Genomic DNA, 228,905 nt, shown 5'->3' with positions numbered 1-228,905 from the left:
GCCTGACCTGGCCGACGCTGGTGTTCGACAAGGAAATCACGCTGTTCCTGGGCAAGCTCGAAGTCCGCATCGCACATCTCGGCTCGGGCCACACCAAGGGCGACACCGTGGTCTGGCTGCCGTCGCAGAAGGTGCTGTTCTCCGGAGACCTGGTCGAATACGAGGCCGCCTGCTATTGCGGCGACGCGCAGCTGGCCGAATGGCCCGCGACGCTGGGCGCGCTGCAGGCGCTCGGTGCCGAAAAGCTCGTCCCCGGCCGCGGCCCGGCGCTGACCACGCCGCAGCAGGTACGCGAGGGCATCGCCTACACCAAGGACTTCGTCACCACGCTGTACCGCGCCGGCCAGGAAGCGGTGGCGCAGAACATGGACCTGAAGGCCGCGATGGCGCATACGCGCAAGAGCATGGACCCGAAGTTCGGCCATGTCTTCATCTACGAGCACTGCCTGCCGTTCGACGTGACGCGTGCCTATGACGAGGCGTCCGGCATCACGCATCCGCGCATCTGGACCGCCCAGCGCGACAAGGAAATGTGGGCCGCGCTGCAGGACTGAGGGAGCAGGATCGGCATCCGAGATGGTGGAAGGAGACAACACGATGACGGTCGACTATCAACGATTGACCTTCGAATACCGGCCGTGCGCCGAGCAGGCTGTTGCCGGCGCGGTGCATCCCGTCGTGGTGGTGGGCGCCGGACCGGTGGGCCTGGCCACCGCGATCGATCTGGCGCAGCATGGCATCCGCGTGGTGCTGCTCGATGACGATTGCACGCTGTCGACCGGCTCGCGCGCGATCTGCTTCGCCAAGCGCACGCTGGAAATCTTCGACCGGTTGGGCTGCGGCGACCGCATGGCCGACAAGGGCGTGCGCTGGAATCTCGGCAAGGTCTTCCTGCGCGACCAGATGGTCTATGCGTTCGACCTGCTGCCGGAGACCGGACATCGGCGGCCCGCCTTCATCAACCTGCAGCAGTACTACGTCGAAGCCTTCCTGCTCGAGCGCGCGCTCGAACTGCCTAACATCGAAATCCGCTGGAAGAACAAGGTAGTGGGCATCGAGCGTCGCGATGACGCGGGCGCGGACGGCACCGTCACGCTGGCGGTGGAAACGCCCGATGGTCCGTATGCGGTGACGGCGCGCTATGTCGTTGCCGCCGACGGCGCGCGCAGCCCGATGCGCAACCTGCTCGGCCTCGACAGCAAGGGCCGCACCTTCAAGGACCGCTTCCTGATCGCGGATATCCGCATGGAAGCCGGCTTTCCGAGCGAGCGCTGGTTCTGGTTCGACCCGCCCTTCCATCCCAATCAATCGGTGCTGCTGCATCGGCAGCCCGACAACGTCTGGCGCATCGATTTCCAGCTGGGCTGGGACGCCGATCCCGTGCTGGAGAAATCGCCGGGGCGCGTGATCCCCCGCGTGCAGGCGCTGCTCGGCCCGGATGCAAAGTTCGAACTCGAATGGGTCAGCGTCTATACGTTTTCGTGCCTGCGCATGGACAGCTTCCGGCATGGCAACGTGCTGTTCGCCGGCGATTCCGCGCACGGCGTGTCGCCGTTCGGCGCACGCGGCGCCAATAGCGGCGTGCAGGACGCCGACAACCTGGCGTGGAAGCTCGCCCATGTCTTGCGCGGCGAGGCGCCGGAGGCGCTGCTCGACACCTACGCCAGCGAACGGGAATACGCGGCGGACGAGAACATCCGCAATTCGACGCGCTCCACCGACTTCATCACCCCGAAGAGCCAGGTAAGCCGTGTGTTTCGCGACGCCGTGCTGACGCTGGCGGCCAGGCATCCGTTTGCGCGGACGCTGGTCAATAGCGGGCGCTTGTCGGTGCCCAGCGTGTTGGCCTCGTCTCCGTTGAATACGCCCGATATCGATGCCTTCGCGGGCGCGATGGTGCCTGGCGCGCCGTGCGCCGATGCGCCGGTGCTTGTCGATGGTGCGCCGGAATGGCTGCTGTCACGGCTCGATGGTGGATTCTGTTTGCTGGTCTACGGCAATCCGCAAACACTCGATGCGGAGACCTCAAAGCAGATCGCCACATTGCGCGCGCTGGCAGGTTCGCCACGTCTGCTGTTCGCGTCGCCCGCTAGGGGCGCCACTGGCCCGACAGCGGACACGACTGTGTTGATCGATGCCGAGGGCGTGGTCGCCAAACGCTACGACGCTGAGCCGGGCACCGCGTATTTGATTCGTCCCGACCAACATGTGTGCGCGCGCTGGCGTGCCGTCGATGCGGACCGCGTGATGGAGGCCATGGCGAGGGCTCAGGGTAAACAGCTGACGCCTCGTGCCAAGACGGCTTGCACTGCATCGGCACAAACCGAAGCTGTAGCGGCCTGATCAGCCTGAAGCGGTAGAGACGCCCCTCGGTTCTCTCCCCTCTCCCGCGAGCGGGAGAGGGGCGGGGAGAGGGCAACCCACGCCCGCCAAATCAGCAAAGCCCGCCTAACGCGCAACAACAAAATCCCGGAGACCCCATGCCCCTGACCACCGAACCCAACCTGGCCCAGCCCGACGATTTCTACGAAGCGCTGATCGACATGCACCGCGATCTGGATGACGCCCAAAGTCAGGCCGCCAACGCCCGCCTGATCCTGCTGCTCGCCAACCATATCGGCGACCACGAGACGCTGCTGTCGGCATTGCGATTGGCACGCGAGGCGGAAACCGCCTCTGCCTGAATGGGCAGGTGCGAGCCGCACCCCGCGCCATTTGACCGACACACGACGAAGACCACTCCGGGCCCACGGTGCACAAGACACCCGGCCCGTTAAGGGCGGCGCGATCCGCCCGTCTTTTTCCTCCTTCCTGCTTTACGGAGACAAAGCATGTCCCAACTTCACGCGGGCACCGCGACGCCGCCGCTCGCCCTCGCACACGAAGAAGACGCGCTGCATCAGAAGATCTGGATGCGGATCGTCCCCTTCCTGTTCGTCTGCTACGTCATCTCCTTCCTCGACCGCATCAATATCGGCTTCGCGCAATTGCAGATGAAGCACGACCTCGGCTTCAGCGATGCGATGTACGGCCTTGGTGCCGCGGTGTTCTACGTCGGCTATGTGCTGTGCGAAGTGCCAAGCAATATGCTGCTCGCCCGCTTCGGCGCGCGGCGTACGTTCACGCGCATCATGCTGCTGTGGGGCGCCGTCTCGGTGGGAATGGCCTTCGTCTCCACGCCGGCGCAGTTCTATACGCTGCGTTTCCTGCTTGGCGTGTTCGAAGCCGGCTTCTTCCCCGGCATCGTGCTGTATATGACCTACTGGTTCCCGGCCCGCCGCCGCGCTGCGGTGATGGCGATCTTCTTCGCCGGCGTCGCCGTCGCCGGCGTGCTCGGCGGCCTGGTCTCGGGCTGGATCATGCGGGATATGGCCGGCGTGATGGGCCTGTTCGGCTGGCAATGGATGTTCGCGATCGAAGGTGCGCCCGCCGTGCTGCTCGGGCTGATTGCCGCCTGGTATCTGGTCGACAGCCCCGCCGATGCCAAATGGCTGACCGCTGGTGAAAAGGCGCTGCTGGCACGGCAACTCGAAGGCGAACAAGGCAGCCACGCCGCGCATACGCTCGGCGCCCTGCGCGAGGCGCTGCACAATCCGAAGCTGTACGTCTTCGCGTTCATCTATTTCGCGCTGACGTGCGGCTCGCTGACGCTCAATTTCTGGATGCCGCTGATGATTCGGGATTTCGGCATTACGGATGTCGTGTCGATCAGCTTGTATAGCGTGATTCCCAATGCGGTCGGCGCCGTCGGCCTGATCCTCATTGCGCGGAATTCGGACCGCACTGGCGAGCGCCATCGCCATTTCCTGCTGTGCTGCTGCGGCGGCGCATTGGCCCTTGCGCTGCTGACGCTGCGGCTGCCGCATTTCGGCGCGATGCTGGCGATCCTGTCCGTGGCAGCGGTGTTGATCTTCGCCGCGCTGCCGATCTTCTGGTCGTTGCCGCGCAGCTATTTGCCCGGGCATACCGCCGCAACCGGACTCGCGTTCATCAGCAGCGTTGGCATTACCAGCGGCATCGTCAGCCCCTGGGTCATTGGGCAAGTCAAGGTGCAGACCGGCAGCATGGACAACGCGCTCTTTCTGCTGGCTGGGCTGCTGGTTGCCGCAGGCGTCGTCATGTGGAAATCCGTGCCGAAACACGCCTCACAGTAATGGACCCCTCCGGTGAAATACCCACACCGCCTCCGTCTTTGGTATGGTTTCGCCATCAGCGATGACTAATGCGTCCGTTCCTGATGACCGGTCAGGGGACGCCGGAGGCAAGCACATGTACGTGATCATGGGCGGTACCGGACATGTTGGATCGGCGACGGCGGAAACGCTGCTCGCCCGCGGCCAGGCGGTCACCATCGTGACCCGCTCGGCGGCCCGCGCAGACAAATGGCGCGACAAGGGCGCCGATATCGTCGAAGCCGATGTGGAAGACGTGGCGTCATTGCGCGCCGCGTTTCGACGCGGACGCCGGGCGTTCTTGCTCAACCCGCCCGCCGACACGAGCAAGGACACCGATGCGATCGAGCGGCACACGGTCGCCAACATCCTTGCCGCGCTCCAGGACTCGGGCCTTGAAAAAGTCGTCGCTGAATCCACCGGCGGCGCCCAGCCCGGCGAGCGCATCGGCGACCTGAGCGTCCTGTGGGAACTTGAGGAAGGCCTGCGCCGTCAGTCGATCCCCGCGGCGATCAATCGCGCCGCTTACTACATGAGCAATTGGGATTGGCTGCTCGATACGGTGCGCAGCACGGGCAAGCTGCCGACGATGTTCCCCGCCGATCTACCGATACCCATGGCCGCGCCACGCGATCTCGGAGAGGCGGCAGCGGCCCGCCTGATGTCCCCGCTCGACGATGTTGGCGTCCGTTACGTCGAAGGGCCGCGTCGGTATTCTTCCAAGGACGTTGCGACCGCCTTCTCACAGGCGCTTGGCCGGCCCGTCGCACTTGAAGTCGTGCCGCGGGACAAGTGGAAGGAGACGTTCCTGGGATTGGGGTTCTCGGATGCCGCGGCCGATTCCTATGCCCGGATGACGGCGGTCAGTGTCGACAGTGGATTCGATTTGCCGGAGGAACCGCTGAAGGGTGGGACGGCGCTGGAAGAATATATCGGCAATCTTGTGGCCGGTGCCAATAGGCAGGGCGACGGCCCTGGCTAGGGTCACCTGGCTCCGTCTTTCTTCCTGCCTTTGTCGTAATGCCACTTGATGGCGAAGAACATGCCCGTGCCGAGCACGAGAACCTTGAACACGATAAAGACTACAGGGAACCAATCGACCATTTTGAGTACTTCCAAGCTTTGACTTGACGCTGGTTCGATCATAACACCCCGGAACAAGGGGACGGTCTCACGATCAGGAGCCGACCAGCCTCGAGATGTACGCGAAGAGACGCGAGCTTGCGCTGCCTATGCTCGAGATCGAAAACAAGCGTCCCGCGCGGCTCAGCTTGGCTGTTGGTCCGAGCCTTCCGCCATGGCGGCCGCGTCGCTCCGCGCACGACAGTGCTGCAGCAAAGATAACTACGGAATCGGCCACTCAAAAGCCATCACGGCCAAACAGGTCCCCCATCCAGCCCCGCCGTTTCCGGCAGACCGCAAATCAGGTTCGCATTCTGCACCGCCTGACCCGCCGCTCCCTTGCCGAGATTGTCGACGACGCCCATCGCGATCACCAGGTTGCGCTCCGGATCGGCCGCATAACTGACGAACGCGAGATTCGAGCCGGTAGCCCATTTGGTCTGCGGCGGCTTGTCGCTGACGCGGACGAACGCGCGTCCGGTGTAGAAGCGCCGGGCCGCATCCAGGCACTGGTCCGTGGTAGCGCGGCCGCGGCAGTAGATGGTGACGAGCACACCGCGAGTCATCGGCACCAGGTGGGGCGTGAACACCAGCCCTGCCGCACTGCCACCACTCAGACGCTCGATCGTCTTGGCGATCTCGGGCATGTGGACGTGCTTGAGCAAGCCGTAGGGCACGACGTTTTCGTTGCTCTCGGCGTAGCCGAACTTGCTGTCCGCCCCGCCCCGGCCGGCGCCGGAGATGCCGGTCTTGGCGTCAATCACAATGTTGCCGGCCTCGATCAGCCCGTTGGCCAACAGCGGCGCCAGCGCGGTCAGCGTCGCCGCGGGGAAGCAGCCGGGGTTGGCAACGCGGGTCTGACCCTCGATCTGAGCCGGCCAGACGTCGGCGAGACCGTACGCCCAACCGTCGACGTAGCGGTGATCGCCGCCGATGTCGACAATCTTCACGTCCTTGGGAACGCGCGCCAGCGCGTCGGCCGACGACCCGGTGGGCAGCGACGCGAAGAGGACGTCGAGCTTCGGCAGGGTCGCAGGGTCCCACTTCTCGATCACCAACTCGGCAAGCTTGGCCGGCACACCGCGAAAGCGATCCACCAATCGGCTGCCGGCGCTGCCCTCGCCTGCGGCGTAGACAAGCTCAAAAGACGGGTGGCTCGCGATCAGGCGCATCGCCTCGCCGCCGCCAAAACCGCTGATTCCGACAATGCCGACGCGAATGCTCATGGTGGTGTCCTGCTGCTGGAGTGAGAGAACAAGTTGGGTTTTATCCCGGCCGCGTAAAGTCTAACCGACTCTCTCGGAATAACGTCCTCTCGGCAGTAATGAACGACCGATCCTGCGCTCTATCCTTCTACTGGCTTCTGGCGAACAGTAGATGGCGTCAAGCGCGGGAGATCGCCGATAAAAATTTACGAGCCGACCTTCAGCCGCCCACCACGTCCCAGTCCGCCCTTGACCTCCTGCGCCTTGTAGTTGCGCAGCGAGATCACCATGTTGTTGTAGGCGTCCATGAATGCGGCGACAGTGGCCTTGCCTTCAGGCGTGCGTGAGAAACCGCCGAGGCCGCCGGCCGTATTGCCGCCAAAGGCGCCAAGGGCCGCACCGAAGTTGGTGGCCGTGGAATTGCCTTCCGAGATGGAGACCTGCACGCCCGAGCGGATGTCGAACATGGTCAGCGTCACGACCGATGCCTTGCTTTGCATCGCACCGCCGACCAGTGCGCCGACGCTGCCAAAGAGGCCGCCCACACCAGCAGCCAGCTGGCCCGTGGAGTCGTTGTCGATGATGATGGCCGGCTCCATGTAGTAGTCGGCCGCTACGCGCTGTCCCTTCTGCTGGCGCGAGCCCGCGCGGAATTCACCGGAATTGCGCTGCTTGTCGGTGATATTCGACAGCTTGCTTTCGGTGCGATTGTTGCCGATCGACGTGATCACGAAGCAGTTCGACTGCTGCACGGCCAAGCGGATCAGCGGTTCGATGGTCGTGACCTTGGTCGCTGCGCCAAAGCCCGCAAACCACTCCTTGCCGCGGCCATCATCCACTGCCAGCGTGCCGAGCGGCGCGTCGCAGCGCTCCAGCGAAGCATTGGCGTTGACGCTGGTGGCACCACCCGCGGCGCCGGTGGCCGCGGTAGGCGCGGTGCCGGTGCTGATCAGACCGCCGCCAGCGGTGGCGCAGCCAGCGAGAACCACGGACGCAGCCAGTGCGGCCACGCGCAAAGAAATATTCTTGGGCATGATAGGGCGTTCCTGTCGAGGAAATTGACGAAAAAAATCCGGGTGGGAAGACTTAGCGGTGATACCAGCCCGAAGGGCCCCAAACCCAGTAATACGGATAGCTGCTGTACCAGGCAAACCACGACGTGCGATAGGCCTCGCGGACCCGGTAAGCGCTCTGTTCGTCTTTCTTGGCAGCCTGAGCCTGCGGAATCAAATCCTTGGCCTCCTTGCTGCCCTTGGCTGCGGCTCGCATCAGCCAAGCCTCGGCTTCGGCAGGGTCCGAACCCATTTCCTCAAAGCCCATCAGATAAATTCGGCCAAGCGCCAGTTGCGCTTGCGTATGACCGTTGTCGCCAGCCTTGCGCAGCCATTCCAGCGCTTGATAGCTGTTGCGCTCGACGCCGTCGCCACGCAGCAGACGCAAGCCGAGATCGTAGGCGGCGTCCGGATTCTTCTCGGCCACCTTGGCCAATGCCTGCATACGCGGATCCGCTTCGTTGGAGGCGAGCTGCGCCGTCGCTACGCGTCGATCCTGTTCGCTACAGGCGTTCCCGTCGCACAGGCGCACCGTGGACGAACGCGGCGCCAACTGGTCTTCAGGCGTTTGCGCGCATCCGGCAAAGCCGACCGTGGTGGCCAACAGCAATGGAACAAGAAGACGCATAGATGACCCCCCGAGGTCTGTTTTTATTCGTTTTGTATTTATTGCCTTGTGAGAAGGCGTATGGATTGTATTTTCCGCGGGGGGAGTATTTGCACCCAACCACCGTAGGTGTACGGTTTCCGTTGTATCTGGAAAACGGATCGGGTAACGGTCGGGCGATTGCTTCTGGAAGAGCAATTGGAACACGCGATCGAGGCGCGTGACCGACCGCCAAAACAGACGACTTTACTGGCTGCAGGTGCCCGGCTTTGCCATTTCGAGTTTGGCGACGTCGGCCTTGCCTTGCTCCTCGGGGATCAATTCGAGATCGGCCCCGCCAACGAAAGCGCCGAGCTTGATGAACTGGCGGACAAAGTAGTTCTTGCCGGCTTCCATGGCCACTTCCAGGGCGTTAGGCGAGAACTCCGATTCCGTCTCGATCTTGTGCTTCTTGCCGCCTTCGACCTGCGTGTAGAAGAACACGTCCGAGGCGCTCTCTCCCAGGCACTTGCCGTCCACCCAGATATCCTTCTTCAGCGCCTTCCCGACAAAGCTATTGCGGTAGACATAGAGACCGGAATTTCCTGCGCTCGGGGCGCTGAACTGTTTGGCTTGGTCGGACTGCTCCTTGCTGGCCATGTCGACGGACGCGCAACCGGTCAATACCAAGGTAGAGACGGCAAGGATAGTAATAATGCTGTGGTTGATCTTCATTTTATGAATCGTGGAAACAGAAATGGCAGAAGGCTAAGACGCAATAAACGCGAGAAATACGTTCTCGGTGATCGCGATGCTCCGCACTCTGCTACCACTTTCATCGGCCAGCGATCCATGCTTCTCCGGCTCGCATGCGCCGACCGATACCGACGTGATGGCGTCGCACGCGCAACCGGAACGCTTCCGGCTATCGACCACAGAGGCTCATCACTGTACCCCCCTGTCGTTGGGTACTCAGGCATGCCAATGCGAAACAGCGCAGAAGATTACGACCAACAACCGTATGGAGAGCATGCCTTTGCACGCCGCAGGCGAGAAGGGATGAAGACGGTCTCTCCCTGTCCATGTAAAGAGGTAGCGCATCATTCCTGCATCGCTCCTCAGCGGCTATTTCGGGTCGTTAGCAGGAACCGCTGCAGTCGCAAGCGGACGTGCACTTGGGTCGGAAGCCGCCATCCATGCAACCTCGGCGACTGACAGTCGCGGGTAGTAAACTCTCATGCGCCAAGGCGAAGGGAGGAGAAACTCTGCTACACGTTCATAGTGGTCTGGTATTCATATTTCGCGCCGAGAACCGCGGCAATCTCCCTAAGCGTGGCAGTAATGTTATCGGCGCGGGACGCTGGATGGTCAGACAAAATAAGGAAGCCACCCACGCCCCTGGATCGGTAACTCGTTTCAGACGGCCGGTTCCTGGCGGAAGCCTTGAACTGCAGCGTGACCGCGTAGTAGCCGTCGCCCTTGGCCGGAAGGACGTCGGTGAAGCGTATTGTGGAAATCGACCAGCAGCTGAAACGAAAGCTCTCGCCGCCGAACCGGAAGCCTGCCCATGCATAGTCCCGCGAGCGGAACACCACGAGCGCATCGTTCTGGTGGCTCGTCGCATCATGCCCGGCGGCGAGTTCCATGCTGGAAACCATCGCGGCATCAGAGCCATCACGGCCGGCCTCGACTTCAAGGTATTCGCTGATCGTTGCCCTCAGGTCTTCATAAAGCCGGCGGGTCGCATCATGCCGGCCTTCCGCCCCATCCATCAGCAGGAGCCGCTTGAAGCGCGCCTTCTCGCCGACTTGGAGTGGCACTGGGGTCCGTTGGCGTGGTGTCCCCTCAGTTGTAGCCGTGGCAACCACGCCGCTCATGCGGCCCGAAAGCCAGAACAGGAATACCGACTGAGCGACAAGCACCGCGATAAGCGTAGCCAGTCCGGCGAAGAAGCCGTGGCCAGATCCGACTTTCGACGCTGCGAGCGTGGCTGGGAGCAGATAGAGAAGCCAGAACATCCTTCGATCTTTTGTTTCTGCGGATTGTGGCGATTATGCCGTGCTTCCCTGCGCCGAAACGGAGATGCCGTCCCTACCCCCAAGCGCTCAATCGGCTCGCGTTCCAGATCGATCAAAACGAAGGGATCCGAAACGACGATCATCATCGAAAATCAGGTGACCTGCCGCGCCGGCCGGACTTCGGCCCCGGTATCAGCCCCAAAACAAAAAAAGCCCCGGAGACTTCCGCCTCCGAGGCTTTCCAACAGCAACAATTAAAAGCAGTTCAGCTCAGTCCCAAGGGCTCGAGGCCAAGAACACACAACAACCTCAAACCCCAGCGACCAGATCAAACCCCCGCTATCAAACCGTCACCGTATCCGCCACCCCCTTGAAATCCTCGATCTGGTCGAAGTTCATGTAGCGGTAGATCTTGTCGCCATTGGCGTTCAGCACGCCCATGTCGGCCATGTATTCCTCCTTGTTCGGAATACGGCCGAGGCGCGAGCAGATCGCGGCCAGTTCCGCCGAGCCCAGATACACGTTGGTGTTCTTGCCCAGGCGGTTCGGGAAGTTGCGGGTCGAGGTCGACATCACGGTCGCGCCTTCGCGGACCTGGGCCTGGTTGCCCATGCACAGCGAGCAGCCCGGCATTTCGGTACGCGCGCCGGCAGTACCGAACACACCGTAGTGGCCTTCCTCGGTCAGCTGCTTCTGGTCCATCTTGGTCGGCGGGGCGACCCACAGCTTGACCGGGATGTCGCGCTTGCCTTCCAGCAGCTTCGACGCGGCACGGAAGTGGCCGATGTTGGTCATGCAGCTGCCGATGAACACTTCGTCGATCTTGGCGCCGGCGACATCCGACAGCGTCTTCACGTCGTCCGGGTCGTTCGGGCAGGCGACGATAGGCTCGTGCACGTCGGCCAGATCGATTTCGATCACGGCGGCGTACTCGGCGTCGGCGTCCGGCTCGAGCAGCTTCGGATCGGCCAGCCATGCTTCCATCGCCTTGATACGGCGCGACAGGCTGCGGGCATCCTGGTAGCCCTCGGCGATCATCCACTTCAGCAGCGTGATGTTGCTGTTGATGTATTCGATGATCGGTTCCTTGTTCAGGCGCACCGTGCAGCCGGCGGCCGAGCGCTCGGCCGAGGCGTCGGACAGTTCGAACGCTTGCTCGACCTTCAGGTCGGGCAGGCCTTCGATTTCCAGGATGCGGCCGGAGAAGATGTTCTTCTTGCCTTGCTTGGCGACGGTCAGCAGGCCCTGCTTGATCGCGTACAGCGGAATCGCGTTGACCAGGTCACGCAGCGTGACGCCCGGCTGCATCTTGCCCTTGAAGCGGACCAGCACCGATTCCGGCATGTCCAGCGGCATCACGCCGGTGGCCGCGGCAAAGGCCACCAGGCCCGAGCCGGCCGGGAAGCTGATGCCGATCGGGAAGCGGGTGTGCGAGTCGCCGCCGGTGCCGACCGTGTCCGGCAGCAGCATGCGGTTCAGCCACGAGTGGATGACGCCGTCGCCCGGGCGCAGCGAGATGCCGCCGCGGGTGCTGATGAATTGCGGCAGCGTGTGGTGCGTCTTGACGTCGACCGGCTTCGGATAGGCGGCGGTGTGGCAGAACGACTGCATCACCAGGTCGGCCGAGAAGCCGAGGCAGGCCAGGTCCTTCAGCTCGTCGCGGGTCATCGGGCCGGTGGTGTCCTGCGAGCCGACCGAGGTCATCTTCGGTTCGCAGTAGGTGCCCGGGCGGATGCCCTTGCCTTCCGGCAGGCCGCAGGCGCGGCCGACCATCTTCTGCGCCAGCGTGAAGCCCTTGCCGGTGTCGGCCGGGTTCTGCGGCAGGCGGAACAGCGTCGACGGGGCCAGGCCCAGCGCTTCGCGCGCCTTGGCGGTCAGGCCGCGGCCGATGATCAGCGGAATGCGGCCGCCGGCGCGCACTTCGTCGAACAGCACGTCGGACTTGACCTGGAATTCAGCGATGACTTCGCCATTCTTCAGCGCCTTGCCTTCATACGGGCGCAGCTCGATCACGTCGCCCATTTCCATCTTCGACACGTCGAGCTCGATCGGCAGCGCGCCGGCGTCTTCCATCGTGTTGTAGAAGATCGGGGCAATCTTGCCGCCCAGGCACACGCCGCCGAAGCGCTTGTTCGGCACGAACGGGATATCTTCGCCGGTGAACCACAGCACCGAGTTGGTGGCGGACTTGCGGCTCGAGCCGGTACCGACCACGTCGCCGACGTAGGCGACCAGGTGGCCCTTTTCCTTCAGCGTTTCGATGAACTTGACCGGACCGCGCTTGCCGTCTTCCTCGGGCTGGAACGCGGCGCCTTCGCGCTTGTTCTTCAGCATCGCGAGGGCGTGCAGCGGGATGTCGGGGCGGGTGGTGGCGTCCGGCGCCGGCGACAGGTCGTCGGTGTTGGTTTCGCCTGGAACCTTGAACACGGTCACGGTCAGGCTTTGCGGGACTTCCGGACGGCTGGTGAACCATTCGGCGTCGGCCCAGCTTTGCAGCACCGCGCGCGCGTTGGCGTTGCCCTTGTCGGCCTTTTCCTTGACGTCATGGAAGGCGTCGAACATCAGCAGCGTCTTCTTCAGCGCGTCGGCGGCGACGGTGCCGACTTCGGCGTCGTCCAGCAGTTCGATCAGCGGCGAGATGTTGTAGCCGCCGAGCATCGTGCCGAGCAGTTCGGTGGCGCGGGCACGGTTGATCAGCGGGCAGGCTTCCTTGCCGAGGGCGACGGCCGCCAGGTACGAGGCCTTGACCTTGGCCGCATCGTCGACGCCGGCCGGCACGCGGTAGGTGATCAGCTCCAGCAGCGTCTGTTCTTCACCCGCGGGCGGGTTCTTCAGCAGTTCGATCAGTTCGGCGGTCTGCTGCGCGGACAGCGGCAGCGGAGGGATGCCAAGCGCGGCGCGTTCGGCGACATGGGCGCGATAGTTTTCGAGCATGGGAACCTGCGGGGTGATAGAGGAATGAGGATTAAACAACACCGTTGTGGCTGCGATTGTACGCTCAACGTCGGTCCTCGGTCAAACGTCTTATATCTTATATAAGACTTAGGACTGACCGCCGTGCCACGGTGCGCCGCCGTTACCGGGTGTAACCGCCGTAAGTCGTTGGCAACAAAGGGAAACGGCGCGCCCCGGCGGCCTCGCCGCGCGGTACAACGGAGGCTGCCGAATCATGGGGAGAACGGTGTGAATGCAGGAATTTTTGCCCTGCGCCGAGGGCTGGCCGTGATGGCGATCTGCGGCGTAACGATGGTGGTCGGCCAGGTCCAGGCGCAGCCGGTCGAATCCGGTCCGATGACGGTGGCCGGCACGCTGGTGGTCAACGGACCTGTAACGGTGCAGGGGCCGGTCGAGGTCGACGGCCGCGTGCGGGTACGCGGGCCGGTGACCGGGCAGTGGTTCGAGACGGACGACGGTCCGTCGATGCGCGGGGCGCCCCAGCGTACCTTCAACGGTCCGCTGACCGTGCATGGGCCGTTGCGCGTGCAGGGTGACCTGATCGTCAATGGGCCACTGGAAGCCGCCGGGCCGATCCGTGCCGCTCGGATCCGTGCCGACGGGCCGGAGCGGCAGCGGCAATACGGCGAGGACCGCCGCGGTTATCCGCCGCCGTACCAGCAGGGCTATCCGGACCAGCCCTACGACGGGCGGGGCTATGACGGGTACGGCTACGGGCGCTGAAAACGCCTGAGCACCCATCACGTCGTTCCCGCGGAGGCGGGAATCCAGCATCTTTGAGAGCCGCTGGGTCCCCGCCTTCGCGGGGACGACGAAGTGAATCAGTACGCGCCGAAGCGCCCGGGCGCCGCCCTACTCCGGCAACACCTCGAACGCCAGCACCTGGGTGATCTGCGTCGCGTTGAAGTTGTTGTCGGACACCAGCACCAGGCTGTCGCGGCCGTTGGGCAGCTTCGGGCCCCAGGCCATGCCCTCGATGTTGTCGACCGTCTTCAGTCCCAGCGTGTTCAGGTTCTGCACCAACCGTTTCTGCACCGGCACATAGCTGGCGCCTGCCAGCCGGTCCAGGCCGCGCACGTCGGTCGCGCCGCGGATATCGATCTGGTACAGCCGTACATAGGTGGTGAAGTTGCCGTCGGCGCCCTGCACGCCGGCGCGCTCGAGCGTCAGCAGCCGGTTGTCGTCGATCGCCAGGATCTCGGTCACGCCGTTGTCGGCGCTGCGTCCGGGGGCCGGGGCCGCCGGAATGGCGTCGAGCGGATAGACATACTGCGCCAGCACATTGCCGTTGCGGTCGTAGCGCAGCAGCCGGGACACCGAGCCGGACGACGGCGTCGGCAGGGCACCGTCCTGGTACAGCGGGCCTTCCATGCTGACCCACAGCGACTTGCCGTCGGCGGACAGCGACAGGCCTTCGAACGTCGCGTTATTGCGCGAGCCGGTTTCCTGCGTGGGCGACATCCGGAACGCCGCCGGCAGCGGCAGGGTGCCGGTCAGCAGACCGTCGAGGTTGGCCCGGGCCACGAATGGGTCGAGGCCGAGCGCGCGGTCTCCCTCGCTGGTCCACCACAGGCTGCGGGTCGACGGATCGAAGCGGATCGCCTCGGGATCGGGCACGACGCCGCCGGCGGTGCGATTGGGAAAGGCGCTGCCATCGGCCTGGCGCAGCGTGACGACGCCGGCGATTTGCACCGGCTGCAGGCGGGCCAGGTCATAGCTGAGCCGCGCGGTATAGAAGCGCGCCGCCTGCTTGTCCGAGCGGTCGTCCGAGACCAGATACCAGAGCTGGGACGCGGGATCGTAGTCGATGCCCGACAGGCCGCCGACCGTGGTGCCGCCGACCTGCAGGTCGTTGGCAAGCGTCTGCTCGCCGATCAGGCGGACCGATCCGACCGAGCGCCGCGGGCTGTCGTCATTGTCGTCGTCGCCTCCGCAGGCGGCGAGCAGCGCGGTCGACATCACCAGCGCGGCCAGGCCCAACAGGCGGAATCCGGTACGGGCAGCGGGCACGGCGGAGGAACGGAAGGCGGAAGGGACAGCGGAACGACGCATGCGCAGGCTCTCCAGGGAAGGAAATCCCGCGAGTCTGGCGCCTCGCAATGACCCGCCGATGACAAGCCGGCCGCCGCCCGCTCAAGTTCCGCCGCCCGCCAACGTTAACCCGTGAGATGACCGTCCGCTGCCGCCGACGGTCGCTCCCGCTCGACTCAAACGGCCAAGCTGAGCGGGTTTCCCCCTTTTTTTCGGCCCATTGCCCGCCACCGATTCACCCAGAATGGCGGGGCATTCCGATACAGGCATCTCATGGCGAAAACGCTCACGACTCCCCAGGCACCCAGCTCCAGCAAGCGCGGGGTGCTGATTCTCGCCGGTGTCGCGGTCGCGGCCGTGCTGGGCGCGGGAAGTTTCTTCCTCGGCAGCCTGCTGAACAACCGCGCACCCGCCGCGCCGGCCGCCCCCGTGGTTCCGGCGCCGATCTTCGTCGCGCTCGACGCCTTCACCGTCAATCTGAAGGGCGAGGACGGCGACCGCTTCCTGCACACCGGCCTGTCGGTCAAGGTGGCCGACACGCAGACGCAGGCTCGCATTGCCGAATACCTGCCGGAGGCGCGCAGCCGCATTCTGCTGCTGCTGTCGGCCAAGCAGCCGCCGGAGCTGTCGACCGTCGAGGGCAAGCAGAAGCTAGCCGAAGAAATCAAGCAGGCGCTGGCAAAGCCGTTCGCACCGGCGCTGCCGAGCCAACAGATCGTGGATGTCCTGTTCACTTCCTTCGTGGTGCAGTAAGCCCGTGCCCTGCCCCGCTTGCCAACCCGATATGAAGCCGACCACCCGACTCTCGCCCGCCGATGCGCACCTCGCGCGCGCCCAGGCCGGCGTGCGCGCGGCGCTTCTCTAATCCAGTCGTTCATTGGGGCAGGACACTAAATGGCTTACGACAAGTTCCTCTCGCAGGATGAAGTAGACGAGCTGCTCAAGGGCGTATCCGGCGAAGCCGAAACGCCCGAGGCCGCCGCGCCGGTCTCCGAAGATGGCGTGCGGCCCTACAACCTGGCGACCCAGGAGCGCATCGTCCGCGGCCGGCTGCATACGCTGGAGATCATCAACGAGCGTTTTGCGCGCCAGCTGCGCACCGCGCTGTTCAACTTCATCCGCCGCGGCGCGGATATCTCGGTCGGTTCGATCCGCATCGAGAAGTACGGCGAGTTCGTCCGCAACCTGCCGGTGCCGACCAACCTGAACCTGGTCCACATGAAGCCGCTGCGGGGCACCGCGCTGTTCGTGTTCGACCCGAATCTGGTGTTCCTGGTCGTCGACAACCTGTTCGGCGGCGACGGACGCTTCCATACCCGCGTCGAAGGCCGCGACTTCACGCAGACCGAGCAACGCATCATCCGCCGCATGCTGGATCTGGCGCTGGCCAGCTATGGCCACGCCTGGCAGGCGGTCCATCCGATCGAGTTCGAATACGTCCGCTCGGAGATGCACACCAAATTCGCCAACATCGCGATCCCCAACGAGGTCGTGGTGACCACCGCCTTCCATATCGAACTGGGCGCGGTCGGCGGGCAGATGCACGTCTGCTTCCCGTACTCGATGATCGAGCCGGTGCGCGATCTGCTGATGAATCCGCTGCAGGATGAAGTCGAGGTCGACAAGCGCTGGCTGCAGCAGCTGTCGCAACAGCTGCGCGCCGCCGAGGTGGAACTGGTGGCCGAATTCGCGCATCTGCGCAGCACCGTGGCAGAAGTGCTGGCGCTGCGCGCCGGCGACGTGCTGCCGATCGAGCTGCCCGAGAACGTGATCGGCAAGGTCGACGGCGTGCCGGTCATGCAGTGCAGCTACGGCACGATGAACGGCCAGTACGCGCTGCGAGTGCAGCGCATGTTCAATCATCAAGACAGCGATTCCAACAAGGAAACCGACCATGACTGACGGCAAAGAGGACAAGCCGGCCGATCCGATGGACGACTGGGCGAGCGCCCTGGCCGAGCAAACCAGCGCGACCGCTGCGCCTGAGCCCGCCGCCACGGTGGCGACGGCCACGCCCGCGGCCGCGACGGTCTTCCAGCCGCTGGAGCGCGAAGCGTCGAGCGGCTTCCACAACGATATCGAGATGATTCTCGATATCCCGGTGCAATTGACGGTCGAACTGGGCCGCACCAAGGTACCGATCAAGAGCCTGCTGCAACTGGCGCAAGGTTCGGTGGTCGAGCTCGACGGCCTGGCCGGCGAGCCGATGGACGTGCTGGTCAACGGCTATCTGATCGCGCAGGGCGAGGTGGTGGTGGTCAACGACAAGTTCGGCATCCGCCTGACCGACATCATCACGCCGTCCGAACGCATCCGGAAGCTGAACAAATGAAACCCGCTCGGGGCCGCGCCTTGCGGCCCGCGCCGGGCACGCGCTCGTATGCGGCCCGCTCGATCTGCGCCGCCGCGGCCGGACTGCCGGGTCTCGCGCACGCGGCCGATGCCGTGACCGGCGCGACCGGCGCCGGCGCGCTGGCCCAGGCCGGTCTCGGCCTGTTCGCGATCATCGCGCTGATCCTTGGCCTTGCCTGGCTGGCGCGCCGCGCCGGCCTGGTGCGGCATGTACAAGGCGGCGTGATGAAAGTCGTCGGGAGCACCAGCCTGGGCGCACGCCAGCGCCTGTTGCTGGTCGAGGTCGGCGATACCTGGCTGGTGCTCGGGGTCAGCGCCGGCGAAATCCGCACGCTGCATACGCTGCCGGCCGGCTCCGCCGCGCCCGGCGAGGCAATCGCCGGCATGGGTGGCATGAGCAGCAAGGGCTCGACGCCCATGTCGCCCCAGGCCCCGTTCGGCGACAAGGCCACCTTCGCGCAGAAGCTGCTGCGCTCGATGCAACAGAACCTGCAACAGACCCTGAAGTCATGAACACCATGTACGCCGCCAGCCGGCGTCTGTCCGGAGCGCCGCTGTCGCTGGCGCTCGGCCTGCTGCTGGCCGCCGCCCTCGCATTCGGCACCGATTCCGCGGCCGCGCAGGCCCTGCCGGGCATCGTCAGCCGCCCTGGGCCGGGCGGCAGCCAGACCTGGTCCCTGTCGGTCCAGACGCTGGTCCTGCTGACCTCGCTGTCCTTCCTGCCGGCCGCGCTGCTGATGATGACGGGCTTCACCCGCGTGGTGATCGTGCTCGGCCTGCTGCGCACCGCGCTCGGCACGGCCACCTCGCCGCCGAACCAGGTGCTGATCGGCCTGTCGCTGTTCCTGACGTTCTTCGTGATGTCGCCGGTGCTCGACCGCGTCTACACCGAGGCCTACAAGCCGTTGTCGGAAAACCGCATCAGCCTGGAGCAGGCGGCCGAGCGCGCCGCCGCGCCGATGAAGGCATTCATGCTGAAGCAGACCCGCGAGAAGGACCTGGCGCTGTTCGCGCAAATGGCCAAGACGCCGGAGATGCAGGGCCCCGAGGACGTGCCGCTGCGCGTGCTGGTGCCGGCCTTCGTCACCAGCGAGCTGAAGACCGCGTTCCAGATCGGCTTCACGATCTTCATTCCGTTCCTGATCATCGACCTGGTGGTGGCCAGCGTGCTGATGGCGATGGGCATGATGATGGTGCCGCCCGCGACGATCTCGCTGCCATTCAAGCTGATGCTGTTCGTGCTGGTCGATGGCTGGCAGCTGCTGCTGGGCTCGCTGGCGCAGAGCTTCCTGACCTGATGTTCCCCTGATGTTCCCCTGATGTTCCCCTGATGTTCCTCGCCGACCCTGCAAGCGCATCGGAGACCAAATGACGCCGGAAACCGTAATGACCATCGCCACCCAGGCGATGAAGATGACGCTGCTGCTGGCTGGTCCGCTGCTGCTGGTCGCGCTGGTCGCCGGCCTGGCGATCAGCCTGTTCCAGGCCGCCACGCAGATCAACGAGATGACGCTGTCGTTCATTCCGAAGCTGCTGGCGCTGTTCATCACGCTGGTGCTGGTGGGCCCGTGGATGATCAACACCTTCGTCGACTACATGCGCGAGGTGTTCGAGGGCATTCCTGGGCTGGTGCGCTGAGGCGCCTGCCCAGTGCATTCGCTGCATTCGCATGACGACGACTAGGACGACGGCGGAGACGACGCGATGGTTTCGGTGACGACGGCCCAGCTCTACGAATGGATCGCCGCCTTCCTGTGGCCGCTGTTCCGGCTGCTGGCGTTGATTGCCACCGCGCCGCTGTTCGGCGAGGGCACCATTCCGCGGCAGGCCAAGATTGGCCTGGCCGCACTGATCGCGATCGCGGTCTCGCCGACCATCGAGAACCTGCCGGTGGTGCCGGTCTATTCCTTCGACGGCTTCCTGCTGATCCTCAACGAGATCGGCGTCGGCATCGCGCTCGGCTTCACGATGCGGCTGGTGTTCGCCGCGGTCGAATACGCCGGCGAAATCATCGGGCTGCAGATGGGCCTGTCGTTCGCCTCGTTCTTCGATCCAAGCGCCGGCGGCCAGACCATGGTGCTCGGGCGCTTTCTCGGCATCGTCGCCATGCTGCTGTTCCTGGCGATGGACGGCCACCTGCTGATGCTGGCCACGCTGGTCGACAGCTTCTCGGCGCTGCCGATCGGCGGCACGCCGCTGTCGGCCGATGGCTGGGCGGCCGTCGCGCGTGCGGGCGGCACGGTATTCTCGTCGGGCCTGCTGCTGGCGCTGCCGCTGGTGGCCGCGCTGCTGACGCTGAACCTGCTGCTGGGCATCCTGAACCGTGCCTCGCCGCAGCTGTCGATCTTCGCGGTCGGCTTCCCGGTCACGCTGGCCGGCGGCCTGCTGTTGCTGATGCTGGTGATGCCGCAGATGAACGTCTACATGTCGCATCTGATCGAGACGGGGCTGTCGTCGCTCGAGAGCGTGCTCGGCCAGCTGGCGCGCTGATCGGGGACACCGCCACGGCGCCGGTTGCGGCGCCGGTTGCGGCGCCGGGGGCGTCGACTTGCGCCGCCATGTCTGCATTGTCTTGCCCCAAACGCTGCATGCGCGCGTGATGCCAGCGCGCGCGATATACCACAACGCGGCGATTTGCGGGCGCGCGGCGCTGCGCCGATAATGTCGCCGCCCGGCGCCGGCCAGCATCGGGCCGGGCCGTCGGTCCGCTCGCCGCGGCGTCCTCGATGCGCGATCGCACCGGCCGGCCAGCCGCCACCCTCGCCTTCCCCGCCGTACCGTCGATGCATTCAGAGCAAGGTCTTCCCTATCCGCAACGCCAGTGGGCGATCCTGACCGTATTCTGCGGGCTGATCATGGCCGTGCTCGACGGCTCGATCGCCAATATCGCGCTGCCCTCGATTTCCCGCCAGCTCGGCACCGATCCCGGCCACACCATCTGGGTCGTCAACGCCTATCAGCTGACCGTCACCGTCTGCCTGCTGCCGTTGTCCTCGCTTGGCGACATCCTCGGCTACAAGCGTGTCTACCGGATCGGCCTGGCCACCTTCCTGGCCGGCTCGCTGCTGTGCGCGCTGTCGGTCAATCTGCCGATGCTGGTGGCCGCGCGCGTGCTGCAGGGCATCGGCGGCGCGGGCATCATGAGCGTCAACACGGCGCTGGTGCGCTACATCTATCCGCCCACCAAGCTCGGCCGCGGCATCGGCCTCAATGCGCTGGTCGTCGGCATCACGACCGGCATCGCGCCATCGGTGGGCGCGCTGATCCTGTCGTTCGCCAGTTGGCAATGGCTGTTCGCGATCAACGTGCCGGTGGCGATCATCGCGCTGAGCCTGAGCCGCTGGGCGCTGCCCGTCACGCCGCCGCAACCGCGCGCGTTCGACTATCCGAGCGCGCTGCTGTCGGCGGTGGTGATCGGCCTGTTCGTGCTCGGCGTCGATGGCCTCGGCCATGACAGCCTGCGCCAGACCGCGGTCGGCGGGCTGATCGCGGCGCTGCTGCTCGGCTGGTGGCTGGCGCGGATGGAACGCGGCAAGGCGGCGCCGCTGGTGCCGGTGGACCTGTTCGCGAGCCGCGCCTTCTCGCTGGCGGTCGGCACGTCGTTCTGCTCGTTCATGACGCAGATGCTGGCCTTCGTCGCGCTGCCCTTCTATCTCGAATACCAGCTCGGGCGTTCGCTGCAGGAGACCGGGCTGCTGATCACGCCGTGGCCGCTGATGGTGGCCGTGATGGCACCGCTGTCTGGCCGGCTGTCGGATCGTTTCCCCGCCAGCGTGCTCGCCGGCCTGGGGCTCGCGCTGCTGTGCACCGGACTGGTCCTGCTGGCGATGCTCGATCGCGGCAGCAGCAGCATCGACGTGCTGTGGCGCATGGCGATGTGCGGGCTGGGCTTCGGGCTGTTCCAGTCGCCGAACAACCGCGCGATGATCGGCGCCACGCCACCGCATCGCAGCGGCGGCGCCAGCGGCGCGCAGGCGACCACGCGGCTGCTGGGGCAGACCACGGGCACGGCGGTGGTGGCCCTGCTGTTTGCGCTGGTGGGAACGTCGGCATCGCGCACGGCGCTGGGCGTGGCAGCCTGCGTCGCGGCGGTCGGTGCGGCAGTCAGCCTGGCGCGGCTGCGCGGTGAGCCGGATCGGCTGGCGGAACGGGCTACGACGCCGCTGGAGGAGTAGCGGAGGCACTCACCTCACCCTGCATACTCCCTCTCCCGCGTGCTGGAGAGGGGAGAAAAAACACCGCGATGAGATTGGTTCGAGCGGTCTGATGCTCCTTCTCGCGCCCGTGCCCCGTTCCTTACTGCGGCGTCGTCCCCGAATCCTTGACCACCTTCGCCCACTTCGCGATCTCGGCCTTCTGGAACGAGGCCAGCGCTTCAGGCGTGCCGAGGACCGGGTCCAGGCCCAGCGTCTTCAGCTTGGCCTGCACGTCGGGCAACGTGAAGATCCGGTTCAGCTCGGTGTTGAGCTTGGCCACGACATCCTTCGGCGTGGTGGCCGGCACGAAGATCGCGAACCACGAGTCGGCCTGGAAGCCGTTCAGACCCTGCTCGGCCAGCGTCGGAATATCCGGCGCCGAGGCCGAGCGCTTCAGGCTGGTCACGCCCAGCGCGCGCAGCTTGCCCTCCTTGATCACCGGCAGCGCCGACGGCAGGTTGTCGAACATCATCGTGATATGGCCGCCCAGCAGGTCGGGAATCGCCATCGCCCGGCCCTTGTACGGCACATGCGTGATCTTGACCCCGGCCACCGTATTGAACAGCTCGCCGGCCACGTGCGGCGAGGTGCCGATGCCCGGCGTGCCGAACGTCAGCGCGCCCGGCTTCGTCTTGGCCAGCGCGATCAGTTCCGCGGTGGTCTTGGCCGGCACGCCCGGATGGACCACCAGCACATTGGGCGTCGTCGCCAGCAGGATCACCGGCGCGAAGTCCTTGACCATGTCGTACGGCAGCTTGCTGTAGACCGCCCCGTTGATCGAGTGGGTGCCGACCGTGCCGAGCGCGAGCGTGTAGCCGTCGCCCGGCGCGCGCGCCACCGCTTCGGCGCCAATATTGCCGCCCGCGCCGGGCTTGTTGTCGACCACCACCGGCTGGCCCCACGACGGCGAAATCTTCTCGGAGACGATGCGGGCCAGCGTGTCGGGCGCCCCACCGGTCGGGAAGCCCACCACGATACGGATCGGCCGGGCCGGGAAGGTTTCGGCCTGCGCCGCCGGCGCGGCGAACGCGGTGGCAAGCACCGGGGCGAGCGCGGACAGCGCGCCGGTGAATCGGGTAATCCGCATGGTCTTTTTCTCCTGTGTGTTGGACGCTTGTTCGGTCTCTATCGGTCAATCAGCATCGATTATCGGCGCGTACGGGAAGATCATGGCTTGCCGATGGCGCCGAATTCGCTGAACACCTTCTCCTGCAGCCGCCGCATGCCCTTGAGCCAGCGATCGTAGTCCTGGCCCTTGCGGCGGTAGTACTCGAGCACTTCGGGATGCGGCAGGATCAGGAAGCGTTCGTCGCGGATCCCTTCCAGCGTCACGGCTGCGACATGTTCGGCGGTGACCGAGCCTTCCTGCAGAAAGCCCTTGCGCTCGCCGTTCTCGCCGAACAGCATCTTCGTCTGCACGCCCTGAGGGCAGATGCAGCTGACCTTGATGCCGCGGTCGCCGTAGGTGATTTCCAGCCATTCCGCAAAGCCGATCGCCGCGTGCTTGGTCACCGCATACGGCGCCGAGCCGATCTGCGACAGCAGGCCCGCCGCCGACACCGTATTGACGAAATAGCCGTCGCCGCGCTCGAGCATCTGCGGAAGCACCGCATTGGCGGCGTGGATGTGGGCCATCACGTTGATCTCCCAGATGCGCTGCCATTCGTCGGCGGTGGCATCGAGGCCCTTGCGCAGGATGATGCCGGCGTTCGAGCAGAACACGTCGACCTGGCCGAAGCGGCGCGTGGCCTCATCGGCCAGCGCCTGCACCGCGGCCGCGTCGGCGACGTCGGTGCGGCAGCCGAAGGTCTGGCACGACGGCGCGAGTTCAGCCGCCTCCGCGGCGACCTGCTGCGCGCCGCGCTCGTCCAGATCGGCAACCGCGATGCCGCGCGCGCCGGCCTTGGCAAACGCCAGTACCAACGCACGGCCGATGCCGGTGGCGCCGCCCGTGACGACGACGGTCTTGTTGCTGATCTCCATGCCTGTCTCCTTGTCTTGATGATTGTGGTGGTCGAGATGTCGTGGGTATTGGTGATGGTCCCGATGGCCAGGTCCGCTCAACCGTGGACGCGCCACAGCCGTCCCTGCAGCGCCTCGGCAAGCTGGCGCACGCGCGGCCCGAGATTGGCTTCGAGAATCTCTGGCGTCAGCCGCGAGGCCGCGCCGCCGATATTGATCGACAGCACCTCGGTGCCGCCCTCCAGCACGACCGGCGCGGCAGCGCCGCTGACGGTGCGGTCCCATTCGGCATGCGCGACACAGAAGCCGCGCCGCCCGTAGTCGCGCAATGCGCGTTCGAGCTTGCTGCGGACCGTCGGCCAGCGGGTCTGATAGTGGCGCTCCAGATCGGCGATCACGCTCGCGCGCCGCGCCGCTGGCAAACCCGCGAGCCACGCGCGGCCGATCGCCGAGGTCGCGATCGGCAGCCGGGAACCCGGCGTCAGCCGCATCACCAGCGCGCCGCGCGGTTGGCACACTTCGAGATAGACCATCTCATGGCGATCGGGCGTGGCCAGGGCAACGGTGCAGCCGGTGGCGAAGGCGAGCGATTGCATCAACGGCTGTGCAACTTCGCGAATGCCCGAGGTCGCCAGGTAGCGATGGCCCAGCACCATCGCGCCCTGCCCCAGCCGGTATTTCTCCAGCGACTCGACGTAGACCAGATAGCCGAGCCGCGTCAGCGTATAGGTCAGCCGCGATACCGTCGGCCGCGGAATGCCGGTGCGCCGCGACAGCTCGGCATTGCCGAGGTAGTCGTCGTGCGGGCCGAACGCGCGCAGCAGATCGAGGCCGCGCGCGAGCGCCGTGACGAAGCTGCGATCCTCTACCTCCGCGGGATTTCCCGGACCCAGGTCGTCGACATCGCGCAATGCCCTTGCCGGCACCGGCGAGGGCGGCTCGGCGCTAACGGGAATCACGGTGGCGGTACGCTTCATGATCGGTCCAGGCGGAGAGTCAGGCGGCGGCGACTGCGGCATCGGCGCAGCGGAGATAACTGCGGCGGCGGCGAAAAAAACAGGGAAAACCCGTGCGAAATTCGATCCGGCGGCGGCAGTAAAAACCGCGGCGGCACCGGGCCGGAAAGCCCTATTTCGCTGTGCGAAAGACTATTCCGTATTCCTTGACTGTGCCTCAAGCCCTATGCAACAGTCAACGAAAACGAACGATCGTGCGGAGACGCCGCGACAGACAAGCGGCGGCCAATTACGACACGAATAACCGGTATGAAAGCTGGGCATTTTGCGGCCCGGATCGACCGTTTCAGGAGACCGCCATGCAACCCTTTTCGACGCGCGCCACGCCGCGCAGTTGACCCCCACATTGGTTGAACGACAGTCCGCGTTCCTCGCGGTGCTGTCCTGCCACGCGCGCCGGTCACCGGAGCGCGTCCCCGTTTGCGATTTCGATCTGCATGAGGTGAGTCGGTGTCAATGTTCTTCCAACAGTTTCTGAACGGGCTGACGCTCGGCGGGGTCTACAGCCTCGTCGCGCTGGGCCTGACGCTGGTCTACGGCATCCTGCACGTACCCAACTTCGCCCACGGCGCCTTCTACATGGCGGGCGCCTACGTCTCGTACTACATGATGACGTCGCTGGGCGTGAACTACTGGCTGGCGATGGTCGCCGCGGCGCTGGCCGTGGCCGTGCTGTCGATGCTGGCCGAGCGGCTGGTCTTCCATCCGCTGCGCAACGCGCCGGAGCTGCACGACATGATCGCGGCGATCGGCATCCTGCTGTTTCTCGAAGCCGGCGCGCAGGCGCTGTGGGGCGCCGACTTCCATCGGATGCCGACGCCGTACGGCCAGCTGGTCGAAGTGTTCGGCCTGACCGCGCCGCTGCAGCGGCTCTTGATCATCGCCGCCGCCTTCACGCTGATGGTGGTGCTGCATCTGTTCCTCACCCGCACGGTGACCGGCTCGACCATCGTCGCGATGGCGCAGAACCGCGAGGGCGCGGCGCTGGTCGGCATCGACGCGACACGCGTCACGCTGCTGGTATTCGCGATCTCCGGCGCGCTGGCCGCGATCGCGGCGACGCTGTATGCGCCGATCAACCTGGTCTATCCGGCGATGGGGCACCTGGTCATCACCAAGGCCTTCGTCATCATCATCCTCGGCGGCATGGGCAGCATCCCCGGCGCGATCCTGGGCGGCCTGATCATCGGCATGGCCGAGAGCTTCGGCGGCTTCTACGTGTCGACCGACTACAAGGACATCATCGCCTTCGTGCTGCTGGTGATCATCCTGTCGATCCGGCCGCAGGGCCTGTTCGCCGGCAAGGCCGCCTGACGGTCCCGCCCCATCCATGCGCACAAGACAGGTACAAGGTAGGAGACATCTCGACATGAACGCATTGCAAGGCAAGACCGGCTGGGCGTTGCTGCTGGCGCTGGCCATCGCGTTTCCGCTGCTGACGACCAACAGCTATTACCTGACGGTGATGACGCTGGCCTTCATCTACGCGATCGCGACGCTGGGCCTGAACCTGATCACCGGCTACACCGGCCAGCTCAATCTCGCGCACGGCGGCTTCATGGCCATCGGCGCCTATACGCTGGGCATCCTGACCGTCGATCACCAGATGCCGTTCTGGGCCGCCTTCGTGCTGTCCGGCGTGGTCTGCATGATTGTCGGCTATGTGGTCGGCGTGGTATCGCTGCGGCTCAAGGGCCATTACTTCTCGATCTTCACGCTTTGCATCGGCTACATCATCTATCTGCTGATCGAGAAGTGGGAAAGCCTGACGCACGGCACGGTGGGCCTGATCGGCATCCCGGTGCCGGCGGCGATCGGTCCGGTCACGTTCGACAGCGTGCAGGCGCAGTACTACCTGGTGCTGTTCTTCCTGGTGATCGGCACCTTCCTGATGCACCGGATCGTCAGCTCGCTGCTGGGCCGCAGCTTCATGGCCGTACGCAACAGCGACGCGCTGGCCGAGGCGCTGGGCATCGACCTGATGCGCACCAAGGTGCTGTCGTTCGTGCTGTCGGTCGCCTATGCGGGCTTCGCCGGCGCGCTGTATGCGGGCCACGTGCGCTTCCTCGGCCCGGACATCGCGCGCACCGACCTGACCTTCGACATGGTGATGGCGATGCTGGTCGGCGGCATCGGCACGCTGCTCGGACCGCTGCTCGGTGCGCTGCTGGTGCCCTGGGTCACGCAGACGCTGCAGTTCCTGCAGGACTACCGGATGCTGGTGTTCGGCCCGGTGCTGATCCTGCTGATCATCTTCCTGCCCGACGGCATCGTCGGGTCCTACCTGAAGCGCCAGGCGCGCCGTGCCGCCGCCGCGCGCCGCGGCCAGCGCCAGCCGGCACGCCGCGCCGATGGTGGCCATGCCGCCGCCGGCGCGGCCGACGGCAAGGCCGCTGCCCCCGCCCCCGCTTCCGCCGGAGCCGACCATGCTTGAGATCCGCAACCTGACCAAGAAATTCGGCGGGCTGACCGCGGTCAACGATGTCTCGGTGACCTTCGAGGCCGGCCATATCAACGCCATCATCGGCCCCAACGGCGCCGGCAAGACGACCTTCTTCAACCTGGTCGCCGGCACCCATGCGCCGACCTCGGGCGAGGTGCTGTTCAAGGGCAGCAACGTGGCGGGCATGCGGGCCGACCGCATCGCGCGGATGGGCATCGCGCGGACCTTCCAGGCCACCGCGCTGTTCGATCGCGCCACCGTGCTCGACAACCTGATCGTCGGCCATCGGCTGCGCACCCATGCGGGCCTGCGCGACGTGCTGTTCAACACGAAGCGGCTGCGCGAGGAAGAACGGCTGTGCCGCGACAAGGCCGAGGAGGCGCTGGACTTCGTCGGGCTGTCGCATCTCGCGCATGAGGTGGCGTCGGACATCACGCAGGAGGAGCGCAAGCGCGTCGCCTTTGCGCTGGCGCTGGCCACCGGGCCCGAGCTGCTGCTGCTCGACGAGCCGGCCGGCGGCGTCAATCCCGAGGAGACCGTTGGCCTGGCCGAGCTGATCCGCAAGATGGTCCGGCACGGCAAGACGGTCTGCCTGATCGAACACAAGATGGACATGATCATGCGGCTCGCCGACAAGATCATGGTGCTGAACTACGGCGAGAAGATCGCCGAGGGCACGCCGGCGGAAATCCAGCGCAATCCGCAGGTCATCGAAGCCTATCTGGGAGCCGACCATGTTGCAGCTTGAACGCGTATCGCTTTCCTACGGCAGCTTCCGCGCGCTCGACAACATCACGCTGCACGCCAAGGCGGGCGAACTGGTGGTGCTGCTCGGCGCGAACGGCGCCGGCAAGAGCTCGATCTTCCTGGCGATGAGCGGCATCCACCGGACCAGCGGCGGCAGCATGCGCTTCGACGGCCGCGAGCTGTCCGGCATGAAGCCGTCGCAGATCGTGCAGGCCGGGTTGGTGCACTGCCCCGAGGGCCGCAAGCTGTTCCCGGCGATGAGCGTGCAGAAGAACCTGACGCTGGGCGCCTATGTGCATCGCCGCGACAGCGCCGGCATCAAGCGCTCGCTCGACGAGGTCTACGAGCTGTTCCCGATCCTGCAGCAGAAGAAGGACGATCCGGCCGGCTCGCTGTCAGGCGGCCAGCAGCAGATGGTCGCACTCGGCCGCGCGCTGATGGGCCGGCCGCGCGCGCTGCTGCTCGACGAGCCGTCGCTGGGGCTGGCGCCGCTGGTGGTCAAGCAGATGTTCGAGGTGATCCAGCGGATCAACCGCGCGGGCACCACCGTGCTGCTGGCCGAACAGAACGCCTATGCGGCGTTGGGCATCGCCCATCGCGGCTACGTGATCGAGGGCGGACGCATCGTGATGGAGGGCGATCGCGATTCGCTGCTCAATGACGAGGGTGTGCGGCGGGCTTATATCGGCGGGTAATGGCTTGCTGAAAGACGCTGGGTCCCCGCCTGCGCGGGGACGACGGACCTCCTGGTGTCGTCCCCGCGAAAGCGGGGACCCAGCGGCTTCGTCCTGCGATCGCAATTGACCCAAGCGGAAATTTGCATTCAACCAAGACCATCCGGGCCACGACCCGATGGCACTTTCATCGTTTAAGGAGACGGAACATGCAGAACGCCACCAAACCCCGCCGCAAGCTGTTGCCGCTGGCCGCCACCGCGCTGGCCGCATTGCTGGCCTCCGGCGCGGCCTTCGCGCAGGAAGTGGTCAAGCTCGGCTACACCGGCCCGCTGTCCGGCGGCGCCGCGCTGTACGGCAAGAACGTGCTGTCGGGCATCCAGATGGCGGTCGACGAGCTCAATGCCAGCGGCGTCGAGGTCGGCGGCAAGAAGGTCAAGTTCGAAGTGGTCGCGCTCGATGACAAGTACGCGCCGGCCGAATCGGCGATCAACGCGCGCCGGCTGGTGCAGCAGCACAAGACGCCGGCCGTGTTCGTGCCGCACTCGGGCGGCATCTTCGCGCTGCAGGCCTTCAACGAACAAGAGAAGTTCATGGTGATGGCGTACTCGAGCGTGCCGCGCATCACCGACGCCGGCAACAAGCTGACGATCCGCATCCCGCCGGCGTACACCGGCTATATCGAACCGTTCGTCAAGGCGCAGATGAAGCGCTTCGGCAAGAACGTCGCGCTGGTGCCGGCCGATCACGACTACGCCAAGGCGTGGGTGCAGGCCTTCGTGCCGGCCTGGGAGAAGGCGGGCGGCAAGGTCGTCGGCAACAACCCGATGTCCTATACCAAGGCGACCGACTTCTATAGCGGCGTCTCGCGCGTGATCGCCGACAAGCCGGACGTGCTGTTCGTCGGCGGTCCGTCGGAGCCGACCGCGCTGGTCGTCAAGCAGGCGCGTGAGCTCGGCTTCAAGGGCGGCTTCATCGTGATGGACCAGGCCAAGCTCGACGAGATGGCGCGCGTGACCAACGGCCTGGGCATGCTCGAAGGCGCCATCGGCGTGCTGCCGCTGAACAGCGACAGCCGCCCGGCCACGCAGGCCTTCAACAACAAGTACAAGAAGCTGCACGACGGCAAGGATGCGACCACCGAGATGTCGCTGAACTACACGATGGTCCATACGCTGGCCAACGCGATGAAGCTGGCCGGCACCACGACCGACGCCACGGCGATCCGCGCCAAGATGCCCGACGCGATGAAGACGCTGCCGAAGGAGCTGAACCCGAACGAGATCGATGGCATCGACGCCAAGGGCGGCTCGATGGCCGATACCGTGGTCGGCTGGGTCCAGGGCGGCAAGATCAGCCAGGTGCGGCTGTCGGAGCTGGCGAAGTAAGAGAATCGGAAGTGCGGTAGTGCTGGTCGCCCCCGCGAAAGCGGGGGCCCAGTGTCTTCAATCCGCCAGGGCAGTCACTGGGTTCCCGCGTGCGCGGGAACGACAGGAAGAACCGATCGGCGCTGTTTTCTTCAGTCCTTGGCCAGTCGCTGCTGTTCGTACAAGCGATCGGTCAATTGGTCCGCCGGCATCGGCTTGCCATACAGATAACCCTGGACCTCGTGGCAGCCGTTCGCCAGCAGGAAATCGCGCTGCTCCACTGTCTCGACGCCTTCGGCGATCACGCCGATGCGCAGGCTCGCACCGACGTTGATCACCGAGCGAACGATGGCCGCGTCGACCGGGTCCTGCGTCACGTTGCGGATGAACGACTGGTCGATCTTGATGCGGTCGACCGGAAAGGTCTTCAGGAAGCTCAGCGACGCATAGCCGGTGCCAAAGTCGTCGCAGGTCAGCGTCACGCCGTCGCGGCGCAGCGTCTGCAGCTGGCCGGAGACCTCGTCGCCCTGTTGCAGCGCAATCGTCTCGGTGATTTCCAGTTCCAGCCGGTTGGGCTCCAGCGCGAGTTCTCGCAGCACGTGCCGGACCTCGGTCAGCAGGCGGCTTTCGGCCAGTTGCGCGGCGAACAGATTGATCGCCACGCGCGGCGCCTGCTCGAACTGCAGCGACCAGGCCCGCGCCTGCGCGCACGCCGTCTGCAGCAGCCACATGCCCACGTCGACCGCGACGCTGCTCGCGGCCAGCGCATCGATAAAGGCGGCGGGAGCGAGCAGGCCCTGGGTCGGATGGCGCCAGCGCATCAGCGCCTCGGCGCCGACGATGCGGCCATCGCGCAGATCGACCTGCGGCTGGTACAGCAGCTCGAATTGCCGCTGCGCATAGGCTTCGCGCAGGGCCTGCACCAGCGACAGCCGGCTGGTCACGTCGGCGCGCATCTGCGCCTTGAAGAAACGGATCGTGCGGCCGCCGTCGCGCTTGGCGCGTGCCAGCGCGAGGCTGGCCGACGCCAGCGCATCCGAGGCATTGTCCCCGCCGGCCGGCATCACGCAGGCGCCCAGGCTCGCCAGCACATAGTGGCGGTGGCCATTGCAGTCATACGGCTCGGACAGCAGCGACAGGATCGCCGCGCTGACGTGGCGCACCAGCGTGGGGTCGTAGATCGAGGGAAGCAGCACCGCGAACTCGTCGCCGCCGGTGCGGCCGATCACGGCATCGCGCGGCGAGGCGTCGCGCAAGCGGCGGGCCATCTGCTGGAGGATCCGGTCACCCTCGCGATGGCCATGCATGTCATTGAAGGCGCGGAAGTCGTCGATGCCGATCAGCACCAGCGCGCAGCGCGGCACGGCCTCGGTCTGCAGGCGCGCCTCGAGCTTGCTCAAGAAGAATGGGCGGCTTGCTACCCCGGTCAACGGATCGGTGTCCGCCGCCGGAACCGCGCCAGCCGCCATCGCCTCCGACCTGGCCACTATCCCCGCCCCGTTTGTGATTGTCGACATCGTGCTCGGTCAGCTATCCCGGCAAGTGTGACGAAAAATTGGAAAAAAGCAAGCGGGGTGAAGGATGAGGGGCCTCGCCAGTTAAAACAATGGCAAACGATGGTAGACAACCAGCGCTTTACGAGTGAATCGCTTCCGCTATGCGGAACAACACGGGCCATCCGTTGCTACGTCCAGGGTGGCGGGTGTGACGCAACAGGCTGTCGGATTTCTCCGACACCTATATCGGAGAGCGCAGCGTTTCGGCTCATCGGCCCCCCCACTATCGTTCCATCACGGCACGCGGCCGGACCCGGACCACCACCAGGATTGCTGCGATCCGTTGGCACCCGATGCCAACGGATTCGCCAGCCCTTGGCCATCAGGTGGCACTGCGCGGTTGGCCCCGTAACTTCTTCGATTTCATTTCACCTGCAAGGGGAAATCCATGAAGCTGTTCTCGAAATCCGGGATTGCACTGGGACTGATGGTGGCGGCCAGCGCCATGCTGGCGGCATGCGGCGGCGGCGATGATGGCATCGACGACCGTCTCGGCCTGAACGAACCACAGACGCGCGTAATCCACGCCGTGCCTCCGATCCCGACCCAACTCAATCTCGACGTCTATCAGAACGGCGCCCGGACGTCCCTGCAGAACATTCCGTACAAGTTCGTCGCCCGCTATTCGGACGTCGATGATGGCAACCACCTGTTCACGTTCAACGCCGCCGGCACGCAGACCGAAGTGGGCCGCGCCCAGGTCGACGCGGCCACGGGCCACAAGTACACGATCGTGGCGCTGCCGGGCGACGACCGCGCCGATACGCTGGTAATCGACGATCCGTACGAGAAGGGCCTGCTGTCGAACAAGGCCCGGGTGCGCGCGGTCAACGCGGCGTTCAATGCGCAGAATGTCGATATCTACGTGACCGCCCCGTCGGTGGATCTGAATACGGTCAACCCGACGTTTGCCAACGTGGCCTACAAGTCGGCGGTGCCGGCCTCGGGCCAGGACTCGAACGAGTTCGACGGCGGCAACAACTACCAGATCCGCATTACCACCGCGGGTACCAAGCAGGTGATCTTCAGCTCGGGCGCGATCACGATCGACAACAACGCCGACTGGCTGATCATGCCGATCCCGGTCGATGGCATCGCGTCGGCCGTGCCGAACAACATCAAGGTGCTGGTGGCCAAGGCCAACGACGACTCGCAGACGGCGATCGAGCTGGTCAGCCAGTAAGTCAGGCGATCCAACGGTAGCTCGACCCGACTGTGTTCTCCCTCTCCCCCTCAGGGGGAGAGGGCCGGGGAGAGGGGGTGGTCTTGAAGCGCGGTCGCACATCGACCGCCCCGCCCTCTCCCCCGCCCCTCTCCCGCAAGCGGGAGAGGGGTGAAGAAAACCGGTAGCCCCAAACGACAATCGGCGGCGGCCTCAACGGTCGCCGCCGATTTCGTTTTGCAGCACATCGAGATGGGACAGGTAGGCGTCCAGCTCTTCGCGGCCGCTGTCGGTGATCGAGTAGACCCGGCCGTTGCCTTCGACCAGTTCCGCGGTGATCGCCCGTGCGATCAGCAGGCTGCGCAGGATCGGGCGCAGCGAGCGGATGTTCTTCTCGATGCCATGTTCGCGCAGCCGCTCGACGAGAGCGAGCACCGTGGCCGGACTGGACTGCACGAACTTCAGGATATAGAGCCGGGAAACGAGACTATCGATGGTTGGTCTTTTCATGCAACGATAGACATGCGCAAACGACCGGACCGGTCGGCGCCCGGAATGGCTCCGCGGCACCGGCCGGCCCGGTTTTTCTCTACTCCTCCTGGAAGGCGATTTCGCGCTTGGCCTTGATCGAGGGCAGCGCCACCACCGCCACCAGCGCCGCGGCGGCAATCAGCAGGCCCATCGACAGCGGACGGGTGAAGAACACCGAGAACTCGCCACGCGACAGCAGCAGCGTGCGGCGGAAGTTCTCTTCCATCATCGGTCCGAGCACGAAGCCGAGCAGCAGCGGCGCCGGTTCGCACTTGAGCTTCAGGAACAGATAGCCCACCACGCCGAAGCCCGCGGCCATGAAGACGTCGAAGGTCTGGTTGTTGACCGAGTAGACGCCGATACCGCAGAACACCAGGATCGCCGGGTACAGGAAGCGATACGGCACCGTCAGCAGCTTGACCCAGATGCCGATCAGCGGCAGGTTCAGGATGATCAGCATCAGGTTGCCGATCCACATCGAGGCGATCAGGCCCCAGAACAGCTGCGGGTTGCTGGTCATCACCTGCGGACCCGGCTGGATATTGTGGATCGTCATCGCGCCGACCATCAGCGCCATCACCGCGTTGGGCGGAATGCCCAGCGTCAGCAGCGGGATGAACGAGGTCTGTGCCGCCGCGTTGTTGGCCGACTCCGGACCTGCCACGCCTTCGATCGCGCCCTTGCCGAATTCGTGCGAGTACTTCGACGACTTCTTCTCCAGCGTGTACGCCGCGAACGAAGCCAGCGAGGCGCCACCGCCCGGCAGGATGCCCAGCGCCGAACCCAGCGCGGTACCGCGCAGCACCGCCGGGATCATCCGCTTGAAGTCGGCCTTGGTCGGGAACAGGTTGGTCACCCGATCGGTGAAGGTCTCGCGGTTTTCCTTCTGCTCCAGGTTGGCGATGATCTCGGCGAAGCCGAACATGCCCATGGCCAGTGCGACGAAGTCAATGCCGTCGGTCAGCTCCGGGATGTCGAACGAGAAGCGTGCCGCGCCGGAGTTGACGTCGGTACCGACCAGACCCAGCAGCAGGCCCAGCACGATCATCGAGATCGCCTTGACCAGCGAGCCCGAAGCCAGCACCACGGCGCCGATCAGGCCCAGCACCATCAGCGAGAAGTATTCGGCGGGGCCGAACTTGAACGCGAGCTCCGACAGCGGGCCGGCAAAGGCCGCCAGGATCAGCGTGGCCACGCAGCCGGCGAAGAACGAGCCGAGGCCGGCGGTGGCCAGCGCCACGCCCGCACGTCCGCGCCGCGCCATCTGATAGCCGTCGATCGTGGTCACCACCGACGACGATTCGCCCGGCAGGTTGACCAGGATCGCGGTGGTCGAGCCGCCGTACTGCGCGCCGTAGTAGATGCCGGCCAGCATGATCAGCGCGGCCACCGGCGGCAGCGTGTAGGTGATCGGCAGCAGCATCGCGATCGTCGCGAGCGGGCCGAGGCCCGGCAGCACGCCGATCAGCGTGCCGAGCAGGCAGCCGAGAAACGCGTAGGCCAGGTTCTGGAACGACAGCGCGGTCGAGAAGCCGAGCGTCAAATGTTCAAGCAATTCCATCTGCGCGCTCCTTAGCCCGTGATGAACGCCGGCCACACCGGCATCTGCAGGTTGATGCCGTAGACAAAGGCGCCCATGCTGATCAGTACCAGCACCACGCTGTTGAGCAGCGCGCCCTTCCAGCTGAATTCATGGCTGGCCATCGACGACACGACCACCAGCACGAACACCGACAGCACCATGCCGAGCGGCTTGAGCAACAGGCCGAACAGCACCACCGAACCCAGGATCCAAAGCAGGATCTTGATGTCCCAGCGCTCCATCCGGTCTTCCTCGCCCTTGCTCGACAGCGAGCTCAGCAGCACCAGCGCGCCGAGTCCGGCCAGCACCAGGCCGAGCAGGAAGGGGAAATATCCGGGACCCATCTTCGCGGCCGTCCCCATCGAATAGCCGCGAGCGACAAAGGAAAAGCCCAGGCCGACCAGCACGAACATCAGGCCGGAGGCGAAGTCCTTTTGGCTGCGTATGCGCAACATGATTCTCCTCGTTAAATGCAAAGCCGCACGGCACAAGCCCTGTGCCGAAAGCGGATGCAACGTTAGAGAAGCGTGCTTTCAGCGCCCTTTCAGTTGTCTGGTTTCAGGGTTAACCACGGCAACAAATCCACGCTTGCATCATGACGTGATGCTTTTTGAAAGGGACGTGAAAGCGAGATGTAGGCTCGTTGAAAGGAACGGCCATCGAACGCATCCGCCGCGCCAGCCACGCCGCCAGGCCCGACGCGGTAAGCTAACGGGTTCGGAGCTGTGGGCGCCCGCACGGCCAACCCCGGTTCCAGCCAGCGGACCCAGGACTCACGACACAGGACACAGGAGAAGCCATGTACCAGGACCTCGCCCTTTATATCGATGGGGAGTTCGTCAAAGGCGGCGGCCGCCGCGAGCAGGACGTGATCAATCCCGCCACGCAGGAAGTGCTGGGCAAACTGCCGCACGCCAGCACCGCGGATCTGGACCGCGCCCTGGCCGCCGCGCAGCGGGCCTTCGACAGCTGGAAGAAGACCTCGCCGCTGGAGCGCGCGAAGATCCTGCGCCGCGTCGGTGAGTTGACCCGCGAGCGCGCGAAGGAAATCGGCCGCAATATCACGCTGGACCAGGGCAAGCCGCTGGCCGAGGCGGTCGCCGAGGTGATGATCTGCGCCGAGCATGCCGACTGGCATGCCGAGGAGTGTCGCCGCATCTATGGCCGCGTGATTCCGCCGCGCAATCCGAACGTGCGGCAGATCGTCGTGCGCGAGCCGATCGGCGTCTGCGCCGCCTTCACGCCGTGGAACTTCCCCTTCAACCAGGCGATCCGCAAGATCGTGTCGGCGCTCGGCGCGGGCTGCACGCTGATCCTGAAGGGTCCGGAGGATTCGCCCAGCGCCGTGGTCGCGCTGGCCCAGCTGTTCCACGACGCCGGCCTGCCGCCGGGCGTGCTGAACATCGTCTGGGGCGTGCCGAGCGAGGTCTCGACCTATCTGATCGAATCGCCGATCGTGCGCAAGATCTCGTTCACCGGCTCGGTGCCGGTCGGCAAGCAGCTGGCCGCGCTGGCCGGCGCACACATGAAGCGCGTGACGATGGAGCTCGGCGGCCATTCGCCGGTGCTGGTGTTCGACGACGCCGATATCGAACCGGCCGCCGAGATGCTGGCCCGCTTCAAGATCCGCAATGCCGGCCAGGTCTGCGTGTCGCCGACCCGCTTCTACGTCCAGGAAAAGGCCTACGACCGCTTCCTGGCCCGCTTCACCGAGGTGATGGGTTCGATCAAGGTCGGCGACGGCCTGGAGGACGGCACGCAGATGGGTCCGCTCGCGCACGAGCGCCGCATCGCGTCGATGGAGCAGTTCCTCGACGATGCCAGCCATCGCGGCGGCAAGGTCGTCGCCGGCGGCGCGCGCATCGGCAGCAAGGGCTATTTCTTCGCGCCGACCGTGGTCACCGACCTTCCCGACGACGCCAGGCTGATGGTCGACGAGCCGTTCGGCCCGGTGGCGCCGGTGACGCGCTTCAAGGACGCCGAGGAAGCGCTGCGGCGCGCCAACAGCCTGCCGTACGGCCTGGCCTCGTATGTATTTACCAACTCGCTGAAGACCGCGACGCTGGTGTCGAACGGGCTCGAGGCCGGCATGGTCAATATCAACCATTTCGGCATGGCACTGGCCGAGACGCCGTTCGGCGGCATCAAGGACTCCGGCATCGGCAGCGAAGGCGGCATGGAGACCTTCGACGGCTACCTGGTGACCAAGTTCATCACCCAGGTGTGATAAACACCAGTCGTCCCCGCGCAGGCGGGGACCCAGCGGCTTTTGAAGACGCTGGGTTCCCACCTACGGGAACGACCGGCTGGCGGCAATTGACATCGCCGCGACCCCGGACGCGCAATTCTTACAAGCCTCCTCTCCCCCAGCGTCGACACTGACGCTCGCTACGCCCGCCAGGCGCATCGCGCCGCACGCTTCCCCATTGGGCACCGAATTTGCTCGAAGCCGGGAACCCGGTATTGCCGCCGCATGGCGCGGCAAACCCCGTCGAAGCGGATTCGCCCCATGTCCCTGACGCATTCGGAACCGGCCAGGACCCTGGCCCCATCCTCACCGCCGGCCGCAAACGCTCCCTCGGCCCCCGCCTCGGCACCGCCGCCCCGGACCATCGAACTGCGCGTCAACGGCGTGCTGCATGTGCTGACGGTCGAACCCCGTACCTCGCTGCTCGACGCGCTGCGGGAGCAGTTGGGTCTGACCGGCACCAAGAAGGGCTGCGACCGTGGCCAGTGCGGGGCGTGCACGGTGCTGGTCGATGGCCGCCGCATCAATGCCTGCCTGACGCTGGCCGTGATGCAGGTAGACCGCGACATCACCACGATAGAAGGGCTCGCCGATGGCGACCGCCTGCATCCGATGCAGGCCGCCTTCGTCGCGCATGACGCGCTGCAATGCGGCTACTGCACGCCGGGCCAGATCTGCTCGGCGGTGGCGATGCTGGCCGAGGCGCGCGACGGCCGGGCCAGCGCGGTAACGCCGCCGGGGCAATCGGCGCACGGGGCGCACTCGGCGGCGGCGCTGACCGACGACGAGATCCGCGAGCGGATGAGCGGCAACCTGTGCCGCTGCGGGGCCTATCCCAATATCGTTGCAGCGATCCGGTCGGTCGCGGCGCACGACGGCCGCGGCGACACGCAGCGCGCCGGCGATGGGCATATCGATTCCCGCTGAGCCCGGGACCGCCGCCATGCATTCATTCGACTACGACCGCGCCGACAGCCTCGACACGGCGCTGCAGCTGGGCAAGCAGCCCGGCGCGCGCTTCGTCGCGGGCGGCACCAATCTGCTCGATCTGATCAAGGCCGGCGTCGAACGGCCACAGCGGCTGGTCGATGTCGGCCGGCTGCCGCTGGCAAGCATCGATGCAACGCCGGATGGCGGCATCCGCATTGGCGCGATGGTCGGCAATGCCGATGCCGCCGATCATCCGCTGGTGCGCGCGCACTATCCGCTGCTGCAGGCCGCCCTGCTGGCCGGCGCCTCGCCGCAGCTGCGCAATATGGCGACGATCGGCGGCAATCTGATGCAGCGCACGCGCTGCCATTACTTCTACGACATCGGCTTCGACGCCTGCAACAAGCGCGACCCCGGCTCGGGCTGCGCCGCGCGCGACGGCGTGCAGCGCCAGCATGCGATCCTCGGTGCCAGCGAGCATTGCATCGCCACGCATCCGTCGGACATGTGCGTGGCCTTGCTGGCACTGGACGCAACGGTGGTCGTGCGCAGCGCTGACGGCGAGCGCCGCATGCCGCTGCAGGACTTTCACCGGCTGCCCGGCGACACGCCCGAGCGCGATACCAACCTCGAACCCGGCGAGCTGATCGTTGCGGTGGAATTGCCGCCATCGCGCTGGGGCGGCCATTGCCACTACCTGAAGGTGCGCGACCGCGCCAGCTATGCATTCGCGCTGGTCTCGGTCGCCGCCGCGCTGCAACTGGATGGCGGCATCGTGCGCGCGGCGCGCATCGTGCTGGGTGGGGTCGCGCACAAGCCGTGGCGCGCGCAGGCGGCCGAGCAAGCGCTGCTCGATCGCCCGCTCGACGAAGCCGCGCTGCGCCGGACCGCCGCGCTGGCCGTGCAAGGCGCGCGGCCCTACCCGGGCAATGCGTTCAAGGTCGAACTGGCCCAGCGCGCGGTAATCCGTGCGCTGTCGATCGCGGGAGACATCCGATGAACTCGCACGACGACCATCTCGACCGTGTCGACCATCTCCACCGTATCGACGGCGTGCTGAAGGTCACCGGCCGCGCGCACTACACCGCCGACCACCGGTTGCCGAACGTACTGCAGGCCATCATCGTCACCAGCACCATCGCCGCCGGCGAGGTGGCATCGATCGACACCGGCACGGCCGAGCGGATGCCCGGCGTGCGCCTGGTGATGACGCCGTTCAACGCGCCGCGGCTGCCTAAGAACGGCAAGGCGGCCGCGGGCCAGATGCCTGCCGGCCGCGTGCTGAACCTGCTGCAGGACACCAGCGTGCACTACAACAACCAGCCGATCGCGCTGGTGGTGGCCGATACGCTGGACCAGGCCCGCGAGGCGGCGCGCCATCTGCGCATCGCGTATCGCCGGCAGCCGGCGACGCTGGACTTCGCCAAGGCCAAGGCGCGGGCCTACGAACCGCGCAAGGTCAAGAACGAGTCGGCGGACACCGCGCGCGGCGATCTCGATGCGGCGATGCGCGAGGCCACGACCACGATTGACGCGACCTACACCACGCCGATGCAGCACCACAACGCGATGGAGCCGCACGCCACCATCGCCGCGTGGGACGGCGACACGCTGACGCTGTACGACGCGACGCAGTACGTGGCCGGCGTGCGCAAGGCCGTGGCCAAGACCTTCGGCATCCCTGCCGACAAGGTCCGCGTGATCTGCCCCTTCGTCGGCGGCGGCTTCGGCGGCAAGGGCTCGGTCTGGTCGCATGTGGTGCTGGCCGCGATGGCGGCGCGCGCGGTGGGCCGTCCCGTCAAGCTGGCGGTCGAGCGCCCGCAGCTGTTTGGCCTCGCCGGCGAGCGGCCGCCGACCGAACAGCGCGTACTGGCCGCCGCGCGCGAGGACGGCACACTGACCGGCCTGCGCCACGACGTGGTGACGGCGACCTCGTATCTGGAAGACTGGGTCGAGCCCGCCGCGATGATGACGCGGCTGCTCTATGGCTGCCCGACCGTCCATACCAGCCATCGCCTCGTCAAGCTGCATATCGGCACGCCGACCTTCATGCGCGCGCCCGGCGATGCCAGCGGCAGCTTCGCGCTCGAATCGGCGCTGGACGAGCTGGCCCATGCCCTGAAGGTGGATCCGGTCGAGCTGCGGCTGCGCAACGATACCGATACCGACCTGAGCCAGAACCTGCCATTCTCCAGCCGGCGGATGAGCGAGTGCTTTCGTCTCGGCGCGGAAGAATTTGGCTGGTGGCAGCGCAACCCGACCCCGCGCAGCATGCGCGCCGATGGCAAGCTGGCCGGCATGGGCGTGGCCACCGCGACCTATCCGGCGATGCGGCAGGCGGCCACCGCCACCGCCATCATCGAGCCGGACGGCAGCGCCTGCATCCGCTGCGCGACGCACGACCTGGGCACCGGCACCTATACCGTGATGACGCAGGTCGCGGCCGAAGCGCTGGGAATGCCGCCTGCGCAGATCCGCTTCGAGCTTGGCGACACCGCCTTCCCCGACGCGCCGATCGCCGGCGGCTCGCAGACGGTGGCCAGCGTGGCGCCGGCCGTGCAGGCGGCAGCCAGCGCGGCACGGCAGGTGCTGATCGACCGCGCCGTGGCCGACCGTGCCTCGCCGCTGTTCGGCGCGCCGCCCGAGGATGTCACGGTAGCCGACGGCTGGCTGGCCCGGGCATCCGATCCCGCCTGCCGCGAATCCATCGCGGCGGCGATGGCGCGCAATGGCGGTCAACGGATCGAGGCCACGCGCACGGCCGAGCCGGGCGACGAGACGCAGCGCCATTCGATGCATTCGTTCGGCGCGATCTTCGCGGAGGTCCATGTCGACCCCGATCTCGGGGAAGTGCGCGTGCACCGGATGCTCGGCACATTCGGCGTCGGCCGTTTGCTGAACCGCAAGACCGGCCACAGCCAGTTGATGGGCGGCATGGTGTGGGGCATCGGCCTGGCGCTGCACGAGGCCTCGTTGCTCGATCCGCGCAGCGGACGCATCGCCAACGGCAATCTGGCCGAGTACCACGTGCCGGTGAACGCCGATGTCGGGCAGATCGGCGTCATGGTCGTCGACGAGTTCGACCCGCAAATCAATGCGCTCGGGGCCAAGGGCATCGGCGAGATCGGTATCGTCGGCGCCGGCGCGGCGATCGCCAATGCGGTGTTCCATGCGACCGGCAAGCGGATACGGCACCTGCCGATCACGCCGGACAAGCTGCTGTAAGCGGCAGGCCTTCCACCGTGCTTATTTACAAGCCATCCCGGCAAAGATTGCACCCTCGCGGCCCGCGGCGCGTGACGCGGCCGCGGCGGCCGCGCGTGGCGGCAACAGCCGGCAACAGGCGGCGGTACGGTTTTTGCGGCCTTTGCCCGGTACGTCCATGATCGATGGAGACCGAAATGAACGGCAACCGAGACAACGGCAATACCCGTCGGATGGCGCCCAGGGAAACCGGCGAGGACCGCCGGGGACGCGGCACCGTGACCGGCGGCATGGAGTGGTTCCCCGAGGATCCGCGCACCGGCGAGGTCGCGGAAACCTGGCGCCATCGCGGCTATGGCGGCTCGCGCGGCATGCGTGACGCCTACCACTATCGGCGCGGCGACACCGGCGCGATGGGCTCCGGCGGCGGCAGCGTCGGCTTCAACGAATTCGGCGAGCGTGGCACCAGCAGCGGCGCGGGCATGGGCGGCAGTACGGGCACGCGGCGCCCGCGCACCTTGCCCAAGGGCTATCGGCGCACCGACGAGCGCATCTGCGACGAGGTCTGCGAACGGCTTGCCGAAGCGCGCGAACTGGACGTGTCCGAGGTCACCGTGGAGGTCGGCTCGGGCATCGTCACGCTGAGCGGCACCGTATCGGACCGGCGCGCCAAGTACCGCGTCGAGGATATCGCCGAGGAAGTGATGGGCGTCGACGAGGTCAGGAACAACATTCGCGTGCCGCGCTGACGGCATGACCTTCGCCAGCGCTCGCCGGGGCAGCGGGACGGCCCGCGTCAGCGCGCGGCCGTCCCCGCTTCGGCGGCGCGGATCCTGCCCGCCTGTTCGCGCAGCGCCTGCATGAAGGCGTGCAGCACCTCGTCGTCGCCGCCCTTGCGCCATACCGCCCCGACCGGGCCGAACGATTCCCGGTCCCCGAGCGGCAGGATATGCAGCAGCCCCAGCGAGGCCAGATGCTCGGCCATCGCCGCGGAGCAGACGCCGACATAGTCCGTCTCGCGCAGCACCGCCTGCATGGTGACGATCGAACCGGTCTCGACCGCCGGCCGCAGGCCGGCGGCGCCGTGCTCGAGCAGCACGGTATCGAGCCGCGTGCGCATCAGCGTCTCGCGCTGCGGCATCGCCCAAGGATACGAAAACAGCTGATCCCAGCGCAGGCGTCCGGCGTGCGCCAGCGGATGATGCGGACCGACCACCACCGCCATCGCGTCCTCGAACAGCACCTCGTGCGCCAGATGCGGACCGTAGGCGCGCGCATCGATGGAGCCGACCACCAGATCGAACTCGCGCTTCTCCAGGCGATCGAGCAGCGTGTTGAACGCGCCTTCGGTGACCTGGATCGACACATTGGGCTGCGTCCGCTGAAACGCGACGATGGCCCACGGAATCAGGTGCGCGACGCCGGCCAGCACGCTGCCCACATGCAGGCGCGCGACCGCGCCCTTGGCGATCGCGCCCAGTTCGTCGTGGGCGCGCGATACCTCGCCGAGCACGCGCACGGCGAGACGGCGCACGGCCTCGCCGGCCGGCGTCAGTTGCAGGCGGCGGCCGCGGATCGCCAGCCTGACGCCGGCCAGATCCTCCATTTCGCTGAGCCAGTGCGACACCGCGGACTGCGTCATATGCAGCCGCGTCGCGGCGGCCGACAGCGTGCCCGCCTCGTGAAGAATCAGGAAGGACTCGAGGTGCCGCACCCGCAGTCGGCGCGCCCAGGCGATGCTGTGATCGGATGGATCCATGAGCGAATACTAATAGATGGTTCGAAACAATTCACTAGGTGTGATTGCCGATCGGCCCAATAATTTCCCGGCATCCAGGCGCCAGACCTGGACTTCGACGGACCTGGATACTGCCACCATCTATGAGAAAAACTGCCTTCTTCCACTTCGCTGTTCCCCTGGCGCTCGCCTTCGGCGTAGCCGCACCGAGCTACGGTTGCGGTGAGCCTGGCGCGTCGTCGCGCCCGATCCGGCTGGTCGTTTCGCAGCAGGCCGGTGGCAGCACGGATACCCTGGCCCGCATGTGGGCCGAGCGCGTCGGCAAGACGCTGCAGACGCCGATCGTGGTCGAGAACCGCGCCGGCGCGGGCGGCATCATCGCCGCCAAGTACGTGCTGAGCCAGCCAGCCGACGGCTGCACGCTGTTCCTGGCGGGCGTGTCGCAGATGGTGCTGAACAAGTTCGTCTATGCGCCGCTGGCCTACAAGCCCGAATCCGATTTCGCGCCGGTGTCGATGCTGGCCACCGTGCCGTTCGTGCTGGTCGCCAATCCGCAATCGGGCCTGCGCAACTATCGCGAGCTGGTCGATGCCGCCAAGGCCAAGCCCGGCAGCATCAGCTTCGCCTCGTCGGGCAACGGCAACTCAACCCATCTGGTGGTCGAGCTGATGCAGAAGCAGCAGGGCATCAAGCTGCTGCACGTGCCGTATCGCGGCGAGCCGGATGGCGTGGTGTCGACTGTGTCCGGCGCGACGCAGGTGATGGCACCGGTGCTGAGCACCGCGCTGCCGCAGATCAAGGCCGGCAAGCTGACGCCGCTGATGCTGTTCGCGTCCAAACGCGTGCCCGAGCTGCCGGATGTGCCGACCGCCGCCGAGCTGGGCCTGAAGGGCTTCGAGAACATCGGCTGGAGCGGCATCGCGGCGAAGGCTGGCACGCCGGCCAACGTCATCGCGCGGCTGCACGCCGCGACGCAAACCTTCCTGGCCGAGCCGGCCGTGGTCGACAAGCTCAAGTCGATGCAGGTGCTGCCGATGCCGGGCCCGTCGGACCAGCTGATGGAACTGACCGTGCGCGACACCGCCAAGTGGCAGGGCGCGATCGGCGACCTGGACCTGAGCGCGAAGTAAGCCTCGCCCCTCCCGTCATCCACGCAATCCCGCGCCGGGATGCGCCATCGGCATCGCCGCCGGCGCATCCCGGCGCAAACCTATCGAGACAAGCAATGACCCGTAGTGGAATGGTGTCCTGCCCGCAGCCGGAGGCGGCCGAGTCCGGCATCGAGATCCTGCGCGCGGGCGGCAATGCGGCCGACGCCGCGGTCGCCTGCGCCCTGGCGCAAACCGTCGTCGATCCGCTGATGTGCGGCATCGCGGGTTTCGGCACCGCTGCCGTCTATATGCCCTGCAGCGGCGCGCACGAGTACATCGACTTTCATGCGACCGCGCCGGCGGCGGCGCGCCCCGACATGTGGGCCGATCTGCTGGAAGGCGAAGCGCGCGACGGCTTCGGCTTCTTCATCAAGGACCGGCTGAACGACATCGGCTATCAGTCGATCGCGACGCCGGGCACGCTGCGCGGCCTCGAGGCGCTGCATCGCAGCCACGGCAGGCTGCCGTGGAAAGAGGTGGTGCAGCCGGCGATCCAGTGGGCGCGCGACGGCTACTTCGTCCGCCCCGGCATGTACGCGTTCTGGATCGACGAGGCGACGCTGGGCCGCGCCAGCAACCGCGAGCGCCTGGCCTTCAGCGAGAGCGGCCGCCAACTGTATTGCCGGCCCGACGGATCGCCGCATACCATCGGCACCCCGCTGAAGAACCGCGACTACGCCGATACGCTGGAGCGGATCGCGTCCGGCGGCGTCGATGCGTTCTATCTGGGCGAGATCGCCGAGCAGATCGTCGCCGACATGCGCGAACACGGCGCGCTGCTGTCCCGCGAGGACCTGGCCGGCTACCAGGCCGTACGTACCGCGCCGCTGGTCGGCGGCTACCGCGGCCGCCGCGTCACCACCAATCGGCCGCCGGGCGGCGGCGCGATGCTGCTGCAGATGCTCGCCATCCTCGAGCAGTTCGATCTGCGCGCACTGCGGCACAACAGCCCCGACTACATCCGCGTGGTCTGCGAGGCGATGAAGCAGGCGACCATCGACAAGGACCGCTTCATCGGCGATCCGGCCTTTGTCGACGTGCCGCTGGACCGGCTGCTGTCGCCCGACTACGCCCGCGAGGTCGCTCAGCGCATCCGCGATGGCCAGCGCGCCGAAGTGCCGCGCGTCAATCCGGGCCATGCGGTGCCGCGCGACACCACGCATCTGTCGGTCGTCGACGGCGAGGGCAATTGCGTGTCTCTGACACACTCGCTGGCGATGCCATCGGGGGTCATCACGCCGGGCCTGGGCTTCATGTACAACGGCTGCATGGGTGTATTCGACCCGCGCCCGGGACGCGCGGGCAGCATCGCGCCCGGCAAGCGCCGCTTCACCTCGTCGTGCCCGACCATCGTCTTCAAGGACGACAAGCCCGAGATCGTGCTCGGCGCGCCGGGCGGCACGCAGATCGCGATGGGCGTGCTGCAGAGCATCGTCAATGTGGTCGACTTCGACATGCCGATGCAGGCCGCCGTGTCCGCGCCGCGCTTCTCCTCGACCAGCAATGCGATCGACGTCTGCAACCGCATCCCGCGCTACGTCACCCGCGAACTGGAGCAGGACGGCTACCAAGTGATCCGCAACCCGTACAACTACACGATCGGCTGGGTGCATGCGGTGCGGATCGTCGACGGGCGGCTGGAAGGCGGCGCCGATCCCGGCCGCGACGGCGTCGCGCTGGAGATCGAGGTGCCGGCAGCATGACCTTCCGATCCGCGTGATCGCTGGGGGGCCCGGTCCGCCTCGATGCCGGCCCTCCCTCGTTCTGATTTGGTATCGTTCGCCGTGGTGTCGCCGCGAACGCGACGCCTTCGACAACAAGGGGACGAGATGGCCAATGCCGTGCCGGGAAGCGCCGGCTACGAAGAGGAGGCGGGCGAGCTGGCGCAGCGGTACGAGCGCCTGCAATTCGAACAGGTCCATCACGACGTGCTGCATCTGCTGCCGGCAGTGCCAGCCAACGTCGTCGATATCGGCGCGGGATCGGGGCGCGATGCCGCCGCGCTGGCACGGCGGGGCTATCGCGTGGTCGCGGTCGAGCCCACCGACGCGCTGCGCAAGGAGGGCGAGCGCCTGCACGCCGGGCTGCCGATCCGCTGGGTCGACGACTCGCTGCCGGCGCTGCGGATCCTGCGCGCCGAGGGCGGCCGCCATGACCTGATTCTGCTCAGCGCGGTATGGATGCATCTGGACCAGGCGGAACGGGCCGAAGGCATGGCCGCATTGGCCGCGCTGCTTGCGCCAGGCGGCATCGCGATCCTGTCGTTGCGGCACGGGCCGGTGCCGGCGGGGCGCCGCATGTTCGAGGTGTCCGCCGATGAAACCATTGCGCTGGGACGTGAGCATGGATTGGTCCAATGCCACTGCGCCCGGCGCGACGACGCGCAAGGGCGCGCCGACGTGCACTGGAGCGTGGTCGGGCTGCAGCGCCCGCGCGCCGCCCCGCCCCGCTGACGCCGACCTCGTCCTCTAGCCGGCGGTCTGGCGAACCGATGCCTGCTTCACCGGATAGCGCGCCACCAGCGCATAGCTGGCCCAGCTGAGCACCGTCATCGTCAACGCGACGGCGCCAAGCTGGCCGGTGGGCAGGAACGGCGCCGTTGCCTGCGTCGCGACGGCACCGGCTGCCAGCAGCGCCAGCACCATCACGGCGGAGGCACGGCTGAGCTGCGCCTGCGGGACGGCCAGCGCCTCGCTGAATGCGGTCGGGCCACGCACCCCAAGCACGGCGCAGAAGGCGGCCCAGAAGCCCAGCACCCACGGGAACGACAGGCTTGCGCTCCACCATGCGATACACAGCGCGGTGCAAAGCAGCCCGTGCAGCAGCGCGCCCAGCTGGATCGCATGGCGCGGGCCCAGCCGGCTGCTGATCCGGCCGGCCTGGCTGGCCGCGACGATGAACCCTGCCACGCCGCAGACCTGAGCCAGCGCAAAGCCGCTCTGGCCGGTGCCGGCGATCGCCGGAAGGACTTGCGGCGCGCTGGCGACGAAGGCGATCAACGCGCCGAACGACAGCGAATGGGCCAGCGCCAGTCCGACGAAATGCCAATTGCGCAGCAGCGCACGATAGCCGACTCGCCCCGCCTCATCCTCCGTTCCCGGCAGCGCCCCGGGCGTAGCCCGCAGTGCGAACGGAGCGGTCACCAGCGCGACGAGCCCGATGATGGCGAAGGTCGTGCGCCAATCCGCGATCAGCAGCAGCGCGGTGCCGAGGACCGGCCCGGCAGCGGGCACGATCGCCTCGATCATCGCGATCGCGGCGATGCCCCGCACGCCGTCCTGTTCAGGCAGCGTCGCGCGAACGACGGTCGGCACGACCACCGTCGCGGCCCCCGCGGCGATGCCCTGGACCAGGCGCAAGCCGAGCAGCATCGTCAGATCGGGCGCCAGCGCACAACCGAAGCTGGTCAGGATCAGGACCAGCAGTCCCGTTTGCACGCAGCGCCGCGGGCCGATCCGGTGCAGCATCTCGCCCCAGACCAATTGCGAGGCGGCCAGGCCCAGCAGGAAGATCGCGATGGTCAACTGCCCTTGCGCCACCGTGATGCCGAGGTCGCGCTGCATCGTCGGCACGGCGGGCAGGTACAGGTCCATCGTCAGCATGCTGGCCGCCGTGATGGTGGCCAGCGGAAGGACGGTACGCATCGATGGCTTCGACAAAGGGGACTCCTTGCAGTGGGCGCGGACGCGTCAGCTCCGTCGCCGCATCACCAGATACAACCCGGCGGCGGCGATCGCCATGCCGGGCCATGCCGCCAGCGGGATGGTCTCGCCCAGCACCGCCCAGGCGATCAGCGCGGTGGTGGGCGGCACCAGGAAGAACAGCGCCGAGACGCGCGAAGCCTCGCCGTGGCGGACCATCGCCAGCAGCAGCGTCATCGCGACGATCGAGTTGGCGACGACCAGATAGGTCAGCGATCCGAACAGCGCCGGCGTCCATTGCACCCGCATCGGTTCGAGCCACCACGCCAGCGGCGCGGTCACCGCCAGCCCGACGCCGTATTGCACCAGATTGGCCGTCAGCGGATGGGTGTCCCGGCCGAAGCGCTTCTCCCACAGCGTGCCGGCGGTCATCACCAGCAAGGCCAGCACGGCGAACAGCAGCGCCAGCCGCGACGACAGGTCGATCGACGAGGTCGCCAGAATCACCATCGCGGCGCCGCTCGCGCCCAGCAGCAGGCCGATCCACCGCACACGCCCGACCCGTTCGCCGGCGATCGCCGGGGCAAGCAGCCCGACGAGAATGGGTTGCTGCGAGGTGATCAGCGCCACCGCGCCCGAAGACAGGCCGTACTTAAGGCTCAGATAGGTGAACGAGAAATAGCCGGCCTGCAGCAGCAGGCCGACCATCGCCAGATGGCCCCATGCCGCCCACGTGGCCGGCAGGGCGGGCCGCACCCACAGCCACGGCAGCACCAGCAGCGCGACCACGCAGGCGTAGCGCAAGGCGAGGAAGGTTAGCGGATCGGCGTAGGCCAGGCCGAGCTTGAGGAAGACGAAGCCGCTCGACCACAGCAGCAGGAACAGCGCAGGCGCGGCCTTCAGCCATGCGGGGACGGCGCTTGCGGAGCGGGTCGGCGGGATCATGGAGGGACGGGATGTCGGTCGAGGGCGGGCCGGTGTCGGTCTGCCGCCGACTACCGTTTCGGTCCAGCGGGAATACTATACGAACTCGCTCCCCGGCTCCCGCCCCTGCGGCTCACCGACCAATAACAATGAAGCCCGACGCCAGACTCGTGACCGGCCCGATCGGCCGCACCCTGCTGCTGTTCTCGCTGCCGGTGCTCGGCAGCAACATCCTGCAATCGCTGAACGCCTCGATCAATTCGATCTGGGTCGGCCACTATCTCGGCGAGGCGGCGCTGACGGCGACGTCGAACGCCAACATCGTGCTGTTCTTCCTGCTCGGCGTGGTGTTCGGCATCAGCATGGCCAACACCATCATGATCGGACAGGCGGTCGGCGCGCGCGACCTCGACGAGGCCCGGCGCGTGGTCGGCACCAGCACCACGTTCTTCGTGCTGCTGTCGGTCATCGCCGCGGCGCTGGGCTATCTGTTCACGCCGGACATCCTCGGCGCGATGGGCACGCCTGCCGATGCGCGGCCGCTGGCGATCCGCTATCTGCGAATCATCTTCCTGGCGCTGCCCTTCATGTACTTCTACAACTTCGTGATGATGACGCTGCGCGGGGCCGGCGACTCGCGCACGCCGTTCTATTTCATGCTGTTGTCGGTGGTGCTCGACGTCGCGCTGAACCCGCTGCTGATCTTCGGCCTTGGACCGATTCCGCGCATGGACATCGCCGGCTCCGCGCTGGCGACGCTGATCGCGCAGCTGGTCAGCCTGGCGGCAATGATGTGGCTGCTCTATCGCCGCAAGCATTTCCTGACGCTGCATCGGGGCCAGTTGCGCTATCTACGCCCCGACCTCGGCATCCTGCGCGCGCTGGTGGCCAAGGGACTGCCGATGGGCCTGCAGATGGTCGTGATCTCGTCGTCCGCGCTCGTGATGATGGCGCTGGTCAACCAGTACGGCTCGCAGACCGCGGCCGCGTACGGCGTCGCCTCGCAGCTATGGACCTACGTGCAGATGCCTGCGCTAGCCGTGGGCGCCAGCGTCTCGTCGATGGTCGCGCAGAACGTCGGCGCCGGCCGCTGGGACCGCGTCTCCCGCATCACGGGCATGGGACTGGCGTTCAATCTGACGATGACGGGGGCGCTGGTGGGGCTGGTCTATCTGTTCAACCGGCATTCGCTGGGCCTGTTCCTGCCGGACGACGGCGGCGCGATCGAGATTGCCCAGCACATCAATGCGATCGTGCTGTGGTCGTTCATCCTGTTCGGCTTCACCATCGTGCTGTTCGGCACGGTCCGCGCAACCGGCGCGGTGATGGCGCCGCTGGCGGTGCTGTTCGTGTCGATGTGGGTGGTGCGCCTGCCGTTCGCCTGGTGGCTCGGCCGCACGATGGGCGCTGACGCGGTGTGGTGGAGCTTTCCGCTTGGCTCGGTGGTGTCGATCGCGCTGGCGGCCGCGTACTACCACTTCGGAAACTGGCGCGCCAGCCAGATACTGCCAGCCGCGCCACCCGCCTGTGAAGTGGTCGGCCAGGCGCCGGATACCAGCATGGGGACGCCGGCGGAGGATGCGTTGAAGCCGGCGGGGGAGACGGAAACGGTGTGAGCGTCCGGCGCGATTGTGTCGTGCGACGCCCGCGCACGGTCAAGCCATCACACGAGTCACTGCTCGCGCGAGCTCCCGGAATGCCGCTCATTTCCGTCCATGGCGGACGTAAGACGAAATCGAGCCGGGTCTGTTCCAGCATGTGACCGATCATGGCGCCGACTTGAACGGCGCGGTTGTCGCCCGGACATTTGGACGAATCAGAACACTTTTGAGCCCCTCGAATACGCGGGCAACGTTACGCTAAGCGCCCACTCTTCTCCCAACAGAAGGGACAAGGTATGCGTCGGCCATGACTGGACGCGTGCCGCGAGTCCGCCAACGGCAGAGCCGCGAAAGGAGCGCCACAGTGAGCGACTCATCCTACACCGATGGATCAAGTCTGCAGATTCACATCGACCGCAAAGCGAAGTTATCCCTGTCTGAACAAATCCGTTTGAATATTGTCAGGGCGATAGATTCGGGCTTGTTGTTGCCTGGCACCCGCTTGCCATCATGGCGCTGCCTGGCTACACAGCTTGGAGTCGCGCGCGGTACAGTGCGGGCCGCGTATGAACAGTTGGCCGACTCCCAATTGATCGAAGCATCCGGAGCAAGGGGCACCCGCGTGGCACGGCGGCCGCGCGCGGTCATGGCTCGAGGGGACGTGCCGGAGCCGGAAGGTTTCATGAAGATCATTGAGGAGATGAACGTTGGGCCGGCGATCTTCCAACTCGGCGTTCCAGTGTTCGATGGTCCACCGGAGAAGCTTTTCGCGAGGGCACGGTCTTGCAATTTATTGAAGACGGGACCGTTCCTGTCGCTGACTTATCCCGATCCCAGAGGCGAGTTGAGGCTGCGCCAGGAAATCGCACGCTATCTCTCCATCTCCAGACACTTCCACTGCCTCCCGGAACAAGTGTTTATCACGTCGGGATACAGCTCCGGCCTCGGGCTTGCATTGCGAGTATTGGGCCTGGAAGGCAAAAAGGTCTGGATGGAGGACCCGGGTTTCCTGCTTACACGGAAAGGCCTGGAGTTTGCTTGTTTGCATGTCGTGCCAGTCCCGGTAGATGCGGAGGGCATCGACGTGGACCACGGAATCCAGCAGGCCGAGGACGCTGCGTTGGCCGTGGTAACGCCCGGTCAACAAGCCCCCCTGGGTTCGACTCTGTCCTTGAGGCGACGGCTCCAGCTGCTTGAATGGGCCGTCTCACGCCGCGCATGGATCATCGAAGACGACTACCTCGGCGAGCTTCAACTTGAGGGTCGGGCAGCACCCGCCCTGGCGTCGCTGGACGCGGGCAATCGGGTTATCCACATCGGTACGTTCAGCAAGACGATCAACCCGGGCCTTCGACTTGGATTCGTGGTGGCGCCGCCCGAACTGGTTGTCTCGTTCTCCGAGGTAGCGGCGACGCTTTCTCCCGCCCCTTCTCCACTGGTTCAACTGGCCACCGCACAGTTCATCCGTGACGGTCAATACATGCGACGCCTACGTCGGCTCAAGCGTCTTTATTCCGCCCAGCGCGACGCGCTATGCGAGCAATTGCGGACGCGCGATGCCGAGTGGATCAAGGCCGGTCTGGCCATCCTTCTCAGGCTTCCCGACGGTGCGTCCGACATCCAGATCGCTCGGGAGGCGATGACCATTGGCATGGCGCCATCGCCGTTGTCCAGATGGTTCGCGACTCCCGCCCGGGCATTTCCGGGACTGTTGCTCGGGGTCGCCACGGCGCCGGAGCCATACGTGGCGGCGTCGTGCCGTCGATTGTTCGACATCATCGACCGGCATCGCACGGCGTAACGGGCGGCTCATCTTCGCGTTCCTGTCTCGATAGACGATCGCCACTGGCCGCAGTGCGCCGGCCCGACATCACGGCCCCATCGACATTCATCCGACCACGGAAGGTCGGAGGTACTCGCTCGCCGCCAACAGCCATGTGCCGTGTCCGGATGGCACGAGCCGCCATCACGCGGTCCGCAGTCTTGGTGCACACAACAATGAGCAATCTTGGCCCTTCAATTTGTGCCGACAGCGGTACAGAATTTTGAATCCGAATCGCGCAAGGGAGGCAAATGAACCTGACACGTCGAATGACTGCAGCTCTGCATGGAGCGGAAGCACTCTTTTTGTAGCCGATCTATCCCCTCACCCACAGGAAAGACGAGGAGCCACAGAACTACCATGACCAATGCCGTCATCGAATGCATTCTGAGCCGCAGCGCGGCCAAGTATTACGACCCTGCCGCAATCCTGAGCGACGACCAGATCCGGGAACTGGTGCGAATCGGCACGAGCGCGCCGACGTCCTTCCACTTGCAGAACTGGCGCTTCATCGCGGTACGAACCCGGGACGCGAAGGCACGGCTGCTGCCCCTCGCGTGGAATCAGCCCGCGATCACCGAAGCATCGGTGACCTTCATCGTCTGCGGCCAGTTGGCCGATTCCAGCGTCATTCCCGACCGCCTCGCCCCGCTGGTCGAAGCGGGCGTCATGCCGGCCACGATGGTGGCCGAATGGGAAATCCCCGCACGCAACTTGTATCAGGACTTCCCGCAGCGCCAGCGCGACGAGGCGGTACGCACGGGCACCTTCGGCGCCGCGGCGATGATCTATGCAGCCTGCTCGATGGGCCTGGGTTCGACGCCGATGATCGGCTTCGATGCCGAAGCCGTCCACCGGGAGTTCGGGCTCGCCGGGAACGAAGTGCCAGTCATGCTGTTGTCGGTAGGGCTGGAGCGCCCGGGGAACTGGCCGCAGAAGCCGCGTCGTCCAGTGACCGAGGTGCTCGATCTCGTATAGGCGGCCAGCAAGACCGCAAAGCCAAGGAAAACCAGGATGGCTTGCGGCATGCAGGCTGTATCCGGCGAGCGTCGCCCTCGGTCGGCGTCACCATCGACATGGTCCAGATGTTCGAACCGTCCAATTTGCGCAAGGATCCTTTGCTGGCTGTGCTCGAGATCGGTGTGGCCCATTTCACCTCTGGGACATACGGAGCGGAGGGGGAATTGACTTTGTCGCTTGCGACATTGCCGGTTTGCATTACGGCCTGACCGGCGTCGGAGTATTGGCCATCCCTGGCTTTGGCCGCCATTTATCAGAAGCTCGGCGTTGCGTAGCCGTACACAGCCTTGCGCCGATGGCCGGTGGGCTTCCGCAATCGGCCATTCAGGGCGACTCTTGTTGATCCTTTTGAGCATCTTATTGAGGATTTGTAGTCTCGAAATCGGTATGCGGCGGGCCTAGAGTGAAGGCTCCTAACCACCTGATGAACCAGCCGCACATGAGACGCCTTGATGTCCCGGGATCGAGTCCGACAACGGCTCTGCTCTGCTGATAAAGGCGCGCAGGCAAGGAAGATTGGACCTCGCCCTACGCAGCACACATACGCTGCACCGAGCCGCCTGTCTCTTCGCCCCGACCTCCATCGACCGTACCAACGTCGGCTTCTCGTTCGAAGCGTTAGCCCCTGCCCAACAACCTTGTCGGTACATCCATAGGAACACTCATGACCAACGGAACTACCATGACCAATGCCGTCATCGAATGCATTCTGAGCCGCAGCGCGGCCAAGTATTACGACCCTGCCGCAATCCTGAGCGACGACCAGATCCGGGAACTGGTGCGAATCGGCACGAGCGCGCCGACGTCCTTCCACTTGCAGAACTGGCGCTTCATCGCGGTACGAACCCGGGAAGCGAAGGCACGGCTGCTGCCCATCGCGTGGAATCAGCCCGCGATCACCGAAGCATCGGTGACCTTCATCGTCTGCGGCCAGTTGGCCGATTCCAGCGTCATTCCCGATCGCCTCGCCCCGCTGGTCGAAGCGGGCGTCATGCCGGCCACGATGGTGGCCGAATGGGAAATCCCCGCACGCAACTTGTATCGGGACTTCCCGCAGCGCCAGCGCGACGAGGCGGTACGCACGGGCACCTTCGGCGCCGCGGCGATGATCTATGCAGCCCGCTCGATGGGCCTGGGTTCGACGCCGATGATCGGCTTCGATGCGGAAGCCGTCCACCGCGAGTTCGGACTCGCCGAAAACGAGGTGCCGGTCATGCTGTTGTCGGTGGGGCTGGAGCGTTCCGGAAACTGGGCGCAGAAGCCGCGTCGCGCGGTGAACGAAGTACTCGATCTCGTATAAGACGGCCTCCGCGCCGTTGGCCGCATTGACCGACGCGCCCTCAATTGGCAGGTAACCGTGAGGCGCCAGCGATTGAATGCTTGACAAGCTTCGACCCGAACCGTGGGCACGAAGTGAACCGCGGGATAGTTCCAGATGGACTTTCCCAAACTAGTGAAGCCATTAACTGATGGAGATGACGATGGCAAGAAGTGAAGCGCTGAAGCCGGAACACGTGCCGGCCGATTCGAAACCTACCCTCGATGCATTCACCCGGAATATCGGGTTCACTCCCAACATGATGGCAACGTTCGCGCAGAGCCCGATCGCGTTCAACGCGTGGGCTGGCCTGCTTGGCTCGTTGAGCAAGGCGCTCGACGTCAAGACGCGTGACAGCATCGGCCTGGCCGTGTCCGAGGTCAATGGTTGCAACTATTGCCTGACGGTTCACAGCTTTACCGCCGAGCATATGGCCAAGTTGCCAGCCGATGACATCATTCTCGCCAGGAAGGGCCGGGCTACCGACCCCAGGCGCGACGCTGCCGTCCAGTTTGCGCGCAAAGTCATTGAGTCCCGCGGCAACGTCTCCGATGCCGATCTGAAGATCGTCCGCGACGCAGGGTACACCGATGCCAACATCATGGAGATCGTCGCGCTCGTGGCCATGTACTCGCTGACAAATTTCTTCAATAACGTGTTCGATCCCGAGAAGGACTTTCCCCCCGTCGCCCCTGCCGGCACGATCTGAACGGTCCCCGCTCGCATCGACGGTCTACGGGCCTGCCGGACCGCGCCATCGATGCGAGCCAACGGTGCGGAGCATATCTGCATCCCGGCGAAGGTCGTGAACCCGCGACCGTGCTGATCCGGCGCAGGCCAGGGCGGCGAACATTGGGATGGTCCCTTGCCCCGAAGGTAAAAAAATGAGTCTCAATCATCCAATTTTTGCACGCTGGCCGGCGCGATACCCTGACCGGCTCCAGCTCTTTTCCCTGCCGACGCCAAATGGAGTGAAGGTCGGCATCATGCTGGAGGAAACCGGTCTTCCCTACGAGCCGCACCGAATCGACATCCTGGCGAACGAAAACCACGACGCTGCCTTTCTCGCGCTCAATCCCAATGGAAAAATTCCCGCCATCTACGATCCTGCCGGGCCGACAGGCAAGCCCTTGGCATTGTTCGAATCGGGCGCGATCCTGCTCTACCTGGCCGACAAGACAGGCGGATTCATCTCAGCTGATCCTGATACGCGATATGAAACGATTCAGTGGGTCATGTGGCAAATGGGCGGGATCGGTCCGATGTTCGGACAGGTTGGCTTCTTCAACAAGTTCGCCGGCAAAGACTACGAAGACAAGCGGCCGCGCGACCGCTACGCAGCGGAATCGGCTCGGCTGCTTGGCGTCCTCGATGCACGGCTCGCAGGGCGCAAATGGGTGATGGGCGCCGATTACAGCATCGCCGATATCTCGCTGCTCGGCTGGGTCCGGAACCTGATCGGCTTTTACGAAGCACGCGAGCTGGTCGGTTTTGACCGCTTTCGGTACGTGCAGGCGTGGCTCGACCGTGGCCTGGCGCGGCCGGCCGTGCAGCGCGGGCTGGAAGTGACGGCGACCTGAACGGTCAGGAGCGGTTTATGGAGCCGGTCAAGGTCGAGGCCACTCAATGCAGTGATGAACCTCGGCAATGGAGCGAGTCGTCTTGCCGGTCGATGGGACCCCACGTCTGGAATCGCATCGCTACCAGCATGTCGACTTTGATTGCGATGGGATGCCGATGAATCACGGTGCTGCACGTCAACGTAGCGATCCAACGGTAGTGCGGATATCGGCCCCTCAACTCGAGGGGATCATATCCGCCCTCAATGTGGAGTTCGTGCGATTGACCGAATGCCTGGTAAGTCCCGGTTGGCGCCTGAACCTGGGTGGCACCTCGGCGCCGGGCCTGCACTACACGCTATCGGGCCATGGCCGCATGGTCCTGGAAGGACATCCCCCCATCGAGCTCCTGCCTCACACTCTCGTCGTTACGCCACCGAATCAGTACTTCCGCGTCGAAGTACCCGCGAGGTCGTCTGGTAGCGGGATTGCCAACGAAGTGGAAGGGCGCTGGAAGTCATTCCCCCCAGGTGCGATACGAAGGTTGGTGGCAGGCGAAGACACGCCTCAACTGATGATGATCTGCGGTTACTTCGAGGCGTCCTACGGCACGTCTGTGAACTTGTTCTCCTCGCTGTGCAGCCCTATCGTTGAGCAATTCGATAGCGAACAGCACATCGATCGCACACTACAGTTGGTTCTGCGGGAGCTAATAAGCCAGGAAATTGGCATGGGCGCGATGACGGCGACACTGCTCAAGACTGTCCTGATTGCATTGCTGCGACGGTCATTGACCTCGACCAGCCTATGGGTCGAGCGATTTTCTCTATTGAAGGACGCCAACATCGCGAGAGCCTTCGCCCATATGGCGGCCCGCCCCGAAGCACGGCATTCAGTCGACAGTCTGGCTCAAATTGCGTGTCTGAGCAGATCTTCCTTCATGGCGCGATTCACCGAAGTCGTCGGGCTGTCGCCCATGGCGGTCCTGCGGAGATTGCGTATGCGCCAGGCTGCCTCCCTGCTGACCGCAGGCGAATCTTCGGTGGACTACATCGCGCGTTCAGTTGGATATGCCAGCCGAAGCAGCTTTCTGAAGGCGTTCCAGGATGCTTATGGCGTCCTTCCCTCCGTTTATCGCGCCCTGCAGCGGACCAGAGTTCCATACCAGTCGGAAAACTGAGCGCATCAAGCGAGCACACCCCATCGGCACCTATGGTGCCAACTCGAACGGCGTGGGCGTGACGGTCGAACATCTGGACAAATCGAAACCATTGGGAGACGGCACGGCACGCGCACAAGGCGCGTTTGCCGAGCCCCACATCTTCTACATCCGGTGCTGTCGATCGCCGCACGAGGCCCCTTTCGCGCAGGCGACTTCGTTATCGGCGACCCCGCGGCTTCCAGCATGCAGAGAAGCACTGCATGACTGGCCGGCAGCCGTGAAGTCGAGTTGACATGTCACGGCCTGCTTCCCTATCAGGGCATGTTCGGATGAACCCTTGGCACGCCATCGAATATTCTTGGTGCACAAGGAAACGGAATTCTTGGTACTTCCTTTCAGAATATCGTTAGTACAGAATTTCGGAATTGATCTGAAAAAATATCGGTCCATGGTCATTCGCCGAGTCATTCGCCGAGTCATTTGCGGCAACGCGCCAGGAGCCGCCTCGGAGAGTCATCCCGCGAGCAGGACACGGGCAAAACACGACCGAAAAGACCTGCCATGTCCCAAGTCGATTGGCTGAGCCATCTTTTGCAGATGGTCACCATCAGCGGCCAACTGGAGGTCCGCTGTACCTACGGTGCGCCGTGGCGTGCGACGTGGCCCCAGTCCGCCGCGCACGAGATTCCCTATCACGTCGTGCTCACGGGGCGAGCCATTATGGAAGACCCGGAGACACGGACCGCCACGGAGCTCAAGAGCGGAGACATCGTGCTCCTGCCTCATGGCGCGGCGCACATCCTGCACGATGGCAGCGGGCATCAGCCCGCGCGCGTCTACACTCGCCAAAGTGCCGCAGGATGGATGGTCAACGAGAATGATGGCGACGGTGACGCTTTGGACATGTTATGTGGACGGTTTTTCATCGGGCCACCGCATGATCGATTGATTCGGGGTTACCTTCCGACGACGCTGGTGGTGAGGCCCCTGGACGGCCGCAGTGAAGTGCGAAACGGGCCTGCTTCGGATCACCTGGCCAGTCTCGTCGCGCTGATGCGCAAGGAGTCAGCGTGCGACAAGCCGGGCGGATACGCCATTCTTAACGCGCTCACCTCGGCACTGTTCACGCTCGCGTTACGTGCGGCAAGCGAATCGGAACAAGCCCCCGCAGGCTTGTTGGCATTGACGGGCCATCCGCGGCTGGCACCAGCGATTTCGGCCATGCTCGCCGAGCCGGCGCGAGCTTGGAACCTGCCTGATCTCGCTGGACTGTGCAGCATGTCGCGGGCCACCTTCATGCGGCACTTTCAGGAGAAGCTGGGGCGCTCGGCCATCGAGATGCTGACCGATATCCGGATGAGCCTGGCGGCCAACGCGCTGAAGAAGCCGATGGCGACCACTGAGGCAGTGGCCGAAGCGGTCGGGTACCGCTCCGTGGCGGCATTTCGGCGTGCGTTCACTGAAAAAATGGGAATGACGCCGGGCCAATGGCGCCGCCATGCACAGGGGGCTCACTAGCGTTCGCGTGCCGATGTGCCGCCCAAACGAGACCTCACCCGCCTCCCGCAGCGTACTCGCGCAGGTGCCCGGATGCCCGAATCCCGACTTCGATTGCGACACGGGGAGATGCGCCGCGCCGTAACGCGGCGCAGCGCCCTCTCGTTTTGATTCCCATGGGCATTTTATTGCGCAAAGATAGTCTCGCGATCCGGATCACATGGGCTTAAGGTAGCAATGACTAACGACTCGATCAACTCGGAAGGGAGCACCAACATGTCTACTCGGGCAAATCAGTCATGCCTGCAAATTGCGGAAAAGGGCGTTGGACCGTTGTCTCCTCTCGCCATGCTCCGGTGGTCGCTTGTCATCATCTTTCTTTGGTTCGGTGGCATGAAATTCACCGCTTACGAGGCGCACGGGATTGCTCCGTTTGTGGCCAATAGCGCGATCATGAGCTGGTTGCACGCGTTCTTCGGGGTCCAAGGAGCGAGCTACGTCATAGGCGTACTTGAACTATCGACAGCGGCCGCTCTGATCCTGGGAGCATTCCAGCCCATTTTCTCCGCCTTGGGGGCCGCGATGTCGGCCGCCACCTATCTGATTACGCTGACCTTCCTTCTCAGCACGCCAGGCGTGGCGGAAGCGACGGCCGGCGGATTTCCCGCCATCTCCGCCATGCCCGGCCAATTCCTTCTCAAGGATCTCGTCCTTCTGGCTGCATCGCTTTCCCTCCTGCTGGCATCGGTCCAACGCCTACGGCCATGATCAGAAGGCCCGAGTGACAAGAGGCCGGCAACCCGGCGCCGGAACGCAACGCGATCAACCTAGACCTCGTCGCGCAACTCCTGCTACGGGATCGATATCGATTAAGCCGGCGTGGCCGTCGACATGAGCCGATCGCGACGGAAGCACTCCAGCGAGGCCAGCATCGGCCATGGCGTGAAAATGTGCGATTCGGCATTCCCGATGCTCAGCGGCGCGGCAGCGGGGGCCGCTTCATACTGACAAGGTCCGTCAGATCCTGCCGATCGTCCGTGGACAAGATTGCGATAGTCAGCCACTTTCCGTCGGGGTATGTCCGGGCTTCATCGTAGAGCCTGACCAATTGAGGGCGCCAGAAATATCGCCGTTCCTCGAACTTCTCTCGCTCCGCTCGTCCCAGCACCACCTGGACGGAAAGCAGTCGATATCCGGGCAACAACGTGCAGAACGCCTTCGTTTTCTTGTAGCGGAGGACCCAACCTCGCTTTTTGCCACCATAGAGCCACTCCGGTACAAACACACCGGGGTACGATGTCTCGATCCAGCCCCGCAGCGACGCCCAATGCTCGAACGCCTCCTGCCCGATCCAGTTCCGAACTGTATCTTCATCGGGCGGTACCGATTTGTCGCTGATCCTGTCGCCAATCGTGGGGGATTGCTTCATTTCGTTTCCGTCTTGACTGTAATGGCGGTCTCGAAGGCCCATCCATCTCCGGCATTAGCGGATTTGCCTTGTCCTGGGGGGCAGTGAACGCGATTTCCATGATTCCCGGGTCGCACGTATAAGCGCTGCTCACGAAGCAGCCCGACTGCTGTGCAATGCCGGTGGCAGCGGGTGCCGCGACTCTCCGAAGGTGTGCGCCTTGACGCTGTCGGGATTGATTGACAGCGTGGTCCAATGCCTTAGTTGCTCAACCGGGTCGGGACTTTCAATGACCTCGTAGCCAGCGCTCGTCAGTCTGAACTCCGCAGGAGAGGTGCATTCGGCAACGAGGCCCATATCTTTCAACAAGGCCAGGTGAAGTCTGACTTCGGGCCACCCATGGCCCAGTGCTTTGCCTATCCCGTTCTCGATATCCTTGCAGCACTGGGTTGGCTGCTCATGATCCTGCATGAAGGACAGTATCGATTTGAGAATCTCGATGTTCCTGCGCATGTCGACCTCCAGTGTGGACATCAGGGACCCAGGAAAGGTATGTCTCGCGTATCGCGCCCCAAAACGCTGCGAAAGATGTAGCGTTTGCCGAGAACAGAGCCGGGCTGGCGACGGTATCGTCAGATGGCTCCTTTGATTCCAACGCTTGTGCGATAGGCTTCCGTCTCAGTTCGCCCCGAGTGGTGTGATAGCCTCGGCGTGAACAACGGGCTGGGGTGCGTCCCAGCCGCCGCCCATCGCGCGGAATGCGCGAACCGCGGCCCTCGCCGCATCTGCTTTCGAGGCATCAAGAGCATCCCGGGAAACAAGCAGTTGGCGATCGGCATCCAACACGTCCGTGAGCGCGATGGCCCCCGCACGATAGGCCTTCTCGGAAAGGTCTCTCGCTCGGGTCAGCGCAAAAACCTCTTGCTTCAATTCATCCGTCCGCAACTCGGTCTGGACGAGAGTCATGAATGCATCCTCCACGTCCTGAACTGCCTTCAGCGTCGATTCCCGATATTCCGCAAGGGCTTCAGCGTAGGCGCCCTCGGCCCGTTTGACCTCGGCATCCACCTTGCCAAAGTCGAATAGACGCCACGAGAACCCGGCGGTCCCGACTGATTGAACACTTGCCGATTTGAACAATTTCCTGGCCGACGTGCTATCGAAACCAAAGACCCCGGATAAGGATATTTTTGGGTAGTAGTCTGAAATTGCGACACCGATATTCTCGTTCGATGCGGCCAGGCGGCGTTCCGCCGCGATAATGTCCGGGCGTCGACGCAACACATCGATTGGCTGGTCTCCGGCACCGATCGCCGGAACTTCGGGTATGGCGCCGGCCCCATTGCTTGCCAGTTCCGCCGCGTAAGTACCGGGCTGAACACCCATCAACACGTCAAGACGGTTCAGCTGTGCCTCGAGGGCAATTCGAAGGACGGGAACCACTGCGCGCGCCTGTCGAAGGAGCGCTTCGGCTTGCGCGACTTCACGGCTGTCGGCCGCGCCTGCCTTCAATCGCGCTTGTACCAACTCGAGCAGATGGACGTCGGTCCTGATCTGGTCTTGCGTTACGGCCAGCCGGGCCTGCAGTCCCCTGATCTGCAGGTAGGCGTCTGCGGCATCCGCGGCCACGGTGATGCGTGTCCCCATGTGGTCGGCCTCGGCCGCCCGCTCTTCCGCGCGGGCCGCAGATCGAGCGCGAATCAGTCCGCCAGCCAAGTCGATCTCCCAACTAGCGCTCGCGCCAATCTTGTACGATTCCTGCGAGCGGCTGTAATCGAGAAACGTGCTGGCAATCGCGCCCAAGGCGCTGTTGACGCTCTGGTGCTGTCTGGCCGCTGAACCGGCGGCATCCACTGTCGGCATGAGCCGGGCACCCGCGGCCTGCGCGGCCGCCCGAGCCTGGGCCACCCGTGCGAGCGCCGCCCGCAGCCCCAGGTTCTGATCCAATGCACGCTGGACGATCTGCTCCAGCATGGGATCATTAAAGCCGCTCCACCACCGATCAAGCCTGGGTGCCGGCAGGCTGGTCTGCCGGCCGGCCAGCACGTCGGTGTTGTGAAGGCGCGCCATATCGAGCCCGGGCGCCGTGTAATCGGGGCCGACGGCACATCCCAGCAGCATGGCGCTCAAAAGGCTGCCGAACAGGTACGTTACCGGGAAACCACGAGATGGGACCATCTTCATCGTGCGTTTCCCTGGCTGAGTTGCCAACCCGGAGCATCGCGGTCCTTCACACCCAACTTGCGAACGAAGGTATAGAACGCCGGTGTGAAAACCAGACCGAAGACCGTCACACCTAGCATTCCGAAGAACACGGTAGTTCCGAGCGATTGGCGCATTTCCGAGCCCGCCCCAGTCGCTACGACCAACGGCGCAACGCCTGCGATGAAGGCGAGCGAGGTCATCAAGATGGGGCGTAGACGCACACGGGCCGAATGAACCGCAGCGTCTTCCGGGCCCACCCCATCTTCCTCCTGACGCTGCTTCGCGAACTCGACGATCAGAATCGCATTCTTGGCCGCCAACCCCACGAGCACGACAAATCCGATCTGCGCAAGGATATCGATCGGCATGCCGCGCAGATTCAGCCCCAAGGCCGCTGCCAGCAGGCACATCGGAACGATCAGCACAATGGCCAGTGGCGTCTTCCAGCTTTCATACTGGGCCGCGAGCACCAGGAATACGAACAGGGCGGACGCCAGGAAAACGACGAGGGGAGACGTGGCCTGCGTTTTCTCCTGATGAGCCAGATCTGTCCATTCATAGGAGATCCCGTTGGGGAGCACTTCGCCGGCCAATTCCTCCATCCGCTCCAAGGCGTCGCCGGAAGAGCTGCCAGGGGCCGCGGTACCCATGATCTCGGCGGCGGGATACAGGTTGTACCGAGGTAGACGGTACGGTCCGGTCGTACTTTTGAAACTCGCAACCGTGCCGATCGGCACCATTTCACCCGCCGCATTCCGTATTTTCAAGCGACCGATGTCTTCAGGCGTCTTTCGAAAGGCTTCGTCACCCTGCACCCGTACCTGGTAAGTGCGGCCCAGGAAGTTGAAGTCGTTTACATACTGCGAGCCAAGATAAAGCTCCATTGTGGAAAAAATATCTGTGGGGGTGATACCCACCTTTTCCGCCTTGAGTCGATCTATGTCGGCATAGACGGAGGGTGCCGCAGCATTGTAGAGCGTGAATACGCCGCCGAACGTCTTGTCCTGGTTTGCGGCCTTGACCAGATCGTTGGCGGCCTTTGCAAGTGCATGCGGACCCAGACCGGCGCGGTCCTGCAGCATCAGTTTGAATCCACCGGCCGCACCGAGTCCCTGGACGGGCGGAGGTTGAACGACGATGACGACGGCATCCTTGATGTGTGCCAATCGCTGCCGGAGCGTCACGAGCATCGTGGCGGCGTTCACACCCGGGACATGCTTGCCATACAGGGAAGGCAGACCGAGAAACACCGTAGCGACGTTCGGCGCATAGGTTTCCGTTGTCACATCGAATCCGGTTACCGGCGATGTATGCCCGATCCCTTTGATCCCCGGCGTTTCAAGGATGATGTTGTTGACCTCGTGGAGCACCTTGTCGGTGCGTTCGAGGCTGGAGCCCGGTGGCAGGAACAGGATGACGGCCTGGTAACCAATATCCTGGTCCGGAATGAAGCCGCTCGGCATCCGCGCCATTTGCACACCGGTGGCAATGATCAAGCCCGCGTAAACCACGAGCACGACCGTCGTCTTCCGAACAAAACGTCCCGTGATTTTTCCGTATCGCGCGGAAAGGGAGTCGAACAGTTTGTTGAATCTCCCGAAGGTGGTGTCATGGAAACGGCGATGGATTGTCTTGCGACCCGCCCCGGCGACACCTGCATGCGGCTTCAGGAGGACTGCGCAGAGAGCGGGACTCAACGTCAACGAAACGAAACAGGAAATGACGGTCGAGGCGGCGATCGTGATTGCAAACTGCTTGAAGAACAACCCCGTAATCCCGGACATCAGCGCCGCCGGGCCGAACACGGCGCAAAGCGTCAGAGCGATCGCCAGGAGGGCCGTCGACACTTCGTTCATCGTCTGATGAGCGGCCTCTCTGGCAGACATGCCGAGCGCCATATTCCGTTCGACACTCTCGACAACTACGATGGCGTCGTCGACAACAATCCCCACTGCGAGGACAAGGCCGAACAAGGACAGATTGTTGACCGATGCGCCGAAGATGGACAGCACCGTGAATGTTCCCAGCAACGAGATTGGAATGGCGACCACGGGAATGATGGTTGCGCGCCAATTTTGCAGAAACAGGTAGACCACGACGACAACAAGCAGAATCGCATCAAAAATCGTCTTGATGACCTCCTCGATGGACTGGCTGACGAACGTCGTCGGATCATAGATCTTCTGATAGTCCAGACCAGCCGGGAAATCCTTCTTCAGCTCCGCCATCTTGTTCCAGATGGCATTCTCGACGTCGACTACGTTGGAGCCGGGCGTGGCAATCACGACCCATTGACTGGAGACCGACCGGTCCACGTAGGCTTTGGAGCCGTAATCCACAGAGCCCAGCTCCACACGACCGACGTCGCGAATCCGGGTGACACGCCCCTGGGCGTCCGACTTCACGATGACGTCCCCAAATTGCTCCGGCTTGGTCAGACGACCAAGCGCTGCTACATTGATCTGGTAGGCTCCCTGGCTCGACACCGGGGGCTGATTCAGCACGCCGGAAGCGACCTGAGCATTCTGCGCCCGCAAGACGGCGAGAATTTCGCTGGCGTTGATATTGTGGGCGGCCGCACGGTCGGGATCGATCCAGATCCGCATGGCGTACTGCCGCTCTCCAAGTGGCCGCAGTTCGGATACGCCAGGCAAGCGCGCGAGTTCATCTCTTACGCCGAGCATGTAGTTGGACATGTACTCCGCGCTCCTGGAGCCGTCCGGAGAGTAGACGTGCACGGCCAGGAGCAGCGCCGGGATCGTCTTCTTGACCTGCACGCCCTGGAGCCGCACCGCTTCCGGCAGGCGGGACAACGTGTCCTCGACCCGGCTCCGGGTCAACAATAGAGCCGTATCGGGATCGGTGCCAACCTTGAAGATGACGTTGATCGTCAACCGACCGTCACTGGTCGACTGGCTGCTCACGTAGTCCATGTTCTCGACGCCATTGACAGCTTGCTCTATGGGCGTCGCCACGGTACGGGCGATCGTGTCGGACGAAGCGCCAGGATATGAAGTCGAAATCTGGATGGTCGTCGGAACGATGTCAGGATACTGCGCAACGGGTAAGGAGACCATCGTTGCCAATCCGATCAGGACGACAAAAATATTCAGCACCGCAGCGAAGCGCGGATGCTCGATGAAAAAATGGGGCAACCTCATTTCGAGGCCCCCAGCGCAACGTGCTCAGCCTCGGAGGAATACTGGATCGTCCCCGCCTGGGCCCTCACTTTCGCGCCAGCGTGGACCGTTGGGATACCGTTGATGATGACCTGGTCGTGCAGCGACAGTCCAGCACGAATCACGCGTAGCCCACCGCGCAGATCCCCGATCTCTACCTTTCTCGGGGAGACAAGATTGTCGTTTCCGACTACATAGACGATATGGTCGCTCAAGTCCGCAAGGACGGCGGCATCGGGAACGAGAAGCGCCGACTCCGGGTTCGAGACCACGAGGCGAATGCGTGCAAATCCGCCCGGCGTCAGCGACAGATCGCCATTCGGGACGATCGCTCGTGCATGGATGGTGCCACTAGACCGATCGAGCGAATGATCAAGGAATTCAAGAGTGGCCTGGCGCGAGAACGTATCGTCGCCTGTCGGCGCGAGGATGACTTGATTGGACAGTGGTCCTGTCCGGCCGAGGTGTTCGTGCTGGAACGCCGCGTAGTCGTTCTCGCTCATGTCGAAATCGATATAGATCGGATCAAGAGACACGATCGTCGCCAACAGGGTGCTGGGACCGCTTCCTGCGCGGCTGCCGGAAATCAGATTCCCGATCGACACGAGATGTGTGCCCATGCGGCCCGTGAATGGTGCTCTGACCTTCGTGCGATCAAGGTCAAACTTCGCATCGCGGACCTGAGCGACGGCGTGGTCTACGGCGGCCTGGGCGACGCGATGTTCCGCGACTTTTTCATCGACGTTCTGAACGGAGCCGGCTTCGGCTCGCTGCAGTTCCTGAGCGCGCGATAATTCCCTTGTCGCCAGCGCCAGGCGAGCCTTGGCGGACGTCAGCTCAGCCTGCGCCAGGCTCAACTTGATCTTGTACGGCTCGGGATCCACTTCGAAAAGCACATCGCCCTTCTCGACGATGGCACCATCTCTGAAATGGATCCGGGTGAGTTCACCACCCACTTGGGCCCGAAGTTCAACGCGGTTGACTGCCGAGAATTGGCCCAGGAAACCGAGCGTGCGTTCGATGTCGCGTGCAATCGGCGGACTGACAGTCACGGAAGGTGGCGGCCGCACGGCGGCGCGCGGGGCGCCGCCCGCACGCATGTAGTAATAGGTCGCGCCGATGGCGAGAATTACCACCAGGGCAATCGTCTTGCGAGTCCGAAGAAAGGCACGAACTTTCTCCGACGGCCGAGCAACCCTCACCTCTATCTTATCGAAGTCGACATGCTCGTTCATGGCAATCCTTCCACGGCGACGAATTACTTGCTTGGCAAAGTGATGATCGTTTTTTTGAATGCTGGCTTCACATAATCGGCCGCCTCATCGCGAAGGGAGGAGCAGTGATGAAATATCGCAACTTTCACCAAACCTTCCATCAAATTGGAACGCCTTTTTCGCGGTATTTTTTTAATTGTTTTCTCAGTGAATTCTGGACCACTGATGTCAGGAATAGAAGGACCAAGATTCCTTAACTTCGTGTGTACCAAGAATATGAATGCCAGAGCGCTGAGCGCCGAGGAAGAGCCGGGAGACTACTGTGCGTTCGCCGCTGCGGGTTCCCGGCCGCGGAATGCTCTACTGCGTCATGCACACACCATGGACTGGTGGCGCACGCGTGCGGGCCGGCGGCCTCTATCCGATCAACTGAACTACCTCAGCCTGGATTGCGGACTCGAAGTCCAAGGGGAATCGCGCGTAACGCGGCCGGAAGAATGGCGGGCGACCATGTCCGGGGCTTGCTGATCAGGACTTTCGCCGACATCTTCGAGCAGTCTTCTCGCACTCTGGTGCGTGTCGGCACAGGGTGGCATTCGTCGCGTTCACCGCTGATCATCGGGCACATTCGCGCATGACGCGATATGCCAGGCATGAAGCGGAATAGTCGACGTTCCTTGCCAATATTCTGGCCTTGGCCACTCCTTGAATGGCGCTATCGTCCTGGACTATCGGAAGAACTCGCCCCGCATCACGAACGTGTAGTCGGCCTCGACCGCCATCAGCCACACCAGCACCAGCAGGCACAGTGGCGGCAGCAGGATCGCGTAGACCAGTGCCAGCCGCTCCCATGCCATATGCATGAACACGGCGACGATCAGGCCGGCCTTGGCGACCATGAAGATCAGGATCAGCGTCCAGCGCAGCGCGCCCTGCACGTGGAAGTAGTCGACCGCGTACGACATCGCGGACAGCACGAACAGCAGTCCCCAGATCTTCAGGTAGAGGCCGATCGGATGGGCCTGGCCGGTGGCGCCGTGCCCCTGGTCGGCCGCGGGCGCGCCGCCGTGCGGCGGCATCGGGGAATCGTGCAGCATGGGCTCGGACATGGCGGACCTCACCACAGGTAGAAGAAAGCGAAGATGAACACCCAGACCAGGTCGACGAAGTGCCAGTACAGGCCGGCGATTTCGACGATCTGGTAGTTGCCGGTGCGCTCGTAGCGCCCACGCAGCACGCGCGTGGCGACGACCAGCAGGTAGATGACGCCGCACGACACGTGCAGGCCGTGGAAGCCGGTGATCATGAAGAACGACGAACCGAACTGCGCCGCGCCCATCGGGTTGCCCCACGGACGCACGCCCTCCTCGATCAGCTTGGTCCATTCGAACGCCTGCATGCCGACGAAGGTGGCGCCCAGCGCGGCGGTGCCGAACATCAGCATCGCGCAGCGTGCCCGGTCGCGCCGGTAGGCGAAGTTGACGGCCATCGCCATGGTGCCGCTGCTGGTGATCAGCACGAAGGTCATGATCGCGATCAGGATCAGCGGAATCGATTCGCCGCCGATCGTCAGCGCGAAGACCTCGCTGGGATTGGGCCACGGCACCGTGGTCGTCATCCGCACCGTCATGTAGCTGATCAGGAAGCAGCTGAAGACGAAGGTGTCGGACAACAGGAAGATCCACATCATGGCCTTGCCCCACGACACCTGGAAGGCGTGCCGGTCCGACCCCCAGTCGGCCAGCATGCCGCGCCAGCCGCCGTGCGCGGAGGCCGCGGTATGCGAGGCGGTGTGCGCCACGGAATCGGTGACGCGATCGCCGGGATGCAGTTGGGTCGCCATATCGCCTCCTTCGATTGCCTGGCCGCTTGTTGCGCTTACTTGCTGCGCGTACTCGTTACCCGCGCTTGTTACGCAATCAGGCGGTGCCGCAGATGTAGCGCACGATTTCCGGGGTCAGCCAGCCGAGCGCGGCCAGCAGCACCAGCCATACCGCCAGCATGAAGTGCCAGTAGCGCGCCAGCAGCCGCACGCGCAGCGCCGCCCCGGCTCGCGCACCCGCGCGAATGCCCTGCCAGGCGGCAGTCCACGCCACCAGGCCGCCGACCATATGCAGGCCATGCATCCCGGTCAGCATGTAGAAGAAGCTGCCGGCCGGATTGTTGGCCGGCAGGATCTCGGCGGCGCCCAGCGCCTGCCATGCCCACAACTGGCTGGCGACGAAGCCGAGCGCGCCGATGCCGCCCAGCATCAGTGCGCGCCGCGCGTTCGGCTGCTCGCCGGCCCGCGCCGCACGGGCGGCCCGCCACATCGCCACGCTGCCGAAGACCAGCAGCGCCGTCGACAGCCACACCTGCCACGGTAACGCGATCCGATGCCAGTCCGCCGAGTCCATGCGCAGGCCGAACGCGACGACGAACAGCGAGAACAGCGAGGTGATCACGCCCATGAAGACCCACAGCGCGACACTGGCGGGCGTCGCGCCGGACGCGTGCTGACGCATTGCGTCGCCGCCGCGCGGGGCCGGGCCGTCGTCGCCGCGCGAGACTCGGTACAGTGCTCCGGCATTCATGCGACGGCTCCCTGGCTGGCGTGCGGTTCGGGTTCGGCGCCGCCGGCCTCCGGCGGCGCGTTCTGCGCGATGAAGTCCTCGCGCGCGCCGGGCACGCTATAGGCATAGGCCCAGCGATACACCACCGGCAGATGCGGGCCCCAGTTGCCGTGTTCCGGCGGCGTCTGCGGCGTCTGCCATTCGAGCGAGGCGGCGCGCCACGGATTGGCGCCGGCCGGCTCGCCGCGGCGCGCGCTCCAGATCAGGTTCCAGACAAACAGCAACTGCGCCGCGGCCACCACGAAAGCCGCCACCGAGATATAGGCGTTCAGCACATGCGCCGACTCGGGGATGAACGCGTAGTTCTCGAAGGCGTAATAGCGGCGGGGCATGCCGAGGATGCCGAGGTAATGCATCGGGAAGAAGATCGCGTAGGTACCGACGAAGGTGACCCAGAAATGCACGCGGCCCAGCGTGTCGTTCAGCATTCGCCCGGTGACTTTCGGATACCAGTGGTAGATGCCGCCGAACACGACGAGGATCGGCGACACGCCCATCACCATGTGGAAGTGCGCGACCACGAAATAGGTATTCGACAGCGGGATATCGACGCTGACGTTGCCGAGGAACAGTCCGGTCAGCCCGCCGATCAGGAAGGTGCTGATGAAGCCGATCGCGAACAGCATGGGCACCGAGAAGTGGATGTCGCCGCGCCACAACGTCAGCACCCAGTTGTAGACCTTGATCGCGGTCGGAATCGCGATGATCAGCGTGGTGGTTGCAAAGAAGAAGCCGAAGTACGGGTTCATGCCGCTGACGAACATATGGTGGGCCCACACCACCACCGACAGCACGCCGATCGCCAGGATCGCCCACACCATCGTGCGATAGCCGAAGATGCTCTTGCGCGCATGCACGCTGATCAGGTCCGACACGATGCCGAACGCCGGCAGCGCGACGATATAGACCTCGGGATGACCGAAGAACCAGAACAGGTGCTGGAACAGCAGCGGACTGCCGCCCTTGTAGTCCAGCTGCTGGCCCATCGACACCATCGACGGCATGAAGAAGCTGGTGCCGATGGTCTTGTCAAGCAGCATCATCACGCCGGAGACGAACAGCGCGGGGAACGCCAGCAGCGCGAGGATCGTGGCCATGAAGATGCCCCAGACGGCCAGCGGCATCCGCATCAGCGTCATGCCCTCGGTGCGCGCCTGCAGCACCGTGGTCACGTAGTTCAGGCCACCCATCGTCGCAGCGACGATGAAGATCAGCAGCGACACCAGCATCAGGATGATGCCCCAGTCGTAGCCGGGCGTGCCGGGCAGGATCGCCTGCGGCGGATACAGCGTCCAGCCAGCGCCGGTCGGCCCGCCCGGCACGAAGAAGCTGGCCAGCAGCACGATCACCGACAGCAGGTAGACCCAGAAGCTCAGCATGTTCAGGAACGGGAACACCATGTCGCGCGCGCCGACCATCAGCGGGATCAGGTAGTTGCCGAAGCCGCCGAGAAACAGCGCGGTCAGCAGATAGATCACCATGATCATGCCGTGCATGGTCACGTACTGGTAGTACGCGTTCGCGTCGATGAAATCGAAGCGGCCGGGAAAGCCCAGCTGCATCCGCATCAGGTTCGACAGCACGACGCCGACCAGCCCCACGACGATGGCGACGATCGTGTACTGCACCGCAATCACCTTGTGGTCCTGGCTCCAGACATAACGCGTCCAGAAGCTGGTGGGCCCGTGGTGGACGGCATCGTCGGCGTAGGCCATGGTGATCTCTCCTGCGGTCGGTGACCTGTCGTGGCGGGCCGCGTCCGGCTGCGGACGCGGCGCTGCCCCTTGTACTCGTTGCGCTGCGGTTGCGTGCGGTTGCGTGCGGTTGTGCCGTCCTTGCCTATTTGCCCGCCGCCTCGCGCGGCGCGCCCGCGGTGGACCGGATATAGGCGATCAGCGCGTTGACCTCGTCCTCGGTGAGCGGCATCTTCGGCATGATCGGCGCGAAGCCCTTGACCACGCGCTGCTGCGGCTCGCGAATCTCGGTACGCAGATAGTCGTCGTCGACCTTGGCGCTACTGCCGTCGGTGAAGGTCGTCGTATGCCCGTACAGGCCTTTCCAGGTCGGCCCGACGCTCGGCGAGCCATCGGTGCTGTGGCACGCGACGCAGCCCTTGCTCTGCGCCAGCGTCCTGCCCTGTTCGGCGAGATCGGCGGCAGCGGGCCCGGGCCCACGTGTGCCGATCGGCTGCGCCGGCACCGTCGCCGCGGCGGCCGGCTGGCCGGCGCGCATCGCGACGAAGGTCTGCTGCTTCTGCAGCCAGGCGGTGAAGGCCGCCGGCTCGTCGACGACCACCTTGCCGCGCATGTTGTGATGGCCGACGCCGCACAGCTGCGCGCACAGCACGTCGAAGGTGCCGGCGCGCGTCGGGGTGAACCAGAACGAGGTCACCATGCCGGGCACCATGTTCATGCGGGCGCGGAACTCCGGCACATAGAAATCGTGCAGCACGTCCTTGGAGCGCGCCAGGATCTTGACGGGCCGCCCCAGCGGCAGATGCAGTTCGGGGCCGGCGACGATGATGTCGTCCTGCCCGTTCGGATCGTCGGGGTTCAGCCCCAGCGGATTGCCCGGTCCGACAAAGCGCGGATCGGTGGTGCCGAACTGCCCGCCCGCGCCGGGGAAGCGGAAGCCCCATGACCATTGCTGCCCGACCACCTCGACCAGCATCGCATCGCGCGGCGGGCGCACATAGTCCGCATAGACGAACAGGCCCGGCGCCAGCAGCGCCATGATGCCCAGCGTGGTGCCGCCGATCAGCCAGAGTTCGAGCTTGTGATTGACCGGCTGGTAGGCGGCGCGGCTGCCGTCGCGATGGCGATAACGCCAGACCATGTAGCCGACGAACAGGTTGATGCCGATGAAGAAGGCGCCGGTGATGACGATCGTGATGGTCAGCGTGTCGTCCATCTGCTTCCAGTTGGACGCGAGCGGCGTCGCCCACCACGGGCTCAGGAAGTGGAAGAGCACCGAAGCGACAACCATGACCACGAGTGCGATGGCGAGCGCCATATCGACCCCTCCTTCTGTGCCGCCGGCACGAGGGCTGCCCAAGTCACGCAGGTAGGATAAGACTAGTGCATCCGATCAGCCCGATTCAAGGCGAGGCGGCGCGCGGGCCGTGCCGCATCGCACAAGCCATGCGCCCTCGATGCATGGGCGACGCACCGGCGCCGGCGTGCCCATGAAAAACGGCGGCCGGAGGCGAACCACCGACCGCCGCGCATTGGCTGTCGCGGCTCAGTGCGTGACGTCCTTGCTTTCCAGCTTCCAGTACGCCGCTGCGGCGCACATGCCGAACACGATGTTGCCAAACAGCGTGTGCCAGCCGCGCGCATCCGCAAACCACGGGAAGAAGCGCGTCATGCCATAGAAGTTGATCAGGTAGATCACCAGGCCGAACACCGCGCCGACCAGCAACGCCATGCCGAGGCTGGAATCGAGCTGGAACGGTGCCATGATCGCCGCCAGGATCATGCCGAGCACGGCGCCCAGCACGAAGTGGATCACCAGTGCGGCCGTGACCGTCGCCAGGCTGAACATGCCGCTCTGCAGCACGTCGGGCCCCATGACGATGGCGGCGATCATCCGCGTGGTGGGCCACGGGTTGGTGTCCGCGATCATCGTCGACCAGAACAGCTCGAGCACCAGCAGCAACGCGCCGGCAGCCAGGCCGGACACCGCGGCCGCGCTCCAGTCAGGCACGCGGCGCACATAGTGGTGCGAATGCATGTGAAGTTCCATTGCCACCTCCGTACGCTGTGACGAGACCGGGTCTCGTTCATTTGCACAGCATAGGACACGCGGCGGCGATCGGCGCGGCGGTACGCATGCCTCGGGTCAACCCCGAGCGGCAAAGCCCTTGGATAGTGCGCCCCGCTGCCTATACTGCAGGCATAACAGCATTCCCCACAGAGAGAGAGGAAAGGAGACCGCCATGCCGACCCTGGACATGCACGACCTCGTGTTCCTGATTCCGATGGCGCTGGTTGGGATTATCGTGATGGGCATGGTGCCCGTTGCAGCGCTGCCACTGCAGATCAGTTGCCGCACGCTCGGCGCAATCGCCGGCGCGCTGCTGGGCCTGGCCGTTCTCGAGGCGATCCCGCTGCTGATCTGAAGGGATCAGCTGGCCACGGGCTCCGAGCCGCTTCCCAGCCGGCTCGGCACTTGCCGGTGCGATCTGCATCGCGACCGGCGGGGAGGCTGACATGTCGCTGTTCTGGATCGCCGCCCTGCTAGCTGCGGCGCTCATGCTGACGGTCGGACGCGCGCTGTGGCGCAGCATGCGGCCCGCGCGGATGCGCTGGCGCCATTGCCGGAGGCGGCGGCGCGCCATGCCGATGCCGCGCAACCGGCCGCACGCCGGCTCGCATGGGGTCCAGCAAAACCGCCTGCACCACGGCTAGCAAGGTTTCCCGCGGCGCATCACTCCAAACGCGAAGGCAACGCTCGCGTCGCGCGCCGACGCCGTGCGTCAGATCTCGATCATCGCGAAGTCGGCTTTCGCCACATCGCATTCCGGGCAGCGCCAATCCTCGGGAATCTCTTCCCAGCGCGTGCCGGGCGCGATGCCGTCGTCCGGCCAGCCCTGCTCCTCGTCATAGACCCAACCGCAAATCAGGCACACCCAGGTCTTGTAAGCGACGGCTTCCTGCTGCAAAACACACTCCTTTATTCAATCCGGAGCGAATCATACGCGTTTTTGCTGCGGCGCCACGATGATGCTCCCGCGCGCCGCGCGGTCGAATGCCGCTGCGCTTCACTTGGCGCACAGGGGCGTTGCGCTGGCATGCAGGTTGCAGCGGATCGGCGATCCCGCTTCCGATCCGAGCACCGCCGATGCCCGCCATTCCACGCGACGCGCCCGGGGACCATAGCCTGGCCATGCTGGCCGACCCCTATCGCTTCATCGCCAAACGCTGCCGCGCGCTGCAATCCGACGTCTTCGAAACCCGCGTGCTGCTGCGCCGCACGCTGTGCATGACCGGGCCCGAGGCGGCCGCACTGTTCTACGATCCGCAGCGGTTCCAGCGTGGCGGGGCGGCGCCCGAGCCGGTGCGCGCGACGCTGTTCGGCAAGGGCGGCGTGCAGACGCTCGACGGCGACGCGCACCGGATGCGCAAGGCGTTGTTCATGCATGCGACCGCGCCCGAGCGCATTGCCTCGTTGTGCGACGCGGTCGCGCAGCAATGGCTGCTGTCCGCGCGGTCGTGGTCCGATGGCCAGCCAGTGGCGCTGTACGACGCGCTGCATCCGCTGCTGACCCGGGCTGTCTGCAGTTGGGCCAGCGTGCCGTTGCGCGAGCATGAGGTCGAGCCGCGCTGCCGGCAGCTGACCGCGCTGTTCGACCAGGCCGCCGCGCCGGGCCTTGGCCATTTCCGCTCGCGGCGCGCGCGCGACCGGATCGAGGCTTGGCTGTCGCGGCTGATCGACCAGGCACGGGCCGGTCAGTTCGAGATTCTCGAGCACACGCCGATGCATACGGTGGCGTGGCACCACGATGCGGATGGCCAGCTGCTGCCGCCGCGCATCGCCGCCGTGGAACTGGCGAACCTGCTGCGGCCCACCGTGGCCGTCTCGGTCTTCATCGTGTTCGTCGCGCACGCGCTGCACCTGTATCCGGCATGCCGCGAGCGCCTGCAGCAGGGCGATCCGGCCTATCTCGATGCCTTCGTGCAGGAGGTGCGCCGCTGGTATCCGTTCTTTCCGGCGGTGGTGGCGCGGGTGCGGGACGACTTCGAATGGAAGGGCTATCGCTTTGCGCGCGGCCGGCGCGCAATGCTGGACCTGTATGGCACCAACCGCGATCCCCGGAGCTGGGACGACCCGGAGACGTTCGCGCCGGAGCGCTTCCTGGCCCGCGCGCCGACGCCGTTCGACTTCATCCCGCAGGGCGGCGCGCAGGCCGCCGATCATCATCGCTGTCCCGGCGAGGGCATCACCGTCGCGCTGATGAAGCAGGCGGTCCTGTTCCTGCTGCGCGGGCTGCGCTATACGGTGCCGGAGCAGGACCTGACGCTGGACTTCGGCCGGCTGCCGGCGCTGCCGCGCGATCGCATGGTGATTCGCGACGTGCGGCTGGTGCACCGGCGCGCCGGCGCCACTACTGCCGGATCGTGAAGTCCACGCGATTCGGCGAGCCCTTGTCCTTGATGCCGTCGGTATCGAGCTTCGGCGCGGTCAGGAACAGGCGCGCTTCGGGCACCTTGCCCTCGCGCTCGAGCGCCTGCTTGACCGTCAGCGCACGCCGCTCGGCCAGCTGCCGCAGGCCCGAGTCGGTGACCGGCGCGTTCTGCAGCAGCAGCGCTTCCATCTCCGCGGTTGGCAGCGACTTGGCCATGCCGATCAGGTTGCGCGGCTTCTTGATCGACGAGCGGCGGTAGACCGCTTCCAGGTACTTCGGGTACTCCTGCGGGCCGACGGTGACCTTGGCGCCCTGCTCGCCGTCCTCGTCGTCGGCCGCGCGCTGCTCGCGCGCCGATTGCCGCAGTTCGCGCACCTTCTGCTCGGCCACCTGCTCGTCGAGCCAGGCGCGGCGCGCGCCGGCAGCGTCGGTGGCCGGATCGATGCGGCCGGTGATCTCCAGCCGCAGGCCCGGCCGATCGTTCAGCGCCTTGCCCAGCGTCTCGACCTTCCTGCGCCCGGCGTCGGTCAGATTCGCCGAACCGGGGGCGAACTCGACATAGCCGAGTTCGTCGCCGCCGCCGAAGGCCGAGGCGATCAGCGAGAACGGCGAGGTGATGGCCTTGGTCAGCAGGTTGACGATCACGCGCATGATCACGCCGCCGATGCTGAACTCGGGGTCCGACAACGAACCCGATACCGGCAGGTTGACGTCGATCACGCCATTGCGGTCCTTCAGCAGCGAGACCGCCAGCAGCACCGGCAGCTTGGTCGCGGTCGGGCTGTCGACCTTGTCGCCGAACGTCAGCTGGTCCAGGAACAGATGGTTGCTGGCGTTCAGTTGGCCGTTCTCGATCTTGTAGGCGACGTCGACCGTCATCTTGCCCTTGGTGATCGGATAGCCGGCGTACTTGGTGGCGTACGGCGTCAGGCGCGTCAGCTCGACGCCGGCAGCCTTCGCGGCGATATCGAGGTAGAGCTGCTCGCCGAGCGGGTTCAGCTTGCCGCCGATCGTCACGGGCGCATCGTCGTCGAGCCGGCCTTCGAGCACCAGATCGGCCGGTGCCGGATCGCCGGTCGACACCTTCGAGATCGAGCCGTGCATGCCGGTCAGGTTGGCGGTGTAGTTCGGCTTGACGAAGAAGTCCGAGAAGTTGATGTTGCCCTTGTCGATCTTGACGCCGCCGATGCGGATCTGCGGACCGGCCGCGGTGCCCTTGGTCGAAGGCGCGGCCGGCGCGGCGGCGCTGGCAGCAACAGTGGCCGAGGCGGACTGGGCCTGCGGCGCGCTGGCCGGTGCCGGTGCGGTGCTGGCCTGCGTCAGGCTGGTGGTCGGCGCCGGCTGGCCCTGCTGGGCGCCGCCGGAGACCACGTCCTGCAGATTCAGCCGGCCGTTCGCGTTCAGGATCACGCGCGCATAGAAGTCGTTCAGCGCGATCTGGCCCAGCGCCAGCCGCAACGGGCCCTTGCTGTCGTCCATGCGGAAGTCGATGCCACTGAGTCCCAGCGAGCGCCAGCGGATGAAGTCCTCGCCGTTGACGCGGTCGACCGTACGCACATTGCTCAGCTGCGCGGTGCCGGCGAAGGTGGCGGCCACCGGCTTGCCGCTCGGCACGGCCACCGCGAGATTGCCGTTGACGGTGGCGTTGCCGGCGCGCAGCGCCGCGTTGAAACGATCGGCGAGATAAGGCTGGAACGGCGCCAGGTCCAGCTGCTTCGCATCGACGCGCATCTGCAGCGCCGGCAGCGTGGGCTGCACGGTGCCGTCCAGCGACAGCACGCCGCGGCGGCCCGACTCGACCTTGGCCTTCAGCGCGATCGGCGTGGCAGGCAGTGGCCAGCGAACGGCGCCGGTCTTGACGTCGATACCGCGCAACTGATGAACCACCGGGCGATTGCCGTTGGCCGCGGCCGGCTGGTAGTCGGTCAGGCGCAGCTTGCCGCCGTCGATCGCGACGCTGCCGACTTCGACCTGCCACGGTTTGGCGGGAGCCGCGGGGGTACTCGTCTTCTGCGCAGGCTGCGCGCGCTTCGCGCTGGCGGCGCGCGACTGCGCCGCCCAGATGCGCGAGGCCTCGACCAGCTCGCCGCGATGGTCGCGCACCGCGACAAATTGCGGGCTGCTCAGGCCGATCTGCGCGACCTGCAGGGACTGCGCGGCCAGGTCGAAACGCAGGCCGTCCAGCGTCAGCTTGTCGGCGCTGACCAGCGGCAGCTTGTCGCCGACCAGATCGCCGCGCTGGCGGGCACGCTGCTCGCGCCGCTTTGCCGCGGCATCGTCGGACGGCGCAGCGGCAACGCGCGGCGCGGCGGCCGGATCGCGCAGCGCCACATGGACGTTGCTCATCGCGACGCGCGAATTGTCCAGCGACAGCGCGAAGGCCGGCGCGGCCCACGACATCCGGTAGTTCAGCTCGGCATCGAGCGCCGACTGGCCCAACTGGATGCGCAATTCGCCCGGGAACCAGGCGGCGAAGGTCTGCGGCTGCAATCCATTGGCGCGCAGCGTGCCGGCCAGCGTGGCGTCCCGCAGCGACAGCGCGCCCTGGTGCGCGATGGTCTGGCCGTCGGCCACCACCAGCGTGGCGTCGAGCCTGGCCGGCTTGTCGCTGTCGCCGGACAGCCCATCGATCTGCACGTCGATCGGCCCGAGCGCCAGCGTGCCCGGGCCGGAGAACGCCGCCTCGTCGCGCAGCGCGACGCGGGCCTGCTTCAGCGCGACGCGATCGATGGTGTAGCGCCAGGGCTTGGCGTCGGCGGCGGGCTGGGCCGCCTGTGCTGCAACCGGCGCCGAGGCGGCCGGTGCGGAGGCGGAAGCCAGCGGAGCGGATGCGGTCGCGGGGGCCGATGCGGTCGCGGCTGCCGATGCGGTCGCGGCTGCCGATGCGGTCGCGGCTGCCGATGCGGTCGCGGCTGCCGATGCGGTCGCGGCTGCCGATGCGGTCGCGTTTGCCGATGCGGTCGCGGGGGCCGATGCCGGAGCGGCCGCGGCGGGCGCGGCGGGCTTCGCCGCTGCCGGGGTCGCCGGCGTTGCCCGCGGCAGGAACGCCGTCGCCAGGTCGAGCGTGCCATCGGCGCGCCGCAGCGCGCGCAGGTCCAGCCCGTCCAGCGTCACGCCGCGCAGATGGATCAGGTTGTCGGCCGGCGCCAGCCGCGCGATATCGACCGTCAGATTGCCGGCCTGCAGCAGCGGCGTGCCGTCGCGCTTGCGCACATCGGCCTCGCGCAGCGAGGCGGTGCCGGAGACTTCGATCTGCTGCTGGTCCTGCTGCTGGCGAAAGCCCACCACCAGCCGCGTATCGAGCTTGCCCGCCTTGACCTCGGCGTCGGTCAACCGCGGCGCGAACGGCATGAAGCGGACCAGATCGAGGCCATTCAGATCGAGGTTCAGCTTCGCTTCGCGCGCATCGGCGAACGGCAGCATGGTGCCGCTGACCGCCAGCGGCGAGCCGTTGATATGGGCGCTGATGGTCGGCTGCGTGACGATATTGACGTCGTGCGGCAGGTTCGACAGGAAGGGCAGCGTGACCGTCAGATGGTCGACGCGCTGGGTCTCGCCCAGCATCTTGTCGTCGAAGCGCAGCGAACTCTCGGTCAGCGCGATGTTGTTGATCGAAAAGCGGGCCGGTTCGCCATCGTCCGGACTCTTGGGCCTGGCTTCCAGCCGGTCGCGGATATCGTCGAAGCTGAGCCGGCCGTCCGCTTCACGGACGACATGGACGGCGAGCCGGTCGATATGGACCGCGTCGACCACCGGAGCCAGGCGCCACAGCGACGCGATCGACGCGTCGATGTCGGCCGACCCCAGCGTCAGCATCGGCGTGGTGCCGTCCGGCTCGAAGATCGTGACATCGCCGACCGTCGCGGCCAGCGAGAACGGCCGCACCTGTGCCGTGCCGATCGTCACCTTGCGTCCCAGCGCCTCGCTGGCCTGGCTCGCGGCCAGCGACCGAATCAGCGGCGGTCCGCCGAAGTAGCCGGCCAGACCGAAAATCGCCACTGCCGCCGCAATGCCGGCCGCCACGCGCAGGCCCGTACGCCGGCGCGGCGTCGCGGTGGCGGCCTGCATCGAAATCTTGAATGCCATGTCGTCCCGAAGAAATTGACCCCCACAACCGCACGCGCCGGGCGGTTTCGCCATGCCGTCGTCGCGGCCTCGCGCCCTCCCGATACACGTCCTTGGCTCCAGTTGTGCTCTGGATCCCACTTTTTTGGGCATTATGGTAATGCTTCATGACAGTGCGCGGGGGATTATTGCGACCGGCCGCCGGCGGCGGGGCATCCGATCTGGTATCGTTTCGCCTTTGCGAAGCGTCCCGTCGCATGCCAAAGGCCCACCCGCCTCTGGCCCTGCCTCTCTCCCGCGCTGTACCCGCCGGCCGTACCCTCACACTTACCCGTGTTAGTGCGCTTCGCATGCGATCTCTTCCCATGCGAGTCTCTTCAATGTCCACCACCAGCAGTACTGTTGGCGCCGGCGGCGCGTCGCTCGAACGCGCCGCGCGCCCGCTGACCGGCCAGGATTACAAGACCCTGTCCCTCGCCGCCCTCGGCGGCGCCCTCGAGTTCTACGACTTCATCATCTTCGTCTTCTTCGCCACCGTGATCGGGCAGCTGTTCTTCCCGCCGTCGATCCCGGACTGGCTGCGGCAGCTGCAGACCTTCGGCATCTTCGCGGCCGGCTACCTGGCGCGTCCGCTGGGCGGCATCATCATGGCCCACTTCGGCGACCTGCTCGGGCGCAAGAAGATGTTCACGCTGTCGATCCTGCTGATGTCGGTGCCCACGCTGCTGATGGGCCTGCTGCCGACCTATCACGCGATCGGCCTGCTGGCGCCGGTCGCGCTGCTGCTGCTGCGGGTGCTGCAGGGCGCGGCGGTCGGCGGCGAGGTGCCGGGCGCCTGGGTCTTCGTCTCGGAACATGTGCCGACCCGCCACGTCGGCTATGCCTGCGGCACGCTGACGGCGGGCCTGACCGCCGGCATCCTGCTCGGCTCGCTGGTGGCGACCGGCATCAACACGATCTTCACGCCGGAGCAGCTGACCGACTGGGGCTGGCGCGTGCCGTTCCTGCTCGGCGGCGTGTTCGGCATCGCCTCGATGTATCTGCGCCGCTGGCTGCATGAAACGCCGGTGTTCGCCGAGCTGCAGCGCAAGAAGGCGCTGGCCGCGGAAATGCCGCTGAAGGCCGTGGTGCGCGACCATCGCGGCGCGGTCGCGGTGTCGATGCTGCTGACGTGGATGCTGTCGGCCGGCATCGTCGTCGTGATCCTGATGACGCCGACCTTCCTGCAGAAGCTCTATGGCTTCGACGCGCGCACGGCGCTGGTCGCCAACAGCGTGGCCACGCTGTGCCTGTCGATCGGCTGCGTGGTGGCCGGGGCGCTGGCCGACCGCATCGGCGCGCGCCGCACGCTGTTCTTCGGCGGCCTGTTCCTGGCGGTCAGCAGCTATCTGTTCTACACGGTGATCCACCAGCGCCCCGACCTGCTGCTGCCGCTCTATGCGCTGGCCGGCTTCGCGGTGGGCACGATCGGCGCGGTGCCGTTCGTGCTGGTCAACGCCTTCCCGGCGCATGTCCGCTTCTCGGGGCTGTCGTTCTCGTACAACCTGTCGTACGCGATCTTCGGCGGGCTGACGCCGATGGCGGTGACGCTGATGCTGAAGAACGATCCGCTGGCGCCCGCGCACTATGTCGTCGCGCTGTGCGCGCTGGGCATGGTGACCGCGCTGTTCGCGCGCAAGTCCGCCAGGCTGTAAGCGAAGCGGCCAGTCGCCGCGAGCGGGCCGGCCCTTAGCGGCGATGCTCGCGGAAGAACTCCCACATCAGCATGCTGGCGGCCGGCCCGGTATCGCTGTGGTAGCGATAGGCCGGATCGCCGCCGCTCCACGCATGGCCGAGCCCGGCCACCTCACATAGCTGCACCAGCTCCCGGCGCGCATGGCCGAAGCGGGACTCGAGGTAGTGGCCGACGGGAACGTCGGCGGCATCGGCTTCGCCCGCCGACGCGTCGGCCGCTGGCAGAGGCGCGCCGTTGCGGCGCTCGCCGTCGATGCGATCCGGCAAGCGGTTGTAGGCCAGGAATTGCCGCGCCAGCAAGCGCGCATTGACGGGGTGCACCACCTGGTCGTCCATGCCATGCAGGATCAGCGCCGGCATCGGCTTGCCGGCCAGCGCGACGCCCGCCGCATCGAGCAGGGTCGCCGGCTCGGCCCGCGAGCCGTGCTGCATCGCCCGCAAACCCGAGCGCGCCGAATCGGCGGCACCGACCACCACGCCGGAATGCAGCCCAACCGCGGCGACCTTGTCCGGATAGCGCAGGGCCACCACGGCGGCCATCGCGGCTCCGGCGGACAGGCCGGCCAGGTAGACCCGCTGCGGACAGACATCGCGCCGCAACGCCAGCGCGTCGATCAGCGCCGCGATCGCCTGCGCTTCGCGCGCGCCCTCGCTGGCGGCAAGGTCGAACCATTGCCAGCACCGCTGCAATTGCCGGCGCAGCGGCTGTTCGGCATAGGCAACGAGGAAACCCTCGCGCTCGGCCAGCGCATTCATGCGCGTGCCGGCGGCGAAGTCCTCGGCGGTCTGCCGGCACCCATGCAACATCACGACCAGCGGCAGCGGTCCGGCGTGCCGGCGCGACGGCTCGTAAAGCCAGTAGTTCAGCTGCGAAATGAGTTCGCCCGGCATGGCCGGCAATTTCAGGCGCCGCTGCGACCACTGGCCCGGCAGCGGACCGGCGGGCAGCGCCAGCGGCGGCGCCACGCGCAGGCGCGCGGCCGGTGCCGCGGTGCCCCGTCCATGCAGCCGGTCGAACCAGCTGCCAAGGTGACGGGCCGACTGGCGGGGCAGCGTGCCCATCTGCCGCCACGGACGCTGCCAATTACCCATCAAGCTTCTTGCCATGCGCGTGTACGGAGCGCGCGAACGCTCCGGTTCATTTTTGCTGCGTTGCAGCATAGCACATGGTGTTGAACGCAATTCGCTTACCAATGTAGGACAGTGACTGACAGCACACCGGCAATCGGCTCGCTATGGTTTCGCCATGGCGAACGGGCAGCCCGCCCCGCAGCCGCCATTCGAGGCGACTCGATACCGGTATCTTCATGCGGAACTCGCTCTTGATTTCGTTGCCCCACCCGTGGCGCGCCGCCGCGCTGATCGCCTGCGCATCGTGGCCCGCCGTGGCCCAGCATGGCAACGCCGCAGCCTCGACCACCTCCGCGCCGAGCATGTCGGCCCTGGCCCGGCTGCTGGTCGGCGTGGCCGACGGCCGGCCCACCGGCATGAACGGCGTCACCCGGCTGACCGGTTCGGGCAGCAGTACCGACGTGGCGCTGGGCACCGCCTGCCGCGAGCTGACCCGCTTCGGCCCGATCCCGCTCGATAACGCCACGCGCCTGGAGGGCTGCCGCGGCGAAACCGGCAAGCGCGTCGTCTTCCATCTGAACCTGGTTCGCTTCGACGCGTCCCGCGAGGGTACCGCCGCCTTCATGGCCAGCGCGACGCCCGCTCTGGTCCGCGGCATCTGCCGCAATCCCGATGTCCCGGTGCTGGGGCGCCTGGGCATCGCGCTGGTGTTTCGCTACACCGGCATCGGTGACCGTCCGGTCGGCGAAATCGCCATCGCGCCGGGCCGCTGCGACCAGGAATGATCGCGGCATCGGACTGCGGGCAACGCGTCCGATAGAACACCGTCCGCGTCGAACTGCGATAGTCGCAGCATGGCGCATTGGCTAGATTCCTCCGCTTCACCGTGTCCGTCCGGAGGTCGCCTCGATGCCATCCCCCTTTGACAATCGCACGCCGTGCAGGGCGGCGACGCTGCGCCGGCCTGCCGATGCAGCGCTCTGAGCGCCGGCTGTACGGGCTGATGTCGTGCGGCTGCCTGCTGTGGGCGGCGCTGGTGGCAGCGGAGCTCGGCCGCACGCAGACGCCGCGCGACGATACCGGAGCCGTGCGCGAGCGGCTCGCCGGCACGCTGACCGGCGCCGAACGACGCTGGCTCGCCGCCCATCCGGTGGTGCGCTACAGCGCGTCGCCGATCGGTGGGCCGATGGCCTTCGTCGGCGCCGGCGGACACGCGGCCGGCATCGCGGTGCAGGCCCTGGAGCAGGTCGGCCGTATCACCGGCCTGCGTTTCGAGCCGGTCTGGCAGCAGGACCCGGCAGCCCGCGAAGCGGCGCTGCGCGACGGCACGGTGCTGCTGGTGCCCGCGGTGGCGGCCGACTCGTCCGCACCGCCGTCCGCGGCGCCGTCCGTACCGCAATCGGCGCCGCCCGAAGCCGCCGCGATGCGCGAATCGGGACGCCGGCCGCACCGGCTGCAGCCATCGCTGCCCTACCTGATCACGCCTTGGGTCATCACCACGCACGCCACCAACGTCGCGATCCGCGACGCCACCGCCCTGGCCGGCATGCGCATCGCGGTGCGTCGCAGCAACCCCGGCCTGACGGCGCGCCTTGCGCAGGTGCCCAACGCCACCATCATCCACACCACTTCCACGAGCGAGGCCTACCGCATGGTCGCGCACGGCCAGGCCGACGCCGCGGTCGATACCCTGACCTGCGCGCACTACATGGTCCGATACGCGTTCGCGCCGCGGCTGCGCGTGGCCGCGCCTTTGGGCCCGCAGCCGGCGGCGATCGGCTTCGGCGTCTCGCCCGCCGCGCCGCAACTGCGCATGATCCTGAACAAGGCGCTGGCCGCCATCCCGCCCGCGCACTGGGACACGCTGCAGGCCGGCTGGGCGTCGGCATCGATGCCGGCCGCGGTGCCGGCGCCCGTGTCGGCGCGGCAACGGCATCGCCCATGGCTGCTGACCGGCTCGCTCGGCACCCTGCTGTGGATGACCGCAATGGGGGCATGCGCGGTCGCCCTGCATCGCCACGGCCGGCGTATCACCCGTGCCGCCACCACGCTGCACCGGAGCCTTGGCGGCGGGCGACCGGCCGGCCGCCGCGCGCCGTTGCCGGATGTGGCCGCATCGTCCGGCGCATGGTCGGGCACGGACCGCCTGGGCTTCCTGGCAACGATCTGCCACGAGATCCGTACGCCGATGCACGCGGTGATCGGCATCCTCGACCTGCTGAGGCACAAGGCCGCGATCCATGGCGAGGCCCGCCATTACATCGACACCGCGCACGACTGCGCCAAGTCGCTGGTCGCGCTGGTCGGCGATCTGCTCGACATGGCCAGGCTGGAGGCGGGCCGGATGGAAATCCGGCCGGAGCCGGTGCAGCTCGATACGCTGCTGCAGCAATGGGTCCATGCGTTCCGTCCGCTGGCGTCATCGCGCGGCCTGCGCATCCGGCTGCAACTGGACGCGCTGCGGGCCCGGCGCCATCGCGCCGATCCGCAGCGGCTGCGGCAGGTCGTCGGCAATCTGCTCAGCAATGCGATCAAGTTCGGCGGTCATCGCGACATCACGGTGAAGCTCGAAAGCGCGGGCGAGCACGTCGATCGGGAAACCGTGCGGATCGTGGTGCGCGACCGTGGCCCGGGCATCGCCGCGGAGCAGATGCCGCGGCTGTTCGAACCGTTCTACCGGGCTGCGGAGGCAGGCGGGCCCGGTGGCACCGGCCTGGGCCTGTCGATCTCGCGGCAGCTCGCCCGGCAGATGGGGGGCGAGCTCGAGCTGATCAGCCGGCCGGGCCACGGCACCACCGCGCTGCTGACGCTGACGCTGGCCGCGGAGTCGTGCGGCGGACGCGCGCTGCACGGCCACGGCCGCCTGACCCCTTGCGGCCAGCCCGCCATCGCGCCGCTGCGCAAGGACTATTGCGCGCTGATCGTCGATGACCATCCTGCCGGCAGGATGCTGCTGGCCCGCCAGTTGCGGCATCTGGGCGTGGAAGCGGTCGGTACCGGCAACGCGCACGAGGCGCTGGTACGGTTCGCAGCGCCGGACGCCGCGTTCGACCTGGTGATCCTCGACTGCAATATGCCGGGCATGGACGGCTTCACGCTGGCGCGCAGGCTGCGCGCACAGGAGCGGGCGCTGGCGCGACGGCGCGTGCCCGTGTTCGGCTACAGCGCCGACGCGCGGCCGCATAACCGTCAGCAGGCACTGGCGGCCGGCATGGACGATTGCCTGTTCAAGCCGATCGATCTCGACACGCTCGATCGCGCCTTGCAACAGTGGCTCGCCGATCCGCCGAATGGGCGTCGTGCGGCGACGGCGTTCGCCGCGACGCCTCTCGCATCGGCCTCCGATACCGCCTCCGATGCCGCCTCCGATGCCGCGATAAGGGCGGCCTTGCTGGCCGGCAACACCGCGGACCTGGCCGCGCTCCGCGTGGCGGTCGCGCGTGCCGACTGGCAGGCGGCCCACGCGGTCGCACACCGTATCAAGGGCGCCGCCCGGCTGGTATCGGCCGATGGCGTCGCGCAAGCCTGCGAGGCCTTGGAGGCGGCCTGCCGCGACGGCGATGCGGCCGGCGTCGCGGCCGCGATGACGCGCCTGGTGCCGGCGCTGGCGCGGTGGGCCAGGACGCTGTCGAGTTGAGGCGAGCGCGCCGCCGCGCCCGGCTACGCCAGCGATTGCGCTCGAGGTTGGCGTTTTGAGATTGGTCTTATCCTTTCGCGCTCCCTTCCCCGCTAATCTGGCGGGGCATTGCAGCGCTTCCGGCCATTTCCCGTTTTTGGTCTGGAGGCAGGCATGCGCGCTGTCGCTGTATCGGGCCGAGGCGTCGTCCTGTCCGCACCTGCAATGTGCCACCGGGCTCCCGATACCGATCCGACGCGCCTTGCGCCGCGCGGCATTTGCCGCGCGGCGCTTCTTTTCCGACGGACCGCACGCCCCGAGGCACCCGCCGCGCTGCGCGATGCTGCTCGGCAAGCGGCGCAGGAGCAATGGCATGGCACTGAACATCGTCGTCGCGGACGACCATCCCGCGATCTCCCTGGCGATCCGTAGCGTTCTGCAGGGGCACGCCGGCTGGCAAGTCTGTGCTGACGTGACGACGCCCGAGGCGTTGTTTCGCGCCATTGCGGCGTGTACGCCCGACGTCGTGGTCACCGACTACCATATGCCCGGCGGCGAGGCCAAGGATGGATTGCGGATGCTCGGCCAGATGCGGCGGCAGCATCCGCAGATGCGCGTGGTGGTGTTGACGATGATGACCAATCCGCTGATCCTGCGCGCGATCGCGGAGGTGCCGGTGCAGGGCATCCTGCTGAAGGATTCGCCGCTCGACGAGCTGGTCCATACGCTGGTCCAGGTCGAGCGCGGCCGGACCTATATCGGCAGATCGGCGGCGCGGATCCTGGCGGAATCGAGCGCGCGCTATCCCTGCCCGGAGGAGCGGGCGGGCATCGGCAGCTTGTCGGTGCGGGAGACGGAGGTGCTGCGGCTCTATCTGAGCGGCAAGTCGGTGACGCAGATCGCCACCGCGCTGAGCCGCAGCGTCAAGACGATCAGCCGGCAGAAGAACTGCGCAATGCAGAAGCTGGGGGCGAGCAACGACAGGGAACTGTTCGACTTCGCCGCCCGCCAGGATTTGATGCTGCCGCAGCCGTCGGCGGGTTAGCCGACGGCGTACGGCCGGGATGCGCGCTTATTCGGCGGAGCGCGGCGCCGCGATGACCGGCGACACGGCGGCCTCGCCGCCATCCTGATCGTCGCCCGGGCGGCGCTGCTTGGCGCCGGCCGCACGCTGCTCCCAGAAGACCGCGTTATCGATGCCCAGCGGTCCGGGCACGAAGTTCGGGTCGATGCCCTGGCGCTTTTGCGCCTCGTAGTCGCGCAATGCCTTCAGCGCGGGCTTTTGCAGGATCACGATCGCCACGATGTTGAGCCACGCCATCAGGCCCACGCCGATGTCACCCAGCGCCCAGGCCAGCGTCGCGGTGCGCACGCAGCCGTACAGCGTGGCGGCCAGGATCGCGATCTTCAGCAGGAACACCATCCACGGGCGGTGAATCTTCCGGTTGATGTACGCGACATTGGTTTCGGCGATGTAGTAGTAGGCGACGATCGTCGTGAACGCGAAGAAGAACAGCGCGATCGCGACGAAGGCGGCGCCGAAGCCTGGCAGCACGCTTTCGACCGCATGCTGGGTGAAGCCCGGGCCCGCTTCCACGCCTGCCAGGCCCGTGTGCAACGCTTCCTTGGCGGGACCGACCACGTTGTAGGCGCCGGTGATCAGGATCATGAAGGCCGTCGCCGAGCAGACGAACAGCGTGTCGACATAGATCGAGAACGCCTGAACCAGACCCTGCTTGGCCGGATGCGAAACTTCGGCCGCGGCCGAAGGGTGAGGACCGGTACCCTGACCGGCTTCGTTCGAGTAGACGCCGCGCTTGACGCCCCACTGGATCGCCAGGCCAAGCACTGCGCCGAAGGCCGACTCCAGGCCGAAGGCGCTACGCAGGATCAGGCTCATGACGTCGGGCAGCTTGCCGATATTGAGCGCAATGATCACGCAGGCGACGAGGATGTAGCCCAGCGCCATGAACGGCACCACGATCTCGGCGAACTTGGCGATCCGCTTGACGCCGCCGAGGATGATCAGCCCCAGCAGGATCACCAGCACCGCGCCGGTCACTGCCGGTTCGACGCCGAACGAATTGGCCATGCCGGCCGCGATGCTGTTCGACTGCACGCCGGGCATCAGCACGCCGCAGGCCAGGATCGTCGCCAGCGCGAAGATCCACGCGTACCACTTGGTGCCCAGCCCCTTCTCGATGTAGTACGCCGGACCGCCGCGGTACTGGCCGTCGACCTCTTCCTTGTAGATCTGCGCCAGCGTCGATTCCACGAACGCCGTGCTGGCGCCGAGGAAGGCCATCACCCACATCCAGAACACCGCGCCCGGACCGCCGAAGGTAATGGCGGTCGCCACGCCGGCGATATTGCCGGTGCCGACCCGGCCCGACAACGACATCGCGAGCGCCTGGAAGGAGCTGACGCCCTGCGCCGACGACTTGCCGTCCAGCATCAGCCGGATCATGCCGAAGAAGTGGCGCACCTGGGCGAACCGGGTGCGAATCGAGAAATACAGGCCGACGCCCAGGCACAGGTAGATCAGTGCCGAGCTCCAGATGATGCCGTTGATGGCATCGACGATTTCGTTCATGGCGAATCTCCGAGTCGGGTTCGGGCGAGATGGTGCCCGTCATGTCGGCGGTCGAGTCGCCCCGGGGTCGAGGCAAGACCGCTCCCCTGGAAAAAGGCGTAACCATACCGCAACAGCACGTTTTCCCACCTAGGGACAACCCGAATTCGTCGTCCGAAACGGGGGCTGGCGCGTTGTGGGATGCAGGATCGTGCACCACGAGCGGGCATGATCGGCGGGGCCGCAAGCGCCTGAAATTGTGTCGACGGGAAACAAAAGTCGGCACTGGCAGGCGGTTTTTACGTCACCGAACCACAAGTTACAGAACTGTTTCATGTTGTCGCCGCCGAGGCCGGCCGCAGGCCCGATCGTGCGTCGTAACCTGAACGCTCCCTACCGCTCCGATGGATGCAGAGGAATCTCATGTCTGAACGATTGATCATGCTGGACGTGCCCGGGGTGCTGTTCTCCGAGCGCTCCGCCGCGCGGCTGGGCGGCAAACCGGAGACCGGCGCGGTGCGCGAGCTGCGCCTGTTCGATCCCGTCGCACTGGGCTTCGTACGGCGGCTGTTCGGGCTGGCTGGCGCTCGCGTGGTGCTGCCGCATGCCTGGGGCGTCGGCGCGCGCTCGACCCTGGTACAGCAGCTGGACCTGCAGGTGCATGCGTTCGCGCCGGCCGCCCCTGGCGGCTTCGGCGCCGAGGTAGCCGCCTATCTGGCGTGGGCCCAGCCGACCCCGCAAAACTTCGTGGTGCTGACCGCCGATTCGGCCTCCGTCGATCCGTCGCTGCAGTCGCGGCTGATTGCGCTCGATCCGGCCAACGGCCTGACGCTGGATGACTTCAAGCAGGCGCTGGACCTGCTGGGCGTTGCCTGCCCCAACGGCATGTACCCGCCGACGCAGCCCGACCCGCGCCTGCAGGCTCGCCTGCAGCAGCTGCGGCGCGCCGCGCGCCATGGCGCCCTGCCCGGGCTGGCGCCGTCGCCCGTGGCCGAGCCCGCGCACGCCTGACCCGCGCCTCCCGCCCGACGTCCGCCTGTGTCGGGATCGGCCCGCATAGGCAAGTCCGCCCCCGCGTCTGCATAATGCGGCGCATGAACCAAGGGGGCGGAGATGACAGCAGCCGCGCTGGCTGACCGACGCGGCATTCACTGGCGACGCGGCTGGCCGCGATATCTGCCGGCAGTCCTGGCCGCGGGCTGGACGCTCGGCTCGTACGCCCAGCCTGCCGGCACGCCGGACGCCACGGCCCCGTCCGCCGCTGCTGTCGCCCCGGCCGCGCAGGCCGGCACCGCTCCGCCCGTGTGCCAGGCGCCCTGGTTTCGCAGCGGTGCCCGCGCCCAGTTGGAGGCCGATGGCCAGATGCCGATGTCGATCACGATGACGGTGCGCCATCCCGGGCCAGTGCCGGGTGGCTGCGCGGCCTGGCTCGACATCCATTCCAAGTCCGCGCTGGCGGCGATGATGGGCCCGCCGGTGGTGATGGACCAGATGCACCGGCTGACGCTGCTCGGCGATGCCGGCGCCGCCAATGGCCGGATCAGCAGCCAGCACGCCACCATCAACGCCCAGGCCCGCTATGCCCGGCTGTTCGGCGAGGCGTCGTTCGAAGGCACCGGCCTGTTGTCCTATGCCGGCCACGACATCCGCGAAGGCGTCACGCTGCCCGGCGAATCGCTGCACTCGAGCGCCAGCCTGCAGATCAACAGCCTGCATTCGGGCGAGGCGGTGACGACGATCCGGGTACCGCGCGCATCGATCCACATCGGCGAGCGGCGGGTCGGCCGCCGCCAGCACATCGACACGCCGCTCGGCCGGCGCGAATGCCTGCCGATCCGCTACGACAAGCAGGCCTCGCTGGGCGAGGTGCATATCGGCGACGACATCGAGCGGCCCGAGCCCTACAGCATGACCGTGACCGACTGGTACTGCCCCAGCGAAGCCTTCGTGCTGCGTACCGAGATCCGCCAGGGCGACCAGCAGCAGGTCATCGAAACCACGGCGATCGGCATGCCGGACAGCGGGCGCTAGCGCGCGCCGCGCCGCGCCCGCCCCGCTACAGCCTTGCCGCCGCGCGGCTCAGGCCGCCTGCAGGTCCTCCAGCGGTCCGAAGAACTCGAAGCGCAGCCGCTCGGGCGCGATGCCCAGCGCCCGTCCGTCGGCATGGACCGCGCGCATGAAGGCCTTCGGCCCCAGCAGATAGAAGTCGACGTCGCGATCGGCGGGCAGCCGGCTCGCCAGCAGCTCGCGCGTGACGAAGCCGACCGCGTGCGGATTGTCCCCGTCCCGTGGCGTGTCGTAGACGTAGCAAACGCTCACATTGTCGTAATTGGCGGCGATTGCATCGACGCGCTCGCGGAACGCATGGACGCCGCCGTGCCGCGCGGCATGGATGAACTGGATCGGGCGGCCGGCGGGCGCGGCGGCTTCGAGCATGCTGATCGCAGGCGTGATGCCGACCCCGCCGGTCACCAGCACCAGCGGCCGCTCGTCGGCCGCCGGCTCCAGCACGAAGTCGCCGCATGGCTGCAGCGCCTGCAGCACATCGCCGACCGCGGCATGGTCGTGCAGCCAGTTCGACGCGCGACCGCCAGGCTCGCGCTTGACGCTGATCCGGTACCACGGCTTGCCCGGCGCATCGGACAGCGAGTAGTGGCGGCGGGTCGGCGCCCCATCGATGGTCAGCAGCAGCGTCAGGTACTGTCCGGGCCGGAAGGCGGGCAGTACGCCGCCGTCGGCCGGCTCCAAATAGAACGAGGTAATGATTTCGCTCTCCTGCACCTTGCGCGCAATGCGCAGGCCGCGCGTGCCACGCCAGCCCCCCGGCTGGGCCGCGTTGTCGCGGTAGACCGCCTCCTCGGCATCGATCAGGATCTTCGCCAGCACGCCATAGGCCTCGCCCCAGGCGCCGATGATCTCCTCGGTCGCCGCTTCGCCCAGCACATCGCGGATCGCCTGCAGCAGGCAGCCGCCGACGATCGGATAGTGCTCGGGCTGGACGCCCAGCGCGGCGTGCTTCTGCACGATGCGCGGCAGCGCGCCGGCCAGCGCCTCGAGCTCATCGACATGGCTGGCGAAGGCGAGCACCGCGCCGGCCAGCGCCCGGGCCTGCGTGCCGTGGACCTGGTGGGCCTCGTTGAAGAAAGCCTTCAGCTCCGGATGCTGGGTCAGCAACAGCCGATAGAAATGTTGGGTGATCGCTTCGCCGTGCTGCTTCAGCACGGGCACCGTGGCCTTGACCAGCGCGATGGTATTCGGGGACAGCATGAGAACGCTCCTGTGGTTGGACGTCGATGGGTGCCATACCATATCAAGCGGCGTGCCAGCGACGATGGCCGGCGCAAGCCCTTGATTTCTATGGCACCATGGCGGGCGGTTGTCCAAACGACCACACTAACCGCGAGGTCACAAAGACCACAACGTTGTCCACATGACCACAAACTCCGATTTCCCCACGCTCGCCGACGACGGCCGCTTTCGTCAGTTGCTGGCCGCCGTCCGGGGCATCGTCCATTGCGATGCCGCGGCGCTGCTGCGGTTGCAAGGCGAGGTGCTGGTTCCGGTCGCGGTGCACGGCCTGAGCGACGATGCGCTGGGGCGCCGCTTCCCGGTGTCGGCCCACCCGCGGCTGGCGCAGCTGCTCGACAGCGAGGACGGCGTGCGTTTCGCCGCCGACTGCGGCCTGCCGGACCCGTACGACGGCCTGATCGAGGGCCAGCCCGACATCCTGCCGATCCACGACTGCATGGGTGCGCCGCTGCATTGCGGCGGCCGGCTGTGGGGCCTGGTAACGCTGGACGCGCTGCAGCCCGGGGCATTCGCCGACATCTCGGCGGCCCAGATGCAGGCCGTGGTGACGATGCTCGAATCGGGCATCGAGGCCGACGAGACGATCCGGACGCTGGCCGAACGGGCCGCGCGCGAGCGCGAGATGAGCCGGGCGCTGCAGGCGCACGGCCAGCCGCGCGAGCTGCTCGGCAAGAGCGCGGCAATGAAGCGGCTGAAGCAGGAAATCGACACCGTGGCCGGCTCGGATCTGAGCGTGCTGATCCTGGGCGAGACCGGCGTCGGCAAGGAGCTGGTCGCGCAGCGGCTGCACGACCGTTCCGCCCGCCGCGAGCGGCCGCTGGTGCAGATCAACTGCGCGGCGTTGCCCGAGACCCTGGCCGACAGCGAGCTGTTCGGCCACAAGCGCGGCGCCTTCACCGGCGCGGTGCAGGACCGTGTCGGCAAATTCGAGCTGGCCGACGGCGGCACGCTGTTTCTGGACGAGGTTGGCGAGCTGCCGTTGCCGGTGCAGGCCAAGCTGCTGCGCGTGCTGCAGAGCGGGGAAGTGCAGCGGCCCGGCAGCGACCGGCTGCTGCGCGTCGATGTCCGCGTGCTCGCGGCGACCAACCGCGACCTCGGCAAGGCGGTGGCCGAGGGGCGCTTTCGCGCCGACCTGTACCACCGGTTGTCGGTCTATCCGTTGCGCGTGCCGCCGCTGCGCGAGCGCGGCCGCGACGTGCTCGCGCTGGCCGGCGGCTTTCTCGAGGAAAACCAGCACCGTCTCGGTGCACGCAACCTGCGGCTGGCGCCGGATGCGGCGCTGGCGCTGATGGCGTATTCGTGGCCGGGCAATGTCCGCGAACTCGAACATCTGATCAGCCGGGCGGCCCTGCGCGCGCTGGCCGAATCGCGCCGCGGCGCGCGCTGGATCGCGATCGAAGCGCGCCACCTGGGGCTCGACGGCGGCACCAGCCGGCTCGCGCATGGCACAGAGGAGGCCGGCCACCACGGCGGTCCAGCGGTGCAGCGGGACGACCGCCACGCCCCCCGCTCCGGGACATCGATGCCGGCGGGCGGCACGCTGCGCGAAGCCACCGACGACTTCCAGCGCCGCTGGATCGAAGCCGCGCTGGCCCGGCACGGCGGCGCCTATGCGGCCGCCGCGCGCGAGGCCGGCATGGACCGCAGCAACTTCCATCGGCTGGCGCGCCGGCTCGGCATCGCACCGGAGATGCCAAGGGCCGGGGCGGGCCACGGCGCGGCGCCGCGTTAGCGCATCCCGGCCTGCCGCCCCCTGCGCTTCACCACAAGCGACGGCCAAGGCATACTTGGCCCTGCGAGCCGATCGCCTGCCTGCATTCGCCGATCTCGACGGCCCGGCCAGAAAATTTTCTGTCGGCTGTCCCTGTGCAAACGCCGACTAGCGCCAATACTAGAGATCGGAGGCGCGCGGCCCGTAGTGCGCAATGACGCTTCGATCGACCACCCATAGCACCGGAAGCGAACCGTGTCGCGTCGTGTCTGGCCTATCGTTGTCCTGCTGGTCCTGGTTGGCGGCGCCTGCTATTTCGCCGCCCATCTGATCGCTGACGAGGTTCGCACCTCGCGGTGGCAGGCGCGCTATTTCCACGATTGGGGCCAGCGCCTGACCTACACGATCGCGCCGGGCGCCAGCGACCGCATCCGCTTTCCCGACGCCGGGCCCTACGACATGCGGCTCGGTTACGCCCGGATTCCGCACTACACCGAGATGCTCGAAGCGCGGGGCTTCGTGCGCGAGCATCAGGCGCGGATGTCCCAGGCGATGCTCGAATACCTCGATCTCGGCCTGTACGCGCCCTATCGCGAGAAGACCCGCGCCGGGCTGGCGCTGCTCGATTGCAACGACCGCAGCGTGTCGGTGCAGCGCTTTCCCGAACGCCAGTACCAGGACTACCGCGAAGTCCCGCAGGTGCTGGCCAACTCGCTGCTGTTCGTCGAGAACCAGGGGCTGCTCAATCCCGAATATCCGACCCGCAATCCGGCGCTCGACTGGCGACGGTTGTCGCGCGCGGGCGTGGACCAGCTGTTCGCCATCGTCGACCGCGAGCGCGATACGCCGGGCGGCAGCACGCTGGCCACGCAGATCGAAAAATATCGCCATTCGCCGAATGGACGCACGGCTTCGATTTCGGAGAAGCTGCGGCAGATGGGCTCGGCCTCGGTGCGCGCCTATCTCGACGGCCGCGACACCGTGCGGGCGCGCGAGCGCATCGTGGTGGACTACCTGAACACCGTACCGCTGTCGGCGCGCAATGGCCGCGGCGAAATCCACGGCATCGGCGATGGCATGTACTACTGGTACGGCGAGGACTTCGACGAAGCCAACCGGATGCTGCACGAGATCGAGCAAAAACAGCCGACGCCGCGCGAGGCGCAGGTCTTCAAGCAGGCGCTGTCGCTGATCATCGCGCAGCGCCGCCCTTCGTACCATCTGCGCCGCTACGACACCAACCTGGAGCCGCTGACCGACAGCTATCTGCGCCTGCTCGCCGGCGCCGGCGTGATCTCGCCCCGGCTGCGCGACGCGGCGCTCGCCGCGCGGCTGGACAAGGCGCCGATTCCCTCGCTGCCGCCCGCCGACCCGTTCGTCACGCGCAAGGCCATCAACCAGGTACGTGCCGACCTGTCGCGCCTGCTCGGCGTGTGGAGCCGCTACGATCTGGACCGGCTCGACCTGACGGTCGCCAGCACGATCAATACCGAAGCGCAGCGCCAGATCACGGCGACGCTGATGAAGCTGCGCGACAAGCAGGGCGCGCGCGAGCTTGGCCTCTATGGCCACAACATGCTGCGCGACCATGACGATCCGTCGAAGCTAGTGGCCAGCTTCACGCTGTTCGAGCGGGTCGGCAATGCCAGCTATCTGCGCGTGCAGGCCGACAACATCGACCAGCCGTTCGACCTGAACAGCGGCGCGCGGCTCAATCTGGGCTCGACCGCCAAGCTGCGCACGCTGGTCACCTATCTGGAAATCCTGGCCGAACTGCACGACCGCTACGCCGGCATGACGCGCGCCGAGCTGCAGCGCGTCCCCGTTTCGCCGCAGGATGGACTGACGCGCTGGACGATCGACTGGCTGCTGAAGAACCCCAACGGCGATCGCCGCGCGATGCTCGAGGCCGCGCTCGAACGCAAGTACGCCGGCGGCGCCGGCGAAGCGTTTTTCACCGGCGGCGGGCTGCAGACCTTCACCAACTTCGAGCGCTCGGCCAGCGTGCAGAACCTGACGGTGCGCCGGGCCTTCCAGCACTCGGTCAATCTGGTCTTCATCCGCATGATGCGCGACATCGTCCGCTTCGAGGTTCACCGCGCGCATCCCGATGCCAGCGAGCTGCTGGCCGATCGCGATGCGCCCGGCCGGCGCAAATGGCTGGAGCGCTTCGCCGACGAGGAAGGCAGCCAGTACCTGAGCGGCTTCTATCGCAAGTACAACGCGCTCGACAAGGACGGCCGCATCGCGCTGCTGCTGCAACGCGTGAAGCCTGTCGCGGTGCGCGTGGCGGTTGCCTTGCGCAGCGCCGATCCTGCCATGGACGAGGCCACCTTCGCGCGGCATCTGCGCGCGAAGCTCGGCACGAAGCTGGACGACGAGGATGTGTACGCGCTCTACGACAAGTACGGCAAGGACAAATTCTCGCTGAACGACCGCGGCTACCTGTCGCGTATCCATCCGCTCGAACTGTGGCTGATCGACTATCTGGACCACCACTCCGAGGCCGACCTGAAGCAGGTGCTGGAGGCCAGCGCCGACGTTCGCCAGGAGGTCTACACCTGGCTGTTCCGCACGCGCAGCAAGGCCGGGCAGGACAACCGCATCCGCATCCTGCTCGAGCGCGATGCGTTCGTACGCATCGGCGAGCGCTGGCGCCGGCTGGGCTATCCGTTCGAAACGCTGACGCCGTCCTATGGCAGCGCGGTGGGTGCCTCCGGCGATCGTCCCGCGGCGCTGTCGGAACTGGCCGGCATCCTGCTCAGCGGCGGCGTGCAGCCGTACACCGAGACCGTGCGCTGGCTCGACTTTGCCGCCGGCACGCCGTACGAGACACGCTTCGTGCTGAAGCCGGGGCAACTGAAGCGGCTGCTGCCGGAGGACGTCGCGGAACTCGCGCGGCGCTCGCTGCTGGACGTGGTCGAGGGCGGCACCGCGCGCTCGGCGCAGGGCGTCTTTCCGGCCGAGCGCGGCATGGCGCTCGGCGGCAAGACCGGAACCGGCGATCACCGGCACATGGTGTTCGGCCGCGGCGGCTACGTGATCGCATCGCGCGCCGTCAGCCGCTCCGCGACCTTCGTGTTCACCATCGGCGAGCGCTACTTCGGCACGGTCACGCTGCATGTGCGTGGGCCCCACGCGGCGCGCTACAACTTCACCAGCGCGTTGTCGGTCAAGCTGCTGCGCGGGCTGGCGCCGACGATCGTCGCGATGGAGCCGCAGGCCGGACCGGCGATGCTCGCCTGCACCGGCGGTTGAACGCCGCGGGCCCGGACCCGCCTTGCCAGGGGCGCGGAGCTCGGCCCCCTCTTCGCGCGCGGTTGACGCGATCTGTTCGCTGCCCCACCAATTCCCCGCTGCCCCGCGCCCGAAACGTCGCGCCGCGACTTTGCCCGCCCCGCCCCTGCGCTTACCATCAAGCAAACGACGAGCATCGGCACCCGCCGAGACGCAGTCAGAAAATACGTCGCTGTGGAACGGGGGCACCTTGGGCAGCTATATCGAAGACTACTGCGCGCGCATCCGGCAGGGCGGCGCCAACGCCGTCATCGCGCATCCGGTCGTCGTCGACAACGACGGCACCTACGTGATGCATTACGTGCCGTTCGAGCACGTCAACGCGACGGCACGCCTCGTGCTGGTCAGCACGACACCGGGACACATGCACCTTCGGCTCGCCGCCGAACTGACCGAGGCGCTGCTGCGCGCGCATGCGCCGGGCCGCATCGTGCAGCTGGAAAACAAGCGCCAGATCGAACTGGGCGGGCCACTGGTCAGGCCCAACCTGATCCGCATGCTCGATCATTACGGCATCCCGGCGCTGGTCGGCGCCGAACGCGCGACCGCGCTGTGGGAAGACGGCTTCCACCTGTTGCAGCCGCTGGCCCTGCTGCCGCAGGCGACGATGCGCCGCGGACTGGCCTTCGATGGCACGCTCGAAGCGCTGCTGGCCATACCGATGCTGCGCCGCGCGTTCGAGGCGCAGTTCCTCGAGCGGCTGACGCGCGTCCGCGACGATGCCCTGTTTCTGGCGCTGGGCCGCACCGCGTGGGCGGGGCTGTGCCACGCCGCGCAAACGGGCGTGATCGGGGCCGGCCAGCTGCTCGGCATGATGCCGGTGCCGGCCCGCGCCGGCAGCATGGTGCGCTATTTCCTTGGCGAGATCAGCGCGGCGAAGCTCTCGCCCAGGGATCCGGTCAGGCATCGCACCGCCTGGCTGGACGCGGCGCGGCGCGAATTGATCGAGAACGTGCGCCGCCATCGGCAGGCGCAGAGCGGCGCGATGACAGGGACCACTACCGGGACCACTACCGCGGCGGCATAGGCCGCGGACCGCTGGATACCCCGGCCGCTACAGCGTCTGCGTGCCGCTGACCGGCCGCAGGTCACGCGCGGCCTGCGCGGCCAGCTCGAAGGAACGCAGCCGCGCCTGGTGATCGTAGATCTGCGCGGTCAGCATCAGCTCGTCCGGACGCAGATCGTCGACGAAGCGCTGCATGCCCTCGCGCACCGTATCGAGGCCGCCGACCACCGAACAGGACAGCGAGCGGCGGATATGGGCGGCTTCGGTCTCGTTCCACATCGATTCGATATCGTCGACCGGCGGACGAATGCGCCCCGGCGTGCCGCGCACCAATGCCAGGAACTGCTGCTGCAGCGAACTGAACAGCCGCGTCGCCTCGGCGTCGGTGTCGGCGGCGAACACGTTCAGGCCAAGCATCACGTACGGCCGGGACAGCGCCTCGGACGGCCGGAAGGTCTGGCGATACAGATCCACCGCCTGGCGCATGAAGCCCGGCGCGAAATGCGAGGCAAACGCGAACGGCAGGCCCATCGAGGCCGCCAGTTGCGCGCTGAACAGGCTCGAGCCCAACAGCCACAACGGCACCTTCAGGCCCGCGCCGGGTACCGCGCGCAGCCGCTGGCCGGGCCGCGGCTCGTCGAAATAGGCCTGCAGCTCCTCGACGTCCTGCGGGAAGGTGTCGGCGGTGTCGTGGGTCGCGCTGCGGCGCAGGGCGCGGGCCGTCAGCTGGTCAGTGCCCGGCGCCCGGCCCAGTCCCAGGTCGATACGGCCCGGAAACAGCGAGGCCAGCGTGCCGAACTGCTCGGCGACCACCAGCGGCGAATGGTTGGGCAGCATGATGCCGCCCGAGCCGACCCGGATGGTCGAGGTGCCGTTGGCAACGTAGCCGATCAGCACCGCGGTGGCGGCACTGGCGATGCCGGGCATGTTGTGGTGCTCGGCCAGCCAGAAGCGGCGATAGCCCCAGCGCTCGGCGTGCTGCGCGAGGTCCAGCGAATGGCGCATCGACTGTGCGGCGTCGCTTCCCTCGGGAATCGGCGAAAGATCGAGCAGGGAATAGGCAGTGGTGGGAGCGGTCATGCGGAAATGCGATGCGGGACGATGCGGGAACGGTTGTGGCCGGACGCGGCGCCATCGAAGGCCGGTCGGCACATCGATGCGTCGGTACGTCGCGGCGCCGCCAGGGCGTGGGCCGTGGCGGCGATCGAGTTGGAACGGCAACTATAGCCGTTCTCTTCCCGCGTTGTCGGAAGGGTCTCCCGCCTCGACCGGTGCCGCGCCTGCCCCGTCAGGCCTCCGGTACAGGCTCCCCATGCAGCTGCTTCCATGCATCGATGCCGCCCAGCAGCGCCCAGGTATTGGCATAGCCGGCCGCGCGCAGGCGCTCGGCCAGCATCGCGGCGGACAGCTCGTTGGGGCAGGCGCAATAGACGACGATCTCCACGGCCGGGGGATGTTCGGCCAGCAGGTCCAGCGGCGCATCGGGATCGACCGGCAGCGCGCCGGGAATGCGCTCGAGCGCCGCGCTGCCCGGCGCGCGCACGTCCAGCACCAGCGGCAGGCGGCCGTCCTGGCGCCGCGCCTCCAGTTCGTCGACGCTCATGCGCGGAATCAGCCGGGTGCGGCGCAGCAGCCGGACCCGCTTCCACCAGCGCCAGACGATGAACAGCGCGAGCGCCAGCAGCGCCAGCATCAGCGCCAGATGGCCATAGGTGCCGAAGGCGTCCAGCACGGCGTCGATGGCATCGCTGAACGCGGCGCCGATCATCAGCGCCCCGCCGGCCCAGACCACCGCGCCGATCGCGTCGTAGAACAGGAAGACCGCGAACGGCGTGGCAGTCATGCCCGCCATCGCGGTCGACAGCGCGCCGGCGCCCGGCAGCAGCTTGGAGAAGATCAGCGAGCGCGGGCCCAGCCGCAGATACAGCGACTGCGTCTGCCGGATGCAGCTGTCCTGCGACAGCGACACCTTGCAGATGGTGCGCAGCATCGGCTGGCCCAGCCGCCGGCCCGCCACGTACCACAGCGAATCGGCAATCAGGCAGGCCACCACCACGGCGCCCAGCACCGCGCCGATCGAGGGGCCCGTCTCGCGCATGCCCAGCGCCCCGGCCACCAGCAGCAGCGGATAGGCGGGCACCGGCAGGCCGGCCTGCTCGATCAGCACGTTCAGAAATACCAGCGTCAGTCCATGCTGTTCCAGCAGGACCTGCAATTCCCCCACGGCGGTCTCCCGTTCAATGATCGAAGGCGCGATGATTCGCGATATGGGCGAAGTTTGCCAGCATCGCGGCCAGCGCGGCCGGTCCTGGCCTGGACGATCGTTTCAAAATCTCTGAATGCCGGATGCCCTGGAGCGCTCGCCCTGAGCCCCAAGCCATGGCAAGATGGCGCCGAAGCGGCTCGGACCCGCCGGCCGCTCCTAACTGGGAGATGCGTATGCTGTCATTCCTCGGTACGGTGATCGTCGGCCTGATCGTGGGGCTGATCGCCAGGGCCATCAAGCCTGGCGACGACAAGATGGGCTGGATCTTGACCATATTGCTCGGCATAGGCGGTTCGCTGATCGCCGGATATGTCGGCCAGGCGCTCGGCTGGTATCGCCCCGGGGAGCCGGCCGGCTGGATCGCCTCGGTGATCGGCGCGATCGTGCTGCTGGTGATCTACGGGCTGGTGCGGCGCAGAGCCTGACACCCGCCCAACGGGCGGGGCCATCGGCGGCCCCGCCCATCTTTCCCTCTTTCCCATCCTTCTTTCGCGCCCCGGCCCCGCTGCCGGACTCGCGCTCTGCTGCTCCTCGTACGCTGCGTTCGCACGACAGTGCCGACGCTAGCAGGACGTTCCCATCCGCCGCAGCGCCTCTTCAATCCCCGCCAGTGCGGCCAGCATGCCCGCACCGATCGCCTCCTTGCGCAGCGCCATCAATTCGGCCTGCAGGCCGGTCCGGCCGACGTCCCCCGCGCTGCGGCCCAGCGCTGCCAGCACGCGGGCGCGGCGAATCTGGAACTGCGCCCACGGAAACGGCTCCGCGCGCGTATAGGCCTGCAGCGCGTCGGCATAGCGATCCGCATCGTCCCAGCGGCCGTTGCGCAGCGAGACCTCCATCGCGGCTTCGTAGAGATCGAGATGGCAATGGCTGACACAGCTTTGCGCGAGGATCGCCTCGCCTTGGGCCAACGCACGGCGCTGCTTGTCCGGATCGCGCGAGGTGCGGGCGATAAAGCCCAGGATCATGGGGCCGGAGTAGCGCATGCCGGTGTCGCGGCTGAGCGCCAGCGCTTCGTCGAGCAGCTGTTCGGCGGCCTCGGGATGCCCCTGGTTGCCGATGGCCAGCGCCCGCCGTCCGGCCAGTTCCGCCTCGAAGCGACGCGCGCCCAGGCGCCGGGCCAGCGCCAGCGCCCGTTCGGCATGCGCCTGCGATTTGGCCCATTCGCCGGTCTGCTGTTCGCTGGACGCCATCACGTCGTAGGCCAGCAGTTCGATGCGCGCATCGCCGATGCGGCGAGCGATGCGCAGCGCCTCCTCGCAACGCGCCAGCGCGGACGACAGCGCATGGCACAGGCTGTCGACCGCACCCACCATCGGCAGGTTCGCCCCTTCGATCCGCACGAAGCCGCGGGCTCGGGCCAGCTCGACGCAGCGGACGAAGTGCGCGCGGGCGGTGACCATGCGGCCCTGCTGGTAGTAGGCGTCGCCGAGGCCGCCAAGCGCGCGCGCCTCGCCCAGCGCGGAACCCGCCGCGCCGGCGTGCCGCAGCGCGCGCTGGTGCGCGCCCAGGCAGGCCTCGATGTCCCCCATCGGAAAATGGACGTTGCCGCGCAGCGATTCGATCTGCGCCAGCATGTCCTCGTCGCCGATCGCCGCGGCGCCGCGCTGCGCGTGCTGCAGCGCGATCAACGCGCGCTCGTAGCGGTCCAGCAGCCGCAGCGCCGAGGCCACGCCGAACCACGCATGGGCGCGCTGGCCGTGGTCGTCGGCCAGCGCGACTGCGTGCTCGAAGGCCTTCAATGCTTCGGCGGGCTGCCCGAGGTTCAGCGTCAGCTCGCCGCGCAAGCAGGCCAGCGACTGCCGGATGGCGCCATCGCCGACGATCTGCTGCGCGCGTTCGACCAGCCGCAGCGCCCGCTCGTTGCGGAAGTGGCCCGCCTCGTGCCGCGCCGCGGCTTCGTAGGCCGCCGGAGCACCGGCATCGCTGGCTGCGTCCAGATGCTCGGCATGCAGCATCGGATCGCGGCTTTGATACCAGTCGGCGGCGCGCCGATGCAGCGCGAGCCGGCGCGACTTGAGCAGCGACGCGTAGACGGCCTGATGAATCAGCGCATGCATGAACAGGAAGTCTTCGCCCTCGGGCCGCAGCAGCGCATGCCGCACCAGCGCATCGCAGGGGTCGTCGGCCGTGCCGAGCAGGTGGCGCAGCGCCGCAGGAGAGAAGCGCTGGCCCAGCACCGCGGCCGCCTGCAGCGCCTGGCGATGCGGCTCGGGCAAACGGTCCATGCGCGCCAGCACGATGCTCTGCAGCGTGCCGGGCAGCGCGTCGGCGTCCGTATCGGGCGCCGCGTTGCGCAGCAACTGGTCGAGAAACAGCGGATTGCCTTCGGCGCGGCGGATGCAGGAGTCCGCCAGTTGCTCGTCGACATGGCGATAGCGCGTGGCCAGTTCGCGCGCCTCGGCATCGTTCAGCGGCCCCAGGTCGATCGTGGTCAGCGATGCGCTGCCGGCGGCTGCGCGCCAGCCGCTGTCGAGCGGATCCTGCTCGGGCCGTACGGTCATCGCCAGCACCAGCCGGCAGGTTCGCGTGGCGGCCGCAAGCCGGGCCAGGCAATCGAGCAGTGCGCGCTCGGCCCAATGCACGTCCTCGACCACGATCAGCAGCGGCTTGAGCGCGCTGCGGCGGGCCACCTGCGCCAGCACGAAGCGCTGCACGCCGCGCTGGCGCGCGCCCGCATCCATCGCCGCCAGCGCCGCGGCCTGCGCCTCGGGTTGGGGGACGTCGAGCAGATCGAAGGCGAACGGCACATCGTCATCGTCGATGCGGCCGCCAGCGATAGCTTGCGCAATGACCTCTGCACGCGCATCGACGCTGGCGCCCGCATCGACACCGAACACTCCCCGTACCAGCACGCGCAGCGGGTCGCCCGACGTACCGACGCCGAAGTCGAGCACCAGAGCGCGCAGCGCTTCCATGCCATGCTCGCGTGCCAGCGCGACGAAGCGCTCGGCGAGCCGGCTCTTGCCGATGCCGGCCTCGCCGCGGATCACCACCACCCGCCCCTGTCCGGAGCGCAGGCAATTGCCGGCGACGCCGGCCAGTTGCACCAGCTCGGCCTGCCGTCCGACGAAGGCGTGCTGCGGCGGCGTCTCGGCGGCATCGAGAAACCGGTGCACGCGCCATAGCGGTATCGGCTCGGGGATGCCCGGCATCGACACATCGGTCAGGTGCTCGACCTCCAGGCGCCCGGGCAAGGCCAGAAAGACCCGATTCGACACCACGGTCTCCCCCGCCTGCGCGTGCTCCATCACGCGCGCCGCAACGTTGACCGGCGGACCGGTCAGCGTCATGGCGCCCGCGCTCGAGGACGCAGCGGCGAACAGCACCTGTCCGCTGGCGACGCCGACCCGCACCACCGGCGGCGTCGCGCACTCGGGGCACAGGCGCCGCGCGCCCTCGTGCAGGCCGACGGCGACGTGCATCGCGCGTTCGGCATCGTTGCCATGGGCCACCGGCACGCCGAACACGACGGTCAGCCGCGCGCCGATCTCGTCGGTCACGGCGCCGCCACAGGCTGCCGCGAGGGCGCGCGCACGTTCGCGCCAGCGCATCAGCAGGCCGTGGATCTGCTCGGCGTCGAGGCCGGCGGCATCGGCACCGATATCGTCGACGCTGGCGACGACGACCACGGCATGGCGAGGCTCCGGTGTCCTTGTCGTGGGCGCGGCGGTGGCGCCGGCGGGATCTGGCGGCGGTGGGGTCACGGGGCCGGTATCGGCGGGCGCGTCCCGCGCTGCCGGCGCGGTGGGCACCGTCGGCGGTACCGTCGCCGACTGCCGCCGCGCCCGCAGGATCCGCTGATGCAGCGCCTCGGTTTCCGCCTCGGGCGACACGCCCAGTTCGCGCTGCAGCGCAGTCCGGCACAGCCGGTATTGCTTGAGCGCCAGCGCCTGCCGCCCCTGCCGGTCATACAGCCGCATCAGCGCCCGGTGCACCGACTCCTGCAGGGCATCGAGCGTCAGCAGGCGCGTCGCACACGCGATTGCGCGGTCCAGCTCGCCCGCTTGCTCGTGCCGATCCACCAGCCGCCCCAGCGCCTGCAGCGCCAGGCCGCGCAGCCGCTCGCGTTCGACCGCGAGCCAATGGTCGAAGGTCGGCGCGGCGGCGTCGAACCCTTCGAGCAGATCGCCGCGATACAGCGCGACCGCGGCCTCGAGCGCGTCCGGGGTGGCGGTGCGCAGATGCTCTTCGAAGGCCACCACGTCGACCGCGACACCGCACAGCGCCACCCGGTCGGCGTCGGACAGCACCACCGGATAGCCTTCGACCGCCCGGCGCACCGCGCTGAGCGCCTGACGCAGGCTGGTGCGCGCCTGTTCGGCATGGCTGTCGGGCCAGAGCAGCGCCGCCAGCTTGTCGCGGGACTGCGGCCTGCCGTCGGCCAGCGCAAGATAGGCCAGCACCGCACGCGCCTTGCGCGCGGATAGGGGAAGGGGAGTGCCGTCCGGCGAACTCAGCGTGAAGCCGCCGAACAGATCGAGGTGGACCGCCGCCATCGCTTGGTGTGCTTGCTGTGGCCGATGTCAGAGGCAGGCGCGGCGGCATCGGCTTGTGAAGCTGCCCTGAAAGCTCTTTTATAGGCCACGGATTGACGCAGCGCGGTACTGCTGCCCGAGAACTTTCACGCTTCTTTCACGCCGGCGCGCACGGCCATATCACGCCGGCCCCCTAACCTCGCTACTGCCCCGCTTTCCAAGACACTCCAATGGCGAGGCCAGCCGCGACGCCCGCCGGCCGCATGATGCGGCGCAGACAGCGACATGACCACCGGGCTGCTGGATTGCGCATTAGAAACAAGGATGACTTCCATGGCACACACCGATTCCCGGCACCTGCAGGTTTCGTCGGGCAATAGCCGTTCGATGGAGCGCTTCGAATCCGCCCTCGAACTGTTGCAGGGCTACTACGGCGATCCGCTGACGATGATCGACGAGACCCTGGCCGAAGACCCCGAATTCGTGATGGGGCACGCACTACGCGCGGGGATGCTGATCACCGCGGGCGATGGCGCGGTGGCGCCGCTGCTGCGCCAGACCGTCGAGGCCGCCGAGGCGCTGCACGGCATCGCCAACGAGCGCGAGCGCCGGCACATCGCCGCCGCCCGCGCCTGGCTCGACGGCCAGTTCGCCCGCGCGAACCAAATGTATGGCGACATCGTGATCGATTACCCGCGCGATGCGCTGGCGTTGCAGGTCGCGCATATCACCGACTTCCTGCTCGGCCAGTCGAGCATGCTGCGCGATCGCATCGCGCAAGTACTGCCGAACTGGAATGCGCGCGTGCCCGGCTTCAGCCATGTGCTCGGCATGCACGCCTTCGGCCTGGAGGAGACCCATCTGTACGAACAGGCCGAGGAGCGCGGGCGCTTCGCGCTGGAGCTCGATCCGCGCGATCCCTGGGCGATTCATGCGGTCGCGCACGTGATGGAGATGCAGGGTCGGCCGGACCAGGGCATCGGCTGGCTGCAGTCGCACCAGCAGGACTGGGCCATCGACAACATGATGGCCGTCCATAACTGGTGGCATCTGGCGCTGTTCCACCTCGAGCTCGGCCATGCCGGCCAGGTGCTCGCCCTGTACGACCAGCACATCCGTGCCACGCGTTCCGCGGTGGCGCTGGAGGTGGTCGACGCCACCGCGATGCTGTGGCGGCTGCAGCTGCGCGGCATCGACGTGGGCTCGCGCTGGGCCGAACTGGCCGATACCTGCGAGGCGCGCGGCGCGGAAGGGACCTACGCCTTCAACGACGTGCACGCGGGCATCGCCTATCTGGGCGACGACCGCCCGGCGTCCTTCGCCAGGCTGATGGCCAACATGCGGCAAGCGGCGGCGGGATCGGGTACCAACGCGGCGATGACGCGCGAGGTCGGCTTGCCGGTGATCGAGGCGCTGTACGCCTTCGAGGCCTGCGACTACGACCATGCAATCGAACTGCTGATGCCGGTGCGCCTGATCGCGCATCGCTTCGGCGGCAGCCACGCGCAGCGCGACATCCTGAACCTGACGCTGATCGAGGCGGCCTTGCGCGGCGGCCGGGCCAACCTGGCCTGCGCGCTCGCGGCCGAGCGGATGGAACTGAAGCCGATGACGCCCAGCCTCAGCACGCTGGTGCAACGCGCCTCGACCCTGTATCGGGAGAGCGCCGAGGCGGACGCCCGCACGCCGGCAGCGCGGGCTGCCTGAGCCCGCGCGCAAGGCGCCTGCGTATCGCGGTATCGCCGCTGCGCGGGCATGCCATCACCGCAGGCGGCCTGCTGCCGCCTGCGGTTTTTTTGGCGCGGCCCCAGGGCTGGCGGTATCCTTTGCGTCATCCCAGCCCGGAGCTTCAACATGACGAACCCCACGGAACCGGTGCACGGTACCGAGGCCGCGGCCAACGCGGAAGGCACGCCCAAGCAGCTGGAAGCCAAATATCGCGCCCTGGTCGAAGCCATTCAGGACTACGCGATCTTCACGCTCGACGTGTCGGGCAATATCACCAGCTGGAATCGCGGCGTGGCCAAGATCAAGGGCTACGCCGCCCACGAGATCATCGGCAAGCATTTCTCGGTCTTCTACACGCCGGATGCCGTCGCCCGCGGCTGGCCGACGTACGAACTGGGCCGCGCCGCGCAGGACGGCCGTTTCGAGGACGAAGGCTGGCGCGTGCGCAAGGACGGCACGCTGTTCTGGGCCAACGTGATCATCACGGCGATGTTCGACGAGCAGAACGTGCTGCAGGGCTTCGCCAAGGTCACGCGCGACATGACCGAACGCAAGCGGCTGGAGGAGCTGGAACAGTCCAGCCGCCGCATGAGCGAGTTCCTCGCCACGCTGTCGCACGAGCTGCGCAATCCGCTCGCGCCGATGCGCAACGCCGTCAACCTGATGCGGCTCGAGACGCTGGGCTCGGGCGACCAGCGCGCGCCGCGCGACAGCGCGACGCTGCGCCAGTGCCAGAGCGTGCTGGACCGCCAGCTGTCGCATATGACGCGGCTGGTCGACGACCTGCTCGACATGGGCCGCATCACCTCGGGCAAGGTCGAGCTGCAATACAGCCGCGTGGACCTGTCGGACATCGTCGCGCGGGCGGCCGAGGCCGCCCGGCCGACGCTGGAGCGCCGGCGGCAACGGCTGGACCTGCAGGTGCCCGAGCGGGTCGCGATGCGGGCGGACCCGACCCGCCTGATCCAGGTGCTGCAGAATCTGCTGCTGAACGCGTCGAAGTTCTCGCCCCCGGGCAGCCGGATCACGATCCAGGCCGAGCCGCAGCCGCAGGTGGTGGAACTGCGCGTCAGCGACGAGGGGATCGGCATCCCCGCCAGCGAGATCGACAGCATCTTCGACCTGTTCGTGCAGCACAAGCACGGCAAGGTGTCGGACGACGGTGGCCTGGGCATCGGCCTGTCGCTGTGCCGCTCGCTGGTGGAGCTGCACGGCGGCTCGATTCGCGCCAGCAGCCCCGGCGAGGGCATGGGCAGCACCTTTACGCTGCGCCTGCCGCTGGCCCTGGAGAGCGCCGACGAGAAACGCGATGCGCCGGTGCCGCTGCCGGCCGGTGCGCTGCGCGTGATGGTGGTCGACGACAACCGCGATTCCGCGGACAGCCTGGGCATGCTGCTGCAGGCGATGGGACACGAGGTCCATATCGCCTATGACGCCGAGGGCGCCATCGAGATCGCCGGCGGCTTCGTGCCGCAACTGGCGCTGATCGATATCGCGATGCCCGTGGTCGATGGCTTCGCGCTGCTGCGCGGATTAAAGAGCATGCGGGGCTGGTCCGGCACCGTGTTCGCCGCGATGACCGGCTTCGGCCAGCCGAGCGACCGGGCCGAAACCAAGACCGCCGGCTTTCATTTCCATATCGTCAAGCCGGTCGAGTTGCCGAAGCTGCAGATGCTGCTGGCGATGGTCGAGCAGGGCACCGTCGCCGGGACCGGCCCTGCCGGCAATGCGCCGCCGGCATAGCCCTTCCCGGCTGCGCTTTCCGCTTCTCTTCGCCCTTCCCTCTTCCTTTCCTCTTCTCCTTTCCCGCTTCGACGCCTGCGCACCGACCTGCGGTCGGTCGGCGCGGCGTCGTTTCGCCGTGCGCGCTTGTCTCGCGCGGTAGGCGTAAACCCGCGGCCATCGACAAATCGCTTGACCAATCAATTCATGGATATAAACTCCAATTCACCATAATGAATTCGAGACATTGCCCGTGCCCGACCACCCCACCTATTTCGTGTCGCTCGACGACGTCCCCGGTTATCACCCTGCCAACCATGTCGGCACGCTGAACCGCCGCCTGATCGGCCCCGAAACGGTCGGCGCGCGCCATCTGGAGGTGGTGCACGGCACCATCGAAAAGGGCAAGGGCGCGCTGCCGCATGCGCACCCGGGCATCGAGCAGGTCTGCTACCTGCTCGAGGGCCGTGCGCTGGCGGAAGTCGGCGGGCAGCGCCGCGAGCTCGGTCCGGGCGACTGCTGCTTCTTTCCCGCCGACCAGATGCATGTGTTCACGGTGATCAGCGACGAGCCGGTCAAGGTACTGGTCATCTATTCGCCGCCGTACGAGGAATCGCCCGAACGCGTGGTGCGGCCCGACTGAGCGGCACCCAACCCCGAGCCCGCGCCAGTCGGGCCATCCCACCATAACGAGGAGACAGACGATGAACATGCTGACGAGGCAGGGCCTGGGCCGATGCCTGGCCCGACGCTTGGGCCGACTATTGACGGGCGCCGCGGCGGCGCTGACGCTGGCCGCCCCCGCGGCGCTGGCCGACACCTTCCCTTCGAAGCCGGTCAAGCTGGTCGTGCCGTTCGCCGCCGGCAGCGGCACCGATGCGGTGGCCCGGCTGACCGCGAAATACCTGGGCGAGGCGCTCGGCCAGTCGGTCGTGGTCGAGAACAAGCCGGGCGCGAACGGCACCATTGCCGCCGAATACGTGGCCAAGGCCGCCCCGGACGGCTACACGCTGTTCATGACGACCAACACCACGCATTCGGCCAATCCGTCGCTGATGAAGCAGCTGCGCTACGACCCGGTCAAGGACTTCACCCCGGTCGCGCGCATGGGCAACCTGCCGTTCATGCTGGTCGTCAGCCCGTCGCTGCCGGTCAAGACGCTGCCGGAGTTCATCGCCTACGCGAAGTCGCACCCGGGCCTGTCCTATGGCAGCGGCAACAGCACAGGCATCGTCGCCGGCGCGACGCTGGCACGGATGGCGGGCCTGAAGATGCTGCACGTGCCCTACAAGAGCACGCCGCCCGCGATGACCGACGTGATCGGCGGCCAGATCCAGATGATGTTCGTCGACTTCGCCGCCGGCATCGCCAACGTCAAGGCCGGCAAGCTGCGCGCGCTCGGCGTGACCACCGCACAGCGCAGCGAACTGCTGCCGGACGTGCCGCCGCTGGCCAGCGTGCCCGAGCTCAAGGGTTTCGATATCACGTCGTGGAACGGCGTGTTCGCGCCGGCCGGCACGCCCGCGCCTGTGGTCGAGCGGCTCAATCGCGAACTGGTGGCGATCGTCTCCAACAAGCAGCACGCCGCGCAGTACTACGCCTTCGGCTTCGAACCGTTCGGCAGCACGCCGGCCGAGCTGGGCAACTTCGTCACGGCGGAGCTGCGCAAATGGTCCAAGCTGGTCAAGGACGCGGGCATCCAGCCCGAATGACCCGGCGCCCGCCAATGAACAACCGCCGCAACACGAGGACAGCGACGTGAATTTCGAACTCTCGGACCAGCAGACCGCCATTGTCGAAGCGGTGCGCACGGTCTGCTCCCGCTTCGACATGGAGTATTGGGACCGGCTCGACCGCGACCACACCTTCCCGCACGATTTCCACGCGGCGATGTGCGAGGGCGGCTGGCTTGGCGTGGCAATGCCGGAAGCGCTCGGCGGCGCCGGTCTCGGCATCCTCGAGGCGGCGCTGGTGATGCAGGCGATCTCGGAGTCGGGTGCCGGCATGAGCGGCGCCTCGGCGGTCCATATGAACGTATTCGGCCTGAACCCGGTGGTCGTGTTCGGCTCGCCCGAGCAGCAGGCCCGCTTCCTGCCGCCGCTGATCGCGGGCCGCGAGAAGGCCTGCTTTGCCGTGACCGAACCCGATGCGGGACTCGACACCACGCGGCTGAAGACGTTCGCGCGCAAGGTCGACGGCGGCTACCTGGTCAGCGGCCGCAAGATCTGGATCTCCACCGCGCAAGTCGCCGACCGCATGCTGCTGCTGGCGCGTACGCAGACGCTCGAGTCGGTCGGCAAGCCCACCGAAGGCCTGTCGCTGTTCTACACCGCGCTGGATCGCAACCGGATCGAAGTGCGCGAGATCGACAAGATGGGCCGCGCCGCCGTCGACTCGAACATGCTGTTCATCGACGAGCTGTTCGTTCCGCAAGAAGACCTGATCGGCGAGGAGGGGCGCGGCTTCGAATACATCCTGCACGGGCTGAACCCCGAGCGCATCCTGATCGCCGCCGAAGCGGTGGGACTGGGCCGCGCGGCGCTGGCGATCGCCACGCAGTACGCGAAGGACCGCGTGGTGTTCGGCCGGCCGATCGGCGCCAACCAGGGCGTGCAGCATCCGCTGGCCCAGGCGTGGATGCAGCTGGAAGCAGCGAACCTGATGGTGATGAAGGCGGCGGCGCGCTACGACGCGGGCCTGCCCTGCGGCGCCGAGGCCAACACGGCGAAATACCTGGCCGCCGAAGCCGGCCACAATGCCTGCCAGACCGCAATCCTGACGCTCGGCGGCATGGGCTATTCGCGCGAGTACCGCGTCGAGCGGCTGTTGCGCGAATCGTATATCCCGCGCATCGCGCCGGTCAGCCCGCAGCTGATCCAGTGCTTCATCGCCGAGCGCGTGCTCGGCCTGCCTAAATCGTACTGAGCGCCGGAGGCTATCGCGTGAAGGATCACGGCATGACAGATTCGCCCTGGGACGCGCCGGACGCCGCTGCCACCGGTCCGCTGGCCGGCGTGCGGGTGGTCGACATGACCTCGGTCGGCATGGGCCCCTATGCAACGCAGATCCTGGGCGACATGGGCGCGCAGGTGATCAAGGTGGAGTCCCCGGAAGGGGACGTCTTCCGCCATGCGGAGCCGGCGCGTCATCCCAACATGGGCGCTGCCTTCCTGAACCTGAACCGCAACAAGCGCTTCGTCGTGCTGGACCTGAAGCGGGCGGAAGACCTCGCTGCGCTCAAACGCCTGCTCGCCGAGGCGGACGTGTTCGTCTCCAACGTCCGCCCCGCCTCCCTGCGCAAGCTCGGGCTCGACTACGCGTCGCTGCGCGAAGACCATCCGCGCCTGATCTATTGCGGCGCCTATGGCTATGCCGAGGACGGCCCTTACGCGGGGCAGCCAGCATTCGACGACATCATCCAGGCGCGCAGCGGCCTGGCGCAGTTCCAGGGCGCCAACGGCGACCAGGGCCCGCGCTACGTCAACACGATCCTGGCCGACAAGGTGGCCGGCCTGACGGTTGCCTACGCGATTCCGATGGCGCTCTATGAACGCGAGCGCTCCGGCCAGGGCCAGGCGATCGAGGTGCCGATGTTCGAAACGCTGGTGTCCTTCCTGGCGGTCGAGCAGCTGGCCGGGCGCACCTTCGTGCCGCCGCTGGGCGACGCGGGCTATGGGCGCGTGATGTCGCCCCATCGCAAGCCCTACCGGACCGCCGACGGCTATCTGGCGCTGCTGCCCTACACCAGCGCCCAGTGGGCGCGCTTCTTCGCGGTGGCCGGACGTCCGGAGCTGGCGGCCGATCCGCGCTACGCCACACCCGCGGGCCGCAGCGCGCATATCGACGCGCTGTATGAAACGCTGGCCGACATCGTGCTGACGAAGACCACCGCCGAATGGCTGGACCTGCTGCGCGACGCCGACATTCCGCACAGCGAGGTGCCGCGCTTCGACAGCGTGCTCGACGACGCCCATCTGCGCGCGACCGGCATGGTGTTCGAATACGCGCATCCGACCGAAGGGCAGCTGCGCGCCGTCGGCATTCCGACCCGCTTCTCGCGCACGCCGGGCAATATCCGGCATTGGCCGGAGCCGCTGCCCAAGCGCGGCACGGATGCTGCTGCCGAAGCGGCCAACGATCCGGCCTAGCCTCGGCGCAAGCCGCGGCGGCGCCCGCCAAGGCCTTACACTGTCGGCCTTGCGAAGCATGCCCCCCGACCAACAGGCCGACAGGAAACCAGCCGATGCCCGACGTGGAGCCCGCCCCGGAACCCGCCGATAAAGCCGCGGACAAAGCAGCCGAGAAGGCCGCAAGCGCGAACGTCAAGACCGCGCTGCGCGTGGTCGAGATCATGGAGATCTACGCGCGCGAAGGCCGCTCGCTGACGCTGACCGAGCTGGCCAAACTGCTGGGCGCGCCGATGTCGAGCTGCCTCGGCCTGATCCGCACGCTGGCGGCGCTCGGCTATCTGTACGAGACTGGACGGCGCCAGGGCTACTACCCGACCGGCCGGTTGCTGGCGATCGCGCAACGGATCGCCGCCAACGACCCGCTGCTCGAGCGGGTGCAGCCGGTGCTCGAATCGCTGCGCGACGAGACCGGCGAGACCGTGATCTTCGGCAAGCTGCAGGACGACGGCCGCGTGGTCTATCTCGATGTGGTCGAGTCGAGCAATCCGGTGCGCTACATCGCCACCGCCGGCGAACTGCGGCAGGCCCATACCAACTCGATCGGCCGCGCGATCCTGTCCGCGCTGCCCGCCGCCGACCGTGACGCGCTGCTGGCGCGCGCCTCGTTCGCGCCGCTGACCGCGCGCACGCTCGCCTCGCGCGAAGCGCTGGAGGCGGAACTCGACACATCGCGCGAACGCGGCTGGGCGCAGAACTTCGGCGAGTCGCTGGCCGACCTCGGCGCGGTCGCGGTGCCGCTGACACTGGCCGGGGTGGTCTACGGCGTGTCGGTGGCCGGCCCGATCCACCGCGTCGAATCGCGCGCGGCCGACATCGCGATGCCGCTGCGGACGGCGATACGCGCGCTGCAGGGCTAGACGCTCCGGCTTCCGCCGCCTTCCGCCGCCCCCTGCGGCCTCTCTGCCTGCGACACCTGTCGCATTCCGGACGCGACACCTGTCGCATGCCGCGACGGCGCCGCGACGCACCGGGCGCCATCGCATCGGCTCCGAGCGCCCCACGCGGCCCCTGATCCACCCTTGCCCGATTCACCGCAAAGCCGCGCCACGCAAGGCTTTGCGGCCCGCCGCTCGATCGGGGCGCCCTACTTCCATCGCCCTGTTTCCCCGCACTGGCATCGCGCTTGCAATGACATCGCAGCCGCGGCGCCCGCCGCACCGCGCTTCCCCGACGCGGACGCGGGCGCCACGCCAAGCGAAAGAAACAGGAGACACGACGATGGAACCGACCACGGACCAGTTGCTGTGGATGTACGAAAAGATGGTCGAGATTCGCCATTACGAGGAGACGATGGCGAAGGTGTATCTCGAAGGGAAGCTGCCGCCGAAGATCCAGAAGGGTCTGGCCTTCGATATCGGTGCCGGCCCGGTGCCCGGCGAAATGCATCTGGCCGCGGGCCAGGAGCCGGTGGCGGTCGGCGTCTGCGCGCACCTGCGTACCGAGGACACCGTGGTCGGCGCCCACCGCCCACACCACTTCGCGATCGCCAAGGGCGTTCCCCTCGACGAGATGACCGCCGAGATGTTCGGCAAGGTCACGGGCCTCGGCCGCGGCAAGGGCGGCCACATGCATCTGTTCCATCCCGAGACGAAGTTCTCCTGCAGCGGCATCGTCGGCGCGGGCGCGCCGCAGGCCTGCGGCGCCGCGCTGGCCGCGCGCAAGCTGGGCAAGGACTGGGTCGCGATCGCCTTCTTCGGCGAAGGGGCGGCCAACCAGGGCGCCTTCCATGAGGCGCTGAATCTGGCCGCGCTGTGGAAGCTGCCGGTGCTGTTCGTCTGCGAGGACAACAAATATGGCATCTCGGTCGAGAAGTCGGCTTCGACGTCGGTCGACAGCAATGCGGTCCGCGCCGCCGGCTACGGCATGCCCGGCGTACTGGTGGATACCAACGATGCGGTGGCGGTGTTCCGCGCGGCCGGCGTCGCGGTCGCGCGCGCGCGGCGCGGCGAAGGGCCCACGCTGATCGAGGTCAAGACCGACCGCTACCTGGGCCACTTCCAGGGCGATCCGGAAACCTACCGGCCGAAGAACGAGGCGCAGACGCTGCGCCGGAACGATCCGATCGACCGGCTCGGCAAGCTGCTGCGCGAGCAGGGCCTGCTCGACGACGAAGCCGACGCCGCGCTGCGCCGGCAGATCGTCACGCGCGTCGACGCCGCCTATGCGTTCGGCCGCGAAAGCCCCTACCCCGCCCCCGAGGAAGCGCTGCAGCACGTGTTCGCGTGATGACACGCGGTCGCACGCAATCGCATGCAATCGCACGTAATTCGCGCGCAATCCGCACGCTGCCCGCAATGACAGGAGACAACCAGATGGAACCCAACGACAACAACCCGCCGGCCGGCCGCAAGCTGACCATGGCGCAGGCGATCGCCGAGGCCATCGGCCAGGAGATGGAGCGCGACCCGAGCGTCTTCGTGATGGGCGAGGACATCGGCAAGTACGGCGGCATTTTCAGCGCCACCACCGGGCTGCTCGATCGCTTCGGCCCCGAGCGCATCATGGACACGCCGATCTCGGAGACCGCCTTCATGGGCGCGGCGATCGGCGCCGCCGCCGAGGGCCTGCGCCCGATCGCCGAACTGATGTTCGTCGACTTCTTCGGCGTCTGCTTCGACCAGATCTACAACCATCTGGCCAAGAACACCTATATGTCCGGCGGCCGCGTCAAGCTGCCGGCCGTGGTGATGACCGGCATCGGCGGCGGCTACAACGACGCCGCTCAGCACTCGCAATGCCTGTACAGCACCTTCGCCCACATGCCAGGCATGAAGGTCGTGGTGCCGTCGAACGCCTACGACGCCAAGGGCCTGATGATCGAGGCGATCCGCGACGACAACCCGGTAGTGTTCTGCTACCACAAGGGCATCATGGGCCTGTCGTGGATGTCGTACTTCGAAGGCAGCACCACGGCGGTTCCCGCCGAGGCCTACACGATTCCGTTCGGCAAGGCCCGCGTGGTGCGCGAGGGCCGCGACGTGACCATCGTCACGCTGAGCCAGATGGTGCAGAAGTCCGTGCTGGCCGCGGAGCGGCTGGCCGAGGAAGGCATCGACGTCGAGGTGATCGACCTGCGCACGCTGGTGCCGCTGGACAAGCAGACCGTGCTGGAGTCGGTGGCCAGGACCGGCCGGCTGCTGATCGCCGACGAGGACTACCTGAGCTACGGCCTGTCCGGCGAGATCGCCGCGATCGTGGCCGAGCATCTCGACACGCTGGAGATGAAGGCGCCGGTGCGGCGCCTGGCCGTGCCAGACGTGCCGATCCCGTTCAGCCGCCCGCTCGAGAACTTCGTGATCCCGCAAGTGGACACGATCGCCGCCAGCGTCCGCACGCTGATGCAAGCCAATCCCGAACTGAAGCAAGAAGCCAAGAGAGAAGCAGCATGACCGACGTAACGATGGCAGACGACGTGTGGGCCGATGTCGAGGAAGGCACCGAGGCCCTGTTGCAGGACTGGCAGGTCAATGTCGGCGACAGCGTTGCCGAGGGGCAGACGCTGGTGGTGGCCGAGCTGGTGAAGACGACCCACGAGATCGTCGCGCCGGTGGCCGGCCGCATCGCCGAGATCCTGGTGCAGTCGCAGGACACCTTCGCGCGCGGCGCCGTGCTGGCGCGCATCGAGGAGTAGACCATGGCCGAAGCCTCACTGACGCTGGCGGCGGACAACGGGGCCGGCGCGGCCACGCCGCCGCGGCACACCATACCGCTGACCGGCATGCGCGGCGCGATCGCGCGCGGCATGACGGCCGGCTGGCAGATCCCCCGCGTCGCACATTCGCTGGAGGTCGACGTCAGCGCGGTCGAGGCGCGGCGCGCGCAGCTGCAGGCGGAGCTGGGCGACAGCGTCAAGGTCACGCTGACCGCCTATCTGCTGCGCGCCGCCGCGCTGACGCTGCGGGCCCACCCGCGGCTGAACGCGCGCGTCACCGACAAGGAGATCGAGCTGATGCCCGACGTCAACATCGGGCTCGCGGTCAGCCTGGACGACGGCCTCGTCGTGCCGGTGCTGCGGGAGGTCGACCGCAAGTCGGTCGCGCAGATCGCGCGCGAGGCCCGCACGCTGGCCGAGGGCGCGCGGAGCGGCACGCTGGGCGCGGGCGCCTACCAGCGCGGCACCTTCACGATCAGCAACCTGGGCATGACCGAGGTCGAGCGCTTCACGCCGATCCTGCACGCGCCACAGGCCGCGATTCTCGGCGTCACCCGTGTGATCCGCCGCGCCGTGGTCAAGGACGACTGGATCAGCATCGCACCGATGATGGGCCTGCATCTGGTGTTCGACCATCGCGCCGTCGACGGCTACCCGGCCGCGGCGTTCCTCGGCGACCTGAAGCGGCGCCTCGAGTCCGCGGAAGACCTGTGATGGCCGCGCTCGCCCCGACCCTCGTCACCGCGACGCCGCACGCCGAGCAGGCGTGGAACGCGCGGCAGCTGGCCGAGCCGGTGACCGAGCCGCGCCTGCGCCTGTGGACCTATCGGGCGCCCGGCGTGGTGTTCGGCTGCTCGCAGCGGGCGCTGCACCAGCGCACCGCGCTGGCGGACCGCGCGGTCGTGCGCGGCTCCGGCGGCGGCGCGGTGCTGACCGGCCCGTGGATGCTGTCGGCCTCGATCGTGCTGCCGCCCGACCACGCGCTGCTCTCCAGCGGGCCGATCGGCAGCTATCGGTGGCTGGGCGTGCTGCATGCCGGCCTGCTGCGCGACATGGGCATCGCGGCGTTCGCGCTGCCGCCCGAGCAGGCGCGCAGTTATCGAGCCGATGCGGCACTGACCTGGGCCTGCTATGGCGGTCTGTCGCCGTGGGAGGTCGTGGTCGAGTCGCGCAAGATCGTCGGCCTCGCGCAACTGCGCCGGCGCACCGGCGTGCTGCTGACCTCGGGCACGCTGATCGCGCCGCCCGACTGGCGCCTGCTGTGCGAGGCGCTGGGGCAGCCGGCCGGTCTGGGCGACGCGCTCGCCGACCGCACCACCTCGTGCGAGACCGAGCTGGGCGCGCCGGTGATCGCCGAGGTGCTGGCCGACCGGCTGCACCACATGCTGACCGACGTGCTCGGCAGCGTGGCGGCCAACGACCACGACGCCATGCCGCGCGCTTGCGTCCGCCATGTGCTACCGCTGCGCGGTGCCGCGGCGCCGCCTGGCTAGCGCGGCGCCCGCCGCGTGGCCCGCGCGGGCGGACCCCGCCAAACAACGATACCGATATCCCACCGAAGGAGACGACAAATGCAAGACGACATCCAGCAAGCGGATGCCGCCGCGCCCGCGGCCGGCATGCGCATCGTGGCCAAGACCCAGCCGGTGACGCGGCGCGGCTTCCTCCGAGGCACCGGTCTCGCCGCGATCGGCGTCGCCGTCGTGTCGCCCGGCGCGCTGGCCAAGCCGGCGCGCGAGGCGCTGGTGACCGACCTGAAGGCGCTCGGCACGCCGACCGCCCGCACGCTGCTGGTGATGGCGCGCGACATCTTTCCGCACGACCGCTTCGCCGACCGCTACTACGTCGAAGCGATCGCGCCGCTGGACCGCGCCGCCGCCAGCGACAAGGCGGTACGCACGCTGCTGCAGCAGGGCGTGCGCGAGCTCGATGCGGCTGCGCAGCGCAAGCACGGCAAGCCCTATGCGCAGTTGCAGGACGAGGCCGACCGCGTCGCGCTGCTCAAGGCCATCGAGACCACGCCATTCTTCGAGAAGGTGCGCGGCGAGATGGTGACCAGCCTCTACGACAACAAGGCGGTCTGGCCGCTGCTCGGCTACGAGGGCTCGTCCTGGGAAAAGGGCGGCTACGCGAACCGCGGCTTCAACGACATCGACTGGATCTGAGCCGTACCCCGCGCGAAGGGCTGCGCAGACAGCATCGCGAACCATACAAGGCAGGACACTGGAGACAAACATGGCAACACGGATCGACCTGAACGACCGCGACGCGGTCGTCATCATCGGCTCGGGCGCGGGCGGCGCCACGCTGGCCAACGAGCTGGCGCAGCGGGGCATCGGCAAGATCGTGATCCTCGAGGCCGGCAAGCACTATACGCAGGCCGACTTCGAAAACGACGAATGGGCGATGTTCCGCAAGATCTCGTGGCTCGACAAGCGGATCTCGGCCGGCGGCTGGCATCACACCAAGACCTATCCGAACCTGCCGGCGTGGATCGTCAAGGCGGTTGGCGGCTCGACCATCCACTGGTCCGGCGTCGCGCTGCGCTTCCAGCCGCACGATTTCCGCACGCGCCAGATCTACGGACAGGTCGAAGGCGCCAACGTGCTGGACTGGCCGATCAGCTACGAGGAACTGGCGCCCTACTACGACAAGGCCGAGAAGAAGATGGGCGTGACCGGCAGCGCCGCCAGCGGCCAGCCGCCGATGCCGGAGAGCAACCAGTACAAGGTGGTCGCGGCCGGCGCGCGCAAGATCGGCTATCGCAAGATCGTGCGGCCGGTGGCGTCCAATTCCACACCCTATGACGGCCGCCCGGCCTGCCAGCAGGCCGGCTTCTGCATGCAGGGCTGCAAGATCGGCGCCAAATGGTCGGCGCTCTATACCGAGATTCCGAAGGCACTGGCGACCGGCCGCGTCGAGCTGCGTCCCGAGAGCATGGTGCTGCAGGTCCAGCACGACAAGTCCGGCAAGGTCAATGGCGTGCTGTACGCCGACAGCAAGGGGCGCAAGCACCTGCAGAAGGCGCGCGTGGTCTGCGTGGCGGGCAATTCGATCGAATCGCCGCGGCTGCTGCTGAACTCGGCGTCCAGCCTGTTCCCGAACGGGCTGGCCAACTCGTCGGGGCAGGTCGGCCGCAACTACATGAACCACGCGACCGCGGCCGCGGTGGCGATCCATCGCAAGCCGGTCTACATGTACCGCGGCTTCGATATCGGCGCGGTGGTGGCCGACGAGGTCGCGCTCAATACGAAGCGCGGCTTCAACGGCGGCTACTACCTGGAGGGACTGGCGCTCGGGCTGCCCTATACGGCGGCCTTCATGAAGCCGGGCGGCTGGGGACGCGACGTGACCTCGGCGCTGGAACAGTACGACCACATGACGGCGATCTGGGTCTGCGGCGAAGACATGGCGCGCGAGCAGAACACCATCACGCTGCATCCGACCGAGAAGGACCAGTACGGGCTGCCGATCCCGATCGTGACCAAGACCTACCACCGCAACGACGACGCCATCGCGGCGCACGGGCTGCAGCAGTTCCGCAAGCTGTCGGAGGCGGTCGGCGCGACGCGCGTCATCGATATGCCGGCGTATCCCGCCAGTCACAATATGGGCACCAACCGGATGAGCGCCAACGCCCGCGACGGCGTGGTCAACCGCTGGGGCCAGGCGCACGACGTCAAGAACCTGTTCATCTCGGACGGCAGCCAGTTCACCTCCAGCTCCGCCGCCAACCCGACGCTGACGATCGTGGCGCTGGCCATCCGCCAGGCCGAATACCTGGCCGGCGCGCTGCGCAAGGGCGAGGTCTGAGCCCGGGCTTGTCGGGATTGAAGTCCGGCCCGGGGCTGGTGTAAGGTCGTCGCGCCTGGGAAGGCGTTGTCGCTCCCGCACCGCGACAGCACTCCCTCTCCCGCCCGCGGGAGAGGGGCCGGGGAGAGGGCAACGGCGTTCCGCTGTACCGGCACCGCTCGCCGTCCGGTCTATATTGGATAACACCACGAACACAACAGCACAAAAGCGTCGTCCGTCCCCACGGCAAGGCGCAGCGAAGGAGACCCCGTGATCAGTGCCAAGCAAGCCGCCCAACGGCACGCGCATGTCGAGCAGGTGCTGACGCTTGCCAGTCAGGCCGATCCGGAGCGGCCGCCGCTCAGCGAGATCGAGCGCTCGTGGATCCGCTGCGTCAACGAGTACGGCATGGATCCCGGCCGACGCATGCCCGCGCATATCGTCGAGGCGGGACGGCTGCGCGAGCACAAGGACCAGATCGAGGACTTCCTCGGCGTGGCGCGCACCGGCATGGAGCAGTTGTACAAGCGCATGTCGTCGCTCGGCTATGTGCTGCTGCTGACCGATTCACACGGCATCGCCGTCGACTTCATCGGCAACGACCAGTGGGATCGCGAGCTCAAGAGCTCCGGCCTGTATCTGGGCGCGGACTGGAGCGAGCGCCAGGCCGGCACCTGCGCGGTGGGCACCTGCATCGTCGAGCAGCATGCGGTCACCTGCCACCAGACTGACCATTTCGATGTCTCGCATATCAGCCTGACCTGCAACAGCGCGCCGCTGTTCGACCCGACCGGCGGTTTTCTCGGCGTGCTGGACGTTTCGGCGCTGACCTCGCCCGGTCCGCGCGAGAGCCAGCATCTGGCGCTGCAGATGACGGCGATGTATGCGCAGATGATCGAGGACGCCAATTTCCTGCGCTACTTCCGCGACCGCTGGATCCTGCGGCTGGGCGCAACCTGGTCGCTGGTCGACGTCAGCGGCGAGATCATGGTCGCCTTCGACGCCGACGGCATCGTCTGCGGCATCAACAGCGGCGCGCGCCGCGCGCTGCGTGCGGCGGACCATGGCCCGGTGATCGGACGGCCGCTGACGATGCTGTTCCGCGAGAGCATGAGCGACCTGTGGCGCATCGCCCGCGCCGGCATGTCGTCGGATCGCGCGACGCTGCGCACGCATGGCGACGAGGTCTACTACGCCAGCGCGATCGCGCCGCGCGTGATGCCGCACCGCATCCCCACGCCGGCCGCGCCCGAGCCCGGCGACACCGCCGCGCTCGACGCGCTGGGCGCCGACGATGCGCAGATGCAGCGGCTGATCACACAGGCAAAGCGCCTTGCCAACAAGCCGCTCAATGTGCTGATCCACGGCGAGACCGGCACCGGCAAGGAGGTGCTGGCCAAGGCGCTGCATCAGAGCAGCAACCGGCGCGAGCACGCGTTCATCGCAGTCAATTGCGCCGCGATTCCGGAGACGCTGATCGAGAGCGAGCTGTTCGGCTATACCGCCGGCACCTTCACCGGCGCGCGCGGCAAGGGCATGCGCGGCCTGATCGCGCAGAGCGATGGCGGCACACTTTTTCTGGACGAGATCGGCGACATGCCGCTGCATCTGCAGAGCCGGCTGCTGCGCGTGCTGTCCGAGCGCGAGGTCACGCCGCTGGGCGCGCAGCGTCCGCTCGCGGTCGACCTGCGCGTGGTCGCGGCCTCGCACCGCGACCTGCGGCAGCTGATCGCCGAGGGGCGCTTCCGCGAGGACCTGTATTACCGGCTGTGCGGCGCCACGCTGTATCTGCCGACCTTGCGTGAGCGGCAGGACAAGGCCTACCTGATCGAACGGATCTGCCGCGAGGAAGCGGCTCAGTTGCAGATCGACGCGACGCTGTCGACCGACGCGCGGCGCGCGATGCTGGCCTACGACTGGCCCGGCAATGTGCGCCAGCTGCGCAATGTGCTGCGCTTCGCGCTGGCGATGAGCGACGGCGGCCATATCGATCTGGGCGATCTGCCGCCGGAGGTGACCGACGCCGGCACTGCCTCTCCGTTGCGCGCGCTGCCCGCCTCCGATGCCGCGAGCCCTCCGGTCCCCGACGATCCGAAGGCGCGCCAGTTGCTCGCCGCGCTGCAGGCGCACCACTGGAACGTGACCGAGGTCGCCGCGGCCTGCGGCATTTCGCGGGCGACGGTCTATCGGCAGATGGAGCGCTTCGGCATCGTCGCGCCGAACCGGCGCTAGGCGCCAGCCGGGGCCAGCGCTTCCGAGCGCTGCGGCTGGCATGCTCGCCGGGACCGACGTACCATCGCCGCATCGGCCGATCCTTGCCGCGCCTCCCTACGCCCCTTCCTACGCTCAATCGACGCCACCGCCATGCCGCTGCCCGCTGAACGCCTGAACGAGTATCTGGACTTCGCCCACCGCCTGGCCGACGCGGCCGCGGCGCAGAGCCTGCCGCTGTTCCGCACCCATGCCGAGGTGCAGGACAAGGGCGGCCGCCGCTTCGACCCGGTCACCGCCGCCGACCAGGCCGCCGAGACCGCGATGCGCGAGCTGATCGCGGCCACCTATCCCCACCATGGCATCCATGGCGAGGAGCATGAGCGCATCGAAGGCACGTCGCCGCTGACCTGGGTGCTCGATCCGATCGACGGCACGCGCGCCTTCATCACGGGCCTGCCGCTGTGGGGCACGCTGATCGCGCTGAACGACGGCGACAGGCCCGTGCTCGGCGTGATGGACCAGCCGTTCACCGGCGAGCGCTTCGTCGGCACCTGCGACGCGGCCTGGCTCGGCAGGACGCCGCTGCGCACGCGGCCCTGCGCGAGCCTGGCCGAGGCCAAGCTGATGTGCACCACACCGGAGATGTTCGCCGACGAGCCCGAATGGAAGGCCTTTCGCTGCGTGGCCGACCGCGCGCGGCTGCTGCGCTATGGCGGCGACTGCTATGCCTACTGCATGGTCGCCGCCGGCCATGTCGACGCAGTGATCGAGGCAGGGTTGCAGCCGTACGACGTGCAGGCGCTGATTCCGATCGTCGAAGGCGCGGGCGGCATCATCACCAGCTGGACAGGCGACGATCCCCAGCATGGCGGCCGTGTGGTGGCCTGTGGGGATCGCCGCCTGCATGCGCAGATCCTGGCGGCGCTGGCGGAATAGCGCGGCGGATTGGAGACGGCAGCGGCCGCAATCGGCCGGTTCTGACCGGCATCGACTGGCGAACCCGGCAGCGTATCTCCCGCTACGGCGCGTCGCCGGTTATGATGCGCGATTATCGAACGACCGCCGCCGCCCCGGATCCGGCCTTTTTCCGTATGGACGCCACCCGCTCCACCACCGCCTCAGCCCCTGCCGTCCCTGCCGCGCCCTCCGCCGATGCCGCCCCGCTGCGCCCCGCTCCCGCGCGTCCCGATCAGCTGGACCAGTACGCGGGCGACCCGAACTTCATGCTGTCGCTGGCGCGCGGGCTCCATGTGCTCGAAGCCTTCTCCGAGCGCAAGCGGCCGCTGACCATTTCGCAGATCGCCCAGCGCACGCAGCTGTCGCGCGCCTCGGTGCGGCGCTGTCTCTATACGCTGCAGCGGCTCGGCTATGTCAGCCAGGAGGACGGCCGCTTCGCGCTGCGTCCGCGCGTGCTGCATCTGGGCCACGCCTATTTTTCTTCGACCGCCCTGGTCGCCCAGGCGCAGCCGATCCTGGACCGGCTCAGCGCGGCCGTCGGCGAGACCTCGGCGCTGGCGATCCTCGAGGACACCGACATCCTGTATCTGGCCCGCTGCGAGGTGCGCCGCATGCTGTCGCACGCGCTCGGCATGGGCAGCCGCCTGCCGGCCTTCTGCACGTCGATCGGCCGCATGCTGCTGGCCCATCTGGACGAGCCGGCGCGCGACGCGTACTTCGAGCGCGCCGAACTGCGGCCGCGCACGCTGCAGACCAAGGTATCGCGCACCGAGCTGGAGGCCTGCTTCGAACAGGCACGCGCGCTTGGCTATGTGGTGGTGGACGAGGAACTGGAGCTCGATCTGCGCGCGCTCGCGGTGCCGGTGCACGCGGAGTCGGGCGAGGTCGTGGCCGGCATCAGCGTCAGCGTGCGGCCCACGCAGGTCGGCGAAGCCGAGATGCTGGCCCGCATGTTGCCCCGCATGCGGGAGGCGGCAATGGAAATGAGCCGATTGATGGCGGCGTGAGACGGCGGCGTGAGATGGCAGCGTCAGATGGCGGCACGCGAGTGCGGCCCTTGCACAGCTGTCTCCTCGCCACAACGACAATCGGCATCAAGCGCCAATATTGCGCCGCGCATTTGAAGCTGATCATGTCGCAATGCTCACAATCGTGGCGCTTTTAAGCGCGATGCGCGTCGCCGCCATCACTCCTCGGAATAGACCGCGGAAACGTGGCGATATTCAATGCATCGCGTTGCGATATACATTGCTAAAATCACCGTCCACAAGTCCGAACCCGAAAGACTCTTGCCAAAAAAGAGACTACCGCAACACCAATATGACTTTTGATGACATCTCGCTTGGCGCAATCGTCGCGGATATGCGCATGGCAGAGAGACCCCTGATGCCCGCCGAACAGGCCTATCTCGCCGAACTGCGCCAACGGATTGCGGCCGGCTCCGAGAATTTGTGGGCGATCCTGGAAGACGCCGGCATGCCATCGAACGGTGGCCGCCTGTCCGGCGATGTGATGCTCGCCCTCACGATGGTGGCGCAGAGCAAGCCGCAATAAGGATTGGCGCCGTCCACGCGCATATCCAGGGCCGGCGCGTCATCGATATCCCGATATCCCGATATCCCGATATCTGCGGCGCGCCCGTTGCGCGTCGCGAATTGCTAGCCCCGATGGGCCAATTCCAGCGCGAATACCAGCCGCTGCAGCGTATTTTCCAGACGCCCATCCGGATTGACGAACGCGCAGCCGAAATGATGAATCGCGCTGTCGTCGCGGCCCACCAGCCAATGCCCCACTACCTGCAGATCCAGATCGAGCTTGCCGAGCTCACGGAAATCGAGCCGGGCGCGCGCGATGCGCGTACCGACCGGCAGCTGCGCATCGCCGACCGTGCGCGAGCGCAGCCCCACTCCCGATAGCGACAGATCCGAGATATCGAGCTTGACCACGGTACCGTCGTCGAGCCGTCCCTCGCAGCCGTAGCCCCGCGTCACCAGCGTGCGTGCGCGGAAATGCCGGCGGCGCTGGAAGTGATAGAGCTTGTCCGGGAACGGCGCCTTGAAGGCCGGGCCGCCCTGGTATTGCACGGGCTCGGGCCGGCCGATGGCGAAGTTCACCGGCACGCCGCGCAGCGACGCGGAGATCGTGTTTTCCTCGGCCTCCAGCACCGCGCGTGCCTCCTCTTCGGTCCGGCACCAATCGAAGATGAAAGTCCGGCTGGCGGGGTCGACATGCAGCACCGAGGAAACGGTCTCCCGGCCGCGGCCGGAACGCACGTTCAGCGTGCATTTCTGCCACGCCAGATCGCGCAGCACCGTGCCGATCTGCGAGGCGTGGGTCAGGCGGTACTGTTCGTCGGAAGCAGCGTCGGACGCGGCGGCGGCCTCGGGCCGGTCGATGGACTCGTGGGAACTCATGAAATCACGCGGGCGGGTGCGGGGATCCAGATGCGGGCGAAGGGGACTCTAGTACAGAATCGGCATCCTCGGCGCAAAACTTGAGCCCGACTTAGGAGGGGTTGTCCGGGTCCGGCTCGTGCAAGGCGAAGGCCCGGCGGCAGCGATGTTCGGCGCCCTGCCGCTGCAGGCGGCTCTCGAACAGCACGAAGCGCCGCGACAGATAAGGCGGGCAGGCCAGTTCCCGTTGCGCGGCGACCCACTCGCGCAGCAGCGGCTCCGGCGCCTGCGGCGCGCAGCGCGCCAGCGTCAGGTGCGGGTGGAAGGAACGCGCCTCCGGCCCGATTCCAACATCGTGCAGCGCCAGATCGATCGCGGCATGCAAGGCCAGCAGCGGTGGCGCAGGCGCGACGCCGGCCCACAGGATGCCGCCGCGCCGGCCGAAGCGGCCGACGCCGGCGACATGCACCGGCACGGCAAAGGCGTCGATGGTGCCAAGCGCGTTGTCGATCGCCACTGCCCGATCCTCGTCGACCTCGCCGATGAAGCGCAGCGTCAGGTGGACCTGCGCGGCCGGCGTCGGACGGATGCCGCGCTCGCGCGGCAGCGTCGCCAGCAGCGACGCGGCACGCGCGGGCGGGGTTTCCAGTGCGACGAACAGGCGCGGCATGCCGGCCGGAGCGCTACGCGTGCGACGTCAAGCCGCCGCGGCCAGCGTATCGCGCAGCAGCGGCAGATGCGGCGCCGCGGCCGTGCCTTCGAGCCGCAGCAGTGCCTGCTTGCGCCCGGTACCGCCGGCATAACCGGTCAATGCGCCGTTGGCGCCGAGCACCCGATGGCAGGGCACGATCACCGAGATCGGGTTGCGGCCCACCGCGCTGCCGACGGCGCGCGCATGGCTCGGAGGCAGGCCCAGGCCGAGCGCCAGTTGGCCGTAGCTGACGGTCTGGCCGAACGGAATCTCGCACAGCGCCTGCCAGACCCGCTGCTGGAACGCGCTGCCGGCCAGGCGCAGCGGCACGGTAAAGTGCTGGCGCGCACCGGCGAAGTACTCGGTCAGTTCCTGCGCCGCCTGCTCCAGCAGCCGCGCATGGCGTGCATCGGCGGGGGCGCCGTCGAACGGTCCGGCCGGATGGTATTTCTGGCCGGAGAAGAACATTCCGGTCAGATGGCCGTCTTCGGCACGCAACAACACGTCGCCGAGCGGGCCCGACATCGAACGGTAGTGAGTCATGTTGGCTGCTCCTGTAACTGTGGGCGGCGGGTGCGGCGCGGTACGGCTTGCTTGCCGCCGGCGTCGCCGACGCCCGCCGGCGCGGCGCGCGCGGTCGCACGCTCGCGCTCGCGGCCGTCCTGCATGTCCTGGTACTGGCGCCACAGATGCATGGCCGCGTAGGCGCGCCACGGCGCCCACTGCGCGGCGTGGCGCAGCATCTCGCCGGTGCGCTCGATGCCCAGCACCTTGCGCAGCGCGTAGTCGGTCGCCGGAAACGCATCGGGCCAGCCCAGCGCCCGCATCGCGATGTATTGCGCGGTCCAGTCGCCCACGCCGTCGATGGCACACAAGGCTGCAATGGTTTCCGCAGGCTCCACGCCTGGTTCCAGCGACAGCCTGCCTTCGACCATGGCCGTGGCAATGGCGTGGATCGCGCGGGCCTTGGCCAGCGGCACGCCGAGCGCATTGAGGTCTGTCACCGGCACCGCGGCCAGCGTGGCGGCGCTCGGGAAGCACGCCCGCAACTCGTCCGTCGGCACGGCCAGCGGCGTGCCATGGGCCTGCACCAGCCGATCCAGCATCGACCGGGCCTGCGCCAGCGAGACGACCTGGCCGAGCACCGCGCGCACCGCGATCTCGAAGCCGTCGACCGTACCCGGCAGCCGCATGCCCGGCATGTCGGCGGCCAGCGCGCCCAGATGGTGGTCGACCACATCGGGCCGGCAGCCCACATCGCACAGGCGCCGGACCTTGCCGAGCACCTGCGGAATGGCATGCGCCAGCGAACCGGACAGCGTCACGCGCAGCACGTGGCGCTGCGGGGCCAGCGCCAGCCGCATCCAGCCGCTGTGCAGGCGGCCGGCCACCTCGATGGCCACGGTGCGCCCGTATTCGCCGCCATGCGGATCGGGCCGGATCTGCTCGACACCCGGCACCGCGCGCGCGCCGAGAAACTGCAGCAGCGCGTGCCACGCGAGCGGCGGCCGATAGCCGAGCTCGAACACCAGCCGGTCGGCCGGCATGCCCGCGGCGCGCTTGCGCATCGCGGTCGGCGCCAGGCCATAGCGGGTCTTCAATACGTCGTTGAAGCGGCGGACGCTGCCGAAGCCGGCGGCCATGGCCACTTCGGTAACCGGCAGCGCGGTATCGGTCAGCAGCCGCTTGGCCAGCAGCAGACGCTGGGTCTGGGCGTATTCGACCAGCGAGACGCCGAACTGCGCGGTGAACAGCCGCCGCAGGTGCCGCTCGGTGACGCCGATCCGCGCGGCCAGCTCGGGCACGCCGGCATCGGCGAGGAAGCCCTCGTCGATCAGCGTCGCCGCCGCCTGCGCCAGCCGCCCCGACAGATCCGCCAGCCCGTGCCCGGGCGCCAGCTCCGGCCGGCAGCGCAGGCAGGGCCGATAGCCGTGCTTCTCTGCGGCCGCCGCGGTGGCGAAGAAACTGCAGTTCTCGCGCTTGGGCGTGCGCACCGCGCAGACCGGCCGGCAGTAGATGCCGGTCGACGACACGGCGACGAAAAAGCGCCCGTCGAAGCGGCGGTCGTGCGAAACCACGGCGCGGTAGCAGGTATCGGGATCGAGTTCCATGGCTGCATGCTACCGCTTTCCGGCCGGTCGACCAGCCGGATTCGGACATGCGAGTCCGGCGAGCTTCGGCCCGCAAAATGGCCGCTGCGCGTGTTCAGCGCGGCTTGCCCCGCCGCCCGCGCCACTGGCGCGCCGCGAGGACGAAGGCGTCGATCAGCGCCGCGGTCGGCGCCCGCGACACCGCCGAGGGCCGCGCCAGCACGCCGACCTCGCGATGGATCGGCCGGCCCGGCAACGGCTCGGCCTGGACGTTCGGGCATTGCGCCAGCGGCAGCAGATCGGCCGGTACGATCGCGCAGCCCAGCCCCTGGTCGACCATCTGCAGGATCACCGCCGGCTCGTCGAGCTCCATGCCCTCGTCGACGCGCAGCCGATGGCGCTTCAGGTACCGGTCGACCAGATGTCCGCCAGCCGAATGCCGGTTGTAGCGGATGAAGGGCAGCGCACCGAGCATCGCCTTCAGCTCGCGTGGCGCACCGCGCGGCGCGATCGCGACGAAGGGCTCGCTCAGCAAGGGCAGCCATTTGAGCTCGGCCGGAATGCCGAGCCGCGGCTTGATCATCACCGCCACTTCGAGTTCGCGCGCATCGACCTGGGTCAGCAACTGCGTCGACATGCCGGGCACGATGTTGACGTGGGTCTTCGGGTAATCGGCGCGAAAGCGCTGCATCGCCTTCGGCAGCAGCGTGGATTGCACCGTCGATACCGCGCCCAGGTCGATCGGCGTCAGCGCGGGGGCCGCATGCGCCTGTCCCTTCATCGACTCGTAGAGTTCGACGAAGCGGACCGCCTCGGGCAGCAGCTTGCGCCCCTGCTCGCTGAGCGTCACCGATTTGCCGGTGCGGTCGAACAGCGCGCAACCCAGGTCCTCCTCCAGCCGCCGTATCTGCGTGCTGACCGCCGACTGCGTCAGCGACAGCCGCACCGCGGCGGCGGAAAACGAAGCGGTCTCGGCGGCGACCAGGAAGGTGCGGAAGTAGCGGATCATGGCACGCGGCTCATCGCAAATGGATCATCGAAGGCCCATCGAAATCTCTGATACTCAGCGCAAAAATGATTCGCTTCATATCTCGACTTGTGCTGGGTAGAATTTCCGGGACCATACCACGACAGCGCGGCGCCGCAGACCGGCGCTCCCATTCCACAAAGGTCCCCATATGCAATCCATTCCCCTGTTCCACCTGGCGTTCCCCGTGCACGACCTGGCGGAGGCCCGGCGTTTCTATGGCGATCTGCTCGGCTGCCCCGAGGGCCGCAGCTCCGACAGCTGGGTGGACTTCAATTTCTACGGCCATCAGGTGGTCGCGCACCTGGCGCCCGAGGAGACCGGGCATCGCTCGACCAGCGCGGTCGATGGCGACGACGTGCCGGTGCGCCATTTCGGCGCGATCCTGTCGATGGAGCAATGGGAAGCGCTGGCCGACAAGCTGCGCGCGGCCAACATCAAGTTCGTGATCGAACCGCATGTGCGATTCAAGGGCCAGGTTGGCGAACAGGCCACGATGTTCTTCCTCGATCCGTCGGGCAACGCGCTCGAGTTCAAGGCCTTCGGCGATATCGGTCAGGTCTTCGCGAAGTAGGGACTGCCGCCCTGCGCTGCCATCCGCCAGCACTGCAACGCCATAGCGCTGCAACGCTATAACGACAGGCCGCCCAGATGGTCCGCCAGCAGATCGATGAAGGCCCGCGTCTTGGCCGGAATCGCGCGCGCCGCGGGCCATACCGCCTGCACCGGGATCGGCGGCGCCTCGAAGCGGTCTAGCACGGTCACGAGGCGCCGCTGCTCGAGCAGATGCCGCACCTGCCATAGCGGGCCGAAGCCGATACCGAGGCCCAGCGCCACCGCCTCGTTGACCGCCGCGGTGCTGCCCGCACGCAGTCTGCCCTCGACCGGATAACGACGCTGCTTGCCGTCGACCAGGAACGGCCAGCGCGCATCGTTGCCCTCGCCGCTGCGCACGACGCAGCGATGCGCGGCCAGTTCGCGCGGGTGCGCCGGCACGCCGTGGCGCGCCACATAGCTGCGCGAGCAGAATGCCACGCGCCGCAGCATCGCCAGCCGGCGCGCCTTCAAGCTGTCGTCGGTCACCTCGCCGATCCGCACGGCCAGGTCCAGCCCTTGCGCGCGCAGATCGGTGAATGCGTCGCTGACCGTCAACTCCACCTCCACGCGCGGATGCCGCTCCATATAGCGGGCGATCACCGGCACGACATACGCCGGCGCAAACAGCACCGGCGCACTGACCCGCAGCGTCCCGGACGCGGACGAACTGAGGCTCGACGCGACATCCCAGGCCTCGCTCAGCTCGGCCATTGCCGGCGCGACGCGATGGCGGAACGCCTCGCCGGCCTCGGTCAGCTGACAGCTGCGGGTGGTTCGCTGGACCAGTTGCACGCCGAGGCTGCGCTCGAGCAGCGATAGCGAACGGCTGACCGACTGCAGCGAGCGGCCCAGATGCCGGGCGGCCTTGCTCAGGCTGCCGTGCTCGGCGATGGCCAGGAAGGTCAGGATGTCGGACACGCGGTCCATCGGCGCTCCACGTCTGAATGGGAAGATCGTCGCCCGGCATTCTCTCGATTTGTGGAAGGGAGAATCATCGGGAGCCCGTATTCTCCTCCGATTCGGAACTCCCTATCGTGTCCGGATCATTCATCACGAACGAGGAGAAACACCGTGACATCGATCGCGACAGCAACGCATTCGACCGACACCGCCGCGGCGCGCCGCGTGCTGGTCGTCGGCGCCGCCGGACGATTTGCCGGCCTGGTTCCGCAGGCCCTGCGGGACAGGGGCGTGACCGTACGCGGATTGGTCCGCGATGCGGGACGCTCCGCCGTCGCGCTGGCCAATGGCACCGACGAGGTCGCGGTCGGCGACCTGCGCTCGCCACAAGCGCTGGCGGCCGCGCTGGACGGCGTCGATGGCGTGTTCTACATCGGCCCCGCCTTCGCGCCCGACGAATCGCAACTGGGCGTCAACATGGTCCGCGCAGCGCGGCGTGCCGGTGTGCGCCGCTTCGTGTTCTCGTCGGTGATCCAGCCGACCGACGTCACGCTGGCCAACCACGCCAGCAAGATTCCGGTCGAACAGGCGCTGTTCGATTCGGGCCTGCAGTTCACCGTGCTGCAGCCCGCGAATTTCTACCAGAACCTGCTCGGCGCATGGGCGGGCGTCCTGGCCGGGGGCGTCTTCGCCGAGCCCTATCCGGTCGACGTGCCGGTAGCCCGCGTCGACTACCGCGATGTCGCCGAGGTTGCCGCGATGGCGCTGACGACCGACCGGCTGGCTTATGGCTGCTTCGAACTGACCGGCGAGCCGGGGCTCACGCGCGCGCAGATCGCCGCGATGATGGGCGACGCGCTGGGACGGCCCGTCGCCGCCGGCGAGATCGACTTCGAGCGATGGGCGGCGCGCCTGCCGCTCGACTACAGCGCGGCGCAATGGGACCTGCTGCGCAAGATCCACGAACACTACGCATCCCATGGATTGCGCGCCAATACGCTGGTGCTGCGGGCGATCCTGGGGCGGCCGCCGAGGTCGATGCAGGCGTTCCTGCGTGAGCTCGCCGGCAGCACGGCCAGGGCGGCGTAGACCGTTGGCCGCGACGCCCACGCACCGTGCGTTGCGGCCCCGATGTTGAGACACCTTCTGCTTGCCGGGTGACCCCAAGGACTGTATATTTGTACAGTCCTTGATCGCCACGGAGGTAAGCATGTCAATCGCACGAGCCGGCAGCAAGAACGAGGCCCTGCGTCTGCTGGCCGCCCGTGAGGTTCTGGCGCTGGAGCTGGACTATGAAACGGGTTGGCAGGACGCCGTCGAACTGGGCCGGCTGGGGGAAAAACGCGGCATCCGCGTCCAGTACCGCGGCCAGGAAAGCATCGCGGTGCGCTCGCACGACGCCCTGATCGAAGGGCTCGCCAAACCCAAGACCACCTTCCGTCAGCGCAATCTCTATTGCCTGTTCGATCTCGGCGCCATTCCGGACCAGCAGCTGCATGAGCTGGAAGCGCGCGCCAGCCGCCTCGGCGACTACATCCTGGCCGGTCATCTGCTGCGCGAGGTCGATGCCTTCTGGCATTGAAACGGCATTGAGACGCCATCGAGGCGTGACACAGGCGTGACGCAAGCGGGTTCCTGCGACGCCGTGTCGCAGCCTCGGCAATCTCGCCAAAACCGCCGCTTTACCCGAAGATCCACCAAATACTTTCGTCAGGTTTTCGAAAGAAGGCGGTAACCGGGCAACGCACGATGGTGCCCCCGATCGCAGGCACGGTTCGTCCAGCGTCAGTCCAGCGAGCGGTAACGATCAGGCCAAAACACAACAGGAGACTCGCGACACCATGTCAGCCAACCTGTACGACGCCAAGGAACCGCTGCTGCGCTGTCTGCAAGAGAATCTGGCCGGCTGGCATTCGGCCCTGGACCACGTTCTGTCGCAGTCCGGTATCTCGACGGCGGAATGGCATCTGCTGCAACACCTGGCACACCGCCAGCGCGTCGAACCCCACCACGTCACCGCCCCCTGCGCCTTGCCCTGGCTCCAGGCCGAGGAATTCGAGGCGATGGTCCGCAGCCTGTCGGACCAGGGATGGCTCGAACCGCAGCCTGGCCCCCATGCGGCGCAGCCGATTCCGGTCATCCGCTCGAGCGCCAGCCATCGGATGGACAAGCTGGGTCAGGCCATCAAGGCGCTGCAATCGGTCTGGGTCTCGCCGCTGACCCTGGAAGAGCGCGGCATGATGATTACCTATCTGACCAAGATGCAACGCCAGCTCGAGCGGCTGGCGGCCCGCAACCCGGCAAACCGCGGCGGCACGACGCGGGGCGCCGCGGACCGGCGGGTGCTGATCCGCTGAGTCGCCGGCCGCTGCGCCCTACCCGCTGACGCCGGTGTTGGCGCTGACGCAGGCTCGGTATTGCGGCCAGAACGCGCGCGGCTGAGGGCAAACCGCATTGCGCGGCAACTGCAGCAAGGTCAATCCGAACCGCCCCTCCCCGCCGTCTACCGCTCCCAACGACGTTTCCATCAGCTGGCCGGCGGCCGGCGCCTGGGCAAACCAGTCTGCCATCGCCACGCGGCGTTCCTGAACGACGACAGCCGGCACAACATCATTCGACGTTTCCATCGCGCCCCGCGCCTCTCGCGCCGGCACCGCTTGCGCATCGACGCGCCAACCGGCCGAGCACGCCGTCTCGCTGAGCCAGCTGGCGCGCACCGTCCCGGCCTCGTCGAGCACCAGCACGGCCTTCTGCGCGGTACGCGCCAGCCAGCGCCGCGCGGCATGCAGCAGCGGCACCTGCAGTTGCGAGGCAAAGGCGATCAGCACATCGCCATCGACATGGCCGGTCAGGCCGAGATGGCAGGCGGCGGCGGGCATCGTCAGCCGCGCCGCAAAGCTGTAGGCGCGCGCGGCCGGGCTGTCGTCATCGGCCAGCGAATACAGGCCGCCTTGCCCGCATTCGAACGCATCGGTATCGGCATGCTCGCCTCGCATCGCGTAGCAGGCGAGCAACCAGGCCTGGACGAAGCGGGCCTCGGACGGGCCCAGCGCGGCGCGGTGCAGCAGCGTCCAGCCGCCGGCGCCGGTGCGATACAGCACGCCATCGATATCGCCGAGTTCCGCCGCCTGGACCGACACGATCGGATCGCGGCGGCCGAGGACTGCCGCTGCGCCAAGCGCCAGCGCTCCCACGTCGAGCGGTGCGGTCGGCGGCGTGGCGCAGCCCGCCCGCAGCGCGGCGATGATCGGGAAGCACGGCGGACGAGCCGGCTCGTCACCGGCCAATGCGAGATCGAGATGCGGGGCCCAGCCGTGCGCGCCGGCACCGGGAAGTGGGATCCCGGGTGCCGTGCCGGCAGGGCGGACGCGTTGAAGCTGTTTCATGCTTGAACCCTCCGCGCCCGGGCCGGCTTCAGTCGCGCAGCAGCTGCTTGGCGATGATCATTTGCTGGATCTGCGTGGTGCCTTCATACAGGCGCAGCAGACGGACGTCGCGATAGAAGCGTTCGGCCTTGTACTCGGCGATATAGCCGGCGCCGCCGTGGATCTGCACCGCGCGATCGGCCACGCGGCCCACCATCTCGGTACAGAACATCTTGACGCACGAGGCCAGCATGCTGACTTCGGGATCGCTCTTGCCCGGCTCCTTGGCGTCGTAGCGCTGGGCGCAATCGCGCACCATCGACAGGCCGGCGTAGAGCTCGGCCTGGCTGTCGGCCAGCATGCCCTGGATCAGCTGGAATTCGCCGATCGGGCGGCCGAACTGCTTGCGGTCCTTCGCGTAGGCCACCGCGTCGGTCAGCAGCCGGTGCGCCATGCCGCAGGCCAGCGCCGAGATATGCAGGCGGCCGCGATCGAGCACCTTCATCGCGGTCTTGAAGCCCACGCCCGGCACGCCGCCGATGATGTTGGCGGCCGGCACGCGCACGTTCTCCAGCACCACGTCGCAGGTCTTGGTGCCGCGCTGGCCCATCTTCTTGTCGGGCTTGCCCAGCGAGATCCCCGGCGTGTCGGCCGGCACGATGAAGGCCGAGATACCCGATGCCCCCGGGCCCCCGGTGCGCGCCATCAGCGTGAAGGCGCCGGCGCGCGGCGCATTGGTGATGAAGCGCTTGGTGCCGTTGATCACATAGTGATCGCCGTCCAGTTCGGCCTTGGTCTGCAGCGAGGCCGCGTCCGAGCCCGCATTCGGCTCGGTCAGCGCGAACGAGATGACCAGCTCGCCGCTGGCGATGCGCGGCAGATAGTTCTGCTTCTGCTCCTCGGTGCCATCCATCAGGATGCCCTGCGAGCCGATGCCGACGTTGGTGCCGAACACCGAGCGGAAGGCGAGCGCGGTATGGCCAAGGTCATAGACCACATCGCATTCCTGCGACATCGACAGCCCGATGCCGCCGTAGTTTTCGGGGATCGAGATGCCGAACAGGCCCATCTCCTTCATGTCGGCCACGATGTCGGCCGGCACGTCGTCCGTTTCCTCGAGGATGTCCTCGGCGGGCTTCAGGCGCTCTTCGATGAAGCGCTGCACCGAGGCGCGCAGCAGGGAAAACGATTCGGTGTCCAGGGTCATGGCGGTCTCCGTGGGAGTGCGAAGGGAGGAAGGGTGGCGGCCCCGGCCGGCGACGGCGCGAGCGGCTGCCGAGCCGACAAGGCGGGCGGATGGCCGTCATGGTACGCCGCCCTCGGATTTTGACAATCCACGCCGGCTTGGACAGAATGGACAGCCATATTTGACAATCCTGCGGCAAGCGCCACCGTTGCGGCGCGTAGCTTGACCGTCCTCGTCCCTTCCGCCCTCCCACTGCTTCGCCATGATGGATCTGAACGCCCTGCGCCTGTTCGTCGATATCGTCGACGCGGGCAACCTGTCCGCCGCCGCGCGCAAGCTGAAGATGACGCGCGCCAACGTCAGCTACCGGCTCAAGGCGCTCGAGGAAGAGCTCGGCGTGCAGTTGCTGCGCCGGACCACGCGCCATGTCGAACCGACCCCAGTGGGCGCCGGCCTCTACGAACACGGGCGCAACATCCTGGCCGAGGTTGCCGCGGCTGATGCGCTGATCACCAATATGGGCAAGACGCTGCAGGGCCACGTGCGGCTGTCGGTGCCGACCGGCCTGGGACACGCGCTGCTGTCGCCGCTGCTGGTGCAGTTCAAGCACCGCTACCCGGACATCACGCTCGACGTGGTGTTCGACAACCGCATCCACAACCTGGTCTCCGAGGACGTCGAGGTCGCGCTGCGGATCATCTCGACGCCGCCCGATTCGGTGGTGGCCACCGAGATCGGCGAGGTCGACTGGGTGGTTTGCGCCTCGCCGGCCTACCTTGCCGCGCAGCCGGCCCCGCGAGCACTGGCCGATCTGCAACGCCATGCGATCGTCTGCGCATCGCCGGTCGGGCAGAAGCTGAAGGCCTTCGGCACGCGCGCCGGCGAGGACCAGCGCGAGCAGGTCGCGCTGGAACCGACGCTCAGTTCGGAGAATTTCGCCTTCCTGAAGGAGGCCGTGCTGGGCGACGTCGGCATCGGCATCTTTCCGCTGTATGCGATCGGCCGCGAGCTCGCCGCGGGCCTGCTGACGCCGGTATTGCGCGACTATCGCATCAGCGTGTTCGGCAGCCGGCTCTATATGCTGACGCTGCCGAACCGCTACCAGACCATGGCGACGCGATGCCTGCTGACGTTCCTGAAGGGCGAACTGCAGGCGATCTGGCCGCGCCTGGGCGCGGCGCAGCGATGACGCGCTGAAGCGGCGCGTTGCAGCGTGCGCGCTGGGCGAACCTTCAGTCCGGCCCGCCCGTCGACGCGCGCTCGATCACGCGAAACCCCACGTCGACGACGCGCGGCTCCACCGGCAGCCCCTTGCACTTGTCCAGGATCAGCCGCGCCGCGGTCGCGCCGATGTGCGCGGCGTCGACCTGGACCGTGGTCAGCGACGGCGCCATGTGGGCGGACGCCTCGGCATCGCCGAAACCGCAGACCGCCAGATCCTCGGGAACGCGCAAGCCCCGCGCCTGCGCTTCGACCAGCACGCCCTGCGCCAGCTGGTCCGAACTGCAGCAGATCGCCTGCAGGCCCGGGGCCTTGTCCAGCAGTTCGGCCAGCGCGCGCCGCCCCAACGGCAGATTGCTCGGGGCCGGCACGACCGCGGTCGGCACCGGCCGGCCGAAGGTCGACACGAAGGCCTCCGAGCGGATCCGCGCGCGCCGGTCGTCGCCGGTGGCGATGCCCACGCGCTGCCAGCCCTTGGCGAGGAAATACCCGGCCACCGCGCTGCCGACCTTGACGTGCGAAAAACCGACCGCCATGTCCACCGGCCGGTCGCTCAGTTCCCAGGTCTCGACGACCGGAATGCCCGACTGCCGCAGCCGCTCGCGCGCCGCCTCGGACTGGATCAGCCCGGTGACGACGATGCCGTCCGGGCGCCGGCCGATCATCGCGTTGAGCAGCGCTTCTTCGCGCGAATCGTCGTAGCTGCTCTGTCCGAGGATCAGGTGGTAGCCGGCCGCCTCCAGCGTCTCGGTCAATGCCTTGATGGTCGGCAGGAATTGCGTCACGGCGATATCGGGCACGACGGCCGCCACCATCAGGCTGCGCCGCGACTTCAGTCCGCCGGCGATCAGGTTGGGGATATAGCCGACCGCGTCGGCCGCCTGCTGCACGCGTTCGATCGTCTTGGCCGACACCATGCCGGGATTGCTCAGTGCGCGGGAGGCGGTGATCAGCGACACGCCGGCCGCGCGGGCGACGTCATGCAGGGTGACGGACTTGTTCTGCGCTTTGGTGGTGGCCACGTCAGGTCTCGGGTCGGGGCAAACGGATGGCAACGGATGGCAACGGATGCGGTGGACGGCCGGGTTCGGGAAAGCCATGAGTCGGCATCGCGGCGAAGCGCGTTGACAGCGCCGATATGACAACGTTAGCATTTCGCCGAAACGTGCCCGTCCCTGTCACGCCGCATCGCAGAATCCCGGTGCACGGCGCCCGACATTGTAACGGGCTTCATTTGGCACCGAAATGACAACGTTATCATTTCGATCCGACAACGATACCCTGCCGCCGAACGAAAGACAGCTTATGACCTCCACCGCCGACCGCATCGCCTGGATCCGCCTGTCCAGCTGCTATCTGCCGCTGGCCACCCCGATCAGCGACGCCAAGGTGCTGACGGGCCGCCAGAAGCCGATGACCGAGGTCGCGATCCTGTTCGCCGAAATCGCGACGGCGGACGGCCGCGAGGGAGTGGGCTTCAGCTATTCGAAGCGCGCCGGCGGTCCCGGCCAGTACGCCCACGCCTGCGAGCTGGCGCCGACGCTGCTCGGCGAAGACCCCAGCGATATCGCGCGGCTGTGGGACAAGCTGTGCTGGACCGGCGCCTCGGTCGGGCGCAGCGGCATGGCGACGCAGGCGATCGGCGCCTTCGACGTCGCGTTGTGGGACCTGAAGGCGCGCCGCGCGGGCATGTCGCTGGCCAAGCTGCTCGGCGCGCAGCGCGATGCGGTGCGCTGCTACAACACCTCGGGCGGCTTCCTGCATACGCCGCTCGATCAGCTGTTGATCAACGCCGCGGCCTCGGTGGAACGCGGCATCGGCGGCATCAAGCTGAAGGTCGGCCAGCCGGACGGCGCGCGCGACCTCGAACGGGTCGGCGCGGTGCGCAAGCATCTGGGCGACGCGGTGCCGCTGATGGTCGACGCCAACCAGCAATGGGACCGCCCCACCGCGCAGCGCATGTGCCGGACGCTGGAGCCGTTCCACCTGGTCTGGATCGAGGAGCCGCTGGACGCCTACGACCACGAGGGCCACGCCGCGCTGGCCGCGCAGTTCGATACCCCGATCGCCACCGGCGAGATGCTGACCAGCGCCGCCGAACACTGGGACCTGATCCGCCACCGCGCCGCCGACTACCTGATGCCCGACGCCCCGCGCGTGGGGGGCATTACGCCCTTCCTGAAGGTCGCCGCGCTGGCCGAGCACGCCGGGCTGATGCTGGCCCCGCATTTCGCGATGGAGCTGCACATTCACCTGGCGGCGGCGTATCCACGCGAGCCGTGGGTCGAGCATTTCGACTGGCTCGAGCCGCTGTTCAACGAGCGGCTGGAAATCCGCGATGGCCGCATCGTCGTGCCGACGCGGCCCGGCCTCGGTGTCTCGATCAGCGAGCAGGCGCGCGCATGGACGCGGGCACAGACGGAATTCGGCGCTCGCCCATAAGGGCGGCCCGCCAACGGAACACAGGCCGGCGCCCAAGACCGGCCGATGCATGGCAAGCGAGAGACCCACCCTCAAGGAGACACAGATGAAACGCCTGATCGCCACGCTGGCCTTCGGCCTCGCCACCACGCTGTCCGCCCATGCCGCCTGGCCCGACAAGCCAGTCACGATGGTCGTGCCCTTTCCCGCCGGCGGCTCGACCGACGTGATCGCCCGCATCGTCGGCGCCAAGCTGCAGGAACAGACCGGCGCCAGCTTCGTGGTCGAGAACAAGCCCGGCGCGGCCGGCGCGATCGGCGCCAGCTTCGTCAAGCGCGCGGCACCGGACGGCTACACGCTGCTCGTGTCCTCGCTCGGTCCACTGGTCATCGCCCCGCATCTGATCAAGAGCACGCCGTACGATCCGGCCCGCGATTTCGACTACATCTCGGTGGCGGTGCAGGCGCCGAACATCCTGGCGGTACCGGCCAACTCGCGCTTCCAGACGCTGCAGGAGGTGGTCGCGTTCCTGAAGGCCAATCCGGGCAAGCTGACCTTCGCCTCGGCCGGCAATGGCACCAGCGACCATCTGACCGCCGAGCTGTTCTGGCAGCAGACCGGCACCAGTGGCACGCATGTCCCGTACAAGGGCGGCGCGCCGGCGATGAACGATCTGATCGGCGGGCAGGTCGATGCGACCTTCATGAACGTCAACACGGCGATGCCGCAGGTCAGGGCCGGCAAAATCCGCGCGCTGGCGATCACCAGCACGCAACGCTCGCCGGTACTGCCATCGGTACCGACCATGGACGAGGCCGGGATCAGGAACCTGGTCGTCTACTCGTGGCAGGCAGTGGCCGCGCCCAAGGGGCTGCCCGCCGATGTCCGCGAGCGGCTGCACAAGGGCATCGTCGCCGGGCTGAACGACCCCGCGGTCAGGAACAGGCTGCTCGAGGTCGGCTTCGAGATCGTCGGCAACACACCCGAACAGTTCACCCGCTTCCAGGCCGCCGAATCGGCCCGATGGAAGCACGTCATCGAAACCGGAAAGATCACCGCCGACTGACGGCGGCCCAGGAGATAAGCTCATGATGCAAACGGCGAGCCGCAGCGCCGGCCAACCGCTCTATATCCGCATGCACGACGCCGACAACGTCGCCATCGTCGCCAACGATGGCGGCCTGCCGGCCGGCACCACCTTCCCGTGCGGATTGCAACTGGTCGAGGCGGTGCCGCAGGGCCACAAGGTCGCGCTGGTCGATCTCGACGAAGGCGCGCCGGTGCTGCGCTACAACGTCGTCATCGGCTACACCGTGAAGCCGCTGCCACGCGGCAGCTGGGTCAACGAGCGCGTGCTGCGGATGCCGTCCGCACCGGAACTCGACGCGCTGCCGATCGCCAGCCGCGTGCCGGCCGAGTTGCCGCCGCTCGAGGGCTACACCTTCGAGGGCTATCGCAATGCCGACGGCTCGGTCGGCACGCGCAACATCCTGGCGATCACGACGACGGTGCAGTGCGTGGCCGGCGTGGTCGACTTCGCGGTGCGCCGGATCAAGGCCGAGCTGCTGCCGCGCTACCCGAACGTCGACGACGTGGTGGCGCTGGAACACAGCTATGGCTGCGGCGTGGCCATCGACGCGCCCGATGCGGTGATCCCGATCCGAACGATCCGCAACCTGGCGCTCAATCCGAACTTCGGCGGCGAGGTGATGATCGTCAGCCTCGGCTGCGAGAAGCTGCAGCCGACGCGACTGATCGAGTCCGGCACGATCCCGCTGCAGATAGAAGGCGGCGCACCGGACGTGGTGTGCCTGCAGGACGAGCGCCATGTGGGCTTCGGCTCGATGATCGATTCGATCCTGGAGACGGCCGAGCGCCATCTGCAGCGGCTGAATGCGCGCCGGCGCGAGACGTGCCCGGCTTCCGAACTCGTGGTCGGCGTGCAGTGCGGCGGCAGCGATGCGTTTTCTGGCGTCACCGCCAATCCCGCGGTCGGCTTTGCCACCGACCTGCTGGTGCGCGCCGGCGCCACCGTGATGTTCTCCGAGGTCACCGAGGTGCGCGACGGCATCGACCAGCTGACCGCGCGCGCGGCCACGCCCGAGGTCGCGCAGGCGATGATCGAGCAGATGGCGTGGTACGACCATTACCTCAGCAAGGGCCGCGTCGACCGCAGCGCCAACACGACGCCGGGCAACAAGAAGGGCGGCCTGTCGAACATCGTCGAGAAGGCGATGGGCTCGATCGTCAAGTCGGGCAGCGGGCCGATCCACGGCGTGGTGCCCCCCGGCGAGAAGGCCAGGCAGAAGGGCCTGCTCTATGCGGCAACGCCGGCCAGCGACTTCATCTGCGGCACGCTGCAGCTGGCCGCCGGCATCAACCTGCATGTGTTCACCACCGGACGGGGCACGCCGTACGGACTGGCCGAAGTCCCGGTGATCAAGGTCGCCACGCGCAGCGACCTGGCGCGCCGCTGGCACGACCTGATGGACATCGACGCCGGCAGGATCGCGACCGGCGAGGCCACCATCGAAGAGGTCGGCTGGCAGCTGTTCCACACGATGCTCGAGATTGCCAGCGGCCGCAAGTCGTATGCCGAGCAGTGGAAGCTGCAGAACGCGCTGGTGCTGTTCAATCCGGCGCCGGTGACCTGAGCGCGGCGGCCTCGCCGGCGCCGAGCGCGCCGCTGTCCTCCTTGAGCCGCACGCCGCTGCAGCACAGCGCCACCGCGCCGCGCAGCAGCCACGCCAGCCGATCGGCCGCCTGCGGGTACGGCAGCCCTTCCGGGCGCACGTTCGAGATGCAGTTGCGCTGCGCGTCGGTGCGGCCGGGATGGGGGTCGTAGGTCAGATAGATGCCGAGGCTGTCGGGGGAACTGAGGCCGGGGCGCTCGCCGATCAGCATCACGACCTGCCGCGCGCGCAGCAGCTCGCCGATTTCGTCGCCGAGGGCCACGCGGGACTGCTCGGCGATCGCGACCGGGCCGATCCGCCAGTCGGGCAGCCGCTCGCGCACCGCGCGCAGCACCGGCACCGCATGGCGCTGCGCCGCCTGTGCCGACAGGCCGTCGGCGATCACGAAGGCCACGTCGCACGGCTCGCCCGCTGCCTGGCGCAACCGCTCGCGGCTGTGCTCGTCCAGCCGGCGGCCCAGATCGGGGCGGCGCAGGTACTGCGCACGGTCCGCCGCGGCGCTATGGACCCCTAGATGAGCAAACCCTGCCTCGTCCAGCGCCGCCCTGACGGCCTCGCAGGACAACGGCTGGTGCACCGCGTCGCGCGCCTGCGCATGGGCCAGGCCGAACGCGAGCACCGCGTCGGTGGGTTGGCTGTGCCCGGCGCGGCCGAGCGCGATGCGCGCCGAGGTGAACTGGCGCAGCCGTTGCCAGGGATGGGGCGGGGCGAGGGTCGAAGGCATCGATCGCTCCTGAATGATCCTGAATGGGCCTGAATCGCTTACAGGTCGTGCGCCAGTTGCAGCAAGGGCTGGCGCTCGGCCGGCTCCACCAGCCTGCCATCGTCGCCGAAGATGCCGGTGCGCTTGAGCCAGGCCTCGAACTCCGGCGCCGGCGCCAGGCCCAGCGTCTCGCGCAGGTACAACGCGTCGTGGAAGGCCGTGCTCTGGTAGTTCAGCATGATGTCGTCCGCGCCGGGCACGCCCATGATGAAGTTGACGCCGGCCACGCCGAACAGCGTCAGCAGCGTGTCCATGTCGTCCTGATCGGCCTCGGCGTGGTTGGTGTAGCAGATGTCGCAGCCCATCGGCACGCCGAGCAGCTTGCCGCAGAAATGGTCCTCGAGCCCGGCGCGCACGATCTGCTTGCCGTCGTACAGGTACTCCGGCCCGATGAAGCCGACCACGGTATTGACCAGCAGCGGCGAAAAGGCGCGCGCCACCGCATATGCCCGCGCCTCCATGGTCTGCTGGTCGACGCCGTGGTGGGCGTTGGCCGACAGCGCGCTGCCCTGCCCGGTCTCGAAATACATCAGGTTGTCGCCGACCGTGCCGCGGCCCAGCGACAGCGCGGCGGCGCGGGCTTCGGCCAGCAGCGCCAGATCGATCCCGAAGGCGGCGTTGGCCTGCTCACTGCCGGCGATCGACTGGAACACCAGGTCGACCGGCGCGCCCTGCTCGATCGCGCGCAGCGTGTTGGTGACATGGGTCAGCACGCACGACTGCGTCGGCACGCCGTGCCGCTCGCGCAGCTCGTCGATCAGCCGCAGCAGCGCCACGATCGACGCCAGGTTGTCGCCAGCCGGATTGATGCCGATGGTGGCGTCGCCGCAGCCATAGAACAGGCCGTCGATGATCGAGGCGGCAATGCCCTTGGGGTCGTCGGTGGGATGGTTGGGCTGCAAGCGCACCGACAGCCGGCCCGGCAGCCCGATCGTGTCGCGAAAGCGCGTCACCACACGGCACTTGCGCGCCACCGCAATCAGGTCCTGGTTGCGCATCAGCTTGCTGACCGCGGCCGCCATTTCGGGCGTGATGCCCGGCGCCACGCGGGCCAGCACCGTGCCGTCGGTCTCGTGCAGCAGCAGCCAGTTGCGCAATTCGCCGACCGTCAGCGCGGCGATCTCGGCGAAGGCAGCGGCGTCGTGGCGGTCGACGATCAGCCGCGTGACTTCGTCGCTTTCGTACGGGATCAGCGCCTCGTTCAGGAAGCGCGACAGCGGCAGGTCGGCCAGCGCGATCCGTGCAGCCATCCGCTCTTCTTCGCTGTCGGCGGCCAGGCCCGCCAGCTGGTCGCCCGAGCGGGCCGGGCTGGCCTTGGCCAGCAGCGTCTTCAGGTCCGCGAACGCGTAGCGCCGCGCGCCGATCGTTTCAGTGAACGCCATCTGTTCCCCCGGCAAGGAGCGGTGGCCCTGTCATGACGCGGCTTGGCGCGGCACCGGGCCCCTGGTCCGGAATATAGCGCGCAAACGTCATGGAAGCCCGATGGCGACTCTCTGGCGAAGGACTTGGGGGGCGAAGCGTACCCGTTTCTGCGTGCCAATTCCGCCGGCTCACCGGCCGCCAAAACCGGTCCGATTTCCGTTGCGGGAACGGCTGCTGCGGCGTCGGCGAGCGGACAGTCGTGCCACGCCGGCGCCGGGAGCGTACCCATTTCTGCGTGCGCCTGCCGGGAAGAAACCAGACACCGGAGCTCCGAAGAAGGCGCGTCGCTCGACGACGGCCGGCTACTCCGCCCGGCTGCGCACGTAGTCGATATGCGCCTGCATCGCCGTGCGCGCCTCTTCCGGGCGCCGCGCCAGGATCGCGGCGCACAGTGTGCGATGCTGCAGCAGCAGCTGGTCGGAGGCCTCGGCGTCCTGCTCGCGCAGGCCGGTACCGTTGGTCGTGATGTGCTCGCGCAGCATGCCGATCACGCTGGTATGCAGGTGCAGGAACATCGTGTTGTGCGAGGCCAGCGCAATCGCCTCGTGCAGTTGCGCGTCGGCGTCGGCCTCCGCCTGCTTGTCGTCGCGCTCGCGGGCGCGCTCCAACTGGTCCAACAGGGTTCGGATCCGCCGCAGGTCCTGCCCGTCGGCGCGCAGCGCGGCGAAATAGGCGGTGGCGCCCTCCAGCACACGGCGAAATTCCAGGATGTCCTCGCGCAGCGCCGGATGGTCGGCAACCAGTTGGCGCCACGGCGACGCGATGCCGCTGCGCAGCTGCTCGGTGACGAACACGCCGGCGCCGCGCCGGCTCTGCAGCAGCCCCCGCGCCGCCAGCCGTTGCGTGGCCTCGCGCACCGTGTTGCGGGCCACGCCGTAGGTCTCGGCCAGGACACGCTCCGCCGGCAGGCGCGTGCCCGCCGGCCACGTGCCGTCCAGCAGCGCGGTCTCGACCTTGCGCATTACCTCCTCCACCCGGCCGCGCTCGCGCATGCCTGCCGCCATCGTCCTCTCCCCTCGCTTCGTCGCGCGTTCAACTGGTCCAACCAATTTGAACCTTGCCGCCGCAGCGGGAATTATGCCGCCGAAGCGGACGTGCTCGGCCGCGCCCACACTCGGACGCAGAACGACGTCCCAAACGCACGACTACCCCACTACTACGCCACTACTACGCATCGAGCCCGCCATTGCAGGCGGGCCATCTCCGGAGCGAGACATGATTCCGAGGCAATACCCCGAGGCCCCCGCGCAGGTGTACCTGTTCGCGACCTGCCTGGTCGACCTGTTCGTGCCGCAAGCCGGCCTGGATGCGGTCCGTCTGCTGGAGCGGGAAGGGCTGACCGTGCATTTTCCGCGCGGGCAGAGCTGCTGCGGCCAGCCGGCCTACAGCAGCGGCAACCCCGAGCAGGCCCGCGCCGTCGCGCGGGCGCAGCTCGATCTGTTCGCCCAGCCCTGGCCGATCGTCGTGCCCTCCGGCTCCTGCGCCGGCATGATGCGCCATCACTGGCCCAAGCTGTTCGAGGACGATGCCGTGGCAGGCCCGAAGGCGCGCGCGCTGGCCGAGCGCGTGTTCGAACTGAGCGAGTTCCTGCTGCGCGTGCTGAAGGTCCGCTATCCGGATGCGGCGCAGGCGGTGACGTCGACGTCGGGATCTGTCAGCCCGGAGACCGTGGTACTGCATACCTCCTGCGCGGCCCGCCGCGAGATGGGCACGCGCGTTCACGGCGTCGAACTGATCGACGCATTGCCCGGTGTCACACGGCTGGAACACGAGCGCGAATCCGAGTGCTGCGGTTTCGGCGGCACCTTCTCGCTGAAGCATCCGGACATCTCGGGCGCGATGGTGCAGGACAAGGTCGCTTCCGCTTGTGCCACCGGCTGCGACACGCTGGTATCGGCCGACTGCGGCTGCCTGCTCAATATCGGCCATGCGGCGCGCCGGCAGGCGTTGGGCCTCAAGGTCGAGCATATGGCCACGTTCCTGTGGCGCCGTCTTGGTCATGCGGATGGAAGCGGGGATGGCGACCGCGATGGAAGCGCCGGCCCGCACGCGGCGCTGGCCGCAACGGAGACGCAGCGATGATCGCCGACGACGCCCGCACGCGCATCCTCGAACGGCTGCGCGCTGCCGCGCCGGTCGCCAACGACGACCCCGCCGCGGCGCCAACGCTGAGCCGGCGCATCGACGCGCATTTCGACGGCCGGCGCGCGATGCACGCGCCCGCGGACGGCGCCACGCTCGCGGACGCGATGCAGGCCGCCCTTCACGCGGCACACGCCGAAGTCTGGCGCACGGACGAGGCCGGCTGGCCCGCACTGCTGGCCCAGCGCCTCGCCGAAGACGGCGTGCGCCGCCTGCTGTTTGATCCCCAAGGTCCGGAAGGCATCGCGCTGTCGCGCTGCCTGCCATCGGCCGTCGACGCCGTCGCATACCAACGCCCCATCGAAGCGTGGAAGGGCGAGCTGTTCGACACCATCGACGCCGGCTTCACGGTGGCGCGCTCGGGCATCGCCGGCACCGGCACGCTGGTGCTGCTGCCGGACGCGCGCGCGCCGCGCACGGTCTCGCTGGTCCCGCCGCTGCATGTGGCGCTGGTCTACGCCGACACGCTGCATGCCGATTTGCACGCCGCGATGCGCGCCGAACGCTGGCAGGACGGCATGCCGACCAATCTGGTGCTGGTGTCCGGCCCGTCGAAAACCTCCGACATCCAGCAGACGCTGGCCTATGGCGCGCATGGGCCGCGCCGGCTGTGGGTGCTGATCGTCGAGCGCGGCGGCAGCACGGCATCGCCGGCAATACAAGCGTCGGCACCGACATCGGGAGAACCGGTATGAGCGCGACCCCGATGCATTTCGTGCCGTCCGCCGACTTCAAGGCGCGGGCCCGGGCGGCGCTCGACGACGCCAAGCTGCGCAGCAGTTTCCGCGGCGCGATGGACTTCCTGCAGAACAAGCGCGCGATCCAGTTTCCGGACGGCGACGAGCTGCAGGCCTTGCGCGACCTCGGCGAGGCGGTGCGCCAGCATGCGCTGGCGCATCTGCCGCAGCTGCTGGAGCAACTGGAGGCAAAGCTGACGGAGGTCGGCGTGCAGGTCCATTGGGCGCAGACGCCCGACGAGGCCAACGCAATCATCGCGGGCATTGCCGAGCGCCACGGCGCGCGCAGCGTGATCAAGGGCAAGTCGATGGCCAGCGAGGAGATCGCGCTGAACCATTACCTCGCCGAGCGCGGCATCCGCAGCCTCGAGTCGGATATGGGCGAATACATCGTCCAGCTGGCCGGCGAAGGCCCCTCGCATATCGTGATGCCGGCGATTCACAAGACGCGCGGCGATATCGCCGCGCTGTTCGAGCAGCATATCCCCGACACGCCCTACACCGAGGACGTCGACACGCTGATCCAGACCGGCCGCCGCGCGCTGCGGCACGCCTTCGTCGAGGCCGACATCGGCCTGTCCGGCGTCAACTTCGCCGCCGCCGACACCGGCACGCTGTGGCTGGTCGAGAACGAGGGCAATGGCCGGCTCTCGACCACCGTGCCGCCGGTGCATATCGCGATCATGGGCATCGAGAAGGTGGTGGCGAGCCTGGACCATATCGTGCCGCTGGCCACGCTGCTGACGCGCTCGGCCACCGGCCAGGCGATCACCACCTATTTCAACCTGATCACCGGCCCCCGTCGCGCCGGCGAGCTCGACGGCCCGCGCGAGATGCACGTGGTGCTGCTCGACAACGGACGCACCCAGGCCTATGCCGACGCGCAATTGCGCGCCACGCTGCAGTGCATCCGCTGCGGCGCCTGCATGAACCACTGCCCGGTCTATACCCGCATCGGCGGGCACGCCTACGGAACCACCTATCCGGGCCCGATCGGCAAGATCATCTCGCCGCATCTGCTGGGACTGGACGCCACCGCCGATCTGCCGACCGCGTCGAGCCTGTGCGGCGCCTGCGGCGAGGTCTGCCCGGTGCGGATTCCGATTCCCCAGTTGCTGATCCGGCTGCGCACCGAGGCCAACCGCAATCCCGACGAGGCGGTACAGCATCCCCTGCGCGGCCAGGGCGCGCGCTACAGCCGCGGCGAACAGCTGATCTGGCGCTTCTGGCGCGGCGCATTTGCGCATCCGCGCCTCTACCGGGTGTTCCGCTGGGCCGCGACGCGGCTGCGCGCGTTCACGCCATCGCGGCAGATGGGGTGGACCGATCATCGAGAGCCCTTGCGGCCGGCGGCGCGCAGCCTCGCCGATCTGCTGCGCGAGCGCGGGCAACCCGAATAGCAAGCGCTCTGCCCACCAACGTCTGTCGTCCCCGCGCAGGCGGGGATCCAGCGGCTTCCGAAGACGCCGGATTCCCGCGTTCGCGGGAACGACGCGATGGTGACCGAGACGTGCTCGGCCACTTCGCCAAATCCAATTTCCCTTTCTAGACTCGCATCCCTCGGAGGAGACCGATATGCAAACCTGGCAACAGGTCTATACGCCGCTTGGCAGCCTGTGGCTGTCCTCGCTGGCGGCCGCCATTCCCATCCTGTTCTTCTTCGTCGCGCTGGCGCTGCTGCGCATGAAGGGCCATGTGGCCGCCGCGATCACGCTGGCGCTCGCGCTGGCCGTGGCCATTGCAGGCTATGGCATGCCCGTGCCGCAGGCGCTCGCCTCGGCGGGCTACGGCTTCCTGTACGGCCTGTGGCCGATCGCCTGGATCATCGTCACCGCGGTGTTCCTGTACAAGATCGTCGTCAAGACCGGCCAGTTCGACGTGATCCGCGCTTCGGTGCTGGCGATCACCGATGACCAGCGTCTGCAGGTGCTGCTGATCGGCTTTGCCTTCGGCGCCTTCCTCGAAGGCGCGGCCGGTTTTGGCGCGCCGGTGGCGATCACCGCCGCGTTGCTGGTCGGCCTGGGCTTCAATCCGCTCTACGCCGCGGGTCTGTGCCTGATCGCCAATACCGCGCCGGTGGCCTTCGGCGCGATGGGCATCCCGATCATCGTGGCCGGACAGGTCACCGGCATCGACCCCTTCCATATCGGCGCGATGGCCGGCAGGCAATTGCCGCTGCTGTCGCTGGCGGTACCGTTCTGGCTGGTGTTCATGATGGACGGCGTCAAGGGTGTGCGCGAGACCTGGCCGGCCGCGCTGGTCACCGGCGGCAGCTTTGCCGTGACGCAGTACTTCACCGCCAACCATATCGGTCCCGAACTGCCCGACATCACCTCGGCCCTGGTCAGCCTGGTGTCGCTGTCGGCCTTCCTGAAGGTCTGGCAACCGCGCAGCGCGGCGCGTGCCGCCGGCGCATCGCTGCGAGCCGGCCACGGTGGCGCCGCTGCGCTCGGCGGCTTCGGCGATATGGGCGGTTTTCCCGCGATCGGCACGGCCAACGAGCGCAACGCGCGCAAGGCTTCGCCGTACACACTTGCCCAGACGGTGCGCGCCTGGGCGCCGTTCGGCATCCTGACCGCCATCGTCACGGTCTGGAGCCTGCAGCCGTTCAAGGCACTGTTCGCCTCCGGGGGCGCGCTGGCCGGCACTGTGCTGAAGTTCCCGGTGCCCTGGCTCGACAAGCTGGTCGTCAAGACCGCGCCGATCGTCGCCGAGCCCAAGGCCTACGACGCGGTGCTGAAGATCGACCTGCTGTCCGCCGTCGGCACCGCGATCCTGCTTACCGCCCTGATCTCCGCCGTGTTGCTGCGCATGTCGCCGCGCACGCTGCTGGCGACCTTCGGCGAGACGCTGCTCGAGCTGCGCCGACCCATCCTGTCGATCGGACTGGTACTGGCCTTCGCCTTCGTCGCCAACTACTCGGGCATGTCGTCGACGCTGGCGCTGCTGCTGGCCGGCACCGGTGCGGCCTTCCCCTTCTTCTCGCCGTTCCTCGGCTGGCTCGGCGTCTTCCTGACCGGCTCGGATACCTCGTCGAACGCGCTGTTCTGCTCGCTGCAGAGCACGACCGCGCATCAGATCGGCGTCTCGGACACGCTGCTGGTGGCCGCCAATACCACCGGCGGCGTGACCGGCAAGATGATCTCGCCGCAGTCGATCGCGGTGGCCTGCGCGGCAACCGGACTGGTTGGCCGCGAGTCGGAGCTGTTCCGCTTCACGGTCAAGCACAGCCTGCTGTTCGCGGTGATCGTCGGGATCATCACGATGGTGCAGGCGTATTGGCTGACGGGCATGATTCCGGGTTGATCGCCAGGCGAGCGCGGGGCGTCGCGCCAGCGAAGGGAATGTGTCGGGATCGTGTGCACGCTCTTCGATGGACGTCGGAGAAAAGCGAAAGCCGGGCAAATCCTGAGGTGGGATAGTGCGGCATCAGTCGAGTGGTGTGGCGGCAAGGACGTTGATCCTTGTCCCACGCCTCGCCGACCGATGCCGCCCTTCTTATCTCGATGGACGAAGACCATGATCACCACCCCGGACCCGAACGTTACCGATCACGATGCGATGCAAGCCGCCCCCCCTCGCCCCAAGCCCCATCGACGCCGCGACGACGCGCTGTCCCGACACGACGCGCTTCAACTGATCCGCAAGCAGGTGGGGGTAATCATTCCCCCGTGGGGCGTGTTCTCGTCCGTCGGCAGTGGGATCGCGCTCGTCATCTCGGTGATGAGCTTCCAAAGCTCCAACATGCAAGACAAGGTCGACAAGAACACCGCACCGTTGCAGGCCCAGCTTATCGAAATGGACAAGCGGCTGACGGGCCGGCTCGATGCAGTCGACAAGAGGCTGGATCGCTTCGGCGCCAGACTTGACGCAGTGGAAGCCCGGCTGGGCGCGCTCGAGGTTCGAGTCGGCGCAATCGATATGCGCCTCCAACAAGTGGACGCCAAGCTCGACCGCCTGCTCAGCAAATAGTTGCCTCGGGCCATTCGCATGACGGCGGATGGCCAATCCTGCCGCGTTGCGCTACGCCACCGTCGCGTAAGCCAACGTCTTCGGCGTCTTGACGATGACCTCCGGCCGCTCGCCCACGATCACCGTATCGTCGAGGCGGAAGCCACCAAGTCCATAGACATAAAGACCCGGCTCGGCGGAATACACCTCCCCTGCCAGCAACGGCCGCGTATTGAACGCCATGTCTTCCGGATACTCATGCAGCATCAGGCCAACGGCATGGCCGGTCCGGTGAAAGACGTATTGCGCGCAGTCGGCCCGCTCGATCACCTGCAATGCCGCGGCATCCATGTCGCAGACGCGTTTGCCCAGCACCGCCGCCTCGACCGCGGCATCGGTGGCTTCGGCCGCGACGGAATACAGGCGCGCCTGCTGGTCCGTCGGCTTGCCGCAGAACCAGGTCCGTTCGTTCTCGACGTATAGTCCATTCAAACGCGGCAGCACCAGGTTGACGATGGTGTCGCCCGCCGAAATGCGCGCGCCGCAGGCCGCGCCGTCGCCATGCGGGGAGGCGGAGGCGGGGCCGGACAGCGTCCAGCACTTCAGGATGTCGAAGTCCTCGCCGGGGAAGCGGCGCGCGGCTTCCTCGACCATCAGGGCCGCCATCGCGTGATCGAGCTCCTGGACCAGCCGACCGGCGCGAATGTTCTCGCGGTACCGGTCCTGCACCCAGTCCGTCAGTGCACCGAGTTCGCGCATGACCTGCTGTTCCTCGGCATGCTTGACCCACCGCAGGCTGCGCATCTCACCCATCGCGGGCCGCAGCGTCATCTCGGGCAGATAGCGCTGCGCCGCCGTGAGGATGGGGTGGGCGACGTCCACTGCGATGCGGGACATGCCCAGGCCCTTCTGCGCCAGCAGCGCCGCCACGACCTCGGACAGCTGCGGCGCAAGCGGCAGGCGATTGGAGACACGCGGGTGCTCGGCGTAATAGGTGATATCCGACAACCACACCTTCCCCTTTTCGGTGGCGAAGCGCATATGGTTCGTCGACAGCTCGTTCATCACCGCAAAGGTGTCGCCGTTGCGCGGAACGACGACGAAGACCGGCCGTTCCCAGGGCCATACGTCCAGCTGGAAGTTGGTCGCGAATTGAAAGAAGTCGGGCGTGCCGAAGACCAGCGCATCGACGCGCAGTCGGTCCATCAGCTTGCGCATCGACGCGAGTCGATATTCGTGGACGGCTTTTGTCAGATGAGGCATGGCGTCGTGATCAAAGAGAAATGCCGAGTTTGCGGATGACCGGACCCCAGGCTTCAGAGTCGCGCTTCATGTGGCGCTCGACCTCCGTTGAGGGTCCCTTGATCGGTTCGAGGAACTGGAACGCCAGCTTCTCCTTCAATTGCGGGTCGTCCAGTGCCTGATTGATGTCGGCGTTGATCTTTTGCACCAGCGCCGCCGGCGTGCCGGTCTTGGCGACGATGGCGTACCAGCCCGGCACCGCGACGTCATAGCCCAGCTCCTTGAAGGTCGGCACGTTGGGCAACGCGGCGAGACGCTTGTCGCCGGTGACGGCGAGCGGCACCAGCTTCTGCCCGACGATGTTTGCGTGCACGCCGGCCACCACGTTCATCATCACCGGCGTCTGGCCGTTCATCAGGCTGGTGGCGCCGCCCGGCCCATTGAACGGAACGTGCTGCAGCTTGATTCCCGCCTTTTCGGCGACCAGTTCCATTGCCAGATGCGTGGAATTGCCGACGCCGCCCGACGCGAAGCTGATCTCGCCGGGACGCGCCTTCGCCATCTGCACGAACTCCTGCAAGGTCTTGACCTTCAGCGACGGCGCGGCGACGAAGACGAACGGCGAGTTCGCCAGCATGGCGACGCCCACCAGATCCTTCGACGGGTTGTACGGCAGCTTCGGATACAGATGCGGGTTGAAGCTCAGGTTCGACACGCCGGCAAAGAACAGCGTGTAGCCGTCGGCGGGCTGCGACAGCACGTAGCTGATCGCAAGCGTGCCGTTCGCGCCTGGCTTGTTCTCGACCACCACCGCCTGCTTCCAGGCATGTCCCAGCCGTTCCGCCAGCGCCCGCGCCAGCACGTCGTTGCCCGTTCCGCCGGCCTGGGGCACCACCAGCCGGACCGGCCTCGAGGGATAGTTTTCCGCCTGCGCGATACCGGGCAGCGTGGCGGCCAGCACTGCACCCGCAGTCCAGCCCAAAAGTGTTCGCCGTTTCATTCCTGCACTCACCGTTTCGTCGATTCGTCCCGCTCGGGATGTCGTTCGGCCGCCGCAGCCGTCGGCCGAATCGAGTCGAAATGTACCACGTGGTACACGGATCGGTGTAGCGAGGGTATACGCGAACAATCGCGCGAAGAATCGCGCGGATTCCAGCGCGGATTACGGCGCGAACTCAGCGGCTGGAATGCAGGGAAAGCAAGGGTAGTCGGCGGATCATCGCTGGCGCGGCCGCGTCATCATTTCGGCGAAATATTCGATCGCGGCAGTGGTGCCCTTGCGGTCGCCGGTGGTGACCAGATCGAGCAGCAGCCCGCGGATCGTCGCCACTTCGACGCGGGCCAGCAGCTTCGCTTCGCTTCGGCTCATGCCGAGGCTGCGTTCGAAGCGTTCGGCAAGCATGCCGGTCCAGCTGCCGATGACATCCTCGAGAAAGCCGCTGAAGCGTTCGCGGTCGCGAATGGCACGGCCGTAGATCTCGAACACCAGCTGCATGATCGGCAGGTAGTTCGATGCCGAGTATCGTTGCCAGGCGGCAACCAGCGCTGACTTCGGATCCGTGCCCTCGGCCAGCGCATGATGTCGCGCCTGCTGTTCGGCATGGCGGATGCGATGCAGCAGCGCCTGCCAGAAGCCGTCCGCCGAGCCGAAGTAGTAGATCAGCATGCGGTGGCTGGTGCCCAGGGCCTCGGCCACGCTTCGCAGCGACAGGTCGCCAAGGCCATGGGTCAGCACGTGTTCGGTGGCAGCGTCGAGGAGTTGAAGGGCTTGCTCGCTGTTCGCGCGTGCGCTGGCGTCGGGCTTCTTGGTCGGCATGGGTGGCGGTCGGTATGCGGGACAACGACGCGAGGGCGTCGCGAACCGCGATTCTAGCCGCGGTCCGCCTCGCTACCGGCGAAAATTCCGGCACTGCGCGTGAGCGCGCAAGCCGGCAGGACGCTCAGGCCTGGACGATCGTCTCGAAGCCGCCGTAGATCATCCGCTGCGCGTCGAAAGGCATGTTCTTCATGTCCTCCGCCAGCCGCGGATCGGCCATTGACGCCTTCATGCCCTCGTCCCGCTTCTCGCGGGACGGCCACTCGATCCACGAGAACACCACGGACTCGTCGTCCTTGCGCTGCACCGCCATCGTGAACGACGTGACCTTGCCCTCGGGCACATCGTCGCCCCAGCATTCGAACACCCGGAGGGCGCCGTACTCCTTGAACACGTGCGCGGCCTTTTGCGCCATTTCGCGGTAGGCCTCGCGGTTGGCGGTGGGCACGGCAATGACAAAACCGTCGACATAGGACATGGTGGTCTCCTTGGGAATCGATCGGCACCGGCGGTCGGGTCTGCGCCAGCTGGCGCTGCCTCTCGCTCGGAATGCGTCTCGTTACCATAGCCCAAGATCCGCCATGTCCAAAGTGGACAGCAGGCTAGCCCTCCCCCTCCCGCGGTAGGAAGGCGTCGCCCTCGGCCAGCGGCGCGAAACGATAGGTCGCCGGCGTGCGCGACAGCTTCACAGGCGCGCCCAAACCCCGGTAGCCGCCTTCCATCTCGACCACCATCTCGCGATGCGCGGTGTGCGCATGCTGCAAGGCATCGGGCACCGACAACACCGGAGCGCAGGGCACGCCGGCCTGCACCAGCGTATCGGCCAGCGCCTTGCCGTCGCGCGTGCTCAACTGCGCCTCCAGCTCGGCCTTCAGCGCGGACCGATTGACCGAGCGTGCCCCGGCCGTCGCATAGCGCGCGTCGTCGGCCAGCGCGGGCACGCCAAGCTGCTGGCACAGGATGCGGAACTGCCGGTCGTTGCCGACCGCCAGGAAGATCGGGTCGGTGGCGGTCGCCACCGTGTCATACGGATAGATGTTTGGATGGGCATTGCCCGTGCGCCGCGGCGCCTTGCCGCTCATGAACCAGTTGGCCGCGTGCGGATGCAGCAGCGACAGGCCCGAGTCATACAGCGCGGCCTCGACGAACTGGCCGCGGCCGCTGCGCTCCCGTTCCTGCAACGCCAGCAGCACGCCCAGCGCGGCGTTCAGCCCGGTCACCATGTCGACCACGGGCAAGCCGACGCGCAGTGCCTCGCCGTTCGCCTCGCCGTTGATGCTCATGATGCCTGCCATCGCCTGGATCGCGGCATCGTAGCCCGGCAGGCCGCCCAGCGGCCCGTCGGCGCCGAAGCCCGACACACGGCAGTGCACCAGGCGCGGGAAGCGCACCGACAGCGCCTCGTAGCCCAGGCCCCATTTCTCCATGGTGCCCGTCTTGAAGTTCTCGATCAGCACATCGGCGTCGGCCAGCAGCGCGAGCAATACCTCGCGCTCGGACGGCGCCGCCAGATCGAGCCGCATCACGCGCTTGTTGCGATTCAGGCCAAAGTAGTAGGAAGCCACGCCGTCCTTGAACGGCGGGCCCCAGGTCCGCGTGTCGTCGCCCTGCGGCGGCTCGATCTTCAGCACATCGGCGCCGTGGTCGCCGAGGATCTGCCCGCAGTAAGGGCCGCCCAGGATGCGCGACAGGTCGACCACCCGGATGCCGGCGAGCGCGCCGGTGCTTGCTTGCGTCATCGAATTTCCCTGGCTCGTTGCCATCGTCGGCATCGTCGTCGATTCCGGTCAGTCGAGCTGCGCACCGGACTTCTGCACCACCGCGCGCCACTTGCCGACCTCGGCCTTGATAAAGCCGCCCAGTTGCTCGGGCTTGGTCGACGGCGCGAACTCGAGCCCCTGTCCCTGCAGCGTCTTGCGGACCTCCGGCTGCTTCAGTGCGTCGGCAAAGGCCGAATTCAGCTTGCCGATGACCTCTTTCGGCGTGCCGGCCGGTGCGACCACGCCGAAGAACACCGATACGTCGAAGCCGGCGACGCCCTGCTCGGCAACCGTCGGCACATCGGGCAGCGCCTGCGAGCGCTCGCTGGTCGTCACGCCGAGCGCGCGCAGCTTGCCGCTCTTGATGAAGGGCAGCGCGGTCAGCACGTCGGTAAAGGTCATGCTGACCTGGCCGCCCAGCAGATCGTTCAGCGCCGGACCGGTGCCCTTGTACGGAATGTGCTGGAAATCGGTGCCCGCCAGGTTGTTGAACAGCACGCCGGCCAGGTGCGATGAGGCGCCGTTGCCCGACGACGCATAGGTCAGCTTGCCGGGATTGGCCTTGGCATAGGCGATCAGCTCGCGGACGTTCTTCGCCGGCACCGACGGATTGACGACCAGCACATTCGGCAGATGGCCGATCTGGATCACCGGCGTGAAGCTCTTGACCGGGTCGTAGTTGATCTTGCGATAGAGGCTGACATTGATCGCCAGCGGCGCCGACGTGCCGAACATCAGCGTGTAGCCGTCGGGCTCGGCGCGCGCGACGGCTTCCGCGCCGATATTGCCGCCGGCGCCGGCGCGGTTCTCGACCACCACCGGCTGGCCGAGCGTGTTCTTCAGCGAGGCCGCCAGCGTGCGCGCCATCGCGTCGGTCGGACCGCCCGGCGGGTAGGTCACCACCATCATGATCGGCTTGGACGGATAGTCCTTCTGCGCGAAGGCGGGCGCGATGCCGGCGCACAGCGTCAGCGTGGAAACGGCGGCGATCGCCGCGATGCGTTGCCAGGGGGTCATCTCATGTCTCCTTGTCGGGCCATGCGCCGTCGGGATTCATCGTCCCGGGCGCTTGTGGGGTTGCTTGTTCGGTTGCTTGTTGCGTGGCTTGTCGCGTTGCTCATTGCGCAGGACCGGCCGCGACGGCATGCGCCTCGCCGCGGGTAGGTCCGCGTGTCTTCAGAACAGGTCGACCTGATCGACCTCGCCGGCAGGCTGCACCGCGCCTTCGGCCGGGGGTGCCACGGTGTCGGCCAGCCAATCGGGTTCGGCGCCGCCCGCCAGTGGGTCGCGCGGCAGCACACGGTGGATCAGCACCAGCTGGGCCAGACGCATGCGGCGCACCGAGCCGATGCGTCCCGCTTCCCAGGCCATCGCCACCGCGCTGGTCACGTGGTACAGCGCGGATGCGGCCTGGCGCGCGAGCACATCGCCCGCGGCATCGGCCTGGGCGGCGTCGGCCGCCAGCGTGCAGGCTCGTTCCAGCGCGCCTTCGAACGCCACACGGGCATTGGCGTGCAGCGGCGTCTGCGCCAACAGCTGCTGTAGATGGGCCCGCAGCACTGGCAGTGCACCCTCGCGCCGGATCGCCCGCAGCACGTCGAGCGCGACGATATTGCTGGTGCCTTCCCAGATCGAGCCCAGGTGGGCGTCGCGCACCAGCCGTGGGTCGCTCCATTCCTCGATGTAGCCACAGCCCCCGCGGATCTCCATCGCATCGCCGGTGACCTTGCGCGCGTCGCGGCAGGCGCGAAACTTGATCAGCGGCGTCAGGATGCGCATCAGCGGATAGGCCTCGGTCTCGCCCGCATCGGCCCGGCGCAGCGCCTCGGCAGTCTGGAACACCATCGTGCGGGCCTGCTCGGTCGGCAGCGTCAGCTTCAGTAACTGGCGGCGCATCAGGGGCATGTCGATCAGCCGCTTGCCGAACGCACGGCGCTCCCGCGCGATGAACAGTCCTTCGGACAACGCCCGGCGCATCAGTCCGGCGGCGCGCACGCCGTTGGACAGCCGCGAATTGTTGATCATGTCCGCCATCTGCACGAAGCCGCGTCCCGGCTCGCCGACCAGCCACGCATGCGCGCCTTCGAGGCGGATCTCGCCGCTCGCCATCGAGCGCGTGCCGAGCTTGTCCTTCAAGCGGATGATCCGATAGTGGTTCGGGCTGCCATCGGCGAGCCGGCGCGGCAGCAGGAACAGCGACACGCCCTTGATGCCATCCGGCGCCCCATCCGGACGCGCCAGCACCATCGCCAGCTCGGCATCGGGATTCGAGCAGAACCACTTGTCCCCGATCAGTCGCCAGCCGCCCTGCGCCTCGGGATCGGGGATCGCGCGCGTGGCGGTGGCCGCCACATCGGAGCCCGCGCCCTGTTCGGTCATGAACATCGCGCCCTGGTACAGGTCCTCGAACACCTGCGTGGTCAGGTTCGGCAGGAAGCGCTCGACCAGCGCCGGATCGCCGAACTTGCGCAGCGTGCGCGTCAGCGAATCGGTCATCGACAGCGGGCAGCACAGGCCGAACTCCGCCTGCACGAACAGATAGGTCAGCGCGTACTTGGCCGCCGCCGGCATCGCCTGCGGCCAGCCCAGCACGCCACCGCGATGCGATACCGCCGCCAGCCCGAACTCGGCAAAGGCCACGCGTTCGAGCTCGACATAGGCAGGATGCTTGTCGATGCGCTGCGCATCGATACCGGTGCGCGTGCGGTGCGTCAGCGTGGGCGGATGGTGGTCGGCGGTATTGGCCAGTGCATCGAGCACGCCGCCGGCCAGCGCGCCCATGCGATCCAGATGCGGCAACAGATGCTGGTACAAGTCCGCCGGCAGATACAGCGGCAGCAGCGCGCGCAGATCAGGATCGCTGGCAAATAGATTGACGCCATGCTGATCGGGCACCGGATGCAGCGGCGGCGTCGCCGCGACGTCGGGTTGCGATGAAACGTCCTGACGGACGGCGCTGCTCGGCATGCTTGTCTCCTCTTCCCACTTCTCGGTCCGCCGGAACGCGGCCGGCTGGATGATGGAATGTTGGAGGAGACGGCGATTTGCGTCCAATACTAAGAATGGCTTGAACGATATGTTTTTTGTATGGATGGCCGGTCAGTTTGCTCCCGCCATGACGGTCTCACGGCGTGTTGTCGGAGTCAGGCACATGCAGCCGGCCAAGCAGATCGGCCGGAAAAGCGCTGAGTGCCCATTGCGGTATACGGCATGAGTGCTGTCGGATTCGTCCGTTTTCCCACGAGAGGATCAGTCGCGGACGAAGCGCAGCGTTATCCAGCACAAACGTCCGGTCGGCAATGGCGAAGCCTTCTCCAAAATTGGCCAAGCTTCTTGAGTGGCGGCGTCGAACATCGTCGGGAGGAACCCAGTGTCCACCGTCTGCGACACGCTGCGCTATTCTCGCCATGCAGAGACCGGGTTCCGGGACGCCGATGAAGATCAGGTTGACCTTGTAGCCGGCGGCTTTGGCGGCCCGCATCAGCGCGAGTTCGCGCTTGCCCGAGAACGTCGTGTCGACGGCGAACGATTGCTGTTCCGCAAGGTGCTTCTCTTGCTCTCCAATGGCAAGTTTCCCTGCCTGGACCGCAGTGACGCCAAGCCGAGCAGCAATGGAATCTGGCGACACCACGGGAATGCGGTCGGCAAACCAGCGGTCAGCAACGGTTGTCTTGCCAGCCCCGTTCGGTCCTCCGATGACCCACAGTTGTGGCATGGCTCAAAGCCCGCGTACGACCGAAATATTGCCGTGCGAATCCACTCGCACCAGCTGCTCGCTACCGTCCGGGTTCTTCTTGACCAGGAAACCAGGGTACTCGGGCTTGGCATAGTAAACGGGGCGCCCCTCTGCCAAGTGCTTGTGAGCCGCAGCTTCACCTTGCGTTGCGATGGCCTTTTCGAAATCCGCCGATGTACTGAAGACATCCGAAACAGGCTTTATTGAGACGGGACGCATGCTGCCTCCTTCACGCCAGACGCTAGAGAAGCTTATTTTCGCACAGGGCACTGCAGTGTTTTGCGCGACTCGAGCACACCGTGGCAGCTAGGGAAATACCCGCCCTCCCCCACTACCAATGCGCAACGCGTTGCATACTGTCCCGCCACGGCGCAGCCGTGCGAGCCGGGCGGGACAGCCTGGCCGTCGTATCGAGACCCTCGCATCGACACCATACAAAGGAGACAACATGCAACGACGCCAGATCCTGCGCCTCGCCGGCGCGGCATGGGTGGCGGGCGTGGCCGGGATGCCGGTCGGACGCCTGCACGCCGAAGACTTTCCCACCCGCCCCCTCAAGCTGATCGTGCCCTATGGCGCCGGCGGCATTACCGACCAGATCGGGCGGGCGCTGGCCGATGCGGCGGGGCGCGAGCTTGGCCAATCGATCATCGTCGAGAACAAGCCCGGCGTCAGCGGCACGCTGGGCGCGACGCAGATGGCCACCAGCGAGCCCGACGGCTACACGCTGACGATGGCGCCGGTGGTGATCTTCCGCCTGCCGCACGTGCAGAAGATGCGCTATGACCCGCTGAAGGACCTGACCTATATCTCGATGATCGCGGACTACAACTTCGCGGTCGCGGTGCGCACCGACGCCAAGTGGAAGACCATGCAGGAGCTGGTGGCCGAGGCCAAGGCGTCGAGCCGCGGCATCACCTACGGCACTACCGGCATCTACGGCAGCCAGCATCTGACGATCTCGGAACTGGCGCGCATCACGCAATCGAACTGGACGCATGTTCCCTACAAGGGCGACGCCGAGGCCATCACCTCGCTGCTCGGCGGCCAGTGCGACGTGGCGATGCTGACCAACACGCTGCTGCCGTATGTGAAGAACGGCCAGTTGCGCGTGCTGGCGGTGCTGTCGGAAAAGCGGGCACCGGACTTCCCCGATGCGCCGACGCTCAAGGAAATCGGCTATCCGGTCTGGTCCAATTCGCCGTTCGGCATCGTCGGTCCCGCCGGCATGAAGCCCGACGTCGTGAAGAAGCTCGACACCGCGTTCCGCAATGCGTTGAAGGACCCGAAGCTGCTCGCGGTGACGCAGCAGTACGGCATGTCGACCAACTACATGGGCCCCGAGCAGTACACCGCTTATGCGCAGAAGGCCTTCAAGAGCGAGGGGGCGATCATCCGGCGGCTGGCCGAGGCGATGAAGAACCAATAAGGTTCATTGCCGGTTCATTGGCGGTTCATTCGCGGTTCATTGCGGTTCATTCGCCCGCACCGCGGCCGAGTTCTCGCAGCAGCGTCTGCTGCGGCTCGGTCAGCGTGCGCAGCCGCGACGGCAGGTCGATGGCGACCGTCAGCAGCAGGTCGCCAGTCTTTTGTTTGGCGCGATCGTGCAGGCCCATGCCGCGCACGCGGATCACGGTGCCGCTGCGCGTCATCGCCGGGATCTCGGCCATCACCGTCTTGCGAAACCGCACCACCGGCACGCGGCCGCCGAGGCAGGCCAGCACGAAGTCGATCTTCAGCTCGCGCGTCAGGTCCAGCCCATCGACGCCGAACACGCGGTCCTTGCGCACCCGCACCTTGCACATCAGGTTGCCGTTGGGACCGCCGTCGATGCCGGGGCCGCCCATGCCGCGGGCGCGCAGCACGGTGCCGTCGATCACGCCCGGCTTGATCTGCACGCGCAGCGCCTTGTCGACGCGAACCTTGCCGGTGCCGCCGCAGGCATCGCAAGCCGCCGGCTCGACGCCGCGCCCGGCGCAGCGCTCGCAGGCGCCATACGCGTTGAACAGGCCGCGCCGCACTTGGCCCGTGCCTCCGCATGGTTTGCAGGCCATCATGCGGATGCCGCGCGCATCGCAGTGCAGGCAGTCGACCGTCATCCTGACCCGCGTCGAGGCCATGCCGCCGAGCACCGCCGTTTCCAGCGCGATGCTGGTCTCGCACAGATAGTCGACGCCGGCCTTGCCCGGCGCGTTGCGCCGCGGGCCGCCATGCGGCCAGGCTTCGCGCGCCGGGCGTGGGCCATGCGCGCCGCGGCCGTTGGCGGCGCCACTGCCTGTGCCATTGCCCCCGCCGTGACCGGAGCCGCCGCGCGGCGCCGCGCGCTCGGCGTCGTAGGCCATCCGGCGGCCGGCGTCCTTGAGCACCGCGAACGCATGCTGCAATCGCTTGAACCGCTCTTCCGCGGCCTGCGGATCGTCCGGATTGCGGTCCGGATGCCAGCGCATGGCCAGCCGCCGATACGCCTGCCGGATCTCGTCCGCCGTGGCCGTCGGGGCAACGCCTAGGGTCTGGTAGTGGTCATGGTGCGTCACGGGGGCCTTGTGTTCGCCGTTGGCGCAGCCGGCATTGCAGCGGGCGCGCTACCTGTTCAGCCGGCACATCGAAGGGATAACGGCATGCCGGGCGGAAACTGTAGGCATAGAATGAGGCCCGTTTCCGAAGCGCGTTTGCGCCCCGTCCCACCTTCATCGAAGCGTCATCGAACGCCGCCCCTGTCATGGAGTTTCGCCATCTGCGCTATTTCCTCGTGCTGGCCGACGAGTTGCATTTCGGCCGCGCCGCGCGCCGGCTGTCGATCTCGCAGCCGCCGCTGTCGCTGAATATCCAGCAGCTCGAGGCGTCGGTCGGCGCCCGGCTGTTCGAGCGCGACAGCAAGGGCGTGCGCCTGACCGCGGCCGGGCGGGCCTTTCGCGAATCGGCGACCGCGCTGCTGGCGCAGGCAGAGGAGGCGCGGTTGCTGGCGCGGCAGATCGAAGCCGGTGCGGTGGGCAGGCTGCGCGTGGGCTTTGTCGGGTCGATGCTGTACCGCGGGCTGCCCCAGAAGCTGCAGCAGTTCGAGGCCGACCAGCCCGGCATCCAGATCGCGCTGACCGAGCTCAACTCGCAGGAACAGATCGAGGCGCTGCTGCACGGGCAGCTCGACGTCGGCTTCATCCACACGAGCCGCGTGCCGGACGAGCTGGCCACCCGGCTGATCCACAGCGAGCCCTTCGTCTGCTGCATGCCGTCCGCCCATCGGCTCGCGAGCCGACGCACCATCGCGCTGACCGAGCTGCGCGGCGAGACGTTCGTGCTGTTCTCGCGCAACGCATCGCCCGACTACTACGCGCGGATCGTCGACATGTGCGCGGCCGAGGGCTTCTATCCGCAGATCCGCCACGAGGTCCGGCACTGGCTGTCGGTCGTGTCGCTCGTGTCGCAGGGGATGGGCGTGGCGGTGGTGCCGGCGGCCTTGCGGCATTCGGCGCTCGCCGGCGCGGCGTTCCGGCCGCTGAAGCACAGCACCGTGCCGTCGGAAGTCTATTGCGTGTGGAAGGCGGCGCCGGACCATCCCGCACGCGATCGCTTCGTCGGTATCTTTGCGGCGCCGGCCGCGCGGCAGCGTTCGGCGCAGGCCTAGCGGGCCGACGCCTCGCGATACGCGCGGATGCGCTCGCGCAGCCCCGGCCGCGCGGCCGAGTGGACCAGCGCGGCGAGCTGCCTGGCAAGTTCGCCGCGGTCGGCACGCGACGCGGCATGGATGGCCGCCTGCGTATCGCCGTCGAGCCGGCGCGCCTGACGGGCCAGCGCCTCCAGTGCGGTGTCGGGCTTGCCGTGCTCGTCCGCCAAGAAGGAGCGTGTCGCGAGTCCGGCAGCGAGCGCGGTATCGGCATCGATCGTTGCGCCGGCGCCGATCCATTGGCGCGCCAGCGCCGGGCCGACGCGGCCGGCAAGCCGCGCGGTGCCCAGCACCAGCCCGAAGGCCGCGCCGGGGAAGCCGAAGCGGCCGTCGTCGGCCACCCAGCATTGTTCGCACGCCGCAGCCAGATCGGCGCCGGCGCCCATGGCGCGGCCATGGACCCGCGCCACGGTCGTGAACGGCGCCGTGTAGATGGCCTGCAGCATCAGCTCGACGCGGATGAAGCGGGCGAGCAGCGTGTCGTCGGTTTCGCTGTCGAGGTCGCCGAGGTCAAAACCCGTGCAGAAGTGTTTTCCCGCCCCTTCGAGCAGCAGCAGCCGCGTGCCGTCGCGCTGGCAGGCGAGGACCGCGTCGTGCAAGGCCTGCACCAGCTCGGCCGACAAGGCATTGCCCCGTTGTGGGCGGTTCAGCGTCAGCCGCGTGATATCGCCTTGCCGGTCGATCAGCAGCACCGGCTCGGCCGTGCCGGCGACGGTCGGCGCGCCGTCAGACATCCGGGGCCGCCCACAGATTCGGCGCGAAGCGGTTGGCATAGCCCGAGACGAATTCCTTCGGCGCGCCCGTTGCCGGGTCGAAGACATGGCGGCGAATGCGGCCGATATTGCCGCCGTACAGGTGGACGCTGACCGAGACCCGGTCGTCGAAGGCGTTGCGCACGCGGTGAATGTCGCCGAGCGACGGCGATACCGCCGCGACCTGGCCGGCCTCGAGCCGGGTTTCCTCGCCATCCTGATGGATGCCCCGATCGTCGCGCCGATAACGGATGTCGATTTCCGCGCCGCGCAGCACGCCGATCCAGCCCCACACCGTGTGGTCGTGCACCGGCGTCTGCTGTCCGGGGCCCCAGACGAAGCTGACCACCGAGAAGCGATCGAGCGGATCGCCGTACAGCAGGTATTGCTGGTAATAGGTCGGATGCGGCTGCGCCAGTTCGTCCGGAAGCCAGTCGTCGCGCGCGACCAGCGCCTGCAACAAGGGGCGGGTGCCGTCGAGCAAGGCGGCCTCGTCGCGGTTGGGTCCTTCCATCAGCGACGTGACGCCGGCAACGAATGTCCGCAGCGGTTCGATGGTACGGGTCATGGCGTTTGCTCCTGCGTTTGCTCCTGCGTTTGTTGCTGCGTTTGTTGCTGCGTTCGCCCTTGCCCGACGCCCTTGGCATCGGCGTCGCGAATCGATTCGGTATGCTCGCCGAGCGCCGGCGGAGGCCGGCGCACCGGCAAACCCATGCCATCGAGCCGCAGCGGCGAGACAAAGGTCCGCGTCGCCACGCCGCTTGGCAGCGTCAGCGGGCGCACCCATTCCATGTGTTCGACCTGCGGGTCCTGCAGCGCGGCGGCATAGTCGTTGATCCGCGCGTGCGGCACGCCGGCGGCCTGGAAGGCCGAGATCCAGTGATCGACGCCGGCGCCGGCAAAGCGCTGCTCCAGCAGTTCCTTCAACGCGCTCTGGTTGGCGGCGCGATCGCGCGTGGTGGCAAAGCGGGGATCGTCGGCCAGCTCCGGCATCTGCACCACGCGCACGACCTCGAGCCACAGCTTCTGGTTGCCGGCCGCGATCGCGAAGTAGCCATCGGCGGCGCGGAACGCCTGGTACGGCGCGTTGCGCGGATGCGCCGAGCCGAGCTTGGCCGGGCTGCGGCCGGTGCCGAAATACTCGCTGGTCTGCAGCGCGGCGATGCCCAGTGTGCAGCCATACATGGGCACATCGATATGCATGCCGGCGCCGCCGGCGCGCACGCGAGCCAGCGCGCTGGCGATCGCGAACGCCCCGTACAGGCCCGAAGCGAAATCGGCCAGCGGCACGCCGCATTTGACCGGCGCACCGTCGGGCTCGCCGGTCACGCTGATCACGCCCGCGGCGGCCTGGATCGTCAGGTCGAAGCCGCCCTCGGTGGCGCGCGGACCGCTCTGGCCATAGGCCGACACCGAGCAGTAGACGAGGCGCGGATGGTCCTCGCGCAGGCTCGCATAGCCCAGCCCCAGGCGGTCCATCACGCCGGGCCGGTTGTTCTCGACGACCACGTCGGCCTCGAGCATCAGCTTGCGCGCCAGCGCGACGTCTTCCGGCTGCTTCAGGTTCAGCACGACCGAGCGCTTGTTGCGGTTCAGCGAGGCGAAGTTTTCCGAGAAGCCGGCCGATATCGGCGGCCATTGCCGCAGCGTATCGCCATCGGGTGGCTCGATCTTGACGACGTCGGCGCCCATGTCGGCCAGCAGCATGCCGCAGAACGGTCCGGCGGCGACGGTGCAGAACTCCAATACCTTGACGCCGGCGAGCGGCAGATCCTTCTCGTTCAGATCGGGCATGACGATGGCAGCAGTGGGATGGCGCCGGTTGGCGGGAAGGCGCGCCGGCGGCCGGGTTGCGGGCGCCGGTGCATGCGGGGCATTATATGGACGTGCCGGAATACGGGACAATGGTTCCGTATTTGAGAACAGCGTACCGGAGGCGTGGCGCTGCCTCTCCCCACCCCTCTCCCACTGGTGGGAGAGGGGTGGGGAGAGGGCAAACCCGCGTGAAAGCCCGAGCAATACCAAACCCATGAACAACACCCTGATCAAAGGCCTCGGCATCGTCGAGCTGCTGGCCCATAGTGACCGGCCGCTCGGGCTGACCGAGATCGCGAACCGGCTCGGCATGGCCAAGAGCAATGTCCATCGGCTGCTGCAGGCGCTCACCGAGTTGCGCTATGTGATTCGCGACGAGGGCACCGCGACCTACAGCGCGTCGATCAAGCTGTGGGAGCTGGGCTCCGCGGTGCTGGGCCGGCTCGACCTGCGCCGCCATGCCGAGGGCTGGATGGAACGGCTGATGCAAGACAGCGGCGAAAGCGTCCACCTGTCGGTGCTCGATCGCGGCGAGGTCGTCTACGTGCACAAGATCGACAGCCCCAACCCGGTCCGCGCCTATACCCAGATCGGCGGACGTGCACTGGCGCACTGCGTGGCGACCGGCAAGGCGATGCTGGCGTTCCAGCCGCCGGCCGTGCTGCAACGGATGTCGACCACGCTGGAGGGCGCCACCGCCCATTCGATCGTCGAACCGGAGCGCTTCCTGCAGGAGATGGACAAGGTGCGCCGCCAAGGCTATGCGGTCAACCGCGGCGAATGGCGCGAGTCGGTCCATGGAGTCGCCGCGCCGATCGTCGACGGACACGGCCAGGTGTTCGCCGCGGTCGGCCTGTCCGGGCCGGCGGAGCGCTTCAAGCCGCAGAAGGTGCGCACCTTTGCCGAAATGGTCCAGCATGCGGCCGCCGAGATTTCATCGAGCCTGCGCGGCGGCACCCGGCACAGCGCGCTCGCGCTGGCCACTCGGGGCATGGTCGCGGCGGGCCACTGAGGCGCCGCGCGACAGGGCTTTACCGCGGCTTTACAGGGGCTTTACACGGGTTTTCCCGGGGGTTTACCCCCCATCGGCGGGGCGCGGCGAGCCGGTCGGCGGCAACGAGTGTTCCGCGGAAGCCACAACCGCGCCCGATTGGTGCAGCGCGCATAGGCCGCTCCAAGATTCACCTTATAATGCCGCCACCTGGCCGACATCGAACGGACTTACCCAGTTCTCACCGGTGCGGAGGGCAGGCGGGCGATTGGCCTGCGCAATAACAAGAACGTGGTCATGTAGTGCCCTTTCAGGCCTGAGCCGCGGTCGTGCATGCGCGCCCCGACCAGCCTGTCAAAGTCGCCGGGGAGTTCTTCGATTTTGCGCACGTCCAAGGCCCGCGCCTGGATGATTCGAACAAACACGATCGAGGAGCTCCCAATGAAGCATTCCCGTCTTACCTCCCTTTCTCTCGCCGCCGCGCTGGTCACCTTCGGTGCCGTCGCACAAGCGGAAACCGTCAAGATCGCTATCGCCGGCCCGATGAGCGGCTCGGTCGCGCAGTACGGCGACATGGTCAAGGCGGGCGCGCTGACCGCCATCGAGCAGATCAACGCTGCCGGCGGCGCCGGCGGCAACAAGCTCGAAGTCGTGCTGATGGACGATGCCTGCGAGCCGAAGCAGGCCGTGGCCGTCGCCAACAAAATCGTCAGCCAGAACATCCGCTATGTGATCGGCCACGTCTGCTCGGGCTCGACCATTCCGGCCGCCGACATTTACGAGAACGAAGGCGTCGTGATGGTGACGCCGTCGGCCACCGCGCCGCAGCTGACCGAAGGCAAGAAGCGCAAGATGATCTTCCGCACGATCGGCCGCGACGACCAGCAAGGTCCGGCCGCCGCGCAGTACATCATCGGCAAGGTCAAGCCCAAGAAGGTCGCCGTGCTGCACGACAAGCAGTCGTACGGCCAGGGCATCGCCGCCTCGGTGCGCAAGGACCTCGAAGCGGCCAAGATCCCCGTGGTGCTGTTCGAAGGCATCAACGCCGGCGATTCGGACTACTCGGCCGTGATCACCAAGCTGAAGTCGCAGGGCGTGGACTTCGTCTACTTCGGCGGCTATCACCCCGAGATGGGCCTGCTGCTGCGCCAGGCGCGCGAGCAGGGCGTCAAGGCGACGTTCATGGGACCGGAAGGCGTCGGCAACAAGGACGTCACCGCGATCGCCGGCCCGGCTTCGGAAGGCATGCTGGTCACGCTGCCGGCCGACTTCTCGGCCGACCCGGCCAACGCGGCGCTGGTCAAGGCCTTCGCCGACAAGAAGCGCGATCCGAACGGTCCGTTCCAGATGCCGGCCTACGCGGGCGTCAAGATCATCGCCGACGCGATCGCAGGCGCCAAGAGCACCGATCCGACCAAGGTCGCGGCGTACATGCACAAGAACGCCTTCCAGACCCCGATCGGCAAGGTGGAATACGACGCGCAAGGCGACCTGAAGTCGTTCAAGTTCGTCGTCTTCACCTGGCACAAGGACGCCACCAAGACGGCCGCCAACTGATCGCCGGCGCGGTCCGTGCCAACGCCCCGTTCGTCACCGAACGGGGCGTTTTGATATGCCGGGCCGCTTCGGTCGCGCCCCTCCCCGCGCGGGAGGGGCCCGCCGCGACAGGCACGCCGGCTTCACCGATGCGGCGCCGACAGGCCCGCCCCCCGGCCGACGTGCAGTACAGACGGGACGTACCTCATGAACGAATTCCTACCTCAATTCACCCAGCAGCTGGTCAACGGCCTGACGCTGGGTGCGATCTATGCGCTGATCGCCATCGGCTACACGATGGTCTACGGCATCATCGGCATGATCAATTTCGCCCACGGCGAGATCTACATGATCGGCGCCTATGTCGGCCTGGTGACGCTGACCGCGATCGGCGTGGCGGCCGGCTATCCGTTGCCGCTGGTGCTCGGCGCCGCGCTGCTGGTGTCGGTGATCGTCACCGGCCTGTACGGCTTCGCGGTCGAGCGGGTCGCCTACCGGCCGCTGCGCGGCGGGCCGCGGCTGGTGCCGCTAATTTCCGCAATCGGCATGTCGATCTTCCTGCAGAACTACGTGCAGATCGGCCAAGGCGCGCGCGACGTGTCGGTGCCGGTGCTGATCAGCGGCGCGCTCGAACTCGAGATGGGCGGCGATTTCACGGTGACCGTGCCGTATTCGCGCCTGCTGATCGTCGGCGTGACGCTGGTGCTGATGATCGCGCTGACGCTGTTCATCGGCCACTCGCGCATGGGCCGCGCCTGCCGCGCCTGCGCCGAGGACATGCGCATGGCCAACCTGCTCGGCATCGATACCAACCGGGTGATCTCCTTCACCTTCGTGCTGGGCGCGATGCTGGCCGCCGCGGGCGGCGTGCTGATCGGGCTGACGATCGGCAAGCTGAACCCCTTCATCGGCTTCGTCGCCGGCATCAAGGCCTTCACGGCCGCGGTGCTGGGCGGCATCGGCAGCATTCCGGGCGCGATGCTCGGCGGCGTGCTGCTGGGGCTGGCCGAGACGTTCGCCTCGGGCTACATGCCGGCCGAATACAAGGACGTGGTCGCCTTCGGCCTGCTGGTGCTGATCCTGCTGTTCCGTCCCACCGGCCTGCTCGGCAAGCCGGACGTGGAAAAAGTCTGAGGACCGCGCCATGAATTCCTCCATTTCGATGACGCAATCGCTGAAGAACGCCGTCTCGGCGGCGGTGCTGACCGCCATCCTGACGATCCCCATCCTCGGCCTGCAGCTCAAGCTCGAGGGCTATCGCGTGGTGCTCGAACCGCACTGGCGGCCGGTGTGGATCGCGGTGGCGGCGGTGTTCCTGTTCCAGCTGTTCAAGCCGCTGATCCACCGCACGACCTCCACGGTCAAGCTGCCGGCGCTGCCCACGCTCGCGCCGGGGCAGCAGCGCGCCGCGGTCTGGGTGCTGCTGGCGGTCGGTCTGATCTGGCCGTTCTTCGGCTCGCGCGGCGCGGTCGACGTCGCCACGCTGGCGCTGATCTACGTGATGCTGGGCTTGGGCCTGAACATCGTGGTCGGTTTCGCCGGCCTGCTCGACCTCGGCTATGTCGGCTTCTACGCGGTCGGCGGCTACACCTATGCGCTGCTGAACCAGGCCTTCGGCCTGTCGTTCTGGGAGTGCCTGCCGATCTCGGCCGGCATGGCGGCGCTGTTCGGCTTCCTGCTGGGCTTCCCGGTGCTGCGGCTGCGCGGCGACTACCTGGCGATCGTGACGCTGGGCTTCGGCGAGATCATCCGACAGCTGCTGAACAACCTGACCAGCCTGACCGGCGGGCCGGACGGCATCTATGGCATCCCGAAGCCCACGGTGTTCGGCATCCCGATGACCCGCAGCGCCGGCGAGGACGGTGCCCGCACCTTCCACGACCTGATCGGTCTGAACTACAGCGGCGAGCACATGGTGATCTTCCTGTACCTGCTGGCGCTGCTGCTGGTCGGCGTGACGCTGTTCGTCACCAGCCGGCTGATCCGCATGCCGATGGGCCGCGCCTGGGAGGCGCTGCGTGAGGACGAGATCGCCTGCCGCTCGCTGGGCCTGAATCCCACGCGGATCAAGCTGTCGGCCTTCACGCTGGGCGCGACCTTCGCGGGCCTGGCCGGCGCGTTCTTCGCCGCGCGCCAGGGCCTGGTCAATCCCGAATCGTTCACCTTCATCGAATCGGCGCTGATCCTGGCCGTGGTGGTGCTGGGCGGCATGGGCTCGCAGCTGGGCGTGATCATCGCCGCGATCCTGCTGACGGTGCTGCCCGAGGTCGCGCGCGGTTTCGCCGAATACCGGATGCTGCTGTTCGGCCTGGTGATGGTGCTGATGATGATGTGGCGCCCGCAGGGCCTGTTGCCCGCCAGCCGCCCGCACGTGGAGTTGCCGCAATGAGTGCACAGAGCGCAGAACTGTTGAGAGTATCCGGCCTGCAGATGCGCTTCGGCGGCCTGCTGGCGGTCGACGGCATCGATTTCAGCGTCCGCAACGACGAGGTGTTCGCGATCATCGGGCCGAACGGCGCGGGCAAGACCACGGTGTTCAACTGCGTCGGCGGTTTCTACAAGCCGACCGCCGGCGAGGTGATGCTGGACGACCGCCCGATCGCCGGCCTGCCGAGCCATATGGTCGCGCGCCAGGGCCTGGTCCGCACGTTCCAGAACATCCGGCTGTTCAAGAACCTGACGGTGGTCGAGAACCTGATGGTGGCCCAGCATCGCCGCGTCAAATCGGGACTGCTGCACGGGCTCTTCGCCACCCCCGCCTACCGCCGCGCCGAGCGCGAGGCGCTGGGCCGCGCCGCCGAATGGCTCGATCGCATGGGGCTGCGCGCGGTGGCCAACCGCGAGGCCGGCACACTGTCGTACGGCCACCAGCGCCGGCTGGAGATCGCGCGCTGCATGATCACGCAGCCGCGCCTGCTGATGCTGGACGAGCCGGCCGCGGGCCTGAACCCGCAGGAAAAGGTCGAGCTGAAGATGCTGATCGACCAGCTGCGGCGCGAGTTCGGCATCGCCGTGCTGCTGATCGAGCATGACATGAGCCTGGTGATGGGCGTGTCCGACCGCATCCTGGTGATGGAGCACGGCCGCCCGATCACCATCGGCAAACCCGAGGACGTGCGCAACGACCCGCGCGTGATCAAGGCATACCTGGGAGAGGACTGATGCTGAAGCTGGAACAGGTCCATACCCATTACGGCGCCGTCGAGGCGTTGTGTGGCGTATCGATCGAGGTCAACCAGGGTGAGATCGTCACGCTGATCGGCAGCAACGGCGCGGGCAAGACCACGCTGATGATGACGATCTGCGGCAGCCCGCGCGCCTCCAGCGGCCGCGTGCTGTTCGAGGGCCGCGACATCACCGGCAGCTCGACGCACGAGATCATGCGCATGGGCATGGCGATCTCGCCCGAGGGCCGGCGCGTGTTCCCCAGCCTGACCGTGCTGGAGAACCTGAAGATGGGCGCGTTCTTCGCGAAGCGCGACGAGATCGAGGCGGGCATCGAGCATGTGTTCAAGCTGTTCCCGCGGCTGGAGCAGCGCGCCTCGCAGCGCGCCGGCACCATGTCCGGCGGCGAGCAGCAGATGCTGGCGATCGGCCGCGCGCTGATGAGCCGCCCGCGCCTGCTGCTGCTCGACGAGCCGACCCTTGGCCTGGCGCCGATGATCATCGCGCAGATCTTCGACATCATCCGCACCATCCGCGAGGAAGGCGTGACGGTGTTCCTGGTCGAGCAGAACGCCAACAAGGCGCTGCAGGTGGCCGACCGCGGCTATGTGCTGGAAACCGGCAAGGTGGTGCTGGCCGATACCGGCGCGAACCTGCTGGCCAACGACCAGGTGCGCAACGCGTATCTGGGCGGCTGAGGCGAAAGCAAGGGCGGCGACGCACTGGCCCGGCCACCGCCGTCCGACCCCGGGCGGTGGTGGCCGGGCCGCTTTGCTTGCGGCACGCCAGGCGGCACCCCACGCCAGTACGGCACATCGAGCGTGATCATATGCAGTACAATGCAAACGATTCTCATCTACGCTCGCTGATTCATCACTAAGCAAGCGGTCAGGTAGTACCGGCGCCACGCCGGCAAACCCGCCGCGGGACCAAAGCTCATGCGCTTGTCAGACTTGCCGCGGCGCACCGCGGCCATCGTACTGTCGGTCGACGACAGCACCCCGAACGATCCCATCGCCCGACGCCTGCGCGAGCTCGGCTTCGTGTCCGGCGAGGCCGTGCAGATCATCACCTACGGCCCGTTCGGCAAGGACCCGCTGGTCGCCCAGGTCGGCAGCACGCGCTTCGCGCTGCGCCGCGCCGAAGCCGCCCGCGTGACGGTGCAGCCCGAGGGTGCGCGCACCGGCAAGACGGCCGACGCAGTTAATCAAGCCAGTACCGCGTGAAGCGGACCGATTCGAATTACGCCATGTCCGTCGCTACTTCTCCCGCCACTCCCGCTTCCGCCGCCACCGCGCAGGCGCCGCTGCGCGTCGCGCTGGTCGGCAACCCCAATTGCGGCAAGACCGCGCTGTTCAACCGGCTGACCGGCAGCCGCCAGAAGGTGGCCAACTACGCCGGCGTCACGGTCGAGCGCAAGGAAGGCTATTTCGTCGCGCCGTCGGGCCGGCAGGTGCGCATCCTCGATCTGCCCGGGGCGTACAGCCTGCACGCGACCAGTCTGGACGAAGCCATCACGCGCGACGTCTGCATGGGCAACCGCCCCGGCGAGGCACGGCCCGATCTGCTGGTGTCGGTCGTCGACGCCACCAATCTGCGGTTGCACCTGCGCTTCGTGCTGGAGCTGCGCCGCCTCGGCCTGCCGATGGTGGTGGTGCTCAATATGAGCGACGCGGCCGAACGCCGCGGCATCCGCATCGACCGCGACAAGCTCGCGGCAGCGTTGGGCGTGCCGGTGGTGCAGACGGTTGCCGTGCGGCGCGGCGGCGCCGCCGCGCTGCTGTCGCTGCTCGACGGCGCGCTGCCGTCGGCCCCGCCGCCTCCGCCGGCCCCGGCCGACGATTTCGATACCCATGCCGAGGTCAAGCGGCTGCTCGACGCCGCGGTGGCGATGCCGACCGCGTCGGCCAGCCTCGAAGACCGTATCGACCGTGTGGTGCTGCATCCGGTGTTCGGCCTGGCGATCCTCGCCGTGCTGCTGTTCCTGATGTTCCAGGCGGTGTTCTCGTGGGCCGAGCCGATCATGGAAGGCATCGAGGGCGGCGTGGCCTATGCCGGCGAACTGGTCGGCGGCCTGCTGCCCGATGGCCTGCTGCGCAGCCTGATCGTCGACGGCCTGATCGCCGGCCTGGGCAGCGTGGTGGTGTTCCTGCCGCAGATCCTGATCCTGTTCCTGTTCATCCTGACGCTGGAAGAATCGGGCTATCTGCCGCGCGCGGCGTTCCTGCTCGACCGGCTGATGATGGGCGCCGGGCTGTCGGGCCGGTCGTTCATCCCGCTGCTGTCGAGCTTTGCCTGCGCGATTCCCGGCATCATGGCCACCCGCACGATCCAGGACCCGCGCGACCGGCTGACCACGATCCTGGTCGCACCGCTGATGACCTGCTCGGCGCGGCTGCCGGTCTATGCGCTGCTGATCGGCGCCTTCATTCCGGCGGACACGGTGATGGGCGTGTTCAACCTGCAGGGGCTGGTCCTGTTCGCGCTCTATGTGGCCGGCATCGTCAGCGCGCTGGTGGTCGCCTATGCGCTGAAGTTCTTCCGCCGCGACCGCACCGAGCATCCGCTGCTGATGGAGCTGCCGGCCTACCGCATTCCGAATCCGCGCGATGTGCTGATCGGCTTGTGGGAACGCGCCCGCATCTTCCTGTCGCGCGTCGGCAAGGTGATCCTGACGCTCACCGTGCTGCTGTGGTTCCTGGCGACCTTCCCGTCCCCGCCCGAAGGCGCGACGCTGCCGCCGATCGACTACAGCTTCGCCGGCATGATCGGCCATGCGCTGGAGAAGGTGTTCGCGCCGGTCGGCTTCAACTGGCAGATCTGTATCGCGCTGGTGCCGGGCCTGGCCGCGCGCGAGGTCGCGGTCGGCGCGCTGGCGACCGTCTACGCGCTGTCGGGCAGCGAGGACACCGTGGCCGCGCAGCTCGCGCCGATGATCGCCGCGCAATGGTCGCTGGCCACCGCGCTGGCGCTGCTGGCGTGGTTCGTGTTCGCCCCGCAGTGCATCTCGACGCTGGCCGTGATCCGCCGTGAAACGAACTCGTGGAAGGTGATGGCGGCCTCCACGCTCTATCTGGCGGGCCTGGGCTATCTGGCGGCATTCGTGACCTATCGCGTGGCGCTGCTGTTCAGCTAAGGCATTCGGAAGCCATCATGTCGCTCTATCACGTCGTCGAATCCGTGCTGGTGCCGCTGATCGTGCTGGTCTGCGCGCTGTCGGTGGCGGCGCGCTACATGCCGCGCACGCGCGAGCGCGTCAAGGCGGCGCTGGCGGCAAGCCTCGGCGGCGCGCAAGCACGCGGATGGCGCGCGCGGCTGGTGGCACGGCTGGCGCCGCAGGCGGTGGCATCGGGTTGCGCCACCGGCTGCGACAGCGGCGGCTGCAACAGCTGCGACAGCAATACGTCGAGCAATACGACGAACTCCGCGCCCGCCGCGCAGGAGAAACCGATCCGCATCGTGCGCAAACCGCAGGGCAAGGGCTAGGCGCGATCCTGCCTCAGGCACCGCAGTTCGACGAAGCCGGCTTTGCCGGCTTTTTTCTTGCCCGGAACCCTGTCGTCACCGCGTATGCGGGGACCCAGTGGCTTTCAAAGACGCTGGGTTCCCGCCTGCGCGGGAACGACGGCATGGACCTTTGCTTTAGGTCAAACGGGTCAGAGGCCGGCAACGGCACACTCGGCATGGGGTCTTTCCCAGTCCTGTCGATAACAACATGAGCCCGATGCAATCTCCTCGTACCCGATTGGCAATGGCCGCCGTGGCGGCCGCGATGATGGCCTTTACCCCGCTGCACGCCGGCGCGGCAGATGCCGCCGCCCACCCATCCGGCACCGAACCCGAAGGCAACTGGATGGTCCGCCTGCGCGGCACCTATCTCGACTTTGCACAGAAGTCCGACCCCGTCGGCGGCGCCGGTGCCTCGGACCGGATCGGCGTCAACAACAAGTGGATCCCCGAGCTGGATGTCACCTACTTCTTCACGCCGCACCTCGCCGCGGAACTCGTGCTGACCGTTCCGCAGAAGCAGGACGTCTATCTCGACGACAACCGGATCGGATCGTTCAAGCATCTGCCGCCGACGCTGCTGCTGCAGTATCACTTCCGCCCGCACGCCACGTTGCGGCCTTATGTCGGCGCGGGGCTCAACTTCACGCGGATCTGGGACGCCGATATCGCCGGCAATACGCTGTCGCTGGACCGCTGGAGCATCGCGCCCGCGCTGCAGATCGGCATGGACTACCGGCTGACGCGCAACTGGTTCCTGAATGCGGACATCAAGAAGGTGTGGCTGTCCAGCGATGTGAAGGCGGCCGGCGCCAAGGTGTCGGAGGTCAAGCTCGACCCGTGGCTGTTCAGCGTTGGCCTCGGATACCGGTTCTGAGCGGCGGACTGCGGTCACGCAGAAATGGGTACGCTGCGTATCCGAACACCTCAACGTCGTCCCCGCGCAGGCGGGGACCCAGTGGCTTTGAAAGACGCTGGGGCCGCTTGCACGGGAACGACGTGTTCAGATCGCGCTGCCGTTGATCGTCACCGACAATCGCTGCCCGCTTTGCCTGACGCTGCAGCTCGCGGTCAGCGAGAACTCGCCCGGGGTCAGCGGCGTCACGCCGACCTGGCCCGGATGCGTGGCCGGGGTCACGGCGATATTGCCTGACTGTTGCCAGTCCCATGCCTCGCATTCGACGAAGGTCAGCGCGGTGCCGCGATGCCTGACGGTCGCGGTGACCGGAATCGGCAGCGGCGGCATCGTCGCGATACGCAGCGGCTGCGGGCCGTCGTAGACCAGCGTCCAGGTCGGCTGCTCGGTCACCGTCAGGCCGGCGCTCGGCGTGGCGTCGAGCTGTTTGCTGGTGGCGGTGATTTTCAACAGGCTCTGCAGCGGATCGGCGCCATTGGGACGGCTGGTGTTCAACGTGAAGCCGCGCCCGCTTGCGGTTTGTACGACCGACAGCGACGGCGAGGTGCTTGCGTACGACCATTGGCCGTCGAACTGCGCGGTCGCATCGGTGCCGTCGCTGCGCATCACGCGCGCCGACAGCGTTGCCGGATAGCCGTTCAGGATCGCGATCGCATCGATCGGCGTGCCGTTGCGCAGCAGCTCGAGCGTATAGCCGTAGCTGCCGTTCTTCAGCACGACGACCGCGATCCGGGCGGCCAACGCGGCGCCATTAGGCGCCGTCACGCCGATCGTGACCGTGCCCTCGACCGTGCTGCTGGTCGACGGATTGACGCCGTGCAGCGTCGCGCGCTCGCGATCTGCACTCAGCTGGATGCCGGTAGCCGAACTCGCCCAGGCCCAGTCGTGCACGGCGGCGGACACATCGATGCCGTCGCCATCGAGCAGCGTGGCGCGGATCTGCCGCGTTTCGCCATTGGCCAAGGTCAGTAGCGGATGCGACACCGCGAGGCTGTAGTTGTGGCTGGCCGCGACCGTGATCGTGGCGGTCTGCACCGGCAGCGCGATCGCCTTGCCGTCGGCACCGTTGATGGTCGCGGCGACCTGCACGGTGACGGTACCCGCGGCGATGCCGGTCACGACCGCGGCGCCGGCGACGTTGGCGCTTGGTGTCACCGTGGCGACCGCGGGATCGGACGAGGTCCACGCGTAGCTGCCCTGGGCGGTGACGTCCCTGCCGTTGCTGTCGACGACGACGGCCGCAAGGGTCAGCGTGCGGCCCACGCCGACCTGTCCCGCCGATTGTCCGAGTGTCACGGTATAGCTGACCGTCGTCGGTGATCCGTTGGAGCCTGGACCTGACGAGCTGCCGGAGCCCGAGCCTGAACTCGGATTCGCCCCCGCACCATCGCCGCCCCCGCCTCCACCGCACGCGGCCAATACCATTGCCGTCAGCGCCGCCGCGACCCAGGCGAGCGGCTTCGATCCCGTTCCCGTTCCCGTTCCGATCATGATGTCTCCCCGTTGGCTGGGACAATGTCCCCCTTCAGGCTAGGCGCGACGCAACTGACGCTGTACCGGCCAGGCGGTGGACCACCGCCGCGGTTTGCGTGTGGCAGCACGCGTTCAGGTACGAGGTCGCGCTGGCGATCTCATTCATTTGGCCGAGGCCACCGCGTGACGACGCACGGCGAAAGCACGGATGCACGCTTGACGAGTCGACGCTCGATGCACTACGCTTTGTCGCTGCTACACGCGTTTCCACACCGTCGACTCCCGACACACTCACACCAGCCAGCACGATGTCCGTTGCGCCGACCGTCCACCGCCAAGCCGCCGATGCCCTGTGCATCGCCGCGTCGGCGCGCGTGCGTCGTGCGATCGCCATCGACGGCTTCGGCTCGGTCCCTGCGCTCGTCCGCGCGCTCTCCTCGCTACAACTAGACCTACCGATCGGTTGCCGGGCCTAGCGCCCCGTGGCAGTTCGGCAGCCTGTCGCCACCTTTCCGTTCGCATTGGCACGCCGCTATCGATTTCGATTGCGGTCCTGATCGGTATTCGGCCCTCCGATCGTCCGATCGTCCGACCGTCCGCTCGCCATGCGGCCCCGTTTTCCCCTTGCTATCGCGAATTCCTCGCGAGGAGGACCCGTTCATGCTGCGCAACCCCGCCGTCAAATACCGTCCCGCCGCCACCGTCGATCTGCCGGATCGCAGCTGGCCCAACCAGCGCATCACGCGCGCGCCGATCTGGATGAGCACCGATCTGCGCGATGGCAACCAGGCGCTGATCGAACCGATGAGCGTGGCAAGCAAGCTGCGCTTCTTCGAGCAGCTGGTGAAGATCGGCCTGAAGCAGATCGAGGTCGCGTTCCCATCGGCATCGCAGACCGATTTCGACTTCGTGCGCATGCTGATCGAGCAGGACCGCATTCCCGATGATGTGACGATCGTCGTGCTGACGCAGGCGCGCGACGACCTGATCCGCCGCACGATCGATTCGCTGCGCGGCGCACCGCGCGCGGTCGTGCATCTGTACAACCCGATCGCGCCGGCGTTTCGCCGCATCGTGTTCGGTGCGAGCCGCGACGAGGTCAAGCAGATCGCGTTGGCCGGCACGCGGCTGATTCGTGAACTGACCGACGCGATTCCCGGCACCGCCTGGACCTACGAGTATTCGCCGGAGACCTTCAGCATGACCGAGCTCGACTTCGCGCTCGAGGTCAGCGACGCGGTCGCCGATATCTGGGAACCGAGCGCGGCGCGGCCGATGATCCTGAACCTGCCGAGCACCGTGGAGTGCAGCACGCCCAATGTGTTCGCCGACCAGATCGAATGGATGCATCGCCATCTCGCGCGCCGTGCCGACATCGTGCTGTCGGTCCATCCGCATAACGATCGCGGCACCGCGGTGGCGGCGGCCGAACTGGCGGTGATGGCCGGCGCCGATCGCGTCGAGGGCTGCCTGTTCGGCAACGGCGAGCGCACCGGCAACGTCGACCTGGTCACGCTGGCGTTGAACCTCTATACGCAGGGCGTCGATCCGCAGCTCGACTTCTCCGATATCGACGAGGTGCGCCAGTGCGTCGAGCATTGCAACCAGCTGCCGGTGCACCCGCGCCATCCCTATGCGGGCGACCTGGTGTTCACCGCGTTCTCCGGATCGCACCAGGATGCGATCCGCAAGGGCTTCGCGCAGCAGAAAGCGGACGCGATCTGGGAGGTGCCGTATCTGCCGATCGATCCCGCGGACCTGGGCCGCAGCTACGACGCGGTGATCCGCGTCAACAGCCAGTCCGGCAAGGGCGGCATGGCGTATCTGCTCGAACAGGTGCACGGGCTCTATCTGCCGCGCCGGCTGCAGATCGAATTCAGCCGCGCGGTGCAGCGCATGACCGACGAGACCGGGGCCGAGGCCAGCGCCGACGATCTGTTCGCGCTGTTCCGCCGCGAGTATCTGGAGGCCGATGCGCCGCTGCGCTATGTGTCGCATCGAATGATGTCGGGCCAGGACGATCAGGTCGAGGTGGAGGCGACGCTGGTGCAGGATGGCGCCACGCGCGTGGTGCGCGGCAAGGGCAACGGTCCGATCGACGCCTTCGTGCGCGCGCTCGGCATGCCGGTGCGCCTGATGGACTATCACGAGCATGCGCAATCGTCCGGCGCCGATGCGCGCGCGGCCTGCTATGTCGAGGTACGGGTGGGAGAATCGGCGACCGGCTTTGGTGCGGGCATCGATGCGAACCTGGTGACGGCGTCGCTGAAGGCGGTGGTGTCCGGTGTCAACCGGCATTTGCAGGCGGAGGCGGCGCAGCGGGGTTCGCAGCAGCAGGCGGCTTGACGTACGCTTTGGCCTTTGCGACACCGTTGGTCTGCTCCCCTCTCCCGTGTGCGGGAGAGGGGCTGGGGGAGAGAGAAAGCCTTTCGCGCTGGCAATACCGCTTCAGGTTTGCGAGCGCTCTTTGCCCTCTCCCCTACCCCCTCTCCCGCAAGCGGGAGAAGGGGGAACACTCGGTTGACCAGTGTTGTCGCGGTTTACCGGAACGCCGGCTCGTCGAAGCTGCGCAGCTTGCGCGAGTGCAACGCCTCGACGCCGTTCTCGCGCAGGATGCGGATCGCTTCGAGACCGATCGTCATATGCTGGCTGACGCGCTGGCGATAGAAGGCGTTGGCCATGCCGCGCAGCTTCAGTTCGCCATGCAGCGGCTTGTCCGAAACGCACAGCAGCGTGCCGTAGGGCACGCGCAGCCGGAAGCCGTTGGCCGCGACCGTCGCGCTTTCCATGTCGATCGCAATGGCGCGCGACTGGTTGAAGCGCGCGTACAGCGTCTTGGATTTCAGCTCCCAGTTACGGTCATCGGTCGAGACCACGGTGCCGGTGCGCATCCGCGTCTTCATCTCGTTACCGGACAGCCCGGTCACGCGCGCCACCGCTTCCTGCAGCGCGACCTGGATCTCGGCGATCGGCGGCACCGGTACCCAGGGTGGCAGGTCCTGGTCCAGCACGTGGTCGTCGCGCACATAGGCGTGCGCCAGCACGTAGTCGCCAAGCTGCTGCGAGCGGCGCAGGCCACCGCAATGCCCCACCATCAGCCAGCAATGCGGGCGGAGCACCGCCAGGTGGTCGGTCATCGTCTTGGCGTTGGACGGGCCGACGCCGATATTGACCAACGTGACCCCAAGCCGGTCCTCGCGCACCAGGTGATAGGCCGGCATCTGCGGCAGCGCGCGCGGATACAGCGCGAGATCGGGCTCGGCCTCGCCGTGGTTCTGCACGATGTCGCCCGGCTCGACGAAGCGGACGTACTCGTCGCCATCGGCGCCGCTCATCAGCGAGCGGCCGAGCGCGACGAATTCGTCGACATAGCGCTGGTAGTTGGTGAACAGCACGAAGCGCTGGAAGTGCTGCGGCGCCGTGCCGGTGTAGTGGTACAGCCGCTGCAGCGCCAGATCGACGCGCTCGGCGGGAAACAGCGACAGCGGCCAGGCCTCCCCGGGCACCGGCTCGTAGGTGCCATTGGCAATCCCGTCGTCGATGCGGCTCAGCTCGGGCAGCACGAACGAGGCCTCGAGCTCGCGCGCCTGCGTGTAGCTGATGTCGGTGGTCGAGGCCTCGATCACGAAGGGCAGCGGAATCGGCCGCCGGCTGGTGCCCACCACCACCGGCACGCGGTGATAGCGCATCAGCCGTTCGATCTGGTCGCGGTAGTAGTCCGCAAACAGATCGGGCCGTGTCACGGTGGTGCCATAAACGCCGGGATACGCCACCGTGCCCCACGACGGCCGGCTGTCGGTGACCATCGTCTCGATATTGACCGAGATGCCCAGATAGGGATAACAGGCATGCGCCGCCGAAGGCAGCGGGTCGCCGCGGGCGAATGCATCGAATCGCGCGCGTACCGCGCCGACCGCGTTGTCGTAGATCTCGCCGATGCGCGCCAGCGCGGCTTCGGGGTCCGTAAACTCGGCCAGCTGGTCGGCCGGATGGGCGGAAGAGAAGATCGAGGCTTGCATGGCGACGATCATACTCCGGCCCGCACGGGCCCGGCACACGACCGTACTGGCTACTCGGGAAACGGTCGCCACGTCGTTCCCGCGAATGCGGGAATCCAGCGTCTTTTGCAAGACGCTGGGTCCCCGCTTGCGCGGGGACGACTACCCGTGCTCACTCTGGCTGGATGTTGGCGGCGCGAATGATGCGCCCCCATTTGGCGGATTCCTGCTGCTGGAAGGCCGCCAGTTCGGCCGGCGTGCTGGTGAAGATCTCGGTGCCGGTGCTGCGATAGAAGTTGCTCGCGGTCTGGCTGCGCGCCGCCTTGACCAGCAAGTCGTTCAGCTTCGCCACCACCGGCTGCGGGGTGCCGGCCGGGGTGTACGCCGCGAACCAATAGCTCATTTCGTAGCCCTTGACGCCGGCTTCGTCGATGGTCGGCACGTCCGGGGCCAGCGGCGAGCGGGTCTTCCCCGACACGCCGAGCGCCCGGAGCTTGCCGCTCTTGACCTGCGGCAGGCCGGTCGCGGTATCGGTGATCATCATCTGGATCTGGTTGCCGAGCAGGTCGGTCACCGCCAGCGGATTGCTCTTGTAGGGCACGTGCAGCAGCTGGACGTTCGCCATCTGCTGGAACAGTTCGCCCGCGATGCGCGACGACGAGCTGCCGCTGCCGAAGCTCAGCTTGCCCGGCTGCTGCCTGGCCAGCGCGATGAACTCGCCCACGGTCTTCACCGGCAATTGCGGATTGACGACCATGATCTGCCCGCCCTTGCCCAGCGCGGTGATCGGCGTGAAGTCCTTGACCGGATCGTAGGGCAGCTTCTTGAACAGATGCTCGTTGGCCGCGTGCGTGGTGTTGGTCGTGATCAGCACCGTATAGCCGTCGGGCGCGGCCTTGGCGACGTCGGAGGCCGCGATGAAGCCGTTGGCGCCGGGCTTGTTGTCGACCACCACGGTGACCTTGGCGTCGGTGGTCATGGCCTGGCCGATCGCGCGGGCCAGTTGGTCGGTGGCGCTGCCGGCCGCGAACGGCACGACGAAGCGGACCGGCTTGTCGGGGAATTCGGCGCGCGCCGGTGCGGACGGCAGCGCCAGTGCGGCGAATGCCGTCAGTGCGGCCAGCGCCGGCAGCAGCGTCTTCAGGCGCGGCATTGGCTGCGTTCGCGCCGCGGTGGGCCGGAATCGGAATGGCATGGTGTGGTCTCCTCTGGGTGTTTTATGAGGTTGGAATGTGCCGATGCGCGGCGCCGGTCAGCCGCCGGCATGCAGGCGCGGCGGCAACGGAATCTCCAGCTGCAGCAGCAGGAAGGACAGCGCCTTGCCGTGCGCGTCGAGATTGAGCGCATCGTTGACGCCGCCGTCCAGCACGCCGTCGAGCACGAAGTTCATCGCGTGCAGCGATGGCACGACGTAGCGCGTCACCGCGGCGGGATCGCGATGGCGAAACAGCTCGCGCACCGCGTCCTCGGTCACGTGCTGCAGCAGATGCGGGAAATCGCGTTCGTCGTAGGCGATCACGCTGATGTTCGAGCGGTCGCCCTTGTCGCCGGTGCGGGCGTGGGCCAGTCGATAGAGCGCAATGGTGTCGGGCATGGTCATGGTCAGCCTTCGATCATCGTGTAGCGCGGCGACACCGCTTCGCGCGGCACCAGGCAGGACATCGCGTTCAGCCGCGGACGCAGCGCCGTGCGCACGCCGCCGCCGCCGGCAGGCCCGCAGCAGTACAGCGCGTTGACCTCGCGCAGCAGCGCCTCGGCAACGGCCTTGTCCTCGTGCGCCAGCGCGGCGCGCAGCCGCACGTCCTGGCTATGCGTTTCGTTCGGTTGCGATGCGGCGAGCCATGCGCCGCCATCGTCGGCCAGCACGCTGAGCACGCCGATCAGGTCGAGCCGCACCGGCACAGCGTGGCCGAGCATCGCCATCCGCTTGCGCACGATGTCACCGGCCAGCCGCGCGCGCGCCGCGGCGTTCGGACCGGCGTAGGAGATCTCCCCTTCGGCGATCCAGCCGCCCTCGTGGAACAGGTTGGCCTTCAGTTGCTCGGGACGCGCATGGCCGCGGATATTGCGCACCGCCACGCGGTCAGGGCCCAGCTGCTCGACGGTAACCGCGCCGATGTCGGCGACCACGTCGGGCGTCAGATAGGCGGCGGGATCGTGCACCTCGTACAGCAGCTGCTCCTTGACGGTCCGCAGATCGACGCAGCCGCCGGTGCCGGCCGCCTTGCCTACCTCGATGCCGCCATCGCTGTCCAGCCGCACGATCGGATAGCCCAGCGCATGGACGTCGGGCACATCCTTGATGCCGGGATCGGCAAAGTAGCCGCCGGTCACCTGCGCCCCGCATTCCAGCAGATGGCCGGCCATGGTCGCGCGCGCGAGGCGGTCCCAGTCCTGCCAGGACCAGTTGAAATGCGCCATCGCCGGGCCGACCGCCAGCGCCGGGTCGGCGACGCGGCCGCACACCACCACCTGCGCGCCGGCGGCCAGCGCATCGGCGATGCCTTGCGCGCCGATATAGGCGTTGGCGCAGACGAAGCGGCGCTCGGGAAAGGCCTCGCCAAGAATGCCGGACAGCAGCGTACGGCCGGCTTCGCCCGACAGATCGTCGCCCTCCACCACGGCAACGCGCGGCCGGGGCAGCCCCAGCTCGGCCGCCAGCGCCTGCACGCGGCGCGCCGCGCCATGCGGATTGGCCGCACCGAAATTGCCGATGATCGGAATGCCGTGCGCCAGGCAAAGGCCCAGCACTGGGGTCAGCAGCGCGTCGAGCAGCGGCTCATAGCCGCGTTCGGGATCGGCGCGCCGGGCCAGATGGGCCAGCGCCAGCGTGCGCTCGGCCAGCGTCTCGAAGATCAGCGCGGCGGGGCCGCCGTCGGCGATCAGCGTGCGCACCACGGGCAGCGCGGCGTCGATGCGATCGCCGGAGAAGCCGGCACCGGAGCCGATCGAGAGCGGAGAAACCATGGCGGGCGCGATATCAGCGGGACGACAGTAAAAAAAAGGGAGGCGGCGCTTGCGCGCAGCCGGTCACGGCATTCTAGGCATGACGTCGAATTCGGAAAAACGGATTATTTGGATTAATCTAGCGGTCTGTTCGATCAATCCAGGTCGCCATCCCGCGCATTCCCGATCCCGCCCGCCGCCATGAACCTGTCCGTCAAACATCTGCGCGCCTTCGTCGCGCTGGCCCAGCAGCGCAATTTCACGCGCGCGGCACAGGCCTGCCATCTGTCGCAGTCGGCCTTCAGCGCGCTGATCCGCACGCTTGAGGAGCAGGCGGGCGCCCGCTTGTTCGAGCGCACCACGCGGTTTGTCGAGCTCAGTGCCGAGGGCCGCCGCTTCGAGGAGGTGGCCGAGCGGCTGCTGGGGGATTTCGAGGACGCCTTTGCTGACCTGCGCGACCATGCCGAACGCCGCAAGGGACGGGTCGCGATCGCCGCGTTGCCGTCGATCGCCGCGGGCGACCTGCCGCCGGTGCTCGCCGCGTTCCGCGCACGCTATCCGGGCATCGCGCTGGCCCTGCACGATGTGCTGGCCGACGGCTGCATCGATCTGGTACGGCGCGGCCGCGTCGACTTCGCGCTGGCGCCGGCGCCCGGCCAGGATGCCGATCTGAAGATCGAGCCGCTGGTGGCGGACTCCTTTCACGTAGTCTGCCCGGCGGATCATCCGCTGGCGTCGCGCCGGAGCATCGCGCCTTCGGCGCTGGCCGGCCTGCCGTTCATCCATCTGTCGCGGACCAGCAGCGTGCGGCAGCATCTGGACGCCGCGCTGCATCCGACGCGGCTCAATGGCGTGATGGAGGTCGAGCACCTGGCCACCGTGGCAGGGCTGGTGGCCGCCGGGCTGGGCGTCACCGTGGTGCCGTCGCTCGCCCTGTTCCAGTTCCAGCTGCCCAATCTGGCGATCCGGCCGCTGCGGCTCGAATCGCTGGTGCGCGACATCTGCCTGGTACGGCTGCGCGATCGCGGCGATTCGGCCGCGGCCAGCGCGATGCTCGACTACGTGTACGCGCACTTCCGCAAGCGGCGCGGCGCCCAGGATGCCGAGCGGCGGACACGTCAGAAGTGAGCGAGATAGCCGCCGTCGACGGCAAGGACGTGGCCGGTGATATAGGACGCCGCCGGCGAGGCGAGGAACACCGCGGCGCCCGCGATTTCGTCCGGCTGCCCCCAGCGGCCCAGCGAGGTACGGCGCTGCAGCCAGTCCTTGACGCCGGCATCGCCGACCATCGGCTGGTTCGGCTCGGTAGCGAAGAACCCCGGCGCAATCGCGTTGACGGTGATGCCATCGCGCCCCAGGTCCGCGGATAGCGAGCGCGTCAGCGCATCGAGCGCGCCCTTGGTCGCGGGGTACAGCACGTCGTCGCCGCGCGCGACCTGCCCCGCGATCGAGCTGACATTGATGATGCGCCCATAACCACCGCGGCGCATGCGCATCGCGGCATGCCGGCACAGGTTGTACGGCGCGACCAGGTTGGTCTCCATCATGGCGCGCAGGTCGCGGGTATCGAGCTCGGCCATGGTCTGCCGATTGCGCGCGCCGGCGTTGTTTACCAGGATGTCGAGCCGGCCGTATTGCGCGTCGATGCGGTCGAACGCCTGCGCGACCGCGGCCTCGTCGGTGATGTCGAGCACCAGCGGATGCGCGCCCGCACCGAGCGCGGCCACGGCCTGCTCGACACGCTGCGCACTGCGTGCAACGACCAGCACGGTGGCACCGGCATCGATCAGGCCTTTTGCAATGGCCAATCCAAGGCCCTGCGCGCCACCGGTGACGAGCGCCACGCGGTCCGTCAGGGAGAAGGGATGGGAAGAGGTATGCGCGGACATGCGGGGGAATATACCGCAGGGCGCCCGGCTTATCGCTGGGGCGCCTGTCTGGTTTGTTCGATCAGCCAGTCGCGAAACGCTACCAGCCGCGGATCTTCGCTGCTGCTTTCCGGATAGACCAGGTGGTAGCCATAGTCCTGCGCCACGCTGACCCCGATATCGAACAGCCTGACCAGCCGGCCCGCGGCGAGGTCGTTGGCGATCATCGGCAGTTCGGCGAGGCCGACCGCGCCGCTGTCCAGCACGGCCTGCACGACGTGCGTGGAATCGGCGAAGGCCATGCAGCGGCTGTCGTCGAAGTCGTCGATGCCGGCCGCCGCCATCCACATCGGCCAGTCGGGCCAGACGATGCCATCGGTGCGGCAGTCGACGTGGCACAGCGTGTGGTGCAGCAGATCGCGGGGCTCGCGCAGCGGCGGGCCCGATTCCAGCAGGCCCGGGCTGCAGATCGGTACCACCACTGTGCCGAACAGGCGCTCGGCGCGTGCACCTTCATATCGGCCGGGGCCGAAACGGATCGCGACGTCGATGTCGTCGGCCTCGAAATCGCGGACCTGCTCGCTGATATCGAAGGTCAGCTCCAGGCCGAGATTGGCCGCGCGGAATTGCGGCAGCCGGGGCAGCAACCAGTTGGAAGCGAAGCGCGCCTCCAGCGATATCCGCAGATGCGCAGCGCCTCGCGCCATGCGCCGGGCGCGCGCGGTGGCGCGGCGCAGGTTGTCGAGCGCCTCGGCGGTCGCCTCGTAAAGGACCGCGCCGGCCGGCGTCAGCTGGATGCTGCGGCTGGTGCGCGTAAACAGCGTGATGCCGAGCTGTTCCTCGATTTCCTTGATCTGGTAGCTGACCGCCGCGGGGGTCAGGCCGACCTCGTCGGCCGCGCGCGTGAAATTCAGGTGCCGCGCCGCCGCTTCAAAGGTCCGGAGGGCGCGCGTGCCCGGCAGCATGCGATTCATCGATCTTCAGGCGAGATGGAAGGGTCGCACGGAAGCTACCGGTTTCCCGGCGGGGGGTCAATGCACAGGGAATCGCGCCGGACTGGCGCGCGGAGAGGGAACGTGGTGCACCAGCGCCCCCGGTGCACCACGTACCGTCAGATCGTCGATGCGATGCAGCGCGCCGGAATCAGGGGAACGCCGGCACCGCCGGATCCATCCCCGCGAAGCGGGCTTCCGGATGGGAGCTGCGCAGCAGGGTTTCGATTTCCTCGCAACGGCCGCGCGGCACATCGACGATCAGCAGGATCTTGCCTTCGGCGATATCGGCCTCGAAGGGCTTGAGCCGGCTGTTGGGCGCCGAGCTGCCGATCATGCTGGATGCCCAGGCACCGAACACCGCGCCGAGCACGGCCAGCACGCCAACCAGGCCCCATTGCGGGGTATCGCCGACGATCGGGAACATCGCCACCACCACGCCGGCGACCACGCCGACCGCGCCGCCGATCATCAAACCCATCTCGGCGGCGTGAACGATATCGGAGGTCTGGAACAGATTGGCCTCATGCAGGCCGGTCATGTCCATGCCGTCGCGGGCAACGAAGTGGATGTGCCGGTGTTCGACGCGATTGATCAGCAAATCGTCCATGGTGCGCCGAGCGCTGACGACGTCGGGCAATAACCAGTAGATGCGTTTGCGCATGACGGATTCCTCCGAGCGAGGTCCCGTCCGTGGGCTGCCGAGGCTGGCAGGTGGCGGCAGAATCCGCCAGCTGGGCGGGTTTTACTTTTGTACGCCACCAGGCAGGGAATCGCAAGCGCGCTCGTGGGATGCACCGCACCGTGCCGGCGCGGCGCCACGTAGCCGTCACGCGGGCGGCTGTCCGACGTGACGGCGATGACGCCAGGATGGGAACCGCTCAGAACGTGATCGGCAGCCGCACGTTGACCTGCAGGTCGGGCGTATCGCGCGTCAGCCCCGCGCCGACCGAGATATTGAGCGTATAGCGGTCGCTGAAGCGGTACGAATAGCCGACCAGCAACGAGCCCTGCGTGATCCGCACCGAGCCGGGCACGGTCTGGCCGTTCTGCTTGGTCGGCCAGATGATGCTCTGGTCGTAGCCGATGCTGAAGGACGCGCGTTCGTTCAGCGCCAGGCCCATGCCGAAGTTGAAGCCGAAGATATCGCCCGGCTCGATCTTGCCCAAGGGCTCCTTCTGGCCGTTCAGCACGGTACGGCTGACGTTGTCGCGGCCGAAGTTGTGCAGATAGCTGAAGGTGCCGAAGAACACCGCCGGATCGGTCGGCAGCAGCCACGTGATGCCCGGCTGGATCGCGTGGAAGCCGGTGCCGGTCGGCATGCCCAGCGGCAGCCCGGTACCCGTGGTATTGCCGATGCAGCGCTGCACGCAATCGGTGACCACGTCGAACGGGCTCTTGCCGGTATTGGACTTGTACCGCAGCCAGCCGACGAAATACGGCATGCGGTCGTTGCCGTAGTTCAGCTGATAGCGCAGCGTCGCCTCGACATCGCCGAGCCCGCTGCCGCTCGAATTGAAGACGTTGTCGACCGCGGTGCCGGTGAAGACTTCCCGGCTGATGGTGGAGCCCGAGCTATGCACGTACGGAACCTTGGCTTCGATTTCAAGCCGCTTGGTGATGCCGTAGCGGAACGCGACCGAGGCGACATAGGTCGAGGTCTTGACCTCGCGCACATCGATCAGGCCGATCAGGATCGCCGGAATCACCGTATAGCCGACCAGCGCCACCCGGTTGTTCGACGAGTAGCCGTACTGGAACGCCGGCTCGACCACCAGCCGGCCGGGCGGCGTCAGCACGCCGGGCTGATCGAAGATCGGCGCGATTTCCGGCGGACGCGTGTCGCGCTCCGGTGGCCGGCCGACCGGCTCCTGCGCCTGCGCGACCGTGGTGCTGCCGTTGGCGGGAGCCTGTGCCGGGGCCTGTGCCTGTGCCTGATTGACCGGCACGTTGCGCGTATTCGGCAAGCCGGTATTGCCGCTGGCCGCCGCGGGCGCCGTCGCCGCGCCGGTGGCAATGTCACCGCCGGTCACGCCGCCGCGCTGTCCGCCGCGCTTGTTGGCGAGCGCATCCACGCCGACGATGCTGCGCAGCTCGCGGATCGTGGCCTCTTGCTGGGCCATCGAGCGTTTCATCGCGTCGAGCACGGCGGCCTGTTCGGCGACCTCGCGTTTCAGGGCCTCGAGCTGGGCAGCCGTCGGTCCGTTGTCGGGCAGATTCTGCGCGTGCGCCAATCCCCCCAGCAAAAGCAAGGTCGAGCATCCCGCCTGCCGGATGCCCTGCATCGACCTTTTTCTCATGACTCTCCTCCCCCCGGATGGCGGACTGGTTCAGGAGTCCGCGGCCTGCTTTGCGTTGTTGCGATGCACCCCTGTGTTTCCGGATGCGACCGCGTGCATCCGTTGCCTCTGCCTGCTTCGATGTGGTCTTCGTGTGGTCTCGAGTGGTCCGTGTGGTCCCGTATGCGACCTGGCTCTACCGCATGCTCGCCGCCCGTTGCAGGGCGCTGTTCAATGCCGCGCCGGCGACCCCCGCGCGGAACGCCTGCAAGGTGTTCACGCCCGCATCGATGGTCAACAGGCTCTGGATCGACTGGTTGTTGAGCGAGTTCTGGATCACGGTCGCCGGCGTACCTGCCAGCGCCCCCGCGTTGAAGCTGTTGCCCGGCCCGTTCTGGATCAGATTGAGCAGGCCGTTGGTGGTGACCGAACCGGTCGCGGTGGCGATCACCGCCGGCGCCGGCATCGTGGTCGCCCCGGAAGGTGGTGCGGGCGATGGCGCCGCCACGGTGGCGGTGCCCGGCGTCGACGTCGCCGTGCCGGGCTGCCCAGCGCTGGCCGACGAACTGGCGCTGCCGCTGCCCGGCGTCGACGTGCCTTGCCCAGCCTGGCCGAGCGCGTTGGCCGCGACCGAGCCTGCATTGGCGGCGCTCTGCAGCGCGGCGGCAAGCCGCCCTGCCTGTTCGGACGTGATACGGCTGACGTCCGGAATGACGAGGCTGGTCGATACCACCAGGTTGCCGTTGATATAGACGGCGCGTTCGATGCCGAACGAGACCTGCAGGCCGCCGGTCTCGAAGCCGCCCCGCAGTTCTTCCAGTCGAGCCGATGCGACCGGTGTCCAGCCGGCCATGCCGCTGCGCGCGGCAGCGATGGCGTCGTGATGCGGATCCGCGGCGGGGTGCGACGCCAGGCCGGCGTCCCGTCCGCCATCGCGCCCGGCCTGCGTGCCCCAGGCCTGGCCGGCGCAGGCCAGCCCCGCCCCGAGCAGCATCGCGGCCGCGGCCGAGCGGGCAGCGCCACGGGCTGCGCCGCGGCGTGCCGGCCGCGTAGTCAAAGCTTGTCGATACATGATGACGGGTCCCTAGAAGTCTCCAACGCCATGCTTTGGCATGACGGTAAAGAACAGACTGTCCCGATTGACCCCCATCCAGTACGGCCCACTGGGTGCGACGCGCCAGTCCGAAGGCTGGTTGAAGCGCGCGAGATCGGTGCGGTTGTGGATCACGAACAGAAGACTACTGTCCCAGATCCGCTCGAAGTGTTCGCGAGACAACGCTCGGGTACCGAGCGCGGGATCGCCAACCAACACCCGATTGCCGCGTACCCCCTTGACCACGACGAAATGGTGGTAGCCGTTCTCGACCACCAGCACGATCGCCGGGACCTGGGTCTCCTCGAGCTTGGACAGCGGCAGTTCGAAGCCATCGGCCATGAAGCCGCGCGATTCGAGGAAGCGCTTCATGTCCAGCAGCGAGAAGCCCTCGCGCTGGATCTTGGCGCGATCGCCGGTCAGGTACATCTGCTGGAACACTTCGGCTTCCGTGACCGGATGGCCGTACTGATAGGTAAGCAGGGTCGCCACTGCGGCCGAGCCGCAGCTGAAGTCGTATTGCTGCCGGATGGTGGTCTTGAAGCGTGCCTCCTTCAGGCTCACCGTCCGGACCTTGTAGTCACTGCCCGCCGGCTGAAGCACCACCGTATCGGCGGCGTGCGCCGGCAGCATGGCCGACGCCCAGGCGAGCGCCGCCACTGCGGCGAGCCGTGGCAGCTTCATGGCCTCCTTCATGGCCCGCTTCATGGTCCAAATCGCACGTTCAGGATCGTCGCGTTCTGGATCAGCGTGTTGGCGCCGGTGTTCTGTATCACCGTGGGCAAGCCGCTGGCATTGGCGAACGCCCCATCCGAAATCGCGTTGCTGCCGGTAATCACCCGGTTGGCGGTGTTGTCTGCGACCACGCCGGCCAGGCGCATATCGTTGACCACCACTTCGGCGCCGCCGCGGATCTCGTTGAGCGCCGCTGTGTCGACCGGCCTGCCGAAGCCCGCGAGCACGGTGCCCGTCTGGCCTGGCGCCGAGTTGTCGACCGTTGACTGCGGTGCCGTAGCTGTCGTGGTGTCCTTGCCGCTCTCTTCCGGCATGCCGGCGGTAGTCGGCATCGCGGCCATCGGGCCCACCGCCTCTGGCGCGGCGGACGGCTCCGCCGCGGCAGGCAGGCCGGGCCAGAGCAGGAATGCTGTCGTCAAAGCGCCGACAGCGGTGCGGACCGCTCGCATGATGGTGCCTCCTTGTGTCCCGTCTCCGCATGGCGGGAGGCCGGACGTTCCGTCGAACGGGCGTCCCGGCACAGGCCGGTACGCCCACTCCTGCAGAGCAACACCGCGCAAGGCGCGATGCCGGCGCGCCATCCACGCGCCGGCATGCGCGCCCGCGCAGCGTCTTACCTGCCTACAGCCAGGTTGGCCTGGACCGTGACGGCTTGTTGCACCAGCGAGCCGAGGCCGCTGTTCTGGTTGGCGATCATGATGCCGGCCGCCGACTGCCCGACGCTGCTCATCGCGTTGGACATGTTGAACGTGCCCGCATCGGCCAGCGCCGCGCCGCCGGCGCCACCGGCGCCGCCGGTCGCACCGTTGCCCACGCCGCCGGTACCGCCCGCACCCGCGCCGCCTGCACCGCCCGCACCGCTGGCCGCACCAGCCGCGCCGACTGCGCCAGCGCCGGCCGTCGCATTGCCATTGCTGGCCGTGGTGGTCGCGCCGCCGTTGGTGGCATTGCCGCCGGTGCCGCCGTTACCGGCCACGCTGGTCTGCGCGCCGCCCGCGCCGCCGGTACCGGTGCCGGCACCACCCGAAGCAGTCGCTGCCCCGCCGGTACCCGCGCCACCGGCACCGCCAGTGCCGGTTCCGGTGCCGCCGGTAGCCGCCACCGCGCCGGTGGTGCCAGCGCCGCCGGCACCGCCAGCCGCGCCGGACGTGCCGCCCGCCGTGGTCACCGCGCCGCCAGTGCCCGCGCCGCCCGCACCCGCGGTAGTCGCCGTGGTGTCAGCGCCAGGACCGCGCGCGCCGCCGCCGCTCGAGCTGCTGCTGCCGCCCAGGCCGGCGCTCGCGCCAAGCGAGCCGCCGGACGCCGCACCGGCGCCGCCGCCATCGCCGCCGCCGGCCAGGCTGCCGCCCGTGCCGTTACCGCCGGCACCGGTACCGTTGGCGCCCCGGGCGCCGACGCCGACGCTGGCCGCCAGGGCGCCACCGCCAGTGCCTACGCCGTTCGCGCCACGACCCGCGGTGCCATTGGCGTTACCGCCATAGCCGCCGCGGCCCGCCGTTGCGCTGCCGTTGTTGGCGTCGCCTGCGGTCGCATCGCCAATCGTCGCCAGGCCGCCGGCACCGCCGTTACCGCCGGCGCCACCATTGCCGCTGTTGCCGCCATTGCCGCCGGTTCCGCCCATGGCATTGCCGCCCGTGCCGGCGCCACCCGCGCCGCCGGCGCCGCCGCTCGCATTACCCAGCTGGCGGGCGACGTTGCCGATGTGGCTGACGGTCAGGCCGCTGACCGTGCCGTTCAGCCGCGTCATGGCGACCGCACGGCTCGTGTTGAAGGCATTGGAGAAGTTGGCGGTCGAGGTGGAGCCGTTGTTTGCCGCAGTCGTGCCAAGGCCCTCCGCCCATGCGCGCCCGCGGTTCTCCGAATTGGTCTTGGTCGTGGTGGTGGTGTCGTTGTCGGTGACATTGACATTCACCGCCACGGCATCGTCGGTTGCGGTCTGCGCCAAGGCGTGCCCTGTCAGCCCGAGAGTCAGGGCGACGGCGGACGCGAGTAAGGTCTTTTTCATACATAGCTCCCAGGAGGATGTTCTCTGCGACTCAGCCCGGCGCCGCGCTCGTCAGACGGAAACGAAGCGGTACCCGGGTCATGGTCCGGCATTGGCCAAACCGAAGCGCCCTGCGCATATTCAGTGCCAGCACCCCACCGAAGTACGGCATTCCCTTGTAAAACAAGGCCAAAATGGCCCTGTTGCGGTGCAAGATCCCACTTTCGGTGCGACACTGCGAGGGCGAATCCTGTGAACCGGAACAGACATGTCACATCGGTGTGACAGGGCGCAAAAAGCCTCGTCGGCCGGCAATTCCAGCGGCCCGAAAAAAATATGTTTATTGCCGGATAGTTAAGTCCGAATGCCGAAAAAACCGGCTCGCCCCGCTCGCGTTACGAAAATGAAACGAGGAATCGGACAGGGCGTGGGTGGTGTTTTTTTAAGCACGTCCTGCATTGGGGGGATGTTTCTGATGAACCGCATCGCGGATCATGGGCGGCCGCGTCAAATGGGGCGCTGCATTCGTCGCTTCCAGCAGCGGAAAATCAAACCGAAAAACGCTCGCGAGATTGCAACGAAAATGTATCGACATTGCGCCGACGTTGCTCCGACAAGGCCGGTCCGCCACGTGGCCCGCAAAAGCGCAATTTCACACGACGGCGCCTATTGCGTTGTCACTATGTTCATGTCTGATTTAAAGTACATTAAACTAATTGCCGACCCGTCGTCGACTCGCAAGGGAAGCCATGAGTGAAGCCGTCGTTCCCCTGTATCACCAGATTTACGTGGTGCTGCGCCAACAGATTGTGGAAGGCCGTTTTGGCCAGGGGCCTCTGCCGGGCGAGATCGACCTGGCCAAGCAATTCCACGCCTCGCGCGTGACCATGCGCCGGGTATTCGATCGCCTGGTGCAGGAAGGACTGGTGCGCCGCCATCGCGGGCTCGGCACCTTCGTCAATCCGCATCCGATCGCGCCGGCGGCCAGCGCGCCGCAGGCGGTCAGCCTGCTGGACAACCTGCTCGACATGGGGCAGAAGACCTCGGTCAAGGTGATCTCGATCGAGGAGGTGCATGCCACGCCGGACGTCGCCGAGTCGCTGTGCCTGCAGCCCGGCGACCCGGTGACCAAGGTGGTGCGGGTGCGCCATTACCACGGCGAGCCGCTGTCCCATATCACCGTCTACGTGCCGGCCGACCTCGGCCGCCATCTGACCCGCAAGGATCTGGAGACCACGCCGATCCTGCGGCTGCTCGAGAACCGCGGCGGCCTGAAGCTGGGCCGCGCCACCCAGGTCCTGTCGGCCCGGCTGGCCGACGTGGTGGTGGCCCCGCTGCTCGAGGTGCCGGTCGGCGCCGCGTTGCTCGCCACCCGCCGGGTGGTGCAGGACAAGTCCGGCCGTCCGATCCAGCTGCTGCTGGGCCAGTACCGGCCCGACCGCTACGAATACCGGATGGAACTGTCGCCGGCCGGCGGCGACAGCGCCAACGTCTGGGTCGACAACGGGACCCGCACCAGCTTGCGCGACTGACGCAGGCGCGCCATGCTGCGCGCTTCGACGATCAGACAAGGAGACACGCGTCATGCCGCTGCAACGAGCCAGCCGTTCCCTTTCGCCATCGGCCCTCGCCGCTGGCGTCGTCAAGACCCGCCGCACCGCGCTCGGCCTGGGCGCGGCGACGCTGCTGGCACTGCTCGCGTCCGGCTTCGCCATCGGCGCGACCAACGGTAACAGCGGACCGTCGGGCACGTCGGGGACAGCGGCCCCGTCCGCCACCCCCCTCGGCCAGATCGCCGGCGGCAAGCCGATCCGCATCCTGGTCGGCGCGCCCGCCGGCGGCACCACCGATACGCTGGCCCGCACCATCGCCACCGAGATGGGCAAGCTGCTGGACCAGTCCGTCGTGGTCGAGAACCGCCCGGGTGCCGGCGGCAATATCGCCGCCGAACTGGTGGCACAGAGCGCGCCGGACGGCAGCACGCTGTTGATGAGTTTCACCAGCCATACCATCAACGCGACGCTGTACAAGAACCTGCCGTTCGATCCGGTCGCCGATTTCACGCCGATCACGCTGGTCGCCAGCGTGCCGAGCGTGCTGGTCGCCCATCCGTCGGTGCCGGCCAACAATGTCGCCGAGCTGATCCAGCTGGCCAAGTCCCGTCCCGGCAAGCTGAACTTCGGCATCGGCGCGGTCGGCTCGTCGGTGCATCTGGCCGGCGACATGTTCAAGATGATGACCGGCACGTACATCGTCAACATTCCGTACAAGGGGACGACGCCCGCCGTCACCGACCTGCTGTCGGGCCGCGTCGAGCTGATGTTCGCCAGCACGCTGAACGTGCTGCCGCATATCAAGGCCGGCAAGCTGAAGGCGCTCGGCGTCACCAGTCCGGCGCCGCTGCCGCAGCTGCCCGGCGTGCCGCCGATCTCGCAGACCGTCAAGGGCTTCGAGTCCAACGCCTGGTTCGGGCTGTTCGGGCCGGCGGGCCTGCCGTCGGAAGTCACGCGCACCCTGTATCAAGCCGCGCGACGGGGTCTGGAGACGCCCGCGGTGGCCAGGCGCCTGGAAAACGATGGCGCGCAGCCCGTCGCCAACACGCCGGAGGCCTTCAGCGCCTTCGTCAAGCAGGACATCAAGCGCTGGGCCACCGTGGTCCGCTATTCGGGAGCCAAGGTGGAATGAGCCGTGCCGGCGCCGGGTCCATCCCGGCGCAAACCCTCGCGCAGAAGCTGGTCGCCCGCGCAGCGGGCATGGACCACGTGACGCCAGGCACCGTGGTCACCTGCAAGGTCGATCTGGCGATGTCGCACGATTCCAGCGGACCGCGCCGCGTCGCGCCGCTGCTGGGCGAGCTGGGCGCCAAGGTCTGGGACCCCGAACGTTTCGTCGTCGTGACCGACCACTTCGTGCCCGCCGCCGATGCCGAAGCCGAGGCGATCGTCCGCTTCACGCGCGACTGGGTCCGCGAACAGCGCCTGCCGCATCTGATCGACAACGAAGGCATCTGCCACGTGGTGCTGCCCGAGCGCGGCTACGTGCTGCCGGGCCAGTTCATCGTCGGCGGCGACAGCCACAGCCCGACCGGTGGCGCGTTCGGCGCCTATATGTTCGGCATCGGCGCCACCGAGATGGCGGGCGTGCTTGCCACCGGCGAGATCTGGCTGCGCGTGCCGCAGACCATCCGCATCGAATGGGACGGCACGCTGGCCGACGGCGTCTGCGCCAAGGACATCATGCTGTTCCTGTGCGCGCGGCTCGGGCTGGGCGGCGGCCGCTACGAGGCCATCGAATATGCCGGCACGGCCGTGACCGCACTGTCGATGCACGAACGGATGACGCTGACCAATATGAGCGCGGAGCTGGGCGGGCAGACGGGCCTGGTCGCGCCGGACGCCACCACGCTGCAATGGCTCGAACAGGCCGGCGTGCCCGCGGCCACGCTGGGGCAGATCGACATGGGGCATTGGCGCAGCGATGCCGATGCGCCGGTGCTGCAGGCCCTTCGCTTCGATGCGACCACGCTGGCCCCGCAGGTCGCCGCGCCCCACTCGCCGGCCAACGGCGCGCCGGTGACCGAGGTCCAGGGCGAAACGATCGACGTCGCCTATCTCGGCGCCTGCACCGGCGCCAAGCTCGACGACCTGCGCATGGCTGCGCGCATCCTGCGCGGACGCAAGGTCGCGCCCGGGGTGTCGCTGCAACTGGCGCCGGCCTCGCTGCGCGATCAGCAGCAGGCCGAGCGCGAAGGCACGCTGGCGGCGCTGCTCGATGCCGGCGCCCAATTGCTGCCCAATGCCTGCAACGCCTGCGCCGGCTACGGTCCCACGCGTTTTGCTGCCGGCACGCGGGCGATTGCTTCGACCGCGCGCAATTTCGCGGGTCGCATGGGCGATGCCGGCAGCGCGGTGTGGCTTGCCTCGCCGATGACCGTGGCGGCATCGGCGGTCACGGGCCGCATCACCGATCCGCGCACGCTGCTGTCATGACCTCGCTCCGCACGAACACACCCGGCAATACCGCCGCCGACCATCGCACCGCCGGCCGTATCTGGCGCTTCGGCGATAACGTCGATACCGATGCGATGGCGCCCGCCACGCAGATGAAAGGCGGCATCGAGCAGATCGCGCGCCATTGCCTGGCCGGATTGCGCCCCGAATTCCCTGCGACCGTGCGGCCGGGCGACCTCGTCGTCGGCGGACGGCACTTCGGCGTCGGCTCGTCGCGCGAACAGGCGCCGCAGGCGTTGCGCCATCTGGGTGTTGCCGCGGTGATCGCGCCCTCGTTCGCTGGCCTGTTCTATCGCAATGCGCTGAATCTCGGCCTGCCGGCGCTGGTCTGCACGCATACCGACGGACTGGTCGATGGAGCACGCGCAACGCTGGATCTGGACGGCGCCGCCATCGTGCTGGCCGATGGCAGCCGTGTGCCATGCGAGCCGATCCCGCCGTTCCTGCTCGACATGCTGCGCGCCGGCGGGCTGATTCCGCATCTGAAGCGGCGGCTGGCGCAGCAGCGCGCCTGACGATGCCTCGCCCTCACCCCCTTTCGGCGTTGCGAGCCTCGCGCAGCAACGCCATCACCTCATCGTCGGTGGTCTGCTCGAAATCTGCGTAATACGCGCCCACCGCGCCGAAATCTTCCGGCACCGACAGCGATACGCATTCGTCGGCCGCGTCCCGCAGCGACGCCAACCCTTCGACCGACGCGACCGGCACCGCGGCAATCACGCGAGCCGCCCCGGCATGGCGCGCGCTCTCCAGCGCGGCGCGCATCGTCGCGCCCGTCGCCACGCCATCGTCGACCATGATCACGACCCGGTCGCGCATCGCCGCCACCGGCGCCCCGCCGCGATAGCGCTGCTGGCGCCGGGCGATCTCCGCCAACTGCCGGCCACGTTCCAGTTCGAACGCACCGCTGTCGACGGCGCGGCGCGTCCATGCATCGTCGTTGGCGACGGTATGCGGCGGCGAGCCGGTGGCGTCGCCCTCGACCACCGCGCCCAGCGCCAGTTCGGGATAGCCCGGCGCGCCGATCTTGCGCACCAGCAGGATGTCGAGCGTGGCGCCCAACGCGCGGGCCACCTCGAAGGCGACCGGCACGCCGCCGCGTGGCAGCGCCAGCACCAGCGGCGGCTCTCCGTCCCGCTTCGCATGGCCAAGTTCGCTCAGGCGGCGCGCCAGATGGACGCCGGCGTCGCGGCGATCGGCGAAATACGGCGGCAGCGGCATCGCGGCCCTCCTGTCCTGTTGGTGCTCCCCGGGCGGTTCCGGCGTGCGCACGGGTGCATTAACCCTGTGGCGCGGTCACCCTTTTATGTCCGGCTCGACACATGCCGTTACAATGCGAATGTTAACAAGAACGATTCGCATTTATCGTTCGTCCACTGGGCCTTCGACCCGCACGGACCGACGTCACGGTCCGCGCTGCCGCACCGCGGCGGCATTGCGCGGGCGTTCTGAAAAAATATAGACGGATCCGACCATGCCACAGCGCGCAACCCAACGCCGTGGCCGCCACCGCGGCCATGCCCTTCGCCTGACGACTCTCGCCCTGGGCCTGCAAGCCGCCGGCATGGTGTGGGCCCAGCAGTCCGCGCCTGCCGACGCTTCGGCGCCGGCTGCCGCGCCTGCCGCTCCTGCCTCCGCCACCGCTGGTGCCACCGCCGGTGCCACGGCCGCCGCCGAATTGCCGGCGGTCACCGTGCGCGCCACCAGCGACAACGAAACCGCCACGGGCCCGGTCTTCGGCTTCGTCGCCAAGCGCAGCGCCACCGCGACCAAGACCGACACGCCGGTCATGGAAACGCCGCAGTCGATCACCGTGATCACGCGCGACCGCATCGAGGCGCAGGGCGCGCAATCGGTGCAGCAGGCGATCGGCTATACCGCGGGCGTCCACGCGGGCCTGTACGGCAACGACAATCGCGGCGACTGGGGACGCTTCCGCGGTACCGATTTCACGCAATACCAGGACGGGCTGCTCAATGCGGTCGGCTTCTACAACAATGTCCGCCCCGACGTGTATGCGCTGGAGCGGATCGACGTCCTGCGCGGCCCATCGTCGATGCTGTTCGGCCAGGGCGCGGTCGGCGGCATCCTGAACCTCGTCAGCAAGCGCCCGCAAGCGGAAGCCGCGCGCGAGATCGGCGTGCAGTTCGGCAACAACAACCGCAAGCAGGTGCAGGCCGACCTGACCGGGCCGCTCGATGCGGACGGCAAATGGCTGTATCGGCTAGTTGCGCTGGCGCGCGACAGCGACACGCATGTCGACTTCGCCCAGGACAATCGCTACCTGATCGCGCCGTCGCTGACGTATCGGCCGAACAGCGATACGTCGTTCACGCTGCTGGCGAATTTCCAGCGCGATGACAGCAATACGACCGCGGGGTTCTTCCCCTGGCAGGGCATGCTGTATCCGAATCCCGGCGGCCTGAAGATCCGCGACAGCTTCTTCGTCAGCGAGCCCGGCTTCGATCGCTTCAAGGCCGAACAGGCGGCCATTGGTTATCAGTTCGAGCACAAGGCGAACGAGGTCTTCACGTTCCGCCAGAACCTGCGGTATTCGTACAGCACGGTGGATTACCGCAGCATCTACGCGCGTTTCAATGCGCCGAACGGCGGTTGGGTGCCGGGCAGCGACAGGCTGCTGAACCGTACCGTCTATTGGGACAATCCGCGGCTGCGGTCCTTCCTCGTCGATACCCAGGCACAGGCCAAGTTCCACACCGGCAGCGTCGGCCATACCCTGCTGACGGGCATCGATTATCAGCACGCCGATATCGACGGCCGCCGGGGAATTAACGGTACTGGCAGCGCCGCGCCGATCGACATCGTCAATCCGGTCTACGGCAATTACATCGCGCCGACGCTGGGCCACGTCAATCCCACCAAGCAGATCCAGACTGGCATCTATATGCAGGACCAGATGTCGTGGAACCAGTGGCTGCTGATGGCCGGCCTGCGCTACGACTGGTCGCGCGCCTCGCAAGTGAACACGCCGGCCGGTTCGCGCGACGACAATGAGCTGACCAAGCGCTTCGGCCTGATGTACCAGACCGACTTCGGCCTGAATCCGTACATCAGCTATTCGGAGTCCTTCCAGGGTGTGCCGGGCAACAACCGCGCAGGTCCGCTGAAGCCGCTGCGCGGCAAGCAATGGGAAGCGGGTATCAAATACCAGCCGCCCGGCAAGAACGCGATGGTCACGATGGCCGTGTTCGACATGCGCGAGAAGAACCGCCGCGCATCCGGCATCGTCAACGGCATGCCCGACACCGTGCAGATCGGCGAGGCACGCACCCGCGGCTTCGAGATCGAGGCGCTCGCATCGCTGCGCAATCGGGTCGACCTGATCGCCAACTACACCTACCTCGACACCCGCATCCTCGCCGGCAATCCCGTCGAAGTCGGCAAGCGCATCGCCAGCATTCCGAAGCATATGGCTTCGCTGTGGGGCACCTACAAGTTCAACCTGTTCGACAAGCCCGGCTTCTCGGCCGGCGCCGGCGTGCGGTACTTCAGCGCCAGCTATGACGGCACCGACCGCAACAAGGTGGGCAGCGCCACGCTCGTCGATGCCGTGCTGGCCTACGACCACGGCCCGGTCCGCGTCGCGCTGAACGTCAACAACCTGTTCGACAAGGAATACCTGACGACCTGCCTCGCCCGCGGCGACTGCTACTTCGGCGCACGGCGGACGGTGGTGGGGAGCGTTACCTACCGCTTCTGATCAGAGCTGGGAAAGATGATCGACACTTGGGCTAATGGACGAAGCCTGATTGCGCCGCCTTTGGGCGGCGTTTTTTTTTGTGAGGTATCAAACAACGATTTCAGCTTGCCAAGCTTTTCACGCATTGGTATCGAAAATAGGGCCCGTGTCCTCCAATTTCCGCTAAGACGAGAGAGTAATCACGAAATCATCCTGATGGTTCCGTCGTCAGAGGGCTCAATAGAAGCACGCTCCCAGCCGATATCTATCTTCTCACTACCGCAAGAAGAATGATGATCGAAAATCAAAATATCGAAGATGAAAAGCTACGCCTAGAGAAGGAAAAGCTCGCCTATACCAAGCGGGCATTCTGGATGGACCTTGTCTCGAAGCTATTAATTTCTGGTTGCATGGCGGCAGTAGCATATGCCACATTTCTTAGCAACAACCAACATGCCAATAGGCGGCTAGAATTCGACATCAATGCAAAAACTCAGGAACTCCATCAAAGGGAACAGGAACTTGGACTGCGTCGCGATGATGCGAAACTTGCTCGCGACATCCGCCAATCGACATTCCTTGTCCAAAATTATCAGCAAATTGTAAACAAAGACTCCGTTTCAGAAGACAGTCTGGCAGCGCTCGCGAACGTTGTCTTCACGGACGAACGGGAAGCGGCCACCGTGATCGCCAAGATTCGACAATTGCGTTCCAGTGCATCTGTGACATCGCGCTTATTTACCCCCGCAACTTCCGCGGATGCGTACATCGCTGCCGGGAAAAAAGCACTTCGCAACAAAGAGTTCGCCTTAGCTCTGCAATACTTCGATAGCGCGACTGCGCTGGCTTCTCATAGCGCCGATGCATGGAACAGCAAGGCCTACGTCCAGATGCAACTGGGAGACAACGAAGCTGCATTCGCAAGTATCGCGACCTCTATCTCACATTCACCTGAGGGCGACCTACTTCGAAGAAACGTGGCGCTCAATGCCACCAAAATTCTGTGCTCTCTGGGGCGCTTCGAAGAGGCCGGCTCATACCTAAAAAACAGTATCGCTGTGGTGCCCGGTTTGGCTGATACTGCTCCGAAGGAACCCGAGTTGAAACGGCGGTGCAACTTCTCTTGGAGCGAATAGGGATCGATGCGGCCGCTTCCGGCATTATTGTACGCGGTGGCGGCGTCGCCAAAATGGTTCAGGGCAGGAACGAGTTAAGGGCCATCTGAAACGCATGCGGCCTCTCCACATTTGACATATGCACCGCCGGCAGCAACACCAGCTTCGCGCCCGGAATCGCGGCCGCGATCTCTTCGCTGTGCTCGGCCCGGGTCACCGTATCGAACTTGCCGCCGAGCACCAGCGTCGGTCGTGAAATCAGCGTGATGGTGCGTCGCAGGTCCATGTCACGCACCGCGGCGAGCGCGCCGGCGATGCCATGGGGTTTGGTCTCGAGCAGGGCCTTGCGAAACGGCTCGAGCGCGGGGTCGTTCTTCTCGCGCATCTCGGCGGGAAACCAGTTCGCTAGAAACGCGTCGGCCGTCTCGTTCGGCGTCGCGGTCAGGATCGTTTGAATGCGCGGCTCCCAATCCGCGGCCGGGCCGAGGTAGGCGGCGGTATGCGCGAGCACCAGGTGGTCGATTCGCTCGGGGGCATGGATGCCTAGCCATTGCGCGACCATGCCGCCCAGCGATAGGCCGAGGAAGTGGACGCGATCGAGCGCCAGCGCGTCCATCAATTCCAGGGCGTCGCGTCCTAGCCGATCCAGCGAATAGGCGCCGGCCGGTACGTCGGAGGCGCCGTGGCCGCGCATGTCGTAGCGCAGCACGCGGAAACGCTGCAGCAATTGCGGCATCACGCCGTCCCACATCGACATATCGGTCGCGATCGAATTGGACAGCATCAGCACGGGGCGGCCGGCCTCGCCTTCGAGGCGGTAGGCAATCCGTTGGGCATCGCTGGTGGTGAAGGTCGACAACGCTGGCATCTCGGTTCTCCTGGAAGGTTGAAGAAGGCCCATCGCCCATCGGCGGCCGGGCCTATCACGGAAGCCATCGTAGTCGCGCAGCGATTCTGAGAAAATTACAAAGTTCCCACACTCTCTGTCAGGAAACCGAACAATGTCCCGCTTCACGTTGCAAGACCTGCAGTGCTTCGACGCCGTCGTCCGCGAAGGAGGCTTCCAGGCAGCCGCTGCGGTCTTGCATCGAACCCATCCTGCGGTATTCGCGGCTGTGGCAAGGCTCGAGCGGCAGCTCGGATTGGCGTTGCTCGATCGCAGCGGGTACCGGGTCACCCCGACCGAGGCGGGGCGTGCCTTTCATCGGCACGCACAGTCGTTGCTGCGCGAGCTACATGCGCTGCAGCTTCATGCCGAGCAATTGGCGATGGGAGAGGAAAGCGAACTGCGTGTGGTGATCGGCGACCTGTGTCCGCCGTCACAGACGCTGGGGCTGCTGAGCCCGTTCTTCGCGCAACATCCGGCAACGCGGCTGGACTTGCATGTCGAAGCGGTGACCGGACCGTGGGAGCGCCTGTTCGACGGCGAAGCCGATCTGATCGTGCATCGGATCGACAAGAGCGACACGCGGGTCGAATGGCTGGACCTGTGCAGGATCGAGTTGATTCCCGTTGTGGCGCCCGGTTTCCTGCCATTCCCGATCTCGCGCGCGATCCGCCCGGAGCAATTGCGCGCGCTGACGCAATGCGTGATCCGCGACAGCGCCCGCCGTCCGCTGGCTCAGGAGCATTTCGTCGTCGCAGGCGCGCCGCAGTGTACGGTGCCCGATCCGATGATGAAGAAGGAGATCATCGTGCAGGGCATGGCGTGGGGCCATCTGCCCCGCTTCCTGATCGAACGGGAATTGGCCGAAGGAAGGCTGTTGTCGATCGCTGGCCGCTATCTGCCGGGGCGCATCGAGGAGCTGGTTGCCGCCCGCCGGCGCGACAGGCCGCATGGGCCCGTCGCGAACCGGCTGTGGGAGCATCTGGGCAAGGCGGCGCCGCGATTTCGCGCGGCGCCGCGCCGCAGCCGTTGAATGGCCGCCAGGCGCGTAACGCGGAAGCCGACTACTGGGCCGCCGGCGCCGACACCGTCGTGGCCGCGCTCTTCGCGGGCTCGACGGGCATCGGCTCGTACTTGGCGAAGTTCGGATCCTGCTCGGTCGCCTCGGCAATCGACACGATCTTGCGGTCGAAGATATTGACCCCGGTGAATACGATCACGTCGCCGAGCCGAGGGGTGAACGCAATGTAGTCAGGCTCGTCGACAACGACGGTGCCCTTGACCTTCAGCGGTTCCTTGACGAAGGCATATTGCCCACTGACGTAGGTCCACTTCGTCGCGTCGCGCAGCGTCTTGCCGGCGATATCGCGCAGCATCACGTCGATGCTTCGCTTCAGCGACTGGTCGAGCGCCGCGCGGAGCGACTTCGCATTATCGGCAAACCAGCCGCTCTCACCCGCGAATGGCTTGGCTTCCGCGCTGGCGGAGATATAGCGCGTGCTCCAGAGCTGCTTGCCCGACGCGTCCTTCAGCGCGGTTCGGACCACGACATACGGCCGAACGTCCTTGTCGTTGATGTAACTGAGCACGCCGAACGGGGTCAGCGTCAGTTGCGAGGCGCCAGCGGCGGCCGGGCCGTAAGTCAGCGTGGCGGCGCCGTCGGCTGCAAGTCCTTCCTTGAGCAGCTTCTCGGTGACCGCGACCATATCGTGGTCGGCGATCGCCTTGTCATCGCCGAGCAGCGACTTCGCGCGCTCCGCATTGATCGCGCTGCCGACCAGCACGCCGAGCGGGCCAAACAGCATGGCGGCGCCGGAACCGGTCTGATGGCCGCTGACCAGCAGGCGGGTATTCGGCACGGCATAGACACCGGTCGGCATTTCCGACCACGTCGACGGCATCTCCTTGCTGATATCCACCGCCACTTGCTTCTGTTCCTTGGGAAAGGGCTCGGAATTGTTGAACGTGGCACAGCCGGCCAGCGTGGCGATACATAGCGCGACCGGAATGACCCTGTAGATGGCTGCCTTGAGCATGTTGTTTGTTTCGGTATAGGCGTTCGATAGCGTCGGGACCGCCGACGATCCACACACCGGTGCGGATCATTCGGATATCGGCACGAGGGCGAAGTTGTTGAGCCTCGCGTTCGTCGCCGTGTGACGGCAGCACTGCGTCCCACAACCGGCCGCCCTCCTCGTTTTCCCTAGCCGGGGAACCGTACTCGGCGGCTCCCCCGCCTGCGCACCGCGCCGCGGCCATGCTGCGCTCCTTCCCGCAAACCCTTGCCGCCGTTGGCCGGCAAGCCCGTGCCGAGGCACGGAATCGGTGCACCGCACCAATATCCGGCATGCATACGCACCACTTTCGACAAACAATTTTCGTCTTGATTGTATGGCGGTTATTAGACTACTGTACGGGGCAGTGAGACGCCATGCGAGGGCCGTGCCGACGGCACGGATGCGGCAGTCCCACCCACTACGCCAACATGCCGACCGCCGACAGGCGGCCCCTCCGGAGGAGAACGCATCATGCAAGCAGTCAGTGTCGACGCAGCCGCGCGTACCGCGCAGGACCGTCCCCAATCGGTCGCGCGGGTCGCCGGTGCCAGCGTGGCGGGGACCACGCTGGAGTTCTACGACCACTTCATTTACGGATCGGCCGCCGCGCTGGTCTTTCCGAAGCTGTTCTTCCCGCAAAGCGATCCGCTGACGGCGACGTTGCTGTCCTTCGCCAGCTACGGCGTCGCGTTTGTCGCGCGGCCGCTGGGCGCGGCGATCTTCGGCCACTTCGGCGACAAGTTCGGCCGCAAGTCCGTGTTGATCGTCACGCTGCTGATGATGGGCCTGGCGACCTTCGGCATCGGGCTGCTGCCGACCTACGGCAGCGTCGGCATGCTGGCGCCGTTGCTGCTCGTGCTGCTGCGCGTGATCCAGGGCCTTGCACTGGGCGGGGAGTGGGGCGGTGCCGCGATCATGGTCAACGAACTCGACCCCGAAGGCCGGCGGCGCGGACTGCTGGGCAGCCTGGTGCAGCTGGCGGCGCCGATCGGGCTGCTGCTCGCCAACGGTGTCTTCGCGCTGGTGACGTGGATGGTGTCGGAGGAAGCGTTCCTGAGCTGGGGATGGCGTGTGCCGTTCCTGCTGAGCGCCCTGCTGGTCGCGGTAGGCATGTACATCCGCGCCAATGTGCGCGAGTCCGCCGTGTTCGAGAAGGCCGAGGCCCAGCATGCCGAAGCGCGCGCGCCGATCGCCGAGGTGCTGCGCCACTACAAGAAGCAGCTGCTGATCGCCTTCGGTGCGCGCCTGGGCGGCGATATCGCCTTCTACGTCTTCACGCTGTTCCTGCTGTACTACGTGCCGACCAAGCTCGGCCTGCCCAAGAGCATCGCGCTCAATGCCGTATTGCTCGGGGCCGTCGCGCAGATTCTGTTCATCCCCGTGGCCGGCGTGCTGGCCGACCGCATCGGCCGGCGCCCGGTGCTGATGATCGGCGGCATCGGTGGCGCGCTGTGGGCGTTCGGCTTCTTCGCGCTGGTGCATACGCTGAGCCCGGCGCTGATCATGCTGGCCTCGTTCATCGGCATGGTGCTGGTGTCCTTCATGTTCTCGCCGCTCGCTTCCTTCCTGCCGGAGCTGTTCGCCACGCAGGTGCGCGTCACCGGCGCCTCGCTGGGCTTCCAGTTCGCCGGCGTGTTCGGCGGCGCGCTGGCCCCGTTGATCGCGGTGGGCCTGCTGGACCGCTTCGGCAGCAGCACGCCGGTCGCCATCTACCTGGCCGTGGTCTGCGTGCTGATTGCGGTCGCCGCCGGCGTCGCACGCGAAACGGCACGGGCGCGCCTGTCCGACCTCGGCAACGAGGCCGCGCGCTGAACGCGCGGGGCGACCCGCGCCAGAACAACAACCGTCATGAGATTCCTGTGAAACAGTTCGACCTTCTGATCCGCAACGGCACGGTGGTGACCGCCAGCGACACCGTCCAATGCGACATCGCGATCGCCGGCGGCCGCATCGTGCAACTCGGCCACGACCTGGGCAGTGCCCGCGACGTGATCGATGCAAGCGGCAAGCTGGTACTGCCCGGCGGTGTCGATGCGCATTGCCATCTCGACCAGCCGATGCCCGATGGCCTGAAGATGGCGGACGACTTCGAGTCGGGCACGATCTCGGCCGCATGCGGCGGCACCACCACCGTCATTCCGTTCGCCGCCCAGGAAAAAGGCCAGTCGCTGCGCGCGGCCGTGACCGACTACCATCGCCGTGCCGAAGGACGCGCCGTGGTGGACTACGCCTTCCACCTGATCGTGTCCGACCCGACCGAGACGGTTCTGCGCGAGGAGCTGCCCGGCCTGATCCGCAAGGGCTACACCTCGTTCAAGGTCTACATGACCTACGACGACCTGAAGTTGGGCGACCGCGAGATCCTCGAGGTATTGACGGTGGCACGCCAGGAAGGCGCACTCGTGATGATCCACGCCGAGAACTCCGATTGCATCGCCTGGCTGACCGACCGGCTGGAGGCCGAACAGAAGACCGCGCCACGCTTTCATGCGATCGCGCGGCCGATGGCGATCGAGCGCGAGGCCACGCACCGCGCCATCACCTTCTCGGAGCTGGTCGACGTGCCGATCCTGATCGTCCATGTATCCGGGCGCGAAGCGGTCGAGCAGATCCGCTGGAGCCGAGCGCGCGGCATGAAGATCTTCGCCGAGACGTGTCCGCAGTACCTGTTCCTGACCGCCTCGGATCTCGATCAGCCCGGCTACCACGGCGCCAAATGCGTCTGCAGCCCGCCGCCGCGCGACCGCGCCAACCAGGAGGTGATCTGGGACGGCCTGGCCGATGGCCTGTTCACGATCTTCTCGTCGGATCATGCGCCGTTCCGCTACGACGATCCGCAGGGCAAGCAGCCGGGCGGCGAGCAGGTGCCGTTCCGCTATATTCCGAATGGCATCCCCGGGCTCGAGACGCGGCTGCCGCTGCTGTTCTCCGAGGGTGTCGGAGGCGGACGCATTTCGCTGAACCAGTTCGTCGCGTTGACCTCGACCAACCCGGCCAAGCTCTACGGCCTGCATCCACGCAAGGGCACGATCGCGATCGGCGCGGACGCCGATCTGGCGATCTGGGATCCGGCACGCGAGGTCGTCATCCGCAACGCGGACCTGCACCACGCGGTCGACTACACGCCGTACGAGGGCACGCGCGTCAAGGGTTGGCCCGTCACGACGCTGGTGCGCGGCAAGGTGGTCGCGCACGAAGGCAGGCTGACGGCGACGGCGGGGCACGGCGAGTTCCTGCCCTGCGCGCTGCCGGAGATGGCAAAGCCGCGCTATCGCACTTCGGGAGGAAGCCTTTGATGCCCCATCCGAATCGCACCGAGCACGAAACGCGCTGCGACAACGCACCGCCCTATCCGAACGCCGCCGCCATCGCCGCCCAGGTCAACGCCGGCGAACTCGATCCCGGCGCCGTGGTGTCGGCATTTCAAGCACGGATCGACGCGCGCAATGGTGAGCTCAATGCGGTGTTCGAGGAGCGCCGCGACCTGGTCGACGCCGACGTCGCGCAACTGCGCGAGCGCCTGGCCGCGGGCGAACGGCCGCCGCTTGCCGGCGTGCCGGTGATCGTCAAGGACGTCGTGTGGGTGCGCGGGCGCCGCGTGACGCAGGGTTCCTTGCTGTACCGCGACTTCGTCGCGCCGGCTGATGCGATTGCGGTAGAACGGCTGCGCGCGGCGGGCGCCATCGTCCTTGGCATGGGCAACACCTCGGAGTTCGCCTGCAAGGGCCTGACCACCAACAAGGTCTATGGCCCGACGCGGCATCCGCAAGACACCGCGCTGACGGCCGGCGGCTCGTCGGGCGGCTGCGCGGTGGCGGTGGCCGCCGGCATGGCGCCGCTGGCGCTGGGCACGGACGGCGGTGGCTCCAGCCGACGGCCACCGGCCCATGCCGGAGTGGTCGGCTTCAAGCCGTCCTTTGGCGCCATTCCCGATGCGGCCGGCTTCCCGCACGCGTTTCCCGGCATCCAGGTGATGGCGCCGATCGCGCGCACCGTCGACGATGCCGCGCTGATGTTCCGCGTGCTGTGCGGGCCCGATCCGCGCGACCCCGATTCGGCCGGCTTTCGGTGTGCCCCTGCCGGACCGCTGGATGGGCTTCGCATCGCTGTCAGTCCCCGCCTGGGTCTCGACACGCCGGTGGACGACGACGTGGCCGAGGCGTTCGAGGCGGCGGTGGCAAGACTGCGTGCGGCGGGCGTGCCGGGCCTTCGCGTGGCGCGGCAGGATCCGGTCTGGCCCGACGGGGCCGGCGAAGCGGCATTGATGCCACTGCAGCATGTCGGCCTGGCCAATCTCCATGGCGACGCGTGGCGACGCGATCCGGATCGCTTCGATCCCGACATCGCGCGGCAGATCGAGCGCGGCTTCACCTGGAGCGGCGCCGAGGTTGCGCGCGCACGCGAAGCCAGCCGCCGCATCGGCCTGGCGCTGGCGGCATTCTTCACCGAACATGACTTGCTGCTGTGTCCGACCACGCCTTGCGTGGCATGGCCCAACGACCGCCTTGGTCCCGAGCGGATCGGCGGCGTCGCGGTCGAGCCGCGGGCGCATGCCGTCTTCACGCCGTTCTTCAATCACGCCCAGGCACCCGCGATTTCGGTGCCGTGCGGCACGGGACGCGACGGCCTGCCGGTCGGACTGCAGATTGCCGGTCCGCGCGGCGCCGACTGGCGCGTGCTGGCAGCGGCGCGGCTGATCGAACAATTGTTGGCGGCCGGCTGACACGGCCGCCGGGACCGAGCCTGACGAACCCGCGATTCCATCCCAAGACACCATGCGCATCCTTGTCCTGAACCCCAATACCAGCGAAGGCATCACGGCACGACTGATGGCCGCGGGCAGCGACGCCGCCGCCCCCGGTACCGAACTGGTGCCGTTGACCGCCCCGCGCGGCGTACCCTATATCGCCACCCGTGCCGAGGCGCAGATCGGCGGCGCCATCGCGCTGGAGATGCTCGCCGAACACCATGTGAACGTCGATGCCGCGATCATCGCGGCGTTTGGCGACCCGGGCCTGCTTGGCGCGCGCGAACTGTTCGACCTGCCGGTCGTCGGCATGGCGGAGGCCGCGATGCTGAGCGCCTGCATGCTCGGGCGGCGCTTTGCCATCGTCACCTTCGCCCGCGCGCTGGGCCCGTGGTACGAGGAGTGCGTCGACATGCATGGGCTGCGCGGCCGGCTGGCCGGCATCCGCATGCTCGACGACGCCTTCGCGTCGGTATCGGATGTGCAGGACGAGAAGGAAGCGTTGCTCGTGGCGCTGGCCAATCGCGCGGTCACCGAGGACGAGGCCGATGTGGTGATCCTCGCCGGCGCGCCGCTGGCCGGGCTGGCGGCGCGGGTGCGCGACCGCATCCCGGTGCCCGTGGTCGATCAGATGGCGGCCGCCGTCAAGCAGGCCGAGGGACTGGTTGCATTGAACACGCGCAAGGCGACCGCCGGTACGTTCCGCCGTCCCGATGCCAAGCCCACGTTGAGGCTCCCCGATGCGCTGGCGGCCCGCATCGAGCATCGCTAGACGTTAGCCGTCGGGGCGTTCTGTCGTAGGGTCGTTGGTCCGCGGAACGCGGCCGCGGCCGCGTCAGACGGAGGCGAAGACCGCCTCCAGATCGACCTCCTCGTCGGCCGGCGCGTCCAGATGCAGCGTGCTTTCGACATGCGCCAGATGCTCGGTCATCAGCGTCGCCGCACGTTCGCCGTCTCCCGCTTCCAGCGCATCGAGAATGTCGTCGTGCTCGTGATGCGGGCACGACGGGACGCCCGGCGCATCGTACAGCGCGATGATCAGGCAGGTCAGCGAGCACAGCTCGCGCAGATATTTCGCCAGGTACTGGTTCTCGGACAGGTCGGCGAGCCGCGCATGGAATTCGCCGGACAGGCGAATGATGGTGCGGCGGTCATTCTTGCGCCGCGCCTGCGCCTCCTCGCGCGTGATCGCGCGCAGCGGCCGCAGGCGCTCCCGCGTCATGCCGGCCGCGAGGTCGCGCGCCAGTTCCGGCTCGATCAGCCGCCGCGCATGCAGGACCTGGCGGGCCTCCTGCACGCTGGGGCTGGAGACGAAGGTGCCGCGATTCGGATACACCGTCACCACGCCCTCGTGGGCGAGCTTGGTGAAGGCCAGCCTCACCTTGGTCCGGCTGACGCCGAACACGCTGGCCAGTTTCTCCTCGACCAGCTTGGTCCCCGGCGGCAGGCGGTGCTCCCAGATCGCGACCAGGACACGCTCGGCGATCTCGTCCACCTGGATGCCGGACACGGTCTTGCCGTCGTCCAGCGGTTCGGCAGGGCTGTCGGTGTCGAGGCGCGCGGCTTTCGCTCGAGGCATGGTCAATCCGGATGCGGGCTGTGGAGCGACTATTGTACGGCGGCGGCGCGACGAGTGTATATCGGCAGCGCAAACAATCCGCCCGCCCTCTCACCACTGCACGCCGCGCATTCCCTGTTCGATCGCCGCCGCCAGCGACATCAGCGGCCCCGCCAGTGCTGACTGCGCAGCCGCCATGTCCTGCTGCCCGGAAACGCTGACGTTCAGCACATGGACCGCGTAGCCGTCAAACCGCATCGGCGTGGCCAGGGCCACCACCTGGGGCTGCCACGAGGCCGCGCAGTAGCCGTGCCGATGCACCGAGTCCACCGCCGCCTCGATCTCCTTGCGCAGCTCGCGCCAGCCGCGGCCGCCGCCTTTGCTCGCGAACGACGCCATCATCCGGGCGAAATCGTCGGGGCCCAGCGTCGACAGATGGGCGCGGCCCAGCGATGTCAGCGCCATCGGAATGCGCTGGCCCGTCACGACGGTACGCAGCGATTGCCTGCGGTTGTAGCGGAACGATTCGAGGTAGACCATCTCGTCGCCATCGGCGACGGCCAGGCCGACATTGATGCGGTGGCGCATCGCGACGTCCACCATCATCGGCGTGGCCACCTTGAGAACCTGGGAGCTGTCCCGCATCGCATGCGCCATGCTGAGCACCGGCACGCCAAGGCGATACGCACGGGCCTGCGGGATGTAGTCGAGCATGCCGGTCTCGACCAGCGTCTGGGTCAGCCGGCTGACGGTCGAGCGCGACAGCCCGGTGCGCTCGGCGATCTCGCTGTTGCCGAGCATCGACGAACCGGCGCGGAACGCGCGCAGGATCGCCACGCCCCGCTCCAGGGACCGGTTCGGCGTCGCCTTGCCCTTACCGGGCAGGGTGCGCGCGAGCTGGGGGCGGCTGTTCGGCATGATCAACGTCGGGGCATCGCAGAGGCTGCCAATGATAGCGGCCGCCGCGTGATCCATGCCGATGCCACTCAGCGGTTGTCGCCGTCGGCCAGTACCGCCACGCCGTCCGCCGCGACCACGCCCCGCCCTTGCGGCAGCACGAACAGTGGATTGATCTCGGCCTCCACCAGCCTGTCGCCCAGCGTGGCCACCATGCGCGAGAACGCCACGATGGCATCGGCCAGCGCATCGAGGTCGGCGGTCGGCCGGCCACGAAAGCCCTGCAGCAACGGGGCGGTTTTGAGGCGCTGCACCATCTGCAACGCAGCGGCGCGCGTCAGTCCACCGTTGCTGGGCAGCAGCCGCAACGTGGTGTCGCTGAACAGCTCCGCCGTCACGCCGCCCATGCCGAGCAGGATGGCCGTGCCCAGCGCATCGCGGTGCATGCCGACAATGACTTCGACCCCATCCCTGACCATTTCCTGCACCAGAAAGCGCTTCGGCGCGCTGCCGGTCGCGCCGCGGACATCGGCGGCCATGCGTTCGAGCCGGGCGGCGATGTCCTCGGGCGGAACATTGACCGCGACCCCGCCGATATCGCTCTTGTGCGTGACCTCGGCGGACAGCATCTTCAGCACGACGTTGCCGCCGAAGGACTGCGCCGCGGCGGCCGCCTCGTCGCCATTGCGGACCACGACCTCGCGAGCGACCGGCACGCCAAAGGCGGCGAACAGCGCCTTTGCGGCCGCTTCGTCGAGCGAACCCGTGCCGAAGCGATCCAGTTGCGGTGCCGGCGGCGCCGGGGTACCGGCGTCCTCGTCGGCTGGGAGCCGTGCCGCGCGCAGCATCGCATCGAACGCAACGGTACAGCCCTCCGGGTCGGCAAAGGCCGGCACGCCGTTGCGGTTCAGCAGCGCAAGCGCCTGCGGCGCATGCGGACTGACGTAGGCGACCACCGGCTTGTCGGTCTCGGCCAGGCAATCGCCGATCGCATTGGCCATCAGGTCCGGCATGGCCACGCCCGACGAACCGACGATGACGGCCACCGCGTCGTAACCCTTGCTGTCGAGCAGCGTGCGAATCGCCGCGCGCAGCAGATCGGGCTGCAGCCCCGCCAGCGTGACATCGATCGGATTGCGGTCGAGCGCGGCATGGTCGCCCTTCTGCAACGCGCGCAGCTTCGGCGCGGTGTCCTCGTCCGGCGGCGGCGTGTCGAATCCGGCCAGGCCGAGGCTGTCGGATACCAGCGTTCCCGCGCCGCCGGTCGAAGTGAGGATCGCGATGCGCTTGCCCTCGAGCTTGCGGCCTGTGGCCAGTGCCGCGGGGATGTCCAGCAGGTCGGAGAACGACTGCGCGCGAATCACGCCCAGCTGCTCGAACAGTGCGTCGTACATGCGGTCCGCGCCGGCGAGCGCACCGGTATGCGACACCGCGGCGCGCGCGCCGCTCTCCGATCGGCCGATCTTGAAGGCGACCACTGGCTTGCCGGCACGGGCGCACTTCAGCGCGGCGCGGCGAAACGCCTCGGGATTGCGCACGCTTTCGATGTAGAGCGCCACCACGTGCGTCGCATCGTCGTCAGCCAGGTAGTCCATGAAGTCGGCCAGGTCCAGGTCCACCTCGTTGCTGGTGGAGATCAGCTTGGAAAGACCGATGCCCCGTGCCGCCGCGCGCGACAGCAACGCGCCAAGGATGCCGCCGCTTTGCGATACCACGCCGATATTGCCGGCGGGAAACGCGTCCATTTCCAGCGCGCCGCTGGCCGACAGCGGGATGTTGTCGGTCAGATTGACCAGGCCGATCGTGTTGGGGCCAAGCAGGCGCATGCTGCCGGCCGCCTCGATCAGCTGCGCCTGGCGCCGCGCGCCTTCGGCACCGGTCTCGGTATAGCCGCTCGCCAGCACGATGGCGGCGCCCGCTCCCTTGTCGGCCAGTTCGCGCACCGCCAGATGCGCGCGCTCGGCGCCGAGCAGCACGATGCCGACGTCCGGCACCTCCGGCAGCGACGCGATATCGGGATAGCAGCGCAAGCCGTCGATCGATTCGACCTTCGGGTTGACCGGATAGATCGCGCCGCCGAAGCCGTGCTTGCGCAGGTAGGACACCGGACGGCCGGCCGTCTTGGCGGGATCGGCCGACGCACCGATCACCGCGACGCTGCGCGGACTGACGAGTCGTTGGATGGCATTCATGAATCAGCCCTTGCTGGCAGTCTTGTTCAGGAAGGCCAGCACGGCTTCGCGATGCTCGGTGCTGGTGTAGCAGATGCCCTGCGCCTGGCTGCCCTGCGCAAAGATCTGGTCGGCCGGCAGTTCGAACGACTGGTTGATGATGCTCTTGCCCAGCGCGATCGCGGTGGCCGAGCCCTGGCTGAGTTCCTTCGCCCAGGCCAGCGCGTCGGCGATCAGCGTCTCCGGTTGGCTCAGGCGGTCGGCGATACCCAGCGCCTTCGCCTCCTGCGCATCGACCTTGCGGCCGGTGAACACCAGTTCCTTCGCCTTCGACAACCCCACGCGGCGCGGCAGGAAGTACATGCCGCCGCCGTCCGGAATCAGTCCGCGGTTGATATAGGACCAGGAGAACGACGCGGCCTCGGAGGCCAGCACGAAGTCGCAGCACAGCGCGGTATCGGCGCCGAGGCCGGCCGCGGCGCCGTTGACCGCGGCAATCGTCGGCTTCGGCATCGTGTGCAGCAGCTTGACGGTGTGGTGCACGCGCTGCTGGCGGCTCCAGCCGTTGAAGGCCACTTCGCCTTGCGGCGCTTCCATGCGGCGCTGCATGCCGGCGACGTCTCCGCCGGCGCAGAAGCCCTTGCCATTGCCGGTGAGCACCAGCGCCCGGATCGTCTTGTCGGCCGCCACGCGTTCGAGGGCGTCGATGAACTCGGCGCGCATGTCGTCGCTCATCGCGTTGCGCTTGTCCGGGCGGTTGAAGGTGATCAGCGCGATGCCTGATTCCACCCGCAGCTCGATAAGGGAATATGGGTCCATGATCCTGTTCTCGTTGTCTCGTTGTCTCGTTATCTGGTTGTCCGGCCGCGCTCAGTCGACCGTGATGTTGGCTTGCTTGACGACCTTGCTCCAGCGCTGGCTTTCGCCCTTGACGTAGCGGCCGAACTCTTCCGGCGTGCCGCCGCCGATGTTCAAGCCCTCCTGCTCGGCCCGCTTGCGGAACGACTCCGTCTGCACCGCCTTCTTCGCCGCCTCGTTCAACCGTGCAATCACCGCCGGCGGCGTACCGGCGGGGGCGAACAGCCCATACCAGCTGTCGGCGGCGTAGTTCGGCACCCCGCTCTCGGCAATCGTCGGCACCTTGCTCAGGCCCGGGGCCTGCGAACGCTGCGCCGTCGTCACCGCGACCGCGCGCAGCTTGCCGCTCTCCAGGTGCGGCGCCACCGCGGCCGCCGTGGCAAACATCATGTCGACCTGGCCGCCGAGCAGATCGGTGATCGCCGGGCCGGCACCGCGATAGGGGATATGAATCAGGTCGACCTTCGCCATGCTCTTGAACAGCTCGCCGGCCAGGTGGGCCGAGGTCCCCGCGCCCTGCGACGCATAGTTGAGCTTGCCGGGCTTCGCCCGCGCGGCGGCGATCAGGTCCTGCACCGTCTTGATCGGGCTGTCGGGCTTGACCACCAGCACATTGGGCGAGCGGCCCACCAGCATCACCGGCGTGAATGCCTTGTCGGTGTCGAACGGCAGCTTGCGGTGCAGGCTCGGATTGACGGCATGGGCAATGGTGGCCATTACCAGCGTGTAGCCGTCGGGCGCGCTCTTGGCGACCGCCTCGGTGCCGATGATGGTGCCGCCGCCGGGCTTGTTGTCGATGATCACCGGCTGCCCAAGGTCCTCGCTCATCGTGACGCCCATGGCACGCGCGATCAGGTCGGTGCCGCCGCCGGGCGCAAACGGCACGACCATGCGGATCGGCTTGTCGGGGTAAGCCGCCAACGACGGCGCGGCGGCGGCCATCGTCAACGAGATGGCGGCGGCCGCCATGGCAACACGTCGGAAGAATCCGGTGCGGGTGCAATGCATGTCTGTCTCCTGAAGATGGGAGCGCCTTGGCCGCCGGAACGACCGCAGCGGCGCGCTTTCTTGTTGGTGACAGCTTAGGGCCTGCGACGCTGGCTCACACCCCCGCAATTCCACTGCATGGAATGATCTGCCGGCCCACGACGGACATCGGCGGACGTAAAAAAGCCCGGCGAAGGCGAGGACCTTCACCGGGCCGCGGCCGGGCAACGGGGCCGAGCACGCCGCAGCGCCCCGGCCAACATTGCCGCGCGCCTATCGATTGACCGTCTTCGCCGGCATCGCCAGCACCAGCAGGCAGCTCCCCAGCAGGCACACCGCGAACAGGATCAGGCCGGCGCTCGGACTGTGGAACGTGTCTTTCATCCACCCCAGCAGATAGGTCGCCGCAAACCCGCCCAGGTTGGCGATCGAGCAGGCCAGCGCAATGCCGGCGGCCGCCGCGGTACCGCTGAGGAAGGTCGAAGGCAGGCACCAGAACACCGGGAACGTTGCCACGATGCCGACGTTGGCCAGCGTCAGCAGCGCCAGCGTCGCGCCGGTATGGCCGGTGACGAAGGTACTGGCGACGAGCCCGACGGCGCCGAACAGCACCGGCACCACGATATGCCAGCGGCGTTCGCGGGTCCGGTCCGAGTGTGCGCCGTTGATCAGCATGGCGACCACCGCCACGGCATGCGGAATCGCGGTCAGCAGGCCGATATGCAGCGGGCTGGCAACGCCCGAATCGCGGATGATGGTCGGCATCCAGAAGCCGATCGAGTACGTCCCCATCAGCAGGCACATGTCGATCACGCCGAGCATCCAGACGCGGCGATCGGTGAAGGCTGCCTTCAGCGAATGCTGGTTCTCGACCAGCACGTCGGCTTCGAGATTGCGTTGCAGCGTGCGTTTCTCGCCGGCATCGAGCCATTTCGCCGAGTCGATATTGTTCGGCAGATAGAAGAACACCATCACGCCGAGCAGCACCGAGGGCAGCGCCTCGAGGAAGAACAGCCATTGCCAGCCGGCATAGCCGTAGACGCCGGCAAACGCCGTCATGATCCAGCCCGAGATCGGGCTGCCGATCATGCTGGCCAGCGGCAGCCCGATCATGAACAGCGCGATGATCTTGCTGCGGCGATGCGTGGGATACCAGTAGGTCAGATACAGCAGCACGCCGGGTAGGAAGCCTGCTTCCGCCGCACCCAACAGGAATCGCACGATATAGAACTGCGTCGGCGTGGTGACGAACATGGTCGCGCCCGACAGCAGGCCCCAGGTCACCATGATGCGGGCGATCCAGATGCGTGCCCCGACCTTCTGCAGCACCAGGTTGCTCGGCACCTCGAACAGGATATAGCCGACGAAAAACAGGCCGGCGCCCAGGCCGTAGACGGTCTCGCTGAACTTCAGGTCGTCGAGCATCTGCAGCTTGGCCAGGCCGACGTTGATCCGATCCAGATAGGCGGCCAGATAGCACAGACAGAAGAACGGAATCAGACGCCATGTCACCTTGCGGTAGACATCCGGTTCCGTCGTTGGGGCCAGCACGCCGGCCGTTCCTTGAGGGTACTGATACGACATCTTCGCTCCTTGCTTGGTCTACCTTCGGGTGCTGGCGTCAACACCGTCCCCGCCTCGGCGTCGATGACGCAAGGTGCGGAGTCGGCGTGACTGGGGTCCGATGCAGTGCGTGCTGCATCGTGATCGGGAATGTCTTCGGAAGCGCTGGCGGGTGGCGGCGACCTCGTCGAACTTATTGCGCGCCGTGGCCGGCGGCGGACGCGCTGCCGCGTATTCGCGCCACCGCCTGGTCGACGCCCTGCCAGGCCGGCTTGTCCGGCGCAAAGCGGGCGCGCAGGTAGTGCACCAGTTCGGCGACCTGCTTGTCATCGAAGCTGTCGGCAAAGCCGGGCATTTCGCCCAGCGCATTCGATGGCGGCGCCGGAATGCCCTTCAGCACGGCCTGGATCACGTTGTCCGGCTTGTCGCCATGCAGATTGGTATTCAGTGCCAGCGACGGCTTGACGCCGAACATCGGCACGCCCTGGTCGGACTGGTGGCAGACCGCGCAGGCGCTCTGGTAGAGCCGGTCGGCGGGTCCGGTCATCGTGCGGGCCAGTGTCGCGCTGCGCTGCTCCAGCGCGCGCGCCTGCCGGTCGAGCGCGGCGGCATCCGGCGGCGGCGCGTTGAACGATGCGACGTAGTGCGCGATCGCGCGGACGTCGCTCTCGGGCAATTGCGCGAGTTCTTCGACGACCGGCGCCATCGGCCCGGCCGCCGCGCCATGGCGCGCGGAGTAGCCCGTGCGCAAATACTGGAACAGGTCTTCCTCGGTCCAGGGAATCGGCGCGCGCGACAGCGCGGTCAATGCCGGTGCTTCCCATCCTTCGGCCTCGCCGCCGGTCAGGTAGGCGCGGCCGCCCTTTTCCGCGCCAAACGCATTGCGCGGCGAATGGCATGCGCTGCAGTGTCCCAACCCTTCGGCCAGATACGCGCCGCGATTCCATTGCAACGAGCGCGACGGGTCGGGCTGGAACGGCTCGTTGCGATGGAACAGCAGGTTCCAGCCCGCCATCAGCGGCCGCAGGTTGAAGGGGAACGCGAGCGCGGTCTTCGGCGCCTGCGACCGCACCGGTTCGGCCGACATCAGATAGGCGTACAGCGCCCGCATGTCGCCGTCGCTGATCTTCGCGAACGCGGTGTAGGGAAAGGCCGGATACAACCGGCGTCCATCGCGATGGATGCCTTCGCGCATCGCGCGCTCGAACGCGGCATACGACCAGTTGCCGATGCCGGTGTCGACATCGGGCGTGATGTTGGTGCTGTAAATCGTGCCGAACGGCGTCGCGAGCGGCAGGCCGCCGGCATTCCTGGCGCCGTTGGGCGCGGTGTGGCAGACCGCGCAGTCGCCGGCCGCGGCCACCAGGCGGCCGCGTTCGATGGTCGCGGCGGAATAGAAGCCCGGCTCGGGGGGCGCAACGGGCGCGATGGCGGATCGCCATGGCATCACGGTGGCGCACAGCCCCGCGATGGCCGCGCCGGCCGCAAGCAGCCAATTGCGTTTGCGCCCTGCCGGCCGGCTCTCGGCGCGTTCGCCGGCCAGCGCCAGGCGCACGCGTTCGCCGCTGAACGGCGGTTCGCGCAGGCGCACGCCGGTGGCGTCGAAGATGGCGTTGGCGATCGCGGCGGCGGCGGGCAGCGTCGCGGCGGCACTGCCGCGCAGACCCGCGGTCGTCGTCAGGCCGCCGACGACGCGGACCTCGGGAGGCAGCGTGCCAACCGTCGCGGGCAGCGCGGTGGCGGCATCGGGCGCAACGTGCCAGCTGTCGAACGACGGCGCCGGCGCGGTCAATCGGCGCGTCGCCTCCGCAATATCGTGTTCCAGCGCCGGCGCAAGGGCCCGCCCGCCACGGGACGAAGGCGATGGTGTGGATTCGCCGCTGTCATGGCCCAGCGTGACTCGTGTCACGCTGACTTCGCCGCTGAACGCATCCACCTCGACGTCGGCGACCCACGCCGCCCAACTCTGCATCGGCTGCTCGCCATCGGCGTCGAGCACGCTGGCGTAGGCGAAGCCGCGCCCGCGGCGAACGCCTGCCGACGCGTCGCGAGTAGCGCCGCGCAGCGCAGGGGTCTGCCATGCGGCCTGCAGCGCGACCTGCCGAACCAGTGCCGCGCCTCGCTCGTCCTGCAAATGGTTCAGACGCAGCGCGACCGGATCGACGCCGGCCAGCGCGGCCGCTTCGTCCAGATGCGACTCGCGCGCGAAGACCTGCGCAACGGCGCCGGCCAATGGATTGACGGCGAGGGCAGCGGTCGGGTGCGCCGTGTCCGTTGACACGGCCTCCAGATGGTCGATCCGATACGGCGGCACCAGCGCGGCGTCATCGTCCACGCGGATGTCCGACTGCGCGGACGGCGTACCGGTCTGGAGCGAGGCCAGCGGCCGAGACTCCACGGGCATCGGCGTGGCCGTGACCTGATAGGCGGAGATGGCGACCACATTGCCGGCCGGGCCGCCACCGTTCGTGGCACTGGCGATGCGGGTCTCGATCCATCCGGCAGCATCGTCGAACGCGGCGGCATCGAAGCGAACCAGCACCGGCCCACCGACGGCCTGCGCCAGCAGCGCGGCATCGCCGGCCGCATGGTGGGACACGCTCGCCCCCGCCGCGCCGCCGGCCATATCGACCATATCGGCGCCGTCGTGCCAGCAGACCAGCGTGACGGCGGTTTCGGCAATATCGAGCAGCTTCGCCAGTTCGGCGCGCAGCGCACCGGGCCGGCTGTCCGGCAGCCAGACCCGCAGCTCGCCTTCGCGCCAGTCGGCGATCGCGGTGGCCGCGGGCGGCGCGATGCCGGCCAGCGGCCAGCGATAGGTTTGTTCGAGCCGCGAGGGCGCGGCGGCAAGCGCCGAGGCTGCGTCGCCATGCGAAGCCACGATGCGACGCCGGCGCGGAACGCGCTGGTCGGCACGTCCGCCGGCATCCGACCATACCGGCCGCAACGCGGCGGCACCGGCGGCAGCCTGCTCCGGGGAGCGCGCCACCACGGCGAGGAAGTTGCCGCGCGCGACCACCGCGACCACATCGGGCACCGCGCGTGCCGCCTCGGCATCGAAAGCGCGCAGCCTCGCACCGAGCGGACCGCGGGGCCGGACGACTTCGCCGAACAGCCATTGTTCGCGCGCGGGCGGCGGACGGACCGGCATCGTCACGGCCGCGCCTTCAGAAAGTTCGCGGCTACCCGGCACCTTTGCCAGATCGTTCATCGGCGCTCCGCCTGTGCGCGGGCCTGCCGCAGCAAGTCCGCAGCGCGCTTGACCGCGCGGACGATCTCGACGTGCGTGCCGCAGCGGCACAGATTGAAGCGCAGCGCCTCGCGAATCTGTTCGTCGGTGGGGTCGGGATGCGTCGACAGGAAGGCCTTGGCGGTCATGATCATGCCGTTCAGGCAGTAACCGCACTGGGCCGCCTGTTCATCGATGAAGGCTTGCTGCACCGGGTCCAGCCGCTCGCCCTGCGCAAGGCCTTCCAGCGTGGTGACCGCGTGCCCCACCGCGGCCCTGACCGGCACCACGCAGGAACGCGCCGCCACGCCGTCGATCAGCACCGTGCAGGCCCCGCACTGGCCCAGCCCGCAGCCATACTTGGGGCCGTTGCATTCCAGGTCGTTGCGCAGGATATAGAGCAGCGGCGTCGCGGGGTCGGCGCAGACCGATCGCTCGGTGCGATTGACGTTCAGCGCGAGCTGGCTGGGGGGGCGGGACACGCTCATGGGGCTGGCTTGGCTTGGGGGCGGCAATGCGAAGTTGCCGCGCCTCCGGGATTCACGGTTCATCTCCGGCCGAACCGCGCCGGCCGCACCGCACCGGCGGGCCCGGGGACCCGCGCAAGGCCTGCGCTCAGGCCGCTGCGGCTGCGGTTGCCGTGCTGGCTGCCGCCGGGGCGGCGGCGGGCTCGACCAACGGCACCTCGAACACATCGTAGCCGAAGCACCAGTCGGGATTCTCGTTGGTGCGCAGCCAGGTGTTCTCGTGCGAGACCCGTTGCACCTTGCTGGCGCGCTCGGCGCGGTTCGCTTCGTACAACGCAAAGGTCGTGCCGAAGTCGTCGAGCCCGGCTTCGACGAAGCAGCGCGTCAGCATCGCGGCGTCCTCGATCGCCATCGCCGCGCCCTGCGCCATGTGCGGCTTCATCGGATGGCAGGCGTCTCCGAGCAATACCAGACGGCCGCGGCTCCACAGCGGCAGCGGATCGCGCTCCAGCAAAGGCCACTTGGTGACCTCGACCGTGCCTTCGATCAGCGACTGCACGCCCTGGTGCCAGCCATCGAACGCGGCGCGCATCTCCTCGATGCTGCTCGGCAGCCAGCTCTTGCTCATGTCCCAGGTGGGCTCGGGCACGCCGGTCACGTAGTAGATCTCGTCGAGCTTGCTCGTATCGAAGTAGACCATCATGTGGCGATCGTCGGACCACCACTTGGTGCAGCGGTCGTGCGTGAAGCCCTTGACGCGCGAAATCGGGAACACCGCGCGGTGCGCGATGTAGCCGGTGTACTTGGGCGGCTCGGCGCCCAGCAGCGTTTCGCGGATCTTCGAATTGACGCCGTCGGCGCCGATCACGATATCGGCCTCTTCGACGGTGCCGTCGGCGAAGCTCAGGCGCACCACGTCGCCCAGATCCTCGACCTGCGTCAGCTTCTTGTCGAACAGCAGCGTGCCGGGCGCGACCGCATCGGTCAGCAGCGCATGGAAGTCGCCGCGGTGCACGGTCAGATAGGTGGCGCCATAGTGCGACACCGCGTAGTCGCCCAGCGGGATCTGCGCGATCACCTCGCCGGTCTCCCAGTCGCGGCTGTACCAGTAATCCGGATGGCAGCCCATCGCATTGAGTCCGTCCTCGATGCCGATCCTGCGCATGATCTTCATCACGTTGGGCCCGACATGGATGCCGGCGCCAAGCCGCGAGAACGCCGGGGCCTGCTCATAGAGCCTGACGTTGAAACCCTGACGTTGCAGCAGCGCCGCCGCGGCCGTTCCTCCCAGTCCTGCACCGATCACGGCGATACGAGGTTTGCCTTGCACGTTTTTCTCCTGGCCATCACTTCCAATCAAACACGGTCCGCGCCGGCCCGGGCCAGCGATTTGAATTGAGTGTACACACCATATTTTTGTGCGTAAAGGCGGATTACCCGGACTCCGTGTAATCCCTAGGTATCGACGTGCCTGTAACGTTGCAATGCGCCAATCTCGTGAAATCAAGCACCATTCGCGTTCTTCGTTCGTTGAGTGCTTACTAAAATGGTGCATTCGGCACGGTGTCGGATCTGGTTGTAGTAATACAGTGTGTACACTACAATGATCCGACACACGCGCAAGACGGCTCGCCGTAGCGCCCCTCTATACCGACAAAACGGAGTCGACAGTGCAGAAAGTCTTCCGGATCGGCCAGATCGTGCCGAGCTCCAACACCACCATGGAAACCGAGATCCCTGCGATGCTGGCGGCGCGCCAGCTGGTGCGGCCGGAACGCTTCACGTTCCATTCGAGCCGGATGCGGATGAAGACGGTCAGGAAGGAGGAACTCGCCGCGATGGACGCCGAATCGGACCGCTGCGCGATCGAGCTCAGCGATGCTCGCGTCGACGTGCTCGGCTACGCCTGCCTCGTCGCGATCATGTCGATGGGGCCTGGCTATCACCGCGTGTCGGAGGAGCGGCTGCAGTCGCGCACCGCCGAGAACGACGGCACCGCGCCGGTGGTGACCAGCGCCGGCGCGCTGGTCAACGCGCTGAAGGTGATCGGCGCCAAACGCATTGCGCTGGTGGCGCCGTATATGAAACCGCTGACCGAGCTGGTGGTCGACTACATCCGGAACGAAGGCTACGAGGTCGTCGACTGGCGCGCGCTGGAGATCCCCGACAACCTCGAAGTGGGCCGCCACGATCCGAACCGCCTGCCGGCCATCGTCGCGCAGATGAATACGGGCGATGTCGATGCCGTGGTGCTGTCGGCCTGCGTGCAGATGCCGTCGCTGCCGGTGGTCGAGAAGGTCGAGGCGATGACCGGCAAGCCGGTGATCACCGCGGCGATCGCGACGACCTACGCGATGCTGAAGGCGCTGGACCTGGAGGCGGTGGTGCCGGGCGGCGGCACGCTGCTGTCGGGCGCGTACTGAGCCGCGGGGAGACAGCCATGACGACCTCCTTTCTCTACGGCGCCAACGTCTTCGCCAACGGCATCCGCCAGCACTACCTGCGCTACGGCGGCCCTGGCGAGGGCCGCGAGGCGCGCGACCCGGTCATCGTCGTGCCCGGCATCACCAGCCCCGCGATGACCTGGGGCTTCGTCGGCGAATGCTTCGGCCGCCAGTTCGACACCTATGTGCTCGATGTGCGCGGCCGCGGCCTGTCCGAAGCGGGCGAGGCGCTGGACTACAGCCTCGATGCACAGGCGGCCGACGTGATCGCCTTCGCCGAGGCGCTGGGCCTGAAGCGCTACAGCGTGGTCGGCCATTCGATGGGTGCGCGCATCGGGCTGCGTGCGGCGCGCGCGAAGCCGGCCGGCCTGGTTCGCCTGGCCATGATCGACCCGCCGGTGTCTGGCCCTGGCCGCCGGCCCTACCCCTCGCAACTGCCCTGGTATGTCGATTCGATCCGGCTGGCGCGCCGGGGCATCGATGTCGACGGCATGCGCGCGTTCTGTCCGACCTGGACGGAGGCGCAGTTGCGGCTGCGCGCCGAATGGCTGCATACCTGCGACGAGCGCGCGGTGGTGGCGAGCTTCGACGGCTTCCACCAGGACGACGTGCATGCCGACATGCCGCATGTCGCCGTGCCCGCGCTGCTGATGGTCGCGGGCCGCGGCGACGTGATCCGCCCGGAAGACGTCGAGGAAATCCGCGGCCTGATGCCACAGCTGCAGGTCGCGCGCGTGCCCGACGCCGGCCACATGATTCCGTGGGACGACGAGGCGGGCTTCTATCGCGCCTTCGGCGATTTCCTCGGCGCGCCGCTGCAGGCATGAGCGCGCCGCGACTCATCACCGACTCACCGATTCACCGAGCAAGGAGAACGCATGCCGGTAAGCGATCATGATCTGACGCAGGCCTGGAAGCAGGTGCTGACGCTGTCGAAGCTGCAGCCGGGCCAGAGCGTCACGGTGCTGACCAGCGCCGCCACGCATCCACAGACAATGCGCACCGCGCTGCTGGCGGCCTCGTCGATGGGCGCCATCGTCAACCGGCTGGACCTGCCGCCGGTCAATGCCGAGAAGGCGCTGAGCCGCGATTCGCTGGCGTATCTGGGCACCACGCCGCTGACCGGCAATCCGGCCGCGATCGCGGCGCTGAAGGCCAGCGACCTGGTGCTCGACCTGATGACGCTGCTGTTCTCGCCCGAGCAGCACGAGATCCTCGCCACCGGCACGAAGATCCTGCTGGCCGTCGAGCCGCCCGAGGTCTTGGTGCGGCTCGTGCCGACGGAAGCGGACCGCGCCCGCGTGCGCGCGGCCACGGCGCGGCTGTCGCGGGCGCGGGAGATGCATATCGTCTCCGACGCCGGCACCGACCTGCGCTGCGCGCTCGGCGAATTCCCGGCGATCAGCGAGTACGGCTTCGTCGACGAACCCGGCCGCTGGGACCACTGGCCCAGCGGCTTCGTGCTGACCTGGCCCAACGAGGGCGGTACCAACGGCCGCATCGTGCTCGATCGCGGCGACATCCTGCTGCCGATGAAGTCCTATCTGCAGGCGCCGATCGATATCACCGTCCAGAACGGCTATGTCACGTCGATCGACGGCGAGCTCGACGCCGAGCTGCTGGCCGACTACATGGCCTCGTTCAACGACCCGGAGGCCTATGCGATGTCGCATATCGGCTGGGGCCTGCAGCCACGGGCGCGCTGGTCCACGCTGGCGATGTACGACCGCGAGGCCACCATCGGCATGGACGCGCGCGCCTACGAGGGCAACTTCCTGTGCTCGTTCGGCCCGAACAACGAGGCCGGCGGCAGCCGCACCACCGCCTGCCACATCGACATTCCGGTGCGTCATTGCACCGTCAGCCTCGATGGCGAGACGGTGGTGGAACGTGGCCGCGTGATGGATGGCGGCGCGCCGATGCAGCAAGCCTTCGATTATCGAACCGATGGAGCCAGACATGCAGGATGAAGTGTCGACGTACCAGCGCCAGGGCTTTGGCGCGACCATGGAGATCGCCGCGCCGTTCGGCCTGCTGATCATTGACTTCGTCAATGGCTTCGCCGATCCGGCGGTGTTCGGCGGCGGCAATATCCCGCAGGCAATCGCCAACACCGGGCCGCTGCTGGCGGCCGCGCGCGAGCAGCGCTGGCCGATCGCGCATACGCGCATCGTCTTTGCCGACGACGACGCCGACCGCAATGTCTTCACGCAAAAGGTGCCGGGCATGCTGACGCTGAAGGAGGCCAGCCACGACAGCGCGATCGTGCCCGAGTTGGCGCCGCGCGACGGCGAGCTGGTGGTGCGCAAGACGGTACCGTCGGCGTTCTTCGGCACGTCGCTGGCAGCCTGGCTGGCGCACCGCGGCGTGCGCACGCTGCTGGTGGCGGGCTGCGTGACCAGCGGCTGCGTGCGTGCCAGCGTCGTCGACGCGATGTCGTACGGCTTCCGCCCGCTGGTGCTGTCCGATTGCGTCGGCGATCGCGCGCTGGGGCCGCATCAGGCCAATCTCTTCGATATGGAGCAGAAGTACGCGACCGTGATGCCGCGCGACGAGGCGCTGGCCGCGATCGCCGCGGCGCAGGCCCGTTAAGGCTTCGACGAGAAGCGCGAGACCGCCGATGCGCCCCGCTTCAACCCGCCACCGCCACGCGGGCGCTCTGCCCGCTCTTGATCGCGGTCTTGTTCGCGGTCTTGCGCGCCGGCTTGCGCGCGGCCTTGACCGGTTGCGAAGCCGCCAGCGGTTCCTCCGCAGCAGCCTGCTCCGCGGCAATGGCCGGCCGGCAGACCGCGTTCAGCACGGTGTGCTGCATCACGTCGCGCCAGTGCTCCAATGCCGGCTTGCTCATCATCGGCTCGCCGAGGAAGGCGCTGAGCGTATGGTGGTTCGAGTTGTAGAAGTAGCCGAGCGAGGCAATCACCAGATAGATGTCGCGGGCGCCTACCTCCGGGCGGAAATGGCCGCTGGCCTTGCCCCTCTCGAGCACGCCGTCGAGCACCGACAGCGCGTAGCTCGAGATTTCCTTGAGCCGGCCGGACTTCTTCGCATGGCGGCCCTGGCTGATATTCTCGCTGGTCAGGATCGCGACGAACTCGGGGTGGTCCAGGTAGTAGTGCCAGACGAAATCGGTCAGCTGCATCAGCGCGCGCACCGGATTGTCCGGATCGAGCTCCAGCGCCTGCTCGGCCTCGTTCAACTGCGTGTAGATGGTCTCGAGCACTTCGACGAACAGCTTTTCCTTGCTGCCGAAGTAGTAGTAGATCATCCGGTCGTAGGTCTTGGCGAGCGACGAGATCCGCTCGACCCGCCCACCGTCGTAGCCGCGCTCGGCGAACACCTTGATGGCCGCCTTCAGGATCTTGGCGCGCGTATCCTGGGCTTGCCGGGCCCGCGTGCCGGCCGCTGCCCTGGTTTTTGCCGTCGCGGTGGTCATGTCGTCGGTTGCGAGGATCTGGCGTTGCGAAGCTGCCAGTATAACTGTCGAAGGTGCGGGCGGCCGCGGGCCCTGCCGGCCGCACAAGGCCATGTCGTGGTCATGGCGGCGCGTCCGCCATCGAAGGGAAACCAAGCCAATGCCGATGCACGACGATGACTCTCCGCGGGCTCTGAGAAGGGCGCTGGCGCAGGCCAGCGGCGTGCTGCTGATCACGCGCGCCGCGCAGGCCGCGCCCAAACCGGCGCCCGGCCAGCCCGGCGCTGCGTCCGACTATGTACCGGCGCTGCCCGATGTCTTCGTCGCGGTGCGCGCGGACGACGAGGTGCTGGCCTTCAATGGCCACGTCGATCTGGGCACGGGTATCCGCACCGCGCTCGCGCAGATCGTCGCCGAGGAGCTGGACGTGCCGCTCGCTTCGGTCCGCATGGTGCTCGGGCATACCGATGCCACGCCGAACCAGGGCCCGACCATCGCCAGCGCAACGATCCAGATTTCCGCGCAGCCGCTGCGCCGCGCCGCGGCGCAGGCGCGCGCGTTCCTGCTGGCGCGTGCCGCCGAGCGCCTCGGTGTGTCGGCCAACAGCCTGTTCGTCGACGACGGCCGCATTCGGGTCCGTCAGCCGGCCCGACCGGGCAACGATACCCCGGCCGAAACGAGCCTGACCTACGGTGCGCTGCTCGGCGACGATCACGTCGAACTGCCGCTCGCCGACGAGGTCGCGACCAAGCCGGCCAGCGCCTATCGCGTGGTCGGCAGGGCCGCGCCGCGCGTCGATATTCCGGCCAAGGCCACCGGCGCGCTGACCTTCGTCCATGACGTGCGCGTGCGCGGCATGCTGCATGGGCGCGTGATCCGTCCCCCGTATGCGGGGCGCGATGCCGGCGACTTCGTCGGCCGCAGCCTGGTCTCGGTGGATCGGGACTCGATCCGCGACGTGCCGGGCGTGGTCGACGTCGTGACGATCGGCGATTTCGTCGGCGTGGTCGCGCAGCGCGAGGAGCAGGCCATCGAAGCGGCGCGCCGGCTGCGCGTGCATTGGCGCGCCGTGCCGCCGTTGCCGCCGCTGGACGACCCCGAGCCGGCGCTGCGCGCCAATCCCGCCAAACGGCGCGCGCTGCGCGCGGACGACCTGGCCGCTGAGGCACCGAGGCAGGCCGCCGCCACGCTGAAGCGCAGCTATGTGTGGCCTTACCAGATGCATGCATCGATCGGGCCGTCCTGCGGCGTGGCTGAGTGGCGCGACGGCGAGGGCAACGACGGGCGCGGCAGCACGCTGACGGTCTGGTCCGGCACGCAGAATCCGCATGTGCTGCGCATTGACCTGTCGCGCCTGACCGGCCTCGACGAAGGCCGGATCGAGATCGTGCGGATGGAGGCGGCCGGCTGCTATGGCCGCAACTGCGCCGACGATGTCTGCGCCGACGCGGTGCTTCTGTCCCGCGCGGTAGGCCGGCCAGTGCGCGTGCAGCTGTCGCGCGAGCAGGAACATCTGTGGGAGCCGAAGGGCGCCGCACAGCTGATGGACGTGCAGGGCACGCTGGGCGCCGACGGCGCGCTGCTGGGCTACGACTTCGTCAGCCGCTATCCGTCGAATGACGCGCCGACGCTGGCGCTGCTGCTGACCGGCACCGTCGATCCGGCGCCGCGCATGCTGGAAATGGGCGACCGCACCGCGGTACCGCCCTACGACTACGCGCGAACCCGCATCGCCTGCGACGATACGCCGGCCATCGTCCGCGCGGCCTGGCTGCGCGGCGTGTCGGCGCTGCCCAATACCTTCGCGCACGAGTCCTTCATCGACGAACTCGCGCACGAGGCTGGCGCTGACCCGCTGGCCTTCCGGCTGCGCCACCTTCGCGACGAGCGCGCGGCCGAGCTGCTGAGCGCTGTCGCCAACGAAGCGCTGTGGCGCGAGGGGCAGCGCGGTACGCGCGGCACGCCCGATGCCGATGGCAAGCTGCGCGGCCGCGGCATCGCCTATGCCCGCTATATCCACAGCAAGTTTCCCGGCTTTGGCGCGGCCTGGTCGGCGTGGGTCGTCGATCTGGAGGTCGAGCCCGACAGCGGCAGCATCCGCGTGCTGCGCGTGGTGGTCGGCCAGGACACCGGCATGATGGTCAACCCCGACGGCGTCCGCCATCAGGTGCATGGCAATGTGGTGCAGACCCTCAGCCGCGCGCTGAAGGAGCAGGTGCGCTTCAACGCGGACGGCGTGGCAAGCCGCGAATGGGGCAGCTATCCGCTGCT

200 protein-coding genes (2 of these 200 cut by a window edge) are annotated in these 228,905 nt (G+C 67.4%); 112 read left to right on the top strand and 88 right to left on the bottom strand.

Annotated elements, in window-relative coordinates; all coding sequences use genetic code 11:
- From M1D55_RS01255 to M1D55_RS01235, 5 genes are all read left to right on the top strand, one after another.
- Positions 1–554: the 3' portion of an MBL fold metallo-hydrolase gene (locus M1D55_RS01255; RefSeq protein WP_456280867.1), read on the top strand. Its footprint begins 406 nt before the window's first position; 554 of the gene's 960 nt are visible here — the last part of the coding sequence; the start codon falls outside the window, past its left edge; the stop codon is at positions 552–554.
- Positions 555–597: 43 nt separating this feature from the next.
- Positions 598–2,343 (top strand): FAD-dependent oxidoreductase, encoded by a 1,746-nt coding sequence (locus tag M1D55_RS01250; RefSeq protein WP_456280866.1) that lies wholly within the window; start codon positions 598–600, stop codon positions 2,341–2,343.
- A gap of 137 nt (positions 2,344–2,480) precedes the next feature.
- Positions 2,481–2,684, top strand: a complete 204-nt coding sequence (locus tag M1D55_RS01245; protein ID WP_232205440.1) for a DUF2783 domain-containing protein — start codon at positions 2,481–2,483, stop codon at positions 2,682–2,684.
- Positions 2,685–2,831: 147 nt separating this feature from the next.
- A complete protein-coding gene (locus tag M1D55_RS01240; RefSeq protein ID WP_456280865.1) occupies positions 2,832–4,154 on the top strand; it encodes an MFS transporter in 1,323 nt (440 codons plus the stop codon).
- 115 nt (positions 4,155–4,269) lie between these two features.
- Positions 4,270–5,154 (top strand): NmrA family NAD(P)-binding protein, encoded by an 885-nt coding sequence (locus tag M1D55_RS01235; RefSeq protein ID WP_456280864.1) that lies wholly within the window; start codon positions 4,270–4,272, stop codon positions 5,152–5,154.
- Between the two features lie 388 nt (positions 5,155–5,542).
- On the opposite strand, the gene argC is transcribed toward M1D55_RS01235, so the two are convergent.
- From argC to acnB, 6 genes are all read right to left on the bottom strand, one after another.
- Positions 5,543–6,520, bottom strand: a complete 978-nt coding sequence (gene argC, locus M1D55_RS01230) for an N-acetyl-gamma-glutamyl-phosphate reductase (RefSeq protein WP_456280863.1) — start codon at positions 6,518–6,520, stop codon at positions 5,543–5,545.
- A gap of 185 nt (positions 6,521–6,705) precedes the next feature.
- A complete protein-coding gene (locus tag M1D55_RS01225) occupies positions 6,706–7,533 on the bottom strand; it encodes a hypothetical protein (RefSeq protein WP_006576000.1) in 828 nt (275 codons plus the stop codon).
- 52 nt (positions 7,534–7,585) lie between these two features.
- Complete coding sequence (locus M1D55_RS01220; protein ID WP_456280862.1) at positions 7,586–8,179, bottom strand: tetratricopeptide repeat protein; 594 nt, start codon at positions 8,177–8,179, stop codon at positions 7,586–7,588.
- 225 nt (positions 8,180–8,404) lie between these two features.
- Entirely contained in the window at positions 8,405–8,872 is a 468-nt protein-coding gene (locus tag M1D55_RS01215) for a DUF2846 domain-containing protein (protein ID WP_456280861.1), read from the bottom strand.
- 533 nt (positions 8,873–9,405) lie between these two features.
- Positions 9,406–10,155, bottom strand: coding sequence for a hypothetical protein (locus M1D55_RS01210; RefSeq protein WP_456280860.1), 750 nt, complete (start codon positions 10,153–10,155; stop codon positions 9,406–9,408).
- Positions 10,156–10,497: 342 nt separating this feature from the next.
- Positions 10,498–13,089, bottom strand: coding sequence for a bifunctional aconitate hydratase 2/2-methylisocitrate dehydratase (acnB, locus tag M1D55_RS01205; RefSeq protein WP_023265182.1), 2,592 nt, complete (start codon positions 13,087–13,089; stop codon positions 10,498–10,500).
- Between the two features lie 249 nt (positions 13,090–13,338).
- Here acnB and M1D55_RS01200 point away from each other — a divergent pair, with 249 nt between their 5' ends.
- Positions 13,339–13,833, top strand: a complete 495-nt coding sequence (locus M1D55_RS01200) for a hypothetical protein (protein WP_456280859.1) — start codon at positions 13,339–13,341, stop codon at positions 13,831–13,833.
- Between the two features lie 129 nt (positions 13,834–13,962).
- On the opposite strand, the gene M1D55_RS01195 is transcribed toward M1D55_RS01200, so the two are convergent.
- A complete protein-coding gene (locus M1D55_RS01195) occupies positions 13,963–15,162 on the bottom strand; it encodes an esterase-like activity of phytase family protein (RefSeq protein WP_083492734.1) in 1,200 nt (399 codons plus the stop codon).
- A 252-nt stretch (positions 15,163–15,414) separates the two neighbouring features.
- On the opposite strand from M1D55_RS01195, the gene fliL reads away from it, so the two are divergent.
- From fliL to M1D55_RS01155, 8 genes are all read left to right on the top strand, one after another.
- A complete protein-coding gene (gene fliL, locus M1D55_RS01190) occupies positions 15,415–15,894 on the top strand; it encodes a flagellar basal body-associated protein FliL (protein WP_023265181.1) in 480 nt (159 codons plus the stop codon).
- Positions 15,895–16,035: 141 nt separating this feature from the next.
- A complete protein-coding gene (gene fliM / locus M1D55_RS01185) occupies positions 16,036–17,043 on the top strand; it encodes a flagellar motor switch protein FliM (protein ID WP_149316423.1) in 1,008 nt (335 codons plus the stop codon).
- Positions 17,036–17,473 (top strand): flagellar motor switch protein FliN, encoded by a 438-nt coding sequence (fliN, locus tag M1D55_RS01180; protein ID WP_006576009.1) that lies wholly within the window; start codon positions 17,036–17,038, stop codon positions 17,471–17,473. The genes fliM and fliN overlap by 8 nt, the downstream gene beginning before the upstream one ends.
- The gene (fliO, locus tag M1D55_RS01175) at positions 17,470–18,006 is read left to right on the top strand and encodes a flagellar biosynthetic protein FliO (RefSeq protein WP_456280858.1); all 537 of its coding nucleotides are present in this window, start codon (positions 17,470–17,472) and stop codon (positions 18,004–18,006) included. Before fliN ends, fliO begins: the two co-directional genes overlap by 4 nt.
- Positions 18,003–18,791, top strand: a complete 789-nt coding sequence (gene fliP / locus M1D55_RS01170) for a flagellar type III secretion system pore protein FliP (protein ID WP_456280857.1) — start codon at positions 18,003–18,005, stop codon at positions 18,789–18,791. The genes fliO and fliP overlap by 4 nt, the downstream gene beginning before the upstream one ends.
- Positions 18,792–18,861: 70 nt before the next feature.
- Positions 18,862–19,131, top strand: coding sequence for a flagellar biosynthesis protein FliQ (gene fliQ / locus M1D55_RS01165; RefSeq protein WP_023264555.1), 270 nt, complete (start codon positions 18,862–18,864; stop codon positions 19,129–19,131).
- A gap of 66 nt (positions 19,132–19,197) precedes the next feature.
- Positions 19,198–19,983, top strand: a complete 786-nt coding sequence (gene fliR / locus M1D55_RS01160; protein WP_006580046.1) for a flagellar biosynthetic protein FliR — start codon at positions 19,198–19,200, stop codon at positions 19,981–19,983.
- A 293-nt stretch (positions 19,984–20,276) separates the two neighbouring features.
- Positions 20,277–21,668 carry an MFS transporter gene (locus M1D55_RS01155; RefSeq protein ID WP_232205590.1) on the top strand — a complete coding sequence of 464 codons (1,392 nt, stop codon included), beginning with the start codon at positions 20,277–20,279 and terminating at the stop codon, positions 21,666–21,668.
- Positions 21,669–21,789: 121 nt separating this feature from the next.
- Here M1D55_RS01155 and M1D55_RS01150 read toward each other — a convergent pair whose 3' ends face one another.
- From M1D55_RS01150 to M1D55_RS01140, 3 genes are all read right to left on the bottom strand, one after another.
- Positions 21,790–22,776, bottom strand: coding sequence for a Bug family tripartite tricarboxylate transporter substrate binding protein (locus tag M1D55_RS01150; RefSeq protein WP_456280856.1), 987 nt, complete (start codon positions 22,774–22,776; stop codon positions 21,790–21,792).
- A gap of 80 nt (positions 22,777–22,856) precedes the next feature.
- Positions 22,857–23,672, bottom strand: a complete 816-nt coding sequence (locus M1D55_RS01145) for an SDR family oxidoreductase (protein ID WP_023264110.1) — start codon at positions 23,670–23,672, stop codon at positions 22,857–22,859.
- 77 nt (positions 23,673–23,749) lie between these two features.
- Positions 23,750–24,628, bottom strand: coding sequence for an IclR family transcriptional regulator (locus M1D55_RS01140; RefSeq protein WP_232205464.1), 879 nt, complete (start codon positions 24,626–24,628; stop codon positions 23,750–23,752).
- Positions 24,629–25,117: 489 nt separating this feature from the next.
- Here M1D55_RS01140 and M1D55_RS01135 point away from each other — a divergent pair, with 489 nt between their 5' ends.
- The 5 genes from M1D55_RS01135 (at position 25,118) to M1D55_RS01115 (ending at position 29,919) form a co-directional block, all read left to right on the top strand.
- Complete coding sequence (locus M1D55_RS01135; protein WP_006579083.1) at positions 25,118–25,981, top strand: branched-chain amino acid ABC transporter permease; 864 nt, start codon at positions 25,118–25,120, stop codon at positions 25,979–25,981.
- A gap of 55 nt (positions 25,982–26,036) precedes the next feature.
- Positions 26,037–27,101, top strand: a complete 1,065-nt coding sequence (locus M1D55_RS01130; protein WP_064574349.1) for a branched-chain amino acid ABC transporter permease — start codon at positions 26,037–26,039, stop codon at positions 27,099–27,101.
- Positions 27,094–27,858, top strand: coding sequence for an ABC transporter ATP-binding protein (locus M1D55_RS01125; protein ID WP_006579504.1), 765 nt, complete (start codon positions 27,094–27,096; stop codon positions 27,856–27,858). Before M1D55_RS01130 ends, M1D55_RS01125 begins: the two co-directional genes overlap by 8 nt.
- Positions 27,845–28,552, top strand: a complete 708-nt coding sequence (locus M1D55_RS01120; protein WP_006579505.1) for an ABC transporter ATP-binding protein — start codon at positions 27,845–27,847, stop codon at positions 28,550–28,552. Before M1D55_RS01125 ends, M1D55_RS01120 begins: the two co-directional genes overlap by 14 nt.
- 188 nt (positions 28,553–28,740) lie before the next feature.
- A complete protein-coding gene (locus tag M1D55_RS01115; protein WP_006579506.1) occupies positions 28,741–29,919 on the top strand; it encodes an ABC transporter substrate-binding protein in 1,179 nt (392 codons plus the stop codon).
- Positions 29,920–30,050: 131 nt separating this feature from the next.
- Here the strand turns inward: M1D55_RS01115 and M1D55_RS01110 are convergent, their stop codons facing one another.
- Positions 30,051–31,388 (bottom strand): putative bifunctional diguanylate cyclase/phosphodiesterase, encoded by a 1,338-nt coding sequence (locus M1D55_RS01110; RefSeq protein WP_043439229.1) that lies wholly within the window; start codon positions 31,386–31,388, stop codon positions 30,051–30,053.
- 454 nt (positions 31,389–31,842) lie between these two features.
- Between M1D55_RS01110 and M1D55_RS01105 the strand changes: the two genes are divergently transcribed.
- Positions 31,843–32,637, top strand: coding sequence for a DUF4397 domain-containing protein (locus M1D55_RS01105; protein WP_006579508.1), 795 nt, complete (start codon positions 31,843–31,845; stop codon positions 32,635–32,637).
- 192 nt (positions 32,638–32,829) lie between these two features.
- Here M1D55_RS01105 and M1D55_RS01100 read toward each other — a convergent pair whose 3' ends face one another.
- From M1D55_RS01100 to M1D55_RS01090, 3 genes are all read right to left on the bottom strand, one after another.
- Positions 32,830–33,126 (bottom strand): helix-turn-helix transcriptional regulator, encoded by a 297-nt coding sequence (locus M1D55_RS01100; protein WP_023264200.1) that lies wholly within the window; start codon positions 33,124–33,126, stop codon positions 32,830–32,832.
- A gap of 79 nt (positions 33,127–33,205) precedes the next feature.
- Positions 33,206–34,708 (bottom strand): tripartite tricarboxylate transporter permease, encoded by a 1,503-nt coding sequence (locus M1D55_RS01095; protein WP_006579510.1) that lies wholly within the window; start codon positions 34,706–34,708, stop codon positions 33,206–33,208.
- An 11-nt stretch (positions 34,709–34,719) separates the two neighbouring features.
- Positions 34,720–35,181 carry a tripartite tricarboxylate transporter TctB family protein gene (locus M1D55_RS01090; protein WP_006579511.1) on the bottom strand — a complete coding sequence of 154 codons (462 nt, stop codon included), beginning with the start codon at positions 35,179–35,181 and terminating at the stop codon, positions 34,720–34,722.
- A 347-nt stretch (positions 35,182–35,528) separates the two neighbouring features.
- On the opposite strand from M1D55_RS01090, the gene M1D55_RS01085 reads away from it, so the two are divergent.
- From M1D55_RS01085 to M1D55_RS01065, 5 genes are all read left to right on the top strand, one after another.
- Positions 35,529–36,956: an NAD-dependent succinate-semialdehyde dehydrogenase gene (locus M1D55_RS01085; RefSeq protein WP_053823420.1), complete on the top strand. Its 1,428-nt coding sequence runs from the start codon at positions 35,529–35,531 to the stop codon at positions 36,954–36,956.
- Between the two features lie 246 nt (positions 36,957–37,202).
- On the top strand, positions 37,203–37,904 hold the full coding sequence (locus M1D55_RS01080) for a (2Fe-2S)-binding protein (protein WP_083492588.1): 702 nt from the start codon (positions 37,203–37,205) through the stop codon (positions 37,902–37,904).
- 16 nt (positions 37,905–37,920) lie between these two features.
- Positions 37,921–38,907: an FAD binding domain-containing protein gene (locus tag M1D55_RS01075; protein WP_456280855.1), complete on the top strand. Its 987-nt coding sequence runs from the start codon at positions 37,921–37,923 to the stop codon at positions 38,905–38,907.
- Entirely contained in the window at positions 38,904–41,132 is a 2,229-nt protein-coding gene (locus tag M1D55_RS01070) for a xanthine dehydrogenase family protein molybdopterin-binding subunit (RefSeq protein WP_456280854.1), read from the top strand. The genes M1D55_RS01075 and M1D55_RS01070 overlap by 4 nt, the downstream gene beginning before the upstream one ends.
- 176 nt (positions 41,133–41,308) lie before the next feature.
- Positions 41,309–41,860 (top strand): BON domain-containing protein, encoded by a 552-nt coding sequence (locus tag M1D55_RS01065; protein ID WP_064574359.1) that lies wholly within the window; start codon positions 41,309–41,311, stop codon positions 41,858–41,860.
- Positions 41,861–41,907: 47 nt separating this feature from the next.
- On the opposite strand, the gene M1D55_RS01060 is transcribed toward M1D55_RS01065, so the two are convergent.
- Positions 41,908–42,870 carry a LysR family transcriptional regulator gene (locus tag M1D55_RS01060; protein ID WP_456280853.1) on the bottom strand — a complete coding sequence of 321 codons (963 nt, stop codon included), beginning with the start codon at positions 42,868–42,870 and terminating at the stop codon, positions 41,908–41,910.
- Between the two features lie 122 nt (positions 42,871–42,992).
- Here M1D55_RS01060 and M1D55_RS01055 point away from each other — a divergent pair, with 122 nt between their 5' ends.
- The 3 genes from M1D55_RS01055 to M1D55_RS01045 all read left to right on the top strand — a co-directional run bounded on the left by M1D55_RS01055 (position 42,993) and on the right by M1D55_RS01045 (position 46,453).
- Positions 42,993–43,979, top strand: a complete 987-nt coding sequence (locus M1D55_RS01055; protein WP_023264195.1) for a Bug family tripartite tricarboxylate transporter substrate binding protein — start codon at positions 42,993–42,995, stop codon at positions 43,977–43,979.
- Between the two features lie 95 nt (positions 43,980–44,074).
- The gene (gene ggt, locus M1D55_RS01050) at positions 44,075–45,703 is read left to right on the top strand and encodes a gamma-glutamyltransferase (protein ID WP_456280852.1); all 1,629 of its coding nucleotides are present in this window, start codon (positions 44,075–44,077) and stop codon (positions 45,701–45,703) included.
- Between the two features lie 126 nt (positions 45,704–45,829).
- Positions 45,830–46,453 carry a class I SAM-dependent methyltransferase gene (locus tag M1D55_RS01045; RefSeq protein WP_456280851.1) on the top strand — a complete coding sequence of 208 codons (624 nt, stop codon included), beginning with the start codon at positions 45,830–45,832 and terminating at the stop codon, positions 46,451–46,453.
- Between the two features lie 15 nt (positions 46,454–46,468).
- Here the strand turns inward: M1D55_RS01045 and M1D55_RS01040 are convergent, their stop codons facing one another.
- Both M1D55_RS01040 and M1D55_RS01035 read right to left on the bottom strand, forming a co-directional pair.
- Positions 46,469–47,644 carry an MFS transporter gene (locus M1D55_RS01040; RefSeq protein WP_456280850.1) on the bottom strand — a complete coding sequence of 392 codons (1,176 nt, stop codon included), beginning with the start codon at positions 47,642–47,644 and terminating at the stop codon, positions 46,469–46,471.
- Positions 47,645–47,689: 45 nt separating this feature from the next.
- The gene (locus M1D55_RS01035; RefSeq protein ID WP_232205472.1) at positions 47,690–48,586 is read right to left on the bottom strand and encodes a DMT family transporter; all 897 of its coding nucleotides are present in this window, start codon (positions 48,584–48,586) and stop codon (positions 47,690–47,692) included.
- 128 nt (positions 48,587–48,714) lie between these two features.
- On the opposite strand from M1D55_RS01035, the gene M1D55_RS01030 reads away from it, so the two are divergent.
- The 9 genes from M1D55_RS01030 to M1D55_RS00990 all read left to right on the top strand — a co-directional run bounded on the left by M1D55_RS01030 (position 48,715) and on the right by M1D55_RS00990 (position 59,312).
- Positions 48,715–50,181, top strand: coding sequence for an MATE family efflux transporter (locus tag M1D55_RS01030; protein ID WP_456280849.1), 1,467 nt, complete (start codon positions 48,715–48,717; stop codon positions 50,179–50,181).
- Between the two features lie 349 nt (positions 50,182–50,530).
- Entirely contained in the window at positions 50,531–51,967 is a 1,437-nt protein-coding gene (gene pdxR / locus M1D55_RS01025; protein ID WP_456280848.1) for a MocR-like pyridoxine biosynthesis transcription factor PdxR, read from the top strand.
- 381 nt (positions 51,968–52,348) lie between these two features.
- Positions 52,349–52,966, top strand: coding sequence for a nitroreductase family protein (locus M1D55_RS01020; protein ID WP_456280847.1), 618 nt, complete (start codon positions 52,349–52,351; stop codon positions 52,964–52,966).
- A 706-nt stretch (positions 52,967–53,672) separates the two neighbouring features.
- The gene (locus tag M1D55_RS01015; protein WP_456280846.1) at positions 53,673–54,308 is read left to right on the top strand and encodes a nitroreductase family protein; all 636 of its coding nucleotides are present in this window, start codon (positions 53,673–53,675) and stop codon (positions 54,306–54,308) included.
- A 181-nt stretch (positions 54,309–54,489) separates the two neighbouring features.
- The gene (locus M1D55_RS01010; RefSeq protein WP_456280845.1) at positions 54,490–55,035 is read left to right on the top strand and encodes a carboxymuconolactone decarboxylase family protein; all 546 of its coding nucleotides are present in this window, start codon (positions 54,490–54,492) and stop codon (positions 55,033–55,035) included.
- A 175-nt stretch (positions 55,036–55,210) separates the two neighbouring features.
- On the top strand, positions 55,211–55,906 hold the full coding sequence (locus M1D55_RS01005; RefSeq protein ID WP_456280844.1) for a glutathione S-transferase N-terminal domain-containing protein: 696 nt from the start codon (positions 55,211–55,213) through the stop codon (positions 55,904–55,906).
- A 67-nt stretch (positions 55,907–55,973) separates the two neighbouring features.
- On the top strand, positions 55,974–57,065 hold the full coding sequence (locus M1D55_RS01000) for a helix-turn-helix domain-containing protein (protein ID WP_456280843.1): 1,092 nt from the start codon (positions 55,974–55,976) through the stop codon (positions 57,063–57,065).
- A gap of 543 nt (positions 57,066–57,608) precedes the next feature.
- Entirely contained in the window at positions 57,609–58,565 is a 957-nt protein-coding gene (locus tag M1D55_RS00995; protein ID WP_456280842.1) for a cupin domain-containing protein, read from the top strand.
- Positions 58,566–58,820: 255 nt separating this feature from the next.
- Entirely contained in the window at positions 58,821–59,312 is a 492-nt protein-coding gene (locus M1D55_RS00990; protein ID WP_456281347.1) for a YkgB family protein, read from the top strand.
- A 205-nt stretch (positions 59,313–59,517) separates the two neighbouring features.
- On the opposite strand, the gene M1D55_RS00985 is transcribed toward M1D55_RS00990, so the two are convergent.
- The 11 genes from M1D55_RS00985 to M1D55_RS00935 form a co-directional block, all read right to left on the bottom strand.
- Positions 59,518–59,973: a DUF3788 domain-containing protein gene (locus tag M1D55_RS00985; protein WP_456280841.1), complete on the bottom strand. Its 456-nt coding sequence runs from the start codon at positions 59,971–59,973 to the stop codon at positions 59,518–59,520.
- Positions 59,974–60,102: 129 nt separating this feature from the next.
- A complete protein-coding gene (locus tag M1D55_RS00980; RefSeq protein WP_456280840.1) occupies positions 60,103–60,465 on the bottom strand; it encodes a hypothetical protein in 363 nt (120 codons plus the stop codon).
- A gap of 165 nt (positions 60,466–60,630) precedes the next feature.
- Positions 60,631–62,130, bottom strand: a complete 1,500-nt coding sequence (locus M1D55_RS00975; RefSeq protein WP_456281346.1) for an efflux transporter outer membrane subunit — start codon at positions 62,128–62,130, stop codon at positions 60,631–60,633.
- 2 nt (positions 62,131–62,132) lie between these two features.
- Positions 62,133–65,318, bottom strand: coding sequence for an efflux RND transporter permease subunit (locus M1D55_RS00970; protein WP_456280839.1), 3,186 nt, complete (start codon positions 65,316–65,318; stop codon positions 62,133–62,135).
- Complete coding sequence (locus M1D55_RS00965; RefSeq protein WP_456280838.1) at positions 65,315–66,571, bottom strand: efflux RND transporter periplasmic adaptor subunit; 1,257 nt, start codon at positions 66,569–66,571, stop codon at positions 65,315–65,317. The genes M1D55_RS00970 and M1D55_RS00965 overlap by 4 nt, the downstream gene beginning before the upstream one ends.
- Positions 66,572–67,278: 707 nt before the next feature.
- Complete coding sequence (locus M1D55_RS00960) at positions 67,279–67,629, bottom strand: cytochrome C oxidase subunit IV family protein (protein WP_052511350.1); 351 nt, start codon at positions 67,627–67,629, stop codon at positions 67,279–67,281.
- 38 nt (positions 67,630–67,667) lie between these two features.
- Positions 67,668–68,393 carry a heme-copper oxidase subunit III family protein gene (locus tag M1D55_RS00955; RefSeq protein WP_006578692.1) on the bottom strand — a complete coding sequence of 242 codons (726 nt, stop codon included), beginning with the start codon at positions 68,391–68,393 and terminating at the stop codon, positions 67,668–67,670.
- Between the two features lie 76 nt (positions 68,394–68,469).
- On the bottom strand, positions 68,470–69,123 hold the full coding sequence (locus M1D55_RS00950; RefSeq protein WP_456280837.1) for a cytochrome c oxidase subunit 3: 654 nt from the start codon (positions 69,121–69,123) through the stop codon (positions 68,470–68,472).
- Entirely contained in the window at positions 69,120–70,877 is a 1,758-nt protein-coding gene (gene ctaD / locus M1D55_RS00945; RefSeq protein WP_064574390.1) for a cytochrome c oxidase subunit I, read from the bottom strand. Before ctaD ends, M1D55_RS00950 begins: the two co-directional genes overlap by 4 nt.
- Positions 70,878–71,001: 124 nt before the next feature.
- Positions 71,002–72,174, bottom strand: a complete 1,173-nt coding sequence (locus M1D55_RS00940) for a c-type cytochrome (RefSeq protein WP_006578695.1) — start codon at positions 72,172–72,174, stop codon at positions 71,002–71,004.
- 228 nt (positions 72,175–72,402) lie between these two features.
- Positions 72,403–72,906: a hypothetical protein gene (locus tag M1D55_RS00935; protein ID WP_006578696.1), complete on the bottom strand. Its 504-nt coding sequence runs from the start codon at positions 72,904–72,906 to the stop codon at positions 72,403–72,405.
- Between the two features lie 193 nt (positions 72,907–73,099).
- Here M1D55_RS00935 and M1D55_RS00930 point away from each other — a divergent pair, with 193 nt between their 5' ends.
- Both M1D55_RS00930 and M1D55_RS00925 read left to right on the top strand, forming a co-directional pair.
- A complete protein-coding gene (locus M1D55_RS00930) occupies positions 73,100–73,282 on the top strand; it encodes a hypothetical protein (RefSeq protein ID WP_456280836.1) in 183 nt (60 codons plus the stop codon).
- Between the two features lie 91 nt (positions 73,283–73,373).
- The gene (locus tag M1D55_RS00925) at positions 73,374–73,571 is read left to right on the top strand and encodes a hypothetical protein (protein WP_456280835.1); all 198 of its coding nucleotides are present in this window, start codon (positions 73,374–73,376) and stop codon (positions 73,569–73,571) included.
- Between the two features lie 68 nt (positions 73,572–73,639).
- Here M1D55_RS00925 and M1D55_RS00920 read toward each other — a convergent pair whose 3' ends face one another.
- Entirely contained in the window at positions 73,640–73,825 is a 186-nt protein-coding gene (locus M1D55_RS00920) for a rubredoxin (protein ID WP_023264193.1), read from the bottom strand.
- A 179-nt stretch (positions 73,826–74,004) separates the two neighbouring features.
- On the opposite strand from M1D55_RS00920, the gene M1D55_RS00915 reads away from it, so the two are divergent.
- Positions 74,005–75,285 carry a cytochrome P450 gene (locus M1D55_RS00915; RefSeq protein ID WP_456280834.1) on the top strand — a complete coding sequence of 427 codons (1,281 nt, stop codon included), beginning with the start codon at positions 74,005–74,007 and terminating at the stop codon, positions 75,283–75,285.
- Here M1D55_RS00915 and M1D55_RS00910 read toward each other — a convergent pair.
- Entirely contained in the window at positions 75,269–79,375 is a 4,107-nt protein-coding gene (locus M1D55_RS00910; RefSeq protein WP_456280833.1) for a DUF748 domain-containing protein, read from the bottom strand. The two genes, M1D55_RS00915 and M1D55_RS00910, sit on opposite strands and share 17 nt — an antisense overlap.
- A 359-nt stretch (positions 79,376–79,734) precedes the next feature.
- Between M1D55_RS00910 and M1D55_RS00905 the strand changes: the two genes are divergently transcribed.
- Complete coding sequence (locus M1D55_RS00905) at positions 79,735–81,048, top strand: MFS transporter (RefSeq protein WP_006578499.1); 1,314 nt, start codon at positions 79,735–79,737, stop codon at positions 81,046–81,048.
- 34 nt (positions 81,049–81,082) lie between these two features.
- On the opposite strand, the gene M1D55_RS00900 is transcribed toward M1D55_RS00905, so the two are convergent.
- Together M1D55_RS00900 and M1D55_RS00895 are read right to left on the bottom strand one after the other, a co-directional pair.
- Entirely contained in the window at positions 81,083–82,195 is a 1,113-nt protein-coding gene (locus M1D55_RS00900) for an extracellular catalytic domain type 1 short-chain-length polyhydroxyalkanoate depolymerase (protein WP_456280832.1), read from the bottom strand.
- A gap of 31 nt (positions 82,196–82,226) precedes the next feature.
- Complete coding sequence (locus tag M1D55_RS00895) at positions 82,227–82,523, bottom strand: hypothetical protein (protein WP_231906312.1); 297 nt, start codon at positions 82,521–82,523, stop codon at positions 82,227–82,229.
- On the opposite strand from M1D55_RS00895, the gene M1D55_RS00890 reads away from it, so the two are divergent.
- The 3 genes from M1D55_RS00890 to M1D55_RS00880 all read left to right on the top strand — a co-directional run bounded on the left by M1D55_RS00890 (position 82,522) and on the right by M1D55_RS00880 (position 86,820).
- Positions 82,522–82,944: a hypothetical protein gene (locus M1D55_RS00890; protein ID WP_232205479.1), complete on the top strand. Its 423-nt coding sequence runs from the start codon at positions 82,522–82,524 to the stop codon at positions 82,942–82,944. The two genes, M1D55_RS00895 and M1D55_RS00890, sit on opposite strands and share 2 nt — an antisense overlap.
- Positions 82,945–83,129: 185 nt before the next feature.
- A complete protein-coding gene (locus M1D55_RS00885) occupies positions 83,130–85,796 on the top strand; it encodes an ATP-binding protein (RefSeq protein ID WP_456280831.1) in 2,667 nt (888 codons plus the stop codon).
- A gap of 352 nt (positions 85,797–86,148) precedes the next feature.
- Complete coding sequence (locus M1D55_RS00880; RefSeq protein ID WP_043440063.1) at positions 86,149–86,820, top strand: response regulator; 672 nt, start codon at positions 86,149–86,151, stop codon at positions 86,818–86,820.
- A 27-nt stretch (positions 86,821–86,847) separates the two neighbouring features.
- Here the strand turns inward: M1D55_RS00880 and M1D55_RS00875 are convergent, their stop codons facing one another.
- A complete protein-coding gene (locus tag M1D55_RS00875; RefSeq protein WP_006579661.1) occupies positions 86,848–88,368 on the bottom strand; it encodes an alanine/glycine:cation symporter family protein in 1,521 nt (506 codons plus the stop codon).
- A gap of 402 nt (positions 88,369–88,770) precedes the next feature.
- On the opposite strand from M1D55_RS00875, the gene M1D55_RS00870 reads away from it, so the two are divergent.
- Positions 88,771–89,358: an HAD domain-containing protein gene (locus M1D55_RS00870; protein ID WP_456280830.1), complete on the top strand. Its 588-nt coding sequence runs from the start codon at positions 88,771–88,773 to the stop codon at positions 89,356–89,358.
- A gap of 102 nt (positions 89,359–89,460) precedes the next feature.
- Positions 89,461–90,378, top strand: coding sequence for a hypothetical protein (locus M1D55_RS00865; RefSeq protein WP_456280829.1), 918 nt, complete (start codon positions 89,461–89,463; stop codon positions 90,376–90,378).
- A gap of 48 nt (positions 90,379–90,426) precedes the next feature.
- On the opposite strand, the gene hmpA is transcribed toward M1D55_RS00865, so the two are convergent.
- The gene (gene hmpA, locus M1D55_RS00860) at positions 90,427–91,614 is read right to left on the bottom strand and encodes an NO-inducible flavohemoprotein (RefSeq protein WP_456280828.1); all 1,188 of its coding nucleotides are present in this window, start codon (positions 91,612–91,614) and stop codon (positions 90,427–90,429) included.
- Between the two features lie 163 nt (positions 91,615–91,777).
- Between hmpA and norR the strand changes: the two genes are divergently transcribed.
- The 3 genes from norR (at position 91,778) to M1D55_RS00845 (ending at position 97,691) form a co-directional block, all read left to right on the top strand.
- Positions 91,778–93,388 (top strand): nitric oxide reductase transcriptional regulator NorR, encoded by a 1,611-nt coding sequence (norR, locus tag M1D55_RS00855; protein WP_064574403.1) that lies wholly within the window; start codon positions 91,778–91,780, stop codon positions 93,386–93,388.
- Positions 93,389–93,622: 234 nt separating this feature from the next.
- Positions 93,623–96,625 (top strand): transglycosylase domain-containing protein, encoded by a 3,003-nt coding sequence (locus tag M1D55_RS00850; protein ID WP_456280827.1) that lies wholly within the window; start codon positions 93,623–93,625, stop codon positions 96,623–96,625.
- 229 nt (positions 96,626–96,854) lie between these two features.
- Complete coding sequence (locus M1D55_RS00845; RefSeq protein ID WP_456280826.1) at positions 96,855–97,691, top strand: hypothetical protein; 837 nt, start codon at positions 96,855–96,857, stop codon at positions 97,689–97,691.
- A gap of 27 nt (positions 97,692–97,718) precedes the next feature.
- Here M1D55_RS00845 and M1D55_RS00840 read toward each other — a convergent pair whose 3' ends face one another.
- Both M1D55_RS00840 and M1D55_RS00835 read right to left on the bottom strand, forming a co-directional pair.
- On the bottom strand, positions 97,719–98,750 hold the full coding sequence (locus M1D55_RS00840; protein WP_006577256.1) for an LLM class flavin-dependent oxidoreductase: 1,032 nt from the start codon (positions 98,748–98,750) through the stop codon (positions 97,719–97,721).
- 208 nt (positions 98,751–98,958) lie between these two features.
- Positions 98,959–99,894 (bottom strand): DedA family protein/thiosulfate sulfurtransferase GlpE, encoded by a 936-nt coding sequence (locus M1D55_RS00835; RefSeq protein ID WP_064574406.1) that lies wholly within the window; start codon positions 99,892–99,894, stop codon positions 98,959–98,961.
- 215 nt (positions 99,895–100,109) lie between these two features.
- On the opposite strand from M1D55_RS00835, the gene M1D55_RS00830 reads away from it, so the two are divergent.
- Positions 100,110–100,361: a GlsB/YeaQ/YmgE family stress response membrane protein gene (locus M1D55_RS00830; protein WP_006577258.1), complete on the top strand. Its 252-nt coding sequence runs from the start codon at positions 100,110–100,112 to the stop codon at positions 100,359–100,361.
- Between the two features lie 138 nt (positions 100,362–100,499).
- On the opposite strand, the gene M1D55_RS00825 is transcribed toward M1D55_RS00830, so the two are convergent.
- A complete protein-coding gene (locus M1D55_RS00825; protein ID WP_456280825.1) occupies positions 100,500–104,435 on the bottom strand; it encodes a BTAD domain-containing putative transcriptional regulator in 3,936 nt (1,311 codons plus the stop codon).
- Positions 104,436–104,747: 312 nt separating this feature from the next.
- Between M1D55_RS00825 and M1D55_RS00820 the strand changes: the two genes are divergently transcribed.
- The 18 genes from M1D55_RS00820 to M1D55_RS00735 all read left to right on the top strand — a co-directional run bounded on the left by M1D55_RS00820 (position 104,748) and on the right by M1D55_RS00735 (position 124,223).
- Complete coding sequence (locus tag M1D55_RS00820; protein WP_023264783.1) at positions 104,748–106,121, top strand: tetratricopeptide repeat protein; 1,374 nt, start codon at positions 104,748–104,750, stop codon at positions 106,119–106,121.
- Between the two features lie 147 nt (positions 106,122–106,268).
- Positions 106,269–107,885: a PAS domain-containing hybrid sensor histidine kinase/response regulator gene (locus tag M1D55_RS00815; RefSeq protein WP_456280824.1), complete on the top strand. Its 1,617-nt coding sequence runs from the start codon at positions 106,269–106,271 to the stop codon at positions 107,883–107,885.
- Between the two features lie 232 nt (positions 107,886–108,117).
- A complete protein-coding gene (locus M1D55_RS00810) occupies positions 108,118–108,507 on the top strand; it encodes a cupin domain-containing protein (protein ID WP_064574585.1) in 390 nt (129 codons plus the stop codon).
- 67 nt (positions 108,508–108,574) lie between these two features.
- Positions 108,575–109,576 carry a Bug family tripartite tricarboxylate transporter substrate binding protein gene (locus M1D55_RS00805; RefSeq protein WP_456281345.1) on the top strand — a complete coding sequence of 334 codons (1,002 nt, stop codon included), beginning with the start codon at positions 108,575–108,577 and terminating at the stop codon, positions 109,574–109,576.
- Between the two features lie 46 nt (positions 109,577–109,622).
- Positions 109,623–110,789 carry an acyl-CoA dehydrogenase family protein gene (locus tag M1D55_RS00800; RefSeq protein ID WP_456280823.1) on the top strand — a complete coding sequence of 389 codons (1,167 nt, stop codon included), beginning with the start codon at positions 109,623–109,625 and terminating at the stop codon, positions 110,787–110,789.
- A gap of 32 nt (positions 110,790–110,821) precedes the next feature.
- Positions 110,822–112,012, top strand: a complete 1,191-nt coding sequence (locus M1D55_RS00795; protein ID WP_456280822.1) for a CaiB/BaiF CoA transferase family protein — start codon at positions 110,822–110,824, stop codon at positions 112,010–112,012.
- Between the two features lie 95 nt (positions 112,013–112,107).
- Positions 112,108–112,911, top strand: a complete 804-nt coding sequence (locus M1D55_RS00790; protein ID WP_456280821.1) for an IclR family transcriptional regulator — start codon at positions 112,108–112,110, stop codon at positions 112,909–112,911.
- Between the two features lie 361 nt (positions 112,912–113,272).
- Positions 113,273–114,280: a thiamine pyrophosphate-dependent dehydrogenase E1 component subunit alpha gene (locus M1D55_RS00785; RefSeq protein ID WP_456280820.1), complete on the top strand. Its 1,008-nt coding sequence runs from the start codon at positions 113,273–113,275 to the stop codon at positions 114,278–114,280.
- A gap of 86 nt (positions 114,281–114,366) precedes the next feature.
- A complete protein-coding gene (locus M1D55_RS00780; RefSeq protein ID WP_456280819.1) occupies positions 114,367–115,443 on the top strand; it encodes an alpha-ketoacid dehydrogenase subunit beta in 1,077 nt (358 codons plus the stop codon).
- Positions 115,440–115,685 carry a lipoyl domain-containing protein gene (locus M1D55_RS00775; RefSeq protein WP_006578478.1) on the top strand — a complete coding sequence of 82 codons (246 nt, stop codon included), beginning with the start codon at positions 115,440–115,442 and terminating at the stop codon, positions 115,683–115,685. The genes M1D55_RS00780 and M1D55_RS00775 overlap by 4 nt, the downstream gene beginning before the upstream one ends.
- A gap of 3 nt (positions 115,686–115,688) precedes the next feature.
- A complete protein-coding gene (locus M1D55_RS00770; protein WP_456280818.1) occupies positions 115,689–116,420 on the top strand; it encodes a dihydrolipoamide acetyltransferase family protein in 732 nt (243 codons plus the stop codon).
- The gene (locus M1D55_RS00765) at positions 116,420–117,199 is read left to right on the top strand and encodes a lipoate--protein ligase family protein (protein ID WP_023264781.1); all 780 of its coding nucleotides are present in this window, start codon (positions 116,420–116,422) and stop codon (positions 117,197–117,199) included. Before M1D55_RS00770 ends, M1D55_RS00765 begins: the two co-directional genes overlap by 1 nt.
- Before the next feature lie 78 nt (positions 117,200–117,277).
- Positions 117,278–117,871 (top strand): gluconate 2-dehydrogenase subunit 3 family protein, encoded by a 594-nt coding sequence (locus M1D55_RS00760; RefSeq protein WP_197498306.1) that lies wholly within the window; start codon positions 117,278–117,280, stop codon positions 117,869–117,871.
- A gap of 70 nt (positions 117,872–117,941) precedes the next feature.
- Positions 117,942–119,519, top strand: a complete 1,578-nt coding sequence (locus tag M1D55_RS00755) for a GMC family oxidoreductase (RefSeq protein ID WP_456280817.1) — start codon at positions 117,942–117,944, stop codon at positions 119,517–119,519.
- A 249-nt stretch (positions 119,520–119,768) separates the two neighbouring features.
- Positions 119,769–121,730: a sigma-54-dependent Fis family transcriptional regulator gene (locus M1D55_RS00750; protein WP_456280816.1), complete on the top strand. Its 1,962-nt coding sequence runs from the start codon at positions 119,769–119,771 to the stop codon at positions 121,728–121,730.
- Between the two features lie 132 nt (positions 121,731–121,862).
- Positions 121,863–122,648, top strand: coding sequence for a histidinol-phosphatase (gene hisN, locus M1D55_RS00745; protein WP_456280815.1), 786 nt, complete (start codon positions 121,863–121,865; stop codon positions 122,646–122,648).
- Positions 122,649–122,803: 155 nt separating this feature from the next.
- Positions 122,804–123,676 (top strand): IclR family transcriptional regulator domain-containing protein, encoded by an 873-nt coding sequence (locus M1D55_RS00740; RefSeq protein ID WP_064574592.1) that lies wholly within the window; start codon positions 122,804–122,806, stop codon positions 123,674–123,676.
- Between the two features lie 313 nt (positions 123,677–123,989).
- The gene (locus M1D55_RS00735) at positions 123,990–124,223 is read left to right on the top strand and encodes a hypothetical protein (protein WP_006576881.1); all 234 of its coding nucleotides are present in this window, start codon (positions 123,990–123,992) and stop codon (positions 124,221–124,223) included.
- 104 nt (positions 124,224–124,327) lie between these two features.
- Here the strand turns inward: M1D55_RS00735 and M1D55_RS00730 are convergent, their stop codons facing one another.
- The 5 genes from M1D55_RS00730 to M1D55_RS00710 form a co-directional block, all read right to left on the bottom strand.
- Entirely contained in the window at positions 124,328–125,083 is a 756-nt protein-coding gene (locus tag M1D55_RS00730; protein WP_006576880.1) for a flagellar brake protein, read from the bottom strand.
- A gap of 91 nt (positions 125,084–125,174) precedes the next feature.
- Complete coding sequence (gene thpR, locus M1D55_RS00725; protein WP_456280814.1) at positions 125,175–125,732, bottom strand: RNA 2',3'-cyclic phosphodiesterase; 558 nt, start codon at positions 125,730–125,732, stop codon at positions 125,175–125,177.
- Positions 125,733–125,759: 27 nt separating this feature from the next.
- Entirely contained in the window at positions 125,760–126,296 is a 537-nt protein-coding gene (locus M1D55_RS00720; RefSeq protein ID WP_006576878.1) for a methylated-DNA--[protein]-cysteine S-methyltransferase, read from the bottom strand.
- Positions 126,293–127,864, bottom strand: a complete 1,572-nt coding sequence (locus M1D55_RS00715; protein WP_456280813.1) for a DNA-3-methyladenine glycosylase 2 family protein — start codon at positions 127,862–127,864, stop codon at positions 126,293–126,295. Before M1D55_RS00715 ends, M1D55_RS00720 begins: the two co-directional genes overlap by 4 nt.
- Positions 127,865–127,958: 94 nt before the next feature.
- On the bottom strand, positions 127,959–128,852 hold the full coding sequence (locus M1D55_RS00710) for a LysR family transcriptional regulator (RefSeq protein ID WP_456280812.1): 894 nt from the start codon (positions 128,850–128,852) through the stop codon (positions 127,959–127,961).
- A 169-nt stretch (positions 128,853–129,021) separates the two neighbouring features.
- Here M1D55_RS00710 and M1D55_RS00705 point away from each other — a divergent pair, with 169 nt between their 5' ends.
- Positions 129,022–129,444 (top strand): VOC family protein, encoded by a 423-nt coding sequence (locus tag M1D55_RS00705; RefSeq protein WP_064574430.1) that lies wholly within the window; start codon positions 129,022–129,024, stop codon positions 129,442–129,444.
- Between the two features lie 56 nt (positions 129,445–129,500).
- Here M1D55_RS00705 and M1D55_RS00700 read toward each other — a convergent pair whose 3' ends face one another.
- Positions 129,501–130,394, bottom strand: a complete 894-nt coding sequence (locus tag M1D55_RS00700) for a LysR family transcriptional regulator (protein WP_456280811.1) — start codon at positions 130,392–130,394, stop codon at positions 129,501–129,503.
- Positions 130,395–130,538: 144 nt separating this feature from the next.
- On the opposite strand from M1D55_RS00700, the gene M1D55_RS00695 reads away from it, so the two are divergent.
- The 3 genes from M1D55_RS00695 to M1D55_RS00685 all read left to right on the top strand — a co-directional run bounded on the left by M1D55_RS00695 (position 130,539) and on the right by M1D55_RS00685 (position 132,724).
- On the top strand, positions 130,539–131,456 hold the full coding sequence (locus M1D55_RS00695; protein WP_456280810.1) for an NmrA family NAD(P)-binding protein: 918 nt from the start codon (positions 130,539–130,541) through the stop codon (positions 131,454–131,456).
- A 121-nt stretch (positions 131,457–131,577) separates the two neighbouring features.
- On the top strand, positions 131,578–131,949 hold the full coding sequence (locus M1D55_RS00690) for a hypothetical protein (RefSeq protein ID WP_006577941.1): 372 nt from the start codon (positions 131,578–131,580) through the stop codon (positions 131,947–131,949).
- 259 nt (positions 131,950–132,208) lie between these two features.
- Positions 132,209–132,724, top strand: coding sequence for a hypothetical protein (locus M1D55_RS00685; RefSeq protein ID WP_456280809.1), 516 nt, complete (start codon positions 132,209–132,211; stop codon positions 132,722–132,724).
- A gap of 18 nt (positions 132,725–132,742) precedes the next feature.
- Here M1D55_RS00685 and M1D55_RS00680 read toward each other — a convergent pair whose 3' ends face one another.
- Together M1D55_RS00680 and M1D55_RS00675 are read right to left on the bottom strand one after the other, a co-directional pair.
- Positions 132,743–133,753: a hypothetical protein gene (locus M1D55_RS00680; RefSeq protein ID WP_456280808.1), complete on the bottom strand. Its 1,011-nt coding sequence runs from the start codon at positions 133,751–133,753 to the stop codon at positions 132,743–132,745.
- A 28-nt stretch (positions 133,754–133,781) separates the two neighbouring features.
- The gene (locus M1D55_RS00675) at positions 133,782–134,939 is read right to left on the bottom strand and encodes an acyl-CoA dehydrogenase family protein (protein ID WP_006577944.1); all 1,158 of its coding nucleotides are present in this window, start codon (positions 134,937–134,939) and stop codon (positions 133,782–133,784) included.
- Positions 134,940–135,183: 244 nt separating this feature from the next.
- Here M1D55_RS00675 and M1D55_RS00670 point away from each other — a divergent pair, with 244 nt between their 5' ends.
- On the top strand, positions 135,184–136,107 hold the full coding sequence (locus M1D55_RS00670; protein WP_456281344.1) for a LysR family transcriptional regulator: 924 nt from the start codon (positions 135,184–135,186) through the stop codon (positions 136,105–136,107).
- 43 nt (positions 136,108–136,150) lie between these two features.
- Here M1D55_RS00670 and M1D55_RS00665 read toward each other — a convergent pair whose 3' ends face one another.
- Positions 136,151–137,161, bottom strand: a complete 1,011-nt coding sequence (locus M1D55_RS00665; RefSeq protein WP_006577946.1) for a LacI family DNA-binding transcriptional regulator — start codon at positions 137,159–137,161, stop codon at positions 136,151–136,153.
- Between the two features lie 283 nt (positions 137,162–137,444).
- Between M1D55_RS00665 and M1D55_RS00660 the strand changes: the two genes are divergently transcribed.
- The 3 genes from M1D55_RS00660 (at position 137,445) to garD (ending at position 141,214) form a co-directional block, all read left to right on the top strand.
- Entirely contained in the window at positions 137,445–138,581 is a 1,137-nt protein-coding gene (locus tag M1D55_RS00660; protein WP_456280807.1) for an L-talarate/galactarate dehydratase, read from the top strand.
- A gap of 85 nt (positions 138,582–138,666) precedes the next feature.
- Complete coding sequence (locus M1D55_RS00655) at positions 138,667–139,626, top strand: Bug family tripartite tricarboxylate transporter substrate binding protein (RefSeq protein ID WP_456280806.1); 960 nt, start codon at positions 138,667–138,669, stop codon at positions 139,624–139,626.
- Between the two features lie 25 nt (positions 139,627–139,651).
- Positions 139,652–141,214, top strand: coding sequence for a galactarate dehydratase (garD, locus tag M1D55_RS00650; protein ID WP_456281343.1), 1,563 nt, complete (start codon positions 139,652–139,654; stop codon positions 141,212–141,214).
- On the opposite strand, the gene eutC is transcribed toward garD, so the two are convergent.
- From eutC to M1D55_RS00635, 3 genes are all read right to left on the bottom strand, one after another.
- Positions 141,192–141,977 (bottom strand): ethanolamine ammonia-lyase subunit EutC, encoded by a 786-nt coding sequence (gene eutC, locus M1D55_RS00645; protein WP_456280805.1) that lies wholly within the window; start codon positions 141,975–141,977, stop codon positions 141,192–141,194. The genes garD and eutC overlap by 23 nt on opposite strands.
- A gap of 38 nt (positions 141,978–142,015) precedes the next feature.
- On the bottom strand, positions 142,016–143,398 hold the full coding sequence (locus M1D55_RS00640) for an ethanolamine ammonia-lyase subunit EutB (RefSeq protein ID WP_456280804.1): 1,383 nt from the start codon (positions 143,396–143,398) through the stop codon (positions 142,016–142,018).
- Positions 143,399–143,740: 342 nt separating this feature from the next.
- Entirely contained in the window at positions 143,741–144,442 is a 702-nt protein-coding gene (locus M1D55_RS00635) for a FadR/GntR family transcriptional regulator (RefSeq protein ID WP_006579947.1), read from the bottom strand.
- A gap of 211 nt (positions 144,443–144,653) precedes the next feature.
- Between M1D55_RS00635 and M1D55_RS00630 the strand changes: the two genes are divergently transcribed.
- From M1D55_RS00630 to M1D55_RS00610, 5 genes are all read left to right on the top strand, one after another.
- On the top strand, positions 144,654–145,520 hold the full coding sequence (locus tag M1D55_RS00630; RefSeq protein WP_064574444.1) for a (Fe-S)-binding protein: 867 nt from the start codon (positions 144,654–144,656) through the stop codon (positions 145,518–145,520).
- On the top strand, positions 145,517–146,275 hold the full coding sequence (locus tag M1D55_RS00625; protein ID WP_064574446.1) for a LutC/YkgG family protein: 759 nt from the start codon (positions 145,517–145,519) through the stop codon (positions 146,273–146,275). The genes M1D55_RS00630 and M1D55_RS00625 overlap by 4 nt, the downstream gene beginning before the upstream one ends.
- A complete protein-coding gene (locus M1D55_RS00620; protein ID WP_064574448.1) occupies positions 146,272–147,717 on the top strand; it encodes a LutB/LldF family L-lactate oxidation iron-sulfur protein in 1,446 nt (481 codons plus the stop codon). The genes M1D55_RS00625 and M1D55_RS00620 overlap by 4 nt, the downstream gene beginning before the upstream one ends.
- Positions 147,718–147,892: 175 nt before the next feature.
- Positions 147,893–149,623, top strand: coding sequence for a lactate permease LctP family transporter (locus M1D55_RS00615; protein ID WP_006576119.1), 1,731 nt, complete (start codon positions 147,893–147,895; stop codon positions 149,621–149,623).
- A gap of 213 nt (positions 149,624–149,836) precedes the next feature.
- A complete protein-coding gene (locus tag M1D55_RS00610; RefSeq protein WP_006576120.1) occupies positions 149,837–150,289 on the top strand; it encodes a hypothetical protein in 453 nt (150 codons plus the stop codon).
- A gap of 51 nt (positions 150,290–150,340) precedes the next feature.
- Here M1D55_RS00610 and M1D55_RS00605 read toward each other — a convergent pair whose 3' ends face one another.
- The 9 genes from M1D55_RS00605 to M1D55_RS00565 all read right to left on the bottom strand — a co-directional run bounded on the left by M1D55_RS00605 (position 150,341) and on the right by M1D55_RS00565 (position 159,041).
- The gene (locus tag M1D55_RS00605; RefSeq protein ID WP_456280803.1) at positions 150,341–151,531 is read right to left on the bottom strand and encodes a M24 family metallopeptidase; all 1,191 of its coding nucleotides are present in this window, start codon (positions 151,529–151,531) and stop codon (positions 150,341–150,343) included.
- 10 nt (positions 151,532–151,541) lie between these two features.
- The gene (locus M1D55_RS00600) at positions 151,542–152,510 is read right to left on the bottom strand and encodes a Bug family tripartite tricarboxylate transporter substrate binding protein (protein ID WP_456280802.1); all 969 of its coding nucleotides are present in this window, start codon (positions 152,508–152,510) and stop codon (positions 151,542–151,544) included.
- A 216-nt stretch (positions 152,511–152,726) separates the two neighbouring features.
- A complete protein-coding gene (locus M1D55_RS00595; RefSeq protein WP_006576122.1) occupies positions 152,727–153,326 on the bottom strand; it encodes a TetR/AcrR family transcriptional regulator in 600 nt (199 codons plus the stop codon).
- 124 nt (positions 153,327–153,450) lie between these two features.
- Positions 153,451–153,804 carry a DUF1428 domain-containing protein gene (locus M1D55_RS00590; RefSeq protein ID WP_456280801.1) on the bottom strand — a complete coding sequence of 118 codons (354 nt, stop codon included), beginning with the start codon at positions 153,802–153,804 and terminating at the stop codon, positions 153,451–153,453.
- A gap of 124 nt (positions 153,805–153,928) precedes the next feature.
- The gene (locus M1D55_RS00585) at positions 153,929–155,065 is read right to left on the bottom strand and encodes a CaiB/BaiF CoA transferase family protein (RefSeq protein ID WP_456280800.1); all 1,137 of its coding nucleotides are present in this window, start codon (positions 155,063–155,065) and stop codon (positions 153,929–153,931) included.
- A gap of 48 nt (positions 155,066–155,113) precedes the next feature.
- Positions 155,114–156,103, bottom strand: a complete 990-nt coding sequence (locus M1D55_RS00580) for a Bug family tripartite tricarboxylate transporter substrate binding protein (protein ID WP_006576125.1) — start codon at positions 156,101–156,103, stop codon at positions 155,114–155,116.
- 159 nt (positions 156,104–156,262) lie between these two features.
- Positions 156,263–158,053 (bottom strand): acyl-CoA dehydrogenase family protein, encoded by a 1,791-nt coding sequence (locus M1D55_RS00575; protein ID WP_456280799.1) that lies wholly within the window; start codon positions 158,051–158,053, stop codon positions 156,263–156,265.
- Between the two features lie 157 nt (positions 158,054–158,210).
- Positions 158,211–158,801, bottom strand: coding sequence for an AAA family ATPase (locus tag M1D55_RS00570; RefSeq protein ID WP_082928363.1), 591 nt, complete (start codon positions 158,799–158,801; stop codon positions 158,211–158,213).
- A 3-nt stretch (positions 158,802–158,804) separates the two neighbouring features.
- On the bottom strand, positions 158,805–159,041 hold the full coding sequence (locus M1D55_RS00565; protein WP_082928364.1) for a hypothetical protein: 237 nt from the start codon (positions 159,039–159,041) through the stop codon (positions 158,805–158,807).
- A 229-nt stretch (positions 159,042–159,270) separates the two neighbouring features.
- On the opposite strand from M1D55_RS00565, the gene M1D55_RS00560 reads away from it, so the two are divergent.
- Positions 159,271–160,251, top strand: a complete 981-nt coding sequence (locus M1D55_RS00560; RefSeq protein WP_456280798.1) for a tripartite tricarboxylate transporter substrate binding protein — start codon at positions 159,271–159,273, stop codon at positions 160,249–160,251.
- Positions 160,252–160,297: 46 nt separating this feature from the next.
- Here M1D55_RS00560 and M1D55_RS00555 read toward each other — a convergent pair whose 3' ends face one another.
- On the bottom strand, positions 160,298–161,356 hold the full coding sequence (locus tag M1D55_RS00555) for a DnaJ C-terminal domain-containing protein (RefSeq protein WP_456280797.1): 1,059 nt from the start codon (positions 161,354–161,356) through the stop codon (positions 160,298–160,300).
- 185 nt (positions 161,357–161,541) lie between these two features.
- On the opposite strand from M1D55_RS00555, the gene M1D55_RS00550 reads away from it, so the two are divergent.
- Positions 161,542–162,444, top strand: a complete 903-nt coding sequence (locus tag M1D55_RS00550) for a LysR substrate-binding domain-containing protein (RefSeq protein WP_232205573.1) — start codon at positions 161,542–161,544, stop codon at positions 162,442–162,444.
- Here M1D55_RS00550 and M1D55_RS00545 read toward each other — a convergent pair.
- From M1D55_RS00545 to M1D55_RS00535, 3 genes are read right to left on the bottom strand one after another with little or no spacing between them, the layout of a single operon-like run.
- Positions 162,441–163,217: an enoyl-CoA hydratase/isomerase family protein gene (locus M1D55_RS00545; RefSeq protein ID WP_456280796.1), complete on the bottom strand. Its 777-nt coding sequence runs from the start codon at positions 163,215–163,217 to the stop codon at positions 162,441–162,443. The two genes, M1D55_RS00550 and M1D55_RS00545, sit on opposite strands and share 4 nt — an antisense overlap.
- Positions 163,210–163,803: a cysteine dioxygenase family protein gene (locus M1D55_RS00540; RefSeq protein WP_023263730.1), complete on the bottom strand. Its 594-nt coding sequence runs from the start codon at positions 163,801–163,803 to the stop codon at positions 163,210–163,212. Before M1D55_RS00540 ends, M1D55_RS00545 begins: the two co-directional genes overlap by 8 nt.
- Positions 163,800–165,029: a CaiB/BaiF CoA transferase family protein gene (locus M1D55_RS00535; protein WP_456280795.1), complete on the bottom strand. Its 1,230-nt coding sequence runs from the start codon at positions 165,027–165,029 to the stop codon at positions 163,800–163,802. The genes M1D55_RS00540 and M1D55_RS00535 overlap by 4 nt, the downstream gene beginning before the upstream one ends.
- 235 nt (positions 165,030–165,264) lie before the next feature.
- Between M1D55_RS00535 and M1D55_RS00530 the strand changes: the two genes are divergently transcribed.
- The 10 genes from M1D55_RS00530 to M1D55_RS00485 all read left to right on the top strand — a co-directional run bounded on the left by M1D55_RS00530 (position 165,265) and on the right by M1D55_RS00485 (position 175,126).
- Positions 165,265–166,062, top strand: coding sequence for an IclR family transcriptional regulator (locus M1D55_RS00530; RefSeq protein ID WP_232205576.1), 798 nt, complete (start codon positions 165,265–165,267; stop codon positions 166,060–166,062).
- 420 nt (positions 166,063–166,482) lie between these two features.
- On the top strand, positions 166,483–167,598 hold the full coding sequence (locus M1D55_RS00525; protein WP_006576582.1) for a branched-chain amino acid ABC transporter substrate-binding protein: 1,116 nt from the start codon (positions 166,483–166,485) through the stop codon (positions 167,596–167,598).
- Positions 167,599–167,784: 186 nt separating this feature from the next.
- Entirely contained in the window at positions 167,785–168,711 is a 927-nt protein-coding gene (gene livH, locus M1D55_RS00520) for a high-affinity branched-chain amino acid ABC transporter permease LivH (protein ID WP_006576581.1), read from the top strand.
- Positions 168,712–168,721: 10 nt separating this feature from the next.
- Positions 168,722–169,966 (top strand): high-affinity branched-chain amino acid ABC transporter permease LivM, encoded by a 1,245-nt coding sequence (locus M1D55_RS00515; protein ID WP_456280794.1) that lies wholly within the window; start codon positions 168,722–168,724, stop codon positions 169,964–169,966.
- The gene (gene livG, locus M1D55_RS00510; protein ID WP_456280793.1) at positions 169,963–170,739 is read left to right on the top strand and encodes a high-affinity branched-chain amino acid ABC transporter ATP-binding protein LivG; all 777 of its coding nucleotides are present in this window, start codon (positions 169,963–169,965) and stop codon (positions 170,737–170,739) included. The genes M1D55_RS00515 and livG overlap by 4 nt, the downstream gene beginning before the upstream one ends.
- A complete protein-coding gene (locus M1D55_RS00505) occupies positions 170,739–171,440 on the top strand; it encodes an ABC transporter ATP-binding protein (protein WP_064574478.1) in 702 nt (233 codons plus the stop codon). Before livG ends, M1D55_RS00505 begins: the two co-directional genes overlap by 1 nt.
- Before the next feature lie 240 nt (positions 171,441–171,680).
- A complete protein-coding gene (locus M1D55_RS00500) occupies positions 171,681–171,968 on the top strand; it encodes a FeoA family protein (protein WP_456280792.1) in 288 nt (95 codons plus the stop codon).
- Positions 171,969–171,991: 23 nt separating this feature from the next.
- The gene (gene feoB, locus M1D55_RS00495) at positions 171,992–173,878 is read left to right on the top strand and encodes a ferrous iron transporter B (RefSeq protein WP_456280791.1); all 1,887 of its coding nucleotides are present in this window, start codon (positions 171,992–171,994) and stop codon (positions 173,876–173,878) included.
- Positions 173,879–173,895: 17 nt separating this feature from the next.
- Positions 173,896–174,228: a DUF6587 family protein gene (locus M1D55_RS00490; protein WP_006578754.1), complete on the top strand. Its 333-nt coding sequence runs from the start codon at positions 173,896–173,898 to the stop codon at positions 174,226–174,228.
- Positions 174,229–174,457: 229 nt separating this feature from the next.
- The gene (locus M1D55_RS00485) at positions 174,458–175,126 is read left to right on the top strand and encodes an OmpW/AlkL family protein (RefSeq protein ID WP_456280790.1); all 669 of its coding nucleotides are present in this window, start codon (positions 174,458–174,460) and stop codon (positions 175,124–175,126) included.
- A gap of 126 nt (positions 175,127–175,252) precedes the next feature.
- On the opposite strand, the gene M1D55_RS00480 is transcribed toward M1D55_RS00485, so the two are convergent.
- Positions 175,253–176,461, bottom strand: a complete 1,209-nt coding sequence (locus M1D55_RS00480; protein ID WP_456280789.1) for a hypothetical protein — start codon at positions 176,459–176,461, stop codon at positions 175,253–175,255.
- 837 nt (positions 176,462–177,298) lie between these two features.
- Here M1D55_RS00480 and leuA point away from each other — a divergent pair.
- The gene (leuA, locus tag M1D55_RS00475) at positions 177,299–178,984 is read left to right on the top strand and encodes a 2-isopropylmalate synthase (protein ID WP_456280788.1); all 1,686 of its coding nucleotides are present in this window, start codon (positions 177,299–177,301) and stop codon (positions 178,982–178,984) included.
- Between the two features lie 194 nt (positions 178,985–179,178).
- On the opposite strand, the gene M1D55_RS00470 is transcribed toward leuA, so the two are convergent.
- The 4 genes from M1D55_RS00470 to M1D55_RS00455 all read right to left on the bottom strand — a co-directional run bounded on the left by M1D55_RS00470 (position 179,179) and on the right by M1D55_RS00455 (position 183,603).
- Positions 179,179–180,669 carry an AMP nucleosidase gene (locus tag M1D55_RS00470; protein WP_456280787.1) on the bottom strand — a complete coding sequence of 497 codons (1,491 nt, stop codon included), beginning with the start codon at positions 180,667–180,669 and terminating at the stop codon, positions 179,179–179,181.
- Positions 180,670–180,808: 139 nt separating this feature from the next.
- Complete coding sequence (locus M1D55_RS00465) at positions 180,809–181,789, bottom strand: Bug family tripartite tricarboxylate transporter substrate binding protein (protein WP_064574487.1); 981 nt, start codon at positions 181,787–181,789, stop codon at positions 180,809–180,811.
- 99 nt (positions 181,790–181,888) lie between these two features.
- Positions 181,889–182,230, bottom strand: coding sequence for an AtuA-related protein (locus tag M1D55_RS00460; protein ID WP_064574601.1), 342 nt, complete (start codon positions 182,228–182,230; stop codon positions 181,889–181,891).
- Between the two features lie 8 nt (positions 182,231–182,238).
- Entirely contained in the window at positions 182,239–183,603 is a 1,365-nt protein-coding gene (locus M1D55_RS00455) for an acyclic terpene utilization AtuA family protein (protein ID WP_456280786.1), read from the bottom strand.
- A 180-nt stretch (positions 183,604–183,783) separates the two neighbouring features.
- Between M1D55_RS00455 and M1D55_RS00450 the strand changes: the two genes are divergently transcribed.
- A complete protein-coding gene (locus M1D55_RS00450; protein WP_064574489.1) occupies positions 183,784–184,710 on the top strand; it encodes a LysR family transcriptional regulator in 927 nt (308 codons plus the stop codon).
- Here M1D55_RS00450 and M1D55_RS00445 read toward each other — a convergent pair.
- The 8 genes from M1D55_RS00445 to M1D55_RS00410 form a co-directional block, all read right to left on the bottom strand.
- Complete coding sequence (locus tag M1D55_RS00445) at positions 184,701–185,471, bottom strand: SDR family oxidoreductase (RefSeq protein ID WP_456280785.1); 771 nt, start codon at positions 185,469–185,471, stop codon at positions 184,701–184,703. The two genes, M1D55_RS00450 and M1D55_RS00445, sit on opposite strands and share 10 nt — an antisense overlap.
- Positions 185,472–185,500: 29 nt before the next feature.
- The gene (gene gcvA / locus M1D55_RS00440; protein ID WP_456280784.1) at positions 185,501–186,424 is read right to left on the bottom strand and encodes a transcriptional regulator GcvA; all 924 of its coding nucleotides are present in this window, start codon (positions 186,422–186,424) and stop codon (positions 185,501–185,503) included.
- Between the two features lie 169 nt (positions 186,425–186,593).
- On the bottom strand, positions 186,594–187,106 hold the full coding sequence (locus tag M1D55_RS00435) for a hypothetical protein (protein WP_064574495.1): 513 nt from the start codon (positions 187,104–187,106) through the stop codon (positions 186,594–186,596).
- 217 nt (positions 187,107–187,323) lie between these two features.
- Positions 187,324–188,742, bottom strand: coding sequence for a hypothetical protein (locus M1D55_RS00430; protein WP_064574497.1), 1,419 nt, complete (start codon positions 188,740–188,742; stop codon positions 187,324–187,326).
- A 175-nt stretch (positions 188,743–188,917) separates the two neighbouring features.
- The gene (locus tag M1D55_RS00425) at positions 188,918–189,793 is read right to left on the bottom strand and encodes a flagellin (protein WP_456280783.1); all 876 of its coding nucleotides are present in this window, start codon (positions 189,791–189,793) and stop codon (positions 188,918–188,920) included.
- Between the two features lie 12 nt (positions 189,794–189,805).
- Positions 189,806–190,498 carry a C39 family peptidase gene (locus M1D55_RS00420; protein ID WP_156526452.1) on the bottom strand — a complete coding sequence of 231 codons (693 nt, stop codon included), beginning with the start codon at positions 190,496–190,498 and terminating at the stop codon, positions 189,806–189,808.
- Positions 190,499–190,518: 20 nt separating this feature from the next.
- Entirely contained in the window at positions 190,519–190,998 is a 480-nt protein-coding gene (locus tag M1D55_RS00415) for a hypothetical protein (protein ID WP_456280782.1), read from the bottom strand.
- A gap of 164 nt (positions 190,999–191,162) precedes the next feature.
- On the bottom strand, positions 191,163–192,554 hold the full coding sequence (locus M1D55_RS00410) for a hypothetical protein (RefSeq protein WP_456280781.1): 1,392 nt from the start codon (positions 192,552–192,554) through the stop codon (positions 191,163–191,165).
- A gap of 454 nt (positions 192,555–193,008) precedes the next feature.
- Between M1D55_RS00410 and M1D55_RS00405 the strand changes: the two genes are divergently transcribed.
- Genes M1D55_RS00405 through M1D55_RS00385 form a run of 5 tightly spaced genes read left to right on the top strand, consistent with a single transcriptional unit; the run spans position 193,009 to position 197,058 of the window.
- On the top strand, positions 193,009–193,290 hold the full coding sequence (locus M1D55_RS00405) for a hypothetical protein (protein ID WP_456280780.1): 282 nt from the start codon (positions 193,009–193,011) through the stop codon (positions 193,288–193,290).
- Complete coding sequence (locus M1D55_RS00400) at positions 193,283–194,065, top strand: GntR family transcriptional regulator (RefSeq protein WP_006575818.1); 783 nt, start codon at positions 193,283–193,285, stop codon at positions 194,063–194,065. Before M1D55_RS00405 ends, M1D55_RS00400 begins: the two co-directional genes overlap by 8 nt.
- A gap of 52 nt (positions 194,066–194,117) precedes the next feature.
- Entirely contained in the window at positions 194,118–195,218 is a 1,101-nt protein-coding gene (locus M1D55_RS00395) for a tripartite tricarboxylate transporter substrate binding protein (protein WP_456280779.1), read from the top strand.
- Positions 195,215–196,522, top strand: coding sequence for a 3-isopropylmalate dehydratase large subunit (locus M1D55_RS00390; protein WP_456280778.1), 1,308 nt, complete (start codon positions 195,215–195,217; stop codon positions 196,520–196,522). Before M1D55_RS00395 ends, M1D55_RS00390 begins: the two co-directional genes overlap by 4 nt.
- Positions 196,519–197,058, top strand: coding sequence for a LeuD/DmdB family oxidoreductase small subunit (locus M1D55_RS00385; RefSeq protein ID WP_006575821.1), 540 nt, complete (start codon positions 196,519–196,521; stop codon positions 197,056–197,058). Before M1D55_RS00390 ends, M1D55_RS00385 begins: the two co-directional genes overlap by 4 nt.
- A gap of 13 nt (positions 197,059–197,071) precedes the next feature.
- Here the strand turns inward: M1D55_RS00385 and M1D55_RS00380 are convergent, their stop codons facing one another.
- Positions 197,072–197,764: a phosphoribosyltransferase gene (locus M1D55_RS00380; RefSeq protein ID WP_456280777.1), complete on the bottom strand. Its 693-nt coding sequence runs from the start codon at positions 197,762–197,764 to the stop codon at positions 197,072–197,074.
- 343 nt (positions 197,765–198,107) lie between these two features.
- Between M1D55_RS00380 and M1D55_RS00375 the strand changes: the two genes are divergently transcribed.
- Positions 198,108–200,264 (top strand): TonB-dependent siderophore receptor, encoded by a 2,157-nt coding sequence (locus M1D55_RS00375; RefSeq protein WP_082928638.1) that lies wholly within the window; start codon positions 198,108–198,110, stop codon positions 200,262–200,264.
- Positions 200,265–200,533: 269 nt separating this feature from the next.
- Positions 200,534–201,379: a tetratricopeptide repeat protein gene (locus M1D55_RS00370; protein ID WP_456280776.1), complete on the top strand. Its 846-nt coding sequence runs from the start codon at positions 200,534–200,536 to the stop codon at positions 201,377–201,379.
- 58 nt (positions 201,380–201,437) lie between these two features.
- Here the strand turns inward: M1D55_RS00370 and M1D55_RS00365 are convergent, their stop codons facing one another.
- Positions 201,438–202,226 carry an alpha/beta fold hydrolase gene (locus tag M1D55_RS00365; RefSeq protein WP_456281342.1) on the bottom strand — a complete coding sequence of 263 codons (789 nt, stop codon included), beginning with the start codon at positions 202,224–202,226 and terminating at the stop codon, positions 201,438–201,440.
- Between the two features lie 133 nt (positions 202,227–202,359).
- Here M1D55_RS00365 and M1D55_RS00360 point away from each other — a divergent pair, with 133 nt between their 5' ends.
- Positions 202,360–203,277 (top strand): LysR family transcriptional regulator, encoded by a 918-nt coding sequence (locus tag M1D55_RS00360; RefSeq protein WP_456280775.1) that lies wholly within the window; start codon positions 202,360–202,362, stop codon positions 203,275–203,277.
- A 31-nt stretch (positions 203,278–203,308) separates the two neighbouring features.
- On the opposite strand, the gene M1D55_RS00355 is transcribed toward M1D55_RS00360, so the two are convergent.
- Positions 203,309–204,280, bottom strand: a complete 972-nt coding sequence (locus tag M1D55_RS00355) for a hypothetical protein (RefSeq protein WP_023263355.1) — start codon at positions 204,278–204,280, stop codon at positions 203,309–203,311.
- A 492-nt stretch (positions 204,281–204,772) separates the two neighbouring features.
- Between M1D55_RS00355 and M1D55_RS00350 the strand changes: the two genes are divergently transcribed.
- Genes M1D55_RS00350 through M1D55_RS00335 form a run of 4 tightly spaced genes read left to right on the top strand, consistent with a single transcriptional unit; the run spans position 204,773 to position 209,820 of the window.
- On the top strand, positions 204,773–206,113 hold the full coding sequence (locus M1D55_RS00350; protein WP_006575829.1) for an MFS transporter: 1,341 nt from the start codon (positions 204,773–204,775) through the stop codon (positions 206,111–206,113).
- A gap of 47 nt (positions 206,114–206,160) precedes the next feature.
- Complete coding sequence (gene hydA / locus M1D55_RS00345; protein ID WP_456280774.1) at positions 206,161–207,597, top strand: dihydropyrimidinase; 1,437 nt, start codon at positions 206,161–206,163, stop codon at positions 207,595–207,597.
- On the top strand, positions 207,597–209,024 hold the full coding sequence (locus tag M1D55_RS00340) for an amidase (RefSeq protein ID WP_456280773.1): 1,428 nt from the start codon (positions 207,597–207,599) through the stop codon (positions 209,022–209,024). The genes hydA and M1D55_RS00340 overlap by 1 nt, the downstream gene beginning before the upstream one ends.
- A gap of 52 nt (positions 209,025–209,076) precedes the next feature.
- Positions 209,077–209,820 carry an aspartate/glutamate racemase family protein gene (locus M1D55_RS00335; protein ID WP_023263357.1) on the top strand — a complete coding sequence of 248 codons (744 nt, stop codon included), beginning with the start codon at positions 209,077–209,079 and terminating at the stop codon, positions 209,818–209,820.
- 63 nt (positions 209,821–209,883) lie between these two features.
- On the opposite strand, the gene M1D55_RS00330 is transcribed toward M1D55_RS00335, so the two are convergent.
- The 9 genes from M1D55_RS00330 to M1D55_RS00290 all read right to left on the bottom strand — a co-directional run bounded on the left by M1D55_RS00330 (position 209,884) and on the right by M1D55_RS00290 (position 222,108).
- Positions 209,884–210,627 (bottom strand): GntR family transcriptional regulator, encoded by a 744-nt coding sequence (locus tag M1D55_RS00330; RefSeq protein ID WP_023263358.1) that lies wholly within the window; start codon positions 210,625–210,627, stop codon positions 209,884–209,886.
- Between the two features lie 90 nt (positions 210,628–210,717).
- Positions 210,718–211,524 carry an IclR family transcriptional regulator gene (locus tag M1D55_RS00325; protein WP_456280772.1) on the bottom strand — a complete coding sequence of 269 codons (807 nt, stop codon included), beginning with the start codon at positions 211,522–211,524 and terminating at the stop codon, positions 210,718–210,720.
- 68 nt (positions 211,525–211,592) lie between these two features.
- Complete coding sequence (locus M1D55_RS00320) at positions 211,593–213,695, bottom strand: acetate--CoA ligase family protein (RefSeq protein ID WP_456280771.1); 2,103 nt, start codon at positions 213,693–213,695, stop codon at positions 211,593–211,595.
- A gap of 3 nt (positions 213,696–213,698) precedes the next feature.
- Positions 213,699–214,493 carry an enoyl-CoA hydratase/isomerase family protein gene (locus M1D55_RS00315; protein WP_232206027.1) on the bottom strand — a complete coding sequence of 265 codons (795 nt, stop codon included), beginning with the start codon at positions 214,491–214,493 and terminating at the stop codon, positions 213,699–213,701.
- Positions 214,494–214,544: 51 nt separating this feature from the next.
- Entirely contained in the window at positions 214,545–215,501 is a 957-nt protein-coding gene (locus M1D55_RS00310; protein WP_023263361.1) for a tripartite tricarboxylate transporter substrate binding protein, read from the bottom strand.
- Between the two features lie 291 nt (positions 215,502–215,792).
- Positions 215,793–217,103, bottom strand: a complete 1,311-nt coding sequence (locus tag M1D55_RS00305; protein ID WP_052511234.1) for an MFS transporter — start codon at positions 217,101–217,103, stop codon at positions 215,793–215,795.
- 172 nt (positions 217,104–217,275) lie between these two features.
- Positions 217,276–220,233 carry a c-type cytochrome gene (locus M1D55_RS00300; RefSeq protein ID WP_456281341.1) on the bottom strand — a complete coding sequence of 986 codons (2,958 nt, stop codon included), beginning with the start codon at positions 220,231–220,233 and terminating at the stop codon, positions 217,276–217,278.
- Positions 220,234–220,289: 56 nt separating this feature from the next.
- Positions 220,290–220,799: a (2Fe-2S)-binding protein gene (locus tag M1D55_RS00295; RefSeq protein ID WP_456280770.1), complete on the bottom strand. Its 510-nt coding sequence runs from the start codon at positions 220,797–220,799 to the stop codon at positions 220,290–220,292.
- 127 nt (positions 220,800–220,926) lie between these two features.
- Positions 220,927–222,108, bottom strand: a complete 1,182-nt coding sequence (locus tag M1D55_RS00290; RefSeq protein WP_456280769.1) for an FAD-dependent oxidoreductase — start codon at positions 222,106–222,108, stop codon at positions 220,927–220,929.
- Between the two features lie 340 nt (positions 222,109–222,448).
- Here M1D55_RS00290 and M1D55_RS00285 point away from each other — a divergent pair, with 340 nt between their 5' ends.
- The 4 genes from M1D55_RS00285 to M1D55_RS00270 are packed head-to-tail and all read left to right on the top strand — an operon-like array spanning position 222,449 to position 225,814.
- Positions 222,449–223,201, top strand: a complete 753-nt coding sequence (locus M1D55_RS00285) for a maleate cis-trans isomerase family protein (RefSeq protein WP_456280768.1) — start codon at positions 222,449–222,451, stop codon at positions 223,199–223,201.
- A gap of 17 nt (positions 223,202–223,218) precedes the next feature.
- Positions 223,219–224,049 (top strand): alpha/beta fold hydrolase, encoded by an 831-nt coding sequence (locus M1D55_RS00280; RefSeq protein WP_456280767.1) that lies wholly within the window; start codon positions 223,219–223,221, stop codon positions 224,047–224,049.
- 51 nt (positions 224,050–224,100) lie between these two features.
- Positions 224,101–225,192 carry a 2,5-dihydroxypyridine 5,6-dioxygenase gene (locus M1D55_RS00275; RefSeq protein ID WP_456280766.1) on the top strand — a complete coding sequence of 364 codons (1,092 nt, stop codon included), beginning with the start codon at positions 224,101–224,103 and terminating at the stop codon, positions 225,190–225,192.
- On the top strand, positions 225,182–225,814 hold the full coding sequence (locus M1D55_RS00270; RefSeq protein WP_064576753.1) for an N-carbamoylsarcosine amidohydrolase: 633 nt from the start codon (positions 225,182–225,184) through the stop codon (positions 225,812–225,814). The genes M1D55_RS00275 and M1D55_RS00270 overlap by 11 nt, the downstream gene beginning before the upstream one ends.
- 40 nt (positions 225,815–225,854) lie before the next feature.
- On the opposite strand, the gene M1D55_RS00265 is transcribed toward M1D55_RS00270, so the two are convergent.
- Positions 225,855–226,655: a TetR/AcrR family transcriptional regulator gene (locus M1D55_RS00265; RefSeq protein WP_456280765.1), complete on the bottom strand. Its 801-nt coding sequence runs from the start codon at positions 226,653–226,655 to the stop codon at positions 225,855–225,857.
- A gap of 139 nt (positions 226,656–226,794) precedes the next feature.
- Here M1D55_RS00265 and M1D55_RS00260 point away from each other — a divergent pair, with 139 nt between their 5' ends.
- Positions 226,795–228,905, top strand: the 5' portion of a protein-coding gene (locus M1D55_RS00260; RefSeq protein ID WP_456280764.1) for a molybdopterin cofactor-binding domain-containing protein. Its footprint extends 259 nt past the window's final position; 2,111 of the gene's 2,370 nt are visible here — the first part of the coding sequence; it begins with the start codon at positions 226,795–226,797; the stop codon falls past the right edge of the window.

It is taken from the genome of Cupriavidus sp. JZ107 (genome assembly GCF_053903255.1).
This window is presented reverse-complemented; position numbering and strand designations above follow the sequence as displayed.

What these genes read in the sequence shown, in the direction of transcription:
- M1D55_RS00640 (WP_456280804.1), bottom strand. Translation starts at nt 143,398, where the DNA reads ATGGCGTTCACTGAAACGATCGGCGCGCGGCGCTACGCGTTCGCGGAC.
- thpR (WP_456280814.1), bottom strand. Translation starts at nt 125,732, where the DNA reads ATGCCGCGCCTGTTCGTCGCACTGGAAACCCCGCCCGCGCGTGCCGCG.
- M1D55_RS00985 (WP_456280841.1), bottom strand. Translation starts at nt 59,973, where the DNA reads ATGAAGCAATCCCCCACGATTGGCGACAGGATCAGCGACAAATCGGTA.
- M1D55_RS00590 (WP_456280801.1), bottom strand. Translation starts at nt 153,804, where the DNA reads ATGTCCTATGTCGACGGTTTTGTCATTGCCGTGCCCACCGCCAACCGC.
- M1D55_RS00490 (WP_006578754.1), top strand. Translation starts at nt 173,896, where the DNA reads ATGTCGCTCTATCACGTCGTCGAATCCGTGCTGGTGCCGCTGATCGTG.
- M1D55_RS00265 (WP_456280765.1), bottom strand. Translation starts at nt 226,655, where the DNA reads ATGACCACCGCGACGGCAAAAACCAGGGCAGCGGCCGGCACGCGGGCC.
- M1D55_RS00775 (WP_006578478.1), top strand. Translation starts at nt 115,440, where the DNA reads ATGACCGACGTAACGATGGCAGACGACGTGTGGGCCGATGTCGAGGAA.
- hmpA (WP_456280828.1), bottom strand. Translation starts at nt 91,614, where the DNA reads ATGCTGTCCCCGAATACCATCGCGCTGGTCAAGGCCACGGTGCCCGTG.
- norR (WP_064574403.1), top strand. Translation starts at nt 91,778, where the DNA reads ATGACCACAAACTCCGATTTCCCCACGCTCGCCGACGACGGCCGCTTT.
- M1D55_RS00815 (WP_456280824.1), top strand. Translation starts at nt 106,269, where the DNA reads ATGACGAACCCCACGGAACCGGTGCACGGTACCGAGGCCGCGGCCAAC.
- M1D55_RS01030 (WP_456280849.1), top strand. Translation starts at nt 48,715, where the DNA reads ATGAAGCCCGACGCCAGACTCGTGACCGGCCCGATCGGCCGCACCCTG.
- M1D55_RS00385 (WP_006575821.1), top strand. Translation starts at nt 196,519, where the DNA reads ATGACCTCGCTCCGCACGAACACACCCGGCAATACCGCCGCCGACCAT.
- M1D55_RS00500 (WP_456280792.1), top strand. Translation starts at nt 171,681, where the DNA reads ATGCGCTTGTCAGACTTGCCGCGGCGCACCGCGGCCATCGTACTGTCG.
- M1D55_RS00525 (WP_006576582.1), top strand. Translation starts at nt 166,483, where the DNA reads ATGAAGCATTCCCGTCTTACCTCCCTTTCTCTCGCCGCCGCGCTGGTC.
- M1D55_RS00270 (WP_064576753.1), top strand. Translation starts at nt 225,182, where the DNA reads ATGCAGGATGAAGTGTCGACGTACCAGCGCCAGGGCTTTGGCGCGACC.
- M1D55_RS01095 (WP_006579510.1), bottom strand. Translation starts at nt 34,708, where the DNA reads ATGGAATTGCTTGAACATTTGACGCTCGGCTTCTCGACCGCGCTGTCG.
- M1D55_RS00715 (WP_456280813.1), bottom strand. Translation starts at nt 127,864, where the DNA reads ATGGAACTCGATCCCGATACCTGCTACCGCGCCGTGGTTTCGCACGAC.
- M1D55_RS00630 (WP_064574444.1), top strand. Translation starts at nt 144,654, where the DNA reads ATGATTCCGAGGCAATACCCCGAGGCCCCCGCGCAGGTGTACCTGTTC.
- argC (WP_456280863.1), bottom strand. Translation starts at nt 6,520, where the DNA reads ATGAGCATTCGCGTCGGCATTGTCGGAATCAGCGGTTTTGGCGGCGGC.
- M1D55_RS00360 (WP_456280775.1), top strand. Translation starts at nt 202,360, where the DNA reads ATGTCCCGCTTCACGTTGCAAGACCTGCAGTGCTTCGACGCCGTCGTC.
- M1D55_RS01245 (WP_232205440.1), top strand. Translation starts at nt 2,481, where the DNA reads ATGCCCCTGACCACCGAACCCAACCTGGCCCAGCCCGACGATTTCTAC.
- M1D55_RS01085 (WP_053823420.1), top strand. Translation starts at nt 35,529, where the DNA reads ATGTACCAGGACCTCGCCCTTTATATCGATGGGGAGTTCGTCAAAGGC.
- M1D55_RS01070 (WP_456280854.1), top strand. Translation starts at nt 38,904, where the DNA reads ATGAACTCGCACGACGACCATCTCGACCGTGTCGACCATCTCCACCGT.
- eutC (WP_456280805.1), bottom strand. Translation starts at nt 141,977, where the DNA reads ATGCCTTCGACCCTCGCCCCGCCCCATCCCTGGCAACGGCTGCGCCAG.
- M1D55_RS00925 (WP_456280835.1), top strand. Translation starts at nt 73,374, where the DNA reads ATGTCGCTGTTCTGGATCGCCGCCCTGCTAGCTGCGGCGCTCATGCTG.
- M1D55_RS00375 (WP_082928638.1), top strand. Translation starts at nt 198,108, where the DNA reads ATGGTGTGGGCCCAGCAGTCCGCGCCTGCCGACGCTTCGGCGCCGGCT.
- livH (WP_006576581.1), top strand. Translation starts at nt 167,785, where the DNA reads ATGAACGAATTCCTACCTCAATTCACCCAGCAGCTGGTCAACGGCCTG.
- M1D55_RS00275 (WP_456280766.1), top strand. Translation starts at nt 224,101, where the DNA reads ATGCCGGTAAGCGATCATGATCTGACGCAGGCCTGGAAGCAGGTGCTG.
- M1D55_RS01130 (WP_064574349.1), top strand. Translation starts at nt 26,037, where the DNA reads ATGAACGCATTGCAAGGCAAGACCGGCTGGGCGTTGCTGCTGGCGCTG.
- M1D55_RS00545 (WP_456280796.1), bottom strand. Translation starts at nt 163,217, where the DNA reads ATGTCTGACGGCGCGCCGACCGTCGCCGGCACGGCCGAGCCGGTGCTG.
- M1D55_RS00400 (WP_006575818.1), top strand. Translation starts at nt 193,283, where the DNA reads ATGAGTGAAGCCGTCGTTCCCCTGTATCACCAGATTTACGTGGTGCTG.
- fliO (WP_456280858.1), top strand. Translation starts at nt 17,470, where the DNA reads ATGAAACCCGCTCGGGGCCGCGCCTTGCGGCCCGCGCCGGGCACGCGC.
- M1D55_RS00980 (WP_456280840.1), bottom strand. Translation starts at nt 60,465, where the DNA reads ATGCGCAGGAACATCGAGATTCTCAAATCGATACTGTCCTTCATGCAG.
- M1D55_RS01065 (WP_064574359.1), top strand. Translation starts at nt 41,309, where the DNA reads ATGAACGGCAACCGAGACAACGGCAATACCCGTCGGATGGCGCCCAGG.
- M1D55_RS01000 (WP_456280843.1), top strand. Translation starts at nt 55,974, where the DNA reads ATGGAGCGAGTCGTCTTGCCGGTCGATGGGACCCCACGTCTGGAATCG.
- M1D55_RS00605 (WP_456280803.1), bottom strand. Translation starts at nt 151,531, where the DNA reads ATGCCTCATCTGACAAAAGCCGTCCACGAATATCGACTCGCGTCGATG.
- fliM (WP_149316423.1), top strand. Translation starts at nt 16,036, where the DNA reads ATGGCTTACGACAAGTTCCTCTCGCAGGATGAAGTAGACGAGCTGCTC.
- M1D55_RS00325 (WP_456280772.1), bottom strand. Translation starts at nt 211,524, where the DNA reads ATGCCGAACAGCCGCCCCCAGCTCGCGCGCACCCTGCCCGGTAAGGGC.
- M1D55_RS00700 (WP_456280811.1), bottom strand. Translation starts at nt 130,394, where the DNA reads ATGGACCGCGTGTCCGACATCCTGACCTTCCTGGCCATCGCCGAGCAC.
- M1D55_RS00730 (WP_006576880.1), bottom strand. Translation starts at nt 125,083, where the DNA reads ATGAGTTCCCACGAGTCCATCGACCGGCCCGAGGCCGCCGCCGCGTCC.
- M1D55_RS00445 (WP_456280785.1), bottom strand. Translation starts at nt 185,471, where the DNA reads ATGTCCGCGCATACCTCTTCCCATCCCTTCTCCCTGACGGACCGCGTG.
- M1D55_RS00825 (WP_456280825.1), bottom strand. Translation starts at nt 104,435, where the DNA reads ATGGCGGCGGTCCACCTCGATCTGTTCGGCGGCTTCACGCTGAGTTCG.
- M1D55_RS00755 (WP_456280817.1), top strand. Translation starts at nt 117,942, where the DNA reads ATGGCAACACGGATCGACCTGAACGACCGCGACGCGGTCGTCATCATC.
- M1D55_RS00540 (WP_023263730.1), bottom strand. Translation starts at nt 163,803, where the DNA reads ATGACCCGTACCATCGAACCGCTGCGGACATTCGTTGCCGGCGTCACG.
- M1D55_RS00740 (WP_064574592.1), top strand. Translation starts at nt 122,804, where the DNA reads ATGGACGCCACCCGCTCCACCACCGCCTCAGCCCCTGCCGTCCCTGCC.
- M1D55_RS00625 (WP_064574446.1), top strand. Translation starts at nt 145,517, where the DNA reads ATGATCGCCGACGACGCCCGCACGCGCATCCTCGAACGGCTGCGCGCT.
- acnB (WP_023265182.1), bottom strand. Translation starts at nt 13,089, where the DNA reads ATGCTCGAAAACTATCGCGCCCATGTCGCCGAACGCGCCGCGCTTGGC.
- M1D55_RS00655 (WP_456280806.1), top strand. Translation starts at nt 138,667, where the DNA reads ATGAAACGCCTGATCGCCACGCTGGCCTTCGGCCTCGCCACCACGCTG.
- M1D55_RS01075 (WP_456280855.1), top strand. Translation starts at nt 37,921, where the DNA reads ATGCATTCATTCGACTACGACCGCGCCGACAGCCTCGACACGGCGCTG.
- M1D55_RS00425 (WP_456280783.1), bottom strand. Translation starts at nt 189,793, where the DNA reads ATGTATCGACAAGCTTTGACTACGCGGCCGGCACGCCGCGGCGCAGCC.
- M1D55_RS00875 (WP_006579661.1), bottom strand. Translation starts at nt 88,368, where the DNA reads ATGAACGAAATCGTCGATGCCATCAACGGCATCATCTGGAGCTCGGCA.
- M1D55_RS00410 (WP_456280781.1), bottom strand. Translation starts at nt 192,554, where the DNA reads ATGAAAAAGACCTTACTCGCGTCCGCCGTCGCCCTGACTCTCGGGCTG.
- M1D55_RS00600 (WP_456280802.1), bottom strand. Translation starts at nt 152,510, where the DNA reads ATGAAACGGCGAACACTTTTGGGCTGGACTGCGGGTGCAGTGCTGGCC.
- fliP (WP_456280857.1), top strand. Translation starts at nt 18,003, where the DNA reads ATGAACACCATGTACGCCGCCAGCCGGCGTCTGTCCGGAGCGCCGCTG.
- M1D55_RS01055 (WP_023264195.1), top strand. Translation starts at nt 42,993, where the DNA reads ATGAGAAAAACTGCCTTCTTCCACTTCGCTGTTCCCCTGGCGCTCGCC.
- M1D55_RS00320 (WP_456280771.1), bottom strand. Translation starts at nt 213,695, where the DNA reads ATGAATGCCATCCAACGACTCGTCAGTCCGCGCAGCGTCGCGGTGATC.
- M1D55_RS00710 (WP_456280812.1), bottom strand. Translation starts at nt 128,852, where the DNA reads ATGATCCGCTACTTCCGCACCTTCCTGGTCGCCGCCGAGACCGCTTCG.
- M1D55_RS00435 (WP_064574495.1), bottom strand. Translation starts at nt 187,106, where the DNA reads ATGCGCAAACGCATCTACTGGTTATTGCCCGACGTCGTCAGCGCTCGG.
- M1D55_RS00960 (WP_052511350.1), bottom strand. Translation starts at nt 67,629, where the DNA reads ATGCCGCCGCACGGCGGCGCGCCCGCGGCCGACCAGGGGCACGGCGCC.
- M1D55_RS00635 (WP_006579947.1), bottom strand. Translation starts at nt 144,442, where the DNA reads ATGGCGGCAGGCATGCGCGAGCGCGGCCGGGTGGAGGAGGTAATGCGC.
- M1D55_RS00965 (WP_456280838.1), bottom strand. Translation starts at nt 66,571, where the DNA reads ATGAACGAGCATGTCGACTTCGATAAGATAGAGGTGAGGGTTGCTCGG.
- M1D55_RS01195 (WP_083492734.1), bottom strand. Translation starts at nt 15,162, where the DNA reads ATGCGTCGTTCCGCTGTCCCTTCCGCCTTCCGTTCCTCCGCCGTGCCC.
- M1D55_RS00760 (WP_197498306.1), top strand. Translation starts at nt 117,278, where the DNA reads ATGCAAGACGACATCCAGCAAGCGGATGCCGCCGCGCCCGCGGCCGGC.
- M1D55_RS00355 (WP_023263355.1), bottom strand. Translation starts at nt 204,280, where the DNA reads ATGCTCAAGGCAGCCATCTACAGGGTCATTCCGGTCGCGCTATGTATC.
- M1D55_RS00940 (WP_006578695.1), bottom strand. Translation starts at nt 72,174, where the DNA reads ATGGCGCTCGCCATCGCACTCGTGGTCATGGTTGTCGCTTCGGTGCTC.
- M1D55_RS00865 (WP_456280829.1), top strand. Translation starts at nt 89,461, where the DNA reads ATGACAGCAGCCGCGCTGGCTGACCGACGCGGCATTCACTGGCGACGC.
- M1D55_RS00455 (WP_456280786.1), bottom strand. Translation starts at nt 183,603, where the DNA reads ATGGTTTCTCCGCTCTCGATCGGCTCCGGTGCCGGCTTCTCCGGCGAT.
- M1D55_RS00970 (WP_456280839.1), bottom strand. Translation starts at nt 65,318, where the DNA reads ATGAGGTTGCCCCATTTTTTCATCGAGCATCCGCGCTTCGCTGCGGTG.
- leuA (WP_456280788.1), top strand. Translation starts at nt 177,299, where the DNA reads ATGCTGCGCAACCCCGCCGTCAAATACCGTCCCGCCGCCACCGTCGAT.
- M1D55_RS00395 (WP_456280779.1), top strand. Translation starts at nt 194,118, where the DNA reads ATGCCGCTGCAACGAGCCAGCCGTTCCCTTTCGCCATCGGCCCTCGCC.
- M1D55_RS00780 (WP_456280819.1), top strand. Translation starts at nt 114,367, where the DNA reads ATGGAACCCAACGACAACAACCCGCCGGCCGGCCGCAAGCTGACCATG.
- M1D55_RS00915 (WP_456280834.1), top strand. Translation starts at nt 74,005, where the DNA reads ATGCCCGCCATTCCACGCGACGCGCCCGGGGACCATAGCCTGGCCATG.
- M1D55_RS00615 (WP_006576119.1), top strand. Translation starts at nt 147,893, where the DNA reads ATGCAAACCTGGCAACAGGTCTATACGCCGCTTGGCAGCCTGTGGCTG.
- M1D55_RS00790 (WP_456280821.1), top strand. Translation starts at nt 112,108, where the DNA reads ATGCCCGACGTGGAGCCCGCCCCGGAACCCGCCGATAAAGCCGCGGAC.
- M1D55_RS00955 (WP_006578692.1), bottom strand. Translation starts at nt 68,393, where the DNA reads ATGGCGACCCAACTGCATCCCGGCGATCGCGTCACCGATTCCGTGGCG.
- M1D55_RS00840 (WP_006577256.1), bottom strand. Translation starts at nt 98,750, where the DNA reads ATGACCGCTCCCACCACTGCCTATTCCCTGCTCGATCTTTCGCCGATT.
- M1D55_RS01240 (WP_456280865.1), top strand. Translation starts at nt 2,832, where the DNA reads ATGTCCCAACTTCACGCGGGCACCGCGACGCCGCCGCTCGCCCTCGCA.
- M1D55_RS01005 (WP_456280844.1), top strand. Translation starts at nt 55,211, where the DNA reads ATGAGTCTCAATCATCCAATTTTTGCACGCTGGCCGGCGCGATACCCT.
- ggt (WP_456280852.1), top strand. Translation starts at nt 44,075, where the DNA reads ATGACCCGTAGTGGAATGGTGTCCTGCCCGCAGCCGGAGGCGGCCGAG.
- M1D55_RS01150 (WP_456280856.1), bottom strand. Translation starts at nt 22,776, where the DNA reads ATGCGGATTACCCGATTCACCGGCGCGCTGTCCGCGCTCGCCCCGGTG.
- M1D55_RS01015 (WP_456280846.1), top strand. Translation starts at nt 53,673, where the DNA reads ATGACCAACGGAACTACCATGACCAATGCCGTCATCGAATGCATTCTG.
- M1D55_RS00405 (WP_456280780.1), top strand. Translation starts at nt 193,009, where the DNA reads ATGAACCGCATCGCGGATCATGGGCGGCCGCGTCAAATGGGGCGCTGC.
- M1D55_RS01155 (WP_232205590.1), top strand. Translation starts at nt 20,277, where the DNA reads ATGCATTCAGAGCAAGGTCTTCCCTATCCGCAACGCCAGTGGGCGATC.
- M1D55_RS01035 (WP_232205472.1), bottom strand. Translation starts at nt 48,586, where the DNA reads ATGATCCCGCCGACCCGCTCCGCAAGCGCCGTCCCCGCATGGCTGAAG.
- M1D55_RS00365 (WP_456281342.1), bottom strand. Translation starts at nt 202,226, where the DNA reads ATGCCAGCGTTGTCGACCTTCACCACCAGCGATGCCCAACGGATTGCC.
- M1D55_RS00995 (WP_456280842.1), top strand. Translation starts at nt 57,609, where the DNA reads ATGTCCCAAGTCGATTGGCTGAGCCATCTTTTGCAGATGGTCACCATC.
- M1D55_RS00535 (WP_456280795.1), bottom strand. Translation starts at nt 165,029, where the DNA reads ATGCCCGATCTGAACGAGAAGGATCTGCCGCTCGCCGGCGTCAAGGTA.
- M1D55_RS00720 (WP_006576878.1), bottom strand. Translation starts at nt 126,296, where the DNA reads ATGACTCACTACCGTTCGATGTCGGGCCCGCTCGGCGACGTGTTGTTG.
- M1D55_RS01100 (WP_023264200.1), bottom strand. Translation starts at nt 33,126, where the DNA reads ATGAAAAGACCAACCATCGATAGTCTCGTTTCCCGGCTCTATATCCTG.
- M1D55_RS00340 (WP_456280773.1), top strand. Translation starts at nt 207,597, where the DNA reads ATGCCCCATCCGAATCGCACCGAGCACGAAACGCGCTGCGACAACGCA.
- M1D55_RS01115 (WP_006579506.1), top strand. Translation starts at nt 28,741, where the DNA reads ATGCAGAACGCCACCAAACCCCGCCGCAAGCTGTTGCCGCTGGCCGCC.
- M1D55_RS00580 (WP_006576125.1), bottom strand. Translation starts at nt 156,103, where the DNA reads ATGACCCCCTGGCAACGCATCGCGGCGATCGCCGCCGTTTCCACGCTG.
- M1D55_RS00550 (WP_232205573.1), top strand. Translation starts at nt 161,542, where the DNA reads ATGGAGTTTCGCCATCTGCGCTATTTCCTCGTGCTGGCCGACGAGTTG.
- M1D55_RS01140 (WP_232205464.1), bottom strand. Translation starts at nt 24,628, where the DNA reads ATGAAGCGTACCGCCACCGTGATTCCCGTTAGCGCCGAGCCGCCCTCG.
- M1D55_RS00565 (WP_082928364.1), bottom strand. Translation starts at nt 159,041, where the DNA reads ATGCGTCCCGTCTCAATAAAGCCTGTTTCGGATGTCTTCAGTACATCG.
- M1D55_RS01210 (WP_456280860.1), bottom strand. Translation starts at nt 10,155, where the DNA reads ATGTTCTGGCTTCTCTATCTGCTCCCAGCCACGCTCGCAGCGTCGAAA.
- M1D55_RS00430 (WP_064574497.1), bottom strand. Translation starts at nt 188,742, where the DNA reads ATGAGAAAAAGGTCGATGCAGGGCATCCGGCAGGCGGGATGCTCGACC.
- M1D55_RS00660 (WP_456280807.1), top strand. Translation starts at nt 137,445, where the DNA reads ATGACCTCCACCGCCGACCGCATCGCCTGGATCCGCCTGTCCAGCTGC.
- M1D55_RS00390 (WP_456280778.1), top strand. Translation starts at nt 195,215, where the DNA reads ATGAGCCGTGCCGGCGCCGGGTCCATCCCGGCGCAAACCCTCGCGCAG.
- M1D55_RS00450 (WP_064574489.1), top strand. Translation starts at nt 183,784, where the DNA reads ATGAACCTGTCCGTCAAACATCTGCGCGCCTTCGTCGCGCTGGCCCAG.
- M1D55_RS01020 (WP_456280847.1), top strand. Translation starts at nt 52,349, where the DNA reads ATGACCAATGCCGTCATCGAATGCATTCTGAGCCGCAGCGCGGCCAAG.
- M1D55_RS00470 (WP_456280787.1), bottom strand. Translation starts at nt 180,669, where the DNA reads ATGATCGTCGCCATGCAAGCCTCGATCTTCTCTTCCGCCCATCCGGCC.
- M1D55_RS00595 (WP_006576122.1), bottom strand. Translation starts at nt 153,326, where the DNA reads ATGCCGACCAAGAAGCCCGACGCCAGCGCACGCGCGAACAGCGAGCAA.
- garD (WP_456281343.1), top strand. Translation starts at nt 139,652, where the DNA reads ATGCAAACGGCGAGCCGCAGCGCCGGCCAACCGCTCTATATCCGCATG.
- fliL (WP_023265181.1), top strand. Translation starts at nt 15,415, where the DNA reads ATGGCGAAAACGCTCACGACTCCCCAGGCACCCAGCTCCAGCAAGCGC.
- fliN (WP_006576009.1), top strand. Translation starts at nt 17,036, where the DNA reads ATGACTGACGGCAAAGAGGACAAGCCGGCCGATCCGATGGACGACTGG.
- M1D55_RS00485 (WP_456280790.1), top strand. Translation starts at nt 174,458, where the DNA reads ATGAGCCCGATGCAATCTCCTCGTACCCGATTGGCAATGGCCGCCGTG.
- M1D55_RS00515 (WP_456280794.1), top strand. Translation starts at nt 168,722, where the DNA reads ATGAATTCCTCCATTTCGATGACGCAATCGCTGAAGAACGCCGTCTCG.
- M1D55_RS00895 (WP_231906312.1), bottom strand. Translation starts at nt 82,523, where the DNA reads ATGCTCGGCGCGGAGGTGGTCGAGGCTGCGGCGTTGCCATGCTGGGCC.
- M1D55_RS01235 (WP_456280864.1), top strand. Translation starts at nt 4,270, where the DNA reads ATGTACGTGATCATGGGCGGTACCGGACATGTTGGATCGGCGACGGCG.
- M1D55_RS00305 (WP_052511234.1), bottom strand. Translation starts at nt 217,103, where the DNA reads ATGTCGTATCAGTACCCTCAAGGAACGGCCGGCGTGCTGGCCCCAACG.
- ctaD (WP_064574390.1), bottom strand. Translation starts at nt 70,877, where the DNA reads ATGGCCTACGCCGACGATGCCGTCCACCACGGGCCCACCAGCTTCTGG.
- feoB (WP_456280791.1), top strand. Translation starts at nt 171,992, where the DNA reads ATGTCCGTCGCTACTTCTCCCGCCACTCCCGCTTCCGCCGCCACCGCG.
- M1D55_RS01080 (WP_083492588.1), top strand. Translation starts at nt 37,203, where the DNA reads ATGGCGCGGCAAACCCCGTCGAAGCGGATTCGCCCCATGTCCCTGACG.
- M1D55_RS01250 (WP_456280866.1), top strand. Translation starts at nt 598, where the DNA reads ATGACGGTCGACTATCAACGATTGACCTTCGAATACCGGCCGTGCGCC.
- M1D55_RS00885 (WP_456280831.1), top strand. Translation starts at nt 83,130, where the DNA reads ATGCAGCGCTCTGAGCGCCGGCTGTACGGGCTGATGTCGTGCGGCTGC.
- M1D55_RS00785 (WP_456280820.1), top strand. Translation starts at nt 113,273, where the DNA reads ATGGAACCGACCACGGACCAGTTGCTGTGGATGTACGAAAAGATGGTC.
- fliQ (WP_023264555.1), top strand. Translation starts at nt 18,862, where the DNA reads ATGACGCCGGAAACCGTAATGACCATCGCCACCCAGGCGATGAAGATG.
- M1D55_RS00280 (WP_456280767.1), top strand. Translation starts at nt 223,219, where the DNA reads ATGACGACCTCCTTTCTCTACGGCGCCAACGTCTTCGCCAACGGCATC.
- M1D55_RS00315 (WP_232206027.1), bottom strand. Translation starts at nt 214,493, where the DNA reads ATGGACCCATATTCCCTTATCGAGCTGCGGGTGGAATCAGGCATCGCG.
- M1D55_RS00690 (WP_006577941.1), top strand. Translation starts at nt 131,578, where the DNA reads ATGTCAATCGCACGAGCCGGCAGCAAGAACGAGGCCCTGCGTCTGCTG.
- M1D55_RS00890 (WP_232205479.1), top strand. Translation starts at nt 82,522, where the DNA reads ATGTCGGCCCTGGCCCGGCTGCTGGTCGGCGTGGCCGACGGCCGGCCC.
- M1D55_RS00870 (WP_456280830.1), top strand. Translation starts at nt 88,771, where the DNA reads ATGTCTGAACGATTGATCATGCTGGACGTGCCCGGGGTGCTGTTCTCC.
- M1D55_RS01120 (WP_006579505.1), top strand. Translation starts at nt 27,845, where the DNA reads ATGTTGCAGCTTGAACGCGTATCGCTTTCCTACGGCAGCTTCCGCGCG.
- M1D55_RS01040 (WP_456280850.1), bottom strand. Translation starts at nt 47,644, where the DNA reads ATGCGTACCGTCCTTCCGCTGGCCACCATCACGGCGGCCAGCATGCTG.
- M1D55_RS00330 (WP_023263358.1), bottom strand. Translation starts at nt 210,627, where the DNA reads ATGCCTCGAGCGAAAGCCGCGCGCCTCGACACCGACAGCCCTGCCGAA.
- M1D55_RS01145 (WP_023264110.1), bottom strand. Translation starts at nt 23,672, where the DNA reads ATGGAGATCAGCAACAAGACCGTCGTCGTCACGGGCGGCGCCACCGGC.
- M1D55_RS01220 (WP_456280862.1), bottom strand. Translation starts at nt 8,179, where the DNA reads ATGCGTCTTCTTGTTCCATTGCTGTTGGCCACCACGGTCGGCTTTGCC.
- M1D55_RS00370 (WP_456280776.1), top strand. Translation starts at nt 200,534, where the DNA reads ATGATGATCGAAAATCAAAATATCGAAGATGAAAAGCTACGCCTAGAG.
- M1D55_RS00675 (WP_006577944.1), bottom strand. Translation starts at nt 134,939, where the DNA reads ATGACCCTGGACACCGAATCGTTTTCCCTGCTGCGCGCCTCGGTGCAG.
- M1D55_RS00350 (WP_006575829.1), top strand. Translation starts at nt 204,773, where the DNA reads ATGCAAGCAGTCAGTGTCGACGCAGCCGCGCGTACCGCGCAGGACCGT.
- M1D55_RS00765 (WP_023264781.1), top strand. Translation starts at nt 116,420, where the DNA reads ATGGCCGCGCTCGCCCCGACCCTCGTCACCGCGACGCCGCACGCCGAG.
- M1D55_RS00585 (WP_456280800.1), bottom strand. Translation starts at nt 155,065, where the DNA reads ATGACGCAAGCAAGCACCGGCGCGCTCGCCGGCATCCGGGTGGTCGAC.
- M1D55_RS00560 (WP_456280798.1), top strand. Translation starts at nt 159,271, where the DNA reads ATGCAACGACGCCAGATCCTGCGCCTCGCCGGCGCGGCATGGGTGGCG.
- M1D55_RS00770 (WP_456280818.1), top strand. Translation starts at nt 115,689, where the DNA reads ATGGCCGAAGCCTCACTGACGCTGGCGGCGGACAACGGGGCCGGCGCG.
- M1D55_RS00670 (WP_456281344.1), top strand. Translation starts at nt 135,184, where the DNA reads ATGGATCTGAACGCCCTGCGCCTGTTCGTCGATATCGTCGACGCGGGC.
- M1D55_RS01045 (WP_456280851.1), top strand. Translation starts at nt 45,830, where the DNA reads ATGGCCAATGCCGTGCCGGGAAGCGCCGGCTACGAAGAGGAGGCGGGC.
- fliR (WP_006580046.1), top strand. Translation starts at nt 19,198, where the DNA reads ATGGTTTCGGTGACGACGGCCCAGCTCTACGAATGGATCGCCGCCTTC.
- M1D55_RS00420 (WP_156526452.1), bottom strand. Translation starts at nt 190,498, where the DNA reads ATGAAGCTGCCACGGCTCGCCGCAGTGGCGGCGCTCGCCTGGGCGTCG.
- M1D55_RS00295 (WP_456280770.1), bottom strand. Translation starts at nt 220,799, where the DNA reads ATGAGCGTGTCCCGCCCCCCCAGCCAGCTCGCGCTGAACGTCAATCGC.
- M1D55_RS00310 (WP_023263361.1), bottom strand. Translation starts at nt 215,501, where the DNA reads ATGGCGGCCGCCGCCATCTCGTTGACGATGGCCGCCGCCGCGCCGTCG.
- M1D55_RS00570 (WP_082928363.1), bottom strand. Translation starts at nt 158,801, where the DNA reads ATGCCACAACTGTGGGTCATCGGAGGACCGAACGGGGCTGGCAAGACA.
- M1D55_RS01125 (WP_006579504.1), top strand. Translation starts at nt 27,094, where the DNA reads ATGCTTGAGATCCGCAACCTGACCAAGAAATTCGGCGGGCTGACCGCG.
- M1D55_RS00820 (WP_023264783.1), top strand. Translation starts at nt 104,748, where the DNA reads ATGGCACACACCGATTCCCGGCACCTGCAGGTTTCGTCGGGCAATAGC.
- M1D55_RS00950 (WP_456280837.1), bottom strand. Translation starts at nt 69,123, where the DNA reads ATGAATGCCGGAGCACTGTACCGAGTCTCGCGCGGCGACGACGGCCCG.
- M1D55_RS01060 (WP_456280853.1), bottom strand. Translation starts at nt 42,870, where the DNA reads ATGGATCCATCCGATCACAGCATCGCCTGGGCGCGCCGACTGCGGGTG.
- M1D55_RS00805 (WP_456281345.1), top strand. Translation starts at nt 108,575, where the DNA reads ATGCTGACGAGGCAGGGCCTGGGCCGATGCCTGGCCCGACGCTTGGGC.
- M1D55_RS00300 (WP_456281341.1), bottom strand. Translation starts at nt 220,233, where the DNA reads ATGCCGGTCCGTCCGCCGCCCGCGCGCGAACAATGGCTGTTCGGCGAA.
- M1D55_RS00505 (WP_064574478.1), top strand. Translation starts at nt 170,739, where the DNA reads ATGCTGAAGCTGGAACAGGTCCATACCCATTACGGCGCCGTCGAGGCG.
- M1D55_RS01105 (WP_006579508.1), top strand. Translation starts at nt 31,843, where the DNA reads ATGAAGCTGTTCTCGAAATCCGGGATTGCACTGGGACTGATGGTGGCG.
- M1D55_RS00705 (WP_064574430.1), top strand. Translation starts at nt 129,022, where the DNA reads ATGCAATCCATTCCCCTGTTCCACCTGGCGTTCCCCGTGCACGACCTG.
- gcvA (WP_456280784.1), bottom strand. Translation starts at nt 186,424, where the DNA reads ATGAATCGCATGCTGCCGGGCACGCGCGCCCTCCGGACCTTTGAAGCG.
- M1D55_RS00380 (WP_456280777.1), bottom strand. Translation starts at nt 197,764, where the DNA reads ATGCCGCTGCCGCCGTATTTCGCCGATCGCCGCGACGCCGGCGTCCAT.
- M1D55_RS00335 (WP_023263357.1), top strand. Translation starts at nt 209,077, where the DNA reads ATGCGCATCCTTGTCCTGAACCCCAATACCAGCGAAGGCATCACGGCA.
- M1D55_RS00975 (WP_456281346.1), bottom strand. Translation starts at nt 62,130, where the DNA reads ATGGTCCCATCTCGTGGTTTCCCGGTAACGTACCTGTTCGGCAGCCTT.
- M1D55_RS00680 (WP_456280808.1), bottom strand. Translation starts at nt 133,753, where the DNA reads ATGAAACAGCTTCAACGCGTCCGCCCTGCCGGCACGGCACCCGGGATC.
- livG (WP_456280793.1), top strand. Translation starts at nt 169,963, where the DNA reads ATGAGTGCACAGAGCGCAGAACTGTTGAGAGTATCCGGCCTGCAGATG.
- M1D55_RS00935 (WP_006578696.1), bottom strand. Translation starts at nt 72,906, where the DNA reads ATGGAACTTCACATGCATTCGCACCACTATGTGCGCCGCGTGCCTGAC.
- M1D55_RS01225 (WP_006576000.1), bottom strand. Translation starts at nt 7,533, where the DNA reads ATGCCCAAGAATATTTCTTTGCGCGTGGCCGCACTGGCTGCGTCCGTG.
- M1D55_RS00830 (WP_006577258.1), top strand. Translation starts at nt 100,110, where the DNA reads ATGCTGTCATTCCTCGGTACGGTGATCGTCGGCCTGATCGTGGGGCTG.
- M1D55_RS00530 (WP_232205576.1), top strand. Translation starts at nt 165,265, where the DNA reads ATGAACAACACCCTGATCAAAGGCCTCGGCATCGTCGAGCTGCTGGCC.
- M1D55_RS01215 (WP_456280861.1), bottom strand. Translation starts at nt 8,872, where the DNA reads ATGAAGATCAACCACAGCATTATTACTATCCTTGCCGTCTCTACCTTG.
- M1D55_RS00905 (WP_006578499.1), top strand. Translation starts at nt 79,735, where the DNA reads ATGTCCACCACCAGCAGTACTGTTGGCGCCGGCGGCGCGTCGCTCGAA.
- M1D55_RS00910 (WP_456280833.1), bottom strand. Translation starts at nt 79,375, where the DNA reads ATGGCATTCAAGATTTCGATGCAGGCCGCCACCGCGACGCCGCGCCGG.
- hisN (WP_456280815.1), top strand. Translation starts at nt 121,863, where the DNA reads ATGCCGCTGCCCGCTGAACGCCTGAACGAGTATCTGGACTTCGCCCAC.
- M1D55_RS00620 (WP_064574448.1), top strand. Translation starts at nt 146,272, where the DNA reads ATGAGCGCGACCCCGATGCATTTCGTGCCGTCCGCCGACTTCAAGGCG.
- M1D55_RS00735 (WP_006576881.1), top strand. Translation starts at nt 123,990, where the DNA reads ATGACTTTTGATGACATCTCGCTTGGCGCAATCGTCGCGGATATGCGC.
- M1D55_RS00795 (WP_456280822.1), top strand. Translation starts at nt 110,822, where the DNA reads ATGACAGATTCGCCCTGGGACGCGCCGGACGCCGCTGCCACCGGTCCG.
- M1D55_RS00465 (WP_064574487.1), bottom strand. Translation starts at nt 181,789, where the DNA reads ATGCCGCGCCTGAAGACGCTGCTGCCGGCGCTGGCCGCACTGACGGCA.
- M1D55_RS00415 (WP_456280782.1), bottom strand. Translation starts at nt 190,998, where the DNA reads ATGCGAGCGGTCCGCACCGCTGTCGGCGCTTTGACGACAGCATTCCTG.
- M1D55_RS00685 (WP_456280809.1), top strand. Translation starts at nt 132,209, where the DNA reads ATGTCAGCCAACCTGTACGACGCCAAGGAACCGCTGCTGCGCTGTCTG.
- M1D55_RS00990 (WP_456281347.1), top strand. Translation starts at nt 58,821, where the DNA reads ATGTCTACTCGGGCAAATCAGTCATGCCTGCAAATTGCGGAAAAGGGC.
- M1D55_RS00880 (WP_043440063.1), top strand. Translation starts at nt 86,149, where the DNA reads ATGGCACTGAACATCGTCGTCGCGGACGACCATCCCGCGATCTCCCTG.
- M1D55_RS00575 (WP_456280799.1), bottom strand. Translation starts at nt 158,053, where the DNA reads ATGCCGAGCAGCGCCGTCCGTCAGGACGTTTCATCGCAACCCGACGTC.
- M1D55_RS00930 (WP_456280836.1), top strand. Translation starts at nt 73,100, where the DNA reads ATGCCGACCCTGGACATGCACGACCTCGTGTTCCTGATTCCGATGGCG.
- M1D55_RS01010 (WP_456280845.1), top strand. Translation starts at nt 54,490, where the DNA reads ATGGCAAGAAGTGAAGCGCTGAAGCCGGAACACGTGCCGGCCGATTCG.
- M1D55_RS00610 (WP_006576120.1), top strand. Translation starts at nt 149,837, where the DNA reads ATGATCACCACCCCGGACCCGAACGTTACCGATCACGATGCGATGCAA.
- M1D55_RS00900 (WP_456280832.1), bottom strand. Translation starts at nt 82,195, where the DNA reads ATGGCAAGAAGCTTGATGGGTAATTGGCAGCGTCCGTGGCGGCAGATG.
- M1D55_RS00460 (WP_064574601.1), bottom strand. Translation starts at nt 182,230, where the DNA reads ATGCCCGACACCATTGCGCTCTATCGACTGGCCCACGCCCGCACCGGC.